At 73.2% G+C, this 229344-nt stretch carries 195 protein-coding genes, 2 pseudogenes and 4 riboswitches (2 of these 201 running past the window's edge); of the genes and pseudogenes, 89 read left to right on the forward strand and 108 right to left on the reverse strand.

The window, feature by feature from the left end; genetic code table 11:
• From GA0070609_RS07595 to GA0070609_RS07610, 4 genes are all read right to left on the reverse strand, one after another.
• Positions 1-536, reverse strand: the 5' portion of a protein-coding gene (locus GA0070609_RS07595; protein WP_088993153.1) for a dihydrofolate reductase family protein. The gene continues 67 nt to the left of window position 1, outside the view; 536 of the gene's 603 nt are visible here — the first part of the coding sequence; it begins with the start codon at positions 534-536; the stop codon falls past the left edge of the window.
• Positions 533-1402: a metalloregulator ArsR/SmtB family transcription factor gene (locus GA0070609_RS07600; RefSeq protein ID WP_088993154.1), complete on the reverse strand. Its 870-nt coding sequence runs from the start codon at positions 1400-1402 to the stop codon at positions 533-535. Before GA0070609_RS07600 ends, GA0070609_RS07595 begins: the two co-directional genes overlap by 4 nt.
• A gap of 128 nt (positions 1403-1530) precedes the next feature.
• The gene (locus tag GA0070609_RS07605; RefSeq protein ID WP_088993155.1) at positions 1531-1935 is read right to left on the reverse strand and encodes a helix-turn-helix domain-containing protein; all 405 of its coding nucleotides are present in this window, start codon (positions 1933-1935) and stop codon (positions 1531-1533) included.
• 331 nt (positions 1936-2266) lie between these two features.
• Positions 2267-3286, reverse strand: coding sequence for an aldo/keto reductase (locus GA0070609_RS07610; protein WP_088993156.1), 1020 nt, complete (start codon positions 3284-3286; stop codon positions 2267-2269).
• Positions 3287-3424: 138 nt separating this feature from the next.
• Here GA0070609_RS07610 and GA0070609_RS07615 point away from each other — a divergent pair, with 138 nt between their 5' ends.
• On the forward strand, positions 3425-4015 hold the full coding sequence (locus GA0070609_RS07615) for a TetR/AcrR family transcriptional regulator (protein WP_088993157.1): 591 nt from the start codon (positions 3425-3427) through the stop codon (positions 4013-4015).
• An 83-nt stretch (positions 4016-4098) separates the two neighbouring features.
• Here GA0070609_RS07615 and GA0070609_RS07620 read toward each other — a convergent pair whose 3' ends face one another.
• A complete protein-coding gene (locus GA0070609_RS07620; protein ID WP_088993158.1) occupies positions 4099-5052 on the reverse strand; it encodes a hypothetical protein in 954 nt (317 codons plus the stop codon).
• A 483-nt stretch (positions 5053-5535) separates the two neighbouring features.
• Here GA0070609_RS07620 and GA0070609_RS07625 point away from each other — a divergent pair, with 483 nt between their 5' ends.
• Positions 5536-8925 carry a hypothetical protein gene (locus GA0070609_RS07625; protein WP_088993159.1) on the forward strand — a complete coding sequence of 1130 codons (3390 nt, stop codon included), beginning with the start codon at positions 5536-5538 and terminating at the stop codon, positions 8923-8925.
• A 67-nt stretch (positions 8926-8992) separates the two neighbouring features.
• A complete protein-coding gene (locus tag GA0070609_RS07630; RefSeq protein WP_088993160.1) occupies positions 8993-12130 on the forward strand; it encodes a BTAD domain-containing putative transcriptional regulator in 3138 nt (1045 codons plus the stop codon).
• On the opposite strand, the gene GA0070609_RS07635 is transcribed toward GA0070609_RS07630, so the two are convergent.
• The 3 genes from GA0070609_RS07635 to GA0070609_RS07645 form a co-directional block, all read right to left on the reverse strand.
• A complete protein-coding gene (locus tag GA0070609_RS07635; RefSeq protein ID WP_088993161.1) occupies positions 12114-12863 on the reverse strand; it encodes an ABC transporter permease in 750 nt (249 codons plus the stop codon). The genes GA0070609_RS07630 and GA0070609_RS07635 overlap by 17 nt on opposite strands.
• The gene (locus GA0070609_RS07640; RefSeq protein ID WP_088993162.1) at positions 12860-13798 is read right to left on the reverse strand and encodes an ATP-binding cassette domain-containing protein; all 939 of its coding nucleotides are present in this window, start codon (positions 13796-13798) and stop codon (positions 12860-12862) included. Before GA0070609_RS07640 ends, GA0070609_RS07635 begins: the two co-directional genes overlap by 4 nt.
• Positions 13799-14148: 350 nt before the next feature.
• Positions 14149-15117 (reverse strand): GlxA family transcriptional regulator, encoded by a 969-nt coding sequence (locus tag GA0070609_RS07645; RefSeq protein WP_088993163.1) that lies wholly within the window; start codon positions 15115-15117, stop codon positions 14149-14151.
• A 98-nt stretch (positions 15118-15215) separates the two neighbouring features.
• Between GA0070609_RS07645 and GA0070609_RS07650 the strand changes: the two genes are divergently transcribed.
• The 3 genes from GA0070609_RS07650 to GA0070609_RS07660 all read left to right on the forward strand — a co-directional run bounded on the left by GA0070609_RS07650 (position 15216) and on the right by GA0070609_RS07660 (position 16976).
• Complete coding sequence (locus GA0070609_RS07650) at positions 15216-15869, forward strand: DJ-1/PfpI family protein (RefSeq protein ID WP_197700324.1); 654 nt, start codon at positions 15216-15218, stop codon at positions 15867-15869.
• Positions 15870-15880: 11 nt separating this feature from the next.
• Positions 15881-16183, forward strand: a complete 303-nt coding sequence (locus tag GA0070609_RS07655) for a hypothetical protein (RefSeq protein ID WP_088993165.1) — start codon at positions 15881-15883, stop codon at positions 16181-16183.
• Positions 16184-16310: 127 nt separating this feature from the next.
• On the forward strand, positions 16311-16976 hold the full coding sequence (locus tag GA0070609_RS07660; RefSeq protein WP_231928573.1) for a class I SAM-dependent methyltransferase: 666 nt from the start codon (positions 16311-16313) through the stop codon (positions 16974-16976).
• A gap of 70 nt (positions 16977-17046) precedes the next feature.
• On the opposite strand, the gene GA0070609_RS07665 is transcribed toward GA0070609_RS07660, so the two are convergent.
• From GA0070609_RS07665 to GA0070609_RS07675, 3 genes are all read right to left on the reverse strand, one after another.
• Positions 17047-17925 carry an alpha/beta fold hydrolase gene (locus tag GA0070609_RS07665; protein ID WP_088993167.1) on the reverse strand — a complete coding sequence of 293 codons (879 nt, stop codon included), beginning with the start codon at positions 17923-17925 and terminating at the stop codon, positions 17047-17049.
• Between the two features lie 3 nt (positions 17926-17928).
• Positions 17929-20628 carry a helix-turn-helix transcriptional regulator gene (locus GA0070609_RS07670; protein WP_088997558.1) on the reverse strand — a complete coding sequence of 900 codons (2700 nt, stop codon included), beginning with the start codon at positions 20626-20628 and terminating at the stop codon, positions 17929-17931.
• Positions 20629-20726: 98 nt separating this feature from the next.
• Positions 20727-21317 (reverse strand): MauE/DoxX family redox-associated membrane protein, encoded by a 591-nt coding sequence (locus tag GA0070609_RS07675; protein ID WP_088993168.1) that lies wholly within the window; start codon positions 21315-21317, stop codon positions 20727-20729.
• 148 nt (positions 21318-21465) lie between these two features.
• Between GA0070609_RS07675 and GA0070609_RS07680 the strand changes: the two genes are divergently transcribed.
• Positions 21466-21918 (forward strand): S26 family signal peptidase, encoded by a 453-nt coding sequence (locus tag GA0070609_RS07680; RefSeq protein WP_231928574.1) that lies wholly within the window; start codon positions 21466-21468, stop codon positions 21916-21918.
• Here GA0070609_RS07680 and GA0070609_RS07685 read toward each other — a convergent pair.
• Together GA0070609_RS07685 and GA0070609_RS07690 are read right to left on the reverse strand one after the other, a co-directional pair.
• Complete coding sequence (locus GA0070609_RS07685; RefSeq protein WP_088993169.1) at positions 21871-22458, reverse strand: peroxiredoxin family protein; 588 nt, start codon at positions 22456-22458, stop codon at positions 21871-21873. The genes GA0070609_RS07680 and GA0070609_RS07685 overlap by 48 nt on opposite strands.
• Before the next feature lie 80 nt (positions 22459-22538).
• Positions 22539-22724 carry a hypothetical protein gene (locus tag GA0070609_RS07690; protein ID WP_088993170.1) on the reverse strand — a complete coding sequence of 62 codons (186 nt, stop codon included), beginning with the start codon at positions 22722-22724 and terminating at the stop codon, positions 22539-22541.
• Positions 22725-22886: 162 nt separating this feature from the next.
• Here GA0070609_RS07690 and GA0070609_RS07695 point away from each other — a divergent pair, with 162 nt between their 5' ends.
• Complete coding sequence (locus tag GA0070609_RS07695; protein ID WP_172899305.1) at positions 22887-25883, forward strand: AfsR/SARP family transcriptional regulator; 2997 nt, start codon at positions 22887-22889, stop codon at positions 25881-25883.
• On the opposite strand, the gene GA0070609_RS07700 is transcribed toward GA0070609_RS07695, so the two are convergent.
• From GA0070609_RS07700 to GA0070609_RS07755, 12 genes are all read right to left on the reverse strand, one after another.
• On the reverse strand, positions 25847-27724 hold the full coding sequence (locus GA0070609_RS07700) for an ABC transporter ATP-binding protein (RefSeq protein ID WP_088993172.1): 1878 nt from the start codon (positions 27722-27724) through the stop codon (positions 25847-25849). The two genes, GA0070609_RS07695 and GA0070609_RS07700, sit on opposite strands and share 37 nt — an antisense overlap.
• A gap of 223 nt (positions 27725-27947) precedes the next feature.
• Positions 27948-29012: a golvesin C-terminal-like domain-containing protein gene (locus tag GA0070609_RS07705; protein WP_088993173.1), complete on the reverse strand. Its 1065-nt coding sequence runs from the start codon at positions 29010-29012 to the stop codon at positions 27948-27950.
• Positions 29013-29217: 205 nt separating this feature from the next.
• On the reverse strand, positions 29218-32217 hold the full coding sequence (locus tag GA0070609_RS07710; RefSeq protein WP_088993174.1) for a family 16 glycoside hydrolase: 3000 nt from the start codon (positions 32215-32217) through the stop codon (positions 29218-29220).
• 204 nt (positions 32218-32421) lie between these two features.
• Positions 32422-35418 (reverse strand): glycosyl hydrolase family 28-related protein, encoded by a 2997-nt coding sequence (locus tag GA0070609_RS07715; RefSeq protein ID WP_157748079.1) that lies wholly within the window; start codon positions 35416-35418, stop codon positions 32422-32424.
• A gap of 61 nt (positions 35419-35479) precedes the next feature.
• Positions 35480-37120 (reverse strand): DUF4127 family protein, encoded by a 1641-nt coding sequence (locus GA0070609_RS07720; protein ID WP_088993176.1) that lies wholly within the window; start codon positions 37118-37120, stop codon positions 35480-35482.
• Positions 37117-37830, reverse strand: a complete 714-nt coding sequence (locus GA0070609_RS07725; RefSeq protein ID WP_088993177.1) for an N-acetylmannosamine-6-phosphate 2-epimerase — start codon at positions 37828-37830, stop codon at positions 37117-37119. The genes GA0070609_RS07720 and GA0070609_RS07725 overlap by 4 nt, the downstream gene beginning before the upstream one ends.
• A gap of 20 nt (positions 37831-37850) precedes the next feature.
• The gene (locus tag GA0070609_RS07730) at positions 37851-38747 is read right to left on the reverse strand and encodes an ROK family protein (protein ID WP_088993178.1); all 897 of its coding nucleotides are present in this window, start codon (positions 38745-38747) and stop codon (positions 37851-37853) included.
• Complete coding sequence (locus GA0070609_RS07735; RefSeq protein WP_088993179.1) at positions 38744-39586, reverse strand: carbohydrate ABC transporter permease; 843 nt, start codon at positions 39584-39586, stop codon at positions 38744-38746. The genes GA0070609_RS07730 and GA0070609_RS07735 overlap by 4 nt, the downstream gene beginning before the upstream one ends.
• Entirely contained in the window at positions 39576-40523 is a 948-nt protein-coding gene (locus tag GA0070609_RS07740) for a carbohydrate ABC transporter permease (RefSeq protein WP_088993180.1), read from the reverse strand. The genes GA0070609_RS07735 and GA0070609_RS07740 overlap by 11 nt, the downstream gene beginning before the upstream one ends.
• 8 nt (positions 40524-40531) lie before the next feature.
• Positions 40532-41812, reverse strand: coding sequence for an ABC transporter substrate-binding protein (locus GA0070609_RS07745; RefSeq protein WP_088993181.1), 1281 nt, complete (start codon positions 41810-41812; stop codon positions 40532-40534).
• 22 nt (positions 41813-41834) lie between these two features.
• Positions 41835-43430 (reverse strand): FAD-dependent oxidoreductase, encoded by a 1596-nt coding sequence (locus tag GA0070609_RS07750; RefSeq protein ID WP_088993182.1) that lies wholly within the window; start codon positions 43428-43430, stop codon positions 41835-41837.
• 40 nt (positions 43431-43470) lie between these two features.
• Entirely contained in the window at positions 43471-44517 is a 1047-nt protein-coding gene (locus GA0070609_RS07755) for a LacI family DNA-binding transcriptional regulator (protein WP_088993183.1), read from the reverse strand.
• 440 nt (positions 44518-44957) lie between these two features.
• Between GA0070609_RS07755 and GA0070609_RS07760 the strand changes: the two genes are divergently transcribed.
• Both GA0070609_RS07760 and GA0070609_RS07765 read left to right on the forward strand, forming a co-directional pair.
• Positions 44958-46316, forward strand: coding sequence for a glycoside hydrolase family protein (locus GA0070609_RS07760; RefSeq protein ID WP_088993184.1), 1359 nt, complete (start codon positions 44958-44960; stop codon positions 46314-46316).
• 153 nt (positions 46317-46469) lie between these two features.
• Positions 46470-48890, forward strand: a complete 2421-nt coding sequence (locus GA0070609_RS07765) for a hypothetical protein (protein WP_088993185.1) — start codon at positions 46470-46472, stop codon at positions 48888-48890.
• Positions 48891-48946: 56 nt separating this feature from the next.
• On the opposite strand, the gene GA0070609_RS07770 is transcribed toward GA0070609_RS07765, so the two are convergent.
• Positions 48947-49552 (reverse strand): TetR/AcrR family transcriptional regulator, encoded by a 606-nt coding sequence (locus tag GA0070609_RS07770; RefSeq protein ID WP_088993186.1) that lies wholly within the window; start codon positions 49550-49552, stop codon positions 48947-48949.
• An 85-nt stretch (positions 49553-49637) separates the two neighbouring features.
• On the opposite strand from GA0070609_RS07770, the gene GA0070609_RS07775 reads away from it, so the two are divergent.
• Positions 49638-51050: an MFS transporter gene (locus tag GA0070609_RS07775; RefSeq protein WP_231928575.1), complete on the forward strand. Its 1413-nt coding sequence runs from the start codon at positions 49638-49640 to the stop codon at positions 51048-51050.
• A gap of 48 nt (positions 51051-51098) precedes the next feature.
• Here GA0070609_RS07775 and GA0070609_RS34815 read toward each other — a convergent pair whose 3' ends face one another.
• From GA0070609_RS34815 to GA0070609_RS07790, 3 genes are all read right to left on the reverse strand, one after another.
• A complete protein-coding gene (locus GA0070609_RS34815) occupies positions 51099-52388 on the reverse strand; it encodes an MFS transporter (RefSeq protein ID WP_088993188.1) in 1290 nt (429 codons plus the stop codon).
• An 82-nt stretch (positions 52389-52470) separates the two neighbouring features.
• Complete coding sequence (locus tag GA0070609_RS07785; RefSeq protein WP_088993189.1) at positions 52471-53850, reverse strand: MBL fold metallo-hydrolase; 1380 nt, start codon at positions 53848-53850, stop codon at positions 52471-52473.
• Positions 53851-54000: 150 nt separating this feature from the next.
• Positions 54001-54315, reverse strand: coding sequence for a rhodanese-like domain-containing protein (locus GA0070609_RS07790; RefSeq protein WP_088993190.1), 315 nt, complete (start codon positions 54313-54315; stop codon positions 54001-54003).
• 162 nt (positions 54316-54477) lie between these two features.
• Between GA0070609_RS07790 and trxA the strand changes: the two genes are divergently transcribed.
• Positions 54478-54846 carry a thioredoxin gene (gene trxA / locus GA0070609_RS07795; protein ID WP_088993191.1) on the forward strand — a complete coding sequence of 123 codons (369 nt, stop codon included), beginning with the start codon at positions 54478-54480 and terminating at the stop codon, positions 54844-54846.
• A gap of 46 nt (positions 54847-54892) precedes the next feature.
• On the opposite strand, the gene GA0070609_RS07800 is transcribed toward trxA, so the two are convergent.
• The gene (locus GA0070609_RS07800; protein ID WP_088993192.1) at positions 54893-55285 is read right to left on the reverse strand and encodes a DUF302 domain-containing protein; all 393 of its coding nucleotides are present in this window, start codon (positions 55283-55285) and stop codon (positions 54893-54895) included.
• 256 nt (positions 55286-55541) lie between these two features.
• Between GA0070609_RS07800 and GA0070609_RS07805 the strand changes: the two genes are divergently transcribed.
• From GA0070609_RS07805 to GA0070609_RS07840, 8 genes are all read left to right on the forward strand, one after another.
• Positions 55542-55811 (forward strand): metal-sensitive transcriptional regulator, encoded by a 270-nt coding sequence (locus tag GA0070609_RS07805; protein ID WP_088993193.1) that lies wholly within the window; start codon positions 55542-55544, stop codon positions 55809-55811.
• Between the two features lie 132 nt (positions 55812-55943).
• Positions 55944-57344: an MBL fold metallo-hydrolase gene (locus GA0070609_RS07810; protein ID WP_088993194.1), complete on the forward strand. Its 1401-nt coding sequence runs from the start codon at positions 55944-55946 to the stop codon at positions 57342-57344.
• An 87-nt stretch (positions 57345-57431) separates the two neighbouring features.
• Positions 57432-58031, forward strand: a complete 600-nt coding sequence (locus GA0070609_RS07815) for a rhodanese-like domain-containing protein (protein WP_088993195.1) — start codon at positions 57432-57434, stop codon at positions 58029-58031.
• The gene (locus GA0070609_RS07820; RefSeq protein ID WP_088993196.1) at positions 58028-58927 is read left to right on the forward strand and encodes a sulfite exporter TauE/SafE family protein; all 900 of its coding nucleotides are present in this window, start codon (positions 58028-58030) and stop codon (positions 58925-58927) included. Before GA0070609_RS07815 ends, GA0070609_RS07820 begins: the two co-directional genes overlap by 4 nt.
• A 121-nt stretch (positions 58928-59048) precedes the next feature.
• Entirely contained in the window at positions 59049-59801 is a 753-nt protein-coding gene (locus tag GA0070609_RS07825) for a DsbA family protein (RefSeq protein ID WP_088993197.1), read from the forward strand.
• Complete coding sequence (locus GA0070609_RS33810; protein WP_088993198.1) at positions 59798-61165, forward strand: cytochrome c biogenesis CcdA family protein; 1368 nt, start codon at positions 59798-59800, stop codon at positions 61163-61165. Before GA0070609_RS07825 ends, GA0070609_RS33810 begins: the two co-directional genes overlap by 4 nt.
• Positions 61162-61557 (forward strand): BlaI/MecI/CopY family transcriptional regulator, encoded by a 396-nt coding sequence (locus GA0070609_RS07835; protein WP_088993199.1) that lies wholly within the window; start codon positions 61162-61164, stop codon positions 61555-61557. Before GA0070609_RS33810 ends, GA0070609_RS07835 begins: the two co-directional genes overlap by 4 nt.
• A complete protein-coding gene (locus GA0070609_RS07840; RefSeq protein WP_088993200.1) occupies positions 61554-62528 on the forward strand; it encodes a M56 family metallopeptidase in 975 nt (324 codons plus the stop codon). Before GA0070609_RS07835 ends, GA0070609_RS07840 begins: the two co-directional genes overlap by 4 nt.
• 796 nt (positions 62529-63324) lie before the next feature.
• Here GA0070609_RS07840 and GA0070609_RS34170 read toward each other — a convergent pair.
• Positions 63325-64161 (reverse strand): annotated as a pseudogene (locus GA0070609_RS34170) (helix-turn-helix domain-containing protein); the annotation flags it as partial.
• A 136-nt stretch (positions 64162-64297) separates the two neighbouring features.
• On the opposite strand from GA0070609_RS34170, the gene GA0070609_RS07850 reads away from it, so the two are divergent.
• On the forward strand, positions 64298-64753 hold the full coding sequence (locus GA0070609_RS07850; protein ID WP_088993201.1) for a carboxymuconolactone decarboxylase family protein: 456 nt from the start codon (positions 64298-64300) through the stop codon (positions 64751-64753).
• 96 nt (positions 64754-64849) lie between these two features.
• Complete coding sequence (locus tag GA0070609_RS07855; RefSeq protein ID WP_088993202.1) at positions 64850-65314, forward strand: iron chaperone; 465 nt, start codon at positions 64850-64852, stop codon at positions 65312-65314.
• Positions 65315-65381: 67 nt separating this feature from the next.
• On the opposite strand, the gene GA0070609_RS34820 is transcribed toward GA0070609_RS07855, so the two are convergent.
• A complete protein-coding gene (locus tag GA0070609_RS34820) occupies positions 65382-66137 on the reverse strand; it encodes a PIG-L deacetylase family protein (RefSeq protein WP_088997560.1) in 756 nt (251 codons plus the stop codon).
• An 85-nt stretch (positions 66138-66222) separates the two neighbouring features.
• On the opposite strand from GA0070609_RS34820, the gene GA0070609_RS07865 reads away from it, so the two are divergent.
• Positions 66223-67122: an alpha/beta hydrolase gene (locus tag GA0070609_RS07865; RefSeq protein ID WP_231928576.1), complete on the forward strand. Its 900-nt coding sequence runs from the start codon at positions 66223-66225 to the stop codon at positions 67120-67122.
• A gap of 41 nt (positions 67123-67163) precedes the next feature.
• On the opposite strand, the gene GA0070609_RS07870 is transcribed toward GA0070609_RS07865, so the two are convergent.
• On the reverse strand, positions 67164-67502 hold the full coding sequence (locus GA0070609_RS07870; RefSeq protein ID WP_088993203.1) for a MerR family transcriptional regulator: 339 nt from the start codon (positions 67500-67502) through the stop codon (positions 67164-67166).
• Between the two features lie 53 nt (positions 67503-67555).
• Between GA0070609_RS07870 and GA0070609_RS07875 the strand changes: the two genes are divergently transcribed.
• On the forward strand, positions 67556-68170 hold the full coding sequence (locus GA0070609_RS07875) for an RBBP9/YdeN family alpha/beta hydrolase (RefSeq protein WP_088993204.1): 615 nt from the start codon (positions 67556-67558) through the stop codon (positions 68168-68170).
• 122 nt (positions 68171-68292) lie between these two features.
• Here the strand turns inward: GA0070609_RS07875 and GA0070609_RS07880 are convergent, their stop codons facing one another.
• The 3 genes from GA0070609_RS07880 to GA0070609_RS07890 form a co-directional block, all read right to left on the reverse strand.
• Positions 68293-68886: a maleylpyruvate isomerase mycothiol-dependent enzyme family protein gene (locus GA0070609_RS07880; protein WP_088993205.1), complete on the reverse strand. Its 594-nt coding sequence runs from the start codon at positions 68884-68886 to the stop codon at positions 68293-68295.
• A gap of 145 nt (positions 68887-69031) precedes the next feature.
• Positions 69032-69736: a hypothetical protein gene (locus GA0070609_RS07885; RefSeq protein ID WP_088997562.1), complete on the reverse strand. Its 705-nt coding sequence runs from the start codon at positions 69734-69736 to the stop codon at positions 69032-69034.
• 105 nt (positions 69737-69841) lie between these two features.
• Complete coding sequence (locus tag GA0070609_RS07890) at positions 69842-70690, reverse strand: helix-turn-helix transcriptional regulator (protein WP_088993206.1); 849 nt, start codon at positions 70688-70690, stop codon at positions 69842-69844.
• Positions 70691-70740: 50 nt separating this feature from the next.
• On the opposite strand from GA0070609_RS07890, the gene GA0070609_RS07895 reads away from it, so the two are divergent.
• Complete coding sequence (locus GA0070609_RS07895; protein WP_088993207.1) at positions 70741-71163, forward strand: DUF2000 domain-containing protein; 423 nt, start codon at positions 70741-70743, stop codon at positions 71161-71163.
• A gap of 36 nt (positions 71164-71199) precedes the next feature.
• Here GA0070609_RS07895 and GA0070609_RS07900 read toward each other — a convergent pair whose 3' ends face one another.
• Positions 71200-71607 (reverse strand): DUF2267 domain-containing protein, encoded by a 408-nt coding sequence (locus GA0070609_RS07900; RefSeq protein WP_197700229.1) that lies wholly within the window; start codon positions 71605-71607, stop codon positions 71200-71202.
• Positions 71608-71838: 231 nt separating this feature from the next.
• On the opposite strand from GA0070609_RS07900, the gene GA0070609_RS07905 reads away from it, so the two are divergent.
• Both GA0070609_RS07905 and GA0070609_RS07910 read left to right on the forward strand, forming a co-directional pair.
• A complete protein-coding gene (locus tag GA0070609_RS07905) occupies positions 71839-72282 on the forward strand; it encodes an OsmC family protein (protein WP_088993208.1) in 444 nt (147 codons plus the stop codon).
• Between the two features lie 128 nt (positions 72283-72410).
• Positions 72411-72842: a hypothetical protein gene (locus GA0070609_RS07910; protein ID WP_088993209.1), complete on the forward strand. Its 432-nt coding sequence runs from the start codon at positions 72411-72413 to the stop codon at positions 72840-72842.
• Positions 72843-72989: 147 nt separating this feature from the next.
• Here GA0070609_RS07910 and GA0070609_RS07915 read toward each other — a convergent pair whose 3' ends face one another.
• Positions 72990-73412: a MerR family transcriptional regulator gene (locus GA0070609_RS07915; RefSeq protein ID WP_088993210.1), complete on the reverse strand. Its 423-nt coding sequence runs from the start codon at positions 73410-73412 to the stop codon at positions 72990-72992.
• Entirely contained in the window at positions 73412-74911 is a 1500-nt protein-coding gene (locus GA0070609_RS07920; RefSeq protein WP_088993211.1) for a SulP family inorganic anion transporter, read from the reverse strand. The genes GA0070609_RS07915 and GA0070609_RS07920 overlap by 1 nt, the downstream gene beginning before the upstream one ends.
• A gap of 340 nt (positions 74912-75251) precedes the next feature.
• Between GA0070609_RS07920 and GA0070609_RS07925 the strand changes: the two genes are divergently transcribed.
• The 3 genes from GA0070609_RS07925 to GA0070609_RS07935 are packed head-to-tail and all read left to right on the forward strand — an operon-like array spanning position 75252 to position 77204.
• Positions 75252-75653: a VOC family protein gene (locus GA0070609_RS07925; RefSeq protein ID WP_088993212.1), complete on the forward strand. Its 402-nt coding sequence runs from the start codon at positions 75252-75254 to the stop codon at positions 75651-75653.
• Between the two features lie 13 nt (positions 75654-75666).
• Positions 75667-76008, forward strand: a complete 342-nt coding sequence (locus GA0070609_RS07930; protein ID WP_088997564.1) for a YciI family protein — start codon at positions 75667-75669, stop codon at positions 76006-76008.
• Positions 76005-77204 carry an RNA polymerase sigma factor gene (locus GA0070609_RS07935; RefSeq protein WP_088993213.1) on the forward strand — a complete coding sequence of 400 codons (1200 nt, stop codon included), beginning with the start codon at positions 76005-76007 and terminating at the stop codon, positions 77202-77204. Before GA0070609_RS07930 ends, GA0070609_RS07935 begins: the two co-directional genes overlap by 4 nt.
• Positions 77205-77215: 11 nt before the next feature.
• On the opposite strand, the gene GA0070609_RS07940 is transcribed toward GA0070609_RS07935, so the two are convergent.
• Complete coding sequence (locus GA0070609_RS07940; RefSeq protein WP_231928577.1) at positions 77216-77998, reverse strand: class I SAM-dependent methyltransferase; 783 nt, start codon at positions 77996-77998, stop codon at positions 77216-77218.
• A 23-nt stretch (positions 77999-78021) separates the two neighbouring features.
• Between GA0070609_RS07940 and GA0070609_RS07945 the strand changes: the two genes are divergently transcribed.
• From GA0070609_RS07945 to GA0070609_RS07955, 3 genes are all read left to right on the forward strand, one after another.
• Entirely contained in the window at positions 78022-78423 is a 402-nt protein-coding gene (locus tag GA0070609_RS07945) for a helix-turn-helix domain-containing protein (RefSeq protein ID WP_088993215.1), read from the forward strand.
• Between the two features lie 113 nt (positions 78424-78536).
• Entirely contained in the window at positions 78537-79313 is a 777-nt protein-coding gene (locus GA0070609_RS07950) for an alpha/beta fold hydrolase (protein ID WP_088993216.1), read from the forward strand.
• A gap of 84 nt (positions 79314-79397) precedes the next feature.
• Entirely contained in the window at positions 79398-79823 is a 426-nt protein-coding gene (locus tag GA0070609_RS07955; protein ID WP_088993217.1) for a VOC family protein, read from the forward strand.
• Positions 79824-79929: 106 nt separating this feature from the next.
• On the opposite strand, the pseudogene GA0070609_RS07960 reads toward GA0070609_RS07955, so the two are convergent.
• From GA0070609_RS07960 to GA0070609_RS07990, 7 genes and pseudogenes are all read right to left on the reverse strand, one after another.
• Positions 79930-81433: pseudogene (locus tag GA0070609_RS07960) on the reverse strand (MFS transporter); the annotation flags it as partial.
• Between the two features lie 55 nt (positions 81434-81488).
• The gene (locus tag GA0070609_RS07965; protein WP_088993218.1) at positions 81489-83273 is read right to left on the reverse strand and encodes an IucA/IucC family protein; all 1785 of its coding nucleotides are present in this window, start codon (positions 83271-83273) and stop codon (positions 81489-81491) included.
• Positions 83270-83839, reverse strand: a complete 570-nt coding sequence (locus tag GA0070609_RS07970) for a GNAT family N-acetyltransferase (protein ID WP_088993219.1) — start codon at positions 83837-83839, stop codon at positions 83270-83272. The genes GA0070609_RS07965 and GA0070609_RS07970 overlap by 4 nt, the downstream gene beginning before the upstream one ends.
• On the reverse strand, positions 83839-85128 hold the full coding sequence (locus GA0070609_RS07975) for a lysine N(6)-hydroxylase/L-ornithine N(5)-oxygenase family protein (RefSeq protein ID WP_088993220.1): 1290 nt from the start codon (positions 85126-85128) through the stop codon (positions 83839-83841). Before GA0070609_RS07975 ends, GA0070609_RS07970 begins: the two co-directional genes overlap by 1 nt.
• 23 nt (positions 85129-85151) lie before the next feature.
• Entirely contained in the window at positions 85152-86708 is a 1557-nt protein-coding gene (locus GA0070609_RS07980; protein WP_088993221.1) for a pyridoxal phosphate-dependent decarboxylase family protein, read from the reverse strand.
• A gap of 93 nt (positions 86709-86801) precedes the next feature.
• Positions 86802-88058 (reverse strand): MFS transporter, encoded by a 1257-nt coding sequence (locus GA0070609_RS07985; RefSeq protein WP_088993222.1) that lies wholly within the window; start codon positions 88056-88058, stop codon positions 86802-86804.
• Complete coding sequence (locus GA0070609_RS07990; RefSeq protein ID WP_088993223.1) at positions 88055-88765, reverse strand: siderophore-interacting protein; 711 nt, start codon at positions 88763-88765, stop codon at positions 88055-88057. Before GA0070609_RS07990 ends, GA0070609_RS07985 begins: the two co-directional genes overlap by 4 nt.
• A 202-nt stretch (positions 88766-88967) precedes the next feature.
• On the opposite strand from GA0070609_RS07990, the gene GA0070609_RS07995 reads away from it, so the two are divergent.
• Positions 88968-89546, forward strand: a complete 579-nt coding sequence (locus GA0070609_RS07995; protein ID WP_088993224.1) for a GNAT family N-acetyltransferase — start codon at positions 88968-88970, stop codon at positions 89544-89546.
• On the opposite strand, the gene GA0070609_RS08000 is transcribed toward GA0070609_RS07995, so the two are convergent.
• The 4 genes from GA0070609_RS08000 to aceA all read right to left on the reverse strand — a co-directional run bounded on the left by GA0070609_RS08000 (position 89543) and on the right by aceA (position 94040).
• Positions 89543-90166, reverse strand: a complete 624-nt coding sequence (locus GA0070609_RS08000) for a LysE family translocator (protein WP_088993225.1) — start codon at positions 90164-90166, stop codon at positions 89543-89545. The genes GA0070609_RS07995 and GA0070609_RS08000 overlap by 4 nt on opposite strands.
• A 3-nt stretch (positions 90167-90169) precedes the next feature.
• The gene (locus GA0070609_RS08005; RefSeq protein ID WP_408630660.1) at positions 90170-90616 is read right to left on the reverse strand and encodes an acyl-CoA thioesterase; all 447 of its coding nucleotides are present in this window, start codon (positions 90614-90616) and stop codon (positions 90170-90172) included.
• A gap of 184 nt (positions 90617-90800) precedes the next feature.
• Positions 90801-91016: riboswitch (cobalamin riboswitch) on the reverse strand.
• A gap of 145 nt (positions 91017-91161) precedes the next feature.
• Complete coding sequence (gene aceB, locus GA0070609_RS08010) at positions 91162-92772, reverse strand: malate synthase A (protein WP_088993227.1); 1611 nt, start codon at positions 92770-92772, stop codon at positions 91162-91164.
• Complete coding sequence (aceA, locus tag GA0070609_RS08015; RefSeq protein WP_088993228.1) at positions 92769-94040, reverse strand: isocitrate lyase; 1272 nt, start codon at positions 94038-94040, stop codon at positions 92769-92771. The genes aceB and aceA overlap by 4 nt, the downstream gene beginning before the upstream one ends.
• A gap of 229 nt (positions 94041-94269) precedes the next feature.
• On the opposite strand from aceA, the gene GA0070609_RS08020 reads away from it, so the two are divergent.
• On the forward strand, positions 94270-95664 hold the full coding sequence (locus tag GA0070609_RS08020) for a short-chain fatty acyl-CoA regulator family protein (protein ID WP_088993229.1): 1395 nt from the start codon (positions 94270-94272) through the stop codon (positions 95662-95664).
• A 60-nt stretch (positions 95665-95724) separates the two neighbouring features.
• Here the strand turns inward: GA0070609_RS08020 and metE are convergent, their stop codons facing one another.
• The 3 genes from metE to GA0070609_RS08035 all read right to left on the reverse strand — a co-directional run bounded on the left by metE (position 95725) and on the right by GA0070609_RS08035 (position 101860).
• The gene (gene metE, locus GA0070609_RS08025) at positions 95725-97974 is read right to left on the reverse strand and encodes a 5-methyltetrahydropteroyltriglutamate--homocysteine S-methyltransferase (RefSeq protein ID WP_088993230.1); all 2250 of its coding nucleotides are present in this window, start codon (positions 97972-97974) and stop codon (positions 95725-95727) included.
• Between the two features lie 116 nt (positions 97975-98090).
• Positions 98091-98302: riboswitch (cobalamin riboswitch) on the reverse strand.
• Positions 98303-98438: 136 nt separating this feature from the next.
• The gene (locus tag GA0070609_RS08030) at positions 98439-99434 is read right to left on the reverse strand and encodes a ribonucleotide-diphosphate reductase subunit beta (protein WP_088993231.1); all 996 of its coding nucleotides are present in this window, start codon (positions 99432-99434) and stop codon (positions 98439-98441) included.
• A gap of 35 nt (positions 99435-99469) precedes the next feature.
• On the reverse strand, positions 99470-101860 hold the full coding sequence (locus GA0070609_RS08035; protein ID WP_088993232.1) for a ribonucleoside-diphosphate reductase subunit alpha: 2391 nt from the start codon (positions 101858-101860) through the stop codon (positions 99470-99472).
• Between the two features lie 116 nt (positions 101861-101976).
• Positions 101977-102188: riboswitch (cobalamin riboswitch) on the reverse strand.
• A 293-nt stretch (positions 102189-102481) separates the two neighbouring features.
• A riboswitch (cobalamin riboswitch) is annotated at positions 102482-102653 on the forward strand.
• Positions 102654-102683: 30 nt separating this feature from the next.
• Here GA0070609_RS08035 and GA0070609_RS08040 point away from each other — a divergent pair.
• The 4 genes from GA0070609_RS08040 to GA0070609_RS08055 are packed head-to-tail and all read left to right on the forward strand — an operon-like array spanning position 102684 to position 105290.
• Positions 102684-103364, forward strand: a complete 681-nt coding sequence (locus GA0070609_RS08040) for an energy-coupling factor ABC transporter permease (RefSeq protein WP_088993233.1) — start codon at positions 102684-102686, stop codon at positions 103362-103364.
• Positions 103361-103681 (forward strand): energy-coupling factor ABC transporter substrate-binding protein, encoded by a 321-nt coding sequence (locus tag GA0070609_RS08045; protein WP_088993234.1) that lies wholly within the window; start codon positions 103361-103363, stop codon positions 103679-103681. The genes GA0070609_RS08040 and GA0070609_RS08045 overlap by 4 nt, the downstream gene beginning before the upstream one ends.
• Positions 103681-104424 carry a cobalt ECF transporter T component CbiQ gene (gene cbiQ / locus GA0070609_RS08050; RefSeq protein WP_088993235.1) on the forward strand — a complete coding sequence of 248 codons (744 nt, stop codon included), beginning with the start codon at positions 103681-103683 and terminating at the stop codon, positions 104422-104424. The genes GA0070609_RS08045 and cbiQ overlap by 1 nt, the downstream gene beginning before the upstream one ends.
• A complete protein-coding gene (locus GA0070609_RS08055) occupies positions 104421-105290 on the forward strand; it encodes an energy-coupling factor ABC transporter ATP-binding protein (protein ID WP_408630637.1) in 870 nt (289 codons plus the stop codon). The genes cbiQ and GA0070609_RS08055 overlap by 4 nt, the downstream gene beginning before the upstream one ends.
• Before the next feature lie 40 nt (positions 105291-105330).
• On the opposite strand, the gene GA0070609_RS08060 is transcribed toward GA0070609_RS08055, so the two are convergent.
• From GA0070609_RS08060 to GA0070609_RS08095, 8 genes are all read right to left on the reverse strand, one after another.
• The gene (locus GA0070609_RS08060; RefSeq protein ID WP_088993237.1) at positions 105331-106374 is read right to left on the reverse strand and encodes a polyprenyl synthetase family protein; all 1044 of its coding nucleotides are present in this window, start codon (positions 106372-106374) and stop codon (positions 105331-105333) included.
• A gap of 8 nt (positions 106375-106382) precedes the next feature.
• Positions 106383-109103 carry a cytochrome c oxidase assembly protein gene (locus tag GA0070609_RS08065; protein ID WP_408630638.1) on the reverse strand — a complete coding sequence of 907 codons (2721 nt, stop codon included), beginning with the start codon at positions 109101-109103 and terminating at the stop codon, positions 106383-106385.
• Positions 109104-109119: 16 nt separating this feature from the next.
• Positions 109120-109710 carry a copper resistance CopC family protein gene (locus GA0070609_RS08070; protein WP_088993238.1) on the reverse strand — a complete coding sequence of 197 codons (591 nt, stop codon included), beginning with the start codon at positions 109708-109710 and terminating at the stop codon, positions 109120-109122.
• Positions 109711-109725: 15 nt separating this feature from the next.
• Positions 109726-110955 (reverse strand): Dyp-type peroxidase, encoded by a 1230-nt coding sequence (locus GA0070609_RS08075; RefSeq protein ID WP_088993239.1) that lies wholly within the window; start codon positions 110953-110955, stop codon positions 109726-109728.
• A complete protein-coding gene (locus tag GA0070609_RS08080) occupies positions 110952-111545 on the reverse strand; it encodes a copper chaperone PCu(A)C (RefSeq protein WP_088997566.1) in 594 nt (197 codons plus the stop codon). Before GA0070609_RS08080 ends, GA0070609_RS08075 begins: the two co-directional genes overlap by 4 nt.
• Before the next feature lie 93 nt (positions 111546-111638).
• Positions 111639-112397, reverse strand: coding sequence for a zf-HC2 domain-containing protein (locus GA0070609_RS08085; RefSeq protein ID WP_088993240.1), 759 nt, complete (start codon positions 112395-112397; stop codon positions 111639-111641).
• A gap of 89 nt (positions 112398-112486) precedes the next feature.
• Entirely contained in the window at positions 112487-113101 is a 615-nt protein-coding gene (locus GA0070609_RS08090; protein ID WP_088993241.1) for a sigma-70 family RNA polymerase sigma factor, read from the reverse strand.
• A 188-nt stretch (positions 113102-113289) separates the two neighbouring features.
• Positions 113290-114150 carry an SDR family NAD(P)-dependent oxidoreductase gene (locus tag GA0070609_RS08095; RefSeq protein WP_088993242.1) on the reverse strand — a complete coding sequence of 287 codons (861 nt, stop codon included), beginning with the start codon at positions 114148-114150 and terminating at the stop codon, positions 113290-113292.
• 176 nt (positions 114151-114326) lie between these two features.
• Between GA0070609_RS08095 and GA0070609_RS08100 the strand changes: the two genes are divergently transcribed.
• The gene (locus GA0070609_RS08100) at positions 114327-115253 is read left to right on the forward strand and encodes a helix-turn-helix transcriptional regulator (protein ID WP_088993243.1); all 927 of its coding nucleotides are present in this window, start codon (positions 114327-114329) and stop codon (positions 115251-115253) included.
• 108 nt (positions 115254-115361) lie between these two features.
• Positions 115362-116345, forward strand: a complete 984-nt coding sequence (locus GA0070609_RS08105; protein WP_088993244.1) for a hypothetical protein — start codon at positions 115362-115364, stop codon at positions 116343-116345.
• A gap of 37 nt (positions 116346-116382) precedes the next feature.
• Here the strand turns inward: GA0070609_RS08105 and GA0070609_RS08110 are convergent, their stop codons facing one another.
• The 3 genes from GA0070609_RS08110 to GA0070609_RS08120 are packed head-to-tail and all read right to left on the reverse strand — an operon-like array spanning position 116383 to position 118584.
• Positions 116383-116997, reverse strand: coding sequence for a response regulator transcription factor (locus tag GA0070609_RS08110; protein WP_088993245.1), 615 nt, complete (start codon positions 116995-116997; stop codon positions 116383-116385).
• Between the two features lie 10 nt (positions 116998-117007).
• On the reverse strand, positions 117008-118126 hold the full coding sequence (locus GA0070609_RS08115) for a sensor histidine kinase (protein ID WP_088993246.1): 1119 nt from the start codon (positions 118124-118126) through the stop codon (positions 117008-117010).
• Positions 118127-118140: 14 nt separating this feature from the next.
• The gene (locus tag GA0070609_RS08120; protein WP_231928579.1) at positions 118141-118584 is read right to left on the reverse strand and encodes a DUF6069 family protein; all 444 of its coding nucleotides are present in this window, start codon (positions 118582-118584) and stop codon (positions 118141-118143) included.
• Positions 118585-118739: 155 nt separating this feature from the next.
• Between GA0070609_RS08120 and GA0070609_RS08125 the strand changes: the two genes are divergently transcribed.
• The 5 genes from GA0070609_RS08125 (at position 118740) to GA0070609_RS08145 (ending at position 123254) form a co-directional block, all read left to right on the forward strand.
• Positions 118740-119291, forward strand: coding sequence for a DUF5872 domain-containing protein (locus GA0070609_RS08125; protein ID WP_088993247.1), 552 nt, complete (start codon positions 118740-118742; stop codon positions 119289-119291).
• 173 nt (positions 119292-119464) lie between these two features.
• The gene (locus tag GA0070609_RS08130; protein ID WP_088993248.1) at positions 119465-120577 is read left to right on the forward strand and encodes a FecCD family ABC transporter permease; all 1113 of its coding nucleotides are present in this window, start codon (positions 119465-119467) and stop codon (positions 120575-120577) included.
• Between the two features lie 23 nt (positions 120578-120600).
• Positions 120601-121584, forward strand: a complete 984-nt coding sequence (locus GA0070609_RS08135; protein WP_088993249.1) for an ABC transporter substrate-binding protein — start codon at positions 120601-120603, stop codon at positions 121582-121584.
• The gene (locus GA0070609_RS08140) at positions 121581-122360 is read left to right on the forward strand and encodes an ABC transporter ATP-binding protein (protein WP_088993250.1); all 780 of its coding nucleotides are present in this window, start codon (positions 121581-121583) and stop codon (positions 122358-122360) included. Before GA0070609_RS08135 ends, GA0070609_RS08140 begins: the two co-directional genes overlap by 4 nt.
• A gap of 87 nt (positions 122361-122447) precedes the next feature.
• Positions 122448-123254 (forward strand): class I SAM-dependent methyltransferase, encoded by an 807-nt coding sequence (locus tag GA0070609_RS08145; protein ID WP_157748081.1) that lies wholly within the window; start codon positions 122448-122450, stop codon positions 123252-123254.
• Between the two features lie 27 nt (positions 123255-123281).
• Here the strand turns inward: GA0070609_RS08145 and GA0070609_RS08150 are convergent, their stop codons facing one another.
• A complete protein-coding gene (locus GA0070609_RS08150) occupies positions 123282-123833 on the reverse strand; it encodes a DinB family protein (RefSeq protein WP_088993252.1) in 552 nt (183 codons plus the stop codon).
• Positions 123834-123967: 134 nt separating this feature from the next.
• Between GA0070609_RS08150 and pdxY the strand changes: the two genes are divergently transcribed.
• The gene (pdxY, locus tag GA0070609_RS08155; protein WP_088997568.1) at positions 123968-124819 is read left to right on the forward strand and encodes a pyridoxal kinase PdxY; all 852 of its coding nucleotides are present in this window, start codon (positions 123968-123970) and stop codon (positions 124817-124819) included.
• A gap of 133 nt (positions 124820-124952) precedes the next feature.
• Here pdxY and GA0070609_RS08160 read toward each other — a convergent pair whose 3' ends face one another.
• From GA0070609_RS08160 to GA0070609_RS08190, 7 genes are all read right to left on the reverse strand, one after another.
• On the reverse strand, positions 124953-125315 hold the full coding sequence (locus tag GA0070609_RS08160) for a hypothetical protein (RefSeq protein WP_088993253.1): 363 nt from the start codon (positions 125313-125315) through the stop codon (positions 124953-124955).
• Positions 125316-125538: 223 nt separating this feature from the next.
• A complete protein-coding gene (locus GA0070609_RS08165) occupies positions 125539-128361 on the reverse strand; it encodes a DUF5682 family protein (protein WP_088993254.1) in 2823 nt (940 codons plus the stop codon).
• Positions 128358-129470 (reverse strand): ATP-binding protein, encoded by a 1113-nt coding sequence (locus GA0070609_RS08170; protein WP_088993255.1) that lies wholly within the window; start codon positions 129468-129470, stop codon positions 128358-128360. Before GA0070609_RS08170 ends, GA0070609_RS08165 begins: the two co-directional genes overlap by 4 nt.
• A 14-nt stretch (positions 129471-129484) precedes the next feature.
• A complete protein-coding gene (locus GA0070609_RS08175; RefSeq protein WP_088993256.1) occupies positions 129485-130810 on the reverse strand; it encodes a VWA domain-containing protein in 1326 nt (441 codons plus the stop codon).
• On the reverse strand, positions 130807-132207 hold the full coding sequence (locus GA0070609_RS08180) for a hypothetical protein (RefSeq protein WP_088997569.1): 1401 nt from the start codon (positions 132205-132207) through the stop codon (positions 130807-130809). The genes GA0070609_RS08175 and GA0070609_RS08180 overlap by 4 nt, the downstream gene beginning before the upstream one ends.
• Positions 132207-132674 (reverse strand): hypothetical protein, encoded by a 468-nt coding sequence (locus tag GA0070609_RS08185; protein WP_172899488.1) that lies wholly within the window; start codon positions 132672-132674, stop codon positions 132207-132209. Before GA0070609_RS08185 ends, GA0070609_RS08180 begins: the two co-directional genes overlap by 1 nt.
• 202 nt (positions 132675-132876) lie before the next feature.
• Complete coding sequence (locus tag GA0070609_RS08190) at positions 132877-133596, reverse strand: DUF1223 domain-containing protein (protein ID WP_088993258.1); 720 nt, start codon at positions 133594-133596, stop codon at positions 132877-132879.
• 326 nt (positions 133597-133922) lie between these two features.
• On the opposite strand from GA0070609_RS08190, the gene GA0070609_RS08195 reads away from it, so the two are divergent.
• Positions 133923-135560 carry an ATP-binding cassette domain-containing protein gene (locus GA0070609_RS08195; RefSeq protein WP_172899306.1) on the forward strand — a complete coding sequence of 546 codons (1638 nt, stop codon included), beginning with the start codon at positions 133923-133925 and terminating at the stop codon, positions 135558-135560.
• A 79-nt stretch (positions 135561-135639) separates the two neighbouring features.
• Here the strand turns inward: GA0070609_RS08195 and GA0070609_RS08200 are convergent, their stop codons facing one another.
• The 10 genes from GA0070609_RS08200 to GA0070609_RS08245 all read right to left on the reverse strand — a co-directional run bounded on the left by GA0070609_RS08200 (position 135640) and on the right by GA0070609_RS08245 (position 150017).
• Positions 135640-136515 (reverse strand): hypothetical protein, encoded by an 876-nt coding sequence (locus GA0070609_RS08200; RefSeq protein ID WP_197700230.1) that lies wholly within the window; start codon positions 136513-136515, stop codon positions 135640-135642.
• A gap of 82 nt (positions 136516-136597) precedes the next feature.
• Complete coding sequence (locus GA0070609_RS08205) at positions 136598-139648, reverse strand: tetratricopeptide repeat protein (protein WP_088993259.1); 3051 nt, start codon at positions 139646-139648, stop codon at positions 136598-136600.
• Positions 139649-139658: 10 nt separating this feature from the next.
• Positions 139659-140042, reverse strand: coding sequence for a hypothetical protein (locus GA0070609_RS08210; protein ID WP_088993260.1), 384 nt, complete (start codon positions 140040-140042; stop codon positions 139659-139661).
• 189 nt (positions 140043-140231) lie between these two features.
• Positions 140232-141605: a permease prefix domain 1-containing protein gene (locus tag GA0070609_RS08215; protein WP_088993261.1), complete on the reverse strand. Its 1374-nt coding sequence runs from the start codon at positions 141603-141605 to the stop codon at positions 140232-140234.
• Positions 141602-141976: a PadR family transcriptional regulator gene (locus GA0070609_RS08220; protein ID WP_088993262.1), complete on the reverse strand. Its 375-nt coding sequence runs from the start codon at positions 141974-141976 to the stop codon at positions 141602-141604. The genes GA0070609_RS08215 and GA0070609_RS08220 overlap by 4 nt, the downstream gene beginning before the upstream one ends.
• Before the next feature lie 120 nt (positions 141977-142096).
• The gene (locus GA0070609_RS08225; RefSeq protein ID WP_231928580.1) at positions 142097-142915 is read right to left on the reverse strand and encodes a BPL-N domain-containing protein; all 819 of its coding nucleotides are present in this window, start codon (positions 142913-142915) and stop codon (positions 142097-142099) included.
• 16 nt (positions 142916-142931) lie between these two features.
• Positions 142932-144305: a heparan-alpha-glucosaminide N-acetyltransferase domain-containing protein gene (locus GA0070609_RS08230; RefSeq protein WP_088993263.1), complete on the reverse strand. Its 1374-nt coding sequence runs from the start codon at positions 144303-144305 to the stop codon at positions 142932-142934.
• Positions 144302-145060, reverse strand: coding sequence for a BPL-N domain-containing protein (locus tag GA0070609_RS08235; RefSeq protein WP_088993264.1), 759 nt, complete (start codon positions 145058-145060; stop codon positions 144302-144304). The genes GA0070609_RS08230 and GA0070609_RS08235 overlap by 4 nt, the downstream gene beginning before the upstream one ends.
• Positions 145060-145869, reverse strand: a complete 810-nt coding sequence (locus GA0070609_RS08240) for a dimethylarginine dimethylaminohydrolase family protein (protein ID WP_088993265.1) — start codon at positions 145867-145869, stop codon at positions 145060-145062. The genes GA0070609_RS08235 and GA0070609_RS08240 overlap by 1 nt, the downstream gene beginning before the upstream one ends.
• Positions 145870-145952: 83 nt before the next feature.
• The gene (locus GA0070609_RS08245) at positions 145953-150017 is read right to left on the reverse strand and encodes a Pls/PosA family non-ribosomal peptide synthetase (RefSeq protein WP_231928581.1); all 4065 of its coding nucleotides are present in this window, start codon (positions 150015-150017) and stop codon (positions 145953-145955) included.
• Between the two features lie 570 nt (positions 150018-150587).
• Here GA0070609_RS08245 and GA0070609_RS08250 point away from each other — a divergent pair.
• The 6 genes from GA0070609_RS08250 (at position 150588) to GA0070609_RS08270 (ending at position 160461) form a co-directional block, all read left to right on the forward strand.
• Positions 150588-150989: a hypothetical protein gene (locus GA0070609_RS08250; RefSeq protein ID WP_088993267.1), complete on the forward strand. Its 402-nt coding sequence runs from the start codon at positions 150588-150590 to the stop codon at positions 150987-150989.
• 154 nt (positions 150990-151143) lie between these two features.
• Positions 151144-152187: a P1 family peptidase gene (locus tag GA0070609_RS08255; protein ID WP_088993268.1), complete on the forward strand. Its 1044-nt coding sequence runs from the start codon at positions 151144-151146 to the stop codon at positions 152185-152187.
• 615 nt (positions 152188-152802) lie between these two features.
• Positions 152803-155685 (forward strand): helix-turn-helix transcriptional regulator, encoded by a 2883-nt coding sequence (locus GA0070609_RS08260; RefSeq protein ID WP_172899307.1) that lies wholly within the window; start codon positions 152803-152805, stop codon positions 155683-155685.
• Between the two features lie 109 nt (positions 155686-155794).
• Positions 155795-155965 (forward strand): hypothetical protein, encoded by a 171-nt coding sequence (locus GA0070609_RS33090; RefSeq protein ID WP_157748082.1) that lies wholly within the window; start codon positions 155795-155797, stop codon positions 155963-155965.
• A 231-nt stretch (positions 155966-156196) separates the two neighbouring features.
• On the forward strand, positions 156197-159823 hold the full coding sequence (locus GA0070609_RS08265) for a S8 family peptidase (RefSeq protein WP_172899308.1): 3627 nt from the start codon (positions 156197-156199) through the stop codon (positions 159821-159823).
• Positions 159820-160461, forward strand: coding sequence for a hypothetical protein (locus GA0070609_RS08270; protein WP_088993271.1), 642 nt, complete (start codon positions 159820-159822; stop codon positions 160459-160461). The genes GA0070609_RS08265 and GA0070609_RS08270 overlap by 4 nt, the downstream gene beginning before the upstream one ends.
• Before the next feature lie 112 nt (positions 160462-160573).
• Here GA0070609_RS08270 and GA0070609_RS08275 read toward each other — a convergent pair whose 3' ends face one another.
• Both GA0070609_RS08275 and GA0070609_RS08280 read right to left on the reverse strand, forming a co-directional pair.
• On the reverse strand, positions 160574-161431 hold the full coding sequence (locus GA0070609_RS08275; RefSeq protein ID WP_088993272.1) for a nuclear transport factor 2 family protein: 858 nt from the start codon (positions 161429-161431) through the stop codon (positions 160574-160576).
• A 71-nt stretch (positions 161432-161502) separates the two neighbouring features.
• Positions 161503-162504: a sigma-70 family RNA polymerase sigma factor gene (locus tag GA0070609_RS08280; protein ID WP_157748366.1), complete on the reverse strand. Its 1002-nt coding sequence runs from the start codon at positions 162502-162504 to the stop codon at positions 161503-161505.
• 530 nt (positions 162505-163034) lie between these two features.
• Between GA0070609_RS08280 and GA0070609_RS08285 the strand changes: the two genes are divergently transcribed.
• Positions 163035-164024 carry a glycoside hydrolase family 11 protein gene (locus GA0070609_RS08285; RefSeq protein ID WP_088993273.1) on the forward strand — a complete coding sequence of 330 codons (990 nt, stop codon included), beginning with the start codon at positions 163035-163037 and terminating at the stop codon, positions 164022-164024.
• 88 nt (positions 164025-164112) lie between these two features.
• Here GA0070609_RS08285 and GA0070609_RS08290 read toward each other — a convergent pair whose 3' ends face one another.
• Entirely contained in the window at positions 164113-164550 is a 438-nt protein-coding gene (locus tag GA0070609_RS08290) for a hypothetical protein (protein WP_088993274.1), read from the reverse strand.
• Positions 164551-164723: 173 nt separating this feature from the next.
• Here GA0070609_RS08290 and GA0070609_RS08295 point away from each other — a divergent pair, with 173 nt between their 5' ends.
• Positions 164724-165608, forward strand: a complete 885-nt coding sequence (locus tag GA0070609_RS08295; protein ID WP_088993275.1) for a septum formation family protein — start codon at positions 164724-164726, stop codon at positions 165606-165608.
• 44 nt (positions 165609-165652) lie between these two features.
• Here the strand turns inward: GA0070609_RS08295 and GA0070609_RS08300 are convergent, their stop codons facing one another.
• Positions 165653-166228: a GNAT family N-acetyltransferase gene (locus tag GA0070609_RS08300; RefSeq protein ID WP_088993276.1), complete on the reverse strand. Its 576-nt coding sequence runs from the start codon at positions 166226-166228 to the stop codon at positions 165653-165655.
• A 77-nt stretch (positions 166229-166305) separates the two neighbouring features.
• On the opposite strand from GA0070609_RS08300, the gene GA0070609_RS08305 reads away from it, so the two are divergent.
• A complete protein-coding gene (locus tag GA0070609_RS08305) occupies positions 166306-166905 on the forward strand; it encodes a TetR/AcrR family transcriptional regulator (RefSeq protein WP_088993277.1) in 600 nt (199 codons plus the stop codon).
• 14 nt (positions 166906-166919) lie between these two features.
• Here the strand turns inward: GA0070609_RS08305 and GA0070609_RS08310 are convergent, their stop codons facing one another.
• Positions 166920-167747, reverse strand: coding sequence for a DUF72 domain-containing protein (locus GA0070609_RS08310; RefSeq protein WP_197700328.1), 828 nt, complete (start codon positions 167745-167747; stop codon positions 166920-166922).
• Between the two features lie 354 nt (positions 167748-168101).
• Here GA0070609_RS08310 and GA0070609_RS08315 point away from each other — a divergent pair, with 354 nt between their 5' ends.
• Genes GA0070609_RS08315 through GA0070609_RS08335 form a run of 6 tightly spaced genes read left to right on the forward strand, consistent with a single transcriptional unit; the run spans position 168102 to position 171668 of the window.
• Positions 168102-168773 (forward strand): hypothetical protein, encoded by a 672-nt coding sequence (locus GA0070609_RS08315; protein WP_088993279.1) that lies wholly within the window; start codon positions 168102-168104, stop codon positions 168771-168773.
• 6 nt (positions 168774-168779) lie between these two features.
• The gene (locus GA0070609_RS08320; protein WP_088993280.1) at positions 168780-169349 is read left to right on the forward strand and encodes a MauE/DoxX family redox-associated membrane protein; all 570 of its coding nucleotides are present in this window, start codon (positions 168780-168782) and stop codon (positions 169347-169349) included.
• A complete protein-coding gene (locus GA0070609_RS08325; protein ID WP_197700231.1) occupies positions 169346-169903 on the forward strand; it encodes a hypothetical protein in 558 nt (185 codons plus the stop codon). The genes GA0070609_RS08320 and GA0070609_RS08325 overlap by 4 nt, the downstream gene beginning before the upstream one ends.
• Positions 169900-170910 carry a peptidoglycan-binding domain-containing protein gene (locus GA0070609_RS34180; protein WP_231928582.1) on the forward strand — a complete coding sequence of 337 codons (1011 nt, stop codon included), beginning with the start codon at positions 169900-169902 and terminating at the stop codon, positions 170908-170910. The genes GA0070609_RS08325 and GA0070609_RS34180 overlap by 4 nt, the downstream gene beginning before the upstream one ends.
• A gap of 23 nt (positions 170911-170933) precedes the next feature.
• Complete coding sequence (locus GA0070609_RS33580) at positions 170934-171083, forward strand: hypothetical protein (protein WP_172899309.1); 150 nt, start codon at positions 170934-170936, stop codon at positions 171081-171083.
• Positions 171084-171143: 60 nt separating this feature from the next.
• The gene (locus GA0070609_RS08335) at positions 171144-171668 is read left to right on the forward strand and encodes a hypothetical protein (RefSeq protein WP_197700232.1); all 525 of its coding nucleotides are present in this window, start codon (positions 171144-171146) and stop codon (positions 171666-171668) included.
• Positions 171669-171792: 124 nt separating this feature from the next.
• Here GA0070609_RS08335 and GA0070609_RS08340 read toward each other — a convergent pair whose 3' ends face one another.
• Together GA0070609_RS08340 and GA0070609_RS08345 are read right to left on the reverse strand one after the other, a co-directional pair.
• Entirely contained in the window at positions 171793-173484 is a 1692-nt protein-coding gene (locus GA0070609_RS08340; protein WP_408630639.1) for a glycoside hydrolase domain-containing protein, read from the reverse strand.
• A 122-nt stretch (positions 173485-173606) separates the two neighbouring features.
• Positions 173607-173909, reverse strand: a complete 303-nt coding sequence (locus GA0070609_RS08345; RefSeq protein ID WP_088993282.1) for a BON domain-containing protein — start codon at positions 173907-173909, stop codon at positions 173607-173609.
• A gap of 366 nt (positions 173910-174275) precedes the next feature.
• Here GA0070609_RS08345 and GA0070609_RS08350 point away from each other — a divergent pair, with 366 nt between their 5' ends.
• The 6 genes from GA0070609_RS08350 (at position 174276) to GA0070609_RS08375 (ending at position 180383) form a co-directional block, all read left to right on the forward strand.
• Positions 174276-175049 (forward strand): (Fe-S)-binding protein, encoded by a 774-nt coding sequence (locus GA0070609_RS08350; protein WP_088997576.1) that lies wholly within the window; start codon positions 174276-174278, stop codon positions 175047-175049.
• Positions 175050-175066: 17 nt separating this feature from the next.
• Positions 175067-176488: a LutB/LldF family L-lactate oxidation iron-sulfur protein gene (locus GA0070609_RS08355; RefSeq protein ID WP_088997577.1), complete on the forward strand. Its 1422-nt coding sequence runs from the start codon at positions 175067-175069 to the stop codon at positions 176486-176488.
• Entirely contained in the window at positions 176485-177153 is a 669-nt protein-coding gene (locus GA0070609_RS08360; RefSeq protein ID WP_088997578.1) for a LutC/YkgG family protein, read from the forward strand. The genes GA0070609_RS08355 and GA0070609_RS08360 overlap by 4 nt, the downstream gene beginning before the upstream one ends.
• A gap of 61 nt (positions 177154-177214) precedes the next feature.
• Positions 177215-177847, forward strand: a complete 633-nt coding sequence (locus GA0070609_RS08365) for a CG0192-related protein (RefSeq protein ID WP_088993283.1) — start codon at positions 177215-177217, stop codon at positions 177845-177847.
• Between the two features lie 408 nt (positions 177848-178255).
• On the forward strand, positions 178256-179839 hold the full coding sequence (locus GA0070609_RS08370; protein ID WP_088993284.1) for a DHA2 family efflux MFS transporter permease subunit: 1584 nt from the start codon (positions 178256-178258) through the stop codon (positions 179837-179839).
• Between the two features lie 241 nt (positions 179840-180080).
• A complete protein-coding gene (locus GA0070609_RS08375; RefSeq protein WP_088993285.1) occupies positions 180081-180383 on the forward strand; it encodes a GNAT family N-acetyltransferase in 303 nt (100 codons plus the stop codon).
• Between the two features lie 32 nt (positions 180384-180415).
• Here the strand turns inward: GA0070609_RS08375 and GA0070609_RS08380 are convergent, their stop codons facing one another.
• The 5 genes from GA0070609_RS08380 to GA0070609_RS08400 all read right to left on the reverse strand — a co-directional run bounded on the left by GA0070609_RS08380 (position 180416) and on the right by GA0070609_RS08400 (position 186600).
• Positions 180416-181027: a maleylpyruvate isomerase N-terminal domain-containing protein gene (locus GA0070609_RS08380; protein ID WP_088993286.1), complete on the reverse strand. Its 612-nt coding sequence runs from the start codon at positions 181025-181027 to the stop codon at positions 180416-180418.
• A 153-nt stretch (positions 181028-181180) separates the two neighbouring features.
• Entirely contained in the window at positions 181181-182197 is a 1017-nt protein-coding gene (locus GA0070609_RS08385) for a zinc-binding dehydrogenase (protein ID WP_088993287.1), read from the reverse strand.
• Positions 182198-182244: 47 nt separating this feature from the next.
• Positions 182245-182604, reverse strand: coding sequence for a MerR family transcriptional regulator (locus tag GA0070609_RS08390; protein ID WP_088993288.1), 360 nt, complete (start codon positions 182602-182604; stop codon positions 182245-182247).
• A 190-nt stretch (positions 182605-182794) separates the two neighbouring features.
• Complete coding sequence (locus GA0070609_RS08395) at positions 182795-185056, reverse strand: catalase (protein WP_088993289.1); 2262 nt, start codon at positions 185054-185056, stop codon at positions 182795-182797.
• A gap of 278 nt (positions 185057-185334) precedes the next feature.
• Complete coding sequence (locus tag GA0070609_RS08400) at positions 185335-186600, reverse strand: MFS transporter (protein WP_088993290.1); 1266 nt, start codon at positions 186598-186600, stop codon at positions 185335-185337.
• A 413-nt stretch (positions 186601-187013) separates the two neighbouring features.
• On the opposite strand from GA0070609_RS08400, the gene GA0070609_RS08405 reads away from it, so the two are divergent.
• Entirely contained in the window at positions 187014-187823 is an 810-nt protein-coding gene (locus GA0070609_RS08405) for an IclR family transcriptional regulator domain-containing protein (protein ID WP_088997579.1), read from the forward strand.
• A gap of 42 nt (positions 187824-187865) precedes the next feature.
• Here the strand turns inward: GA0070609_RS08405 and GA0070609_RS08410 are convergent, their stop codons facing one another.
• Positions 187866-189338, reverse strand: a complete 1473-nt coding sequence (locus tag GA0070609_RS08410) for an amidohydrolase family protein (RefSeq protein ID WP_088993291.1) — start codon at positions 189336-189338, stop codon at positions 187866-187868.
• A gap of 310 nt (positions 189339-189648) precedes the next feature.
• Here GA0070609_RS08410 and GA0070609_RS08415 point away from each other — a divergent pair, with 310 nt between their 5' ends.
• The 5 genes from GA0070609_RS08415 to GA0070609_RS08435 are packed head-to-tail and all read left to right on the forward strand — an operon-like array spanning position 189649 to position 193814.
• Positions 189649-190788, forward strand: a complete 1140-nt coding sequence (locus tag GA0070609_RS08415; RefSeq protein ID WP_088993292.1) for a CaiB/BaiF CoA transferase family protein — start codon at positions 189649-189651, stop codon at positions 190786-190788.
• Positions 190785-191570, forward strand: a complete 786-nt coding sequence (locus GA0070609_RS08420) for a citryl-CoA lyase (RefSeq protein WP_088993293.1) — start codon at positions 190785-190787, stop codon at positions 191568-191570. Before GA0070609_RS08415 ends, GA0070609_RS08420 begins: the two co-directional genes overlap by 4 nt.
• An 11-nt stretch (positions 191571-191581) precedes the next feature.
• Positions 191582-192448: a DODA-type extradiol aromatic ring-opening family dioxygenase gene (locus GA0070609_RS08425; RefSeq protein WP_088993294.1), complete on the forward strand. Its 867-nt coding sequence runs from the start codon at positions 191582-191584 to the stop codon at positions 192446-192448.
• On the forward strand, positions 192445-192807 hold the full coding sequence (locus tag GA0070609_RS08430; protein WP_088993295.1) for a hypothetical protein: 363 nt from the start codon (positions 192445-192447) through the stop codon (positions 192805-192807). Before GA0070609_RS08425 ends, GA0070609_RS08430 begins: the two co-directional genes overlap by 4 nt.
• A complete protein-coding gene (locus GA0070609_RS08435) occupies positions 192807-193814 on the forward strand; it encodes a quinone oxidoreductase family protein (RefSeq protein WP_088993296.1) in 1008 nt (335 codons plus the stop codon). The genes GA0070609_RS08430 and GA0070609_RS08435 overlap by 1 nt, the downstream gene beginning before the upstream one ends.
• 197 nt (positions 193815-194011) lie before the next feature.
• Here the strand turns inward: GA0070609_RS08435 and GA0070609_RS08440 are convergent, their stop codons facing one another.
• Positions 194012-195109 carry an epoxide hydrolase family protein gene (locus GA0070609_RS08440; RefSeq protein WP_197700331.1) on the reverse strand — a complete coding sequence of 366 codons (1098 nt, stop codon included), beginning with the start codon at positions 195107-195109 and terminating at the stop codon, positions 194012-194014.
• A gap of 71 nt (positions 195110-195180) precedes the next feature.
• On the opposite strand from GA0070609_RS08440, the gene GA0070609_RS08445 reads away from it, so the two are divergent.
• Positions 195181-196188 carry a helix-turn-helix transcriptional regulator gene (locus GA0070609_RS08445; RefSeq protein ID WP_088993298.1) on the forward strand — a complete coding sequence of 336 codons (1008 nt, stop codon included), beginning with the start codon at positions 195181-195183 and terminating at the stop codon, positions 196186-196188.
• A 28-nt stretch (positions 196189-196216) separates the two neighbouring features.
• Positions 196217-197560, forward strand: coding sequence for an MFS transporter (locus tag GA0070609_RS08450; protein ID WP_088993299.1), 1344 nt, complete (start codon positions 196217-196219; stop codon positions 197558-197560).
• A 153-nt stretch (positions 197561-197713) separates the two neighbouring features.
• Here the strand turns inward: GA0070609_RS08450 and GA0070609_RS08455 are convergent, their stop codons facing one another.
• Entirely contained in the window at positions 197714-198976 is a 1263-nt protein-coding gene (locus GA0070609_RS08455; protein ID WP_088993300.1) for an ROK family transcriptional regulator, read from the reverse strand.
• A gap of 225 nt (positions 198977-199201) precedes the next feature.
• Between GA0070609_RS08455 and GA0070609_RS08460 the strand changes: the two genes are divergently transcribed.
• The gene (locus GA0070609_RS08460; protein WP_172899310.1) at positions 199202-201676 is read left to right on the forward strand and encodes a low temperature requirement protein A; all 2475 of its coding nucleotides are present in this window, start codon (positions 199202-199204) and stop codon (positions 201674-201676) included.
• A gap of 54 nt (positions 201677-201730) precedes the next feature.
• Here the strand turns inward: GA0070609_RS08460 and GA0070609_RS08465 are convergent, their stop codons facing one another.
• The 3 genes from GA0070609_RS08465 to GA0070609_RS08475 all read right to left on the reverse strand — a co-directional run bounded on the left by GA0070609_RS08465 (position 201731) and on the right by GA0070609_RS08475 (position 204145).
• On the reverse strand, positions 201731-202117 hold the full coding sequence (locus tag GA0070609_RS08465; protein ID WP_088993302.1) for a DUF2267 domain-containing protein: 387 nt from the start codon (positions 202115-202117) through the stop codon (positions 201731-201733).
• A gap of 97 nt (positions 202118-202214) precedes the next feature.
• Positions 202215-202556, reverse strand: a complete 342-nt coding sequence (locus tag GA0070609_RS08470; RefSeq protein ID WP_088993303.1) for an MmcQ/YjbR family DNA-binding protein — start codon at positions 202554-202556, stop codon at positions 202215-202217.
• A 149-nt stretch (positions 202557-202705) separates the two neighbouring features.
• On the reverse strand, positions 202706-204145 hold the full coding sequence (locus GA0070609_RS08475; RefSeq protein ID WP_231928583.1) for a nitroreductase family protein: 1440 nt from the start codon (positions 204143-204145) through the stop codon (positions 202706-202708).
• Between the two features lie 127 nt (positions 204146-204272).
• On the opposite strand from GA0070609_RS08475, the gene GA0070609_RS08480 reads away from it, so the two are divergent.
• From GA0070609_RS08480 to GA0070609_RS08505, 6 genes are all read left to right on the forward strand, one after another.
• On the forward strand, positions 204273-206726 hold the full coding sequence (locus GA0070609_RS08480; RefSeq protein WP_088993304.1) for a PEP/pyruvate-binding domain-containing protein: 2454 nt from the start codon (positions 204273-204275) through the stop codon (positions 206724-206726).
• A 4-nt stretch (positions 206727-206730) separates the two neighbouring features.
• Positions 206731-207318 carry a TetR/AcrR family transcriptional regulator gene (locus GA0070609_RS08485; RefSeq protein WP_088993305.1) on the forward strand — a complete coding sequence of 196 codons (588 nt, stop codon included), beginning with the start codon at positions 206731-206733 and terminating at the stop codon, positions 207316-207318.
• A 321-nt stretch (positions 207319-207639) separates the two neighbouring features.
• Complete coding sequence (gene sigJ, locus GA0070609_RS08490; protein WP_088993306.1) at positions 207640-208521, forward strand: RNA polymerase sigma factor SigJ; 882 nt, start codon at positions 207640-207642, stop codon at positions 208519-208521.
• A gap of 214 nt (positions 208522-208735) precedes the next feature.
• Positions 208736-209146, forward strand: coding sequence for an RlpA-like double-psi beta-barrel domain-containing protein (locus tag GA0070609_RS08495; protein ID WP_088993307.1), 411 nt, complete (start codon positions 208736-208738; stop codon positions 209144-209146).
• Between the two features lie 16 nt (positions 209147-209162).
• Entirely contained in the window at positions 209163-209759 is a 597-nt protein-coding gene (locus tag GA0070609_RS08500; RefSeq protein WP_088993308.1) for a cell wall protein, read from the forward strand.
• A 68-nt stretch (positions 209760-209827) separates the two neighbouring features.
• Positions 209828-210694: a MauE/DoxX family redox-associated membrane protein gene (locus tag GA0070609_RS08505; protein ID WP_197700234.1), complete on the forward strand. Its 867-nt coding sequence runs from the start codon at positions 209828-209830 to the stop codon at positions 210692-210694.
• A gap of 96 nt (positions 210695-210790) precedes the next feature.
• Here GA0070609_RS08505 and GA0070609_RS08510 read toward each other — a convergent pair whose 3' ends face one another.
• The gene (locus GA0070609_RS08510) at positions 210791-211363 is read right to left on the reverse strand and encodes a DoxX family membrane protein (protein ID WP_088993309.1); all 573 of its coding nucleotides are present in this window, start codon (positions 211361-211363) and stop codon (positions 210791-210793) included.
• Positions 211364-211555: 192 nt separating this feature from the next.
• On the opposite strand from GA0070609_RS08510, the gene GA0070609_RS08515 reads away from it, so the two are divergent.
• Positions 211556-212593, forward strand: a complete 1038-nt coding sequence (locus tag GA0070609_RS08515) for an ornithine cyclodeaminase family protein (RefSeq protein ID WP_231928584.1) — start codon at positions 211556-211558, stop codon at positions 212591-212593.
• A 52-nt stretch (positions 212594-212645) separates the two neighbouring features.
• Here GA0070609_RS08515 and GA0070609_RS08520 read toward each other — a convergent pair whose 3' ends face one another.
• A complete protein-coding gene (locus GA0070609_RS08520; protein WP_088993310.1) occupies positions 212646-215600 on the reverse strand; it encodes a hypothetical protein in 2955 nt (984 codons plus the stop codon).
• A gap of 158 nt (positions 215601-215758) precedes the next feature.
• Between GA0070609_RS08520 and GA0070609_RS08525 the strand changes: the two genes are divergently transcribed.
• The gene (locus GA0070609_RS08525; protein WP_088993311.1) at positions 215759-216973 is read left to right on the forward strand and encodes an AfsR/SARP family transcriptional regulator; all 1215 of its coding nucleotides are present in this window, start codon (positions 215759-215761) and stop codon (positions 216971-216973) included.
• Between the two features lie 86 nt (positions 216974-217059).
• Here the strand turns inward: GA0070609_RS08525 and GA0070609_RS08530 are convergent, their stop codons facing one another.
• Together GA0070609_RS08530 and GA0070609_RS08535 are read right to left on the reverse strand one after the other, a co-directional pair.
• Positions 217060-218541, reverse strand: coding sequence for a S1 family peptidase (locus tag GA0070609_RS08530; RefSeq protein ID WP_172899311.1), 1482 nt, complete (start codon positions 218539-218541; stop codon positions 217060-217062).
• Positions 218542-218843: 302 nt separating this feature from the next.
• The gene (locus GA0070609_RS08535; RefSeq protein WP_231928585.1) at positions 218844-220625 is read right to left on the reverse strand and encodes an ABC transporter ATP-binding protein; all 1782 of its coding nucleotides are present in this window, start codon (positions 220623-220625) and stop codon (positions 218844-218846) included.
• A 73-nt stretch (positions 220626-220698) separates the two neighbouring features.
• On the opposite strand from GA0070609_RS08535, the gene GA0070609_RS08540 reads away from it, so the two are divergent.
• Positions 220699-221274, forward strand: a complete 576-nt coding sequence (locus GA0070609_RS08540; RefSeq protein WP_231928586.1) for a TetR/AcrR family transcriptional regulator — start codon at positions 220699-220701, stop codon at positions 221272-221274.
• A 64-nt stretch (positions 221275-221338) separates the two neighbouring features.
• On the opposite strand, the gene GA0070609_RS08545 is transcribed toward GA0070609_RS08540, so the two are convergent.
• The 3 genes from GA0070609_RS08545 to GA0070609_RS08555 all read right to left on the reverse strand — a co-directional run bounded on the left by GA0070609_RS08545 (position 221339) and on the right by GA0070609_RS08555 (position 225675).
• Positions 221339-222808, reverse strand: coding sequence for a GTPase domain-containing protein (locus tag GA0070609_RS08545; RefSeq protein WP_197700235.1), 1470 nt, complete (start codon positions 222806-222808; stop codon positions 221339-221341).
• Complete coding sequence (locus GA0070609_RS08550; RefSeq protein ID WP_088993314.1) at positions 222805-224652, reverse strand: dynamin family protein; 1848 nt, start codon at positions 224650-224652, stop codon at positions 222805-222807. The genes GA0070609_RS08545 and GA0070609_RS08550 overlap by 4 nt, the downstream gene beginning before the upstream one ends.
• A gap of 102 nt (positions 224653-224754) precedes the next feature.
• Positions 224755-225675: an IniB N-terminal domain-containing protein gene (locus GA0070609_RS08555; RefSeq protein ID WP_088993315.1), complete on the reverse strand. Its 921-nt coding sequence runs from the start codon at positions 225673-225675 to the stop codon at positions 224755-224757.
• A 301-nt stretch (positions 225676-225976) separates the two neighbouring features.
• Between GA0070609_RS08555 and GA0070609_RS08560 the strand changes: the two genes are divergently transcribed.
• Together GA0070609_RS08560 and GA0070609_RS08565 are read left to right on the forward strand one after the other, a co-directional pair.
• Positions 225977-227275, forward strand: a complete 1299-nt coding sequence (locus GA0070609_RS08560) for an Hsp70 family protein (RefSeq protein ID WP_088993316.1) — start codon at positions 225977-225979, stop codon at positions 227273-227275.
• 8 nt (positions 227276-227283) lie between these two features.
• A protein-coding gene (locus GA0070609_RS08565; RefSeq protein WP_088997584.1) for a LuxR family transcriptional regulator crosses the window boundary here: on the forward strand, positions 227284-229344 show its 5' portion. 474 nt of this gene lie beyond the right edge of the window; the window shows 2061 of its 2535 coding nt (coding positions 1-2061); it begins with the start codon at positions 227284-227286; its stop codon lies beyond the right edge, outside the window.

Genomic DNA, 229344 nt, shown 5'->3' on the forward strand with positions numbered 1-229344 from the left:
CACCGCCCGGCGGGCAGGCCGTCGTCGAAGAGGCGCGGCCCTCCACCGAGGAAGACCGGGAAGATCGTCATCGCCAGCCGGTCGACCAGGTCGGCCGCCAGCAGCGCCTTGATGACGCTCGCGCTGGAGAGTACGAGGATGTCGCCGCCTTCGGCCGCCTTGAGGCCCTCGACCACCTCGGCGGTCGGCTTGTCGACGATCGTCGTCCGCTCCCACGGCGCCTCGCCGAGGGTGGCCGAGAGGACCACCTTGTCGGCGTCGACGAGCCACTTCGCGAAGCCCTCGTCGCGCGGGTCGGCACCCTCGGCGCCGATGACGGTGGGCCAGAAACCGAGGAACCCCTCGGCGTTGACCCGCCCGAGCAGCGCCGTCGTCGCCGGCTCCCAGAGGCTGGTCAGGTGGTCGCGGGCGACGTCGGTGTGGGCGTACGGCATCACCCAGCTCATGTCCCGGGGGTCGCGCGGCGCGGCGTAGTGGCCGTCGAGGGAGAGGGCGATGTTGGTGACGACCCGGCGGCCGGCGGTCTGCTGTGTCATGTCGTGCTCCCTGTGTCGGTGCCGCTGCCATCGGTGGCGTCGGCGTCGTGCGGGTCCGCGGCGAGGACCGCGGCGAGCTTGTCGAGGCTCTGGCCGAAGCCGATCTCGATTCCTGCGATGAAGTCGGCGGAGTCGACCGTGCTGCCGGTGATCCGCCACTGGACGTCGAGGTCCGTGCCGGTGTCGGTGGGCCGGAGGTGGAGGTCGACGTGGGCGGTGAAGGCGAGGCCGCCGTCGGGAAGCAGGGGGGAGAGCTGGTAGCTGAGGCGTTCATCCGGGCGTACGTCGTCGACGACGCCCTCCGCGCGCCCGACGACCAGGTCGGAGCCGTCGGCGTCCTCGGCGTCGCGGTATTCCTGGACGATCCGTCCGCCCGGTCGGGCCTCGAAGACGATTTCGGAGACGCGCAGGTCGTCGGGCGTCCACCAGTGGGCGAGCAGACCGGCCTCGGTCAGGTGGCGCCAGACCAGCCCCGGCTGCGCCGTCAGTGACCGGAGGAACCCGAACGAGCGGCCGTCGGCCCAGCCCGGCGCCTTCGCGGCGAGTCGCTCGGCCTGCAGGCTGATGCCGTAGCGGTCGTAGGTCGCGAGCGGGCCGCCGGCCTGGTCCGCGCGGTCGGCGAGCCGGCCGAGCGCAGCCGCCAGGTCCCGTAGGGCACCGGGCTGGAGCGCGTAGATGCGGCGCTGACCGGTGCGCTGCGACGTGACGAGCCCGGCACGCTCGAGGGTCTGCAGGTGCTTGGTGGTCTGCGGCTGGCGTGCCCCGGCGAGCTGGGCGAGGATGCCGACCGGGCGGGGCCGCTCGGCCAGCAGGGTCACGAGCCGCCAGCGGGCCGGATCGGCCAGTGCGGTGAGGAGTGCGTCCACGGGTCTGAGTATTCTCGACAAGGAATATTCCTGTCAAGGAATAACTTGACCCCGTGGCGCACCGCTCGGTTGAGGGCCGGCCCTCAGACCTGCGCGTCGCCGCCGTGAGCAGGGGAGTGGTGGCCCGCTCAGGCGAGAACCGCTCTGGCCCGCCGCAGCACCTCGTTGAGCACCCGCGCGGCCGCGGCCACGTCGTCCGCAGGCAGGTCCGCCCAGACCGGGGCGACCCGCTCGGCGGTCTGCGCCTGGATCTCCGCGACGAGCCTCCGGCCGGCGGCGGTCACCCGCCCGTCGCGAAGCAACCCGGCGGTGGTGAGGCCCCGCACGAGCTCGCCGGCGTTGCCGAAGCGCGCCCTGTCGGCGACCGCCTGAGCGAGGTCGTCGCCAGTGGAGATCTCCTGCTCCAGCAGGCTCGCGAGTCGCAGCGTCACCCACTGCGGCTCGGTCAGCCGGTCACCGAGGATCGTGGTGAGGATGGCGTTGAGGGTCTTCTCGGTCTGTCCGATCAGTTGGGGGCCGAAGGGGATGTGCATGGCGATCTCCTCAAGTTAATCGTTGGTGCGGCCAACGATACAGGATGTTGGCCGTACCAACAAATTTCGGAGGGCGCGGTCACGACCCGGAGGGGGCCGAGGTGTAACTCGCGGGCCCAACCGGCATCGGCATCGCTGCGGTGGCTGCGGGGCGGGCTCGCCGACCAGGTGTACGCGGCCTTCACCGCCTCCAACACCGCCGCCTGAGCCGACGCGGGTCCCTGCCATTCACCGTGAGCCCGGCAGTCCGCCGCGTCAGGCGGAGGCGGCGCACCAATTGGCGCCGCCTGCCGCCTGCCGCCTGCCGCCTGACGGCCGGCGTGCCGGGCGGTCAGCGACGTCGCAGCGCCGGGTCGAGCAGGGCGGGCGGGGTGTCGTACTTCTCGTCGGGCGCGAGGTCGACGCCGGGGGCCACGATCGCGTCGATCGCGTCGAGCAGGTCGCTGGCGAGCACGGTGTCCGCGGCGGCGAGCTGGGAGCGCAGGTGGTCCATGGTGCGGGGGCCGATGATCGCGCTGGTCACGGCGCGGTGCGCGGTGACGAATCCGAGCGCGAGCTGGGTCATCGTCAGACCGGCCTCGTCGGCCAGCGCGGCCAGCCGCTCGACGGCATCGAGCCGGGCCTGGTTGGCGGGGAGGGTGAGGCCGAAGCGCTGCGGCAGGAGGGTCGAGCGGCTGGTGGTGATCTCCCGGCCCCTCCGGATGGCGCCGGACAGCCAGCCCGAGGCCAACGGGCTCCACGCCAGCACGCCGAGCCCGTACTGCTCGGTGACCGGCAGCACGTGGGTCTCGATCCCGCGTTGCAGGATCGAGTAGCTCGGCTGTTCGGTGACGTATCGGCTCAGGTGGTTCTCCCGGGCGGCCCACTCCGCCTGCACGATGCGGTACGCGGGGAACGTCGAGCAGCCGAAGTAGCGGATCTTGCCCGCGCGCTGCAGGTCGGTCAACGCCGACAACGTCTCCTCGTCGCTGGTCCCCGGGTCCCACCGGTGGATCTGGTAGAGGTCGACGTGGTCGACGCCGAGCCGGCGCAGGCTGTTGTCCAACGCCGTGACCAGCCAGCGGCGCGAACCGCCCTGCTGGTTGCGCTCGTCACCCATCGGCATGCCGGCCTTCGTGGCCAGCACGATGTCGTCCCGGCGGCCGGCGATGGCCTTGCCGACCATCTCCTCCGACTCGCCCCGGCCGTACATGTCGGCGGTGTCCACGAGGTTGATTCCCGCGTCGATGGCGGCGTCGACCATGGCCGTGACCTCGTCCTGGGTGGTCCGGCCCAGGCTGCCGAAGTTCATCGCGCCGAGCGCGAGGGTGCTGACCTGCACGCCGGTGCGGCCCAAGGTGCGGTACTGCATGACTGTTTCCTCCGTCAGAGGTTGAGGCGGATGGCGGTTGCGCCGCCCGTTCTGGCACACTGAACAAACGGAGCGCCGTTCCGCTAAACAGCATACGGAACGCTGTTCCGTTTGCCAACCGACGATGGAAGTGGGGGCATGGTGGTCGACACCGACGGCGGTTCAGGGTCATCCGTCACGCGGAAGCGGGCCGACGCCCGGCGCAACCAGAAGACGCTGCTGGACGCGGCCGCCGCCGCCTTCATCGCGTCCGGCGTCGACGTGCCCGTGCGCGACATCGCCGCCCGGGCCGGCGTCGGCGTGGGCACGATCTACCGTCACTTCCCGACCCGAGCCGACCTGATCGTCGCCGTCTACCGCCACCAGGTCGAGGCGCTCGCCGCGGCCGGCCCGACACTGCTGGCGGACAGCACCGCACCGTACGCCGCCCTGGCGCGATGGATCGACACCTTCGTCGACTTCCTGGTCACCAAGCACGGCCTCGCCGAGGCGTTGCAGTCCGACGACGCCGCCTTCGAGGCGCTGCACGCGTACTTTCTCGACCGCCTCGTCCCCGTGTGCGCCCAACTGCTCGACGCCGCCGCCGCGGCTGGCGAGATCCGCCCCGACCTGGACGCCTACGAGCTGATGCGCGGCGTCGGCAATCTCTGCATCGGCGCGGGCAGCAACCCCCGGTACGACGCCCGACGCATGGTCGGACTCCTGATCGCCGGACTGCGCCGGCACTGACGGACGCTCCGCAGGTGCCCGCACGCCGGCCAGCAACGCCGGCGCCGCGTACGGCCGACGGGAGGTCCCGGTCGCCTGCGGCCTCAGCGGCGCAGGCGCAGCGGCAACCTCGGCAGCAGATGCTCCAGTTCGTCGGGGGTCGCCGGCCGGACGTTCTGCACCGCGGCTCGCAGCGTCGCCCGGTCCACGTCCCGGGTGGCGCGCACGTGCACCAGGCGGTCGCCCCGGATCACCAGGTATTCGTGCAGGTCCGGCCGGATCGCCTGGTACGCCCGCTCCGGCGCCTCGCGGACACAGCCGTACCCGTTGGCGTAACCGCCCGGGGGCTCCGGCCGGCAGTCCGGCATCCCGGCACGGTCCGCCCACACGACGATCCGGCCACCCGACCCGTCCACGGGCGAGTACGTGACGGCGAACGTGATGCTGGCCGTCGCCGCCCGCGGCTCGGCCTCGCCGTAGCCGGGCAACGAGGTGACGAACACCAGGTCGGCCTCCGTTCCGGCGTGGTCGAGACGCTGGGCGAGCTCGTCGGCCCGTCGGTCCACCGTGGCCATGGTCGTCCCGCCGAGGACGAGCACGATCAACGCGAGGGCCGGCAGCCGGACCACGCGGGGTCGGGTGAGCACCGCCGAGACCAGCGCCAGCCCCGACGCGGGCAGCAGGAACAGGAAGATGGAGCCGTCAAGGCCGGGCAGGACGTCGGGTAGCTGCGCCAGGCAGTAGCCGGAGAGCGCGGCACCGCCCGTGGCGACCAGCAGCGCCCAGCCGACTCGGTGCCCGGCCCGGTCGGTGAGCGCGGACCCTTGACGCATGGCCGTCCCGACGCCGAAGAGAACGGCAGGCAGCACCGCCACGCCGAGGAGCAGCGCACCGTTGTAGGACGGCAGCACCACCAGCCCGAACCAGCCCACGATCGGAAGCGCGACCAGCCCGACCAGACCGACGACGACCACCTGCCCCAGGGCGGGACCGACCTGTGGTGCGGGTCGGGGCTGCTTCGCCCCGGCCAGCTCGCCGTTTCGTACGTCGCCGCTCACGTCGCCCCCGTGTCCGCCGCTCCACCGGCCCGTACGCCCGTGCCGCGACTCGTGTCCGCGCAGCGTCGCACGACCCGCGACAGCGGCGGATCCGGTGTTCGGATCCCATCCCAATGGCGGTTCGGCGGGAGATCAGAGCGCTCACTCCTGCTCGCCGCCGGATCCTCCCCGCGGTGGCAGGGCTGGTAGCGCACGGGCATCGACGGTTCGATTGACCGATTCGTCTACCGTGTAGCCGTCCATCCGTGGGCATCGCTGTGTCGTCACCGGCTGATCCCGCTGCGAGCTCCGTCGGGGCGCTGCGGCACGAGCTGTCGGGGGCGCTGCGCCGAGCCGGGGCCGGGTTCGGCATCACGTCGACGTCGACTGAGCTGAGTGATCGCACCGAGAGGAGCCGCCGTTGTTGACCGAGGCACTGCCGGCACCGGCGGCCAGCGGCACGACGGCCCTGGTCGCAGCCGTGGCCAGCGCGGACGACCCGCGGTGACCGCCATCGACGGCGCTCCCGGCCAGCGGGGGCGCACGCCGAGCACGCGCCAGCAGGTGCTCGTCGAGAACGGCTTCGGCTACGGAGTGATCGGGGCAGACCTGCACGTCTTCGGCGACGGCAGACCGGTGTACCTGCTCAGCGAAGCCGGCCGGCGGCCGGGCCTGACCCTCGCGGTGGACGACCAGGGGCTGCCGGCCCAGCCGAGCCACCTGCTCAACGCCCGGCACGCCGTCGTGGACTTCACCGGCCGGCACGGCGAGGTCGGTGACCTGACCGCCTGGCGCGACGGCGGGGGCGGCCGCGCGGTCCGCTGGTTGCACGCCCCCGGCGGCCAGGGCAAGACCCGCCTGGCCAGCCACCTCGCCGAGTCGGCCGCCCGGGACGGGTGGAAGGTGATCGTCGCCGAGCACACTCCGGCCCGGGTCGTCGACGTCAACGAGCCGGCCAGCCACGACCTGCGCGTCGGGGCCGCCCGAGGACTGCTCATGGTGGTCGACTACGCCGATCGGTGGCCGCTGACCCACCTGACGTGGCTGTTCAGCAACAAGGTGTTCGACCAGGACGTGCCGGTGCGGGTGCTGCTCCTCGCGCGCAACGAGCACATCTGGGCGGCCCTGCGCCACGCCCTCACGCAGGCCGGCTGGTCGCCCGAGGGCTGCACCAGCCAGGCGTTGGGCGCTCTTCCGCGCGCCCGCGACGCCCGCGGCAGCATGTTCGTCGCCGCCCGGGACTGCTTCGCCCGCCGCTACGGACTGCCCGACGCGGCCGCGATCGGCGTGCCCGACTGGCTGGACCGCGACGAGTTCGGCCTCACCCTCGCCGTGCACATGGCGGCGCTGGTCGCCGTCGACCGCCACGCCCGCAGCGCCGCCCAGCCGGAGGCGCCGCGCGAGGGCATGACGGCCCTGACCGCGTACCTGCTGGAACGCGAGAACCTCCACTGGCACGCCCTGCACTCCAGCGGTGACATGCTGACCGGCGGGCGGACGACGTTCACCACCACCCCGACCCAGCTACGCCGGGCCGTGTTCACCGCCGCCCTCACCGGCCCGCTGGGCTACCGGGAGGCCAGGGCGGCCCTGGACAGAGTCGGCGTCGGCGACGCCGACCAGGTGCTCGGCGACCACACGTTCTGCTACCCACCCGCCGACCCCCGCACCGTGCTGGAGCCCCTCTATCCCGACCGGCTCGCCGAGGACTTCCTGGCCCTGTGCCTGCCCGGGCACGACCTGCCCGGCCATGAGTCGGACGCCTGGACCCACGGCGTTCCCGAGCTGTTGCTCGCCCCGTCCGCCGGCGACAACCACCTACCGCCGTACGCCGCGCGCGCGTTCACCTTCCTCACCGCCGCCAGCGAGCGTTGGCCCCACCTGATCGCCACCCTGGAAGGGCTCGAGCGGCTCCTGCCGGAGGATCCGCACGACGCGGCCGGCGACCTCACCGTCGCCGCGGCTGACCTCGCCGACCGCCTCGCGCGGCACCGTCTGCCGACGGTCACCGACCCCGCCGAGCGCGCCGAGCTGCACGACGTCCTGGGTCGTTGGCTGGACCGGGCCAACCGGGAGGACGAGGCAGCCGACGCGCTCAGGGAGGCCGTACGGCTGTACCGCTCGGTGGCCGCGACCGATCCGCGGTCCGTCGAGCCCAAGCTCGCCTGGGCGGCGCTGCACCTCGCCCAGGTGCTGGTCGGGCTGAACCTCGTACCCGAGCCGGGCGCCTTCCGGCACCTGTCGGTCGGCGGTGACGCGTTACGGCCCGGCCCGGCCCGTCGGGACGAGGCGCTGGCGGCGTTCCGCGAGGCCGTCGAGATCCTGCGGCGGCTGGCCCGCGACAACCCCGCCGAACACGAGAAGGACCTCGCCGGGGCGCTCTCGGTGGTCGGCGTCTTCGGGCCGCATCTCGGGGCGGCCGAGGAATCACGGGCCTTCGCCCGCGAGTGCGTCGAGATCGTCAGCCGGCTGGCGCGCGACGACCCGGACGAGTACGCGGACGCCGTGCCGCTCATGCTGGCCAACCTCGCGGGCAACCTGGTGACGTCGGAGCCGGAGCAGGCGGCGGCGCTCGCCGCCGAGGCGGTCGAGGGCGCCCGCCGGCTGGTGGGCGACCATCCCGCGGATCCCGAACAGCAGGAGACTCGTCGGTTCGCGCTCCACTTCACCCTGGTGGTCCAGGCTGGCGTGCTGTTGCGGCTGGGCCGGGCCGAGCCGGCCCTCGCCGTCCTCGACGAGGCGGTACGGATCGCCCCGGGCCAGCGGGAGGACGACCCGGACGGCAGCGACGCCTGGGCCGAAACGGTCTCCCTGACGCTCGGCCTGCTGTGGGTGCAAGGGTCCGAGGACGACGCGGGGGCCGGCCTGGAGGGGGCCATGCAGGTGCTCCGCCGCCAGGCGCGGGCCAACCCCACCGCGCACCGGCTGGCGTTGTTCCACGCCTTCCTGGTGCTCGACTACATGCTGCGACAGCTGGAGCGATGGGAACTCGTCCTGGCCGGGCAGCGCGACGTCATCGACTTCCTCAAGGCTGCGGACGACGCCCTCCGGTACGACGTCATCGGCGTGCTGGCCGCCAACGGCGCCGTCCTGGTGATGCTGGGGCGGTGGGACGAGGCGCTGGACGTGATCGGCGAGATCGCCGAGGAACTCCGGCGGGAGGGCACCGCCGGTGGGTGGGAGCACGGTCTCGGCGGAGCGCTGGTGGCGGTGGCCACCAACGGGGCGGGGGTGACGCCGGGGGAGTCGCCCGACGACAGCGGCTACGGGCAGGTGGCCCAGGACGAGACCGTTGCCACGCTGCACCGGATAGCGGCGGCGTACCGTCGGCGGGCCGGCGGCGACCCGCACGACGAGCACGGCCTGGCCGTGACGTTGAAGCTGCTGGCCGAAGCGCTGTGGATCCTGGACCGGCCAGGGGAGTCCCTGGCCACCGGCCGGGAGGCAATCGCGGTCCGCCGCCGCCTGGCCCGCGACGGATCCCCCGAACATCACGATCACCTCGCGCTGGCGTTGCAACGCCAGGTCCGGAGGTTGGAGCGGGTCGGGCAGCACCGGGAGGCGGTGGTCGCGGCGGCGGAGGCGGTCGACCTCTACGAGCAGCTCGTGCGCGTCGACGCCGCCGCGCACGAGCCGGCGCTCGCCGCGACGCTGCATCTCCTGGCGGTCAACCTCTGGTGGTCGCGCCCGGCAGAGGCGCTCGAACCGGCCCGGCGGGCCGTCGAGATCGTGGAACGGCTGGCGCGGGCGGAACCGGCCGTGCATGGGCAGAACCTCGCCAACGCGCTGGACGTGCTCGCCGGGATCCTGCGCGACCTGGGGTGGGAAGAGCGGGCGCGCGCCGCGGCGAGCCAGGCGGCCGAGGTACGCGATCGGCTCGCCGTCCGCGGCTAGGGCGGCGACCCGTTCCGCGCCGCTCAACGGTTGGAGGCCTGCTCCTCGCCCATGGCAAGATCTGCCGGTGCAGATCGGGATGCTCGGACCGTTCGAGGTTCTCCGGGACGACGGGGCCCACGCCGACGTGCCGGGCGCCCGGCTGCGCGGGCTGTTGGTCGCCCTCGCGCTCGAACCCGGTCGCGTGGTCCCGAAGGCGACGCTCGTCGACTGGATCTGGGGCGAACATCCGCCCTCCGACGCGGCGAACGCCTTGCAGCGGCTGGCGTCCCGGCTGCGGAAAGCGCTACCGGACGGTTCGGTCGAGGGGCGGCCGGACGGCTACCGCCTGGCGGTGGAACCCCGCGCCGTCGACGCCGTGCGCTTCGAACACCTGGTCCGCCAGGCCCGCGACGACGAGGGTCCGCAGCGGGTACGGCGGCTGCGCGAGGCCCTCGGGCTGTGGCGCGGTGCGGCCCTGCAGGACGTCGGTCTGTCCGACAGCGTGGCCTTCGACGCGGCGGTCACCCGCCTCGAACGGCTGCGCCTGACGGCCATGGAGGACCGGTTCGACGCGGAGATCAGCCTCGGCCACGGCGCGGAACTGGTTCCGGAACTGACCGACCTGGTGGCCGCGCACCCGGTGCGGGAACGGCTCGTCGCCGCGCTGATGCGCGCCCTCGTGGCCAGCGGCCGGGACACCGACGCGCTGCTCGTGTACCAGCGCACCAGGGAAGCGCTGGCCGACACGCTGGGCGTCGACCCCGCACCGGAGCTGTCGGCACTGCACGTCGCGCTGCTGCGGGGCGAGTCGGGACGGCGCGAGGAGAACCGGAACACGAACCTGCGCGAGGAGCTCACCAGCTTCATCGGCAAGGACGCCGACGTCGCCGCGGTCGCCGGACTCGTCGCCGAACACCGGCTCACCACCCTGATCGGGCCGGGCGGCTCGGGGAAGACCAGGCTGGCCACGGAAACCGCGCGCACCCTGCTCCGCGACCTGCCGGACGGGGCCTGGCTGGTGGAACTCGCCGCCATCGGCGCGGACGGCGACGTGGCACAGGCGACGTTCGCCGGGCTCGGCCTGCGGGACGCGCTGCTCGGCGAGGCGCCGAACGTGGAGCCGACCGACCGGCTCATCGCCGCGATCCGGGAGCGGGAGGCGCTCCTGGTCCTGGACAACTGCGAACACGTGATCGAGTCGGCGGCGACGTTCGCCCATCGGGTGCTGGGGGAGTGCCGGCGGCTGCGGATCCTGGCGACGAGCAGGGAACCGCTCGGCATCACCGGTGAGGCCCTGTGGCCGGTCGTGCCGCTGGCCCTGCCCGGCGCGAGCGCCGGTCCCGCCGAGATCGAGTCCTCACCGGCCGTTCGGCTGCTGCTGGACCGGGCGAGCGCGGTGCGCAAGGATCTCGCGGTCGACGCCGAGACGTTGTCGACGATGGCGCGCGTCTGCCGGGCGCTGGACGGGATGCCGCTGGCGATCGAACTGGCCGCGGCCAGGTTGCGCACCATGTCCATCGACCAGCTCGCCAACCGGCTCGACGACCGGTTCCGCCTGTTGACCGGCGGCAGCCGTACCGCGCTGCCCCGGCACCGGACGCTGCGGGCGATGGTCGACTGGAGCTGGGAACTGCTCACCGACGCCGAACGGATGGTCCTGCGCCGGCTCTCGGTGTTCTCCGGCGGGGCGAGCCTGGAAGCCGCCGAGCGGGTCTGCGTCGGCGACGCCGTCGAGCAGGCGGAGGTGCTCGAGCTGCTCACCGCGCTGACCGAGAAGTCGCTGCTGGTCGCGGAGGGCGACGGCGCACCGCGCTACCGCATGCTCGGCACGATCAGGGAGTACGCCGCGCACCGCCTCACCGAGGCGGGGGAGTCGGACCTGGCGCGCCACGCGCATCTCACCTACTTCACCGAACTCACCGAGACCGCCGACCCGTGGCTTCGCCGCGCCGAGCAGGTGGAGTGGCTCGCCACGCTCAACCTCGAGCACGACAACATCAGTGCCGCGATGCGCGGCGCGCTCGCGGCTGGCGAGGCGCAGGCGGCGATGCGGCTCGCGGCCGGCGCCGGCTGGTACTGGTGGCTCAGCGGGCACAAGGCCGAAGGCATCGAGCTGCTCATCGCGGCCACCGAAACGCCCGGCGAGGTGACCGACGAGATCCGGGCCATGGTGTACGCGCTGGTGGTGCTCTTCGTCAGCGGCGGGCGGGGCGACGAGCACCAGGCGGCGGAGTGGATCCACAAGGCGTACCGGATCAGTCAGCGCAGCCAGTCCCGCCGGCCGCTGCTGGGGCTGGTCGTCCCACTGGAGCGCATGTTGCAGGCGCCGGACGCGTTCCTGCCCGCCTGGGAGCCATTACTGGACGACGAGGACCCCTGGGTGCGGGCCCTGGCCCGGCTGCAACTCGGCAAGATGCGGATCCTGCTCGGCCAGGGCGGGCGGGATGCGGACGCCCACCTAGAGCTGGCGCTCGCCGAGTTCCGGGCGATCGGCGAACGGTACGGGATCTCGTTCGCCCTGAGCGAGCTGGCGGAGCGCATCGCCACGCGCGGCGAGTTCGCCGCCGCGTGCGAGCACTACGAACAGGCGATCACGGTCGTCACCGAGGTCGGCGCCGTCGAGGATGTCATCCGGATGCGGGCGCGACAGGCTCAGCTGTACTGGCTGCTCGGCGATGCGGAGGCCAGCGCCGCTGCCACAGCCGAGGCGCAACGGTGCGCCGAACGGGTCACCTGGCCGGACGCGCTGGCCGTGCTGGCCCTGTCGAAGGCGGAACTCGCTCGGTGGCGCGGCGACGCCGAGGAGGCGTACCGGCAACTCGAGGTCGCGACGACCATGCTGAGCGACGACGCGGAGCTGGCGAACGTCCGCGCGGTCACCCACGACCTGCTGGGCTACCTCGCCGAGGACCTCGGCGAGGCCCGCAAGCACCACGCCGCGGCCTGCCAAGCCGCGGCCGAGACGGGGCATGCCCTCGTGATCGCGCGGATACTCGTCGGCGTCGCGGACCTGGCACTGCGCCGCGGCCGGTACGACCAGGCGGCGCGGCTGCTGGCGGCGAGCACCGAGGTGCGCGGGCTGCCGGATCTGTCCCACCCGGACCTGGCCCGGATCGAGCGGACAGCGCGGAGCCGCCTCGGCGACGCGGGGTTCGCCGAGGCGGCTCGGGAGGGCACGCGGACGAGCTGGAGTCAGCTGGTCGAGGTCACGCTCGCTTGGTGAACGTGGCGGACGCCCACAGGTAGCCGACCAGGGCGATCCCGACGCACCACGCGAGGGCGGTGATCAGGGTGCCGGTGTCCGGTGCGCCGTTGAGGAGTCCGCGCATGGTCTCGATGATCGGGGTGAAGGGCTGGTACTCGGCGAACTGCCGCAGACCGGGTCCCATCTTCTCCGCCGGGACGATGGCGCTGCTGAAGAACGGCAGCATGACCAGGGGCACGGCGGCCAGACCCGCCGTTTCCGGCGACTTCGCCGCCAGGCCCAGGGCGACGGTGAGCCAGCCGGCGGCGAAGCCGAGGAGCACGACGATGCCGGCCACGCCGAGCCAGTGGGTGAGGCTGGCCGATGGGTTGAAGCCCAGCAGGAAGGCCACCCCGATGAGGGCGGCGATGGCGACGAGGTTGGTCAGGACGCTGGCGACGACGTGACCGGTCAGCACCGCACCGCGGGAGACGTCCATGACTTTGAACCGGTTGATGATGCCCTTGGTCATGTCGGAGTTCACCGCCGTCGCGGTGGCACCGAGTCCATAGCAGACGGCCAGCAGGATCAGTCCGGGCGTGGCGTAGTCGATGTAGTCGACGCCGACGTTGAAGGCGTCGCCGAACATGTACACGAACATCAGCATGATGATGATCGGCATCAGCACGGCGTTGAAGACCGAGGTCGGGTTCCGGGCGATGTGCTTGAAGTTGCGACGCAGCATGATCATCGAGTGGGACTTGGAGCTCATTTCGCGGCCACCTCCGTGGGGCGCCCGGTCAGGGCGAGGAAGACGTCGTCGAGGTCGGGTGTGTGCACCGAGCACTCCTCGGCGGTGAGGGAGTACTCGTCGAGCCGGTCCAGCAGGCTCCGCAGCGATCTCGTCCCGCCGTCGCTGGGAACCCGCAAGGTCAGCGTCTCGTCGTCGCGTGTGGCGTCGGACAGGACCCGAGCGGCCGTGTCGAGCTCGGTGACGGTGGTGAACCGGAGCCGGACGTGGGTTCCGGGGATCTGCCGCTTGAGGTCGTCGGAGGTGCCCTGGGCGACGAGGCGGCCCTGGTCGAGCACTGCGATCCGGTCGGCGAGCTGGTCGGCTTCCTCGAGATACTGGGTGGTGAGGAAGATGGTCACCCCGTCGGCGACCAGGCCACGGATGATCGACCACATGGTGCGGCGGCTACGCGGGTCCAGCCCGGTCGTCGGCTCGTCCAGGAAGATGATCCGCGGGTTGCCGACCAGCGTCATCGCCAGGTCCAGCTTGCGGCGCATCCCACCGGAGTAGGTCGAGGCGGGCTTGCCCGCCGACTCGGTCAACTCGAACCGGTCCAGCAACTCGGCGACCATCCGCTTGCCGCCACCGGAGGCCCGGTGCAGATCCACCATCAGCTGCAGGTTCTCGCGCCCCGTCAGCAGCTCGTCCACCGCCGCGAACTGACCGGTCACCCCGATCGCCGCCCGCACCGCCTTCGCCTCGGTCGCCACGTCATGCCCGGCGACCCGTACCGTCCCGCCGTCGGCTTTGATCAACGTGGTCAGCACGTTCACCGTCGTCGTCTTGCCCGCCCCGTTCGGGCCGAGCAGTGAGAACACCGTTCCCGCCCGGACATCGAGGTCGACGCCGTCGAGCACTACCTTGTCCTTGTAGGCCTTCCGCAGTCCGGAGACCGTGATCGCTGAAGCTGTCATGCGGACAACTTTCGGGATCGAGCCTGTCACCCCCCTGACACGCCGCTGACACGACCACTGACACCCGTACGCGTTCCTGGCCGGTCCACTGCAACGTGTCGCCTGTATCGGACCGGTGCAGGACAGGCGGCCGGGGAGAGCCCGCAACGAGGTTCGCTGCCGGCCTGGTCGTCGGCGTAGGGTCACCCGGGCGGCGGTCGCGCACGTCGTCGCGCACCGACCGCTCACCGACGCGGTGATCCGGGCCCTGAACCCGCAGCTGACCGTCGCCAGGTTGCGCGAGGATCTCGCCGCCATCGGGTACCCGGTCGCGGCGTAACGGCAGGCCCGCCGACGCCCCGAGCAGGAACCTACGCGGGGACGCCCGCCGGGGTCCGGGGCTGCGCGCGGAAGGTCGAGCGGTACGCCTGTGGCGCCACCCCGCTGAGTCGCTTGAACTGGGCACGGAACTGCGCCGGCGAAGCGAAGCCGACGAGGTGGGCGATCCGGTCGACGCCGTGGTCGGTGCGCTCCAGGAGTTCCTGCGCCCGGCGGATGCGTACGGCGGTGACCCACTGCATCGGAGTGCGGCCGGTCTCCTCGTGGAAGCGCCGGTTGAGCGTACGCACGCTGAGCCTGGCGTGGGCAGCCACATCGGCCAGCGTCAGTTTCTCGTGGGCGTGGGACTCCAGCCATCCGAGGACCTCGCCGAGGCCGATCTCGGCGGCCCGCACGCCGGGGCGGACGATGAACTGCGCCTGCCCGCCGTCCCGGTGCAGTGGCGCCACGGCCTGCCGTGACGCGTCGGCGGCGGCCGCGGCGCCGTAATCGCGGCGCACCAGGTGCAGGCACATGTCCACGCCCGCGGTCGCCCCGGCCGACGTGACGAACTGGCCGGTGTCGACGTACAGCACCTCGGGGTCCACCTCGACGGCCGGGAAGGCCACCCGCAACTGCTCGGCGGCGGCCCAGTGGGTGGTGGCCCGCCGGCCGTCGAGCAGCCCGGCCGCGGCGAGGATGAAGGTGCCCACGCAGATCGACGCGATGCGGGTACCGGCGGCCGCGGCGGCCCGCAGCGCGCCCAGTACCGCGGTGGGCACCGGCGCGGTCGGGTCGTACCGGCCGGGCACCACGACGGTGTCGGCGTCGGCGAGCGCGTCGAGGCCGTGGTCGACGGCCAGCCGCAGCGGACCGGCGTGGACCACCGGCTCGCTGCCGCAGACCAGTACCCGGTAGCCGGCCTGGCCGCCCGGCAGCCGTACCTGGCCGAGCACCTCGATCGGCGTGGCGAGGTCGAACGCGATCGTGTCCGGCAGCGCCAGGACGCACACGGTGTGCACGGCGACTCCTCGGGTCGAGGATGCGGCAGGAAACAGTCGGGCAGTGGCAATCTTGCCACTGGTCGCGCCGCCCGGCGAGCCCGAGGATCGACGGCGTGATGGTGCAGATCGTGTTGTACGACGGGTTCGACCCACTCGATGTCATCGCGCCCTTCGAGGTCCTCTCGGCCGGAAGCGACGCGGCTGGCGGGGCCCTGGCGGTGGAACTCGTCGCCGCGGAGGGCGTACGGGAGGTGGTCAGCGGCACCCGAGGCTTGACGCTGCGGGCGACCGCGAAGCTGGACCCCGACCGGCCGGGCTATGTCGTGGTACCCGGTGCCAGCGGGCCCACGACCGGCGACCCCGACCAGGGCGCGGTGACGATTCCCGTGCTGCTGGCGCGGTTCGCCGAGTCGGCGGCGGCACCGCTGCTGCTCGCCGCCCTGCGCAACCCCGAGGTGACCGTCGCGGCCGTCTGCGGCGGATCGCTCGCCCTGGCCATGGCCGGCCTGATCGAGGGACGCCACGCGGTGACCCACGCGCTCGGCATGGACGTGCTCGACGCGACGGGCGTACACGCGGTGCCGGCCCGGGTCGTCGACGACGGCGACCTCATCAGCGCGGGCGGCGTCACCTCCGGCCTGGACCTCGGGCTGCACATCCTGGAGCGCGAGTTCGGCCCGCGGGTCGCGCACGCCGTCGAAACCCTCTTCGAGTACGAGCGGCGCGGCATCGTCTGGCGCAACGCCGGCCGCACGCCCATCACCATCTGACGGGAGCTGTCTTGCACCCCATCCTCGGCACCTGGGACGTCAGCCTGAAGACCCCGATCGGCACACTGCGCGCCGAGTATGTCTTCAGTGACACCGGCGGCGTGCTCGCCGGCACCGCGTCGACGACGGCGGAGACGGTGCCGCTGGCCGCACTCGTCTGCGACGGCCCCCGGGTGACGTGGCGGCAGGCGGTGACCCGTCCGATGCGCCTCAACCTCGACTTCGACGTGGTCGTGGACGGGGGCACCTTCACCGGCTACTCCCGCGCGGGCCGCCTGCCCCGCACCACGGTCACCGGCACCCGCCGCGGGTGAACCGGGTCGCCCCGCGCTGCCGGAGGTCGCCAACGCCACCTCGCTGCTACCGGTCGGCGCGGATGGCGCGGTCCGGCGGCGCATTCGCCGCCGGCACGGCGAACGTGCGGGTGCGATGATGCGGCTCGTGCCTTCCTCGCCTTCAGATCCGCTCGACTACCGCGGCGTGCAACTCGCCTACGACACAGTGGCGGAGGACTACGCCTCGTACCTCCCGGACACCCGCGCCGAGGCGCCACTCGACCTCGCCATGGTCGACGCCTTCGCGGCGGCGGTGGCGTCCGGTGGCGACGCGCGGGTCCTCGACGCCGGATGCGGCGCGGGGCGGATGAGCCGGTACCTCGCCGAGCGCGGGTGTCTGGTGGAGGGGGTCGACCTGTCGTCGAGCATGGTCGCCATGGCCCGGCGCGATCACCCCGACCTGGTGTTCACCGTCGGCTCCCTGACCGACCTCCCCTATCCGGACGACCGGTTCGCCGGCGTGCTGCTGTGGTACTCGACCATCCACACGCCGCCCGCCGGCCAGGCGCGCATCTTCGCGGAGGCCGCCCGGGTGCTCCGCCCGGGTGGCCACCTGCTCGTCGGGTTCCAGTCCGGCGAAGGTGCCCGCGACGTGTCCGCGGCGTACCGCCGGTTCGGCCACGAGATCCAGCTCGAGCGCTACCTCGTCACGACCGACCAGGTCGCACCGCGGCTTGTGGCCGCAGGGCTGCGGGAGGTGTGTCGCCTGGTCCGCCGTGCCCAGGGCACGGAGCGGGACGATCAGGCGTTCCTGCTGGCCAAGGCCCCCTGACCTCGGCGGCTCCCCGCAGCCGACGGCCCGGCCGGAGTCGCCTCCTTCCGGCCGGACCGCCCGGCCGCCGTTACCGGGCCGTGTGCGCGAGGACGGCGGCGGCCAGTTCCTCGTGCACCTCCGGCGGCAACGTGTGGCCCATGCCCGCCACGATCATCAGCCGCGCCCCCGGAATCTGCTCGGCGATCATCGCGCTGTGGCCCGGCTTGGCCGGCTCGTGGCTGCCCTCGATGACCAGTGTGGGCGCCTTCACCTGGTGCAGCACGCCCACCGGCTCGAAGTCGGGCTTGGCCATGGCCGCCAGCCGGTGGTTGGTCACCGCCGACAGGTCCCGGGCCCGGTCGTAGATCCGTTCCTGCAGGAGCCGCGCCGCGTCCTCGTCGAACGGCAGCCCGGTGCCGTGCAGCAGGCGCTGCTCGGCGATCATGCCGTCGATCCGGGCGCGCCGGTCCTCCGGCGGCGGGGCGGCCATCAGCGTGCGGTAGAAGGCGACGAACTCCGGCGCCGGCTCGGGCAGGCTCCCCTCGGGCTGCGGTTGTCCCATCAGCGCTCGCATGATCACCTGACCCTCGCCGCCGCCGAGCGGTGAGGAGCCGATGACAGTCAGCGAGCGCACCCGCTCGGGTCGCTCCACGGCGACGAACTGGCCGAGGAGGCCGCCCGCCGAGTGGCAGACCAGGTGCGCGCTCTCCAGGCCGTGGGCGTCCAGCACGCGGTAGACGTCGTCCTTGATGTCGTCCCAGGTGTACGGCTCCGCCGCGAAGTCGACCGTGTCCGACCGGCCGGTGTCGCGGTGGTCGTACCGGATCACCCGGCGACCCCCGGCGACCAGGCGGCCGACGAACTCGTCCGGCCACAGGATGCCCTGGGACATCGACCCCATGATCAACAGGATCGGCTCATCCGTCGCGGCGCCGAACTCTTCACTCCAGATGTTCACCTCATGCATGCCTCAGAGCATGTCCTCTTCCGTTACCGGCGCCTTCTGTAGAACTACTAGTCGCGCCAGTTCCGTACGGGAGCCGATGCCCAGCTTCGGATAGATCTTGTACAGGTGGTACTCGACCGTGCGCGGGCTCAGGATGAGCTGGGCGGCGATCTGCCTGCTCGACAACCCGTCGGCGACCAGGCCGGCGATACGCAGCTCCTGCGGGGTCAGGGCGTCGAGCACGGCCGGCGGTGGGGCCTGCCCGCTCTCGCCCGCCGCCCGCAGCTCACCCTGTGCGCGCCTCGCCCAGGGCCGCGCGCCCGCCCGCTCGAACGTCTCCCACGCCATTCGCAGGTGCGCCCGCGCCTCGCCCGGCCGCTGCGCCCGGCGCAGCCGCTCACCCAGCAGCAGCGCCGTCCTGGCCGCCTCGAACGAGTTGGTGTGCAGCCGCAACGCCTCGGCGAAGGCGTCCTCGGACGACTCGACCAGACCCCGGCAGCGGGCCAGCAGGGCGTGCGACTCGGGCGTCGCGGCGTGCGCCGACGCCCGCTGGTACGCCGCCAGCGCCGCCCGCGCACCCGCGTCGTCCCCCGCGCCCACGGCGGCCTCCACGCGATCCGGCGCCGTCCGCCACGTCACGACGGGATGCCCGACGCCCGGTCCCGCCGCGGCGAGGGCCGTGAAACGGTCGTGGGCCGCCGCGTGGCGTCCCAGGCACAGGTCGAGCAGCGCCAGCGCGTACGCGGCGACCCCGGCCCGCAGACCCACCCGATGCGGTACGGCGATGGCCAGCGCCTCGCGGGCCTGCCGTTCGCAGGTCTCCTCGTCGCCGCGCAGCGCCGCCAGCACCGCGAGGTTGGCCAGGTGCGCGGCCACGGTGTTCTCGTAACCGGCCTCGCGGGCCAGTTCCAGGCCCTCCTCGGAAACAGCCTGGCTGCTCGTCAGCCGCCCCGCCAGGCGCTCAGCCGTCGCGACGAACTCCAGTACGACCGGCAACTGCCCGGTCATCCCCGAAACCCGGCCCACCCGACCTGCCCGGTCGGCCATCTCGGCCGCCAGATCCGACTCACCCAGTTGGCTGGCCGCAGCCGCCGCCCACAGGTACTCCGCCGCCTCCCGCAGCTCGTCGACACGGGCCAGCGCCCGCCGCAACAGGCTCGGCCCGGCAGCGTCGCCGCCCAGCGTCAGGCCGATCCCGGCCACCGTGTCCCGCAGGAATCCGGCGGGATGCGCGGCCGCCCGGCGACCGAGCTCGATGATGGCCGCCGTGTCGCCGACGTACGAGGCGGCCTCGGCGGCATCGGCCAGCATGTCCAGGCTGTCGCCGGCCGCCAGGATCCGCACGGCCTCGGCGGCGTTGCCGGAGTTCAGCTCGAACCGCCCCCGGACCTGGGCGATCTCCATGACGAGGCCGGCATCCGCGCCGGCCAGGTCGCGGGCCTCGGCCAGCAGCGACTCCGCCTGCCCCGGACGGCCACCGAGCCAGGCCGCGACGGCGGCGTCCTTCAGGCGGGTGGCACGGGCGTACGGCTCGGGGGTCAGCTCGGCGGCCCGGGCCAGGGCGGTGGCGGCGGTGCCGTACCCACCGCGGTCGCGCGCCCGCTCCGCGGCGGCCACCAGTTCGGCGGCGACCCGCTCGTCCTGGCCCAGGGCGGCGCCGGCCAGGTGCCAGGCGCGGCGGTCACCGTCGGTGAGCTCCGCCAGTACGGCGTGCGCCCGGCGGATCTCGGCGGGGCTGACCGCCTCGTACACCGCCGACCGGATGAGCGGATGGCGGAAGTGCACGCGGGTGCCCGAGAGCTCGACCAGCCCGGCCTCCTCCAGCTCGGCCAGCGCTGCCCGCCCCGTCCCCGCCCTCGGGTCGTCTCCGGGCCGTGCGGCGCGCCGGGCGGACATCCGGTCGGCGGCGCGCAGCACCAGGTCGAGGCCGGCCTCCAGGGCGGCGACCAGAGCGAACAGCCGGGCAGCGGCGGACAACGCGGCCACCCGATCGCCGAACAGCCGGACACCACCGGGCAGTGGGTCGGGCAGCGGTTCGCGGCCGGCGAGCTGCGCGGGCGTCAGGCGGGCGGCGATCTCACCCAACGCGAGCGGGTTCGCGCCGGTCAGCGTGACGAGTTCCCGCGCCACACCTGGCGACACCGCCCAGCGGGACGCCAGCATCTCGACCGCCGCGGCTGCGGGCAGGCCACGTACGTCCACCGTCACCGGCGCACCCTTGACGGGGGCGTCGCCCCGCACGGCGAACAGCATCGCGATCTTTTCGGTCCGCAGCCGCCTGGCGGCGAACAGCAGTGCGTCGGCCGATGCCCGGTCGACCCACTGGAAGTCGTCGACCACGCAGATCAACCCGTCCGGCGCGGCGGCTTCGGCCAGCAGCGAGAGCACGCCCGCGCCCAGCAGGTACCGATCACCCGCGGTGCCGGCGGCGAGCCCCAGTGCCGCCCGCACAGCGTCGCGCTGGGGTTCGGGCAGCGCGTCGAGCGAGCCGGTCACCGGCCACAGCACCTGGTGCAGCGCTGCGAACGCGAGGTCGGACTCGGCCTTGACGCCGGTGGTCCGCAGCAGGCGCATCGCGCCGCCGCGTGCGGCCGCCGCCTCGAGCAGGACCGTCTTGCCCACGCCCGCCTCGCCCCGCAACACCACCGCACCGCCGATGCCGGCGCGCGCCCGTGCGATCACCTCGTCGAGTTCGCCGATTTCCGTGGATCTGCCGTACAGCACGGTCACCGACTCTAGGAGACCACCGGGCTGAGCCGGGCCGCGGCCGGTTCGGCCGGCGCCGGCCCGGCTGGTTCAGCGGGCGCTGCCGAGGACGGGGATCACGAGGATGTCCGGCCGCCCCGGCGGGAGGCGCCCCGATCGGCCGCGCCGGGTGGCGCGGCGACGGGCAGGAACAGGGCGGCGAGATCGTCGAGGCGGACGACGACCAGCGCGCCCACCAGGCCCAGCGGAACGGCCAGTACCGCCGTCCCGACCGTCACCCCCGGGTCGCCGAGCGAGGCGTACGCGCCGATCCCGGCGGCGACCGTCAGCACCACGTTGCGCACGAGATGGCGCCGACCGAACGGCGCCGCCGCGGCTTCCCCGAAGCACCGGCAGGACACCGCCACCCCACGGTGCAGGACCACCGCGACCGCCACCGTGAACGCCGCCGACAGCGCCGTCGCCACCGCGAACCCGGCAGTGGCCACCGCGGCGGCGGGGAGCGGCACCAGCAGCAGGGGCACCGCCGCCTCGGCGACCGTCACCGCCCCCGCTACCGGGACGACCAGCCGCGCCGGCAGCAGATCCATGGCCCGCAGCGAGTCGGCGAACGCCCCGAACGCACGCCGCCCGCGGAGTTTGCTGGCGGCCGACGCCAGGAAGACCAGCGCGAGCAGACACCGGCTGAACACGAACAGGTACGACATGCGTCTGGGTCTCCTCTCATCGCTCGCCGGCGGCGGGCGAGGCCACCGGATCCGGCACCGGCTGGCGCGGGTCGGCGGCGTCCACGCGGCACGGGCAGTCACCCATCGGCCGGTCCTGCCCCCGCTGTCGCTCCGCTACCGTGGTGCGGTGGATCGATCCGTTCTGTTGCTCGCCGTCGGCTGCGTCGTGGCGCTCGGGGTCGCCGTGCTGGTTGCCCGTGCCCTGCTCCAGGTGGTCGGGGTCAACGGCGACAGCATGACCCCGACGTACCGGGAGGGTGACCAGCTCCTCGTGCTCCGGCGGGGATTCCGCCGGCGGCTGCGGGTCGGTGCCGTCGTCGTCTGCCTGCCGCCACCCGGCATCAGGATCAAGGCGGGTGACGTCGACGCCGCCACCCAGTTGATGGTCAAGCGGGTGGCGGCGCTGCCGGCAGGGCAGATCTACGTCCTCGGTGACGCGCCGCGGCACAGTCTCGACTCGCGGGCCTTCGGCGCGCTCCCGCCGGAGCTGGTGCGGGGCGTGGTCATCCGACGGCTGCGGGCCGCGCTGGGCTCATCCCGCGGCGGGCACGACGTCGCGCCTCGGGGACAGGTCGGGTAGCTGGCTGGCGTTGTTGCTGACGCCCGCCACCCGGCCGTCCGTGTCGACCAGGTAGAACGCGGGGAACGCGGCGACCTGGAAGGCCGACTGGAGCGCCCCGTCGAGCGGCTCGTGGACGATCGCCGCCCGACTGTCGAGCACGCCCAACGCCGTCACCAGCTCGGCGCGCTCGCTGTCCTCGCGCTCCGGCGCCGGGCGCAGCCGGGTGAGCACGACGAGCACGGCCATCGGGGAGTCGAGCGCTTCGGCGAGCGCCGACCGCGCCGCGGGAAGTTGCTCCTGGCATCCGGAACAGTCGGGGGCGAGGAACGCCACCAGGCCGCCGGAGGCACGCAGCGAGGCGATGGACACCACGTCCCCGCCGGCGGTCGGGGCGGTGAAGTCCGGCACCTGCGCGCCGACCGGGAGGGTCACCGGTGGGCGGGCGCGGGCCAGCTCCTGGGTGTGCTCGCGCAGTTTCCGGATGACGCCGAAGGTGAGTAACAGGTTCAGCAGCGCGAGGACGGCGAGGACGACGAGGGCGGCGACGACTACGGGCATGGGTTCGCTCCTGACGGGAATGGGCACCAGCGCGTCGCGGCCGGGGGCTCACCCGGCCGCGACGCTCTCACGGGCGTTGCTCAGCAGTCCGAACCCCACCAGCACTCGCACCAGCTGTTGCAGGTGCGCCACTTGAACCGGGTGTAGGTGAACCGGCAGCACATCGGGGTGTTGGTGCAGGACGGCTGGCAGACGGCCGACGCGGTGGTCTTGGGCAGCATCAGTGCCAAGAACCGGTCCGCCAGTGCGCCGACGCGACGGGTCATGTGTCCCTCCAATCGTGATCTAGACTGATGGTGGACGATAGGTGGACCTCCTACACGGCGACCTACAGCGCGGATACAACCGTTACGCGCCAAGCGTTGCGGGCCCTCGTACCTCGTTCCCAGGGTGCTGGCCGTGGTGGTCCCGACCAGAGCCGAGGTGCCTTGAGCCTGCGATTCCAGCTGCTCGGTCCACTCCGGATCATCGCCGCCGGTCGCGCTGTCCCGGTCGGCCCGCAGAAGCAGCGGGCGATGCTGGCCGCCCTGTTGCTGTCGGCCAACGAGCGGGTGTCGCTGGACCGCCTCGTCGGCGAGCTGTGGGACCAGCCGCCCCACTCGGCCGTGGCGAACCTGCGCACCTACGCCAGCGGGCTGCGCCGGTTGCTGAGCGAGCTGGACGCCCCGCCCGGCGGCGGCGACCGGTTGACCGCCGGCGTCGCCGGATACCAGCTGCGGATCGAGCCGGAAGAGCTGGACCTGCACCGCTTCCAGGCCGCGGTCGAGCGCGGCCGCACGGCCCTCGCCCGCGGCGATCACGCCGGCGCCACGGCGCACCTCCGGGAGGCGCTGGACCTGTGGCGGGGCCGACCGGCCGAGGACGTACGCCCCGGGCCGGAACTCGATGCCCGGATCACCCTGCTCGAGGAGCAGCACCTGTCGCTGGTCGAGGACCTGATCCAGGCGCGTCTCGCGCTCGGCGAGCACGCCTCGGTGACCGGCGAGCTGCGGCTGCTGATCACCGCCCACCCGTACCGGGAGCGGCTGCGCCACCAGCTCATGCTGGCGCTGTACCGGTCCGGCGACGCGCCGGCGGCCCTCGCGGCGTACGCGGAGACCCGTGCGGTCCTCGCCGATCAGCTCGGCCTCGAACCCGGCACGGACCTGACCCGGCTGCACCAGGCCATCCTGCGACGGGCACCCGAACTGTCCACGCCCGACGCCGCTGCGGAACCGGTCGGCCCGCGACCGGCTGCCGCGCCGAATGACCCGCCCGGCCCAGCCGAACCGCCGCGTCAGCTGCCGCCGGACGCCGCGGCCTTCGTCGGCCGGGTCGACGAACTCCAGGCCATCGAGCGGGCCTGCACGGCCACGAACGGGTCGCGGACCGGCCCGGCGGTGGTCGTGCTGCACGGTCCGGGCGGGATGGGCAAGACCACCCTGGCGGTACGCGCCGCGCACCGGCTCGCGCGCCACTATCCCGACGGGCAGCTCTACCTCGAACTGCAGGGCGGGGCACCGGGCATGGCCAGTGTCGAACCGCTGTCGGCGCTCGGTCGGCTGCTGCGCGCGCTCGGCGTGCCGGCCCGGGACGTTCCGCTCGAACTGGCCGAGGCGGCCGCGCGGTTCCGGTCGGAGACCGCTGCCCGGAGGCTGCTCATCGTCCTGGACGGCGCGGCCGGCGCGCAGCAGATCCGGCCGCTGCTCCCGGCTGGCCGGGACTGCGCGGTCCTCATCACCAGCCGCCGGCCGACGGGCACCCTCGACGCGGTCCGGCTCCGGCTGGACCGGCTCAGCGACGCCGAGGCGCGCCAGCTCCTCGACACCCTCTGCGGCGACGGGCGGGGAGCGGCCGACCCCGCCGCGGCGGACCGCCTGGCGATGCTGTGCGACGGTCACCCGCTGGCGTTGCGCATCGCCGGGGCCCGGCTCGCGGCCCGCCCCGACTGGTCCGTCGCGGTGCTCGCGGACCGGTTGGACAACGAGCGGGAACGCCTCGACGAACTGCGCGCGGACGACCTCGCCATCCGGTCCAGCTTCTGGAACACCTACCGGCAGCTGCTCGACAGCGCCGATCCGGACGACCGCACGGCGGCGGCCGCCTTCCGGTCGCTGTCGCTGCTGCGGGTGCCGGAGATACCGGCGCCGCTCGCCGCGGTCACCATCGGTGTCCCGGAACGCCGTGCGCTGACGCTGCTGGACCGGCTCACCGAGACGCACCTGCTGGACGCGGTCGGGCCGACCCGGTTCCGGTTCCACGACCTCCTCCGGCTCTACGGTGCGGAGCTGGCCGAGGAGACCGATCCGGCCGCGGAGCGCGAACGGGCGGCACTCCGCGGGCTGTCCGCGTACCTGACCACGGTGCTGCGCGCCGGCCAGCTGTTGCGTCCGCAGCGGGCGGCCGAACTCGCCACCGGGCCCACCGTCGTCGAGCTGGCCACCGTCGACGACGCCGTACGCTGGGTCGACGCCGAGCTGGCCGGGATCATCGCGGCCGCACGCCAGGCCTGCGACGCGGCCCCCCGGTTGAGCCGGCTGTGTGTGGAGGCGATCCCGTCGGTGGCCGGGTGGCTGCAGAAGCGCAACCGGTGGGCGGAGGCCGACGCCCTGGTCGCCGTCTGCGAGCAGGCGGCGACGCGCACCGACGACGGTGCCGCCCGGGCCACGGTGCTCGCGCTGCGGGCGACCCTGCACTGGCGTGCCGGATCCCTGGAGGCCGCGTGCGGGGCGCTGGAGTCGGCGCTGGAGTTGTGGCGCCGGCTGGGCGATCGCGAAGGCGAGGGGCGGGCGCTGCAGAACCTCGGCTGGTTCCACCACCGTACGGGCTCCGCACGCCGGGCGGCTGACCTCGTCCGGGCGGCGGTCCGGCTGCTCGCCACCGCGAACCCGGTGTGGCTGGCGATGGCGCTGCACAACCTCGCCGAGATCGAGTTCGAGCTGGGCAACTTCCCGGCGGCCGGCGAACACCTCACCCGCTGCCTGGTGATGCGGCGCGAGCACGACGACGCCGTCGGCGAGGCGATGACGCTGGTCGCTCTGGGCCGGACGCACAGCCAACTCGGGCGGCACCCGGACGCGCTGAGGGCACTCACCGCCGGCCTTCGGCTGTGCCGGCGGACCGGCAACCGGGAGGACGAGTGGGAGGCGCTGCTCAGCCGCTCGGAGGTGCACCTTCGGATCGGTGACGTGGCGCTGGCCCACCGTGACGGGGAGGAGGCGCTGAGCCTGGCCCGGGCGGTCGGCGACCGGTACGGCGAGGCGGCCGCGCTGCGGCAGCTCGGCCGGGTGCGGGAACGCCGCGGCGAGCGCGCCGCGGCCGACGGCTACGCGCGGCAGGCCAACCGGATCTTCGCCGACCTGCCGGGCCGGCGGGACGGCGTGCTCGAAACGTTCCTGGCCCGCGCGGATCAGTCCGCCGGCGTGCCCACCTCGGCCGGCAGGTAGCCCGCGTCCGTCCGGGCAGGGCCCGCCTCCGTGGGGGCGTAGCCCGCCGCCTGCATCCGGAACAGGGCGGCGTAGGTGCCGTCGGCCGCCAGCAGGTCCTCGTGCCGGCCCGCCTCGACGATCCGTCCGTCCGACAGCGCCACGATCAGATCGGCGTCGCGCAGCGTACCCAGCCGGTGCGAGATCAGGACACTGGTCCGGTCGGCCCGGTGCCGGCGCAGCCGGAGCTGGATGTCGCGCTCGGCCTCGGCGTCCAGGCCGGCGCTCGGCTCGTCGAGGATGAGCAGGTCCCGCGCCGCGGGCAGCACCGAGCGGGCGATCGCCATCCGCTGCCACTGCCCGCCGGAGAGCAGCACCCCGGCATCGGCCGGGTCGCCGTCCAGTTCGAACACCCGGGACAGCATCGTGTCGTACCCCCGAGGCAGGTCCTCGATCACCTGGTGGATGCCGGCCCGCCGGGCGGCGTCGGCGATCCGGGTGGCGTCCTCGGCGCGTACGTGGTCCGGGCCGGCCGGGTCGACGTCGCCGAGCCAGATGTTCTCCGCGGCCGTGAGGTCGTACGTCATGTAGTCCTGGAACACCGCGCCGATCCGGGCCCGCAGATCCTGCACGGACAGCTCGCGGAGGTCGACGCCGTCCCACAGGATCGCGCCCCGGGTCGGGTCGTAGAACCGGCACAGCAGCTTGACCAGGGTGCTCTTGCCGGCGCCGTTGTGGCCGACCAGGGCGACCGCCTGCCCAGCCGGGATGAACAGGTCCACACCGCGCAGCACCCACGGGTGGTCCGGGCCGTAGCGGAACCACACGTCGCGCAACTCGATGCCCCGCTTCAGTGGCGGCACCGGCAGCGGCCGGGCCGGCTCCGGGAGATCTGGTGGGCAGGTGACGATCTGCTCGTAGTGCGCGAGGAGCAGCATCGCCTGGTGGATGCCGGCGAGGTGGTCGATCATGGTGGCCAGGCTGCTCTGCACCCCGGCGACGGCGGCGATGAAGACGGCCACGTCGCCCACGGTGAGCCCGCCGGATCGGGCGGTGGCCACCGCCCACACCAGGCCGCCCCCGGACAGCGCCGCGCTCAGTGCCGCGAGCAGCGCCTGGACGCGTACCTCCCGGCGCTCGTGGGCCCGACGGGCGGCGTTCGCGGTGCTCAACTCGGCGAGCATCCGGCGCCGGAACAGCCCGCCCAGCCGCAGCAGACGTACCTCCTTGGCGGCGGACAGGCTGGTCAGCAGGCTCGCGTAGAACACCTCCCGCCGCTCGCCCGGCCCGATCTCCCACAGCATGTTCGCCCGTCGCCGGCTCAGCCGGAGTTCGGCGACCAGCGCCGGCACGCCGCCGGCCGCCACCAGCACGGCCATCACCGGGTTGATCACCACGAGGGTGCTGAGGAAGCCGGTCAGCAGCACCGCGTTCTGCACCAGGCCGAGCAGGCTGTCGACGCAGCGGCTCGGGCCGTCCCGTCCGGCCTGCTCGGCCAGCCGGAGCGTGTTCTGGAACGCCGGATCCTCCAGCCGGCGCAACCCGCCGAGGCGGTCGGTCGCCGCGTACAACTGGTCGAGCGCCACGACGGCGGCCGAGCGCCCGAGGTCCGCCCGCAGGTAGTTCGTCAGGTGCGGCACCAGCGCGAGGCCGACGGAGACCGCCGCCAGCGCGATCGCCACCCCGAGGATCGGGCCGCCGGCGGCGTCCGTGACCCGGTCCAGGACGAGCTTGGTGAGCCAGGCCGCCAGCACCGGAAGGGCGCCGGCGATCGGCGCGAGCACGACGTACACCGCCAGGTTGGCCCGACCGGCCCGCCAGACCACCGCGACCGCCCGGGCGGTCCGGGCAATGCTGATCATGGCGAGAAGGTACGGACGGCACCTCCAAGGGCAGCTACAGCGCCGGTACAGATGGCGTCCGGGCCGGCCGGGATCTCGGGCGTCCAGCGCGGGTGGTGCTGGCGTGGCCGGTCGCCGGCGCGCCGAGCCGTACCCACCGGTTGCCGTCGACGAGCTGTCGCCTGGTGCATCGCGACGGACGACGGCAACCGGAGGGTCGTCGCTGCGTTGGGGCCTGACGGGCCTAGACTCGGGTGACCCGGACGGCGTCGGCCACGACGTAGCCGGCGGCGCTGGTCCACCGGCTCACCGCGACCAGGTTGCGGTCACCGGCGGCGAGCGGGAAGGTGCCGAGCGAGCGCCAGACGCCACCGTTGGAGCGCTGGTCCAGGTTGACCGTCTGGTTGCCGGAGGCGGTGACGACGACGTGCGGGGCCGAGCCGTTGTAGCCCGGGTCGGCCGGGTGCCGTACCTCGATCCGGTAGTTCCCGGCCGCCGGGATGTCGACCTTGAACCAGGCGGCGTCGCTGGCGAGGGTGGGGTTGGCGAAGCGGTAGTCGGCCCCGTAGCGCTGGCTGGAGTAGGACGACGTGCCCCAGTTGGTGCTCGCCGTGAACCGTCCCGCGGTGGCGTTGTCCACGATGACGCTGAAGGCGGGCGGGTTGGTGGTGCTCAGCCCCAGGTAGCTGGCGATGCCCTGCGCGTGCCCTTGGGCGGTGGCGGTGATGAAGTCGGCCCGTTTGAGCAGGTTCGCGTCGGCCAGGGTGTCGATGAAGAGGTTCTCGGTGAGCACCGCGGGCATGGTCGTCTCGCGCAGCACGTGGAAGTTGGCGGTCTTCAGCCCCCGGTCGGTGACCGAACCGATCGACCGCATGCCGGCGATCACCCTCGGGTGCAACGCGTTGTGCAGGTTGATGGTGGCCGCGTCCGTCGTCGGGTACCGGTAGCTCTCGAAGCCGGTGCCGCCCCCGGAGTTGATGTGCACACTCACGAAGAGGTCAGCGCCCCAGGCGTTGGCGTCGTCGGTGCGGTAGGCCAGGCTGCGGGTGATGTCGGTGGTCCGGGACATGCGGACGTCGACGCTCCAGTTGGCCAGCAGGATGCTGCGCAGTTGCAGGGAGATGTCGAGCGTCAGGGCCTTCTCCTGCAACCCGTTGCCGACCGCCCCGGGGTCGGTGCCGCCGTGGCCCGGGTCGATGTAGACCTTGGGTACGGCGGCCCGGGCGGGACCCCCGAGGACGGGGACGGCCGCGACGCCGGCGAGGGCCGCCAGCAGGGTGCGCCGCCGCAACGCGGAGTCATCGAACATGTGCACCTCTCAGGGGAGAGTCGAGGAGATCATCGATGCGGGCAATATAGCGAAACATCGATGCACATGAAAGATGTCTACGTCCCGCCGTAAAGCGATCGAAGGTTTCCGCCCACAACCCCCGGGCCGGTGCGGCGGTGGCGTGCCACACCCGGACGGCCGGGCCGGCGAACCGGTCCCGGCCGTCCGCGTTCCGGTGGCGGAACTACCGGTCGAGCGGCTCGATCCAGATGTTGCGGTACTGGACCGGGTTGCCGTGGTCCTGCAACCGGATGGCGCCCGCCGCCGGCCCCTCAGGGCGGCTGCCGCCGGTGGGGCCGAGGATCTCGACGTCGTCGTGCACGGTGACGCCGTTCCAGACCACGGTGACGCGCGGGTTGGCGACCTTGCGGCCGGCCGCGTCGTAGCGGGCCTGCCGGTAGACGATGTCGTACGTCTGCCAGGTCTCCGGCCGCAGTGCCGCGTTCACGTCCGGGGCCTTCTGGTTGTAGATCGCCGCGGCGTCGTTGACCTGCGGCGGGTCGATGCCGAAGGAGTCCAGCACCTGGATCTCGTAGCGGTCCTGCAGGTACACGCCGCTGTTGGCGCGCGCCTGGCCGGTCACGTCCGGCGGGTACAGCGGCAGGTTGAACTCCACGTGCAAACGGAAGTCGCCGAAGGCCTGCACCGTGCGCAGGTCTCCGTTGCGTACCGTCATCGCGCCGTCGTCGACGGCCCACTCGGGTTCGCGCCCGTCGGTGTGCTGCCACTCGGTGAGGTCGCCACCGCCGAACAGCGTGATCCGCTGCCCGTGCGGCCGGACGGCGAGCACGTCGAGGTTCACGTGCCCGGAGTCCGCGGCCTCCTTGCGGTACTCGACCAGGTTGCGGCCCTCGCGCAGCCGCACCGTCGTGGTGACCGTGCCCCACTCCTCCCAGGTCACCGTGGAGGGGAAGACCGTCTGCTCCACCCGTTCACCGTTGACGTACAGGCTGAGCTGCTTCTCACCGGAGTAGGGGTTCGGGCCGTTGCTGTAGCGCATCGACAGGTCGTACGTGCCGCTCTCGGGTACGTCGACGGAGATGCGGGTCGACGAGCCGTCCTGGGCGAATCCGGCGGCGAAGCCGGCGCCGGAGTAGGCGGCGTGGTCGGTGGCCATCCCGACGCCGACGGTACGACCCTCCTCGGCCTCGAAGAACGTCTGCGGCTGCACCACCCGACCCGGGATCTCATTGAGCGTGTACCAGGCCTCAGTGTTCCACAGCTCCTCCCCGTCGGCGGAGGAGAACGGACGCGGCGAGCGGAGGTGCACCACGCGGTTTTCCTTCAGACCCGGGATCCGGAGCTTCACGGTGCGACGGTCGGCCGACAGCTCGGCCCGGGCCACGTCGAGGGTCTCCAGGTCGAGCTTCGGACCGCCGTACTGGCTCGTCGCGCCGTAGCGCCACTGCGTCACCTGGTACGCGTCGGCGAGCCGCTGCGCGGTCTCGGCCGACAGCGGCTCGGTGTACTCCAGCTCGAACCCGACGTGCGAGGCGCGCATCCGCTTGACCTCGAAGACCGAGGTGCCGTTGGGGGTGAGCTTCTGCAGGCCGTACGTGAGTTTGCCCTCCTGGCCCCAGTTGCCGCCGGCGCCGAGGCCGCCCACGTAGAGCGCGCCGTCGGGGCCGAGGGTCACCTCGTTGATGCCCGACTCCAGGCCCTGCGTGTGCCGGAACACCGCGCCCTGGTACTGGCCCTCGACCTGCTCCAGGAAGACGCGCTGCAGACCCCCGTAGGTGACGTCGCCGACGACCAGTTGCCCCGCGTACGGCCCCTGCTTCAGCAGCACCGGCGTGGACGGCGAGTTGGCGATCTCGTTCTGCGGGAGCCAGACGACCGGGCGCGTCACCGCCTCGTCGTCGAACGGGCCGGCGGGCGTCGTGTAGTGGTTGTAGAACGCCCCCTGCCTGATCTGGACCAGCTTCGACGCGGGTAGCCAGCCACCCTGGTTGTCGGTGACGAGGACCTCGCCCGCCGGCCCCCAGCCGATCCCGTTCGGGGTACGCAGCCCACCGGCGACGTACGTGATCTCGCCGGTCCGGGCGTTCACCTTGATCGAGGTGCCGCGGTTCGGGGCCGGCTGGGGCACGGTGGTGGCGCCACCGTAGTTGATGGCGACGGAGAGATTGAGGTAGAAGTACCCGTCCCGGTAGAGCAGGCCGAACGCGAACTCGTGGAAGTTGCGGCCCCAGGGCCAGGTCGCCACGGTCCGGTGCTCGTCCGCGTCGCCGTCACCGTCGGTGTCGCGCAGGGCCGTCAGCTCGTGCTTCTGGCTGACGTAGACGGTGCCGTCGACCACCGCCACGCCCTGGGGTTCCCGCAGCCCCTGCGCGAACCTGCGGTAGGTCACCTGGTCGGGTCCGGTGGTCCCGGTGGCGCCCTCGACCACGTAGACCTCGCCGGTGGCGTTGTCGGTGCCGCCCCAGGTGGAGACGACCAGGTCGCCGTCGGGCCGGAAGGCCAAGCCGGTGACCTGCGGCTGGAACCCGTCGGGACGCAGGTCGGTGAGGGTGTAGCCCGGGTGCACCCGGTCGAGCGGCAGGCCGTCGCCGGCCGAGTCGGTGGCGCCCTCGCAGTACTTCCATCCGGGTGCGGTGACGCGTACGACGCCGGCGTCGGTGCTCAGCGCGGTGGTCGGCACCAGCTCGAAGTCGTCGGCGCCGGGGACGCGCCACTCGAGCCGCAGCACCTGACCGCCACCGTTCTCGAAGAACTCGACGAACAACGGGTGCAGGCCGGCGCTCAGGGTGACCGACCCGTCCTTCGAGGTCTCGCCGTGCAGACCGTCGTGGTCGACGACGAGTTGGTCGCCGATGGTCAGGCGCGACCCGTCGTCGCTGGTCAGCCGGAACGTGTAGGCACCGTCGGCGGGCACGGTGAGGTTGCCGGTGACATGGCTGATGAAGCGGTCGGCGAGGCCGAACTCGTCAGTGGTGGTCCAGTTGATCTGCGGCATGAGCTTGTCGACGTTCGGGGTCTGCGCGGCCTTGAGGGTGCACAGCGCCGACAGCGGGGCGCCCATGTCGTACGAGCGGAGGGTGACGCCGGGCTCCTGCGGCGGGACGTCGGCGGCGACGGGTGCGGCCGTCGCCGGGGTGGGGATCGCGGCGAGCAGGGTCGCCAGGGCGGCGGCTGCCGCGGTGAGGATCGGACGGCGTCGTCGCCGTCGGTTCGGTGTGGTCATGGTTCCTCCTCCCGGTAGGGAAGAAGCCGTGCCACTTTCTCCCCCACGACCAGTCACTACGATCTCGCTACGCGAAAGATCGATCGCAGACACTAGCACTTTCCATCGATTCAAGGAAACTTTTCGATGTTCGGGGGAAAGTTCGATGTGGCGCGCTCAAGCCGGAGGTGGCCGGTGACGCGGGAGGCACGTGCCAAGCAACGGTCAGCGGAGGCCGTAGACCTCGACTTCGAAGACCCTTGCCAGACCGTCGGTGGGACTGGGCTCGGTGAACACGACGCGGACCTGCTCGACCCCCGCCGGTGCCCCACTCAGGTCGACGTTCGCCGGGCTGGCGATGTTCTGCTCGACCGACCCGACCGGCCGCCAGGTCCCCTCGACCAGGACCTCCACCCGGAAGGCCCGCACCCGCAGCGCGTCGGAACCGGCCACGCCGCTGTAGAGGGCGAGCCGGGACAGCGCCGCGGGCCGGCCGAGGTCGAGGGTCAGGGTCGGCGACGGGTCGCCGGATCCGGAGATCCACCGGGCGCCGGTCCGGTTGCCATCCACCGCGTTGAGCGCGACGTTGGTGGAGAGCACCGAACTGGCCGTCACGACGGCGTCCCGAGCGAGGTTGTCTCCGCCCGTACGGACCTGCAGGGTCAGCGGTACCTCCAGTCGGTGCCCGCCCCGCGTGTACGAGACCGTCAGCGGGATCTGCCCGTCCTGCTCCGCGCCGGCGGGCACTTGCACCTCGATCGTGGCGGTGGCCGCCTGCCCGTCGGGCAGCCGCTCGACGTCCTGCCGAATCCGCGTCTGCCAGCCAACGGGCGCCTCGGTGCGGACCGCGAGTCCGGTGACCGGACCGGGACCGTCGTTGCGGACCCGCAGCACTGCGGTGCCCGACCGGCCGGGTAGGACGGTGATCCGGGAGTCGTCCAGCCCGACGTACAGTCCAACCGGGATGGGCGACTCGTTCGCCGAACCGACTGCCAGGTATGCGACGTCCAGCTCCGGCACCGTGCGTCCGGTGGCCACGTCGGCGATGGTGGCCCCCCACCTGGTGTTCGCCACGTTGGTGGGGCGGTAACCCCGGGTGCCGCGGATCACGATCCCGCTGCTGTCGCGGATGCCCATCGCGTACGGGTAGGGCCCGAGGACCGTCGCCACCCGGAAGAACACCGTGTTGGCGAAGAGCACGTCGTGGACGTCGTCCAGTTCGACCGCCTGGGAGCGCCACCCGTAGATGTGGTCCTCGGTCTGCAGAGCGTGCAGCTCCCAGTTGCGCACCCGGCGCAGCACGACCTCGCGGTGCTCGTGGTGCTCCACCGACACCTCGTACATGCGGCCCCGGACGGCGGTGTCCTCGACCAGGAACCCGTTGTCCGCCCAGCCGGCCACGCTCCAGATGTTGACGAAGGTCCCGCCGCCGCCCTTGACCCAGAAGCTGTACTTGTGCCGGCCCCGGTACTGGTAGCCGGGGTCGCCCGCGCCCGGGCCGTCGGGGTCGGTCTCCTCCGGAGCCCACTTCACGAACTGGGTAGCGATGTCGGCGAGGTGGCTGTGCGCCCCGGACTGCCAGAGCGCGTGCACGGAGCCCGCGGTCTGCCGCGCCGAGTCCAGGCCGAGACCGACGACCTGGTTGGTGCCGCCGGGCGGGGTCTGGATCATCGGCCGGGGACGGTCCGGGTCGCCGAACGCCGCGTGACCGTCCGGCAAGGTGAGCCACGTCTGGCGCGGGTGCAGGCCGATCAGGTTGCTCTGCGGTCGCAGCCGCAGCGTGTCCCCGATGAGGTATTCGCCCATCGGCACGTACACGGTGTCGTGCTGGTCGATCGCCTGCTGGAAGATGGCGTGGTCGTCGCTGGTGCCGCTGCCCACCGTGACGCCCCGCGCGGCCGCGAACTCGGCCAGGTTGACCCAGTCGTCGCTCGGCGGCGGCAGGGGGACGTCGGAGCGCAGCAACCGGTGGAAGCTCGCCGGTGCGGCCGGTGTCGCCGAGACCAGCACCTGGTCGCTGCGCCGCTCGCCGTCACCGAGCGCGTCGCTGACGCGCAGCCCGAGCGTGGCGTCCTGCACCAGGTAGGACGGGCCGGGGCCGGCCCAGGTGCGTCCACTCGGGGCGGTGGTGAGGAGGGCACCCACCCCGGCCACTCCGGTCTGGACGACGTTGAGCTGGTTCTGGGCACGAACCAGCTCCGGCTCCTCGGGTGCCGGGACGGAGTCACTGTCGTTGAGTGTGATCGCGGCCCCGGCGATGTCCTCGAAGACGGAATCCTGCACGTAGAGCCGCTGTGTCTGGCCGGGGGTGGCGACGATGCCGGCGGGCGTGTGGGCGATGCGGTTGCGAATCAGGCTCAACTTGCTGTCGGTGTGCAGCTTGACGGCCGCGTCGCGTTGTCCCTCGAACGTGGTGTCGAGCACGGTCGTCTGCCAGCCCGGTGAGGCGGCGTAGGCCAACATGCCGAACCGACCGCCGTAAACCTTGACCCGCTGGATCAGGTTGGCGTTGTGGTCGATGCCGGCATAGCCGTCCCCGACATGGATGTCGAGGTCCTGCAGGAGGAACATCTGGGCACCGCTGAACCGGACCGCCACGGCCGCCGGGTTGCCCGCGCCAATGCGGATGTCGAGGTTGACCAGGCCGGTGCCGAAGGTGTCGTTGTTGCCGAAGGTGCGGGCCGTGCCGGGCTGGTAGGGCCGGCGCACGGCCGTGAACAGGAAGGACTCGGTGCCGTCCTGGAAGCCCGGGGTCGATTCGCCGAGGTGGAACTCGGGCCGGGTGGCTCCGAAACCGATCACGCGTACCGAGGCGTGCAGGTCCACCCGTCGGGAGAGGCGGTAGCGGCCCTCCGGCACGAAGACCACACCGCCGCCGTCGCCGACGGTCACGTCCCGTGCCCCGCCGACGATGTTGCCCAACCAGTTCTGCCCGCCGCGGCGGGACGCCTCGTCGATCGCCGCCTGCAGCGAGGCCGTGTCGTCGCCGATGCCGTCACGGTGCACCGGGAACTGCTCGCTGCCGAGGACGACCGCCGTCGGATCGGTCGGCATCGTCCGGAAGACCGACGTCGACGACGCGGGTCGAGCCGCGGCGGCGGGGCCGGTCGGCGGGACCGCCGCCGTCGCGGCCAGGAGGACGAGGGCGGCCACCAGGCCGACCACCGTCCGTCCGGGCGCGGGTCGGGCCGCGACGGTCCGCCGGGGTGGGGATTCGATCATCGGTACGTCTCCCTACTGGTGGCTCGGACAAGGCGGCGGACGGCGGCGGGCGCCCGTCCGGTCAGGACAGCCGTAGCCGGGGCTCCAGCGTCACCTCGAAGAGCCGGTCCCACGGCAGCTCGACCCGGATCGATTCCACCTGCGTCAGAGCCGCCGTGAACGTCGTCGCGCCCCGCCGGCCCAGCGGGACGCGGTGCCCGGCGAAGTGGTCGGCGAAGTAGCGCTCGGTCAGCGGCACCAGCCGGTCGCGTATCCAGCCGTCGAAGTAGCTCTTCTGCGAAGCGGTGAGCGCGAGCGGGTTCCAGCCCTGGGCGCGGGCGTGCGCGTACGCCTCGACCTGCAGCACGTTCTTCCACCCGTCGTCCTTGACGAACCGGTAGAGCAGGTACTCGGCGTGCGCCTGGGCGGGTGCGCGCAGTTCCGGCACGCCGTACCCGCTGCCGGAGGAGCGCAGGTGGGCCCAGCGGGCGGTGCCGTGCCCCAGCGCCAACCCGAGCGCGTTGCCCCCGGTGTTCCACCCCGAGTACGACAGCAGGGCCACCAGGTCCAGCCGGGCCTCCATCCGCGCGACCAGGTCGTGGTCCGCCTTGTTCACGATCAGCGGGTCCACCACGATCACCGGGGTGCCGGCGGCCAGCAGCGCGCCGATCCGCCCGACGAAGGCGTCCAGGTCGGTGCCCCGCTGAGCGGGCGCCGCCGAGGGGGTGTTCACGGCGAGCACGACGTCCGCGTCACCGTCCACCACCCGTCCACCGACGGCGCTCACGTGCCGGCGGATGTTCTCCGCGAACGGGATGCCCTCCAGTTGGGCGGTCCACTCCTCGCCGGAGATTCCGGCGTACTCGACCCGGTAGCTCGGCGCCGTGCCGGCGGCGAGCACCCGCGCGACCAGCAGCGCGTCGACCTCGTCCGCGCCGGGGAAGATCTCCACCTGGTCGCCGACGCCGAGCCGCGCCACCAGCGCCTCCAGTTCGACCCGCTCCGCCCGGGCCAGGCCGACGGGCGCGGTGTCGTCCTCGGAGAGCACCAGGTGGTCGATGGTGCCGTCGGCGACCCACTCGACCATCAGCCGGTTGACCTGGTGGTTGCGCGCCCGCGCGGCGAGGTAGTCCGCGACCACCTGGTCCGGGATCTGCGCCCGGACGGTGTCGAGCCGGGCCCGCAGCTCCTCCTGCCCGAGGTTGACCACCTGGTCGTGGAGCTTCGCCCACTCCACCAGCAGGTCCCGGTACGTGTCGAGGTCCGTGCCGGTGCTGGTGATGGCGAGCCGCTGGATGGTGTCGTGCACCTCGATCACCGCACCCGGCCGGGTGGCGCGCAGGTCCCGGATCGCTGCCAGGTTCGCCAGCGCGGCGGCCAGGGTCGGGGCGGCGGTGCGGGAGGCGATCAGGCCGCCGTAGGCGAGCATGCTGACCGAGATCACGTACCCGTCGACGTCGCCGGTCGCGCCGAGCCAGCGGGCGATGGCGGCGCCGTCGCCCGGGGTGAGGAAGCGGCCCAGCAGGTCCCGGGGCGGCAGCCGCACCTCGGCGCCGGCGCTCGCCGCGGTCATCTGCGGGCACCAGGTGTTGACCGGCCGGTCGTCCAGCGGCACCAGCGCCACCGCCCGCCGCCGGTCGTGTCCCGCGGCGGACGCCGGTCCGCCGATCGTCGCGGCAGTCAGCCCGGCGACGCCGGTGGCCAGGAGGGTCCGTCTCTTCATCTGCTCTCCCTGTTCTCCGGGGCGTCCCCCGCGCGGGGGGTCGCCGGTACCAGCCGGCGGGTGATCCACAGTGGCGAGGTGACGGCGTTGCCCGTCACCACCGCGTGGGCGCCGGCCTCGAACGCCCGACGGATCTGCTCGGTCGTGCGGTACCGCCCTTCGGCGAGCACCGGCACCGGCAGCAGTGCGACCAGTCGCGCCAGGAGTTCGAGGTCGGGCTGGTCCGACCGGGGACTGGCCTCGGTGTAGCCGGACAGCGTGGTGGCGACGGCGTCCGCGCCCGCCTCGACGGCGGCGACGCCCTCCGCAGCGGTGGAGACGTCGGCGAGCACCAGGGCCTCGGTCCGTTCCCGGACCGCCCGGACGGTGTCGGCGAAGGTGCGTCCGTCCGGTCGCGGCCGGTCCGTGGCGTCGATCGCGACGATCCGCGCCCCCGCGAGCGCCACCTCGACCGCGTGGGCGGCCGTCGGGGTGATGAAGACGTCGTCCGTGCCGTGCTTGTACAGCCCGATCACCGGCACGTCGACCAGGGCCCGGACCGCGCGGACGTCGTCCGGCCCGTTGACCCGGACCGCTAAAGCGCCGCCGCGTACCACCGACGCGGCGACCCGGGCCTGGACGTACGGATCCCGCATCGGGTCGTCCGGCTCGTCGGGCAGCGGCTGGCAGGACACCACCAGCCCACCGGCCAGCTCGTCGAGGGCGTTCACCTGTCTGGTCCTCTCCGTCGTCACGCTTCGCCCAGGGCCAGTCGGGCCGCCCCGACCACGACCGCGTCCGCTCCGAGCGCGGCGGGCAGCAGCGGCACGTCGGCCCAGCCCGCCGGCAGTTCGGCCGCGTAGGCGGTGGATGCCGCGGGCAGCAGGGCGGCGGCCGCGCCACCGGCGACCACGACCGCCTGCGGATCGAGCAGGGCCACCAGCCCGGCCAGCGCGGCACCCAGGGTGGCGCCGGCCCGGTCCCGCACCTGCCGCGCGGTGACGTCCCCGGCGGCCGCCCGTTCCGCCACGGCCTGCCCGGTGACCGGCGAGCCGGTCTGCTCGGCGTACGCGGCGGCCAGGCCGGTGCCCGAGGCGATCGCCTCCAGGTGCCCGTACCGGCCGCAGCCGCAGCGCAGCCGGTCGGCGCCCGGGGCCGGCAGGTGCGCGACCTCGCCAGCGCCGCCGCGGGCGCCGTCCTCGATCCGGCCGTCCCGGACGATCGCCCCGCCCAGGCCGGTGCCGACCGCCACCAGCAGTACGTCGCGGCAGCCCCGCGCGGCACCGGCCCAACATTCGCCCAGCGCGGCGGCGTTCACGTCGTTGGTGACCCGGACCGGTCGACCCAGCCGCCCGGCCAGGGCGTCGACGACCGGGGTGCCGGTCCAGCCCGGCAGGCTGTCGGTGGCGTACCGGATGGTGCCGGTCGCCGGGTCGACAGTGCCGGCGGTCCCCACCCCGACCGGTCCGGGGCCGGCCGCGTCGAGCAGGTCCGCGGCCAGCCGCGCGGCGGTGTCCAGGACGGCGGCGGGCCCGGACCGGGCCGGGGTGGGCGCCTGGCGGCGCGCGAGCACCGCCCCGTCCGGCCCGACCACCGCCGCCGCAGTCTTGGTGCCGCCGATGTCGACCCCGACCACGGCCCCGCTCATCCCTTCAGGCCGGTGTGTGCGAGGCCCTCGACGAACTGCTTCTGCGCGATGACGAAGACCACCAGCACCGGCAGCGCGGTCATCGAGGCTGCGGCGAGCTGGACGTCCCACATCGGGCCGCCGTAGGCGTCGACGAACTGGGTGAGCGCCTGCGGCAGGGTGAACTTCTCCGGCGAGGAGAGGAACACGATCGGTTCCAGGTAGAGGTTCCAGCTGTGCAGGAAGGTGAAGATCGCGACCGCGCCCAGGGCGGGCCGCGACAGCGGCAGGGCGATCTTCCAGAAGGTGGCGAACCGGCCGAGCCCGTCGACCCGGGCCGCCTCCTCCAGCTCGCCGGGAAGGCTGATGAAGAACTGCCGCATGATGAAGGTGGCCAGCACGCTCGGCGCGCCGAGGATCGGCACCAGGATCAACGGCCAGTGGGTGTTGACCAGGCCGAGCTTGAAGAACATCTGGAACAGCGGCACGATCGTCACCTCGCTCGGAATGAGCAGGCCGGCGAGGACGACCAGGAACAGCACGTTCTGCCCGCGGAACCGGATCCGCGCGAAGGCGTATCCGGCCAGGGCCGACACGGCCAGCGTGCCGACGGTGACCACCAGGGCGATGTAGAGGCTGTTCAGGTACTGCTGGCCGAACGGCTGCAACTCGAACACCCGCTGGTACGCGTCCAGCCGCGGGTTGACCGGCAGCAGTTGCGGCGGGAAGGCGAAGATGTCCGACACCGGCTTGAGCGACGAGGTGACCATCCACCAGGTCGGGAAGACGAACGGGATCGCCAGGACCAGCAGCACCCCGTAGAGCACCAGCTTGGTCCGCGGCGACAGGTCACGACTCATGGAAGACCCACCTCTTGCGCATCTGCCACTGCAGCACGGTGAGCGCGAGCACGATGGCGAACAGCACGATCGACAGCGTGGCGCCGTAGCCGAAGTGATGGAACTGGAAGGCCTGCTGGTAGAGGTAGTAGACGAGCACCGTGGTCGAGGTGCCCGGACCGCCCTGGGTGAGCACCGCGATCTGTGCGAAGACTTGGAGCGAGCCGACCACGGTGATGATCGAGGTGAGCAGGATCGTCGGGCTGATCAGGGGTACGGTGATCCGCCAGAACTGGCGCATCCGGCTGGCCCCGTCCACCTCGGCGGCCTCGTACAGCTCGCCGGGCACGCCCTGCAGGGCGGCGAGGAACAGCACCATGTTCAGGCCGACGTTCTTGAAGACCTGCACGACGATGACCGACAGCATCGCGGTGCCCTCGCCGCGCAGCCAGTTCGGGCCGTCCACCCCGACCGTGTCGAGCAGGCCGTTGACGCCGCCGTTGTCCTGCAGCAGGAAGCCCCACACGATGGTCCAGGCCACCAGCGACACGACGACGGGGGAGAAGAACAGGGTGCGGAACACGATCGTCCCGCGCAGTTTCTGGTGCAGCAGGACCGCCAGCAGCAACGCCAGGGCGAGGTTGAACACCACCAGGCCGACGGAGAACAGGCCGGTGGCCCGTAGCACCGACCCGAGGTTGGGGTCCTCCGCCAGGGCCGCGTAGTTGTCGGTGCCGACGAACTCGAACGTGCCGGCGAGCACGTTCCACTCGTGCAGGCTGTACCAGACGACGAGGATCAGCGGCAGGATCACGAACACCGCGCTGCCGATCAGTTGCGGCGCGATGAAGAGATATCCGGTGAGGTGGTCGCGGCGGCGGCTGGTCCAGAACGGCCGCGCCGGGACCAGGGCGGGCCGGGCCTCGGCCGGGCCCACCCTGGTGTCCGTACGGGTCATCGGGTTCCTTACTTCGCCAGCAGCGGCTGGATCTTGGCGCAGACCCCGTCCAGGACGGCCTTGACGTCCGCGTCCGGCTTCCACAGCGGGTCCAGCCCGGCGCGGACCTGCTGGCTGAGCTCGGCCTGCCCGGCGTGGCTCGGCTTGACGACGCCGCTGGTGATGCCGTCGATGACGACCTTCTGCAACTGCTCCGGCTTCAGCTTCGGGTTCGTCTTGGCCAGCGTCTCCGCGGTCAGCTGCGACTGGCGCGGCGGCGGGAAGAACTGGGCCAGCTTGGCCGAGTTGGTGGGGTTGGTCAGGAACGCGAGGAAGTCGGCGGCGACGTCGGCGTGCGGGCTGCGCTTCATCACCCCGATGCCGGCCTGCCCGACCACCGCGTACGGCCCCTTCGGCCCGGCCGGCAGAGGCACCAGGTCCCAGGCGAAGCCGTCGTCCTTCAGCAGCGAGGCGCGGGAGATCTGGGTGACCGTCATGGCGGCGTCACCGGCGAAGAAGTCGGCGGTCGTGCCCGGTCCGGGCAGCGCCTTCGTGGTGAAGATCGCCTTGTGCAGGGTGGTCATCGCGTCGACCATCTCCGGGCTGGCGAAGCCGCAGGACTTGCCGTCCTCGCTCCACGCCTGCGCACCCCAGCCCGTCCAGAAGGTGGACAGGTTGTCCCAGCCCTTGTAGTCGAAGTCGCGGATGACCAGGCCGGCCTTGCCGGTGGCGGTCTGGGTGGCGCCGGCGGCGGCCAGCGCGGCGTCCCAGGTCCACTGGCCGGCGGCGATGAGCTCGGCCGGGGTCTTCTGGCCGGCCTGCTTCAGCAGGTCGTTGTTGACGAAGACACCGAACGGCGAGGTCGAGAACGGGTACGCGTACAGCTTCCCGTCGTTCTGCCAGAGCTTCAGCGTGGCCGGGGAGATGTCGTCGTACTGGTAACCCTCGGCCTTCTTGAGGGTCTCGTCCAGCGGCAGCAGCGCGCCCGAGGCGACGAAGTCGGGGGCGGAGTTCTCGAACACCCACGCCAGATCGGGGGCGTTGCCGCCGGCGATCTGGGTGGTCAGCGTCGTGGTGTAGTTCTCGAACGGCAGCGGGTCGAACTTGATCTCGGCGACGTCGGGGTGGCTCTTGCGGTACTCGTCGGCGATCTCGTTGAACAGCTTCAGGTGCGCCTCGTTGGCCGACCATACGGTCACCCGGAGGCTGGCCGGGCCGTTGTCCTCGGCCTCGCCGCCGCCGCAGGCGGACAGGGCGAGAGCGCCGGTCAGCGCCGCGGCGACAACGCGTAGACCCTTTCCTGTTCTCATATCCTTCTCCTCACCGGGGGTTTCAGTAGCCCGCGATCTGCGGCCAGCGCCGTTCGACGCCGGCGGCCGAGACACGGTCGGTGAATTCGGCCAGCAGGCGGGGGGTGCCGCGGACCGCGCGCGGGGACTCGCCCCGCGCCAGACAGAAGTCGGCGAGCAGGCCGGCGACCTCGCCGACGTTCCACTCGACCGGGTGCAGCCGGTAGCTGCCGTTGGTGATGTGCGTGGTGCCGATGTTCTTGCCGGCCGGCAGCAGGTTCTCCACCCGTTGCGGGATCAGCGCGCCGAGCGGGATCTCGAACGGGCAGGAGCCGACGTCGATGTAGTTGTCGCCGCCGGTCGACGGGTGCAGGTCGATGCGGTACATCCCCAGCCCGATCGAGTCGGGGTACTGGACGGCGCCGTGTTGGCCCCGCACGGCCAGCGAGAGGTCCTGCTCGACCACCGTGTACTCGGCCCGGATCCGGCGGGACTCCCGGATGTAGGGCGCCTGCGCCAGGCCGTCCCGGCTGCCGGTCACGTCGCCACGCAGCCGCAGCCCGGGGAAGCCGGTGCCGCCGTCGGGCCGGGGCGCCTCCGTCTGCAGCCAGTACAGCACCGAGTACGACAGCTCCCGGGCCTTGGCCAGGTGCCACGACGCGTTCGGCACGTCGATCACCGGGCCCTCGAAGTAGTCGATCATCGGCCAGTTCACCAGGGTGATGTCGCTGCCGTACGACCCGTCGGTGAAGTTGCGCCGGGCGGCGATCCGCCGGAACGTCCACAGGTTGCCGTCGCCGGGGTTGAGGCGCTGGTCGGCGTTGACGCTCAACGGGTCGTCGTCGGGGTTGGGGGTGAAGCTGCGCTCGACGATCTCCAGGGTGCGGGGGTGCGGCGACCGCCAGGACAGCAGCCGGTCACCCCAGAAGTCGGGCTTGTAGTCCCGCCAGAAGTCGTAGTCGGCCGGGCGGTCGATGGTGTGGTCGCCGTCGACGTGGTCGATCGCGAAGCAGACCGAGACGGCCTGCATGTTCATCGGCTGCGCCTCGGCGGGTGCGCTCGGTTCCCCGGTCTGCGCCTGCGACTCGAACCCGGTGACGTACTCGGTGCCGGTCAGCGGCAGCAGCTCGCCGGTCTCGGTGGCGTCCAGGATGTACGGCGCGGTGACGTCGATCCGGTCGTCGCGGTCCCGATGGGCCAGCGTGACGCCGGTGACCCGGTCCCCGTCGGTCTCCGCGGCCACCGGCCGGTACGGCTGGAGCACTGTCAACCGGCCGGCGCCGCGGTAGGGGGCGAGCATCTGCTCGAGGACGGCCACGGCCACCCGGGGCTCGTGGCAGATCCGGCTCACCCAGCCGGCACCCGGATTGAGGTCGGTCCAGCCGCGGGAGCGCTCGGTCAGCGGGTAGTGGCGGCGGTAGTAGTCGCGGATGCCGTTGCGCAGGGCGCGGTAGCTGGCGGTTGCCCCGAACTGCTCGATCCAGGAGTGCTCGTCCGGCGGCACGGCCTGGCTGGTGAGCTGCCCGCCGAGCCAGTCGAACTCCTCGGTCAGGATGACGGACCGGCCGGCCCGGGCCGCGGCGAGCGCGGCGGCCACGCCGCCCAGTCCGCCCCCGACGACGAGGACGTCCGCACGCATCTGTACCACTTGCTTCCTTCCAGTTGAGCGGCCGACCGCCTCAGCGGCGGTCGGCCGCCGGATCGGGGGTGCCGAGGGTGTCGCCCTCGACGAGTTCGCAGGGGAGGAGTCGTTGCTGAACGCCGGCGGCGCTGCCGTCGATGACGCCCCGCAACACCTCGACGGCCTGCCGGCCCATCTCCTCGCGGGGGATGTGGAACCCGGTGAACGCGATGTCGGTGGGAACCGGCACCGTCGGGTCGCCGAGCGTGATGATCGACAGGTCGTCCGGGACGGTCAGCCCGCGCCGCCGGGTGGCCGACTCGATCGCCACGGCGGTGGCGAAGTCCTCCACCAGAGCGACGGTCGTCCCGTCGGCGAGCAGGTCGTCGAGGACCGTCTCGGCGTCCCCGGCGGTCGCGGTCAACTGCCGGGCGCTCTCCGCGGTCGACGCGGCGGCGTCGAACCCGCGGCGGCGGTCCTCGGAGGACTCGGCGGTGCCGCCCATGCTCAGGTAGGCGAGGCGTCGGTGGCCGCGGAGCAGCGCCAGCTCGACGAGCCGGCTCACCGCCGTGGCGTAGTCCGCGCCGACGTAGGGGACCGGCCCGCCGGCGTCGTCGCGGCGACCCACGGCGACGTACGGGTATCCGTCGCGGTTGAGCCGCAACAGCTCCGCGCCGTCGATCTCGCGGCCGAGCAGGATGCACCCGTCGGCCAGGCGCAACCGGTTGTCCTGGTGGAAGATGCGTCGCCGGCCCTCGACCACCGGTGCGCTGGTGAACAGCAGCAGGTCGCAGCCGACGCGCTCGGCGTACTCCTCGATGCCGAGCAGGAACGGGTGGAAGAAGTCCCGGCTGCCGCTGGGGAACGCGGGCTCGTAGGTGAAGACACCGATGATCCGGTTGAACCGCGCGGCCAGCCGGCGGGCCACCGGGTCCGCGGCGTACCCGGTCTCGGCGATCGCCCGCAGCACCCGGTCGCGGGTCTCCGCGGCGATCCGGACCTCGGCGTCGGCCCGGTTGTTGAGCACCAGGGACACCGTCGCCTGACTGACACCCGCCAAGCGGGCGATGTCACGCTGGGTGACGCGTCTGGGGGGAGTGGCCACGACGGGTCCTTCCGGTGCGGCTAATGCGTATTAGCGCTCGGCGTTGGCAAGGAGCCTGGCTCGCGCCGCCGCCGGTGTCAAGAGGATGACGCGAGATTTCGACCAGATGAAGTCCCTGGAGTAATGCGTATTAGTGGGCGAGGGCGGGTTCGCGGCGGTTCCGGCCCGGTTGGCTGGCGGGCGAGGGCCAAGGTGGACGGTGCCACCTCTTGACAGGACGCCGTCCGACCGCGCAACATTCGAGAAACATAGATGCTAATACGTATTAGCACCGTGGGCCGGTCGGACGGTCGACGGTCGGGTCCGCGCACGCCTTAACTCAGCGTCACTGCAGGTCGATCGCACGTCGCGGTGCGGCCCCCGGCGTCGTGCGCCCAGGACCGGCTCCGGCCATCCGATCAGGACAGTCCAGCGTTCGACCGATCCGAAGAGGAAGACGCATGACGAGAGCATCTGTCTCATCCCCCCGCCGCGCCGTCACCGCGGCGGCCGGCGCCGGCCTGCTCGTCGCCACCCTGGCCGGCGCCGCGCCGGCCACCGCCGACCCGGCCGTCGACTTCCCGCGGTTCACCTACGCGGGAACCGCCTTCGACAAGAGCACCCTCGACTACAACCCGACGAACGAGTTCATCTTCCCGAGCGTCATCCGGGCCGCCGACTACTTCCCGAACCCGCTGGGGACGTACTACATGTACTACGCCCCGCACGAGCGGCCCGGCGGGATCGCCCTCGCGTACGCCGACTCGATCGACGGCCCCTGGACCGAGTACCAGGCCAACCCGCTGATCAGCAACACCTGGCTGCCGCACTACCCGACCGTCAGCCACGTGTCCTCCCCGCACGCGGTGTGGGTGGAGGGGGAGGGCAAGCTGTTCCTCTATTACCACGGCGAGAACTCGATCACCCGCTACGCCACCTCCGACGACGGCATCCACTTCAGCTACGGCGGGACGGCGGTCGCCCGGGACGCGACGACCGGTGGCGAGACGTCGTACGCCCGGGTGTTCGAGCAGTCCGTGCCGCGCCTGGGCACCCGCTACCTGATGGTCTTCATGGACAACCCCACGGCGGCGCCGCCCGGACCGACCGGCCCGGTCTCCCGCCGGATCCGCTGGGCGGTCTCCAACGACGCGCGAACCTGGACCATCCAGCCCGAACCGATCGTGACCCCACAGGGCATCGAGGGCCCCAACGCGTCCGGACCGTTCTTCCTGCGCTGGAACGGCCGCAACCTGGTCATCTTCCACGCCGCCGACGGCAACATGCACGCCGTCGACGTGGGGGAGAACTTCGACCAGGAGATCCACCTCGGCATCGTCCACGACTCGATGACCGCCGCACCCGACCTGGGCCGGTCGGCCGCACCGACGTTCTACGTCGACGGACGCACCATGCACATGTACTACGAGGCCGGCGGGCGGCTCACCGCGACGATCGGCCACGCGGTCGCCACGCTGCCCGAGCCGGTGCCGCAGCGGCAGCTGGACTGTTCCGTGGACCGGCCGGTCCTGTGGCCGCCGAACCACGAACTGGTCGACGTGGCCGTGACCGTGGACCTGCGCGACGGCGTGCTCGGCCCGAACGCGTTCGCCCTCACCGGCGTGACCGGCGGCGACGCCGCGGACGTCAGCGACTTCACCGTGGGCGCACCCGACACCGCCGGCAAGCTGCGGGCGGAACGGTCGGGCAACGGCGGGGACCGGGTCTACACGCTGACGTACGGCGGCCACGACGAGATCGGCCGGCCGGTCGGCTGCACCGTCACCGTCACCGTCCCGCACGACCAGGGCGTGCGGTAGACCGACGTCGCGTTAGCCGTTTCGGCGCGTCCCACTTTGTGCGGTGCCGCACCGGGTGGGACGCAGCCCCGGCTGCGGTTGGCCGTCGGTGCCGGGGCGGGAGGTGACGCGTTATAGAGGCATGGAGGGTTGTGGTGGCGCCGGAGGTGGACCGTGGCCGGCTACGTGAACCGGGACTGCGGCGGCTGGACCGAGTTGCGGGTTCACGGGGTGTCCGGAACTCCGCCGGAGCGCATGCTGGCACACCCCCACGTCACGCGGGTGGCGGGAGACGCCGAGGCGGGCTTCTACCGCCGGCAGTGGGAAGCGAAGCAGACCTCCGTCGACACGGCGGATGAGCGGCTCGAGGCGTACTCGTGGGGTGGGTTGACCGCCGGCAGCGGGCAGCGGGCGCTGTGGCTCCTGCTCACCCCGTTCCTGCTGGTGAATGTCGCCTTCTTCGCCCTGCCGCACGTGGGCGTCGACGACGGGGGCCGGGGTGCCCGGCGGCGGTGGGCGGAGGTGCTGCTGCGGCTGTTCGCGCTGTCGATAACGCTCACTCTCGTCATGGCCGTCGTCCTGGTCTCGATGGACTTCTTCGGCTGGCAGTGTGTGCGCCCGGCGCGCGACTGCACCGACCGCGTTCCGTGGCTGAGCTTCCTGACCTGGCCCTGGCTGGATCTGCCTGGCCGGCGGATCGGCGTGACCGCCGTGCTGCCACTGGCGGTGGTGGGCCTGCTGTGGTGGCTGGCGAACAAGACCTGGCGGGAGCTGGAGACGGCGACAGTGCCGCACGCCCCTCCCGAGGAGCGGGACCGCACGCCGCTGGAGGACCGCCGGATGTGGAACGGCGCGAGCCAGGTGCGCCAACTGCGTTCCGCGCACGTCGCGGCGGGCTTCGCGCTGGTCGGCGCCTTCCTACTGGCACCCTTCGCCGGCCAGGATCGGGGCCTTCGCGCCGTGCGGCCCGGGGCGACCCTGGAGTTCGCCTGGGCCGGGGCTGCGGTGGTCCTGCTCGGACTTGCGCTGGTCCTGCTGGGACTGGCAGTGGTGCTGGTCTGCCTCCGCAACGATCGCCCCCGCCCGGGTGCGGGCGGTGAACACGACGGCCGGCGGGATCTCTACACGCACCTGCCGTGGCTGGCCCTGGTCGTGAGCGTTCTCGCGGCGGTGGTGGTCTGGCAGCCCGGCGTCAACGCACCGGTGCGGGTGACGGGCAACGCGCGTACGCAGTTGCCGTGGCTCGCGGGTGCGGTCGAGGTGCTGGCCGCGGCGCAGGTCGTCCTGCTGCTGGCGGTGCTGGTCCTCCTGCTCGTGCGTCGCGCCTGGACGAGGAGGGCGAGCCCGGAGGCGGAACAGTCACCGGCGTGGTCCGGGCTCGCGACGCCTGCGCTGATGATGTTCGCTGTGGTGCTCGCCGGTGCCTTCGCCGCCGGGCTGGCCCTGGCGGTGGCGCATGTCCTGGGCAAGCCGGCACCGACCGACCGCTCCGCCGACGCCTTCGTCGTCCCGTTGGTGTACTTCTGGGGGGCGGCGATGGCGGTCCCGGTGACCGCGACCGTGCTACTGCTGGCGGGTGTCATGGTGTGGCTCGTGCGGCGCACCGCCGACACGATGCTGCGCGATCAGGTTGTCCCGGCCTATCCGACGGAGAAGATCGCGGACGCTCTCCGCACGCCCGACGACCCGCAGCACGCCGAGACCCTGCGACGCGCACGCCACATCGCCGCCGCCTGGTCCCGCGCAACCGCCAGTGACGTGGGTGAACGGGTCAGTGGTGGGTTCGCCGTGCTGGTCGCCGCGCTGACCGCGGCCGGCGTGGTCGGTTACCTGGTCGACCGGAGCTGGGTCTACACACACGCGCGGTGGGCGGTCAACATCGGCGACCTCCTCGTCGGCGGGTTCGCGGCCGGCCTCCTCTACGTCGGGCGCCAGGCCTACCGCAACCCCAGGTTCCGCCGGACCGTCGGCGTGCTGTGGGACGTGGGCACCTTCTGGCCGCGCGCCACGCATCCGCTCGCGCCCCCGTGCTACGCCGAGCGGGCGGTTCCGGACCTCACCAGGCGGATCAGGTACCTCGGCTGCAGCTGCGGCGGTCGGGTCCTGCTGTCCTGCCATTCCCAGGGCACGGTCATCGGTGCGGCCGTGGTCATGCAACTCACCTATGCGGAAAGCGCACGGGTCGCCCTGCTCACCTACGGCAGCCCGCTGCGCCGGATCTACGCACGCTTCTTCCCCGCATATCTCGGACCCGCCGCCCTGTCCCGTACCGGTGCCTTCCTGGTGGGCGCTCCCCTGGACCTCACCGACAGCGCTCGGGCCCGCTGGCCGTGGCGCAACCTCTACCGACCCAGCGACCCGATCGGCGGGTGGATCCTTCGCGACGTCACGGCGGTCGACACAGGCGGCGACCAAGGGGCCACCGCGGGCATCGCGGGCACCACGCGGGAGGTCGACCGGAGGATCATCGACCCGGAGTTTGCCAGACCGGTGGGCGACAACTCGTATCCGGCCACGCTCGGACACTCCGGCTATGCCGATGACCGGGCATACGGAGAGTGCCTCGAGCTTCTCCGCGAGCTACGCCAGAGGTGACCGACGCGGGGAGGACTTCGGCGTACGCCCGCCGCACCGCCCCGCCCCAGGTGCGCTCAGCTGGGAACGCGACCTCCGGGCGGCGTGAAGGCGGCCAGGACGGTCGCTGTGATGAACGCCGCGGCCTGGTCAGGGTCGAGGCGGCCGGCGTTGATCTCGTCGGCGGCGTTGTGCATGACGCTGTGCATCACGCCGACCAGCCATGACGTGGACAGGTCGCGGCGGAACACCCCTTCCTCCTGGCCGCGCTTCACGAGGCCTTCGACGCGTGCGACCGGGCCGGCGTGCAGGTCGCGGATCCGGCCGGGTGGAAGGACTCCCTGTGCGGCGAGCAGCAGCGAGCGGGACTGGTTGACCAGTTGCCAGCTGGAGTGGACCAGCCGGCCGAGCGCCTGCCGGGTGTCGCCGGTCAGATCGACCGCATCGAGTGCGGCGTGGCCCTGTTCGATGGCGCTGGCGAGCGCGGCCTCGACGAGGTCGTCCCGGTTCGGGAAGTGGCCGTAGAGGGTGACCCGTCCGACGCCGGCCGCCTTCGCGATCTCGCTGACGCTGGCATCCGGGTTGCGGCTCAGGGCGTTCACCGCGGCCTCGAGTATTGCCGCGATGTTGCGCTGCGCGTCCGCTCGCCTGACCGGCGACTTCGCTGGCGTCGGACCCGGCACGTAAACCCCCTTTGTCGAACAGTGCTGTACGAGTTACTGTACCCGGCACAAGTCAAACACTGCTGTTCGAATTGGAGGCGACGCCGTGACCGCTCAGGCCGTCGACCAACCGGAAAACACCGCTACCGACCCCCGCCGCTGGCGCATGCTGGCACTGCTCGGCGTCGCTCAGTTCATGCTCATCCTCGACGTCACCGTGGTGGCGATCGCACTACCGCACATCGGCGCGGACCTCGGCCTGCAACGGGACACGCTGACCTGGGTGGTCAGCGCCTACACGTTGATGTTCGGCGGCCTGATGCTGCTCGGCGGGCGAGCGGCGGACCTGTTCGGTTCCCGGCGGGTGGTGCTGCTCGGCCTGCTCGTGTTCACCGTCGCGTCGCTGGTCACCGGTCTGGCCGCCGGGGCCGCGGTGCTCATCGGCGGTCGCGTCGCGCAGGGCGTCGGCGCGGCGATGCTGTCACCCGCGGCGCTGTCCGTGGTGACGCGAATCTTCCACGGGGACGAGCGCAACAAGGCGCTCGGCATCTGGTCGGCCCTGGGCGGTGGCGGGTCGGCGATCGGTGTCCTGCTCGGCGGCGTCCTGACCGCCGGTCCTGGCTGGCAGTGGGTGTTCTACATCAACGTGCCCATCGGTCTGATCGTGCTGGTGGCACTGGCCCGGATGCTGCCGGCGGAGCTGCCGCACGCCGCGCGGGCGCGGCTGGACGTTCCGGGCGCCATCCTGGTCACGGCCGCAACCGGTACGGCGATCTACGCGCTGATCAACGCGGGTGACCGGGGTTGGCTGACCGCCACGAGCCTCGGGACTCTGGCCGGTGCCGTCGTCCTGTACGTCCTGTTCGCGGTCCTGCAACGCACCGTGCGGTCGCCGCTGATGGACCTGCGGATCCTGGCCCGTCGGTCGGTCGCCGGTGGCACGTTCCTGATCCTGGTGGCGACCGCGCTGATGATCGCGGTGTTCTTCCTCGGCTCGTTCTACCTGCAGCACCACAGGGGCTACGGCGCGCTGCGGACCGGACTGCTGTTCCTGCCGGTCGCCGTGGCGACGATCATCGGCGCGCAGGTCGCCGGTGGTGTCGTTGGCCGCCTCGGCGCCCGGTATGTCGCGGTGACCGGCCTCGCGATCGCCGCCCTCGGCACCGCGGTAGCCGCTTTCTGGGCCGGCCCGGCTGTAGTGGTGACCGGGATCAGCGTCGGCGCGGCGGGAATCGGCGCCGCCTTCGTCGCCGCCTCCACGACCGCACTGGGACAGGTGGCCCAGCACGAGGCGGGAATCGCGTCGGGAATCCTCAGCACCTTCCACGAGTTCGGCGCCGCCCTCGGCGTCGCCGTGGTCTCCAGCATCGCGGCGGCGAGCATCTCCGGCAGCGGCAGCATCGGCTTCGCCCGTGGCTTCACCTTCGCCGCGATCGTGGCCGCGGCCTCCGCCGTCCTGGCACTGCTCGTCGTCCCGGCCGTGAAACCGCCAGCAGGCGTACAAGCCCACGCGCACTGAGCGGCGGCAACCTGACTCCGTTCCCCTGTATCCCGCCGGTCCGGTCGCTCAGGCCGCTCCGGCGGGCCGGGCGGCGACCCGGCCCACGTGGGTCTCGTACATCCGGACGGCGACGAGCAGACCGGACGCGGCGGTGAGGGCCGCCACCGCCCAGGTGGCCCCCCGGATGCCGACGAGGTCCGCGAGCAGTCCGGCCGTCAGGGCGCCCACGGCGAATCCGGCGTCCCGCCAGAGCCGGTAGACGCCCACGGCGCGAGCGCGCCACGCCGGATGGGCGACGTCGCCGATCGCCGCCAGCAGGGTGGGATACACCATCGCGGTGCCGGCGCCGAGCAGCGCCGCACCCGTCCCCCACGCGCCGAAACTGTCGCCCCCGGCGATCAGCCCGAGCGCACCGGCCTGGATCAGCATCCCGCCGACGATCAGCGGCTTGCGGCCGACCCGGTCGGAGAGCGGACCGGTGAGGAGTTGGCCGAGTCCCCACACCGCGGGGTACAGGGCGGCCAGCACACCGATCCGGGGCAGGGAGAGGCCCGCGGCGGCGAAGAGCACCGGGAACAGTCCCCAGGCGAGGCCGTCGTTGAGGTTGTTCACCAGGCCGGCCTGGCTGGCCGAGCTGAGGGCCGGTTCCCGCCAACTGACCAGCTTCAGGACCTGCCGGGTGGTGAGGCCGCCGTGGTGGGCCCCGCCCTGGTGGGTGGCCGCCTCGTGGTGGGCGTGGCCCCGCGTCTCCCGGACGAGCAGCACGGACAGGCCCAGGCCCACCGCGATGTAGGCGGCACCGAGCAGGAAGGGCGCGGGGCGCAGCCCGTACCGCGCGGCGAGGGCTCCGGTGGCCAGCGCCGTCGCGGCCACCGCGAGATAGCCGGCGGCCTCGTTCAGCCCCATGGCGAGGCCGCGCCGGTGCGGCCCGACCAGGTCGATCTTCATGATCACCGTGGTGGACCAGGCAAGTCCCTGGTTGACGCCGAGCAGCACGTTGGCCGCGACGACCCAACCCCAGCTGGGCGCCCAGATGAGCAGCAACGGTACGGGGATGGCCACCAGCCAGCCGGCCAGCAGCACGGGCTTGCGGCCGTACCGGTCGGAGAGGGTGCCGGCGAAGAAGTTGGTGACCGCCTTGGTCGCCCCGAAGGCGAGGATGTAGGTCAGGGCGGCGGTGTAGGCGGTCAGCTGGAACTCCCGCTCGCCGAGCAGCGGCAGCACGGTGCGCTCGGTGCCGAGCACTCCGCCCACCAGCGCGTTGACCGCGACGAGCAGGAGGAACTGGGCCGCGTTCGCCCGCAGCCCCAGCCTCGGCCCGACGGGGGTAGCCGGCGTACGCAGGTCGCTGCTCATCCGTTCTCCTCAGCCGGTACGGACGGGTGACCGAGGGCCGGAGCCCTCGGTCACCCACATTCCAGGTTGTCCCGCCCGGCGGTCAGACGCCGGCGTGCAGCGTCTGCCAGGCGCCGTACCCGCCGAGCAGGTCGGAGACATCGGTCCGACCCGCGGTGCGGAGCAGGCTGGCCGCGACGGACGAGCGGTACCCGCCGGCGCAGTGCACGACGACCGGGCGGTCGGTCGGCACCTCGTCGAGGCGCCGGGGCAGCTCCGCGACCGGGATGTGCAGCGAGCCGTCGACGGCGCCTTGCTCCCGCTCACCGGCGGTGCGGACGTCGAGCACCACCGGCGGCTCGGGGGTGTCGAGGGCCGTGTGCAGGTCGCTGGCGGTGAGCCGGCTGGCGCGCGCCATGTCGGCGACCATCTCCAGGAAGGCCCCTTCGGGCTCGCGCAGGTAGCCGACGACCTGGTCGAAACCGATCCGGGCGAGGCGTACGACGATCTCCTCCTCGCGGTCCTGCGGAGCGACCACGAGCACCCTGCGGTCCGGCGCGACGACGCTGCCCGCGGTCTCGGCGAACCGGCCGTCGGCCGGGACGTTGATCGCCCCACGCACGTGGCCGGCGGCGAACTCCTGCGGGTCGCGGGCGTCGATCACCACCGCACCCTCGGCCCGGGCCCCGGCGAACTCGGCGGCGCTGAGCGGCCGGGGGGCCTTGCTGTGGTCGAACAGTTCGCGAGCCTTGCGGTTGAGTACCGCGTCGAACGCGAAGTAGCCGGGCGCGGCCGGCTGCCCGCCGGTGACCAGCGCGAGGAACTGCTCCTCGCCCATCGGGGCGCAGGCGTAGTTGGTGCGGCGCTGCTCGCCGATGGTGGACTGCCGCTCGGTGGAGAGGTTCTTGCCGCAGGCGGATCCCGCGCCGTGTGCGGGGAAGACCCGTACCTCGTCGGGCAGGCCCATGAGCTTGCGCTGGACGCTGTCGTAGAGCATGCGGCCCAGCTCGTCGGCGGTGACGCCGAGCGAGGCGAGCAGGTCCGGCCGGCCGACGTCGCCGATGAACAGGGCGTCGCCGGTCAGCACGCCGTACGGCACGGCGTCGTCGGCCCGCTCGTAGACCAGGATGCTGATGGATTCCGGCGTGTGGCCCGGGGTCTCCATGATCTCCAGGGTCACGTCACCGAGGCTGATCCGGTCGCCGTCGTGCAGCTTGCGGCTCGGGTACTCGGTCTCGGCCCGGTGTCCGTAGCCGATCCAGGCTCCGGTGGCCGCGGCGACCTCGAGGTGGCCGGCGAGGAAGTCGGCGTGGAAGTGGGTGTTGACGACCCCTTCGATGGTCAGGCCGTGCGCCCGCGCGTCGGTCAGGTATTCGTCGATGTCCCGACGCGGGTCGACGAGCACCGCGCGTCCGGTGGTGTCGTCGGCGACGAGGTACGACGCCTGGGACAGGCAGTCCAGGTAGTACTGGGTGAACAACATGGTGCTGAACTCCTTCGCAGTGATGACCGGCGATGCGCCCAACGATAGCGCATACCCCCCGGGGTATCTCTCGGGTCGAAGGTCCCGCCCTTCCGGGGCTTCGCGCCCAGGGTCTGTCAGATCAAGCGGCCCGGCTGGCGGCTCTTCGCCTCACGCGTCCGCCCCGGTCGCCACCGGACGGCCGCTGCGGATCCACCCGCCGGTGCCACCGCCGACGGAACGGGCGTCGATGCCGGCACGGGCCAGGAACTGCGCGGCGGTCAGGCTGCGGTTGCCGCTGGCGCAGATGACATACACCGGGCGGCTGCGGGGAAGGTCCCCGACCGCCGCGGGCAGCTGGGCCAGCGGCACCGACCGGGCGCCCGGCACGTGACCCTCGACGTACTCGAACGGCTCTCGGACATCCACCACGACGGCGCCCGCGGCGTGCGCGGCGGCGAAGTCCGCCAGGTTCACCTCTCGCATCGTGCCTCCTTCTCCGAATACCCCCGGGGGTATGACATCGACCGTAACTCAGGTCGCCTGCCCGCGCATTCCTTCCTGCTGCACGGGTGGTCAACGGGAATATATACCCCCTGGGGTATGTTGCCGGGGCTGGAGAACGCCGTCGAGGCACGGAGGTGGGACATGGCGAGCGTGGCGTTGACCGCGGCCGACTTCGAGGAGACCGTGAGCCGGGACGGGATCGTCCTGATCGACTTCTGGGCGAACTGGTGCGGCCCCTGCCGCAGCTTCGCGCCGGTCTTCGAGAAGGCCAGCGAGAAGCACCCGGACATCGTGTTCGGCAAGGTCGACACCGAGGCGGAGCAGGGCCTCGCCGCGGCGGCCCAGATCCGGTCGATCCCGACACTGATGGCGTTCCGGGACGGCGTCCTGGTCTTCGCCCAGCCCGGCGCCCTGCCGGCGGCCGCGCTGGAGCAGGTGATCCAGGCCGTCCGCGACCTCGACATGGACGAGGTGCGGGCGAAGCTGGCCGCGAGCGCCGCCGGCCGCTGACCCGGCGAATGCGGGGTGCGGGCCGAGGCCCGCACCCCGCCGGGCGTCAGTGCGACACGGCGTCCAGCGCCGCCCGCAGCCGCGCGGCGGCCTCATCCGCCACCGCCGGCAACTCGGGCGCGTCGCTGAGCCGCACCATCACCTGCGGGTCCATGGCCTGCACCAGGGTGCTGTCCGGTCCGTCGGCACGGACGACGACGTTGCACGGCAGGAGCAACCCGATGCCCGGATCCGCCTGCACCGCGCGGTGCGCCAGGGGGGGGTTGCAGGCGCCCAGGATGACGTACTCCGCCAGCTCCACCCCGAGCTTCTCGCGCAGCGTCGACCGCAGGTCGATCTCGGTCAGCACCCCGAAACCCTGGTCCTTCAGCGCCGCCCGGACGCGCTCCAGGGTCGGGGCGAAGTCGGCGGACACTCGGATCGTCATCGCATAGCTCATGGTTCTCTCCTCGCTTGACATCATGCCGGCCGGAGGGGCCGGCCGGCGGCGATGCGCCGATGCCGGGCCGCTCAGGCCAGGCCGCGGAGCATCCCGTGCCGCTCCTGGATTGACGGGTCGGCCGCCGGCAGCGCCTTCGTCGACGGCGGGAATCCACCGGCGGCCCTCGGGGTTGGGCATACGGTGGGGGGTATATCCGAGCCGGCTGGCGGGGTGGGTACCCCCTGGGGTATGTTGGAGTGCAGGAGGTAGTGCGGTGAAGCTTCGACCTGAAATGACCAGCGAGGCCCTGACCCGGCTCAAGCGGGCGCGCGGCCAGCTCAACGCGGTCATCGAGATGATGGAGAGCGGTCAGGACTGCCGTGAGGCACTGACCCAGCTCGCTGCGGTGTCGAAGGCGATCGACCGCGCGGGCTACAAGATCATCGCTTCGGGCATGCGGCACTGCAACGCCGCGCGCGACCGTGGTGAGACGCCGGAGATGACCGAGGAGGAGCTGGAGAAGCTCTTCCTGGCTCTGGCCTGAACGGAAGATGACCTGACCCACGCCGCGTAGGCGCGGCGTGGGGGGGGTAGGCGTCTGCCGGATCGAGTTGGCGCAGAACTCTGTTTCCTGCATACCCCCCCGGGTATCTAGGGATTGGGAAGGAGAACGGCAATGGCAGTAGAGGTGTCCGTCATCGCGACGTCCTCGCTCGGCGACCGCAGCTACCTGGCCTCGGACGGGCAGGTCGGCATCGTGGTCGACCCGCAGCGCGACATCGACCGGGTCCTGTACCTCGCCGGCGCGAAGGGGGTGCGGATCACCCACGTGGTGGAGACGCACATCCACAACGACTACGTCTCCGGCGGACTGGAACTGGCCCGGGTGACCGGCGCCCACTACCTGGTTGCCGCGGCCGACGAGGTCGGCTTCGATCGTCGTCCGGTTTCCGACGGCGACGTGGTGCCCGTCTCGGACGGCCTGCGCCTGCGCGTGGTCGCCACCCCGGGCCACACCTTCCACCACCTGTCGTACGTCCTCGACGAGGCCGTCGACGGTGACTGGCGCCCGGCGGGCGTCTTCACCGGCGGGTCGCTGCTGTTCGGCACGACCGGGCGCACCGACCTGCTCGGCAAGCAGCACGCCCACGAGTTGGCCCACCACCAGCACGCCTCGGCGCAGCGGCTGGCCGACCTGCTGCCCGACGGGGCGCAGGTGTGGCCGACGCACGGCTTCGGCAGCTTCTGCTCGGCGAGTCAGGCCGACGCCCCCGAATCGACGATCGGTCGGGAGAAGCAGGCCAACCCGGTGCTGCGCCTCGCCGCCGACGAGTTCGTCACCGAGACGCTCGCCGGACTCGACGCCTACCCGGCGTACTACGCCCACATGGGCGTGGCGAACTTCGCCGGCCCGGCCCCGGTGGACCTCACCCCGGTGACCCGGGCCGACGCCGCCGCGCTGCGCGAGCGGATCGCCGCCGGCCAGTGGGTCGTGGACCTGCGGCACCGCAAGGCGTACGCGGCGTCGCACCTGGCCGGCACGGTCAGCCTCGGGCTCGACGGTCCGATGTCCACCTGGCTCGGCTGGCTGATCGACTGGGGAGTGCCGATCACCCTGCTCGCCGAGACGCCGGAGCAGGTCGCGGACGCCCAGCGCGAGCTGGTCCGGATCGGCATCGACCGGCCGGCCGCCCAGGCCACCGGCGAGGCCGAGCGGTGGGCCGCCGAGCCCGGGCAGCTTCGCGAGCTGCGGATGGCCGACTTCCCGGCACTGGCCGCCGCCCACGCGGGGGACCTCCCGGCCGGTTTGCCGGCCCCGGACGTGGTCCTCGACGTGCGGATGGCCAACGAGTGGCGCGCGGGGCACATCGAGGGCGCGGTACACATTCCGCTGCCCGACCTGCCCAAGCGGCTCGCCGACGTGCCCGCCGGCGCCGTGTGGGTGCACTGCGGCTCCGGCTACCGGGCCACCGCGGCGGCGTCGCTGCTGGCCAACGCCGGCCGCGAGGTCGTCGTCATCGACGACAAGTTCGACCGGGCCGAGGCGGCCGGCGTCGCCATGGCCGACAACGCCTGACCCGTACCCGAGCCCGGCCGGCGTCACCGCGCGCCGGCCGGCACACCCCTGCCGTCACATCCGTCGCTTCTTCCTGAATGAGGAGTCATGAGCACTTCCGAGACCACCAGCCCCGCCACCCTCGACGCCACCAGCCTGCGCGAACTGATCGCCGCCGGGCGGCCGCCGCGGCTGCTCGACGTCCGCACCCCGGCGGAGTTCGAGACCTCCCACATCCCCGGCGCCTACAACGTTCCGCTGGACCTGCTGAAGGAACACCGCGAGGAACTGCGCAACCACCTCGACGAGGACGTCGTCCTGATCTGCCGCTCCGGTGCCCGGGCCACCCAGGCCGAGCAGGCGCTCGCCGGGGTCGGCCTGCCGAACCTCAAGGTCCTCAACGGCGGCATGCTGGCCTGGCAGGCGGCGAACGCCCCGATCAAGCAGGGCAAGCAGCGCTGGGACCTGGAGCGTCAGGTTCGCCTCGTCGCCGGCTCGATCGTGCTGGCCAGCGTCCTGGGCTCCATCTTCGTGCCCGGCCTGAAGTGGGTCGCCGGGTTCATCGGCGCCGGCCTCACCTTCGCCGCCGTCACCAACACCTGCGCCATGGGCATGCTGCTCGGCAAGCTGCCGTACAACCGGGGCGCCAGCTGCGACCTGGACACCATCGTCGGCCAACTGCGGGACGGCACCGGGGAGCGCGCATGAGCGCAACCCTGCTGCTGACCGTCGCGCTGGCCGTCGTCATCGGCATCAGCCTCGGCCTGCTCGGCGGCGGCGGCTCCATCCTCGCCGTACCACTGCTGGTCTACGTCGCCGACCTGCCGGCCAAGGAGGCCATCGCCACCTCGCTGCTCGTCGTCGGCGCCACCAGCGCCGTGGGAATGCTGCCGCACGCCCGGGCCGGCCGGGTCCGGTGGCGCACCGGCCTGATCTTCGGCCTCGCCGGCATGACCGGCGCCTACGCCGGCGGCCGGCTCGCCGAGTTCGTCCCGGCCGGCATCCTGCTCACCGGGTTCGCGATCATGATGCTGGCCACGGCGGTCGCGATGATCCGCGGCCGGCGCTCCGCCGAGGGCAAGCCCGCGCCGCACGAGCTGCCGGTCCTGCGGGTGATCCTCGACGGTGTGGTGGTCGGTCTGGTCACCGGCCTGGTCGGTGCGGGCGGCGGATTCCTGGTGGTGCCCGCCCTGGCGCTGCTCGGCGGCCTGCCGATGCCGGTGGCCGTCGGTACCTCGCTGGTGGTCATCGCGATGAAGTCGTTCGCCGGCCTCGCCGGCTACCTCTCCAGCGTGAGTATCAACTGGGGACTGGCCGCCGCCGTCACCCTCGCCGCCATCCTCGGCAGCTTCGCCGGCGCCCGGCTCGCCGGGAAGATCCCCGCGGATGTCCTGCGCAAGGCGTTCGGCTGGTTCGTCGTGGTGATGGGCGTCTTCGTCCTCGCCCAGCAACTGCCCGGCGACCTGCGGAGCAACCCGCTGCTCTGGGCCGGCGTCGGCGTTGCCGCCGCCATCGCCGTGGCGCTCGCCCTGGGCGGCAGGCGCAGGTCGGGACCGCGAGAGCCCATCGCATCGGTGCCGGCGGGATCCTCGTCCCGCCGCTGATTCCCCGGTCACGAGGGACGTCCGACAGCTCCGGACGTCCCTCGTTTTTACTAATTCCTCTAGTACTAGACTAGCTAGTACTAGCTCTAATAGTAGTCGTGATCCCGTGGATGGAGGAGACGTGCCAGGTACGACGAAGCCGTCGCGCAGGAGTGACCGCCGGACGGCCCCGATCCGCCGCGCGGCCGGCTGGCTGGCCCCGGTGGTGGTCATCGCGATCGTCGCCGTGCTGGCGATCCTCGCCCGGCCCGCCGACCAGCCGGCCGCCCCCGCCGACGGAGCCGCGGCCGCCGGATCGGGCGGTGGTCAGGAGGAGAATCCCTTCGCCGCTCTTGCCCGCCGGACACCCGGCGACCCGCTCGCCCTCGGCGAGCCGGACGCCCCGATCGTGATCATCGAGTACGCCGACTTCCAGTGCCCGTTCTGCGGGCGGCACGCCCGGGAGACCGAACCGAAGCTGGTCCGGGAGTACGTCGACAAGGGCCTGGTCCGCATCGAATGGCGCGACCTGCCCTACCTCGGCGCGGAGTCGACCGACGCGGCCGCCGCCGGCCGCGCCGCCGCCGCGCAGGGGAAGTTCTGGGAGTTCCACAGCGCCGTGTACGCCAAGGAGCGCCGGGTGAACAGCGGTTCCCTCGACGAGGGCGCGCTGCGTGACATCGCCACACGGATCGGGCTGAACCTCACCAGGTTCGACGCCGATCGCGGTTCCACCGCAACCCGGGCCGCCGTCCTGCGCGACCAGCAGGAGGCGACCTCGATGGGCCTCACCGGCACTCCGGCGTTCATCGTCGGCGACACCCCCGTCATCGGCGCCCAGCCGTACGAGGCCTTCAAGCAGGCCATCGACGAGCAACTGGAAGGGGCGAAATGAGCGACATCGGCTACCTCGCCGCCCTGCTGGGCGGAGTCCTCGCCCTGCTCAGCCCGTGCAGCGCCATGCTGCTACCCGCCTTCTTCGCGTACGCCTTCCAGCACCCGCGACAACTGCTGGCCCGGACCGGGATGTTCTACCTCGGCCTGGCGGCGGTCCTCGTACCCCTCGGCGCCGGCTCCTCCGTCGTGGCCGGCGCCTTCTTCCAGCACCGCGACACGCTCATCCTGGTCGCCGGCTGGTCGATCATCGCCCTCGGCGTGATGCAACTGGCCGGCAAGGGCTTCGCCTTCGGGCCGGCGCAACGGTTGATGGGCCGCATCACCGGCGAGTCCCCGCTGTCGGTGCTCGCCCTCGGCGCGGTCTACGGGCTCGCCGGATTCTGCTCCGGCCCGATCCTCGGCGGGATCCTCACCGTCGCCGCCACCTCGACGCGACCCGCTACCGGCGGCGCCCTGCTGGCCGTGTACGCCCTGGGCATGACCGCGCCCCTGCTGCTGCTCGCCCTGGTCTGGGACCGCTGGCGCATCGGCCAGCGGCGCTGGCTGCGCGGCCGTCAGTTCTCGCTCGGTCGGCTGCGCCTGCACACCACCTCGACCGTCTCCGGTCTGCTCTTCGTCGCCCTCGGCGTGCTCTTCCTGGCCTTCGACGGCACGGCGGCGCTGGCCGGCGGCTTCGGCCTGACCGACATCGAGGGCGCCGCGCAGGAGTGGGTCACCGTGACCGTCGGCGGCGTACCGGATGAACTGGTCCTCCTTGTCGCGGGAGCGGCCGCGGTCACCGTGCTGCTGCTGCGCCGGCGTGCTGCCCGCACGCCGGACACCGATGCCACCCCACCGGCCCGGACCGGAGTGGCCGGGACGACCGTCACCGCCGGCCCGGCGGCCTGGCCGGCGCGACGGTGGGTGGCAGCGGTCGCCGGCGCCGTGACGACGACGGTGGTGATCGCCGTGCCCACCGACCTGATCGACACCCCGTACTTCAGCCGCGACGTGGCCGTCACCTGGTGGGCCTGGCCGGTGCTGGTGGTGACCGCCGCGCTGTCCGGGCTGCTGCTGGCCACCTACGTCGCGGCCCGCGCTGGAACCGGCGAGGCAGCGGCGGGCCGTGGGGAGCCGCGGACCGGCGTGCTTGGGGCGACCCTGTCCCTGTTCGCGGTCGGCTGTCCCGCCTGCAACAAGATCGTCCTGGTCGCGCTCGGCTACAGCGGCGCGATGAGCTGGTTCGCCCCGGCGCAGCCCGTACTCGCCGTGGCCTCCGTCGTCCTGCTCGCCTGGGCCCTGCGGCGTCGGCTCGCCGCCGAGCGGGCCTGCCCGGCTCCGGCCATGTCGGTGCCGACCGCCGCCGGTAGGGTCGACCGGTGAGCCGACCTCGACGGACGGACCCGGGCAACGACCGCCCGCTGGGTCCACTCGAATCCGCGGTGATGAACGCGTTGTGGGAGGCGCCGGGTCCGCTCACCGTGCGGCAGATGGTCGACGCGATGGCGGACCGCGGCCTCGCCTACACCACGGTGATGACCGTCCTGGACAACCTGCACCGCAAGGGCTGGGCGGAGCGCGACCTCGCCGGCCGCGCCTACCGCTACCGTCCGAGGACCAGCCGGGAGGAGCACGTCGGACGGCTCATGGCGGAGGCGCTCTCCTCGGCCGCCGACCAGCAGGCCGCACTGGCCCGGTTCGTCGACGCCATGACGGCCGAGGAAGCCGCCGCCCTGCGCGAGCTGCTTCAGCGGCGCGGAGACACCGACTCATGACCAGCCTGGCACTGCTGGGCTGGGCGGCCGCGGTGGTGACCCTCGCCCGCCCCGTCCTCACCGCACCGTGGTTGGCGTCCCAACCACGGCTCGCGGTGTGGCTCTGGCTCGGCGCGGAACTCTCCGTCGCCGGCGCCGTCCTCGCCGCCGGGCTGCTCGTCGCCGTACCGCCGGCCGCGCTCGCCGCGGGCCTGGCCGGCATCGTCGCGGCCTGCAAGCAGGCGTTGGCGGACCTCGGCGCGCCCAACGCGACGCTCGCCGTGGTCGGACTGGTCGCCACCTCGGTCCTCGCCGCCCGCCTACTGGCCGCGCTGGTCGTCACGTTCACCACCGCCCGGCGCTGGCGTCGTCGCCACCGCGCCGCACTCCTACCGCTGGCCAGGCAGGACGTCGGTGCGGGTTGGACGGTCGTCGAGCACGCCGCGCCCGTGGTCTACTGCCTGCCCGGCCGCCCGGGGCAGGTCGTCGTCACCAGCGCCGCGCTCGACGCGCTCACCGAGGCCGAGTTCGCCGCCGTGCTGCGGCACGAGCGGGCCCACCTGCGCGGCCGACACCATGTCCTCGTCGCCCTCGCCGTCGCGTTCCGTCGCGCCCTGCCGGGGCTGCCGATGGCCGATGCGGCCGAGACGGAGATCCGCCGGCTGGTGGAGCACCTGGCCGACGACCGGGCGAGCGAGCGGCACGGCCGGCACGCCGTGGCCACCGCCATCGTTCAACTCGCCGACCGCACTCCTCGGCACGCTCTCGGGGCGGCCGGCGCCGCCGACCGGGTACGGCGGATGCTCGCCCCGCCGACCCGACCCCGGGCCCGCCACCGCCTCGTCGCCGCCGGTGCCATCGGGCTGCTCCTGGCCGGCCCGCCGGCCGTGGCGGTGGCCTCCGCCGGCCTCGCCGTCGAGCACGCGACCTGCTCGACCGGTTCCTCACCGACGGCGGCCGGTCCGGCCGCCAGCCAATCGCCCGGCGGCTGATCAACCCGCCTGGAAACGCTCTGTACTCGTAGGCGGACAGCGCCTCGGTGAGGCGTCCGGCGGCGGCCCGGGCGTAGCCGAGGTCGGCGAGCAGCGCCGCCCGCTGCTGGTCGCGGCCGAGCCGCGCCGCGGCGGCCGCGGCCCCGTCGAGCAGGCGTACCTGGTCGTCGGTGCCGCGATGCCGGAAGAACCAGACCCGCATCGCCTGCGGCAGGTCGGCCGCCACCTCGTCCACACCGAGCCGCACAGCGGCGTCGAAGCAGGCCACCAGGTTGGCGTACTCGACGTCGAACCAGGCCATCGCCTTCGCCGGATCTCCCGGCGCGGGTCGCGGGCGGTGCGGCGAGGGCAGCGTCTGCTCGTACGTGACGGCCAGCGTCAGGTAGTGCCGCAGGACCCGGCGCACGGCCGCGTCGGCCTGTGGCTCCTCGTCGGCGGCGAGGTCCGCCGCGTACTGCCGGATCAGGTCGTGCATCCGGTACCGCCCGGGCGAAGGCTCCTGGACCAGGTGGGCGTCGACCAGCTCGTCCAGTGCCGCGCCGACCCGGCCGGGCGGCAGGTCGGTGAGCGCCCCCACCGCCGACGCGTCGAAGTCGGCCCCCGGCAGGACGCCCAGCAGCCGGAACACGCGGCGCTGGACCGCGTCGAGCTGCCGCAGCGACATCCCGAACACCGAGTCGAAGCGGTTGGCGGTGTCGCTCAGCCGCTCGGCCAGCACCGCCACGGTCCAGCCCGGCCGGTGGCGAAGTCGCGCGCCGGCCATCCGCAGCGCCAGCGGAAGCCCGCCGCACTGCGCCAGCACCTGGCCGACCGCATCCTCTTCGGTCAGCGTGAGCCCGGCCGCCCGGCCGAACAGATGCGCCGCGTCGTCGTCGGTCAGCGGCTCCAGCGACACCGGCGGCACCCCGTCCAGGCTGACCAGCCGGTGGCGGCTGGTGACCAGGACCGCGGACTTCCCGGCCCCGGGCAGCAGCGGGCGCACCTGTTCCGCGTCGACCGCGTTGTCGAGCACGACGAGCACCCGCCGACGGGACAGCTCCGACCGCCACAGCGCCGCGCGTTCGGCGACGCCGGCCGGCGGATGCGTCACCTCCAGGGCGGCCAGCAGCCGGCCCAGCGCGGTCTGCGGATCCAGCGGCTCCTGGCCCGGGGTGAAGCCGTGCAGGTCGAGGTAGAGCCCGCCGTCCGGATACGTCGCGGCGAGCCGGTGGGCCACGTGCACGGCCAGGCTGGTCTTTCCGACGCCCGCCATGCCGTCGACAGCGACCGCGGCAGTCGTGCGCAGCAGCTCCTCGACCAGCGCGGACTCAGCTTCCCGGCCGGTGAAGTCGAACAGGTCGGCCGGCAGGTCGTTGCGGCGCGGAGCGGGCGCCGCGCCGGCCCTGGACGCCTCGGCCCACACCGCGCGCAGGGGCCGGGGATCGCGGCCCACGGCCCGGCAAAGCGCCACCACGGCCTCCCACGGCGGCACGAGCTGACCGGTCAGGTACCGCGACAGCGACGAGCTGCTCAGCCCCGCCTGGCGGGCGAGGGCACGCAGGCTGAGCGCGCTCAGCTCCTTGATCCCGGCGAGCTGAGCCACCAGTCGCTCCTGGGGGCTGGACACGCGCAACACCGTACCGTCCCGGCCCACGACGCCGGATCTGCGACCTGTCTGTGCTGCTCAACCGGCTTCTGCGTGTCCCACGGTGTCCCACGGACGGCGCGGAGCCCGGCCCACCCCTGATCAGATGACTTCCGTCAGCGACACCGACGACGAAGGAGAAGCGATGTCGACCGAGCGCATGCCGAACCCGGCGGTTCTGGTCCCCGAGGCGATGGAGGCCCTGATGGCGGTCAACCGGGCCGTCGCCGGCGTGGGGGTGGACGGCAAGCTGCTGGCCCTGAGCCACCTGCGGGCCAGCCAGATCAACGGCTGCGCCCCCTGTGTCGCCGGGGGCGTCCACCAGGCGCGCCAGGCCGGCGCGAGCGCCGACCAGGTGCACGCCGTCGCCGCCTGGCGGGAGACGCCGTGGTTCAGCGACGAGGAGCGGGCCGCGCTGGCCCTGACCGAGGCCGTGACCCGGCTCGCCGACCGGTCGGACCCGGTGCCGGACCAGGTGTGGGACGTGGCCGCCACGTACTTCGACCAGAAGGAACTGGCCGCGCTGCTGCTCACCATCGCCATGACCAACGCCTTCAACCGGCTCAACGCGCCGACCCGCCAGCAGGCGGGCACGTGGTGATCTGATCACCCGCCGAACAGATCCATGAACCCGGTGGAGTGGGGGCTCCACCGACCAGCACCGCCCGAAGCCACTTACCAGAAAGAGGAAGCCGCGATGTCGACCAGGGCCAAGACCACCACCGCCACCGCCACCGCCAACAAGTACGACGGGTTCACCGACGACGAGCGCAGCGCGATGAAGGAGCGCGCCAAGGAGCTGAAGAGCGCCGCACGGCGGGGCGCCAAGGCCGACCCGGAGACCGACGTGCTCGCCAAGATCGCCGAGATGGCGGAGTCCGACCGGGTGATCGCCGAGCGCCTGCACACCGTGATCAAGGCCAGCGCGCCGGGTCTCACCGCCAAGCTGTGGTACGGCATGCCCGCGTACGCCCGCAACGGCAAGGTGGTCTGCTTCTTTCAGAGCGCTGCCAAGTTCAAGACGCGCTACGCGGTGCTCGGCTTCAGCGACGAGGCGAACCTCGACGAGGGCGTCATGTGGCCGACCTACTTCGCGCTGACCGAGCTGACCGCCGACAGCGAGGCCCGGATCGCCGCGCTCGTGCAGCAGGCGGTGAGCTGAGGTCCGAGCGCTCCGCGGCGGGAGGTCGGACGGGTCTGCCCGACATCCCGCCGCGGACCGGCCGGGCTCAGAGCCAGGGTGGCGGACCCTCGAAGGTGAGCGCGTGCACGTCGAACAGGACCGCCGCCTCGACGCCCAGCGCCGGCCCACCCTGCCGCGCCGCCCAGGTCAGGAACGGCCCGGGTTCCGGGCCGGCGACGCCCAGACCCCTGGTGTACTCGGCGTGCGCGGCCAGCGAGGCGATACCCCGCTGCAACGGCTCGCCGGTGACGTCCACGCCGTGCGTGGGGCGCTCGGCGCCGGCGAAGCAGACGTAGCGTACGCCGCCCCAGGGTGGCAGCCCCTCGTCCACCAGCTCCGGGAAGATCCACCGGTTGCCCGCGTCGCGGGCGGCGTCCAGCGTGGCCAGTCCCACCGCCCGGTGGTCGGCCTGGTTGGTCATGCCGCCCACCATCCGGATGCTGAACGCGCCCGAGACGATGACCTCGGGCCGGTGCCGGCGGATCGCGCGCACGATGTCGCGGCGCAGCTCCGGACCGTACTCGACGACCCCGTCGCGGTGGTCGAGGAACTCCACGACGTCCACGCCGACCTCCCGGGCCGCGGCGCGTTGCTCCTCCTCGCGCAGCGGCCCGGCCTGGTCCGGGTGCATCGCGTCGATGCCCGCCTCACCCCGGGTGGCCAGCAGGTAGGTGACCTGCTTGTCCTGCGCCGTCCAGCGGGCGATCGCCGAGGCCGCGCCGTACTCGATGTCGTCAGGGTGGGCGGCCACCGCGAGGCAGCGCTCCCAGTCCTCCGGCAGTGCCGGTAGCAGCTCCTCCACGGTCCACACGGTAACCGCCGGCGCGCCAAGCCGGCACCGCCCGTGTCGGCACCGTCGACCTCGGCCGAGCAGCGATAATGATCCGGTGGACCCCGACCGGCTGCACCCGCAGGCGCGGGCGGCGATGCACGTCCAGCAGCGTGTCCCGCTCGCCCGGGCGACCCTGCCGGCGGCGCGGCTCAGCATGATCCAGGCGACCCCGGACGAGGTGGGCGGCGGACCGCGGATCCGGTCCGTGGTCACCGTCGACGCCGGCGGAGTCCCCGCCCGCCTCTACCGCGACAGCGATTCCGGCGCGCTGCCGGTGGTCCTGTACGCGCACGGCGGGGGATGGGTGATGGGCAACCTGGACACCCACGACGGGCTGTGCCGGCACCTGGCGGCGGCGTCCGGCTGGGCGGTGCTCTCCGTCGACTACCGGCTCGCCCCGGAGCATCCCCACCCGGCCGCGGTCGACGACATGGCGCGAGCACTCGCCTGGCTACGTGGGCCCGGGGCGGCTCGGTACGGCCTGGACCCGGGCCGGACGGCGGTGGCCGGTGACTCGGTGGGCGGGCACCTCGCGGCGGTGACCGCCCGCCGCGCCCGCGATGCCGGGATCCACCTCGCGGGACAGATCCTCATCTGCCCGGTCCTCGACCCCGCCGCCGACTATCCCGCGCTGGACGAGTACGGCCTGGACCGGGAGGAGATGCGGTTCTTCTGGACCGCGTACGCCCCACCCGGGGTGGACCGGACCCAGCCGGATCTGAACCCGCTGCAAGCCGATCTCGCCGGCCTGCCGCCCGCCGTGCTGATCACCGCCGAGCTCGACCTGTTGGCCGCCGAGGGGGAACGGTACGCCGCCCGGCTGCTGGCGGCCGGCGTCCCTGTCACCGCTGCCCGGTACCAGGGGCTCAACCACAACTTCCCACGGAAGCTGGCCATCTTCGACGCCGCCCACATCGCCCTGGCCCAGCTGGCCGCCGCGTTGCGGCGTTGGTGAGCGGTCGACACCGCATCGGTGCCGAGACAGGTCATGCTGCCTCACTCCAGGTGCGCCGCAAGCTTGCCGACCTGTTCGGACAGTCGGTGCAACTGGTTGCTCAGCTCCTCCCTGCGCCGTTGCAGATGGGCGCGGAGTTCGTCGCACATCTCGAACTCCGGTCGGGGGCCACGAGCGCAGGGAAGGAAGCGGCGGATCGCGTCCGAGTTCAGTCCAGCGTCCAGCAGCGCGGTGATCTGTTGCACGACCAGCGGGGCGTCGTCGGCGTACTCCCGATACCCGTTGGCGCTACGCCTCGCGACGAGCAGCCCCTGTTCCTCGTAGTAACGGAGCGCTCGCCTACTGACCCCGGTCATCGCGGACAGTTGCCCGATGCGCATTCCACCTCTCCCATCTTGACCTTGACGCCGACGTGAGCCCTTACGGTCTCGCTGTGCATACCTCAACCCCACCCAGAACGTCTGATCTTCCCGTCCGGCGGGTTTTCATCGTCCACGGCTACGGGGCGACGCCCGACGACCACTGGTTCCCGTGGCTACACGACCTGCTCACCGCCCACGGCGTCGAGGTCACGGTGGTCCGGCTCCCCGAGCCCGAGGCGCCCTCCGCGACCGATTGGCACAAGGCTGTCAGCACCGCGGTGGACCGGGTCGACGACGAGACCTGGATCGTCGCGCACAGCCTGGGCGCGATCACCGTGCTGCGGCGCCTCGCCGAACTGCCCGCCCCGTGGTCCCTGGGCGGTGCGGTCTTCGTCGCGGGCTTCACCGGCAGACTCGAGGTGCTCCCCGTCCTGGACACCTTCCTCGCCGACGACGTGGACGTCGCCGCTGTCGCGCCGAACATCCGGCACCGCCACGTGATCCATTCCGACGATGACGCCATCGTTCCGCCGAGCGCCTCGGTGGCCCTGGCCGACCGGCTACGGGCAGGTACCCATCTCGTCCGGGGCGCCGGCCACTTCCTGGGCAGCGAGGGCGTCACCACCCTGCCGCTGGTGGCCGAGATCCTCGAGGTGGCTCCAGCGACCACGACGTCGAGGCGCTGAAAGTCGGCGGACGCGGGCGAGCGGTCACGGACGCTGGCCGCTGCCCGTCGGGGCCGCGTGCGCCGCCGGCGTACCCCACCGGCGGCGCAGGCGGCCCGCACCCGGGCCACGCCCCGAACAGGTCATTCGCCCAGCGGGGCCGCGCGCCAGTGCCACTCCGTCAGCCGGGCGCGCCCCGGCAACTCGATGCGGCCGGTGGACCACTTCAGTGCCGCCCATGGGTCCACGCTGGCCAGTTCCTGCGCCGCCTCCGGAAACAGCCGAGCGAGCACCCGGGTGCACACGTCCCGCGGTGGATCGACAGCGAGGCCGAGGCCCTGCGCGATGTCGTCACCGTGCAGCAGCGCTTCCACGCACCCCATCGCGGCGAAGCCCGCCGGATCGGCCTGACCGCTGGGGTGGTAGGCCCGGGCGTCCGGCCCGGACATGCGTACGGTGGCTGCCAGCAGGCGGCCGCCCACCTCGGCGAACTCCAGTACCTCTGCCGGCGAGGCGTCCTGGTCGGCGTTCGCCATGAAGCGCACGAACCGCTTCTCCGGTCGGGCCAGGAGCTGACCGGCGAACGAGATCAGGCAGTCGCCGAGGTGCTCGGCGGTGTGCCAGCAGTCCCACTCCAGACTGCCGGCCCGCGCGGACCACTCGAGCGCGGTCGCTGGTCGCAGGCTGGCAACGACAGTCGACAACGCCGCGTCGAGATCATCGGCGGTGACCACCATGACTTCCTCCAGGTCTTGCCAGGCCGATGCCGCACCGGCATCAGTCAGTGGCAGGCAGCTTGCCCGAAGGGTGTGACGAACTGACCGGCGGCGGCGGCCGGTGCCCCGAGCCGGCCTTGCCGTCGACGGCAGGTGGCGAGGCTGCTCACGCGTCCAGCACGGTGAGCCACTCGGCGGTCCGGGGGCGGTAGCCGTGCCGGTCTACGAGTCCCCGGACGATCGCCGGCACGTGACCGGCGCCGTAGACGACCGCGACGTCGATCCGCTCCGACGAGCGGGTACGGACCAGCTCGGAGAGCGCGGCGAGCAGGCGCTCGTCCCGGTCGCCGGCGAACGTGCGCTCGAAGTGATCGGCGAATTCGCTGTCCTGGTACATCTCGTCCCGCGCGCTGGGCAGGTCGTTCAGCTCGACCTCCGGCGAAAGCAGCCGTCGCGTGCCACCGAAGAACTGGGCGACGGCCACGATCGGCAGGAGGCACCAGAGCTGTAACCGGTATCGCAGCGGCATCGCCCGCCAGCCCTGGGTGAACTCCGCCGTCGTCACGTCCGGGTTGACCACCTCCACGCCGAGCGACCGGTAGGCGATGTTGTCGACCACCAGCCCGGAACGCTTGTTCGCCGGCATGACCCGGTAGGTGAGCGTGATGGCCCAGGCGAGGACCGAGCGCCCCCGGACGCCCTCGACGACGAGCAGGTCGCACCGCCGCAGCCGCTGCGTCACCGCCGCGTAGAACTCCGGGCTCGCGACATGGAGCATGGGGAACAGCACGAACTCCAACTGGCTGCCGGGGCGCCGGAGGCGCAACACCGCAGACCGGGTCCCGATGATGCTGTGCTCGATGATCTGCATGCCGCCACCCACCGTCCGCCGGCACTGCGCTTCACGGTAGGTCCGCGGAACAAGCGGCCACCCTCCCTCCTGGACGAGCAGCTGGGAGGAGCGGGGCCCGGGAGATCAGGAGTACCGCCACCGCCGGTCGTCGACAACGGCGCGCCCGGTCGCGGGAAGGCTCCCGTATCGGGCCGGGCTGACCCCGAGGTGGCGCTTGAAGTGCCGGGTCAGGTGCGACTGGTCGTGGAACCCGGCCTCGGCGGCGACCTCGGCGGGGCGCCGGCCGGCGAGCAGCAGCCGGCGCGCCAGCTCGATGCGGCGGCTGGTCAGGTACGAGTGCGGCGGCAGCCCGTACGTCCGGGTGAACGCCCGGACCAGGTGGGTGGGGTGAGCGTGCAGCAGCCCGGCGGCCTCGCGCAGGGTGACGCCCTCGGCGGTCCGGGCGTCCAGCAGCTCGCGCAGCCGTACGGCGAGGACGTGGGCGGCCGGCTGATCCCCGGTCGGGATGTGCCGGCGTAGGTGCAGGTTGAGCCGTTCCAGGATGAGCGCTAGGCGGCTGTCCGCCTCGAACCCGTCGCCGGGCCGGGCGAGCGCCTGATGGAGCTGGTGGATCCGCCGACGTAGCTGCCGGTCGGGCAGGTTCGGCCGATCGACGGCCGCGCCGGTCGCCGCCGCGTCGAGGACCGACGGGTCGAGGTAGAGGACCCGCTTGCGGAAGCCGTGCCGCGTGGCGGAGCGGCCGTCGTGCGGCACGTGTGGCGGTAGGAGGGTGACCGACGGCCGCAGGGCGCCGTGCCGATGCCGGTCGAGGTCGAAGCGGATCGCGCCGTCATCGACGATCAGCAGCGTCCACACGTCGTGCGTGTGCGCCGGGTACGCGTGGTCGACGAAGTGCGCGTGGAACACTTCGGCGATCCCGGGCACCGCCGGTCGCCAGGCGCTGACGTGCGAACCCGCCGGCCGACTGGCCATGCTAAGAACGTACAAGACGGGGCTCTTCCCGGGCGGGCAGCCTCGAAGCCATGAGTGAGCCGATCCGCTTCGACACCAAGATTGCCGTTCTGATCCGGGACGACCTCGCGGCCTGGCAACGGCTGAACGTCACCGCCTTCCTGGTCAGCGGCGTCGCCGGCGCCGCGCCGGACCTGCTCGGCGAGGAGTACCTCGACGCGGACGGCACCCGCTACCTGCCCATGTTCCGCCAGCCGGTGCTGGTGTTCGCCGGGGATCGGGCCACGTTGGCCAGCGCGCACGGGCGTGCGCTCACTCGCGGCCTGCGCATCTCGATCTTCACCCAGGAGCTCTTCGGCACCGGCAACGACCGGGACAACCGGGCAGCCGTACGGGCGGTGCCCCGGGAGAAGCTCGACCTGGTCGGGTTGGCGCTGCACGGTCCGCGGAGCGCGGTGGACAAGGTGGTCAAGGGGGCCAGCCTGCACCGGTGAGAGCCGACGCCCGAGGGTGAGCCGGAGCGGGGACGGTCAGGCGGGTGGTTTCCCGGCGGGCACCAACTGCCGGATGTCGGTGGGAAGTGCTGCCTGAAGGCGCTCCATGATGCGGCCCTGCGTCGCCTCGCCGACGACTTCGAGCACCACCCGAGCGGCCTGCGCCGCCTGCGGCGGGTCCATTCCCGCCCGATCGGCCACCCGCCCCACGAACTCCTCCCGGTCGAACCGGAGTCCGCCGCTGGGCGACTTCGCCGTCTGCCGCAGGTATTCGCCGATCTCGCGAGGAAGTTCAGCGGCGATGTTCTCGGCCAGTCCGTCCGGCACCCGCTCGCCGAGCGTCTGCAGGGTCGCCCGGATGGCGGACGTCGCCGCACCGATGTCGGCGAGTCGCGCCCTCGCCTGGACCTGGCCCACTAGTTCGTGATGCTGCACGTCGGTCACCTCCCACGTCCGCTTCCCGTCGTACGCCCCGACGCCGTGTCGACGGCGCCGCGGCGTCGGCGGTCAGCGCTCGGCCCCGGGGTTTCGCCTCAGGCCAGCTTGCGTCGCGGATACCCCCGATGCCGGCCCTGACACCACGAGGCGCCCGCCTCCAGCAGGCGGAACGCGGTGATCGCTCAGCCAGGCCGGCCGGTGGCTCGGAGGCCAGCAGGCGTGGGTAGCGTGCGGGTCATGAGTGAGGACACCTTCCGCTCGGTGAACATCGAGCGCACCAGCGTCGGGAAGTACGTCGTGCGGAACGTCCGCGGCGGATCGCTGCCGATGGGTACGGGGGAGGACGGCGACTTCACGCCGGTGGAGCTGCTGCTGGCGGCGATCGGCGGCTGCACCGCGATCGACGTGGACCACATCACCAGCCGGCGCGCCGAGCCGATCCAGTTCTCCGTCGACGTCACCGGCGACAAGATCCGGGACGAGACCGGCGGAAACCGGATGGAGAACCTCCGGGTCGAGTTCACCGTGACGTTCCCGGCGGGCCCGGACGGCGACCGGGCGCGCGAGGCGCTGCCCCGGTCGTTGCAGCAGTCGCACGACCGGCTCTGCACCGTCTCCCGTACCGTCGAACTCGGCACGCCCGTCACCACCGTCGAGGCTGCCGGTCTCACCGGGGACTGAGGTTTCCGGACGCCGTCCTGGCTGGCGGTCGATTTGTCACGCGACCGTCACGCCACCGCGCGGGGGCCGTCATGACGCCGGGCATTCCTGGTGAGAGGAACCTCATCGCCGGGGGCAGGTGAATCATCATGGCCGGCCAGGGCAGGGTACGCCGGGCGGCGATCAGCGCCGGACTGATCCTGGCCGCCCTGTCCTCCGCCGGCTGCACCGGGGACCCGGCGCCACAGCCGTCCCCGCGGACGGCCAGCACGAGTCCGTCGAGCACCCTGGCCCGGGCCGAGATCGGCGCCCGGCTGACCGTCACCGCCGCCGTCGAGCGGGTCGTCGACGACGCCGCCTTCGTGGTCTGGGACGTCGACCTGGCCGACGACTCGCTGCTGGTGCTGACCCGTCAGGTCGTCGAGGCGGCGCCACCGCAACTGGTCACGGTCGAGGGCACCGTCGTCCGGTTCTCGTACCGTGACCTCGTCGGCCGTCCCGGGCTCGGTGACCCGGACGCGTATCGGTCGTTCGAGGGGCAGAAGGCGTTGGCGGCCGACCAGGTGACCGTGTGGCGGTGACCGACCGCGGACCTTCCGCCGTCGACTCCGACCGGCGTCCCGCGCCGGACGTCCAGCGTTGTCGACCGCCGAACAGCGATCGCCCAGTGCCGTCACCCGACGGCGAGCGGGGCCAGCGGCGCGGCCACGCCGGCAGCAGCCTCCCGGTCAGCTCGGGTGGTGGTCGAGCCGGTGGCGCAGCGTGTCGGCGAAGTCCTCGGCGGTGGTGAGCTGCTCGCGGAGCACGTCGACCCGGGCGGCGGCGACGGCGTGGAACATGCCGAGCCGCTCCCGCAGGGCCGGCCGTTCGGCGTCGTCCGCGGTGGACAGCGCGTCGAGGAGGCCGAGCAGCTCGCGCATCTCGTCGAGGGTGAAGCCGAGCGGCTTCATCCGCTTGACCACGACGAGCCGGTCCAGGTCGGTGTCGGTGTAGAGGCGGAAGCCGCCCTCGCTGCGGGCCGACGGGACGATCAGCCCGACCTCCTCGTAGTGCCGGATGGTGCGGATGCTCAGGCCCACCCGGTCGGCGGCCTCTCCGATCTGCATGAGCCGCCCGGTGGCGGGGGCGGACCGGTCGCCGCGACCCGGCATCAGTGGCCTCCGGTCAGGGTGCCGGCGAGGGTGCCGTGGATGGCGGCGCTGGGCTTGTTCAGCTCGACGATCTCGACGCGCTTGCCGCGGGCGGCGTACCTGGTGGTGACCGCGTCGAGGGCGGCGACGGAGGAGGCGTCCCACACGTGGGCGTGGGTCATGTCGATGACCACGTGCTCCGGGTCGTCGGCGTAGTCGAACTGGTAGACGAGGTCGTTGCTGGAGGCGAAGAAGAGCTCACCGTGCACCGAGTAGATGCGGGTGCCGCCGTCGGGGTCGAGGACGCTGGTGACCTCGACCAGGTGGGCGACCCGCCGGGCGAAGATCACCATGGCGGTGAGCACGCCGACGATCACGCCGATCGCGAGGTTGTGGGTGGCGAGCACGGCGCCGACGGTGGTGACCATGACCAGCGTCTCGCCCAGCGGCATCCGCCTGAGCGTGGCGGGGGCGACCGAGTGCCAGTCGAACGTCGACACGGCCACGATGACCATCACGGCCACCAGGGCGGCCATCGGGATGGCGGCGACGACGTCGCCGAGGCTGACCACCAGGATGAGCAGGAACACGCCGGCCAGGAACGTCGACAGGCGGGTGCGGGCGCCGGACACCTTGACGTTGATCATGGTCTGGCCGATCATGGCGCAGCCGCCCATGCCGCCGAAGAAGCCGGTGACGATGTTGGCCACGCCCTGGCCCCACGACTCGCGGGTCTTGTCGGAGTGGGTGTCGGTGATGTCGTCGACCAGCTTGGCGGTCATCAGCGACTCCATCAGGCCGACGAGTGCCACCCCGAGGGCGTAGGGGGCGATGAGGGCGAGGGTGTCGACGGTCCAGGGGATCTGCGGCAGGCCGAGGGTCGGCAGGCTGTCCGGCAGCCGGCCCTGGTCGCCGACGGTGGGCACGCTCATGCTGGCGCCCACGGTGATGACGGTCAGCACGGTGATCGCGACCAGGGGAGCGGGGACGACCCTGGTGAGCCGGGGCAGCCCGACGATGATCGCCAGAGCGAGGGCGACGAGCGGGTAGACCAGCCACGGCACCCCGAGCAGGTGGGGCACCTGCGCGGCGAAGATGAGGATGGCCAGGGCGTTGACGAAACCGACCATCACGCTGCGCGGGACGAACCGCATCAACTTCGCCACCCCGAGCACGGCCAGCAGCACCTGGAACAGCCCGCCGAGGATCACCGCGGCGATCAGGTAGTCCAGCCCGTGCTCCTTCGCCAGCGGTGCGACGACCAGGGCGATCGCGCCCGTGGCGGCGGAGATCATCGCCGGCCGGCCGCCGCAGAAGGCGATCACCACGGCCATGGTGAACGAGGCGAACAGCCCGACCCGGGGGTCCACGCCGGCGAGGATCGAGAAGCTGATCGCCTCGGGGATCAGCGCCAGGGCGACGACCAGGCCGGCGAGCACCTCGGTGCGGAACACCTTCGGCGACAGCCAGGACGGGCGGTTCAGGCGCGGCCGGGTGGCCGCGGACAGCACAGAAGACATACAGCCGTTTCCGTTCGGGGCGTGTGCGCCGAGCGCACACGCGTCGCCCTGCCCGTATCGGCAGGGTGTGGTCGTGCACTTCAGTACCGGTCGGACGTTTCCGGACCGTTTCCGGGCACCGTCGCCCGGGAGATGACCGCCAGGGGCCGTAGCCGCACCTCGACGACCTGCGCCAAACCTACCCTCCGGTGAGGGTAGGGTTCGCCGCTCGTGATGATCATCACCGGTGGTGCCGGCGAGCGGGCGGCGCGCGCCCGAAAGAATCTTGGTCAGGTGTCGTATCGGGCCGGTCGCCGGTCGTCTAGGGGGTGGAAGCGCCAACCGATCAAGGAGCGAGCGTATGAAACCGGTCCTGAACACCCTGGACGTCGTCGTGGCGGACATCGCCGCGTCGATCGCGTTCTACCGCCACCTGGGCCTGGACTTCCAGGTCGATCCCAGCTACGCCGAGCACGCCGGGTGCGACCTGCCCAACGGCCTGCACCTCATGCTCGACGAGGAGAAGTTCACCTCGACGGCCCGCCCCGGCTGGACCCGGGCCGCGGGCAGCCCGCCGATCTTCCTGGCGTTCCAGTTCGACACGCCGACCGAGGTCGACGCCACGTATGCCGAACTCGTCGCCGCCGGATACACCGGCTCCCGGGAACCGTGGGACGCCTTCTGGGGTCACCGCTACGCCACCGTGCTCGATCCCGACGGCAACGGCGTCGATCTGTACTGCCCGCTACCGGGCCGTGGCTGAGAAGGTGAACGACATGAGGTACGTGCTGATGTTCGCCGACACCGAGCAGTTCGCCGCCGACCTGGCCGCCATGGACGAGACCGAACGGGAACGGGCCTACGGGCGGGTGCGGCAGTGGTTCGCCGACAACGCCGACAAGATCAGAGGCCACACCCACCTGATGCCGCCGCACACCGCCACCACGGTCCGGTTGGAGGGCGGCGACCCGGTGATCACCGACGGACCGTTCGTGGAGGGCAAGGAGGTCATCTCCGGGTTCGCCGAGATCGACGTGGCCGACCTCGACGAGGCGCTGCGCCTGGTCAGGTCGTGGCCGGCCTGCCCGCTGGTCGAGATCCGGCCCGTCGCCGGGTGACCGCTGCGGCCGAGACCGAGCTGGCCCGCGTGGTACGCGATCACGCGGGCCGGCTCGCGGCCTCCCTGGTGTCGCTGATCGGGGACTTCTCCGCCGCCGAGGATCTGGTGGCCGACGCGGTCGAGGCGGCCCTGCGGCACTGGCCGACCGAGGGCATCCCGGCCAACCCGGAGGGCTGGCTCTACACGGTGGCCCGGCGGCGCGGCCTGGACGTGCTGCGCCGCCACGCGCGCTACCGGGACAAGCTCGTCCTGGCCGCGTGGCCACCGCCGGCGGCGGAGCCGGACGACCGGCTCCGGCTGATCTTCACCTGCTGCCACCCGGCGCTGCCGCGCAGCGCGCAGATCGCCCTCACCCTGCGCGTGGTGTGCGGCCTGACCACCGCCCAGATCGCCCGCGCGTTCCTGATCCCGGAGACCACGGTGGCGCAGCGGATCACCCGCGCCAAGCGGAAGATCGCCGACGCGGGGATCCCGTACCGGATCCCGGACACCGACGAACTCGGTGCCCGGCTGGCCCAGGTGCTGGCCGTGGTCTACCTGCTGTTCAACGAGGGCTACCTGTCCAGCACCGGCGACCGCGTGCAGTCGCGGGACCTGGCCGACGACGCCGAGTTCCTCGCCGCGATGCTCGCCGGTCTGATGCCCACCGAGCCCGAGGTCCTCGGCCTGCTGGCCCTGATCCGGCTGCACCGGGCCCGTGCCGCGGCCCGCTTCACCAGCACCGGCGAGATCGTCCGGCTGCCCGAGCAGGACCGCAGCCGGTGGGACCGGGAGGGCATCGCCGACGCGGCCCGGCTGATCGCCAAGGCCGCCGCGGCCCGGCAGCCCGGCCCGTACCAGTTGCAGGCCGCCATCGTGGCCGTGCACGCCGAGGCACCGACCTGGGCCGACACCGACTGGCCACAGATCGTGCTGCTGTACACCATGCTCGACGGCCTGGCGCCGTCACCGGTCACCAGGCTGCACCGGGCGATCGCGTTGCGATACGTCGCCGGGGCGCGGGCCGCGCTGAGCGAGGTCGACGACCTCGCCGAAGCGCTGTCCGGCTACCACCTGTGGCACGCCACCCGCGCCGAACTGCTGCGCGAGCTCGGCCACGCCGACCAGGCACGCGCCGCCGACGCGCGGGCGTTGGAGCTGACGGTCAACCCGGCGGAGCGGTCGCTGCTGCGGCAGCGGATCACCTGGGCCTGACCGGGTACGGCTCAGCCGGCTGCCGGCGAGGCGGCCGGTTTGCGGGCGTGGATGCGCTCGACCGTGCCCGCCTTGAGCCGTTCGGTCGCCACGACCTCGAATCCGGCGGCCTCCACCAGGGGTAGCTGGCGGCGGGTGAAGTGTTCCCCGGCCGCGCGGATCGTGATCCGCTCCAGCAACCACTGGGCGGCGCGGATCGGCCGCCAGCTGCTACCGATGTGGTCCACCAGCAGCAGCGTGCCGCCCGGCACCAGGACCCGGTACATCTCGGCGATCGCGGCGGCCGGGTCGGGGATGCTGCACAGCGAGAGCGCGCACGCCACCGTGTCGAACGACGAGCCGGCGAAGGGCAACTGCTCGGCGTCGCCTTCGCGCAGGTCGACCTCGCGGCCGAGAGCGGCGGCGCGCTCACGCGCGATGGCCAGCATCGCCGGGCTCAGTTCGAGCCCGGTGACGGTGGTGTCGGGCCGGTAGTGGGGCAGGTTCCGGCCGGTGCCGATAGCGACCTCGAGCACCCGACCCTGCGCGCGCTGACCGAGCCATTCGCGTCCGCCGGCGAACCAGACCCGCTCGAAGAAGGTGATCTGCTTGTCGTAGCTGGGCGCGGTCCTGTCCCACACCCGCCTCTGCCGCGCGGTCGGGGTCTCGCCCGTCCCGGGCCCTGCCGTGTCGGTCATGACCGTCCTCGTCTGTCTGCGGGCTTCCCAAGTTACAACCGCCGTGCGATCAGCACCGCCGGCCGGCAACCGCCGCGGCGGATGCCGTCGGCCGGCCACCGGTTGGCGGACCTGCACCAGCGGCGAGTGAGAATGAACCGGTGAACCGTCCGGCCGCGCCGTTGGCGAGACACCTGCTACGGGTGCGCGATCTGATCGACCGCGCGTACGCCCAGCAGCTCGACGTCCGTGCGCTGGCCCGCAGCGCCTCGGTCTCGCCGTCCTACTTCAGCCGCAGTTTCAAGGCCGCCTTCGGGCAGACCCCGTACCAGTACCTGATGAGCCGGCGGCTGGAACGCGCGAAGGCCCTGCTCCGCGCCGGGGAGCTGTCGGTCACCGAGGTCTGCCTCGCGGTCGGTTTCACCAGCCTGGGATCGTTCAGTGCCCAGTTCCGCCGCATCGTCGGCGAGAGCCCCACCGCCTACCGGCGGCGCGACGGCCAGGAGACGCTGGCCAGGGTGCCCGGCTGCTACGTCCGCATGTGGACCCGTCCACACCACTGACGGCCGGCGGCGGCAAGTGGGTCGTTTTCGAGAAGCCGGCGGATCCGCTGCATTCGTACCGTCGTGACCAGGACCGCGGACGAGCCGCGGCGACGGCACGGACGGGAGCCGCGATGCGGAGGATCACGTCAACGGACGGTACGACGCTCGCCTACGACCAACTGGGCGAGGGCCCGGCGCTGATCCTGGTGGCCGGCGCGGCCTGCGATCGCGGCGTCAACGCGCCGGTCGCCCAGGCGTTGGCCAAGGACTTCACGGTGCTCAACTACGACCGTCGGGGACGCGGCGACAGCGCCGACACGCCGCCGTACGCGCTCGCCCGGGAGGTCGAGGACATCGCGGCACTCGTGGCGGCGGCCGGCGGAACCGCCGGCGTCCTCGGGTTCTCCTCGGGCGCCGCGCTGGCCGCCGAGGCGACCGCCAGCGGGCTGCCCATCGAGCGGCTGGTCATGTGGGAACCGCCGTTCAGCACCGACCCCGACGGTCCACGGCGGGCGAAGGAATACGCCGACCGGCTCGCGGAGCTGCTGGCGGCCGACCGGCGGGGCGACGCGCTGGCGCACTTCATGACGCACGTGGGCGTCCCGCCGGAGGTGATCGCCGGCGCCCGCCGGTCGCCGTACTGGCAGGCCGGCCTCCGGTTGGCTCCCACCCTGGCCCACGACGCCGCCATCCTGGCCGACACCACCATCCCGGCGGCCCGCTACGCCGAGATCGCCGTGCCCACGCTCGTCCTGTCCGGCTCGGAGAGTCCCGAGTTCCTGCGGACCGCCGCCGAACAGACGGCCGGAGCGATCCCGGGCGCCCGGCACGACGTGCTGCCCGGCCAGGACCATAATGTGGCGGGCGAGAGCCTCGCGCCGGTCGTCGCCGCCTTCGCCGGCCGCTGAGTCGTCCGCCGACGCGGCTCGGCCAGCGATCCGGCTCGGCCAGCGATCCGGCTCGGTCAGCGATCCGTCGACAGGGAGCACCTGGTGATCACCGGTATGGCGTTGGTGTGCGTCAACGTCCTGGACATGGACGAGGCCCGCGACTTCTACGTCGGGAAGCTCGGCTTCGAGATCGACATCGACCAGGTACAGGACGGTTTCCACTGGATGGTCGTCCACGCGCCGGCCCAGCCGGAGGTGCCGCTGATGCTCGTGCTGCCCAATCCGCCCGTGGTGGACGGTGACGTGGCGAAACAGCTCCGGTCGCTGGTGGCGACCGGGCACCTGAGCGTCGGTGCGTTCGCCACGCAGGACTGCTGGGCCAGCTACCGGGACCTGCGGGCCAGAGGTGTCGAGTTCATCGAGGAGCCGGAGGAACGCTTCTACGGCATCGACGCCGCCTTCCGCGACCCGTTCGGAAACCACTGGCGGCTCACCCAACGGAAGCCGATCGTCACGCCCCCGCGGTGATCCGACGCCGCACACCGGTCACGGCCGGTGCGGTCGGCGCCGCACTCGCGGCCCCGGCCGTCCCGGCGACCACGGCTGCTGGTGCGGCGTCGCCGGCTGGTTCCCGCTAGTCCGTGCCCGCGTGAGCCGGGACGGCGACGGGTGAACCGGACCGCTCGGCCCGGTGCAGCAGCCCGGCGGCGACCAGCCCGCCGGCCAGGACGGCCACCGCACCCACGGTCTGGCCGGTGGCGAGCGCGTCGGCATAGGCGACGGTGACCGCCTCGCGGTCCGGCCCGGCGGCGGCGAGGGCCGCCGGGAACGATCCGGCGCCGGCCAGCGCGGTGGGCAGCAGCGCGGCGAACCGGGCGTTCAACACGGCGCCCAGCACGGCGATGCCGAGACTGCTGCCGACCTCCGTCATGGTGCCGTCGACCCCGGCGCCGGCGCCGGCCTTCTCCGCCGGGATGGCGCTCATCACCGCCTCGACGATCGCCGGGTTGGCCAGCGCGCAACCCGTACCCATCACCAGCAGGCCGGCGAGCAGCACCCCGTAGCCGTCGGACGGGCCGTGGGTGACGAGCGCGAGACCCGCCGAGAGCAGCCCCATGCCGACCGCGATGGCGGCCGGCAGGCCGAGCCGGCGGATCGCCACCGCGGCGGCGCCGCTGACGTTGAGCAGCACGATGGACAGGGCGAACGGGGCCATCCGCAGACCCGCCTCCCAGGCCGGGTAGCCGCGGACGAACTGCAGTTGCTGGGCGAGCAGGAACAGCGCGCCGGTCGCCCCGAAGGTGATCAGGACGACCCCGGAGACCGCGCCGACGAAGCGGCGGTTCCGGAAGAAGTGCATGTCCAGCATCGGGTCCGGGACCCGCTGCTCCCAACGGACGAAGAGCCAGAGCAGGAGCAGACCGGCCGCGGCCCCGCCGAGCACCTCGGCCGACGCCCAACCCCGTTCCGGCCCGGCGATGATCGACCAGACGATCGCCGTCAGGCCGGCGACGGAGAGCACCACCCCGCCCAGGTCGAGGCGACCGCCGGCCGGATCGCGGGACTCGGGGACCAGCGCGCGGCCCGCCACCAGGCAGACCAGCACGATCGGGATGTTCATCAGGAAGATGGCACCCCAGGGCAGGTGCGCCAGCACGGTTCCACCGATCGGGGGCCCGGCGGCGAACCCCAGCGCGCTGGTGGCCGCCCAGATGCCGATCGCCCGGGACCGCTCGGCCCCGGTGAAGACCTGCATGGCGACCGCCAGCGTGGCGGTGACCAGCAGGGCCCCGCCCACGCCCATCCCGGCCCGGGCCGCGATCAACTGCTCGGCGGTGCGCGCGAGCCCGGCGGCCAGCGAACCGAGCCCGAACAGGACCAGCCCGGCGAGCAGCATCCGGCGGCGTCCGTACCGGTCGACGGCGCTGCCGGCGGTGAGCAGCAACCCCGACAGCACCAGCGCGTACGCGTTGATCATCCACTGCACGTCGGCGGTGCTGGCGTGCAGCTCGGCGGTGAGCACCGGCACCGCCACGGTGAGGACGGTGTTGTCCAGCACCACGACGAGCTGGGCCAGACAGAGCACGGCCAGGATCAGCCACCGGGTGCGGGACGGCCGTGGCGGCCCGTCCGACCGGCCCGGCGTCGCGTCGCCCAGCGGGCCGGGCGGCGCGACGGCAGCCGGGTCGGCGCTCATCGCTTCGGCGCGAAGCGGGCGAGCGGGTTGGCCAGGGTGCCGGCGAACTGGAGCGCGGCGGACGGGTCGGCCAGGTCGACCATCTGCTGGTTGTTGCGCAGCTGCAGGCGGTTGAGGCAGGACAGCGCGAACTCCGCGGCGAACAGGTCGTGGCGGTGCAGCCGGTCGGCCAGGTGGGGCACGCTGTCGGCGTAGTCGGCGGCGCACTCGGCGACCGTCCGCCAGAAGTCGTCCTCGGCCAGCACGCCCTCGCCGTGCAGGATTGCCGCGAGGTGGCGGAGGAAGCAGTCGAAGACGTCGGTGAAGATGGACAGGATCTTCTCGTCCTCCGGAATGGCCGCCCGGATCCGCCGTACCCGCTCGGGCAGGTCCGCCTCCGGGTCCATCACCACGATCTCCTCGGCGATGTCCTTGAAGACCACCCGCTCGACCGCGCCGGCGTGCAGGACGAGGATGACGTTCTCGCCGTGCGGCATGAACGCCAGGTCGTAGGCGTAGAGGCTGTGCAGCAGCGGCACCAGGTAGGCGTCCAGGTAGCGGCGCAGCCAGTCCGCCGGCGCCAGGCCCGACTCGGCGATCAGGGCCCCGGCGAGCGAGCGGCCGTCCCGGTCGACGTGCAGCAGCGAGGCCATGGTGGCGAGCCGGCGGCCCGGCTCCAGCCCGCCGACCGGGCTCTCCCGCCAGAGCGCGGCCAGCATCTTCCGGTACGGGGAGTACCGGTCGGTGGCCGTCTCGTACTGGCGGTGCCGGTAGCCGATCGCGGCCCGCTCCCGGATGATCGACAGCCGAGTGCGCTTGAGCACCGGATCGTTGTCGATCAGGTCGGCCAGCCAGTCGTTGATCGCCGGGGTGGCCTCCATGTACGCGGCGGACAGCCCGCGCATGAAGCCCATGTTCAGCACCGACAGGGCCGTCTTGACGTAGTGCTTCGTCGGGTCGGTGACGTTGAAGAACGTGCGGATCGACTGCTGGGCGAGATACTCGTCCGGCCCTTCGCCGAGGCAGACCAGCCGGCGCCGGGCCACCTCGCCGGCGAAGGTGACGGCGAGCTTGTTCCACCACTGCCACGGGTGCACCGGGATGAGCAGGTAGTCGGCCGGGTCCAGGCCGAGCCCGGTGAGCACGCCGGCGAAGTGCGCGATCGTGTCGGCGCCCAGCTCGGCCCGCACCAGCGTGTCGTAGTCCAGGTCGGCGGCGCAGGTGAAGGTGGTGTGGTCGCGGTTCGCGGCCAACCAGAGCAGCCGCACGGGCGCGGCCGCCTCCGGGGCGTAGCGGTGGTACTCGTGCACCCCGAACCCGATCCGGCCGTTGTTCGCCACGAAGCACGGGTGGCCCTCGGTCATGCCCGTCTCGATGGCCTGGAAGTCCGCCCGGGCCAGCTCGGCGGCGCTCACCGGCGGCTTGCCGAGCTTGTAAGCGGTGCCGGCCAGGGTGGAGGTGATCTCCTCCAGGTAGACCGGCAGGATCGCGTCGGTGAGCCCGAGCGCGCCGCGCAGTTCCAGGCACAGGTCGACGGCGTCGAGCGGCAGCTCCTCGCCGTCCCGCTGCCGGGTGATGCTGTCGGCGTCGACCTGCCAGTGGTCGAGGGCGAGTCGCTGGGCGGCGAAGCGGTACGTCACGGCGCCGTCGTCGCTGCGGACCAGCCACCGGCCGTCGTCGGTCGGCTCGGGGACGACGAGGCGCTCGTGGGTGAACTCGGCGAGGGCCTTGCGCACCAGCAGCCGGTTGGCCGTCGCCCAGGCGTCGGGGGTCAGGTGGTCCACGGCGGCGGTCGGGTTCACGCGGGCACCCCTTCTCGGGTCGCGGTCAGGAACTGGTCCCGGGTGCAGACGCTGAGCAGCGCCTCCTTCTCGGGCTTGCGGATCGGGCCGACGACGGTGAAGCCCACCGCGGCGTTGAGCGCGTGGACGGCGCTGTTGCGCACGTCCGGTTCGACCACCACCCGCCGGGTGGCCGGGTCGGCGAAGAGCCACGCCATCACCGTGGTGATCACCGCACGGGTGAAGCCGTGCACCGGCCGCTCGGCGGGGGCGCAGAGGAAGTGCATGCCGACGTCGCCCTCCGCCGGGTCGTACAGGCCAACGAGTTCGACCCGGGCGGGGTCGTACCGCTCGGCGAGGAAGGCCGGCTCGCCGCGCCACAGGCCCAGGTAGGCGTCGTGGTGCGGGTGCGCGGCGATCCGCCGGTACTCGGCCGCGACCTGGGCCACGTCGGCGTCCTGCATGAGCCAGAACGCGGCCTTGGGGTCGGTGACCCAGCGGTGCAGCTGCGGGGCGTCGGCGTCCGGGTCGAGGGGGCGCAACGCGAACTCGCCGAGCTGGGCGTCGATCCGGGTGAACCCGGCCATCACGCCACCCCCGCCGGCGCGCCGAACTCCTGGAAGGCGATGCTCTTCTCGATCGGGTAGTGCTCGCGGCCGGTCAGCTCCCGGATGATCCACGAGTTGCGGTACGGACCCATGCCCAGGTCGGGTGAGGTGATGCTGTGCGTGTGGGTGCCGGCGTTCTGCAGGAAGATCTCCCGGCCGGTGTGGTCGATGCTGTAGTTGCGGGCCACCTCGAACCGGCCGCGGCCGTCCCGACGGATCCGATCGCGGATCGGGGTCAGGAACTCGGGAACCCGGTAGTGGTAGCCGGTGGCCAGCACCAGCCCCTCGGTGTCCAGGGTGAAGTCGCGGCCCTGCTCCACCTGGCGCAGCCCGAGGGCGTACGTCCCGGTCGCGGCGTCGTGGCTGGCGCTGGTCAGCTCGGTGTTGGTGAGCAGCCGGGTCGGCACCGGCCCGTGCACGCTGTGGGCGTAGAGCTGGTCGTAGATGTCGTTGATCAGGTCGGCGTTGATCCCCTTGAACAGGCCCTTCTGCTCGGCCTCCAGCCGGTAGCGGGTCGGCTCGGGCAGCGCGTGGAAGTAGTCCACGTAGTCCGGTGAGGTCATCTCCAAGGTCAGCTTGGTGTACTCCAGCGGGAAGAACCGGGGCGAGCGGGTGACCCAGTTCAGCTGGTAGCCGTGGCCACCGATGTCGCCGAGCAGGTCGTGGTAGATCTCCGCGGCGCTCTGCCCGCTGCCCACGACCGTGATGCTGCGCTTGGCCCGCAGCGCCTCCCGGTGCTCCAGGTACCGGGAATTGTGGATCAGGTCGCCGCCGAGACCGGCGCAGGCGTCCGGGACGTACGGCGGGGTGCCGGTGCCGAGCACCAGGTGCCGGGCCCGGTGGGTGACCGGCCCGTCCGCCGTGTCGGCGTGCGCCACGTAGCGGCCGTCGGCCTTGTCGTACTCGACGGCGGTGACGGCGTGCCCGAAGCGCAGGTTCGGCAGCTTCCCGGCGGCCCACCGGCAGTAGTCGTTGTACTCCGCGCGGAGCGGGAAGAAGCTCTCCCGGATGTAGAAGGGGTAGAGCCGGCCGGTCTCCTTGAGGTAGTTGAGGAAGGAGTACGGCGAGGTCGGGTCGGCGAGGCTGACCAGGTCGGCGATGAACGGCGTCTGCAGCCGGGTCGACTCGAGCAGCATCCCGGGATGCCAGTCGAAGCCGTCCCGGGCCTCCAGGAACACCCCGTCCAGGTCGTCGATCGGTGCGGTCAGGCAGGCCAGGCCGAGGTTGTACGGGCCCAGGCCGACGGCGATGAAGTCGTGGGTCGACATGCGGTTCTCCAAACGGCGGGGCGTCAGCCGACCGGGCAGGACAGCTCGGCGGCCGAGCTGGCGCGGGCGTACCAGGCGGCGTGCTCGGCGATCAGGTCGAGGACGTGGGCGATGTCGGCCACCGTGGTCTCGGGGTTGAGCAGGGTGAACTTCAGGTAGTGGGCACCGTCCACCTTGGTGCCGGCCACCAGGGCGGCGCCGGAGGCGGCCAGCGCCTCCCGGGCGTGCAGGTTCGCCTCGTCGGTCAGGCTCGGGCCGGCGCCGTCGGGGAGGTAGCGGAACACCACGGTGCTCAGCTGCGACCGGGCGGCCACCTGGAAGCGGGGATCGGCGTCGAGCAGTTGCCAGGCCTCGGCCGCGAGGTCGACCACCCGGTCGAAGAGCGCGCCGACGGCGTCCGGGCCCATGATGCGCAGGGTCAGCCAGAGCTTGCACGCGTCGAAGCGGCGGGTGGTCTGGATGCTCTTGTCGACCTGGTTGGGGATGCCCTGCTCGGCGGCCCGGGCGGGGTTGAGGTAGTCGGCGTGCCAGGTGGCGTGCCGCAGCATCCGCCCGTCGCGGACCAGCAGCGCGCTGGAGCTGACCGGCTGGAAGAAGGACTTGTGGTAGTCGACGGTCACCGAGTCGGCCCGCTCGATGCCGTGCAGCAGGTGCCGGCGGGTGGGGGAGACCAGCAGGCCGCAACCGTAGGCCGCGTCGACGTGCAGCCACACCCCGGCCGCCGCGCAGATCTCGGCGATCTGGGTCAGCGGGTCGATGGTGCCGAAGTCGGTGGTGCCAGCGGTGGCCACGACGGCCATCACCACCAGGCCCTCGCGCCGGCAGCGGTCGATCGTGCGGGCGAGCTCGTCGGTGCGCATCCGCCGGCCTGCGTCGGTGGGCACGGTGAGGACCGCGTCGCTGCCCAGCCCGAGCATCTTGGCGGCCTTCTGCACGCTGAAGTGTCCGGCGGCGGAGGTGACGATCCGCAGTCGGGCGAGCACCTCCGTCCGGGCCGGGCGGGTCGCGGCCGCGCCGACCACCCGGCGGTACGCCTCCTCGCGAGCCAGCAGCATCGCCTGCAGGTTCGACTGGGTGCCGCCGCTGGTGAAGACGCCGTCGGCGGCGGCGCCGAGGCCGATCCGCCCGGCCGTCCACTCGATGAGCCGCCGCTCCATCAGGGTGGCCCCGGCGCTCTGGTCCCAGGTGTCCAGCGAGGAGTTGACCGCGCTGAGCATCGCCTCCCCGAGCAGCGCCGGGATCACCACCGGGCAGTTGAGGTGGGCCAGGTAGCGGGGGTGGTGGAACCACACCGCGTCGCGCAGCCAGAGCTCGTTCAGTTCGTCGAGGGCGGCGTCGGTGTCACCCAGCGGCCGGTCCAGGTCGATGCCGGCGATCAGGGGAGCCAGCGCCTCCGGCGTGACGCCGGTGAACGGCCGGTCCGCGCCGGCCACCCGGTCGGCCACCCGGTCCACACCCTGGCTCAGTACGCGCTGGTAGCGCGCGACCGAACCGGCGTTGAACAGGTGGGCCCGGGCGGCGGACAGGTCGGGGACGGCCCCGGTCGACGAGCTGTCGAGCGTGCTTCCGGTCAGGCTCATGCAGGTCCTCAGGTCGAGGTGGACATGATGGGCGCCGAGCGCCGAAGTTAGGTTAGCCTAACCTAACAGATCGTCAAGTGGGGGGTCGGCGGTTCATCCCACCGGGGCCACGTCCCCCACGGCCGGGCGCCGGTCGGGCGCCTCGACCAGCAGCCGGCGGGGGCGGTGTCGCCGCTGATGTGCGATGCCGAGCACGACGCCGGCGGCCATCAGCACGATGGACGCGACAGCGACCGGGGCGTAGCCCACGCGTTCGGCGGCTGCCAGCCCGACCGAGGAAGCCACGAACGAACAGACCAGCCCGAACGACGACAGCACGGTGAAGTCGGTGCCGCCGGTGTCGGGCCGCGAATAGTCCATGTTGACCGTGTAGAGCACCACGTTCGCCACCGTGTACGCCGCCAGGAAGCAGCAGAGGGCGACCACCGTCCCGGCCAGCGGTGCGCGCCCGTTCATCAGCGGCAGCAGCAGCACCGTCGACAGCCCCAGCGTCACCCCGCCGGCCACCAGCACCCAGCTCCGCCCGAGGCGGGCGATGCCGAAGCCGGCCAGCAGACCGGCCACGATCGCCGGTGCGCTGGTCACCACCCCGGTCACCACGCCGATCCGGCCCAGCGACCAGCCGGCGTCGACCAGGGCCGGCGTGACCAGCGCGTAGGCCATCCCCGCGCCGACGTAGACCAGCGGCACCACCCCGAAGGTCCACCACCGGCAGCCGGGCTGACCGAACACCGACAGCAGCGCCCGGTAGGCCGCGCCGACCCGGGGGACCCGGTCGGTGCGGGTGGGCTCCCGGAAGCGCCACACCACCAGCAGCCCGACGGTGGTCAGGGCGGCCAGCAGGCCGATCGCCGGTACCCAGCCGACACGGTCGTAGACCAGCACGCAGGCGCCACCGCCGAGCAGGTTGCCGAGATAGCTGGCGGCCACCTGGATGCCGTTTCCCACGCCCCGGGCCGACTCGGTCAGCAGCCGGACGGCGACCGCGTCCACCGCGATGTCCTGGGTGGCGGAGAAGAAGACGTACGCCGCGCAGATGGCGACCACCGGGCCGAGCTGCTCGGCGGGGCGGGTGAACGGCAGCAGCGCCAGCAGGGCCAGCACCAGGGCGGCCTGGAGCACCAGCAGCCAGGACCGGTGGTGGCCGCGGTGGCGGGACCCGTAGCGGTCGAGGATCGGCGCCCAGAGGAACTTGATCGGCCAGATCAGGCCGACGACCTGCAGCAGCGCCAGGGTGTCCAGCGACGTCCCGCCGTCGCGCAGGATGGCGGTCAGCCCGACGGTGATGAAGCCGATGCCGAGGTACTGGGTGACGTACAGCGCGGTCAGCGTGCCGAGGCGGCCCTTCACGCGGCTCTCCAGTAGCCGAGCGAGGTGAGCTGGTGCTTGTCGACGCCCAACGTGCGCCGGATGTGCCGGGTGATGGTGCGGGTGGCGGCCGCCTCGCAGGCGACCCAGTAGTGGGCCGAGTCGCTGGCGGGCAGTGCGCTGCAGACCGTGTCGACCAGGTGCTGACCGGTGTCCTGGCGGGGCACCCAGGTGACGTCGTGGTGTGCCCGGGTCCGCGGCGCGAGCGCCTTCTCACCCTCGTGGGCGTACTCCAGCCAGACCGTCGCCGGGATGTCGGCGCCGGCGTCGAGCAGGCTGTTCACCGCCGGCAGGGACGCCGCGTCACCGACCAGGTAGAGGTGCTCGGGCTCGGGGTCCGGCAGCCGGAACGCGCTGCCCTGAACGGTCGCGTCGATGGTGTCGCCGATCTGCGCCGTGGTGGCCCACCGGGCGGCACAGCCGTCGTGGAGGGCGAATTCGAGAGTGAACCGCCCGGTGGCCGGGTCGGGGTCCACCAACGTGTAGGCGCGCTGGTGCGCCCGGCCGTCGTTGTCGAACCACAGCCGGATCCACATCGTCGGGTGGACCCCGCACGCCTCCAGCAGGCCACCGCCGTCGAGGAGCAGCCGCTGGTAGTGCCCGTCGACCGACTCGGTGCCCAGCACGGTCAGCCGGAAGTCCCGGCCTCCCATGGCCTTGAGCGCCAGGGCCTCCCAGTTCCGTTTCACGCACCCCTCCAGGCAAGGTCTGCCTTCGTTAGGGCAGGGTAACCTAAGTTGACGGTCGACAGAACAGGCGTGTCCCCGACACCGGCCCGCGAGGGCGTCGAGGCTGGTCGATGGCATGCGCGGGGTGGCGCGACGACGCCGCCGGGCCGACCGGCACCCCGGCCCGGCCCCTCCGCACCGGCGTAGCTAAGGACAGCGCACCATGATCTATCAGGAGAAGATCTCCGGCCTCGGCGAGTTGTCGCTCGTGACCGTGGCACCCGACCGGCACGCCGAACTGCTGCACGGCTGGGTCACCCAGCCCCGCAACTCGTTCTGGGGGATGGGTGGCCACACCGTCGAGCAGGTGCACGAGATCTACGCGTTCATCGACAGCCTGCCAACCCACCACGCCTACCTGATCACCGTCGACGACGAGCCGGTCGGGCTCTTCCAGACCTACCAGCCCGGGGCCGACCCGGTCGGCGAGCGCTACCCGGTCCAGCCCGGCGACATCGGGATGCACCTGCTGCTCAACCCCGGCCGGCGGTACGCCCGCGGCCTGACCACCGCGATCGGTCCCGCGCTCGCCCGGTTCCTGTTCCGGGACCCGGCCGCGCAACGGATCGTGGTGGAGCCGGACGTGCGCAACCAACTGGCCCTGCGTCGCCTGGAGTCCGAGGGCTTCACCTTCGGCTCCGAGATCGACATGCCGGACAAGCGCGCCCAGCTCGCCTTCCTGACCCGGGCCCGGTTCGAGGCGGACCACCCCGACCCTGGAGTGAGCCCGTCGATCCGCTAGCTGGCCGCCAGGCGGATCCCGAGCGCGACGAAGGCGACGGCGCAGATCCGGTTGATCCGACGTGACCAGCGGCCGTCGGCCAACCGGCCGGCGAGCCGCCCAGCGCCGGCGCCCAGGGCGATGTCGACGGCGAGCTGCACCGCCACGAACAGCGCGCCGAGCAGGACGAGCTGGGCGGTGACGTCACCGGCTGCCGGGTCGACGAACTGGGGCAGGAAGGCCACGCTGAACAGGATCATCTTCGGGTTGAGCAGGTTGGTCACCAGCCCGCGCAGGAATGCCCGGCTGGCCCGGCCACCCTGCTCCGTCACCGCGTCGACGGGACCGCCGGCGCCGCGTAGCGCCCGTACGCCGAGGACGATCAGGTACGCCGCGCCGGCCCAGCGGATCGCGGTGAACAGCACCGGCGACGCCGAGACCAGCGCGGCGAGACCGCAGACGACCGCCGCGACGTGCACCGCCTCCCCGGCGGCGACGCCGAGCGCGGCGACCACCCCGGCGCGGGTGCCGTAGCGGGCGGCGTTGGCCAGGACGAACATCATGTCCGGACCGGGAGTGACCATGAGCACGACGATGGCGGCGAGGTAACCGGCGAGGGTCGCCGCGGACACACCGAGCATCCCTCAGCCCTCCCCGGCCCCGTCGAGCAGGGCCTGCCGCAGTGCCAGCCGGTGCTCGCGGCGGATCTCCGCCTCGCGGTAGCGGCGCCGGTCGCCGTCGGTCTGCGGCAGCAGCGGCGGGACGGTGCGGGGCTGGCCGGCGTCGTCGATGGCGACCATGACCAGGTGCGCGGTGGCCACGTCGGTGGGTGGCACCGCGCGGTCCCAGCGGTCCGCGGTCACCTTGACGGCCACCTCCATCGAGCTGCGGCCGGCCCAGGTGATCCGGGCGTCGACGTGGACCACGTCGCCGACCCGCACCGCGCGCAGGAACGCGGTCTCGTCGATCGCGGCGGTGACCGCCGGCCCGTCGGAATGCCGCGCGGCGACCACCCCGGCGACCGAGTCGATGAGATTGAGGATCCGGCCGCCGTGGACCGTGCCCATCAGGTTGGTGTGGTGCTGGTCCATGATCTGCGACAGGGTCAGGTGCGACGCCGACGGGGGTCGGCCGGCGATGGTGGTGGTGTCGTGCACAGCGGTAGTCCGTCCTCGGGAAGCACACCGTCGATCCCGCCGGCGCGCACGTCGAGGAACACGCTCGTGGCGCGTCACCCGCCCGACCCACCCGCGAGGTCGACGGCAGCGCACACACCTCGTGTGCGCAGCGCGGGCAGGTCTTCGGACTCGCGGGCGCGACCGGGCGTGCCGGTCTCCTACTGGCCGTCGCTTCCCAGACCTCGCGGTCCAGTGCGTGGTGACGGCGGTCGTTCCCACTCACCGCTGCGGGGCAGTCCCGGACTTGCACCGGGTTCCCTCTTACGACGCCCGGCCGAACCCGGCCGGGCGAACCAGCGCCGGGTGACAGCCTATTCGATCGACGACGCTCTGCCTCCATCGCGGGCGCTGGCAAGGGTGATTCGGGCCGGCACCCGGCCGAGCCGAATCGGAGCACCGGCCGGAGCCGGGAAGGTCCGAAGGGACCTTCCCGGCTCCGGCGCGGGCGCCGACCGCGGTCAGCCGGCCGACAGGTCGGGCTTCCGGTTCGGACGGAGGTACCGGGCGTAGGCACCGGTGGTGAAGAACGCCGGCAGGTCCTCGCCGAGGGCGGTGTCCTCGACGATCCGTGCGGCCTGCTCGGCGCGGTCCCGCTCGGTGCCTTCGCGTCCCGTGGTCAGGGCGGTGAGTTCCGCCGCGAGGATCGATCGGACCAGGTCCTCCGTCACGCAGCCGCCGTCGGCCAGCGGAGTGCCGTGGTGCAGCCACTGCCAGACCTGGCAGCGGGCGATCTCGGCGGTCGCGGCGTCCTCCATCAGGTTCCACAGCGCCACCGCGCCGGTGCCGCCGAGCCAGGCGTCGACGTAGCGCAGCGCCACCGCGATGTTGGACCGCAGTCCCGCGGCGGTGACCTGGCCCGGGGTCTTGTCGACGGCGAGCAGGTCGGCGGCGGTGACACTGACGTCGTCCCGGAGCCGGGCGAGCTGGTTCGGCCGCTCGCCCAGCACCGCGTCGAACTCCGCCCGGCAGGTGTCGACCAGGCCCGGGTGGGCGACCCAGGAGCCGTCGAACCCGTCGCCGGCCTCCCGCCGCTTGTCCGCCCGCACCCGGCCGAGGGCCACCTCGTTGACCTCCGGGTCCCGGCTGGGGATGAACGCGGCCATCCCGCCGATGGCGTGCGCCCCGCGCCGGTGACACGTCGAGACGAGCAGTTCGGTGTAGGCGCGCATGAACGGCACGGTCATGGTGACCTCGGACCGGTCCGGCAGCACGAAGTCCGGCCACTGCCCGAAGTTCTTGATGACACTGAAGATGTAGTCCCACCGTCCGGCGTTGAGCCCCGCCGAGTGCTCGCGCAGCTCGTACAGGATCTCCTCCATCTCGAAGGCGGCGGTGATGGTCTCGATCAGGGTGGTGGCCCGGATGGTGCCCTGCGGCAGGCCCAGGTACCGCTGGGCGAAGACGAAGATGTCGTTCCACAGCCGCGCCTCGCGGTGGCCCTCCAGCTTCGGCAGGTAGAAGTAGGGCCCGGCGCCGGCGTCGAGCTGCCGTCGGGCGCAGTGGAAGAGGTAGAGCCCGAAGTCGACCAGGCTGGCCGAGATTGGCCGGCCGTCCACCGCGATTCCCTTCTCCACGAGGTGCCAGCCGCGCGGCCGGACCACGATCGTGGCCAGCTCCTCACCGAGGGCGTACCGCTTGCCACGCGGGTCGGTGAAGTCGATCCGCCGGTCCAGGGCGTCGATCAGGTTGAGCTGCCCGCTGATGACGTTGTGCCAGGTCGGGGCGGTGGCGTCCTCGAAGTCGGCGAGCCACACCTTGGCGCCGGAGTTGAGCGCGTTGACGGTCATCTTGCGGTCGGTGGGTCCGGTGATCTCGACCCGCCGGTCGACGAGACCGGGTGCGGGCGGGGCCACCCGCCAGGTGGGGTCGGCGCGGATCCCGGCGGTCTCCGGGAGGAAGTCGGGCAGTTGGCCGGTGGCGTACCGGTCGCGGCGGGCCCGGCGGGTGTCCAGCAGCGCCACCCGCCGGGCGGCGAACTCGCTGTCCAGCGCGACCAGGAAGTCCAGCGCCTCGGGGGTGAGGACCTCGTCGAACCGTTCGGCCATCGGGCCGATGACCTCGTACCTCATGCGAACTGCTCCTCCTCGGTGGAGCCGCGCAGGGCGGTGGTCTCGGCGGCCGGGTTGAGCACGGTGCTGATCAGGTCGAAGTAGCCGGTGCCCACCTCGCGCTGGTGCTTGACCGCGGTGTAGCCGGCCGGCTCGGCGGCGAACTCCCGCTCCTGCAGCGCCACGTAGGCGGACATGCCGTCGGCGGCGTAGCCACGGGCCAGGTCGAACATCGAGTAGTTGAGGGCGTGGAAGCCGGCCAGGGTGATGAACTGGAACTTGTATCCCATGTGGCCGAGCTCCCGCTGGAACTTGGCGATGGTCGCGTCGTCCAGGTGCTTGCGCCAGTTGAACGACGGCGAGCAGTTGTAGGCGAGCAGCTGGTCCGGGTACTCGGCCTTGATTGCCTCGGCGAAGCGGCGGGCGACCTCCAGGTCCGGGGTGCTGGTCTCCATCCAGAGCAGGTCGGCGTGCGGGGCGTACGCCAGGCCGCGGGCGATGCACGGCTCGACCCCGGAACGCACCCGGTAGAAGCCCTCGGCGGTCCGCTCGCCGGTGACGAACGGCCGGTCCCGCTCGTCCACGTCGGTGGTGAGCAGCGTGGCGGCCTGGGCGTCGGTGCGGGCGATGACCACCGAGGGCACGCCCGCGACGTCGGCGGCGAGCCGCGCCGCCTCGAGGGTACGGATGTGCTGGCCGGTCGGGACGAGCACCTTCCCGCCGAGGTGGCCGCACTTCTTCTCGGCGGCGAGCTGGTCCTCCCAGTGCACCCCGGCCGCGCCGGCCGTGATCATCGCGGTCATCAGCTCGTACGCGTTGAGCGGTCCGCCGAAGCCGGCCTCGGCGTCGGCGACGATCGGCGCCAGCCAGTCGGCTCCCCCGGTGTCGCCCTCGGCGGTGGTGATCTGGGCGGCGCGCAGCAGGGCGTTGTTGATCCGGCGCACCACCGCAGGCACCGAGTTGGCGGGGTAGAGGCTCTGGTCGGGGTAGGTGTGCCCGGCGAGGTTGGCGTCCGCGGCCACCTGCCAGCCGGAGAGGTAGATCGCCTTGAGGCCGGCCCGGACCATCTGCACGGCCTGGTTGCCGGTGAGCGCGCCCAGGGCGTGGATGTAGTCCTCGCTGTGCAGCAGGCGCCACAGCCGTTCCGCCCCGTGCCGGGCCAGGGTGTGCTCCTCCTGGATCGCCCCGCGCAACCGCACCACGTCCTCGGCGCGGTAGCTGCGCCGCACCCCCTGCCAACGCGGATCGGTCTCCCACTCGGTACGCAACTGCTCAACGGCGTTCTGCATGATGTCGTCCTCTCGAATGTGCGGTGACGCCGGTAGACCCGGACGTGCGGCGTGGCGGCGGGAATTCGACGCCGACCCGGCGTGTCGCCAACGGTCACACGACGTCGAGGGCCGGTCGAGGGACGGAAGAAGCCAAGTTCTGGGAATTTTCCACGCCATTTTGCGAAGTTGTGAACGGGTATATTTGCACCCTGCAAATGACGCTGGACGGGGGACGAGCAGCGGGGAGGTGAGGGCCGTCGCCAAGACCTTCGCGGGCGCCCGGCTGCGCCGGATGCGCGAGGACCGTGCGCTGAGCCAGTCGCACCTCGCCCGCCTGCTGAACATTTCGCCCAGCTATCTCAACCAGATCGAACACGATTCGCGGCCGCTGACCGTCCCGGTGCTCATGCGCATCACCGAGGTGTTCGGCGTCGATCCGACCGTCTTCGCCCCGCGGGACACGCCACGGCTGGTCGCCGGGTTGCGCGAGGCGCTCCCCGGCCGGGCGGGCGTCGCCGACCTCACCGAACTCGCCACCCGGCTGCCCGAGGTCGCGGAGGCCGTCATCGAGCTGCACCGGCGGTACCGGCAGGCGGACGAGCAGCTCGCCGAGCTGCTGGGCGACCGTGAGACGATCGGCCGCAGCCCGCACGACCAGGTGACCGAGTTCTTCTACCGGCGGCAGAACTACGTACCGGATCTGGACGAGGCGGCGGAACGACTCGCCGCGAGCATCGGACTCCGCCGTGGCGAGGTCCGAGCCGTCCTGCAGGACCGGCTCGCCCAGCGGCACGGCGTCCACGTCCGCCGCGACGACGCCGCCTCGCTCGGCGACGAACTGCACCGCTACCGCCCGCAGACCCGCACCCTGCACCTGTCGACGTCGTTGCGACCTGGGCAGGAGGCCATGCGAATGGCGGCGCAGATCGCGCTGCTGGAGTTCGCCGACGTGATCGACGAAACCGTGGAGGAGGAGCGGTTCGACGAGACGCAGACCCAGATCCTCACCCGGGTCGGGCTGGCGAACTACTTCGCCGCCGCGCTGATCCTGCCGTACGAGCAGTTCCTGACGGCGGCGGAACAGCGCCGGTACGACATCGACCTGCTCACCCAGCACTTCGCGATGGGCTGGGAGACGGTCTGCCACCGGCTCAGCACGCTGCAACGCCCCCGGGCGCGTGGTGTGCCCTTCTCGTTCGTCCGGGTCGACCGGGCCGGCAACATGTCCAAACGCCAGTCCGCCACCGGCTTCCCGTTCTCCCACACCGGCGGCACCTGCCCACTGTGGAACGTCTACGAGGCGTTCAGCTCGCCCGGGCGGGTGGTCGTCCAGGTCGCCGCGATGCCTGACGGGCAACGCTACCTGTGGATCGCCCGCACCATCACCCGTCACCACGGCGGCTACAACCAGCCGGGAAAGGTCTACGCGATCGGCCTGGGCTGTGAGACGAGGCACGCCGACCGGCTGGTCTACTCCGCCGGGATGGACCTGCACGCGGCCGAGGCGGCCACACCGATCGGCCCCGGCTGCAAGACCTGCGAACGGATGACCTGCCCGCAGCGGGCGGCGCCGCCGATCAGCCGCCGGCTCGACCTGGACGAGAACCGCAGCACCTTCATCCCGTACCCGTTGAAGGACTGAACCGGTCCGGCCGCCGGCGGGCCGGGCGGGACGACGCGCGTCCCGCCCGGCCCGGGCGGGTCAGCTTCCGCGAAGCTCAGCGGCGGCGGCCACCAGATGTTCGATGGACGCCTCGACCTCCGGGTAGGCGCGCGTCTTGAGGCCGCAGTCGGGGTTCACCCAGAGGCGCACGGCCGGTACCACCGCCACCGCTCGCCGCAGTGCCTCGACGACCTCGTCGTGGGACGGCACCCGGGGCGAATGGATGTCCCAGACGCCGGGCCCGACGCCGCGGCGGTAGCCGATCGCGGCGAGGTCGTCGAGGACCTCCATCTTCGAGCGGGACGCCTCGATGCTGGTGACGTCGGCGTCGAGGGCGTCGATGGCGGTGATGACCTCGCCGAACTCGGAGTAGCACAGGTGGGTGTGGATCTGGGTGTCGTTGGCGACGCCGCAGGTGGCCAGGCGGAACGCCCCGACCGCCCAGTCCAGGTACGCCTTCTGGTCGGCCCGGCGCAGGGGCAGCGTCTCGCGCAGCGCCGGCTCGTCGACCTGGATCACCCGGATGCCGGCCGCCTCGAGATCACGGCACTCGTCGCGCAGGGCGAGTGCCATCTGGTCGGCGGTGTCGGCCAGCGGCTGGTCGTTACGGACGAACGACCAGGCCAGGATCGTCACCGGGCCGGTGAGCATCCCCTTCACCGGCCGGTCGGTCAGCGACTGAGCGTAGGTGGACCAGTCGACCGTGATCGGTGCCCTGCGGGCTACGTCGCCGTAGATGATCGGCGGCCGGACGCAGCGCGATCCGTAGGACTGCACCCAACCGTGGTCGGTGGCGGCGAATCCGTCCAACTGCTCACCGAAGTACTGGACCATGTCGTTGCGTTCCGGCTCGCCGTGCACGAGCACGTCCAGCCCCAGCCGTTCCTGGAGCCGGATGACGTGTTCGACCTCGGCGCGCATCCGTTGGGTGTAGGCGTCGGCGTCGAGGCGCCCGGCCCGATGCTCGGCCCGCGCCCGGCGCAGTTCGTCGGTCTGCGGGAAGGAGCCGATCGTCGTGGTCGGCAGCGGCGGCAGGTTCAGCCGGGCCTGCTGTGCCGCCGCACGCTCCGGGTAGGCGCCGCGCTGCCGGTCCGTGGGTCGGAGCGCGGCGAGCCGACCGCGAACGGCGTCGTTGTACCACCCCGCCGGCGCGGGCGGTAGCGGCTCGGGCAGGGACGTGGTGCCGTTGCGCAGGGCACGGCTCAGCAGGACCACCTCGTCCACCTTCTGCCGGGCGAAGGCGAGCCGCCGGCGCAGGGCCGGATCGAGCGCGGTTTCGGCGGACAGATCCACCGGTAGGTGCAGCAGCGAGCACGACGAGGACACGGCGACGTGGTCGGCGAGCCCGGTCACGACGGCGCCGGCGGCGACCGCGGCGCGCAGGTCGGTACGCCAGACGTTGCGACCGTCGACGAGGCCGGCGACGATCGTCTTGCCGCGCAGCGGACCCGCGCCGGCGAGCCCTCGCAGGTTGCCAGGCCCGGCCACCAGATCCACACCGAGAGCCTCGACCGGCGTGTCGAGCAGCGCGGGGAGCGCGTCGCCGAGTTCCCCGAAGTACGTGGCGACGAAGATGTTCGGTCGCCCCTGCACCGCGCACAGCCGGTGGTAGGCGCCGCGCAGCGCGTCGATCTCGGCGGCGCTCCGATCGGTGACGTAGGCCGGTTCGTCCAGCTGCACCCACTGCACGCCGGCGGCACCGAGGGACCGCAGGATGTCCGCGTACACGTCGACGAGGTCGGCCAACCGGTCGAACGGTTCGTCGTGCGGCTCGGTGGGCTTGGCCAGCAGGAGGAACGTGGCCGGCCCGACCAGCACCGGCCGGCTCTCGACACCCAGGTCGCGCGCTTCGCGGTACTCACCCAGCGCCTTCGCGGGATCCGCCGCGAAGGCGGTGTCGGCGCCGATCTCGGGAACCAGGTAGTGGTAGTTGGTGTCGAACCACTTCGTCAGCTCCAGCGCCGGCTCGGTGTCGGCGCCGCGCGCCATGGCGAAGTAGGTGTCCAGGTCGGACAGGCCGAGTCGGGCGAACCGGTGCGGGATCGCGCCGACGGCGACGGCGGTGTCGAGCATGTGGTCGTAGTAGGAGAACGTGTTGGACGGGATCGCGTCCAGGCGCGCGTCACGCAGCGTTCGCCAGACCTCAGCCCGCAACGTGGCCGAGGTCGCCGCCAACTTCTCGGCGTCGATCCTGCCGGCCCAGTAGCTCTCCACGGCCTTCTTGAGTTCACGGTTGCCGCCGATACGCGGATAGCCGAGCACGGTGCTCTGACCGAATGCGGTACTCATGGGGTCCTTCCCTCGAAGTGCCCGAGGACTCGCGTGACAGCAGGGAGGGAAGGGGTACGCCCGACGTACCGGCTTCCGCCCGGCCGTCCCGAGAGACCGTCGGCGGCGCACACCGGGTGGCGTGCGCGGTGCGGGCAGGTCTTCGGACTCGTGGGCGTGACCGGTACGGTCGCCTACTGGCCGTCGCTTCCCAGACCTCGCGGTCCAGTGCTCATGACGGCGGTCGTTCCCACTCACCGCTGCGGGGCAGTCCCGGACTCGCACCGGGTTCCCTCTTACGACGCCGCGCCCGTTGTGGGCACGGCGAACCAGCACCGTTGTTCATCCTAAGGGGGCGAGGAGCGAATGTGGGCGGGCCCGCCTGGCGCGGATCGAGAAGATCCGCGCCAACGCGTGCCCGGCCAACCGCGGCTGTCAGCGCCGCACCGCCGCCATGGCTGACGATGCTCCGGCCGTTCACCCCGTCAGAAGTCGTCGTCGAAGGTGACGCTCCCGGTGACGCCCACCTGGTACGCCGACACCCGCCGCTCGAAGAAGTTCGACAACTCCTGCACGTCCTGCAGTTCCATGAACGCGAACGGGTTCGCCGAGCCGTAGAGCGGCGCGATGCCGAGCTGGGCGAGCCGGCGGTCGGCGACGTGCTGGAGGTACTCCCGCATGTCCCGTAGCGACAACCCGGAGACGCCCTGTTCGAGCAGGTCCTCGGCGAACTGGGCCTCGCACTCGACCGCCTCGGCCAGCATCTCCCGCACCTGGCGGACCAGCTCCTCGTCGAACAGCTCCGGTTCCTCGCGCCGAACGGTGTCCACCACGTCGAAGGCGAACGCCATGTGCATCGACTCGTCGCGGAACACCCAGTTGGTGCCGGAGGCGAGCCCGTTGAGCAGGCCCCGGGAGCGCAGGAAGTAGACGTAGGCGAAGGCGCCGTAGAAGAACAGGCCCTCGATGCAGGCGGCGAAGCAGATCAGGTTGAGCAGGAACGCCCTTCGGTCCGCGCGGGATCTGAGCTCGCGCAGCTCGAAGACGGAGTCGATCCAGCGGAAGCAGAACTCCGCCTTGCGCCGGATCGACGGGATGTTCTCGATGGCGGCGAACGCCGCGAAGCGCTCCCGCTCGTCGGGCACGTAGGTGTCGAGCAGGTTCAGGTAGAACTGGACGTGCACGGCCTCCTCGAACAGCTGCCGGGACAGGTAGAGCCGGCCCTCCGGCGAGTTGACGTGCTGGTAGAGGTTGAGCACCAGGTTGTTGGCGACGATGGTGTCGCCGGTGGCGAAGAACGCGACCAGCCGGGACACCAGGTGCTGCTCGGCGGGCGAAAGCTTCGCCAGGTCGGCGAGGTCGGCGTGCAGGTCGACCTCCTCGACGGTCCAGGTGTTCTTGATGGCGTCCTTGAACCGGTCGAAGAAGTGCGGGTAGCGCATCGGCCGCAGGGTCAGGTCCATGCCGGGATCGAGCAGCATGTGCCGGGTGTCGGTACGGAGTTCGGGTGTCCTGGTCACTGGCAGGCCTCACAGCTCTCGGGGTTCTCCAGGGAGCAGGCCAGTGCCTCGGCGTCGCTGACGGCGACGACCGGCTTGACCACCGGTGTGACGGCGACGGTGGCCTGCTGGATCCGCGTCGCGGGACGCGAGCGCAGGTAGTAGGTGGTCTTCAGCCCGGACTTCCAGGCGTACAGGTACATCGACGACAGCTTGCCGATGGTCGGCGCGCCCATGAACAGGTTCAGCGACTGCGACTGGTCGACGTACGGCGCGCGGGCGGCGGCGAGATCGATCAGCGCTCGCTGCGGCAGCTCCCACGCGGTGCGGAACACCGTCCGCACGTCGGCCGGCAGGTCGGTGATGCCCTGCACCGATCCCTCGGCGCGCTTGATCTGGTCCCGGATCGCCGGTGTCCACAGCCCGCGCGCCTTCAGCTCACCGACCAGGTAGGTGTTGACCTGGAGGAACTCGCCGGACATCGTCTCGCGTTTGAACAGGTTGGACACCTGCGGCTCGATGCACTCGTAGCAGCCGGCGATCGAGGCGATGGTGGCGGTCGGGGCGATCGCGACCAGCAGCGAGTTGCGCAGGCCGTGCGCGGCGACCCGCGCCCGCAGCGCGGCCCACCGCTCGCGCTGCGCGGGCTCGGCGCCCCACAGGTCCGGGTGCAGCTCACCCCGGGCGGCGCGGGTCTCGGCGTACGCGGGGTGCGCGCCGAACCGCTCCGCCAGGCCGGCCGAGGTCTCCAGGGCGGTCAGGAAGATCTCCTCCTGCACCCGGGTGGACAGCTCCTTCGCCTCGGCCGAGTCGAACGGCAGGCGCAGCGTGAAGAACGCGTCCTGCAGTCCCATCAGGCCGAGCCCGACCGGCCGCCAGCGTGGGTTCGATGCCGCCGCCTGCTCGGCCGGGTAGTAGTTGATGTCGATCACCCGATCGAGGAACACCACCGCGGTGCGGACGGTCGACCGCAGCTTCGCCCAGTCGACCCCGTCGGCGGTGACGTGCGTGCCGAGGTTGACCGAGCCCAGGTTGCACACCGCCGTCTCGGTGTCGTCGTTCACCTCGAGGATCTCGGTGCAGAGATTCGACAGGTGGATCGTGTTGCCCGGCGCACCGGTCTGGTTGGACAGCCGGTTCGACGGGTCCTTGAACGTCATCCACCCGTTGCCGGTCTGCGCCAGCGTGCGCATCATCCGCCCGTACAGGTCCCGGGCCCGGACCGTCCGGACCGCCTTCTTCTCCGCGACCCGGTAGGCGGCGTCGAACTCCTCGCCGTACAGGTCGGGCAGCTCCGGCGCGTCGGACGGGTCGATCAGCGACCAGTCGCCGTCCGCCTCGACCCGGCGCATGAACTCGTCCGGGATCCAGTTGGCCAGGTTGAGGTTGTGCGTACGCCGGGACTCCTCGCCGGTGTTGTCGCGCAGCTCCAGGAACTCCTCGATGTCCGGGTGCCACGGCTCCAGGTAGACGCAGGCCGCGCCCTTGCGCCGGCCGCCCTGGTTGACCGCGGCGACACCGGCGTCGAGGGTCTTCAGGAACGGCACGATGCCGTTGGAGCGGCCGTTCGTGCCGCGGATCAGCGCGCCCCGGCCGCGCACCCGAGACCAGGAGATGCCGATGCCGCCGGAGAACTTCGACAGCTTCGCCACCTGGTGGTACCGCTCGTAGATCGAGTCCAACTCGTCCCGCGGCGAGTCCACCAGGAAGCACGACGACATCTGGGTGTGCCGGGTGCCCGCGTTGAACAACGTCGGTGAGCTGGGCAGGTACGCCAGTGACGACATCAGGCGGTAGAACCCGACCGCCTCGACCGGCGTCTGCGACAACCCGCAGGCCACCCGCAGCAGCCAGTACTGCGGCGTCTCCACCACCAGCCGCGACTCGGGGTGGCGCAGCAGGTACCGGTCGGCGACGGTACGCAGCCCGAAGTACTCGAAGCGCAGGTCACCGTCCGGGTCCACGGCGTCGTCCAGTTCCCGGGCGTTGTCGGCCACGAACGCGGCGGTGTCGTCGCCGATCAGGCCCAGGCCGTGGGCGTATCCGATGGACTGGCTGAAGCTCGCCACATCCTGCCCGCGGACCTCCTTGTCCACGTACGCGGCCAACAGCCGCGCCGCGAGCCTGGAGTACTGCGGCTCCTCGCCGATCAGCTCCGCCGCCGTCTGGATCGACAACTTGTCCAGCTCCGCGGTGGTCGCTCCATCGTAGAGACCACTGATCGTCTTCGTGGCCACCCGCAACGGGTCCACCTCGGCCAGGTCGGCGGCCCACCGCTGCACCGCCTCGACGATCCGGTTGACGTCCACCGGCTCGGTGCCACCGTTGCGTTTGCGGACCCGCATCACCTGCCGGCGCTGCTCCGGTGCGCCCGCGCCCGGCCCGGACCGCTCCCGTACCACCGTCATGACCTCTCCTCGCGCTGTCTCCGATGGCCATCGGACGCGGGAGAACGCCAACGGGCCCGACGCAGGCCCGGTTGCTGGCGTCGGTCGTCCCGCGCGACCTCCGACCGCCGCGCGCGACGGCGCACGGCGCGCTGGCAGGTCTTCGGACTCGCGGGCCTGACCGGGGTCGCCGGTCGCCTACTGGCCGTCGCTTCCCAGGCCGGTGCGGCCCAGTGCTGTTGACGGCGGTCGTTCCCACTCACCGCTGCGGGGCAGTCCCGGACTCGCACCGGGTTCCCTCTTGCCTCGGCCGCCGTCACGCGGCCGAACCAGCTGCGTGGGACACCATATATGCCGCTGCCGTCGTGCGGGCAACACCAGATGTCGCGTCAGCGTGTCGGCTTCGTCTCACCGGTCGTCGCGCCGGACGGCAGCCGCCCGCCTCGCCGTCGGGCGCGCTTGACGGCAGCCGCCCGCCCCGCCGTTTGGCGCGCCGGGCGGCGGGGCGGCCGCCGCGGCCAGCAATCCGCGGCCGTGGCCCGCGACCCGCGGAACGCCTCTGAGCAGGGTCGCGAGGCGGCGGCCGCCGGACGGCAGGTGTTCGGGCGGGGGGCGGCCGCTTGCCCGGAGGATGACCGCCGGATAGCCTCTCGCCGTCAAGGTGCACGGGAAGCCGGTGTGAGACCGGCGCGGCCCTCGCCACTGTGACCGGGTAGCGATCTCCGACGACGCCACTGGGCCCACCCGGGCCTGGGAAGGCCGGAGCGAGCGTCGATCCGGGAGCCAGGAGACCGGCCTTGACGAGTGATCTCATCCACGAGGTGTTGGAGAGGAAGGTCGTCCCGTGCACATTGCCGAGGGCTATCTACCCCCGGTGCAGGCCGCGGCGTGGTTCGCGGTGTCCGCACCGTTCGTCGTCCACGGCAGCCGGGCACTGGTCCGGCAGGTCCGCCGCGATCCGGAGTCGAAACTGCTGCTGGGGGCGGCCGGCGCGTTCACGTTCGTGCTGTCCGCGTTGAAGATCCCGTCGGTCACCGGATCGTGTTCGCACCCCACCGGCACCGGGCTGGGCGCGGTGCTGTTCCGGCCACCGCTGATGAGCGTGCTGGGCGGCATCGTGCTGCTGTTCCAGGCGGTGCTGCTGGCCCACGGCGGGTTGAGCACGCTGGGCGCGAACATCTTCTCGATGGCGATCGTCGGCCCCTGGGTCGCCTTCGCCGTCTACTCCCTGATCCGCCGGGTCGGTGGCGGGATGGACGTGGCCGTGTTCGCCGCCGCGGCGCTGGGTGACCTGGCCACCTACTGCGTCACCAGCGTCCAGCTGGCGCTGGCGTTCCCCGACCCGGCCGCCGGGTTCGTCGCCGCACTGGCGAAGTTCGGCGGGATCTTCGCGGTGACCCAGATCCCGCTGGCGATCAGCGAAGGGCTGCTCTCCGTGCTCGTGGTACGCCTGCTGACGCGTACCAGCGGCGACGACCTGCGCCGGCTCGGGGTGCTGCGGACGCCGGCGGAGGTGCGGGCGTGAAGCGCTTCACCCGGGTGAACCTGCTGTTGCTGCTCGCGGTGCTGGTCCTGGCGGTGGCGCCGGTGGCGCTCGGACTCGGATCGGGCGACGAGCCCTTCGCCGGCGCGGACGCCCTGGCCGAGCAGGCGATCGTGGCCGACCACCCCGACTACGAGCCGTGGTTCGCGCCGATCTACGAACCGCCGTCCGGCGAGGTGGAGTCGGCGCTGTTCGCGCTCCAGGCCGCGCTGGGCGCCGGGTTCCTCGGCTACTACTTCGGGGTCGCCCGGACCCGGCAGCGGCAGCGGAGCACCGCCGCCGAACAGCCGCGCGGGTAGTGTTCGCGCTCGACGTCGCGGCGCACACCGGTCCCTGGCGGCTACGGCACCCCGCCGAGAAGGCGCTGCTCTCCCTCGGGTTGCTGGCCTGTGCGGTGGCCCTGCCGCCGTGGCCGGGTGCGGTGCTGTCGGGCGGGGCCGCCGCCGCCCTGCTGCTCGGGCCCGCCCGGGTGTCGCCGGCCGTGGTGCTGCGGGCGGCCCGGGTGCCGCTGCTGTTCGTGGCCACCTCGGCGGTGCCCCTGCTGGTGACCATGCCGGCGCCGGCCCGGCTGGCGGTCGACCCCGCCGGCCCCGCGCTGGCGGCGCAGACCGCCGGCCGGTCGGTGGCGGCGTTGACCTGCCTGCTGCTGTTCAGCGCCACCACACCGCTGTCGGACGTGCTGCCCCGGCTGCACCGGCTGGGGATTCCCCCGGCGGTCACCGAGGTCGCCGCGCTCACGTACCGGATGCTCTTCCTGCTCGTCGACAGCGTGCGCGCGGTCCGGGAGGCGCAGGCGGCGCGGCTCGGTTTCCGGACCTGGCGCACCGCCTACGCGTCCCTTGCCGGCCAGGCGGGCGCGGTGTTCGTCCGGGCGTTCAGCCGCGCGCGGCGGCTCGAGGAGGGGTTGGCGTTGCGGGGATACACCGGATCGCTCACGGTGCAGGTGGAACCGCGCCGGATGTCGCCGCCCTTCGTGGCGGCGACCGTGGGGCTGCTGGTGGCGATCGTCGCCGCCACCACCGTCGCGGGGTCGCGGTGGTGACCGGCCCGCTGCTGGAGCTGGCCGGGGTGCACTACGCCTACCAACCGGGCCGCCCGGTGCTGACCGGCGTCGACCTGCGCGTCGAGGCCGGGCGGCGGCTGGCCGTGGTCGGGCCCAACGGGGGCGGGAAGACCACCCTGTTCAAGTTGGCGGCCGGCGCGTTGACGCCCGGCTCGGGGCAGATCACCGTGGCCGGCGACCGGGTCCGGCACACCCGGGCCGGCCTGCGCGCGGTGCGGCAGCAGGTCCAACTGGTGGTGCAGGACCCGGACGACCAGCTCTTCTCCGCCAGCGTCCGGCAGGACGTCTCCTTCGGACCGGTCAACCTCGGCCTGCCCGCCGAGCAGGTCCGCCAGCGCTGCGACGAGGCGCTGGCGGCGCTCGGTGTCACGGCGATCGCCGACCGCCCCACCCACCTGCTCTCCTACGGCCAGCGCAAGCGGGTGGCCATCGCCGGCGCCGTGGCGATGCGGCCCCGGCTGCTCATCCTGGACGAGCCGACCGCCGGGCTCGACCCGGTCGGGGTGGAGGCGTTGCTGCGCACGCTGGACGACCTGCACTCCGCCGGCACGACGGTGGTGCTGTCCACCCACGACGTCGACCTCGCCTGTCGCTGGGCGGACACCATGGCCGTGGTCACCGGCGGCGGTGTGCGCACCATGCCGACAGCCGACGGGATGGCAGACCCGCGACTGCTCACCGCGGCGCACCTGCTGCCCGCCTGGGCCCCGCTGGTGCACCGGCTCCTCGACCGGATCCCCGACCTGGCCGGGAACCGGCCCCGCTCCGCCGCCGAGCTCGCCGCACTGCTCGGCGACGATCCGGAGTGGACCGCCGGACACGGGGCGCCGTGGTCGCCGCCGTGACGGGAACGGCGGCGGGTGCACTGCCGTGACCGCGGGCCGCCTACCGGCTGCGGTCCACGACGTATCCGGTCAGGTCGAGCAGGAAGCGGCCGTCCTCGGTCTCGGCCGCCGGGCCCGGCGCCCGCTGTCCTTCGCGCAGCGCGGCCGCCGCCAGCTCCCGGGCATTGTGCCGGGCGGACTCGACGCAGTCGTACGCGAGCAGGCGCTGGTGCAGCCAGCGCACCTCCGCCTCGGTCCGCCGCGCCCGGGTCCGGCCCAGGACCTCGATCAGCCGCTCGCGTTCGTCGGTGGTGCAGCGCTGCATGAAGTCGATGAGGATCAAGCTCCGCTTGCCCTCCCAGAGGTCACCCGCGATCTCCTTGCCGTACCGGTCGAAGTCGCCGGTCAGGTTGAGCGCGTCGTCCTGGATCTGGAACGCCGCGCCCAGATACCAGCCGTAGCGGTCCAGGACGTCGACCGCGTCGTGCCGGCCGGTGGCGACGAGGATCCCGGTGCGGCACGGGTAGATGCAGGTGTACCAGGAGGTCTTCTTCAGGCACATCCGGTAGTAGGCGTCGGTGTCGAGGTCGCACACGTTGTCGCGGATCCAGCCGATCTCGATCGCCTGCCCCTCCAACGAGTGGCGCAACATGAGCGCGGTCTCCTCGAACAGCCGCCACGCGATCCCCGAGCCGAGCGCTTTGCGGTTGGCGGCGAGCCGCTGCAGCGCGAGCAGGTTGGTCATGTTGCCGACGTTGAGGGCGACGCCGACGCCGTACTCGCCGTGCAGGGTCTGTGCCCCGCGTCGCTGCTCACTCTCGTCCTGGATGTCGTCGTGGATGAGGAACGCGTTGTGGAACAGCTCCACGGTCACCGCGGCGTTCAGCCCCGCCGACGTCGTACCGCCGAACGCCCGGCAGGTCGCGAGGCACAACGCGGCGCGCAGCCCCTTGCCCCACCGGCGTGGGTACTCGGCCACCAGCTCGTAGAGGTAACGCGGCCCGCCGGCCGGCACGTCGTCGAGCAGCGCGTCGACCGCGATCGTGCGGTAGCGCTCCAGCATGTGCTCGACGTGCCCACCGGCCACGCCGGTGTTTGACGGCATCGCCGGGCTTACCTGGTCGGCGGCGTCGGATCCCGCGGATCCGGCGACGTCAGCCGGTCGGCGAGCCCGTTGGCCACGTCCGGGACCAGTCGCGCGAGGTTGAGGACGGTGTCCAGCGCGTCGTGCGCGTCCGAGGTGTACCGGCGGACCACCTCGCCGCGCTGGTCGTCGGCCATCTTCAACTGCGCGACCACCGTGTCGATCAGTGCGTGCCCGTCGGTGCGGACCCGCGTCACCAACTCGTCGAACGCGTCCGGGTCGACCCTGCGGTCCGCGCTGAGCTTCTCCTCCAGTCGCCGGGCACTGGCCATGCCCGCCGCGAGTTCCTCCTCCAGCACCGTGGCCGCGTGGGTCACGGTCTCGGAGGTCTCCTCGGCCACCTTGTCGAAACGCTCGTCCCGGCGCACCCGCTCGTCGTTCTGCATGACCGCAGCATTCGCCGGGCGGCGGGCAGCGGGTAGAGGTGTGTCGAGATGGTGACTCTCCGCGATTGGACGTGTGGGGGGTCGGCCCGGCTGACCGCCGGGTGTCGGCCGGCATCGCCGGTCGGCGAGGCCGTCGCGGTCGGCGTGGCTGGCGGCGGCGAGGAAGGCGTTGTAGCGGGCGAGGTCGTCGGCTTCCCCGGTCGCCTCGGCGCGGTCGGCCGCCCGGTCCAGGCGGGCCTGTTCCCGCTGGTCGGCCCGAACCCACCGGCGCACCAGGACGACCATGACGGCGGCGGCGGGAATCTCCCCGAACGCCCAGGCGATGCCGGCGCCGAGCTGCTGGTCCGCCAGCAGCGCGGAGGCCCAGGCGGGGTGCACGGCGAGGTACCAGTCGGGGGCGATGAGGGTGGTGCTCTGCATCAGCACCAGACCGAAGAAGCCGTGCGCCATCATCGCCGCCAGGTGGATGAGCATCAGGATCGGGTACGGCACCCGAGGCCGGCCCGGGTCGACCCCGATGAGCACCCAGAACAGCAGGTAGCCGGCGACGACGAAGTGGACGAGCATCGCCAGGTGGCCCACGTGGGTACGCATCAACGCGCCGAACAGGTCGCTGAAGTACAGGGCGAAGAGGCTGCCCGCGTAGCTGCCCAGCGCCACGAGCGGGTGGGTGAGCAGCCGGGCGGGCCGGCTGTGCAGCGCCAGCAACAGCCACTCCCGGGCGCCCCGCACGTCCGGGTCGGCGGGGCGGCGCAAGGCGCGCAGGGCCAGCGTGACCGGGGCGCCCCCGACGAGCAGGATCGGCACCAGCATCGACAGCACCATGTGCTGCGCCATGTGCGCGCTGAACAGCACGTACGCGTACCGGGCCACGCCCAGGTTGGTGACCGCCGCGAGCACCGCCAGGCCGCCCAGCCAGCTCGCGGTGCGGGCGACCGGCCAGCGGTGGCCGCCCCGGCGCAGCCGCCCCACCCCGGCCAGGTAGCCGGCGGCGCCCACCGCGACGGCGCTCAGCACGAACAGGTCGGGCAGCGGCTGGCCCAGTAGTCGTCCGGGAGTCGGCGCGGCGGGCAGCGGGAAGCCGAGCAGCTCGGTGACCGGGTCGGCGTCGAGCGGATCGACCGCCACCGGCGTGGGGCTGCGGGACAGCGCCACCGCCAGGCCCAGCGCCGCCGCGAAGACGACCACCTCGCCCGCGGCCAGCCGGGCGAACCCACCCCGTCGTCCCGAGCGCAGCGCCGGCAGCGTGCGCGCCCGGTGGGCCGCGCCGACCGCACCCAGAACCACCAGCGCGGCCAGCTTGCCGAGCACCAGCCATCCGTATCGGGACCGCCAGAGCTCCTCGGCGTCGCCGAGCCGCACCGCGGCGTTCACCGTGCCGCTCACGGCGACCGCCACGAAACAGCCGAGCGCCAGCCGGCTGTAGCGGCTCACCGCGTCGGCGAGGTGCCGGCTCCGGCGGACCATCAGCAGCGCCACCAGGGCGCCGACCCACAGGGCGGCGGCCACGACGTGCAGGACGAGGCTCGACACCGCGATCTGGTGGTTGCCAGCCCCGGCGGCGTGCCCGGTGAACGCCGGCGGCACCACCGCGACCACCGCGACCAGCGCCACGGCGACGGCCAGGCCGCGCGACACGCCCACCCGGGCCAGCACCGCCACGGCCAGTGCCAGGCCCGCCTGGAGCAGCAGGGCCTGACCCTGCGAGATGGCGGTCGCGAAGCTGACCACGCTCGCGGCGCCCAACCGGCCCGCCGACACCCCGAGCACATCGGACACGGTGAGCACGATGAGCACCAGGGCGGTCACCGCCCAGGCCGCCGCCGCCAGGCCCGCGCGGCGCAGCAGCAGCCAGCCGTACGGGGAGACGCTCGGTCCGTCGCCGGGCAGCAGGAAAGCCGCCGTCACCGCCAGCCCCACCGTCACCGTGGCGAGGCCGTCGACGAGCAGCCGGACGGCCGGCAACCCCCAGGCCGTCACCGGCCCCGGATCCGGCAGGCCGGGGATCGCGGCCACCAGCGCGTCGCCGGCCCGCAGCCCCAGCAGCAGTACGGCCACCGCCGACGCCAGAGCCGCGGCGGCCAGCAGCGCGTCCCGCCCGGCCGGCCGGATGCGCGCGGCCGGCGCCGATGGTCTGCCACCGGGCGCCCCGGCGGCTGCGGCGCGGTCGGAGCGGTGCGGGTGGGTGGGGGAGGAGACGATGTCGGGCACGTCGGAGACCTCGGTGTCGGTGGCGGGCAACGTCGGCGGTGTTCCGAACCGGTCGACCGCCGGGTCGGGAGTCGGCCGGTGGGGGCGGTTCACCGGGCCGCGCGAAGGGTCAGGACGCGGCGCGCCGCCGGCGCAGCAGGACCACGGCCCCGGCGGCGAGCGCGGCCAGCAGGATCGCGCCGCCGACCAGGACCAGTGCTCCGGGACCGTCGCCGGCGTCGCGGGTGGCGGACGCGGGGCTGGCCGGCGACGGCTGGGCGGCCGGCGCCGAGGTCGTCGCTGTCGTGGCCGGTGGGCTTGCGATGGCGGCGGTGGGATCGGCGACGGTGAACCGGTAGGAGCCCTGCACCGGGTGCCCATCGGCGGAGACCACCCGGTAGGCGACGGTGTAGGTGCCGTTCGCCAGCGGCTCGTCGAGCGTCACGGTGCCCTTCGCCCCGGTGACGGCAGGCCCGCTGGCGGGGATCCTGCGCTGGGCGGCGTCCGAGAGCGCGATGGTGGTGAAGGCCGGGTTCAGCCGCTCCATGAACTCGAGCGTTATCTGCGTCGGAGCCGTGGTGAGCCGGGCGTCCCTGGCCGGGGTGGCGGCCTTCAACGTGTTGTGCGCGGCGGCCGGCGCGGCCGGTACGAGCAGCATCGCGACGGCGGCCAGCGTGGCGGCGAGCAGACTGGCGACGGTGGGGCGGGCGTGGGTGGGCATGGGTCTCCTGTCGGTTCAGCCGAGCAGTTGCTGGCCGATCCAGCCACCCTCGGGGCAGCCGGGTGGGATCGCGAAGATGGCGGAGCCGATCGGGGTGGTCCACTCGTTGAGGAGGTCCCGCTCGGCGAGGCGCCGTTGGATGGGCAGGAACTGACGGGCGACGTCGGCCTGGTAGGAGGCGAAGATCAACCCGCTGTCCGCGGTGCCGTCCGCCGCCGGGACGCCGTCGTAGTTGTAGGGGCGGCGCAGGATCTTCAGCCGGTCGTCGGTGACATGGGCCCTGGTCAGGTGGGAGAAGTCCGGGATGACGGTGAGCCCGTCCGGCCCGAGTGCGGCGAAGTCGGGCTCGTCGTGCTCGGCCGTGCCGGTGAGCGGGGCGCCGGTGTCGAGCCGGCGGCCGACCGCCAGTTCCCGGTCGGTGCGGCCGAGCAGGTCCCAGGTCTCCAGGTTCATGCTGATCCGCCGCAGGACCAGGGTGCTGCTGTCGCGTAGCCAGTCCGGCCCGTCGGGCACCCACACGGCGCTGTCCAGTGGGTCGCCGGGTTTCGGGTTCGCGGTGCCGTCGAGTTGGCCGAACAGGTTGCGCTGGGTGCGTCCCGGTTCGGCGCCGGCGGCCCGCCGGAAGCCCTGCTGTACCCACCGGACGGTGGCGAAGGGTCGGCTGTCCTTCACCAGCACGCGTTGAGCGTGGGCGACGGTGAGCGGGTCGTCGGCGCAGATCTGCAGCAGCAGGTCCCCACCCGACCAGCGCGGCTGGAGCCGGTCGATGCGGAACGACGGCAGGTCGGCCACCGACGCCGGTCGCCGGTCGTCGAGCCCGGCCGCCCGGTAGCAGCCCGGGCCGAGGCCGAACGTGACGGTCAGCCGGGCCGGCAGCAGCCCGAGTTCGGGTTCGGTGTCGGCCAGGGCGGGCCGGCCCTGGGTGAGGCGGGCGGCGTCGTCGGAGAGCAGCCGCAGCATCCGCCCCAGCGCCGCCCGGTCGGTGCCCGGCCGGAGGGTGAACGCGACGAACGCGGCGTGCGCCTGCGCCTCGGTGGCGACACCGGCCTGCCGGGAGCCGTGGAACGGCTCGACAGCGGTGCCGACCTGCGCCGCCGGGAGCGCCTGGACGGGGCGTACCGCGGGGGTGTCGGAACGGGCGGCGGTGACGGCGGCGGTGCCGGCGAGCGCGCCCCCGGCGGCCAGGGCGCCGCCGGTGAGCAGGCCGCGCCGGCTCACCGGCCGCGCGCGGGGCCGTTCGGTCATGACGCCGGGCTCATGCTCATCCCGGGCGTGGCGCTGGGGCCCGACGTCGGCGCGCCGTGGCCGGGGTCGTAGCTCTCCTGCGCGCCGGTGAACGGCTTGGCCACCGCGGTGAACGTCTGGGTGCGGCCGTCGGCGAAGGTGAGGGTGAAGGTCAGTTCGTCGCCGGCCTTCACCGGCTGCTTGAGGTCCATCAGCATGAGGTGGTCGCCGCCGGGCTCGAGCACGTGCTCGCTCTTGGCCTTGATCACGATGCCGCCCGGCTTGGCCTGCATGACCATCTTCCCGTCCTTCATGGTCATCTCGTGCAACTCCATCGGCGACACCTCCGTCGACGCCGAGGCGATCGTCACGTCGGCGTCACCGTCGTTGACCAACGTGCCGAACGCGGCGGTCATCCCCTTGTCGGCCGCCTTCACCCACGGGTCCCGGACGCCGAGCACACCCGTGGCGGCGCTCGGCGAGGCGGAGGCCGACGGGCTCGGCGCGGCGGCCGGTGAGTCGCGCCCACAGCCGGCGGTGGCCGCGGCCAGGAGGGCGGTGACGAGCAGGACGGCCGGACGTGGGCGCCGGACGCTGACGGGGCTGGGCATGGAGGTCCCCTCGGTGATCGATGTGGCGTGGTGGTCGGGCCGGCGGAGCACGAGGTTCCGCTGGGTGAGTGCGTGTGTGGGCGGCTGGTTGCTTCAGGCCGCCGTGCGGTCCTGGCGGTACGCGGATCCGGGGTGGGGTGGCGGCAGCAGCCGCAGGTTTGCCGGCGCGGGGGTTTCGTCCTCCGCCGGCAGTCGCCAGCGGCTCTGCTCCGGACGGCCGCGGTTGGCCGGGCCGTCGGGCCGCCGGCGTGGCCGGGACATGGCGACCACGATCGCGTACCCGGCGAGCAGGAAGCCGTGGCTGACCAGCCGCGCGGTGTCCACCCGGCCGATCACCAGGTCGTTGACCGAGAGCAGCACCAGCGTGCCGACGAACGCGCTGAGCGTCGGCACCAGCCCGGTCGGCCGGGTGCGGCGGGCGGCCACGAACAGGAATCCCGCCCCGACGGCGACGTTCCACGCCGCCGACTCGTGCCACAGGTGCCCCGACGCGAGCGCCCCGGCCGCCGAGTGGGCGTGCTCGCCGGCCGCACCGCGGCCGATCTGGGCCAGACCGAGCAGGACCTGAAGTGCCCCGATCAGCCCCAGCGCGGCCCGCAGGGTGAGCACGAGCCGCTGCCGCCGGCGGTACGGAGCCGGCGCGGGCAGGGCGGCGAGGATGGCATCGGTGCGGTCCTCGTGGGCGACGGTGACCGACAGCCGGGCCCGCCGGGTGACCGCCGCCGCCTGGTCGAACCAGGTCCGGCAGTCGCCGCAGCCGGCCAGGTGGGTCTCCGCCGCCGCCCGCTCGGCGGGAGTCTCCTCACCGTCCAGCTGTGCCGACAACACCTCGCGCCACTGCTCACACCTCATGTACCGGTAGTCGGCTCGCCCGCGGCGTTGGTTCCCCGGTACTCCCGGGAAAAGCTCGCATCGACGCAGCTCACAGTGGCTGCGCCGGCTCAGCCGGCCGCGTCGCCGCCGCGCCGTGGGCCCCGCGCGGCTCGGCTGTCCACCGCGGCGACGAGATCCTCCCGGGCCCGGGCCACCCGGGAGCGGATGGTGCCGACGGGGCAGTCGCAGACCTCCGCCGCCTCGGCGTAGGACAGACCGAGGACCTGGGTGGCGACGAACGCCTCCCGCCGGTCCGCCGGCAGTGCCGAGATCAACTGCTCCAACACGACCTGCCCGTCGAAGCTGCTGCGGGACACGTCGAGGTCGTCGTATCCGTCCGACATCGGCACCGTCCGGGGACGCGCGGTGACGGCGCGTACGTGATCGACAGCGACGCGGCGGGCGATGGCGAGCAGCCACGTCCGGGCCGATGAGCGTCCGGCGAACGACGACAGCGACCGGACCGCCCGCAGGAAGGTCTCCTGCGCCAGATCGTCCGCCTCGCCCGGGGAGACCAGGGCGGCGAGGAAGCGCCGGACCTGATGCTGGGTCGCCCGGACGAACCGGGCGGCGGCGTCCTGGTCACCCCGCCCGGCGGCCAGCGCCCACGCGGTGATCTCCGCCTCGTCGTCAGCCACCCGGCACCTCCACGTAGACCCGCGGGGCACGCTCTCCGACGGCATCCACGACGAATTGTAGTAGTGGCCGGAGCGCCTCGGGGCGCCGGCCGCGGACGCGCGGACCGATCCGCGACGCCCGCTCCTGGCGGGGCCGACCTCCGGCCCCGCCAGGAGCCCGCCGGCCGGCCGGCAGGAGCCGCCGGCAGCGGCGCCGCGCCGCCGAGCAGGCCCCTGCGGAACGGCCCGTCCGCTCAGGCGTTCTGCCCGATGTCCGTGGTGGTGGCGAGCTGGCGGGCGGCCTCGATGTCGCCGGTCAGGTGCTCGACGGCGGTGCTGGCCAGGGTGTAGGAGTCGGAGCCGAGGAGCTGGTGCAGCGGCGCGGTGCCGTCCCGGGCGATGGTGATGATCGCGGCGGCCGCCTTGGCGGGGTCACCGAGCTGGGTTCCGGGCATGGCCAGGTGGGCGTCGGTCATCTCGCGGATGGCGTCGTAGCCGTCGGCGACCCGGGCCGGCAGGCGCAGGTTGTGGGTGCGCAGGAAGTCCGTACGCAGGTATCCGGGCTCGACCAGGTTGACGCGGACCCCGAAGTCGGCGACCTCGGCGGCCAACGATCCGGTGAGACCTTCCAGCGCGTACTTGGCGGCGCAGTACGCGCCCCAGCCGGGGAAGGTGGTCAGGCCGAGGATCGAGGAGATGTTGATGACGTGGCCGCTGCGGCGTGCCCGCATGCCGGGCAGGACGGCGCGCAGCACGTTCCACGCCCCGAAGATCTGCACGTCGAACAGCTCCCGCGCCTCGGCGTCGGTGATCTCCTCGACGGCGCCGAGCAGGCCGTAGCCGGCGTTGTTGACCACGACGTCGATGCCGCCGAACCGGTCACCGGCCGCCGCCACGGCGTTGGCGACCTCCTTCTCGTCGGCGAGGTTCACCCGCAGGGCCAGCAGCCGGGAGGTGTCGGCGGAACCCAGCGCCGCGATCAGCCGTTCGGTGGAGCGGGTGGTCGCCGCGACGTTGTCGCCGCGCCGCAGCAGCTGCTGGACCAGCTCCAGTCCGAGTCCGTGCGAAGCGCCGGTGACGAACCAGGTCGCGGGTCCGGTGGTGGGATACGGCATGGGGATGTCTCCTTGACGGATACCGGTCGGTGCGTCCCCCGGGCCGGGGAACGGATCCCATGCTGCGGCGGTGCGCCCGGCCCCGGACACCGTCAACCGCGCCCAGCCCTGCCTGGGAACGGCATGCCCACCCAACCGCTGAGCACCACCGCGCCAGCAGGGCAATCATTGACGACATGGCAGGACGCACGGATCTGGGTGACTTCCTCAGGAAGTGCCGGGCGGACACGACGCCGGAAGCCGCGGGCATTCCCGGCTACACCGGTCAGGGCGGCCGGCGGGTGCGCGGCCTGCGCCGGGAGGAGGTGGCCCAGCTCGCCGGGGTGAGCGTCGACTACTACACCCGGCTGGAGCAGGGCCGGCACACCAGCCCGTCGGAAGCGGTCCTCGACGCACTGGGGCGGGTCTTCCGGCTCGACGCGGCCGCCCGCGCCCACCTCGCCGACCTGGCCCGGCCACCCCGGCGCCGCGCCGAGCAGGCGCCGGCGCAGCGGGTCCGACCGGCCATGCACCAGATGATCGCCTCGCTGGTCGACCACCCGGCCTTCATCGTCGGCCGCCGCACGGACGTCCTCGCGTCGAACACGCTGGCGCGTGCCCTGCTCACCGACTGGACCCGGCTGCCACCCGGGCACCGCAACTACATCCGGTGGATCTTCCTCGACCCGGCCGCCCGCGAGGCCTTCCTCGACTGGCCGACGGTGGCGGCCGAGGCGGTCGGCACCCTGCGGCTCTACGCCGGGCGGTTCCCCGACGACCCCCGGCTCACCGAACTGGTCGGGGAGCTGACCATCAGGAGCCCGGAGTTCCGCAGCTGGTGGAACGGGCACCAGGTGCACGAGCGTACGCACGGCGCCAAGCGGATGACGCACCCCGCCGTGGGACCGATCACCATCCGGTACGAGGCACTGGCGCTGCCCGGCGACGAGGAACAGACGCTGTTCATCTACACCACCGACCCGGGCAGCCCGTCGCACGACAACCTGCGCCTGCTCGCCCTCTGGGCGAACCAGCAACAGGCGAGCCCCGCCACGGCCGGCGGCACCCCGGCCCCTGAGCCGCCGGCCCGCGCTGATACCGGCCCCGTCGCCGACTCGGCCTGACCGGTCGGCAGCACGCTCGGCCACCCGCCCTGAACCCGTCGCGTGGCGCGGCCAGGCGCGGCCGGGGCGGGGCGGCGGAGTGCTCGGGTCGATCTTTATGATCGCCGGATGTTCGGACTCTTCCGCAGGCCGCCCACTCCCGACACCGACTACGGGCAGGCCGATCTGGAGTTGCGTACCGCGCGGGACCGGGCGCTCGCCGGTGACTGGACGGCGGCCCGGGACCTGATCGTGGCCACCGGCCGGGACTGGGAGCTGCGCGGCCGTCGGCTCTCGGTGCTGGGTGGCGCTGCCGGGGAGGCCCCGCACTGGCTGGACGCGTGGGAGGCCGCCGTGCCGGACGACCCGACGGTGGCGATCCTGCGCGCCGACGCGCTGATGGACCAGGCCGGCGAGGCCCGCGGCGCCGCGTCGGCACGCCACACCACCCACGAGCAGTTCCGGGAGTTCGAACGGCTCTCCGCCCTCGCCGGCCAGGCCAGCCAGCGCGCGGTGCAGCTCAACCCCGACGACCCCTACCCGTGGGTGACCCGGATGGCCTCCACGCTCGCCAACGGACACCGGCAACGCGACGAGTTCCGCGCGGCGATGGACGAGGCGGTCAAGCGCGACCCGGACAACTTCGAGGCCCATCTGATGGCGGTGACCTTCTTCTGCGAGAAGTGGTACGGCTCGCACGAGCAGATGTTCGCCGCGGCCCGCGAGCCCGCCGCCGACGCGCCCGTCGGCTCGTCGGTGGCGATGTTGCCGCTGCTCGCCCACTTCGAGTACGCGCTGCGCGAGTACGGCTTCGACACGCGGGCGTCGTCGCTGAGCGCGAAGGCGAGCTACTTCCGCAGGCCGGAGGTGATCCGGGAGATCGAGGCGTGCGCCGCCAAGTGGCGCGGCGCCGGCGATCCTCGGCTGATCGGTCGCGGCGTCACGCTCCGGCACTGGCTGGCGCTGGCCAACTACCTGGCCGAGCGCGACCGGAAGGGCACCCGGGCCCTGCTCGCGCAGATCGGGCCCTACCTCGGCAGCACCGCCGTGTACGGCTACTTCTGGGTGCGGCAGACCGAGGGCTTCCAGACCGTCTGGAAGTGGGCCGGCTGAACGAGGCCGGTCCGGCCCGCTTCACCTCGTCGAACCTTCAGAGCCAGCCCTGGTCGCGGGCCCGGCGGTACGCCTCGGCGCGGTTGCGGGTGTCCGTCTTGCCGATGGCCGCCGACAGGTAGTTGCGGACCGTGCTCGGCGACAGGTGCAGCCGGGCGGCCACGTCGGCGATGGTCGCGCCGTCGGCGGAGGCGGTGAGCACCTGCCGCTCCCGCTCGGACAGCGGGTTCGGGCTGGCGCCGAGCGTTCGCGCCGCGAGCTGCGGGTCGACGACGATCTCGCCGGCGAGCACCCGGCGGATGGCCGCCGCCAGGTCCTCGACCGGGTCGTCCTTGACGAGGAACGCCCGGGCACCGGCCTGGAGCGCGCGCCTGAGGTAGCCCGGCCGGCCGAACGTCGTCACGATGACGACCGCGCACGACGGCACGGCCCGTACGACGTCGCCGATGACGTCCAGACCACTGCGCCCGGGCAGCTCGATGTCGAGCAGGCACACGTCGGGGCGTACCTGCTCGACCGCCGCCACCACCTCGTCGCCGCGCGCCACCTGGGCCACGACCGTCAGGTCGTCCTCGAGGTCGAGCAGGGTGGCCAGCGCCGAGCGCATCATGCCCTGGTCCTCGGCGATGAGCAGGCGTGTCGTCCGATCCATCGACGCCGCCCTACCGCGAGCCCACGGGTACGGACGCGGCCAGGCGGAAACCCGACGGCGTCCGGGACGCGATCAGCTCGCCGCCGAGGTCCTCCACCCGTTCCCGCAGGCCGTGCAGGCCGCTGCCCTCCTCGCCGGCCGGGCCTTCCCGGCCGTCGTCGACGATCTCCACGGTCACCGTCGACCCGTCCGAGGTCACGGCGATCCGGCAGGTGCGGGCGCGGGCGTGCCGCAGCACGTTCGTCGTTCCCTCCCGGACCACCCAACCGAGCAGGGAGTCCACGTCGGCGTCGAGGGGGACCGCCGGTGGGGTGAGGTCGAGCCGGACGTTGCCGGCGGCCAGTGCCGTACGCGCACCGGCCAACTCGTCGTCCAGTCGCACGCTGCGGTAGCCGGTCACCGCCTGGCGGACCTCGGTCAGCGCCCGGCGACCGGTGGTCTCGATGTCGCGCGCGTGCTCGGCCGCGGCGGCCGGGTCGCGCTCGGCGAGCCGCCGTACCGCCTGCGCGCTCACCACCATCACCGACAGCGTGTGCCCGAGCAGGTCGTGCAGGTCGCGCGAGAAGCGCAGCCGTTCCTCGTCGACGGCGGCCCGGGCCAGGCGTTCGCGGGTGCGGCGCAGCTCGGCGGCGAGGTCGAGGAGGTGGTAGACCAGGAACGTGCCGACGCCGCCGAAGAAGGTCGCGAAACCCAACGACAGCGCGGTGTCGACCGAGCCGGTCTCCATGCCGGCGGCCAGCGCTCCGCTGAGCGTCAGCGACGCGATGGTGCCCAACGCCCAGCGGGGCCGGACCGCCACCGCCACCGCGATGGCGAGCAGGGGGAACACGAACTGCCGGTCGGTGCGCCAGAGCACCAGGTACGCGGTGACGAGCAGGACGAGCACGGCCGCCACCACCTCGGCCCGCCACCTCGGCGTCCGCGACCGGAACGGCAACCACACGGCGTACGCGTAGCCGACGCCGACGACGACCACGTGGCCCGCCCGCGGCAGCCGACCGTCCGCCACGGCGGCCACCAGGGGAGCGGTGAGCAGCAGCGGCGCCCAGACCAGGGCGAACCACGGGCCGGGGTGGCGGGCGAACCACGCCACCGCCGGCTGCGGCTCGGTGCAGTAGGTGTCGCGCATCTCCGTCGGTCCGTTCAGCCGGCCGCGGTCGGTGCCGCGCTCCGGTCCTCCGCCCCGGGCGCGAGCCGGAGGATCAGCGTCGCTCCGACGGCCAGGTGCATGGCGATCAGGCTGGCGAGCACGCCCCCGGTCGCCCCCGACGACGGTGGCCCGAGCAGGGACAGCGCGAGCACTGTCCACGCCGTGATCCGCCACACCCGTCGCCCCCGGTGCTGCCGCCAGCTCTCCAGGAACGCTAGCAGCGCCCATCCGGCGGCACCGGCCACCAGGGCGGCGACGACGATGGACGCCGGGCCGACGGTCCGGGTCGTCGGCGGCGAACCGACGGCCAGGTCGAGGCCGGCGAGCGGGTCGCACACCACCCAGACGGCGAGGCCGGCGACCACGGCGAGCCCGAGCGTCGCCGCCCGACGACCCCGCCGGACGGAGGGCTGCGGGCGGGCGATGGTTCCTGTCATGGGATTTCCTTCCGGTGTCGTCCTGCAACGCGCTCGACGCTACGGAGGCCGACCCGTCCGCCGGCAGGCCGTGGAATCCCGTCTCCGGCAGGACGAATGTCCTACGGCGCGAGGTGGGGAGGTATGTGCCGGCGTGCCCCGGGTAACCGGCCGGCATGGCGCGGTACACCAAGCCCGAACTCAGAGAGCAGATCAAGGAAGACATCCAGGCCTCCGACAAGGGCGGCCGGCCGGGGCAGTGGTCGGCACGCAAGTCCCAGCTGCTCACCAAGGAGTACCAGCGGCGCGGCGGGGGCTATCTCGGCCCGAAGGACGAGCGGCAGAAGTCCCTGCAGCGGTGGGGCAACGAGAAGTGGCAGACCAAGGAGGGCGACACCCGGGCGCGCCGGGACGGCGAGACGGGTCGTTACCTGCCCAAGCGGGCCTGGGAGCAGCTCTCCGGCGAGCAGAAGCGGGCGACCGACGCCAAGAAGCGCAAGGAGTCCAAGGCGGGCAGGCAGTACGTCTCGAACACCGGGCCGGCCAAACGGGCACGGCGGAACGCCACGGCGGCTGGGCGGCTGTCGGAGCTGCCGGTCGCCGAGGCGACCAAGCTCGTCCGCCACCTCGACACGGGCCAGCTCAAGGACGAGCTGCGACGCGAGCGCGACGGCAAGGCCCGCAAGACACTCCTGCAGCGGCTACAGGCCGAACTCGGGCGGCGCTGACCCCGCGTACCGCCAAGGGCTGCTTGTCGGCGGGAGCGCCGGCGAGTACGCGCGCTGGTCGACGATCGGGACGGCACCGTCCGTTGGACGGACGTTCCGGGTGAACAGCGGCTCACCGGCTTCCAGTGGCCATGATCTTGCTGATACCTTGTTGCAAGTCATAGGCAAGAGCCATGATTTTGCATCTGGGGGTACGGCGGATGGCCACCACGCTGCGGACCGAGCGGGAGGATGTGCTCGGCGTCGCGGCGCAGCGACGCCGGACCGCGACCTGGCTGGTCGTGCTGACGGCGGGGCTGCTCCTCACCGGGGTGGTCGCGGTCGGGTCCGGCGCGATCGGGGTCCCTCCGGTGACCGTGGCCCGGATCATCGGGCACCAGCTCGTCGGCCTGCCCGGCGAGGTGACCTGGACGCTGCCCCAGGAGGCCATCGTCTGGCAGGTCCGGCTGCCCCGGGTGCTGCTCGGCATGCTTGTCGGCGCCGGACTGGCGGTGTGCGGGGTGGCGCTGCAGGCCATGGTGCGCAACGTCCTGGCCGACCCGTACCTGCTGGGCATCAACTCCGGGGCCGCCAGCGGCGCCGCGGCGGCGATCCTGTTCGGGGCCGGCGCCGGCTTCGGGCAGTACGCCCTGTCCACCAGCGCCTTCGTCGGCGCGCTCGGGGCGTCCCTGCTGGTCTTCCTGATCGCGCGCACCGGCGGTCGGGTGACCTCGATCCGGCTGCTGCTGGCCGGCGTCGCGGTGGGCTACGCGCTGTACGCCACCACCAGCTTCCTGATCTTCGCGTCCGGGTCCGCCGAAGGTGCGCGTTCGGTCATGTTCTGGCTGCTCGGGTCCCTCGGGTTGGCCCGCTGGAACGCCCTGCTGGTGGTAGCCGCGGTCGTACTGGGCGGGGCGATCCTCTACCTGACCGTCGCCGGGCGGCGGCTCGACGTGCTGGCCATCGGTGACGAGACCGCGCAGACCCTGGGAGTCTCGCCCGCCCGGTTCCGGATGCGGCTGCTGGTGGTCGTCTCGCTCAGCATCGGCGTGCTGGTCTCCGCCGCCGGCAGCATCGGTTTCGTCGGGCTCGTCGTCCCGCACCTGGCCCGACGCATCGTCGGTTCGCCGCACGTGCGGGTGGTGCCGGTGGCGGCGCTGCTCGGCGCGATCCTGCTGGTCTGGGCCGACGTGCTCGCGCGGGTGCTGCTGGCCCCGCAGGAGATCCCGATCGGCATCATCACCTCCCTCCTCGGGGCGCCGTTCCTGGTGCTCCTGATCCGTCGTCTACACGCCTCCGGCGCCTGAGCCGACCCGGCAAGGAGAACTCCATGAGGGCAACACGCCTCGCCCGCACCGCCGCCGCCTCCGTCGTCCTGCTGCTCGCCACGGCCTGCGGCGACGGTGCCGCGCCGACGGCCGCGGAGCAGGGTTACCCGCTCACCGTCAGCAACTGCGGCGCCGAGGTCACCTTCCCGGCCGCGCCGAAGCGCGTCGTCCTGCTCAGGAGCGCCGCCGTGCCGTACCTGCACTCTCTCGGCGTGATGGACCGGGTCACCGCCCGGGCGGGGCAGTACCCGAAGGAGTACTACGACGCCGCGACGCTCGCCGAACTGGACCGGATTCCGCTGCTGACCGACAAGACCGACACCAGCGGCCACCTGCAGATCTCCAAGGAGGTGGTGATCAGCCAGCAGCCGGATCTGGTCCTCGGCGAGGTCGACAACCTGTCCCGCGACACCCTCGCCGCGGTGGACATCCCCCTGCTCGAAGAGCCCGCCATGTGCCCCGACGGCACCGCCGCGCCGACCTTCGACGACATCTACGCCCAGCTGCAGACGTACGGCAAGGTGTTCGGCCGCGAAGCGGAGGCCGCCACCGCCGTCACCGCGCTCAAGGAGCGGTTGGCCAGCATCCGGGCCGAGGCCGTTCCCTCGGCCGGGCGGACCGCCGCGGTGCTCTACCCGACCGTCGGCGGCGGCACCACCTACGCCTACGGCACGGCCAGCATGGCCCATCCCCAACTGGAGGCGGCCGGCTTCCGCAACGTCTTCGGCGACGTGCAGGAGCGGGTCTTCGAGGTCACCGTGGAGGAACTGCTCGGCCGCGATCCCGACGTGCTGATCCTGCTGTACAGCGACGGCGACCCGAAGGCGGTCGAGCAGGGGCTGACCGCGCTTCCCGGCGCGGAGAACCTCAACGCCGTCCGCACCGGCAACGTCATGACCCAGCTGTTCAACTTCACCGAGCCGCCCACCCCGCTGTCGGTCGACGGCCTGGAGCGGATCGTGCGGCGTTTCCAGGTGAACCCGTGATCGAAGCGACGGCGGTCTCCTGGCACTACGGCGCGAACCCCGTCATCGACGGGGTCAGCGTCACCGCCCGGCCGGGCCGGGTCCTCGGACTGATCGGCCCGAACGGCAGCGGCAAGACCACCCTGCTCCGACTCCTCTACGGTGCGCTGCGCAGCCCCTGCGGTCAGGTACTCGTCGACGGCGACGACCTCACCGCCCTGGGGTCGCGGGAGGCCGCCCGCCGGCTGGCCGTCGTCGTGCAGGAGACCGGCGGCGAGACCGCACTGACCGTCGCGGAGCTGGTGCTCCTGGGCCGGGGACCACACCTGTCGACCTTCCAACGCGCCGGCCGGGCCGACCACGAGATCGCGGCCCGCTGCCTGGCCCGGGTCGGTGCCGCCCACCTCGGCACCCGGGCCTTCGCCCGGCTCTCCGGAGGTGAGCGCCAGCGGGTGCTGATCGCCCGCGCCCTCGCCCAGCAGGCCACCCACCTGCTGCTCGACGAGCCCACCAACCACCTCGACATCCGCTACCAGCACGAGATCCTCCACCTGGTGCGCAACCTGGGCACCTGTTCCGTCGTGGTGCTGCACGACCTCAACCTCGCCGCCCGCTACTGCGACGACCTGGTGCTGCTCGGCCGGGACGGGGTGGCCGCCGCCGGCGCCGTGGACGACGTGCTGGACCCGGCCGTCCTCGAACCCGTCTACGGCATCGGAATCCGGCGCCTGGATCTCGACGGCGCCATCCACCTGCTGTTCCAGCCGCACACCGTCGCCGAGCGGACTGCCGCCTGACGGGCCGGTACCGCTGCGGGTTGAATGGATCAGCAGCAGCCGCCCGCGTCGCGGGATGAGCGGGAACTCGCGCGAGGAGGTGCGGCGATGAGCCGGGAACCGTACGCGGGGCTGGCCACGACCTTCGACTCGGTCGCGGAGCTGTACGAGCGGGTCCGCCCGGGCTACCCGGGGCAGTTGTTCGCCGACCTGGCGAGCACGACGGGTCTGCGTGCCGGCGGGGCCAGTGTGCTGGAGGTTGGCACGGGCACGGGTCAGGCCACCCGCGGGCTGCTTGGGCGCGGCTGGCGGGTCGTGACCCTGGAGCCGGGGCGGGAACTGGCCACGGTGGCGCGTCGCGTGCTCGCCGGGCACGGCGACGTCGAGGTCGTGGAGGCGCCCTTCGAGCGGTGGGAGGCGGGCGGCCAGGAGACGTTCGACCTCGTCTTCGCGGCGACGTCGTGGCACTGGGTGGACCCGCGGGTCGGCTACCGCCGCGCCGCCGAGTTGCTGCGTCCCGGCGGTCACCTGGCGGTCGTCGCCACCGAGCACGTGTCGCCGCGCGGCGGTGACGACTTCTTCCGGCAGGTCCAGCGGGTGTACGACGAGGTCGGCATGGGCGACGGCCAGGGCGGCCCGAAGCCTCCGGAGGCGATCGCGGCCCCGGACCTGGCGGCGATCGGCGGCAGCGGGTTCTTCGCGGAGCCGGTCGTGCACCGCTACGTCTGGGGCCGGGACTACACCGCCGAGGAGTACCTGGCGCTGGTGTCCACCTACTCCGGGCACATCGCCGCCTCGCCCCGCCAGCGGGAGACGTTGTTCACCGGCATCCGGGACCTGATCGCCGCCCGTCCGTCCGCGACGGTGCGCAAGCACTACCTGAACATGCTCCAGATCGCCCGGCGTACCGGCTGATCCGGCCGGCTGCCGACGCGCCGACTTCTAGTAGGTGAAGTCCTTGGGCGCGCCCTCGCCCACGCGGCCGTCCACGGCCTCGCGCAGGATGTCCGCGTGGCCGGTGTGCCGTGCGTACTCCTCGATCATGTCCAGGAGCATGTCCCGGACGGTGGGGGTGCGTCCGTCCGGCCAGGTGAAGGAGGCCGGTCCGTCCAGTCCGCGTTCCTCGACGACCTCGGCGACCAGCTTCCGGGACCGGTCGACGGCGTCGCGCCACACCCGGTGGACGTCCTCGGGCGCGTCGAGGGCGCCCGTGCGCCACTCCCAGTCGGGGTCGGCGTCGAAGTCCACCGCGTCCCAGGGGGCTCCGTACTCCTGACCCGCGAGTTTGACGGCCAGCCAGTCGGCCTCGACCAGCGCCATGTGCTTGACCAGGCCACCGAGGGTCATCGTGCTGGCGGCGGTGGTCGCCCGCAGGCCCTTCTCGTCGAGGTCCGACGTCTTCCAGGCGAAGGTCCGCCGGTTGCGGTCGAGCACCGACAGCAGCGACTCCACCTCGATGCGAGCCGGCTGAGACTGCGGAGTCGTCTCACTCATGACCGGAGCATAGGCATCCGGACGGACCCGCGCTGTCCCCTGGTCGGGGCGGGGCGACGGTGCCGAACGAGGTCGAGGGCACCCGGTGGCCGGTCTCCGCGTGGGGCGCCGGCGGGAACCGTCATGATGAGCCGGTGAAGATCCTGTCTATCCAGTCGTCGGTCGCCTACGGCCACGTCGGCAACTCGGCCGCCGTCTTCCCGCTCCAGCGGCTCGGGCACGAGGTCTGGCCGGTGCTGACGGTCCACTTCTCCAACCACACCGGGTACGGTGCGTGGCGCGGGCCACTGCTGGCGCCGGCCGACGTGGCCGAGGTGATCGCGGGCATCGGGGACCGCGGGGTCCTCGGCAGCGCCGACGCGGTGCTCTCGGGCTACCAGGGCGATCCGGCGATGGGTGCGGTGATCCTCGACGCGGTCGACACGGTCAAGGCGGCCAACCCGGACGCGGTGTACTGCTGCGATCCGGTGATGGGCGACGCCGGCCGGGGGATGTTCGTCCGGCCGGGCATCCCGGAGTACCTGCGCGACGTCGTCGTCCCGCGCGCGGACATCATCACCCCGAACCACTTCGAGCTGGACTTCCTCGCCGGCCGGACGACGAAGTCGCTGACCGGGTTGCTGGAGGCGGTCGACATGGTGCGCGAGACGGGGCCGCGGCAGGTGCTGGTCACCAGTGTGCTCCACGACGACGTACCCCAGGGATCGCTGGAGGTGGTGGCCGTCTCCGACGAGGGCGCCTGGGCGGTGACCACCCCGCTGCTGCCGATCAGCCCGAACGGCGGGGGCGACGTCACCGCGGCGCTCTACCTCGCGCACCTGTGGACCACCGGCTCACCCGCGACGGCACTGGAACGCACCATCGCCTCCGTCTTCACCGTCCTCGAGGCGACGCTCGCGGCCGGCACCCGGGAGATCCAGCTGATCGCGGCCCAGGACGCGATCGCCGACCCGCCGCCGCGGTTCGCCGCCCGGCGGCTGCGCTGACCGACCGCCGCACCGGCGTGGTGGCTGTTTCGCCGGGCGCCGAGCCGGCATCCGGTCGGTGGCGACGGGCCGACGGCCGCTCGTGCCGGCGGGGTGACGCCGGGCGGGACGTCGTCCCGCCCGGCGTCCCGGATCAGGGCGCGCAGTTGTAGTTGCGCACCGGCTTGGTCAGCTTCTCCTGGCTGCCGAACTTCGCGTAGACCCGCAGCTCGCACGGCAGATCCAGGTCACCGTAGTAGCTCGCGACCTCGTTGTCGTAGTACGTGGTGCCGCTGTCCGCGACCTGCCAGGCGCCGCTGTCGGCGGAGTGGACCTCCCAGTAGACGTCGCCGGCGCAGCCCTGCAGGCCGCGCGACCAGGCGATGATGTTCGCCCCGTTGTAGATCTCGGACTGCACCAGGGTGCAGGTGGCCGCCGCCTGTGCGGGTGCGGCGCCGACGAACAGCCCGGCCGTCAGCAGGGCCCCCGCTCCGACCGCCGACATCAGCTTGCGCATGGTCCGGTACCTCCAAGGTGGATGGTGGATCACTTCCCGGAGGGTAGCCCGATCGGAAAAGGAGTTTCAAGGCACGAACATCAATTGTCGAAATTCTTCATCGACGGGAGTGGCTGTCACCCGGGCCGGACCGTGGCCCGGCAGACGTCGTGGGCACGGCAGCACCAGCCGGCTCGCCGGCTCGGCGCCGGGGTCGCCGGCAGCCGGCAGCGCCCCACCGCCGTTACCCCGACGCCCCCACCAGGAGCCCGGCGACCGCGTCCGCCGACGCCGGGTGTGCGGCCACCAACGCCGCCGCGGCCCCGGAGGCGGCCGGCGGGGCGTCCCGCCGCCACTCACCGGCGCAGCCGAGCAGCGCGGCCGTCGCGTCCACCGCCACCGGATGGCCGGCGAGCAACGCGGGCACCGCAGTGCTCGGAGCCGGCAGGACGGCCGGTGCCGGCCGACCGGTGGCCCGCCACGGCGGCACCCAGGCGTCCAGTGCGGGCAGGCTGCCGGGGAAGGTGCGTTCGGCCTCGCGGACCAGCCGCGGCACCAGATCCGGTCCCTGGTCCCGCAGCGTCGTGATCAGCGTGGGCAGCCAGGGCAGCAGCACCGGATCGGGCAGCCGGGCGAACGCCGTCGACATCGTCTCGACCACGAACGGCGCCAGTCCCGGCGCCGGCTCCAGCGCCTGCACGAACCCGGACAGGTACTGCGGGAACGCCGGCACCACCAGCGGGTTCGCCAGCAGCTCGGCGCAGCGCTCCCGCAGCTCGGCCAGCGGCAGCAGGCCGAGCTGGTGGCGGGACGCCCAGAGCAGGGCGACCTTCGCCGGCGCCTCCGGGTGGGACTGGGCGACGGCCAGCTCCAACTGTGACCGGTCGCAGCCCAGCGACAGCGCGAGGCTCTCCATCCCGAACAGGAAGCCCAGCATGGCCCCGACCTGCCGGACCCCGGTCGCCTCGTCGACGAACGCGGTGGGCAGCAGGGTGCAGTAGTGCGCGTACCCGGTGGTCACGAACGCCTCGCACCAGGCCGGCAGCCGTGCCGCGGTGGTCCGGTGGTGGGCGAGCAGGCGGCGGATCCGCCGCAGCACCTCGGGCGCGTCGTCCACGGTGCGTTCGGCGGAGAGCAGCTCCACGGCCCGTGCGCCGAGCTCGTCGACCAGCCGCGGGCTGTCGAGCAGCCGAATGGCGTCCTCGACGGCGGCGAGCGCGGTCGCGGCGGTGGCGTCCGGCTCGCGGACGGAGCGGCGCAGCCGCTGCTCGAGAACCTGCTCGACGGTGACGCCCTCGTACCCCAGCTCGATCAGCGCGCGCTGGTTGCGGCCGAGCGCCAGGTCCCAGCTCTCCTGCGGCGACCGGTGGCCCAGCCGCCGTTCGCCCATGATCGGGCGGACCGCGTCGGCGGGCAGCAGGTGCCGCAGCATCCAGAGCAGGTCCGAGCAGGCCGGCAGCGCCGGGTCGGCGCGCAGGTCCAGCAGGGCCCGCTGCACGGTCCGCTTCTCCAGGTCCAGGCCGAGCGGGCGGAGACGGTCGAGGACGTCGCGGGCCAGCGGGGGGAGCGAGTCGTAGCCGACCTGGCCGATCCGGTCGCCGCCGAGCAGGATCTCGCAGAGCCGGCGGACGTCCCGGCGGCCCGGCACGACGTCCTTCTCGATGCAGGTGACCGCGGCGTCGGCGAAGTCGTACGGGGTGGGCCGCGCCCGGTTGCGCAGCCCGGCGAGCAGGATCGAGGTCTCGAAGACGGCGATCGCGTCGGCGGTGCTGGCCAGGTAGCCGTTGCGCCGGGCCAGCCGGACGATGTCGACGCACCAGCCGCGCAGCTCCGCCTCGTCCAGCTCGTCCGGTGCCGGTGGCGCGGCCAGGAAGCCGGTGAGCCGGTCACTGACCGGCGTGGCGGTCGTCGGAGCTGCCGCCCGCCCGCGCCGGCCCCGCTTCGCCCCGCCCTGCTGGCCGTCGAGCCGGAACGGGACGAGGCCGTCGCGGTTCAGCGACTTCGTCCAGGCCGCCGCGGCGATCGACACCGAGCCGGCGGCGAGGCCGAACTGCGCCTCGATCGCGGAGTGGCTGGACGGGATCAGCCCGTACCGCCACCGGGTGCCGGTGCGCGGGCTGATCGGGAAGTCCGGCGCGGTCGAGTCGAGGCCGAACTGCTCGACCCGACTGGCCGCGTGGAACGCGCCGCACACGTACAGGCAGTCGGCCGGGTCGGCGCCGGAGGCGGCCAGGTGCTGCCGGATCCGGGTCCACATGTAGCGTTCCCGGTCCTCGTCCCGGTCCAGCCGGTCCGCGGCGGCGGGCCGCAGCCGCCGGAAGAGGCTGCCGATGAGCACCATCACCTGCCGGTAGGTGTCGTGGTCGGCGGTGGCGATCGGGCGCTCGACGTACTGGTCCCACCACTCCGACCAGTGCCGCACCTTGCCGTGGTGCAGCAGGTACGCCTCCAGCTCCGCGAACCGAGGCCGCAGGTCGCCGATCTCCACGCCGACCGCCTCCCCGTGCAGCGCCGCCCCCTCGGCCGGCTCCCCGGCTGTCACCTCGCCCACGGGACCATCGGAGGCCGGGCCGGCCTCGGGACGGGGCGTCCACTGGAAGACGTGGTCGGTGGAGCGGTCCACCAGCACCAGCTCCACCCCGGGCGTGTCCAGCGCGTACGCGATGGCCTGGTATTCCGCGGAGGCCTCGGTGATCGGGGCGACGACGCTGAGCGGGGCCCACTCGGCGGGGAAGCCCGCCAGCTCGGTGGCGAAGGCCTGCACGGCCACCGGGAGGCGGCAGTTGCGCAGCTCGGTGAGCAGCGGCTGGAGGTCCTCGCACAGCTCCAGGTAGACGACCTTCGGCTGCTTGGCACGCAGCCGCCGGAGCATGGCCAGCGCGGAGGCCGGTGAGTGGTGGCACACCGGGAAGATCTCCAGCCGTTCGCCCAGGGCCCGGTCGACGTCGTCGACGATCCCGGCCAGGATGCCGGCCAGCGCGTCGGGGGAGTCGGCGAAGGTGGCGGCCGCGTCGGCGAGCTGCTCGCGCAGCGCGCCGAACAGGCCGGCGTCGGGGGCGGCGGTCACGACAGCGACGCGATCGCCTGGCGGCCGCCGTCGAGGAAGCCAGCCCAGTCACCGCCGTCCTGCTTGGCCCGCGGCTCGACGACCCCGTGCAGGTACTTGTTGAGGATGGCCAGGTCCTCGGGGCTGCGCCGGACCAGCGACCCCATCAGCGACCCGGCGAGGATCTCCGGGCGCAGGGCGCGGTCGCCGAAGAACTGACTGTGCAGGATGGCGTCCTCCAGCACCCCGATCTGCTCCGCGGTGGACAGCGCCGACTCCAGCTTCTCGTCGTCGCTGGCCGCCGAGGCGGCCGCGGCCCGCAGGTCGGCGAAGCTCTGCAACAGGATGTCCAGCAGGGTGGGCGGCACGTCCAGGTCGATGTGGTGCCGGCGCAGCAGCTCCTCGGTACGGAAGCGGACGATCTCCGCCTCGCTGCGCTTGTTGGTCACCACCGGGATCCGGACGAAGTTGAACCGCCGCTTCAGCGCCGAGGACAGGTCGTTGACACCCCGGTCGCGGCTGTTCGCGGTGGCGATGATCGAGAAGCCGGGCTTGGCGAAGACGATGCTGTCCCGGTCCAGCTCGGGAATCGAGACGTACTTCTCGGACAGGATCGAGATCAGCGCGTCCTGCACGTCGCTGGTGGTACGGGTCAGCTCCTCGAAGCGGCCGATGACGCCCTGTTCCATCGCGGTCATGATCGGCGACGGGATCATCGACTCGCGGGACTGGCCCCGGGCGATGACCATGGACACGTTCCACGAGTACTTGATGTGGTCCTCGGTGGTGCCGGCGGTGCCCTGCACGACCAGCGTGGAGTTGCGGCAGATCGCCGCGGCCAGCAGCTCGGCCAGCCAGCTCTTGCCGGTGCCCGGGTCGCCGATCAGCAGCAGTCCGCGGTCGGAGGCCAGGGTGACGATGGCCCGCTCGACGAAGCTGCGGTCGCCGAACCACTTCTGCGGGATCTGCCGGTCCAGGCCGTCGGCCCGTTCCGAGCCGAGGATGAACAGCCGCACCATCCGCGGGCTGAGCCGCCACGAGAACGGCTTCGGGCCGGTGTCGACCGACTCCAGCCAGTCGAGTTCGTCGGCGTACTTGACCTCGGCGGGGGCGCGCAGCATGTCGGACATCAGGGGCTGGTCTCCTAGGTGAGGAAGCTCTTGAGCTCGAAGACGAGTTTGCGGATGTGGCCGGAGACGACCGGGGTGCCCAGGTCCTTGAAGCGCTGCCGGAACCAGGGGTTGACGCTCTGCTGACCGGAGCTGTTCACCGAACCGACCGGGATGAACCGCACCCCGGAGCGGTGGACGGCCTCGATCCCGTCGAACAGCGGCTGCGACCGGTCGAACTCGTAGAAGTCCGAGATCCACACCAGCACGGTGTTCCTCGGCTCGACGATCTTGGGTCGGGCCATCGCCATCGCGACCGGCCCGTCGTTGCCGCCGCCGAGGTTGGTGCGCAGCAGCACCTCGAACGGGTCGTGCACCCACGGGGTCAGGTCCAGCGCCCGCGTGTCGTACGCGATCAGGTGCACGTCCACCTTGGGCAGCCCGGCGAAGATGGACGCCAGGATGGTGCAGTTGACCATCGAGTCGACCATCGACCCGGACTGGTCCACCACCACGATGAGCCGGGCCGGGGTGGTGCGCCGGGCGGTCTGCCGGTAGTAGAGCCGGTCGACGTAGAGGCGCTGGTCCGTCGGGCTCCAGTTGGTCAGGTTCTGCCAGATGGTGCGGTCCAGGTCGAGGTTGCGGAACACCCGCTTCGGCGGCACCGAGCGGTCGACGGTGCCGACGCTGGTCTGCTCCACCTGGGTCCGCAGCACCTCGGCGACCTCGTCGACGTAGCGGCGGATCAGCGCCTTCGCGTTGGCCAGCGCCACCCCGGACAGGTTGGCCTTGTCCCGCAGCAGCTGCTCGATCAACGACATGCTGGGGGTGAGCCTGCTCGCCAGCTTCGGGTCGGCCAGCACCTCCCGCAGGTGCATCCGACGGACCAGGTCGCCCTCCAGCCCGGCCAGCGTGCCGCCCAGCTCGCCGCCCTGCCGACGCAGCTCGCCGGGCGCCGCGCCGAGCGCCTGCTCGAACCAGCCGGCGTCGGACTGCCAGCGGGCGAGCTGGCCGGCACTGACCGACCCGGAGCCGGTGGCGAACACGTTCAGCAGCAGCTTCGACACCAGCGCCGCCCGGCGTACCTCGGCCTCGCCGGGTCGGGCGGGGCCGGCGGCCGATTCGTCGTCGCCCGTGGTGAGCAGGCCGCGCAGCTCGTCGGCGAGCGCCGGGAAGCGCTGGACCACCGTGTCGACCGAGACCGTCGGGTCGAGCAGCGCGGCCGGCAGGCCGAGATCCTCGACGACGGCCATGCTCGCCGACTCCAGTGCGGGCTGCTCGTCGGGGCTGAACAGCCGGGCCAGCAGCCGCCAGTAAAGGACCTGCCGGCGATTCTCGTCGTTGCGCTCGGTCGTGGTCATCGGCGCAGCAACCGTCCCGCGCGCTCGCGCAGCACCGCCACGGCGTCGCCCGCCTTCGCCTCGGCCTTCGCGACCTTCGGGTCGGTGATCCCGCCCGCCCAGTCGCCGTTGTGCGCCTCGGCCACCTGCCGCTTGCTGACGAAGCGTACGGCGAGGGGGTGCAGGAGCCAGCGGCCGTCGTCCCAGCGCAGCAGGCCGAGGCAGGCCGACGCGCCGGCCACCCGGTCCCGGGTGAGCGGGCCGCTCGCCGGCAGCCGGTCGGCGGCCACCGCTACCCGCTCGCCGTCGAGGTCGAGGGCGAGCCCGCCGTCGTCCTCGCGCACCCGGCCGCCCTCGACCAGCACCGGCTCGGCGATCGCGGCCGGGTGCCGGTCCAGCGGCGGTGTCGACGCCGCGACCGCCGACCCGAGCAGCACCCGCGCTGTCGCGAACGGGTCGGTCGGCTCGCCCAACTCCGCCCGGGTGTCGTCCCAGCGCAGGTCACCGCCGTGCAGCGGCAGGTCGGTGACCGTCACGGCCCGCCGCTCGGCCAGCGCCCGCAGCAGGGTGGGCTGCCCCGGGAAGAGCCGCCAGATGGCCGGCCCGACGATGGTGGCCACCTTCGCGGCGCCCACCGTGGCGCGGACCAGTCGTGGCGCCCCGCCGCCGGCCGGTTCGAGCACCGCGTGCAGCTGGACCTGCACCGCGGTGTCGTGCTCGTGGACGTCCACGCCGAGCGGCAGCAACCGCCCGGAGACCCGCTCGACGTCCGCCGCCGGCCCGGCCGGCGCGCCCTGGGTGAGCAGCATGCCGCGGGCCCACAGGTCCGCCCAGCGTCGGACCGGCACCTGGGGCATCGCCGCCACCGGTACGCACGCCCGAAGCTCGGCGGCCAGCCCGTCGAGCAGTACGGCGAGCCGGCGCGACCCGGGCTCGGCCAGCGCGGCCTCCACCGGCGCCCCGACCGCCGAGACCAGCTCGTGGTCGACGCCGCGCCAACCGGTGAGCGCCACCTCGTGCAGCCAGGCCCGCGCCGCCAGCAGGGCGGGGGAGACGTGCGTCGCTGCGGCGGCCTGCCCGGGCCACGGCGACCGGTCCCGCCCGAGCACGCCGTCGAGCTGCCCGAGCAGGGCGTCGTGCGCCGCGCCGAGCAGGGCCGACCGCGCCCCGGCCAGGACGGCGAGGTGCTCCTCCGCGACCGAGCCGGCGGTCACCTTGCCGACCGCCTCGGCCACCCGGGTACCGAGTGGGGTGCCGGCGACCGCGTCGGCCAGCGCCGCCAGCGCGGCGGCGTCGTCCTCGCCGAGCCGGGCCAGACCCCGGGTCAGCACGTCGTCGAAGCCGGCGACCACGTCGAGGGCCTCGGCCAGCCCGGCCGGCACGTCCGCGCGCAGCCGGGTCATCTGGTGCGCCAGCATCAGCCCACCGCCGCGCTGGCCGGGAACCACTGCAACTCGGGCAGCGGCGCGGTGCTCTCCGGCACCTCCAGGTAGGCCAGGTGGTGCAGGAACCGGCTGAACACCACCGCGGCCGGGCTCGGCTCGTGCCGGGGATCCATCCGGGCGAACAGCTCGGCGCCGGTCTCCACCCCGTCGCCGACGTCCACCCGCAGGTAGCGGGCGACCGGCTCGACGCCGTACTGGATGATCGCCTCGTCGGCCAGCGCGTGCAGGTGCTTGCAGGGGTTGCCGCGCAGCCCGCCGCACGGCCGGTTGTTGTTGGTGCTGCAGTGGTACGCGTGGGTGCCGGCGGCCACCGACGAGACGTACACCCGCTCGATGTCGGAGCCGCTGGACACCACGCCCTGCAGGCGCCCGTCGGCCAACTCGACGAAGGGCACCTTGGCCAGTTTGCGCGCCCGGGCGGGTGGCACCACCCGCAGCACGCTTCGTCGTCGCCACGAGGCTTCGACCGCCTCCGTCATCTCCGACCTCCCCGCCGGAGACCGGCTCCGGGCAGGGTGCTGCCCCACGCCGGCCCACATCCGCGCCGCTGTGACGACAGGGATCATGGACCACCGGTACGACAACGGCACCACCGCCGGGTCGGTGCACGCCCTCAGCCAGGGACGCCGTCCAGCGCAGGTCTCATCGAGGTGCTGCGGACATGTCGACGGCCGCGGCGCCGACGACGGCGTTGTCACCGGCGTTCTGCAGGTAGCCGATCACCGAGGCCTGCCGGGGATCGAGGTCCGGCGGCACCGCCAGCTCCACCCGACCCCGCTCGGTTTCCGGACGCATCGAGGAGAAGGCGCGTACCACGTTGTCCTGCCGCAGCGTCCGCCCGGCGTTCTCGCCCCGAGCCACCTCGCTGTCCAGGCCACGCTCCACGACCGCCACGTTCAACACCGCCGGAGTCGGGACGGTCTGGTAGTCCACCAGCACCCGGCCGCCACCGGGGGAGTCGGCGACCGACAGGGTGAGCGGCGTGCCGGGAACCGCGGTCAGCGCGGACGCGATCGCGGTGGCCGCCTGGCGTCGGTCGGAACCGACGAACTCGACGGTGCCGTTGACGACCATCTGCGGGGTGTACAACCGTCCGGCGCCGAGGGCCCGTGCGTACGCCTCCTGCCGGGCGGTGTACGCCGCGTCGGCGAACCGGTCGGGCCAGCCCAGGTAGTCCCAGTAGTCGACGTGGAAGCCGAGGGCGAACACGGGCAGCCTCCGCTGCCGGGCGTCGCGTTCGATCTCGGTCAGCACCTCCTCGGCGGGCGGGCAGCTCGAGCAACCCTGGGAGGTGAACAGCTCCACCACGGCGAAGCCGCCGTCCGCGCGGGCCTCCGACCCGGTGCGCGTTGGGTCCGTCATCGGCCGTCTCCTCCGTCCGCGCTGCTCGCGGCACCCCGATTCCCGTTCCGGCCGCGACCATGCCTGACCGGCAGCGAGCCGCGGGGGCCGGCGGTCGATCCGGTGCGCGGAAGACCGGGTCGGCACCGACCCGCCATCGGAGGTACGCTCGATCCGTGACGCATTCGCTCTTCCTCTGATCCGACTCCGGACGGCCCGTTGTCGCTCGCTGATCGCGACGAACGGGTCGTTCTGACGTTTCCGGCCGCATTCCGGTCGGGTCAGTCGAAGAGCGCACCCCCGCCCCTTGCGCGCGGGACGAGTGCGCCTCCGTTCGGAGGAAGCAGATGACGATCACCACAATCATGCCTGCCCGCGGGCAGGCCCAGCTCGTTGCCGACCACCTGCGGGTGGTACGCGGCGGGCGAACCATCCTCGACGACGTCAGCATGGCGGTGGCACCCGGCGCCCGCTGGGGGATCGTGGGCGAGAACGGGTGCGGCAAGTCGACGCTGCTCGCCGCCCTGTCCGGCGGGTTGACCCCGGAGTCGGGGACCGTGCACCGGTTCGGCAGTCTCGGCCTGGTCGAGCAGGAGCTGAGCGCGGCGGGCGGGATCACCGTCGGCGACGTGATCGAGGTGGAACTCGCCGCGGTGCGGCGGGTCCTCGCCGCGTTCGAGTCGGCGTCCGCCGCGCTGGCCAACGGTGAGACGGCGGCAGCCGGCGCGTACGCCGACGCCCTGGCGGCGGCCGAGGCGCTCGACGCCTGGGACGCCGACCGCCGGGTGGACGTCGCCCTGGCCGGCCTGAACGCCGTGACCGACCGCACCCGGCGGTTGGCCGAGCTGTCGGTGGGGCAGCGCTACCGGGTACGCCTGGCGTGCGTGCTGGGCGCCGGTCACGACTTCCTGCTGCTGGACGAGCCGACGAACCACCTCGACGCCGGCGGCCTGGAGTTCCTCACCGCTCGCCTGCGCGGACATCCGGGCGGGGTGGTGGTGGTCAGCCACGACCGCGCGCTGCTGTCCGACGTCGCCACGTCGATCCTGGACCTCGACCGCAGTCGCGACGGGCGTCCCCGGGTGTACGGCGACGGGTTCGCCGGCTACCAGCACGGCCGCAGGGCCGAACTCGCCCGCTGGGAGGAGGAGTTCGAGCAGCAGCAGATCGAGCGGACCCGCCTCACCCGGCAGCTGTCCGAGGCCCAGAACCGGCTGGTGTCCGGGTGGCGGCCCGACAAGGGAACCGGCAAGCACCAGCGCGCGACCCGCGCTCCGGCGCTGGTGCGCGCCGTGCACCGGCGGCGTGACGAGCTCGACCAGCATGCCGTGGACGCGCCGCCGCCGCCGCTGCGGTTCCGGATGCCGGATCTGCCGGCTCGACCCGGCGTCGCGCTGCTGACCGCGCACCGGGTGGCGGTGCCGGGCCGGCTGGCCGGTCCGGTGTCGCTGGCGCTGGTCTCCGGGGCGCGTCTGGTCGTCACCGGCGCCAACGGGGCCGGCAAGTCGACGCTGCTGAGCGCCCTGGCCGGCCGGCTGCCGGTGGCCGAGGGCTCGGTCACTCGCGCGCCCTCGACCCGGGTCGAGCTGCTCGGTCAGGAATCGGACGAACCGAGCCGGGCCGGGGCCGTCGACTGGTTCGCGGCGCAGCTGCGGCGGCTCGTCCGTGCGCGGCTGCTCGACGACGGCGAGATCGTCGCGCTGTCGTCGTTGGGGCTGCTCACCGCCGCCGACGCCCGCCGTCCGGTGGCCGAGCTGTCCGTCGGGCAGCAGCGCCGACTCGACCTGGCCGTCGCGCTGGCGGCCCGCCCACACGTGCTGCTCCTCGACGAGCCGACGAACCACTTCTCCATCGCCCTGGTGGAGGAACTGGCCGAGGGCCTGCGCAGCACGCCGGCCGCCGTGGTCGTCGCCACGCACGACCGCCAGCTGCTGCGCGACCTCGACGCCTGGCCCCGGCTGCACCTCGGCGACGAACCGGGGTGACCCGGCCGGCCGGGCGCCGGTGGTTCCCGGCGCGCCGTCCCCGTGGCGGCGCGCCGGGCAGCACCGACTCCGCCGGCGGTCAGAACCGGCTGGCGGTGAGCAGCAGCGGGGTGTCGACCCCCTGCCGGGCGCTCAGGTCGGCGAGGAAGGCGCCCAGCCAGCCGAGCGCGTCCACGGACCACTCGGCGAGCGTCCCGTGGAAGGTCGCCCGGTGCCGGGACGGTCCGTTCCAGAAGGCGTCGTCGAACGGCGGCCGCACGGTCAGCGGATCGTGGTCGGTCAGCGAGTACGTCTCGCACCGGAACACGTCCTGGTCCAGCTGGCTCAGCCACTCCCGCAGCCGCGGCGCGGCCGAGGGGACGGACGGCGCCTGCCCGCTGTCCAGGGTGACCCGCAGCCGCGTCCGCGACCCCGGATCACCGTCGCGGAACCAGCCGGCGCCGAGCAGCGACGGGGACAACGCGGGCTCCGGACGCGCCGCCGCGGCCAGACCCTGGACGGGCAGCAGCACCTGCACCGCCCGCAGTCGAAGGGTGCCGATCCGGGCCACCGCGTCGCCGGCGCAGCGCAGGAACGGCTGCACCGGCAGCGGCCGGTCGCCGGTCACCGGTTCGGCGCCCACCTGGAACCAGGCGACCAGGGACGACCCGGGTGCGGCGAGCGGATGATCCTCCCCGGCGTCGTTCATGCCCCACAGGCCGGCCGCCCTGAGGTCTGCGTCCTCGGGGCCCCCGGCCGCCCGGCCGTCGAGCCACCCCATGGCGAGCGACCGTTCGTGGAACAGGAAGTAGGGATCCAGTTCGGAGTCCGGGTCGCGCCACGGGTGCGGGGTCAGTTCGCCGTACAGAGCCGCGAACAGGGTGCCCGCCGGTGAGCGCGCGCCGGGCGCCAGGCCGGGCCGGGCCTGCTCGCCGTGGCTCGTCAACGACGTGGTCCAGGTGGCGATGGCATCCACCGACCCTATCCACGGTCGGGCGCGGTGACAGGCCGGCTCCCACGGACGACCCGGTGGGCGTACGGGCAGCCGGGCGGGACGGTCAGCTCCGCCAGCGGTCGTTGACCAGCCTGGGGCGCAGGACGGTGTGGACGAGCGCGGTGGTCCGCCACCACGCGGCCGCGACCGAGGCCCGGGCGACGTCGGCGGTCGCCCGGAGCGCGCCGGCCCGGCCGTGGTCGGCCAGCAGCAGCCGTCGCCTCGTCCGGGCGGCCGCGGCCCGTTCCGGCGTGCGGCCGCTGGCCCCGGGCACCTCGGCCCACCGCTGTACGGACTCGGTCGCGGCGCTCAACGCCTCCGCTCGCCGGCCGGCCGCCGTCAGGCAGGTGGCCAGGGTGTGCAGGGCACCGGCCAGGATGATGGTGTGGATCGCGGGTTCGGCCCGGACCATCCTCCGGGCCACCGCCACGGCTTCGGTCGCGGCCTGGACCGCGCCGCCCCGGTCGCCGGCGTCCCGGAGCCGGTCGGCGAGGTTGCCCAACACCTGGGGCAGCTCGGACTCCAGCGCGGCGTCGTTGGCGACCGCGGGCCGGAGGACCTGGACGGCTTCCTCGGCGGCGGCCACCGCGCCGGCCGCGTCGCCGGTCCGCGCCCGGCATCGGCTCAGCTGCAGCAGGGCCACCGAGAGCGAGGGATTCCCCATGTCGTCCGGGGCGACCGCGAGCTCCCGGTGGATGGCCACGGCCTGGGTCGCCGCGGTGCGGGCGGCGTCCACCTGGCCGGTCGCGAGCAGGGCGCGGGCCAGCTCGGTCAGCGCTCCGCCCAGCAGCGGACGGATCCGCCGATGCCGGCGGGCCAGGACGACGGCGAGCGCCGACGCGCGCCGGGCCTCCAGGTACCGGCCCGTGTCCGCCAACGCCCTACTGAGGTGGCTGAGGCTCTGCACGAGATCCGCGGCGCGTTCCTCGACGCTCGCCGGATACCGCCAGCGGTTCGGAATCCGGTCGATCGGGCTGAGGTAGGTCTCCTCGAGGCGTTGCAGCCGTCGGCGGAAGGGGGGCACGGTGTTCAGCGCCCGCAGGAGGGTGCGGGCGACGGGATCGTGCAGGGCGAGGAACCACACGTCGCCCAGCTCCAGCGGCGAGAGGTCCATCCGGCGTCGACGGATGCGCATGGCCGCCTGGAACGCGGGCAGCGCCTCGGCCGGCCGGCCGGCCCGGCTCGCCACGTGGCCGCTGACCAGTTGCGCGTGGCTGAAGTCCGGGCTGGGGCGGGCGGCGCCGAACTCCCGGTACAGCGCGATCGCCTGCTGCGCCATCCGGACCGCCTCGGTGCGTCGCCCGGCGGCCGACAGGTCCGCGCTCAGGTCGACCAGGGCGCTGCCCAGCCGGTTGCTGGCGCGGTGTCGCAGCTGGCCGGCCGGGCTGCGGTCGTCGGACGGGTCGACCTCGGCACTGAGCCTGCGGAGGATGCCGGTCGCCCGCTCGCGGGTCGCCGCGGCCTGGCTGTAGCGGCCGGCGTACGTCTGCACGCCGGCCAGGTCGGTCAGCACGGCGATCCGGGCCTCCGGGTCGGGGTTCTCGGCCAATCGGTACGGCGCCAGCCGGGTCTGCACGGCCGCCATCGCGGGTAGCAGGTCGGTGTCCTCCGTGGCCTCCAGGTGCTCGGCGAGAGCGGTCAGCCGGCGGAAGCCGAGCCCGTCGAGCCCGGTGACGGCGCCGATCGCCGCGTTGCCGGCGGCGAGGATGACGGCCGGACGGTCGTCGACCAGGCGGAAGAGGCACTCCGGTCCGACGTGCGGCCACCGCTGGGCCGCCGCGGCGAGCATTCCCACCGCCCGGGGCGACCAGGCCGGCGGCGGCTCGTCCACGCCGAACAACGCCGCCGTCGCCGGCCGGGCCCAGCTCTGGGCCGGGTAGTCGGCCCGGTGGCCGGGGACGGTGAGGGCCAGGAAGTCCTCGGCGAGCCGGTCCGGGTACAGCGGCTCCAGCACGGTGTCGGCGCCGGGCGGCGACGGGGGATAGCACGACCGGTGGTCGGCCAGCGCGGCGTCGCCGTCGGCGGTGACCCCCAGCCGTCGTACGACCTCCCGTCCTTGCGCGTGCGGGACGGCTCCGGTGAGCGCGGCGCCGAACACGAGCCGGTTCATGGTCGCCGGCGGCGTACGGTACGTCCGCTCCGTGGGGACGAGTTCGTGGCCGGGGTCGCCGAGCCGCCGCGCCCACCACAGCTGCTCGCGGTCCAGCAGGTAGACGGTCAGGCCCGCGGTACCGGTCGACGGCATCGGCCGCCCGGCCACCTGCGCGTCGACCGCCACCAGGGCCGCCATGTGGATGGTCAGGGTCAGCCCGAAGTCGGGGTGGTCCAGCCCTGCGGGCCGGCCGACCGACGACCCGTCGATGCCGTACCCGGCGGCGTAGCCGTCGCGGGCGGCCTGGAACATGGCCTCCCGGGGACCCTCTGCCCCGTCCGGACGGGGTGCCCTGCCCAGCGGACGGAGGAGTTGGGTGGAGGTGTCGACGAACCGCTCGACCAGGGCCGCCCGGGTCAGCGGCCACGCGTCGTCGGTGCGGCCGATCAGCAGCACCCGGACGGGCAGGCCCGGCTTCTGCAGCAGCGAGTTGCTGAACAGCCAGGTCAGATGAGTGAGCGGCCACTGGTCGGCGTAGTCGACGATCACCAGCAGGCCGACCGCGCCGTCGGTGCGCAGATCCTGGCTGTCGGCTCCCGGGAGCACCGTGCCCGGTCCCTGGACGGTGACGAGCACCTTCCAACCGCCGGCCACGGACAGTTCGGCGAGCCGGGTGGCCAGGCGGGTCTTGCCCTGCCCGCCCGGGCCGTGCAGCCACCGGGCCGCCATCGGCGCCTCGCTGTCCCGCCACGCCTCCAGCGCGGCGAGGTCGTCCTCCCGCCCGGTGAACGGGACCACCTGGTACCGGGCGTTGAGCATCCGGCTCGGCACCTCGCGCAGCCAGTCGGACGGCACGGCCGGGGACGGCCGCCAGTTGCGCAGCACGAACAGCGGGATGCCGTCGCCCCACACGTGCAGGTCCCCGCCGATCACCCCGGCGGCGTTCCCGCCGTCGGCGTGGACGTCCTGCCGGTACGGCGCCGGGGCGGGGGTCGGGTCGTCCGGGGTGCCTGCCTCCGTCACCGGGGCCGCCTCACGCCTGCGGGCCGGTCGGCTCGTCGGTCCGGCGAGGTGGCAACTGGTGGTGGATCACGTCGCCGTTCATCGCGCCGTACGCGGCGGCGCCCGGTGCGGTGGCGCTGATGATCTGGGTCTGCGGGACCGTGGTGGACTCCCGGGACCCGGGCCGCCCCTGCCTGAGCTGCCGGCCGGTGAGGACGACGCCGACCACGCCGACGACGAGCGCGATCAGCGCCACGACCATGCTCACCACGTCGGCGGTGTTCGCCTGGACGTCCAGCGGCTGGCCCAGGAAGACCCGGGCGGCCTGGACGGTCCCAACCGCCAGGCCGGCGAGGCCGACCATCGCCGCGGCGATCGCCGCCCACCGGACCTTCCGTCTCGCACGGCTGTCCATCGCATCCTCCCGCGGCTGCCCGGCTGTCGACGCTCGACGTCGAGGAACCTCCACAGTGCAGCACGCGTCGGCAAGGCGCCATCACCTGAGTGATCGTGGCCGTCGCCGGACGGTCACGCCGCGCCGCCGTGCCGCACGGCGGCGACGGCCGGTGGGGGAGTCTCGTCGCGGCGTCGGGGCGCTGGCGGATCAGAGGAAGGCGAACACCGGGGGGAAGACCAGGACCACGACCCAGGCCCACGCGGCGTACACCGGCAGGTAGCCGGTCTGCCAGCGTTCGATCGCCGCGAACGGGGCGCGCCGGCGGACGAAGCCCAGCAGCAGCCACGCCGACCAGGCGAGATTGGCCAGCAGGATGACGTTCTCGCCGAGGGCCGCCGCCTTGTTGGGCGTGGTGCCGTACTCGGTGATCCGCCCGGTGATCTCCAGCAGTACCAGCACGTCGATGACGAGGGCGCTGACCACGAGGGCGAACTGCAGCTTGTCGAACAGGCCGGGCGGGGCCAGCGGATCGCGGGCGGAGATCGAGTAGAGCAGCAGCCCCAGCACCACGACCAGCAGGAGGTTGAACAGGATCAGCGCTTCCCGCTCGACGTTGATGCCGTTCGCGCTGCGCCCGAGAGCGGCGAGGAAGGCCAGCAGTACGGCGGTGAACAGCGGGGTGAACAGCCGGGTGAGCACCGGCGCGATGTTCTCCACGACGCTCTGCTTGGCCTCGACGAGCCATCCGGCCACCACCACCGCGGCGGCCGCGCCGCAGGGCAGCAACCACTGCGAGACGAAGCCCTCCGGGGAGAGCCCGATGGCCTCGAAGGTGCCGAACATGAACGCGGTCAGCACGCCGCCGCCGAGGGCGATGAGGACGTAGTAGATGAAGCACTCGCCGGTGAACCGGATGAAGTCCATCCGTCGGCGGGACGAGCGCAGGTCGTCGGCCACGTACGCCAGGCCGACCACGAGCCAGAGCGCGATGGGCAGGTGGATGCTGGTCAGGACCACCGACTGGGAGTCCTCGGCGAGGGGATAGGCGTTGGCCGCCACCGCGCCGAGCGCGAACAGCGCGACCATCGCCCCGATCAGCGCCCTGCCGGCCTGCCGGCGCCAGGCCAGGAAGGCCGCCAGCCAGGGCAGCGTGAACAGGCCGAGGTTGGTCGCGTAGAACCGGCCGTCCTCGTCGAGGCGCATCCCGAACAGCTCCGGCACCTTGACCGAGACCGCCGCGCCCGCCGCGCAGATGGCCACCGCGTACAGGTCACGCCGGGCCCGGGTGGGCGCCACGGGGCCGTCCGTCCCACCGGTCAGCACCAGTTGCTTCCAGAGCCGTTCCGAATGTTCCCGGGCGAACTCGCGGGACAGGTCGTTGAGGCTGCCCATCCGCTTGACCGCGACCAGGAACGCCTCGTCGGCGCGCAGGCCGACGGCCATCAGCTCGTCGACCGAACCCCGCAGATGGTCTTCGAGTTCGTCGGCGTCGGACTGGTGCAGCTCCGCGCGGCGCTCCACGTGTTGCCGCCACTGGGCGAACTGGGCCTCCAGTTCGCTCCGAGCCTCCGGCGCTGTCATGCCTGACCCTCCAGGGGGATCGCGGTGAACGGCCGGAAGTCGCCGGAGCCGTGCCAGACCTGCTTGAGCGTGCCCACGACGGTGTCCCACTGGCGGCGTTGTTCGGCGAGCTCGGCCAGGCCGCTCCGGGTGATGCGGTAGTACTTGCGCCGCCGCTCCCCGGCGACCGACTGCCAGCTCGACTCGACGTGGCCGAGGCGCTCGAGCCGGTGCAGCAACGGGTAGAGCAGGCCCTCGGTCCAGTCCAGCTCGCCACCGGAGAGCTCGTTGATCCGGCGGAGGATGGCGTAGCCGTAGCTCTCGCCCTCGGCCAGGATGCCCAACACCATCGGCGTCGCCGAAGCGGCCACGAGATCCTTGGTGACCCGCACGAGACCTCCCCGCACCCATCTCTAGAACTTTGATGCATAGTAGTTCTAGGTATCGTCCGGGCGCAAGGAACCGGGGCGCGGCTCGGCAGCCCGGCCGCGACCGGTTCAGCGGACAGCAGGTCAGGTTCCGTCGAGAGCCGGGCCGTTCCGATCCACCGTGGCGTCGATCAGGTCGTGGCCCAGGTCGAACCGGACGCCGTCCGGGTTGGTCAGCCCCACGTCGGCGTACCACGAGCGGTCGGCCTCGGGGTGCGGCCCGACCAGGCCCACCCGCCCGGCGCCGTAGGCGGTGACAACGGCGGCGGCCGCGCCGGTGTCGTAGGTGGCGAGCACGCTGCCCGGCGCGCCGGGGCGCAACTGGAACGTCGGCCCGTCCTGGAAGTACATCTGCCGGGCGCGACCGCGCCAGCGCACCTCGACCACCGTGTCGTCGGTGCTGTCGACGCTCGCCCCGGCGGTGCCGATGTACCGGCCCACCTTCCCGTCGATCAGGCCGAAGCCGGGATCGGCGGCGGCCAGGTACGCCCCCAGGCAGAAGCCGAGGTAGTGCCCACCGGAGCGGACGAAGCCGCGGATCTCCTCGGCGTAGTCCCGCATCCGCCGCCAGGCCGGGCCGACGTTCCCGCCGCCGGGTTGCGCGTACACCGCCGCCTCGGCCAGCGCGCTGCGCGACACCGGCCGTTCCTCGTCCGGGCCGCAGTACTCGGTGCGGAACCCGACCGGTGCGCCGCGCAGCAGGGCCGCCACCGCCTCCGCGCAGCCGGAGCAGGCGGCGGGACCCCGGTAGACCAGCGCCAGCGGCCCGTCTCCGGACACCGCCGACACCCCGACCCAGCCGAGCGCGGTCAGGGTGCCGGCGGCACCGGCACCGACCAGGAGACGCCGCCGACCGATCCGCCGTGCTCCGGCGAGCCGCGGGTCCTGCCCGGCCTGCCCCACGTCACCGTCCGCCCGCTCAGCCAGGACGCCATCCCGTCGCCGGCGGCTCGACCCGGTACGTCCGGGGTTCGGGCGCGTACCTCGACATCCCGGCGCCGGGTCGCCGACCGTCGCGGGCCGCCAGTCGGCGAGTGCCGCCGGAGATCGCCGTCACCAGGCCCTCCAGCGGGCCTCGACCGGCGGTGGCCCACCAGGCGAAGGCGAACGACACGAACGCCACCACCTGCGCGAGGTATCCGGGCACGGGCGCGAAGGAGTCGAGGTCCGAGTTCATGAACATGATGTGCGCGGTGTAGAGCGTCAGGACCATGCCACCGGCAGCGGCCAGCGGCAGCAGCAGCAGGGAGATCGCCCGCCGCGGCAGGCTGCGGGTCACCCGGCTGGCGAGCAGCATGACGGCGAGCAGGGCCAGCGCGCTCCCGGTGGTGGCGAGCAGGTCGAGCGGGGTGCCGGTGTGCGGCGCGTCGACCGCGAGCCACCACCACGTCGAGGTGGGCGTGCTGCCGTCCCCGCCGAACGCGAGGAACTCGGCGATCTGCGTCGCGTCCAGCCCGCTCGTCGGCTGGGTGACCGAGATCTGCTGCAAGCCGTACCGGTCCAGCAGGACCGACGAGGCCACCGGCGCCGCGACGGCGAACGCGACCCCGGTGCCGAGCATCCCGAGGATGGCTCTCATCCGGGTCAGCGCCAGCCGCCCGACGACCAGGCCGGCACACAGGTACGCCAGCCACGTCATGGCCGGGAACTCTCCGGTCACCGTCAGCTCGGTGAGCAGCGCGACCGGGTCGCCGACGAGGTGGCCGAATCCCGGGTTGTCGTAGGTCGGTTCCGGCAACCGCGGCAGCAGCAGGTGCTGGAGGACGGGAGCTGCGGCAGCGACGACCACGCCGGTGACCGCCACCAACCAGGTGGGCAGGAACACCAGCGGGATGGCCAACAGGAACATCACCGCGTAGAAGGGCAGGATCACCGACGCCAGGGACGCGTCGGCGTAGCCCAGGGCCAACCCGATCGCGCCGATGGCCAGGGCCCGTACGGTCAGCGCCGCCACCGGACCGGAGCCGGCGCTCAGCCGGACCCGCTGCCGAGCGGTCAGGAACGCGATACCGACCCCGGCCAGTACCGCGAACGCGGCCGACGCGCGCCCGGCGAAGGCGGTGAACCACCAGGTCGGTTGCCCGGCCGCGTCGGATTCCGGCAGCGAGTGCACGGCGATCATGGCGAGCAGCGCGGCTCCCCGGGCGGCGTCCACGCCCAGCAGCCGGGAACGCCCGGCCGGCAGGTCGCTGGCCGAGGCCCGACCGTTGGTGCGCCGGGCGGCGGTGGCGAGCCGGTTCGCCTCGGCGGCCCGGTCGAGGTCGTCCCACGTGAGGTTTACGGTCTGGGTCATGGCCTCATCACGGTGTCGATCAGGTCGTGGCCGAGGTCGATGCCGAGCCGGTCGGCGGGGCGCAACCCGGCGTCCAGGTACCAGTCGTCGGTGGCCTCGGGGTGCGGGCCGACGACGCCGACCCGGCCGGCGCCGAGTCGAGTGACCATCGCGGCGATCGTTCCGTTCGGGTACGTCGCGAGGATGTCCGATTCGGCGCCGGGCCGCAGCCAGAAGTACGGGCCGTCCTGGAAGAACAGCCTGCGTCGCCGGCCGCGCCAGGAGACGTCCACGACGGTGTCCCGCTCCGATCTCACGGTGGCGGCGGCGGAGCCGATGTACTGGTCCGTGTCACCCGGCAGGAGAGCGAACCCGGGGGTGGCCCCGGCGAGGTAGCCGCCGAGGCAGATCCCCAGGTACCGCCCGCCGGAGTGGACGAACTGCCGGATCTCGTCGCGGTGCGCCTTCAGCTGCCGGTAGCCGTGCTTGAGGGTGCCGCCGCCGGGCTGGGCGTAGAGCGCGGCGCCGGCCAGCGCCCGCTGGCTCAGCGGCAGGTCCGCGTCCGGGCCGACGTACCGCACGTCGAACCCCCACCGGCTGGACTTGAGCAGCGCCGCTGTCGCCTCCGGGCAGCCGGGCAGCGTCGCCGGCCCCCGGTAGACCAGCGCCACCGGCGGTTCCGTCCGCTTCGACAGGGGCGAGCGCACGGTCAGCGCACGGCCGGTGAGTGCCCGCTCGCCGGCGGCGAACCAGCGACCGAAGGTGCCCGACGCCATCACGGCCTGGCCGGCAGGGGGTTGTCGAGGGTGAGTGCGGTGCAGCGCACGCCACCGCCGCCCTTGGCGAGTTCGGTGGTGTCGAGCTCGACGACCTGCAGGCCGCGGACGCGCAGCTCGGCGGCCAGCCGCGGCGCTCCCTTGGTCATCGTCACGGTGGTGCCGTCGCTGATCAGGTTGAGCGCGAAGCGGGCCGCCTCCTCGACGGCCACCTCGATCAGGTCCATGCCGAGTCCGCGCAGCCGGCGGCGGCTCTGCTCGTCGAGGGCCTCGGGGCAGTAGGCGAGTGTCCGCCCGGGCTCGACGACCGCGACCGCCAGGTCGAGGTCGTACCAGCGGGGACTCACCGTCCGCAGCGGCACCACCTCGTAGTCCAGCGCCCGGGCGAGGATGCTGTGCATCCGCCGGTCGGTACGCTGCCCGTAGCCGGTGAGCAGCAGGTCGCCGCAGGCCAGGGCGTCACCCTGGCCGCTGAACGGGTAGGGCGCCTCCACCACGTCGTAGTCGTGTTCGATCAGCCACTCCTGGAAGTACGGCAGCTCGGCCTTGCGCTCCGGTGGTGGCGCGCCGAGGACGGCCCGGTTGCCCCGTACCACCGCGGCGTTGGCGGTGAACACCATGTCCGGGCACTCCGGGGCCGACGCCACGTACTCGATGCGGCGGCCGGCCGCCCGGTGCGCGACGACGATGTTCAGGTGTTCGACGACCGCCGCCGTGTGGTCGGGCTGCACCTCGGTGTGCATGTACGGGTTGATCTCGTAGTCGACCCGGAAGTAGGCGGCGTCGGACACCAGGAGCACCTTGTTCATGGAGTGGTTCTTCCTCTCGTGGATGGAGAATGGATGGATCCGGTCGCGGTCGTGTGGTGGCGGCCGCAGCCGTACGCGCGGCGTCAGGCCGCCCGTTGTTCGACGGGATCGAGGGTGAGCACGCCCTGGGCGGGGATCCCGCGCCATCGGGTGCCCGGCGTGAGGTGCTCGCCCTTCATCAGCAGGGAGAGCGAGTCGAGGCTGACGTCGGCACCGACGACGGCGTCGTAGAGCACGATCGCCCGGGTGCCGATGGTGGCGCCGGCGCCGACGGTGACCACCGACATCTTCATCACCCGGTCCTCGAACAGGTGGGTCTGCAGCGACACCTCGGTGCCCACCGTGGCGTCGTCGCCGATCTCGACCAGGTCGAACTCGGTCAGGTAGGTGGTCCCGATCCAGGTGCGCCGGCCGACCCGGACCCCGAACCAGCGCAGCACCGGCGGCAGGAACGGAGTGCCGACCAGCAGCCCGACGCCGACCGGGACCGCCGCGGCCTCGAAGAGGCCGGTGACGAACTCCGTGCGCCGGACGAAGGGGCTCCACAGCGGTTCCACCCGGGGCCGGTAGGTGCCGATGATGTTGCGTTTGGTCGCCGCGCAGAACAGGATCACCCCGACGCACGACGCCATCGCGACGAACGGCGACACCAGCGCGGGCACCAGCAGGTCCCGGCCGTTGGCCAGCCCGGAGAGCGCCAACAGGTAGAGGTAGAAGCTGGCGCCGAGCACCGACGCGGGCAGGGTGGCACGGAAGAACTCGACGAACAGCCGATGCGCCACCACCCGCCGCGGCGGGCGGAAGGTCTGCTCCTCGGAGAAGGATCCGCTGCTCTGGCGTACCGGCAGGTGGATCGCCGGTGAGCCCAGCCAGGAGGTGCCTTCCGGGACACTGTCGTGGGGCGGCAGCGTGCTGACGCCGAGCAGCGAGCCGTCACCCATCACCGTGCCGGCCGGTACGAACGCGGCGTTCCCGACGAACGCCCGGCTGCCGACCCGGGTGGGCAGGAACGCCACCCGACCGTTGCCGAATGTCGCGGCGCCGAGGCTGGCCATGTCGGCGACGAAGCTCTCCGCACCCAGGGTGAGCAGATCGGGGTCCAGGTGTGCGGCGGTGGACACCTCGGCGCCCGGACCGACCCGGGCACCGAGCATGCGCAGCCAGGGACCGGTGTAGAGGGTCGCGTAGAGCGAGTTGGTGAACGTCAGGCTGAATTCGAGCAGCTTGTCGACGATCCACTTGCGGACGCCGAGCATCGAGTGGACCCGGTGGTGGAAGCCGACCGGCACCCGCGGCAGCACGAGCCGCTTGCCGGTGGCGACCACCGCGCAGACGGTGAGGACGTAGACGACGCCGGCGGGAATGGTCGCGACGAGCCCGGCGAACAGACCCTGGGTCAACAGCACCCACCAGACCAGCGCCACGCTGGGCAGGACCATCGCGATGGCCCCGAACTCCAGGCCGATCAGGCCGACCACGGCCGCGGCGAGGTGGTGCACCCGCCAGCCCTTGTCCAGCGGGTGGGAGCTGAGCAGCGCTTCGACGGTGGGCGCGAGCCGGCGGGTCGGGGCCGGCGGCGAACCCGCCCAGCGCGCTCCGGGCGGCACCGTCTCGCTGTGCACGAGGACGGTCTGCTCGCCGACGCCGGCGTGCGCCCCGACCGAGGCGCCTGGCTCCAACACCGCGTTCGCGCCGACGAAGGCGTGCGCTCCGATGGTGATCGGCCCGACGACCACCCACCCGTCCTCCGCGCGCCAGGGGCGCAGCGAGACGCCGTACCCGATGGAGGTGTTCCGCCCGATGGAGAGCAGAGTCGGCAGGCTGATCGCGCTGGTCGCGATCATGGTCCGCCGGCCGATCCGCGCGCCGAGCAGCCGCAGGTACGTCGCCATCAGCGGGGATCCGCTGAGCACGGCGAGCGGTCCGATCGCCAGGAGCGTGTTCAACGCCCAGAGCCGCACGTAGGTGAGCCCCCACAGGCGGTACCGACCGGGCCGGATACCGGCGGCCAACGGCCGGGCCAGCAGCACCGGCAGCACCCACCGCACGCCGAGGTAGCTGAGCAGGATCGCGACCATCAGTTCCGCGAGCACGCGGACCGAGACGAAACCGTCGTTGCGCGTGTAGACGTAGGAGACCGGCAGCGTGACGGCCAGCAACAGCAGGTAGATCACCGAGCCCTGGCCGAATCCGGCCAGGGCGATCCGGCGGCTGCTGTGCCGCAGCGGAGCGGGGCGAGCCGGCGCGGTGGGCCCGCCGACCCGCTCGGCGGCGCCGAGATGGGCGGCCATGCCGCGTACGGTCGGGTGGGCGTAGAGGTCGCGGACCGCGGGGTTCACGCCCACCGTACGGGCCCGCAGCAGCGACACCACCCGCGCCGCGAGCAGCGAGTGTCCGCCGAGGTCGGTGAAGAAGTCCGCCTCGACCGAGAGCGCCTCCGGCTCGACGCCGAACGCCTCCGCCCACGCGGCGCGGATCTGCTTCTCCAGCTCGCTCGCGGCGGCCACCAGCGGGCCGGCGGTACGGGTGAGCCGGCGGACCGGCGTGGGTAGCCGTTTCCGGTCCACCTTCCCGCTGGGCATGGTCGGCAGCGCGGCGACGACGTCCAGGAAGGACGGCACCATGTAGGCCGGAAGCCGCGTCTGGAGGGTCTGGCAGAGCCGGGCGGTCAGCTCTTCCCACCCGTCCGCGCCGACACCGTGCGGGACGAGGAAGCCGGCCAGCTCGCGGGGGGCGTCCGGGCCGTCGGCGACCGGGACGAGCGCCACCACGGCCTCGGCCACCTCGTCGTCCTCCAGCAGCACGCTCTCGATCTCACCGAGGTCCACCCGGTGGCCCCGGATCTTGACCTCGGAGTCCGCCCGGCCGAGATACTCGATCTCGCCGTCGGCGGTGAGCCGCCCCAGGTCACCGGTGCGGTACAACCGGCTGCCGGGTGGCGCCAACGGGTGCTCGATGAACCGGTCGGCGGTGAGTTCGGGGCGTCCGATGTAGCCGCGTGCCACCCCGGGGCCGCCGATGCAGATCTCACCGACCTCGCCGTCGGGGACCGGCTGGCGCTGCTCGTCCAGCAGCACCACCGAGTAGGTCGGCATCGGCCGCCCGATGGTGACCGGCCGGCCCGGGAGCAGTTCGCCCCAGGTCGCGGTGACGGTCGCCTCGGTGGGCCCGTAGGTGTTCAAAATTCGCCGGCCGGGCCGGCTCCACCGTTCCACGAGCTGGCCGGGGCACGCCTCACCGCCGACGAGCAGGTTCCGGATCCGGGGCAGGTCGCGCGGGATCGTGGCCAGCAGGGTGGGCACGCAGTAGAAGACGGTGATGCGGGCCTCGTCGAGGAAGTCGGCCAGCTCGGCGCCGAGGCGGCGGGAGTCGGTCGGGCCGGCCACCAGCGTCGCGCCGACCGCCCAGGTCGGCCAGATCTCCTCGATCGCGAAGTCGAACGCGATCGTCATGCCCTGGTAGACCCGGTCGGTCGGGCGCACGTCGTACACGCCGGGCACCACGTCGAGGAAGTTGCAGATGCTCGACTGGGCGACCTCGACCCCCTTGGGTCGACCGCTGGACCCGGAGGTGTAGATCACGTAGGCGCTCGGGTCCGGGTCGGCGTCGAGCGCCGGCCGATCAGGGCGAGCCGCGGCGAGGTCGGCGGCGCTGTCGTCGAGGACGAGCGCGCGCCGGTCGCCCACCCGGTCGGCCAGCGCCGAGGAGGTCAGCACCAGGTCGACGGCCGAGTCCTCGGCGATGTACGCGACCCGGTCGGCGGGGGACTCGGGGTCGATCGGCACGAACGCGGCCCCGGCCTTTCCCACCCCCAACAGCGCCACGTACGTCTCGACCGAACGCTGCAACAGGATGGCCACCCGGGCGCCGCCCCCGACGCCGAGGGCGCGCAGGTGGTGAGCCAGCCGGTTGGCGCGTTCGTCCAGCTCACGGTAGGTCAGTCGGTGGTCGCCGCACTCCAGCGCGACGGCCGACGGATCCCGGTCGCAGGCGGATTCGAACACGTGGTGCAGGCGCCGGCGCACCGGCACGCGGCCGTCGCCGGGTGGCCCGTCCAGCGGATCGGCGACCGCTGGGCCGACGACCGCCGCACGACCCACCGGCCGCTCGGGTGATGTGGACGCGCTGATGTACCGGACCTGCTCCACGGAAACGCAAACCTCCTGCGCGACCACGCTCGAACGCCGTGTGCCATGCCACCCGTGCGGGCCCGGCCGGTCGCGGGGGAGGGCGCCGACAGGTCCGAAAGGAAAGTCGTGACATATGTCGACAGAAGCTCGCATATAGGGCTAATGTCGACGAGGCCTCACGAAGCTAGCAAAGCTCCGGTACGGGTATGACCCGAAACGCCGAGATATGGGCCGAATCTGCTGATTGAGGCGGCAGTCAGATGACTGACCCCCCAGCCAGATGACTGACGCCGCAGTCAGGCGACAACCCGCGGGCCGCACCGTCGTTGTAGAGGAGGCGGGTCCGGGCGGAGCGGCCCCGCCGGCTCGTGCTGCGCCACGCACCGGGTCTCCCATGGCCAGCAACGGGTCGGCCAGACCGCGGCGGAGCCGGACGGGCGCGACACCGCCCCTGATCATGGCCAACCCTCCACTGTGGGATCATGGCGGCTCACGTGCGCGATCTTGGCGCCGGAGCTCTTGGAGGAACGTGTGCGCGGACTAGCGCGACGACTGGCCATCTCGATTCTCTCCGCGACCGTCGCGGCGGTGACGCTCGCGTCGCCGGCGCAGGCGGCGGCGAACCCGTTCACCGCGGCGCAGGCCTGCAACAACGACTTCGGTGGCTCGTGGGCGTACGCCAGTGACGGCCATCGGTCGATCTACGCCTCGGACGGCACCAAGGTGGGCGACGTCTACCTGATGTACAACAGCGCCAGCGGGTACAACTGCGTCGCCACCCTCAAGCGGGTGGCCGTCGGCTCGACGACCGGCGTGTCGGCCGGGATCCGGGTGGAAGGCGGCTCCTGGGTGCGCGACCCCGGCAACTACAAGTACTACGCGGCGATCCAGCGCTCCGCCCGGGACAAGTGCGTGATGTACGAGGGTGAGGTGCTCTACTTCACCAGCTGGCAGAGCGCCGGCCGGTACAGCTGGGGCAACTGCGGCTGAGCCACCCTCCGCCCGGGTCCACCGCGAGGGCCGAGGACCTGTGTGGACGCCCCCGGCCGGCCGAGGGAGGGTCAGGTAGCCTCCGTCGACCGGTCGGGAGGGCGGTCGCCGGGCCGATCGTCCCGCAACCCCGGCGGGCGAGGACAGGAGCACCATGAGCCAGCTGAGCCGCCGGGCGCGCGACCTGGGGATCGTCGTCGGATCGCTGCCCACCGGGCCGCACAACGCGATCACCGACGTCGCCGGAACCCTGGTCGGGCACACCACCATCGACGACGGCGCCGACCTGCACACCGGGGTCACCGCCGTCGTACCGAGCCAGCTCGGCCCGGGGTGGTGGACCCTGCCGGCCGCGGTGTACGCCGGCAACGGGCACGGGAAGCTCGTCGGCTCCACCCAGGTGGACGAGCTCGGCGTACTGGAGTCGCCGATCGTCCTGACCGGCACGCTGTCCGTGTTCCGCGCCGCGGACGCCCTGCTCGGCTACCTGATGGACCAACGGCCGGACGGCCTGTCGTTCAACCCGCTGGTCGGCGAGACCAACGACGGGCACCTGTCGGACATCCGCCGCCGCCCGGTCGGCGCGGAAGACGTGCTGGCCGCCATCACCGGGGCGTCCGCCGGACCGCCGGCCGAGGGCTGCGTCGGGGCCGGCACCGGCACCACCGCGCTGGGCTTCAAGGCCGGCATCGGCACCTCGTCCAGGACGGTACGGGTCGGCGACCGCCCGGCGACCGTCGGCGCCCTCGTCCAGTCCAACTTCGGCGGGGTGCTGACCGTGCTCGGCGTCCCGCTGCCGGTCGAGGAGTTGGTCGAGGACCCCGACCGGACCGAACCATCCGGTAACTCGTGCATGATCGTGGTGGCCACCGATGTGCCCCTGGACGCCCGGCAGCTCGGCCGGGTCGCCCGGCGGGCGGTCTTCGCGATGGGCCGGGTCGGCGCGTCGTACAGCAACGGCAGCGGCGACTACGCGATCGCGTTCAGCGCGGCCCGGCCCGAGCAGCCACCGATCCCCGACGGGGAGATCAACCCGGTCTTCGCCGCCGTCCTCGAGTCGGTCGAGGAGGCGCTGCTCAACTCGCTCCTCACCGCCGTCACCACCACCGGTGTCGGCGGCCGTACCAGCCACGCCGTACCCCATGCGGCGGTGATCCGCCGGCTGTCGGCTGTCGGCCGGCTGGCGGCCCCGGCCTGATCGGGCGGCGACCGCGCAGCCGCGTCGCGCGGCAGCGGCTCGCGTCTTGCCCGGAACGGGCCGGCGCTGTCCTGCATGGTCCGCGCCGTCGGACGGCTCGCCAATCCGCATCGGCGGCAGGGCGCCGTTTCCCGCTGCCGATTTCGCCAACGTGGTGGGCGCTACCGGTGGCCCCCGGGTCGGTGCGGCGAATACCCACGAATGCGGCTCGGGGCGAGGGCCGGCGAACTGTGTCGCCACTTCTCGGCGGGCGTTCCGCCGTGCCGGCTGCCGCCGATCGGCGGTACGCCGGTATTGCCGCCGCCGGCTGCGGGGCGACCCGATGAGGCCCCGGATCCGCTGCTCCGGGCCGTGGCGCGAGCCGTCCGCAAAGGACCGACGCGGCCGTCGGGTTTCGGGGTAACAGTCAAGCCATTTAGGTGCCATATCCGATTATGTGCGCGTCATCGTGGCCCGGTGGATCCGACCAGTCTCACTAACTGGACCGCGTTGGGAATTGTTGGACATCAACCCGATCATCGCGCGAGAATCGCCCCGAACCGGTGATCGACCGGGAGGGGGCGGGCGTTGGTGAACGAGGCCAACATCGACGTCACTCAACTTCCAGCACTTTCCGTGCCGCGGTTCGTCGGGCGGGACCGGGAAATTACCGCGCTCGGTGAGGCGCTCGACCGACCGCCGGCGGTGGTCCTGCTCGACGGGGAAGCCGGCATCGGCAAGACCCGGCTGTTGTGGGAGTTCCTGACGTCCTCGTCCGAGCGTGGGCCACGCGCGCTGGTCGGGGCCTGCCCGCCGCTGCGCGAGCCGTACACCCTCGGCGCGGTGGTGGACGCGGTGCGCGAGGGGATCGGCAACGTGTCCGGCCTGCGGCTCAGCGGCCTGGCCGGCGCGCTGCGGCCGCTGTTTCCCGAGTGGGCGGCCGACCTGCCCCCGGCCCCGGAGCCGCTGGAGGACGCGACCGCGGCCCGGCACCGGCTGTTCCGCGCCTTCGTCGAGTTGCTCAGCCGGCTCGACGTGGCGGTGCTGGCCCTGGAGGACGTGCACTGGGCGGACGAGGCGACCCTGGAGTTCCTGCTGTTCCTGGTCTCCCGCCGGCCCCAGCCGGTGAGCGTCGTGCTGACCTACCGGCCGGAGGAGCTGCCCGCCGACTCGCTGCTGCTGCGGCTCTCCTCCCGGTTGCCGGCCGACGCGCACCTGGTCAGGCTGACCCTCAAACCGCTGGGGGTCGACGAAACCGCCGCGATCGTCTCCTCGATGCTCGCCGACGAGCACGTCTCGGCCGAGTTCGCGGCCTTCCTGCACACCCGGACCGACGGCGTACCGCTGGCGGTGGAGGAGTCGGTGCGGCTGATGCACGACCGGGCCGACCTGATCCGCCAGGACGGTGCGTGGGCGCGCCGTCGGCTGGACCACATCGAGGTGCCACCCACCATCCGCGACGCTGTGCTGGAACGCGTCGGGCGGCTCCGCCCCGACACCCGCACCGTCCTGTACGCCGCCGCGGTGCTCGCCGACCCGGCCGACTACCCGATCCTCGACGCGGTGACCGCGCTCCCCGAGGACCGGGCCGGTGCCCGGGTGGCCGAGGCGCTGGGCTGCGGCCTGCTGCGCGAGGACGGGCGCGGCCAGTGGTCGTTCCGGCACTCCCTGGCCTGCCGCGCCGTCTACGAGGCCATTGCGGTGCAGGAGCGGCGGGCCATGCACCTGCGCGCGGGTCGGGCGTTGGCGGAATCCACGCTGCCCCCGGTGGCGCAACTGGCCCGGCACTTCCGGGAGGCCGGCGAGGTCGAGGCGGCGTGCCGGTACACCGAGCAGGCGGCCGACCTCTCCACCCAGTCCGGCGACGTGGCCACCTCGGCGCTGCTGCTGCACAACCTGGTCACCACGGTGGCCCTGCCGGCGGAGCCGCTGGTGCGACTCGTGACGAAGATCCAGTTTCAGTCGCTGCCCGGCTCCGACCCGTACTCGAAGGTCATCGAATCCTTGCGGTCCGCTCTCCGGGCCCGGGCGCTGACGCCGGAACAGGAGGCGCTGGTCCGCTTCCAGCTCGGCCGGGTACTCATGGTGGCCGGTGCCATGGAGGCCGGCCGGCTCGAGATCGCCGAGGCGGTGCCGCGCCTCTCGCCGGACTCGCTGGAGGCGGCGCGAGCCCGGATCTTCCTCGCCATCCCGCTCGGCGACGCGCGGCCGGCCGCGGAGCACCTGCGGTGGCTGTACGAGGCGCCCGCGGTGGCGCCGTCGATCGCGCCGCACGAGCGGCTGCGGCTGTTCCTGGAACGCGCCTTCGCGCTGCTCATGCTCGGTGAGGAGGCCGGGTGGACCGAGGCGCGGCAGATCCCCGACGACACCGCCAGCCCGCGGGAGGCGGCGCTGCTCGCGATCGGCCAGACGAACGTCGCCGAGGCGGCGATGCGGTGGGGACGGTACGAGGAGGCCAGGGCGAGACTGGCCAGGGCGCTCGCCCTCGCCGACAACCACCAGTTCCTCGGCCACCTGGGCAGCATCGCCTCGACCCGGGCCCACCTGGACTGGTTCACCGGCGCCTGGGACGGGCTCGCGGACCGGGCGACGGCGCTGGTCGGCGATGACGACGGGGTGCGGCTCAAGGACCGGTGCGAGGCGGCCCTCGTGGCCGGACTGATGCAGCTCGCCGCCGGAGAGCGGGCCCGAGCGGAGGAGCGGCTGCGCTTTGCCGGCCGCGACGACCAGCAACGCATCGAGGCCGCGGCCGCGCTGGCGCAGCTGCACCTGCGCGCGGGCAACGTCGACGAGGCGCTCCGGATCACCGAAGAGCCGGCCGAGATCACCATCCGCAGCGGAATCTGGCCCCGGGCCACCGAGGTCGCCCCGGTCCGGGTCGCCGCGCTGGTGGCCGCCGGCCAGCTCGGCAAGGCGGCTGACCTGGCGACCGCGTTCGCGCGGGCCCTCGGCGAGAAGGATGCGCCGGCGCCGCGGGCGTCAGTGGTGGGATGCCGGGCGATCCTGGCCGAAGCCGACGGCCAGCCGGCCCGCGCCGCGACGCTGTTCGGCCAGGCGGCCGCCGCGTGGCAGGCGATGCCGCGCCCGTACGACGCCCTGCTGGCCCGGGAGCATCAGGCCCGCTGCCTGCTCGCCGCCGGCCGGCGCGAGTCCGGCCTGACGATGCTGGCCGAGGTCTCGCGGAGGTTGTCGGAGCTCGGCGCGCACAACGACGCCGATCGGGTGACCCGATTCCTGCACGAGCACGGGCGGGGCACCCCGACGGCACGGGGCCGTGGTCGGCCGAGCTACGGCAACCAGCTTTCCCCACGCGAGCTGGAGGTGGCTCGCCTGCTGGTCGGCGGCCGGACGAACCGGCAGATCGCCGACACCCTGGTGGTGTCGACGCAGACCGTGGCCAGCCAGCTGAAGTCCGCCATGCGGAAGCTGCGCGTGACGTCGCGGACGGCCCTCGCGATCCGGGTCGTCGAGCTGGGCCTGGTCGGCGATCAGGGGCATCCGCCGGCGGGCGACGAATAAATTCGCCGACCTCGACGGCGACGAAGAAACAGCGCGCGAGCCAGCGACGAGTTTAAATACCGCGTTTGACCAATCGAGCCGGCAGCGGGCTTGATCGCACACTTTCCCCATGCTGCCCACCGATCCGCCGACGCCCGAACCGGCCGGCGTCCCCGCCGAGCCGGCCCGCCGTGCGAAGGACGACCTGGCACCGGCAGGACCGCCGGAGAGCCCGGCAGACGCACCGACCGCCGAGGGCGCGGCCGGTGCCGACGTGGCTGGCGAGTACGAACCGCTCTAGCGAGGAGTCCCCATGGTCAGACCCTGATCGCCCACGCCCGGCGCCGTCCCACCCCGGACCGCGCCCGACCCGACCCGGCTCGCACGGCCACAAGCCTTCGCGGGCATCGAGGCGCCGTACCACGTCGGCGCCCACACGCACACACCCGCACATCTGTAACCGCAGAATGGCAGGAGCTGAGAGATGAGGCGAAGCCCGGCAACAAGGCGTCTCGGGCGACGCTTGGGCGCGGTGACCGTCGGTCTGGCCATCTTCGCGATGGTCGTGTCGACCACGGCGGCACACGCGTCCGAGCCGATCCGACAGGCGCCGATACCCGAGGTCCCGCAGAAGCAGAACGTGACCGTGACCGCCAACGACGACCTGCTGCGGGTCGTCGCGGCGTCCGGCGCGACCCTCCCGCTGACCCTGGTCACCGGCGACAAGGTGTACGTCGGCATCAACGCCGACGGCAGGCCGGTCGTCCGGGACATCGAGAGCGCCCCACGGCCCGACGGATCCGACGTCGTGTTCCACACCTTCACCCGGATGGGCAGCGTGCACGTCGTGCCGAACGACGCCCTCTCGTTGCTCGGCAACGGAGTGCTCGACTGGGGCCTGTTCGACCTGACCAAGCTGGCGACGCTGGTCGCGGCCGGCAAGGTCGGCGAGGTGCCGGTGCTGGTCACCTACACCGGGAAGGCCACGGCCGACAAGGCGCCCAAGGTCGCCGGCGCGACCGGCGGCAAGGCGCTGCGGAGCATCAACGGCCGCTCGATGGCCGTCGCCGGCGACGGCCGGTGGTGGCAGGACGTGCGGGGCAAGACGGCTCCCGGCGCCGCCACCGCCCGGGCCGCCGGTTCGCTGACCGGGGTCAAGAAGGTGTGGCTGAACGAGTTGGCCCGGATCAACCTCGACTCCTCCGTACCGCAGATCGGCGCGAACATCGCCTGGAGCCGCGGGTACGACGGCACCGGCGTGTCGGTGGCGGTGCTGGACAGCGGCATCGACCCCGACCACCCGGACGTGGCCGGCAGGATCATCGAGCAGCTCGACTTCAGCGGCAACGCCCAGGGCCCCCGGGACGGGCACGGACACGGCACCCACGTGGCGGCCACGATCCTGGGCACCGGAGCGGCGTCCAACGGGCTGCGTAAGGGGGTCGCGCCCGGGGCCCAGCTGCGGGTCGGCAAGATCTGCGACAACGGCGGGTCCTGCGCCCTCGACGCGATCATCGCGGGCATGGAGTGGGCCGCCCACTCCGGCGCCAAGGTCGTCAACATGAGCATCGGTGGCGGCGCCACCGACGGAACCGACCCGATGAGCGAGTCGCTCAACCAGCTCAGCCGCGACACCGGAACGCTGTTCGTGGTCGCGGCGGGCAACAGCGGCCCGCAGAGCGGGACGGTCAGCGCCCCGGGCGCCGCCGACGAGGCCCTGACCGTGGCGGCGGTCGACAAGGAAGACGCGATGGCCGACTTCTCCAGCCGCGGTCCCCGAGTCGGCGACGGCGCCGCCAAGCCGGACATCGCGGCTCCGGGCGTCGCCATCGTCGCGGCCCGCGCCGCCGGCACGGCCATGGGCACCGTGGTGGACGAGCACTACACCACCGCCAGCGGCACCTCGATGGCCACCCCGCACGTGGCCGGCGCCGCGGCCCTGATCGCCCAGAAGCACCCGGGCATGACCGGCCAGGAGATCAAGGCGCTGCTGATGGGCACCGCCACCGACCTGGGGCACGACGTGTACGCCCAGGGCGTCGGCCGGGTCAACGTCGGCACCGCGATCGACCCGACGATCATCGCGGGCGGGAACCTGAGCTTCGGCCGGCTGGCCTACCCGCACTCGCCGCTGACCAAGAAGGTCACCTACACCAACCACACCGACCAGGCGATCATGTTGAAGCTCACGACGTCGATCTCCTCCGGCGACCAGCCCGCTCCGGCCGGCCTGTTCACCGTCACCAGCGACGAGGTGGTCGTGCCCGGCAACGGATCGGCCGAGGTGTCGGTGACCGTCGACGGCAGGGTGCTCGGCACGGACGGGGTCTTCGGGCGCTACACCGGCCTGCTGAACGCCCACGACCCGACGGGCACGCTGCGGGCCACCACCCGGGTCAGCACCTTCCTGGAGCCCGAGCGGTTCGCGCTGACCATGAACGTCGTCCCGCCGACGGGCGCCACCACCGTCCGGTACGGCAACGCCGTGTTCCTGCCGGTCGACGACCAGGTGCTGCTGCACGACGGCCCGGTCGGCATGGACGGCGCGGACACGATGACGGCCCCGCTCTTCGGCGGTGTCTACTCGGCCGCCGTCGCGGTGGAGTGGCAGGACCGGGCCGGCGAGTGGCACACCGCCATCCCGGCGGTGGCGGAGGTGCGGCTCAGCGAGGCCACCACGGTCACGCTGGACCTGCGCAAGGCCAAGCCGGTGCGGGTGCAGACGCCCGTGCCGACCGAGACGTACGACGCGTACAGCTACTTCGAGCGGGTCTCGGCGACCGGCGCGTGGGGGATGACGGCGGAACTCAGGGCCGGGTACGGCGCCGACGAGCCGAACTGGTGGGCGCTGCCGACCGGCAAGGTGCGCACCGGCACCCTCGCCCACGACACCTACAGCGTGCTCACCACGCCGACGGTCACCATGCGGGTGGTCGGTGCCGGTCACACCTTCGGCCTGCCCGCCCGCTACCACACCCCGGACGCCTCGATCCCCGTCGGCCAGCAGCAGTGGCAGGAGAACGAGACGACGGCCGGCCGGGACATCACCGTCGCGGTTCCCCGGCTGCCGACCCGCGGGACGGTGCCGGTGGTCCACGCGGGCACCGGGTCAGCCGCCGAGCTCGCCAAGGTCGACGCCCGGGGCAAGCTGGTGCTGCTGACGCCGACCGACATCTGCGACACGGCCTGTGACTTCCCGCGCCTGCGGGACGAGCGGGTCGCCGCGGCGGCCGCGGCCGGCGCGGTCGGCGTACTGGTCGCGGCACCGGGCCTCAGCTCGCTGGGCGCCGTTCCCACACAGAGCACCCAGTGCGCGGACGGGCCGCAGAGCTGCCCGGCGGTGCAGCCGTACGCCGCGCTGCCGATCGTGTCCGTGCCGTACGCCGAGGCGGACCGCCTGATCAGGCGGCTCACGGCCGACTCGCGGAACATCCAGGTCGTGCTCGGTGGCAGCGCCACCGCGACGGTCTACAGCGCCGCGTTCGGCACCGACGGCCAGATTCCGTCGAACCTGCCGTACCGGGCCCGGACGAAGGACTTCGACCGGGTCGACCACTACTTCCACGCCGACCGGCCCGGCGAGGTCACCGACCTCACCTGGCTGCAGCAGGCGAAGTCCGGTGCGGCCGGGTACGCCCTGAACCTGCCGCGCACCACCACCCAGCAGACCCTGACCACCTTCGTGAAGCGGCAGGGCGACGCCATCAACCGGTACGGCACCGCGTGGGCCGAGTACGCCGGAGCCGGCATCCTCGGTCCCGCCGGCGGCGAGACGCAGGACGCGGTCCTCGGCGGCAGGAACAAGCTGCACTGGAACACGGGACCGACCGTGCCGGGGGCCGTGCCGCAGGTCCGGACCAGGTCCGGCTTCACGGTCGCGACCGGGATGCTCTGCTCGGGTTGCCGGCAGGGTGACACCTTCTACCCGACCTTCTATCTCACCGGCAGCGGCGGGGCCCGCCAGGCCATGATCGGCATCGTCAACGACACCGGTATCGCGGAGTTCTACTTCGGATCTCCGGCCTGCGAGGCGCCAGCCTGTGACTTCAGGCTGCTCAACCAGTCCGGCGACGAGATCGAACGTCGTTTGCAGCGAATCACGTTCGGTTTCGGCAGCGCCGGCAACACGCCGGATTCCATCCTGGGAGGCCGGCGATGACGGTCGACACTGGTAAGGAGACCAACGCGATGAACACGAGTGTGCCGTCGTCGCGGCGCCGGAAGGGAACCGTCGCGGCGCTGGTGACCGCGGCCGTGTTCGCCCTCGGCTGCTCCGTCGGCGGGGACGTCGTCGGCTACGACCTGCCAGCGGAATCGGCCCGGTACACGTTCGAGGCGGAGACCAACGGGGTCAAGACGGTGTGGGAGTACACCTCCGCCAAGCCGACCGAGGGGGACTCCCCGGAGTTGCAGCCGTGCATGGGCGACGTGCTCGGCAACAACGAGGCGACCTGCCGGCCGGAACCGCTGATCTTCCTGCGGTACGACCTCGGTCTGGCCCTGGACAACACGGCCCGGGCCGGGCGCGCCCACCAGATCACGGTGGTCGGCTACTACCAGGAGCGGCTCACCGCCCCGCCCACGGTGACCACGCTGCGGGTCGAGGCCAGCTTCGACGGTGGCCAGACCTGGCACCCGGCGACCACCCGGACCGCCGGTAGGAACACCTTCACCGCGGAGATCAAGCACCCGGACCGGGAGCAGGCCGCCGAGGGCGTCGGGCTGCGGATCGCCGCTACCGACAGTGGGGGCAACACGGTGAAGCAGACCCTTCCCACCGCGTACCGGCTGCGCTGACGTGCCGCCGCACGGGTGACCGTGGGGTCGCCCGGCTGGGCCGTAGCACCGGCACCGGCCAGCGCCGGAGGGAGCGCCCCCGATCACGGGACGCTCCCTCCGGCCCCTGCGCTCAGGGGTGCAGGTCGGTTCTCGCGGCGCCGCTGGCCGGGTCGTACGGGTAGGAGAGGTGCTGGTGGACCATGAGCCAGGCGCCGTCCCGGCGGGCGAAGACCCGGGTCCCGCGTGACCAACTCTCGACGGCCGGTCCGTCGGCCGGCCGCACGTGGACGCGGTTGAGGCCCCAGGCGACGGCGAGATCACCGTCGACCCGGATCGTCAGGTCGGGCACCTCCCAGCTGACCGCACCGTCGCCGGCGGCGTCGAGGCCGGCCGCGCAGACCGCGCGTACCGCCTGGACGCCGACGTACCGCAGGGGCTGCTCGTGCTCGTAGGAGACGACGTCGTCGGCGATGGCGGCCATCAGGGCGTCCAGGTCCTTCGCGACGGTGCCGGCGAACCACCGCTCGTGGAGCTGGCGCACCTCCTGCTCGGCAGCGGCGGCGTCACCGGTGCCGGCCGGGTCGGCGGTCGAGTCGACGCTCGGGAAGGAGTGGTGTTCGTGGGTGACGACCCATCGGCCCGCCCGCTTGCGCAGCCCGAGCGTGAGCCGCAGCCGGTTGTCCGGGGCGGCGGCGAGGTCGGCCGGGGTGCCGCAGCGCAGCAGGGCGTACGCGAACGCGACGTCGTCGCCGGCGGTGATCTTCAGCTCCTCGATCTCGAACGAGGCGCCCTGGGCCTGCCACCGAAAGAACGGCGGCCAGGTCTGCCGGTAGGCGTCGAGGCCGCGCACGCCGTCGTACGGCGGCGGCACGTCGAACATCACGATGTCCTCGTCGTGGTCGGCCAGGACCGTGGCGAGGTCTCCGCGGTGGACCGCCCCGGCCCACCGCTCGATCAGGGTACGGATCTGTTCCTCGTTCGTCGGCATCGTCGGCATCGTCGGCTCGGCCTTCCGGTTAATGGGTCCGTCAGGACTACAACCCCGGCCGGGGCGGAAAGTCATCGCGTGCCGACGATCTCCTCGCCGGGCAGCTCGGCGGGCAGGCCGTACGCGGGTAGGTGGGCGTCCAGGAACGAGACCACCTCGGCCACCCGCCGGCCCCGCAGGACGAGCAGGTCCAGGCCGCCCGGGAGGTACGCGGACCGGTCGTCGTCCCACAGGTAGGTACCGAACGCGAGCTGCCCGTTCGCCCGGGCGGGCAGGAAGCGCCAGCGGTGCCGGCCGGCCGCGTCGAGCAGGAAGCCGCGGATGTCGTCGTACCCCTGGTACCAGGCCCGCAGCGGCGGCATCGAGTAGCGCGCGTCCTCGGTCAGCATGGCCACGATGGCGTCGACGTCGCTGGCCTCCCACGCGGCCACGTACCGCTGGACCAGCTCGCGCAGCGCCGCGTCGCCCAGCGCGTCGAGGGTCCGCTGCTGGCTGGTCTCCGGCAGCAGCTCGGCCAGCACCCCGCGGGCGCGTTGCAGCGCGCTGTTGACCGCGGCGACAGTGGTTGCCAGCAGCTCGGCGGCCTCGCTGGCCGGGTAGCCGAGGACGTCGCGCAGCAGCAGGGCGGCGCGCTGCCGGGCCGTCAGGTGCTGCAGGGCGGCAACGAACGCCAGCTCCACGCTCTCCCGCGCGACCACCCGGGCCTCCGGGTTCAGCCGGTCGGTCCAGCCCAGCAGCCGGTCGGGGTACGGTTCGAGCCACGCCGCCTCCGCCACAGGCGTGCCCTCCGGGCTCAGGTCGGTGGGCAGTTCGCGCCGCCTCCGGCGCTCGATCAGCGTGAGCGACCGGTTCGTCGCGATCTTGTACAGCCAGGGCCGGATCGACCCGTGGTCGGCCAGCCGGTCGAGGCCGCGCCAGGCCCGGTCCAGGGTGTCCTGGACGGCGTCCTCGGCGTCGTGCACCGACCCCAGCATCCGGTAGCAGTGCGCCCGCAGCTCGTCGCGCAGCGGCCCGACCAAGCGGCCGAAGGCGGCACCGTCACCGGCCCGGGCCGCGGCCAGCAGGTCGGCCACCGGGGACCCGTCCGCCGGACCGGTCCGGCACCCGCCATCGTCGACCTGACCCACCCCCGCACGTTAGCGCGACCGGGCCGGTCACGGCACTGGGGAGCACCGGTGCCCACTCTGATCCGGAAGGTTTCCAAAACTTCCGGTTCCTCGCCCCTCATTCCGGCCACGCCGGATGGCGCTGCCATCCACAGCTGCAGGCGCGGGGATCTGCCGCAGCAGACCCAGCTGGGCAAATGTCTTTTGTGGACTCGTTCGGCCTCCGGGCAGGCTCCGAAACATTTCCGAGAAATGTTGACACCTTCGCGCGGCCGAGTCGATACTTTCGCCATCGACAGACCTCGACATCCGTCGATCCGGGTCACCCACCGCGACCCGGCCCGCCGGTCACCGACCCGCACGGCGACCGGTCAACCCCACCACGTCGTACGACGCCGACGCGCGGTGGCCGCCACCCCGACCGCCGGCCGCCGCGCCCGGGGTCGTACCAGGCTGCCTGGCCTCCCCGCCAGCCATCACGAGGAGGAAGCACGCTCATGAACGACGTCCCCGTCCGACCGCCGCAACACCGCCGAGGCCGCCTCAGACTGCTCGTCGGCGGCGCCTGCGCCCTGGCGCTCGTCGTGGCCACCACGATGCTGCCCGGTGTCGCCAGCGCGGCCGTGACCTCCAACCAGACCGGCACCCACAACGGCTACTTCTACTCGTTCTGGACCGACAGTGCCGGGACGGTCTCCATGGAACTGGGCTCCGGTGGCAACTACAGCACGTCCTGGCGCAACACCGGCAACTTCGTCGCCGGCAAGGGCTGGAGCACCGGAGGCCGCCGCAGCGTGAGCTACTCGGGCAGCTTCAACCCGTCCGGCAACGCCTACCTGACGCTCTACGGGTGGACCCGGAACCCGCTGGTGGAGTACTACATCGTGGACAACTGGGGCACCTACCGGCCCACCGGCACCTACAAGGGCACCGTGACCAGCGACGGCGGCACGTACGACATCTACCAGACGACGCGGTACAACGCCCCGTCCATCGAGGGCACCAGGACCTTCAACCAGTACTGGAGCGTGCGGCAGTCGAAGCGCACCGGCGGCACCATCACCTCCGGCAACCACTTCGACGCCTGGGCCAGCAAGGGCATGAGCCTGGGCAGCCACGACTACATGATCATGGCCACCGAGGGATACCAGAGCAGCGGCAACTCCAACATCACCGTGGGCGGCTCCGGCGGCGGTGGTGGCGGTGGTGGCGGTGGTGGTGGTGGCTGCACCGCGACCCTGTCGGCCGGCCAGCAGTGGAGCGACCGCTACAACCTCAACGTCTCGGTCTCCGGCTCCAGCAGTTGGACCGTGACGATGAACGTTCCGTCCCCCGCCAGGATCATCGCCACCTGGAACATCAACGCCAGCTACCCGACCGCCCAGCAACTGGTCGCCACGCCCAACGGCAGCGGCAACAACTGGGGCGTGACCATCCAGCACAACGGCACCTACACCTGGCCGACGGTCTCCTGCAGCACGGGCTGACCCCGAGGTCGCACCACCGCCCGGTGGCGCACCGGACCGCGATCCGGCGCGCCACCGGCATCGCGGCCGCGAACGATGGTGAGCGCCATCAGGTGCCCGACGTGAGCATGGCGACCTCCATGATCAGCACTCCGGTCGCGGCGACGGCGGCGAGGGAGTGGACGAGCGCGTCGGTCGGCGTCTCCTCCTTCTCGAACACCTTGGCCAGTGCCAGCAGGATCGTCGTGACGGCGGCGAACGGGCCAGCACAAGAGATGACGATGAGAACGGTCTCGTACAGGTTTTCGGCCGTGTGGTCGAGGCCCAGCGCCGCGACCCGGGGTGCGGCGTAGATCGCCATGACCCCGAGGACGATGGTGACCACGCCGACGCGCAGCACGTCATCGACGGGCACGGCTGGCTTCGCGGCTGCTGTGCGGCTCCCGGGCTGCCGGCGTCCCTGGGATATCTGGATCACTGCCGCGGTGCTCTGCACCAGGGCCGCCACGATCACCAACCACTGCACCCAGGACGCGTCCGGCGACACCCTCGACCTCCCGTCGGCGGACCGATGTCGATGTTGGCATCCTCGGACATGGCATCAAGGTCCTGCTCGCCCACGCGCGCCGGTCCGGGCTGCGCCAGTGCGGCCGCTACGGCTCGAAGACCGCTGTCCTATGCTGCGCGTCACGAATCCCCGGGCCCTGGAGAGGACGGCAGATGAGGCGTCAGCCGCACCTGGTTGTCGCCGCCGCGCTGACCGCCGTCCTGGTGTCGGGGTGCGCCGCGCCGCCGGCGGGCACCGACGGCGAACTGGTCGACGACTGGCGCGAACTGCCGGCCGCGCAACAGTTCACGCCCCGGGCCGGCGACTGTCACGCGGTCGCCGATCCGACCGTGGAGAACCACCAGCCGGTGGACTGCCGGCAACCCTACGTCCTGGAGACGATCCACGTCGGGACGTTCACCGGTGAGCTGGCCGAGCGTCCCATCCCGCCCCGGTTCCATTCGGCCGTCATGCGTCCCGCGTTCGCCGAGTGCGACGCCAAGGCGCGGGCGTTCGTCGGCGGGGACTGGCGCGACGGACGGCTGGGGGTGCAGGCGGTGCCGCCGTCGGTGCCGGGGTGGCAGGGCGGGGCACGCTGGTTCCGCTGTGACCTGTTCGTGCTCAGCGGCCACAGCAGCGCCAACGGCTCGCCCGATTCGATCATGAAACAGGCCGGCAGCCTGCGCGACGTCCTGACGGGAACGTCGCCGCTCGCGCTCACCTGCTTCGACCTCGACGACTGGTACGCGCTGGACCCGGTTGGCTGCGCCGATCCGCACCGCTACGAGTACGTCGGTATCTGGACGACCCCGGTGCAGCGGCGCGCCGACGTGGACCGCGACCCGGAGGCCGTGCACGCCCGGTGCCGGACGCTGGTCTACCGGTACGCGAAGGTGCCGGCCGGCCGCGAGGTGCGCACCGGGACGACCTACCGGCTGCCGTCGGAGCAGGGCTGGGCGCGCGGCGACCGTGGGGTGCGCTGCTTCTTCTGGAGCGGGGGTCCCGCCATCAACCGTTCGGTACGGGGCAGCGGCGCCTCGGCCATCAAGATCCCCTGAGGCGGGAGCCGCCCCGTACGGGGTCGGCCCGGTCGACGGTCACCTCACGGCTGAGCCGGTCGTAGCTCCAGCGCCCAGGTCTGGCCGATGAGGTCACGGCCGAAGCTGTGGTGCCGGTGCTCGTCCACCAGCTGGAAGCCGGCGGCCTGGTAGATGCGCCGGGCCGCGACCAGGACGTCGTTGGTCCACAGCAGCAGCTGGCGGTAGCCGGTGGCCCGGGCGAACTCGACGCAGGTGTTCACCAGCCGGGTACCCAGCCGCCGGCCGCGAGCGGCGGGGTCGACCAGCAGGATGCGCAGCTTCGCCGTGTTCTCCAGCGCGCCCGGTCCGTCGGCCGCGACGCAGAAGACGCAGCCGACCCGTTCGCCGCCGAGTTCGGCGATCCAGGCGGCCTCCCGTACCGGATCGTGGCTGTCGGCGTAGTCGGCGACGATCCGGGCGACCAGCGCCTCGAACGAGACGTCCCAGCCGAACTCCCGCGCGTAGAACTCGCCGTGGGCCATCACCACCCAGCCCAGGTCGCCCGGCTGGTCCGCGCGGCGGATGCGGAGCTGATCCCGGGCGTCGCCCGACGGGCCGTCCGGGGACGCCGCGGGAACCGGCTGGACCGGCACGGACATGGCTGCCTCCTCGACGTCGGCCGCCCGACCGTGGGCGGCACTGACACGACTGTTTCAGTATGGCAGCATGCGGAACCATGTCCACCGCTGATGCGTCGGAGCGGGCCGCCGAGGGGACGGCCCCGTCGGCGCGACACGTCGAACTACGGGAGGCCGCCTACCGGTACGTCCTCGAACACGGCCTGGGGGACATGTCGTTGCGTCCGCTGGCCACGGCGATCGGCTCCAGTCCCCGGGTGCTGCTGTACCTCTTCGGCAGCAAGGACGGTCTGGTGCGCACCCTGCTCGCCCGCGCCCGCACCGACGAACTGCGCCTGCTGCGCGGCCTCGCCGAACCCGGCGAGGCGCCCGGCGACCTACGGACGGTCGCCGAAGGACTGTGGGCCTGGCTGGCCGCTCCGCGGCACCGGTCCCTGCTGGTGCTCTGGGTGGAGGCGTACGCCCGGTCCCTGGTTGAACCCGACGGCCCCTGGGCCGACTTCGCCCGGGCCACTGTGCAGGACTGGCTCGACGTGCTCGCCCGCGCACAGCCCGCCGCACAGCGGGACACCGCGGCGGGCCGGGCGGAGCGCAGCGCGGTCCTCGCCGTCCTGCGCGGAGCGCTGCTCGACCTGCTCGCCACCGGCGACGTCGAACGCACCACGGCTGCCGTACGGCACGCGCTGGGCCAGCGCTGACGCCTCCGACGTACTCAGAACAGCGTCGACGGGCCGATCGGGGCCGGCTCGGGCAGCGGCGCCAGCTCGGGCAGGCGCGCCCGCACCTGGTCGTGGAAGCCGCGAGCCAGCTCCGGCGCGGCGGCGTTGTCCGGGGTGTGCACGAACACGGTCGGCGAACGGCCCTCGCGCAGCCAGCCGGTCACCACGTCCAGCCACGGCTGCCAGCCCTCGACCGTCCGGGCGGGGTCGTCCCGGCCCAGGTACCGGACGATCGGCCGGTCGGTCAACGCGCGGGTGCGCAGCGCCGTACGCGGCTTCCTGGTCCACGCCTCCCGCTCCGCGTCGCTGGTCGGCGGGGTGCGGAAGAACGCGGTGGTGTCGAAGGGGATCCACTCCGCGCCGACCGTGCCGAGGGCGGCCTCGAGGGTGCCTGCCGCCCCGGCGTCGTCGAAGAACGCGGGATGGCGGATCTCCACGGCGTACCGGTGGGCGGCGGGCAACTCGCGCAGGAATCGGGCCAGCGCGGGTACGTCGGCGGGGCCGAACGAGCCCGGCAGCTGGATCCAGAGGGCGTGCGCCCGGGGGCCGAGCGGTTCGATCGCGTGCAGGAACGCCCGGAGCTCCGCGTCGGCGCCGGTCAGCCGGCGTTCGTGCGTCACGGCCTTCGGCAGCTTGAGCACGAACCGGAAGTCGGGGTCGGTCTGTCGCGCCCACGACGCCACCGTCTCCCGGGCCGGGGTCGCGTAGAAGGTGGTGTTCCCCTCGACCGCCGTGCACCATCCGGCGTAGGCGCGCAGCCGCTCGTGGGCCGGCAGCGGGTGCGGCAGGAACCGCCCCGGCCAGGACCTGTGCGTCCACATCGCGCACCCCACGTGCAGCCGCATCCGACCTCCCTCTCGACGCACCCGGCGCGGGGGCGGACCCGCGCCGACCGCACGGTATCCGGCCGGCCGCCGGACCCGCCGGCCGGCTCCAGCGCCGCCCGGGCCAGCCCGACCGTCCAGCCGCGACCGGGCAAGGTGACCCGCTCGCGCCCACCGGCCCGGCCGGGACGCCTCCGACACTGCCGCTCCCGGTCCGGGGCGACGGATCGCCGGCGGGTCGGTCTTGTGGCGGCGTCGATGGGCGCGGATACTCTGAGGCCACCACGTGCCGTACCCACGGGGGAGGTGGTGGGCGTGGCAGCCGCGGACGCCTCTGTCACACACCGCGCGATGGACGGCCGGCGATTCCTGCTCACCGGCCCACTCGACCTCAGCGCGCCGTTCACCTCGGTGGTCGAGATGACCGTTGCCGGCCGGCTGCACGAGCTGACCGCCGGCCCGGTCGGCCTCGCCGACGACCTGGCCGCCGAGCTCGGCGTCACCGACTTCGACGAGGAGCTCGCCTATCAGGGCGGCACCCTGCTGACCGCGCGGGTGCGGTCGCACGATCCACAGATCCGGCTCGACGAGGAGCGGTTGGTGGCGGCCTGGCGCGGGCGCCGGTACTGCTTCCTCACCCAGCTGTACGGCGGTTCCACCGCCAGCCTGCTCGCGGTGCTGCGCACCCTGCGGATCACCGAGTACGACGACGGGCTGGCGGTGCGCCCGCAGGCCAGGGCGGGCAGCCGGTACGCGGCGCCGGCAACCGTGCTCAAGCAGGTACCCGGGCTCGGCCTGCTGGACATGACACCGCTCACCGCGGAGCGGGCGCGACAGCTGCCGTCGTGGCGGGGGCTGTCCACCCGCGCGGGCGAACTCTTCCGGGACACCCTGTCGGACGGCCGGCCCTACTTCGTGCTCGCCGCCACGGACACCTGGGTGACCGTGCTGCCCCTCGCCGACACCGTGGTCGACCGGGTACCGGACCTGGTCAGCCGGTTACGCGTGCAGTTGGGCGGGTGAGGCGCCGTGTCAGCCCTGGTCGCCGGCGTCGGGGCGTACACCGTGCTGCTCACCCTGCTGCTCGCCGCCGGTGAGCACCTCTCGAAGCCGGCGGCGCTGTCGGCGGCGCTGGCCGCCCAGCGGGTGGTTCCCGCGCCGTCCGTCGTCGCGGCGGCGGTCATCGCGGCCGAGGGCCTGCTCGGCGTGGCCGGGGTCGTCGCCCTGCTCCGTGACGACGGCGGCCCGTTGCTCGGCCTGGTGCTGGCCGGCGCCGCCGCGCTCCTCGCCTCGTACGCGGGCTATGGCTGGTACGTACGGTCGACCGGGCGGACCGTCCCCTGTGGTTGCTCCCGGGTGGAGCAGCCGCTGACCGGCTGGGTGGTGGCGCGCGCGGCGGTCCTCGCCGGCCTGGCCCTGACCGGGTCGCTGCTCTCCGGCGCGGTGGTGCCGCTGGGGCGCCCCGACACGGTGCTGCTGACCGTGCTGCTCGCCGCGACCACGTTCACCGCGCTGCTGGCGCACCTGCCCGCCGCCATGCATGACCCGACCCCGGTTCAGCCGCCCGCTCGGGTGGGACGAGGAGGCGTACCCGGATGAGTTTCCAGACCAGCGCGCTGATCCTGAGCTGGATCGCGATCCTGCTGCTGGCCCTCGTGGTGTCCGGCCTGGTCCGGCAGGTGCACGCGCTGACCAGCGGCACCGCCGGCCGTCCCGGGTCGGTCGGCCTGCGCCCCGGTGCACCGGCGCCCGGGTTCCGCGACCTGGCGCCGCCCTCGCCGGCCACCCTGGTCCTGCTCTTCCTGGACAGCGGCTGCGCCACCTGCGAACACCTGCTCGACGAGGTCGCCGAACGGGCACCGCGCGGCGACGTCGCGCTCCGGGTGCTCTACCGCAACGCCGCCCCGGCCGGCGCGGCCGACGTGCCGGTCACCGTCCTCGGCGAGCAGGCGGAGCTGTTCGACCGGTACGACGCGATCGCCACCCCGTTCGCGGTCGTGGTCGACGCGACCGGACGCGTCCGGCGATCCGAGCCGGTCGGCTCCCGGTCGGCCCTGCGGCACCTGCTCGACCAGGTCGACCAGGTCGACCAGCCGCCCGGCGGCGCCCCCGGGCCGGCCGTCCACCAGATCCAGCGGGGAGGTGCGCGGTGATCACCCTCGACGCCGTGCCCGCGCTGCGCGGCACGGACCCGGGCACCGGCGCCGCGCCCCGGCGACGTCCGGCGGCGAGCCGGCCCAGGGGCCGCCTCGGCACGTCCTGGGCGCTGTCCCGCCGTACGCTGCTGCAGGCCGGCACGGCGGCGGGGATGGCCGCGCTCAGCGTGTTCCCGGCCGCCCGGCGCGCCTACGCCGACGGCTACGACATCTACGGCAGTTGCCCGTCGTACGCCGCCGACCAGAACTGTTCCCCCGGCTGCGGGCCGAGCCCGATCTTCGCCGCGGCGTGCAACACCAGCGGGACGTACGCGGGCTTCCACCGCAACGACGGCACGACCTGGAAACTGCGGCCCAACCAGTGTTACGCCGGCACGTACGACGGCTGGCTGTGGCGCTACCAGGGCGCCTGTGGCGCCTGCGCCTGTTCGGTGGAGCGCCGCTGCCACGACGGGTACCGCAAGACCAGTTCGGGCTGGGTCAGGTCGATCTGCCGGTGGAACACCGACTGCGGGTGCCTCACCACGGTCGCCTGGCCCAGCACCCGCCGCGGCCAGTCCGGCCCGAACGTCTACGCGGTGCAGTACCTGCTCAAGGCGCGGGGCTACGCCACCACCGTGGACGGGGTGTTCGGCAGCGGCACCGAGAGCAGGGTCAAGCAGTTCCAGACGGCCAACGGCCTCACGGCGAGCGGCGTGGTCGACGCCCGGACCTGGCCGTTGCTGGTGTTCACCGTGTCCAGCCGGGGGATCACGGTACGCAAGACGGTCGGCGCCGGCGGCCGGCCCGGCTCAGTGATCGTCGTGCACTACCCGTACAGCGGCGACGTGGTCCGCGCCGTGCAGCGGCAACTGAACAAACACGCGCACGGGCTGACCGTCGACGGAGTCTTCGGATCGGCGACCGACGCCGCGGTGCGCGACTTCCAGCGGCAGAACGGGCTCACCATCGACGGCATCGTCGGCGAGAGCACCTGGCGCACGCTGACCGGCGGGGCCGTGTGACCGGTCCGCCACCTGTACGCCCGGTGCCCGCGCTGCGGCGCTGGGCCACCGACCCGCTGGTGCCGGTGCCGCTGCTGGCCGCCGGCGCGACCGTCGCCGCCGCGTACGGGCACGTGCTCACCTGGGCGGTGCTCGGCGGGCTGGCCGGCTACACGCTCTCCGGCTCGGTCTGAACCCGCAACAGCGCGTACGCGCTGGGCTCGCCCGGGCGGCGGGATCGGAATCCACAGGGCGTGCTGCTCGCCCTGTTCGTGCTGGGGCTGCTCGGCGGCGGACTGCTCAGCGGGGTGGTCCTCGGGCTGCTCTCCGGGCTGTCGAGCCCGCTGCCGCCGCCCTGGCGGTACGCGGCCATCGTGGCGGTGGCGCTGCTGGGCCTGCTCCGGGAGACCCGGGTGGTCACCATCCCGTTGCCGCAGAACGCCCGCCAGGTGCCGCAGGACGTGCTGCGCCGCAACCCGCGGCGGGGAGCGCTGCGGTTCGGCTTCGAACTCGGCACCGGGGTGCGGACCTACGTCTCGGCCACCGCCCCGTACGTGCTCGCGGCCGCGGTCCTGCTCGGTGGTCAGCGGCTGCTGGTCGCCGTGCTCGCCGGGGTGGGTTTCGGCGCCGGGCGCGCCGCCACCCCGCTGCTGCGGCGTGCCTCCGGGGCCGTCGAGGGCTGGGACGCCGACCTGGCGACCCGACTCCGCCTCGTCGCCGTCACCGGCTGCGCCGCGTTCGTCGCCGCGTTCGGCCTGCTCCTCCTGTATCAGGTGTAGTGCCGGCCGGCCCCGCCACGAGGCGGCCGGGCCGGCGCCGCGGGTCGCCGGCGGGTGCCCCGCGCCGATCCGCCGGCGGGTCCGGGAACCCGCCGGCGGTCGGGCGTGGCCGTCGGCTCGCCGGTCAGACCCGGGTGATCCGGACCGCGTCGGCGATGACGTAGCCGGTGCCGCTGGTCCACCGGCTCACGCCTACCTTGTCACCGTCGCCGGCGGCCAACGTGAACACGCCGAGCGACACCCACTGGCCGCCGCCCTGCCGCTGGTTCACCCGGACCGTCTGGTTACCGCTGGTGGTGGACACGATGTACGGGGTGGAGTCGTTGTAGCCGGCGTCGGCCGGATACCAGACCGAGACCTGGTAGCTGCCGGTCTCCGGCAGGTTCGCCCGGTACCAGGCGACGTCGCTGGCCGGGGTCGGCGCGGCGAACCGGTAGTCGGTGCCGAACCGCTGGCCGGAGTACGTCGACGTGCCCCAGTTCGCGCTCGCGATGAACCGGCCCGCGGTGGTGTTGTCGACCGTGACGCTGAAGTCCTGCGGCGGCTCGGTGGTGCCGGTCGACACGTCGAGGTAGTCCCGGTCGATGTAGATCCGTACGCCGCCCCAGGTCTCGTAGCTGTCCCCGGTGTACTGGTGGATGCGCTGGTGGTTGGCGTAGTACCCGTCCGGGCAGTAGTCGCCGGCGTCGGTGTCCGCCACGCCGTTCCACCATCCGAAGAAGAGGTGGTCGACCCGGGTGTACCGGGTGTCGTGGTAGGCGCCGCAGAGGTCGCGGACGCCGGAGGAGCCGCTGGAGTACATGCCCGAGAGGTATCCGAGCGTGTGAAGCCGCTCCGTCCAGCCGGAGAGGTACGACAGCACCGCGGCCTTGCACGACTCGCTCGACGGGTAGTGCTCGATGTCGTTGTAGATCACGCTGCCGGCGGGGATGCCCAACGCCTGGGCCGCGTTCACCGCGCTCGTCGCCCGGCTCGCCCCCTCGGAGCGGGCCGTGGCCGGGTCGTACGACATCTTCGGCGTACGGGTGCCGCACGGCGCCTGCTTGTCGAGTTCGATGGGGATGAGGTGCCAGCCGGCGTTGGTCTGGTTGGTCACCCAGGTGGCGGTCAGGTTGGGCTGGGCGCAGGAGCGGCTGGAACCGCTGATGTAGATGCCGACGGCGCGGTAGGGCGAGGCGTTGCGCCAGGTGTTCATCGTCGACTGTGCCGGGGCGGTGCAGGTGTCGAAGCCCTTGCCGAGGTAGGTGCCGGGCTGCGGGCCAGCTGCCGCCAACGGCGTCACCGTGGCGGGCCGCGCGGCGGCGCGGACGGCGTCGAGGGACACCGGCGTGGCGTCCAGGCCGAGGCGGGCGGCGGCCAGGATCCGGCGGACCGCCGGTTCGGTCTCCGGCGTGTGGAAGGCGGTGACGAGTACGCCGGCGTCGGGCACCGCGATCCGGACGGTTCCGTCGCGGGACACCAGGGGAGCCACGGTCGCCCTGCCGGCGGGCGCGACGGCGGTCTCGGCGGTGAGGTGTTCGGCGGTGACGGTGTCGATCGGCTCGACGAGCAGTCCCGCCGTACGCCCGGCCGGTCCGTCGGGGCACCAGGGCTCGGCGCCCGGATGGCCGAGATAGACAGTGGGCCGGTCGAACCGGACGCACGCGTGGGGATCGGTGGACAGGTCGACGACCTGCCAGTCGGCGGGTACCGGAACCCGGTAGCCCCGGTAGGTGACGGTCCGGTCGTCGGTGGGGGTCGCCCAGGTCGGTGTGGCCGCCACCGTCAGGCCGACGACGGCGGCGGTGAGGCTGGCCATGATCCTGCTAGTTCTCATCGGAGCCTCTCTGCGGGAAAATCCTTCGCGCGCAATGGCTGTTCTGGCAGATTCCTACCATCCCCGGAGGGCCAGCGCTAGAGATAGGCTTCGATGGGATCAGCCGACGGAGGCCACTACCCTCACGGGCCTGCGGCTCGGCCGCCGCGCCGGATGGAGATCCGGAGCGTGTTGCACACGTCGAAGACGCCGGGCACGTCCCAGGCCAGCTCGCCGGCGACCTGACGGATGTCGGGATCGGCCACGGTCCCGCTGAGGATCACCACCCGGTTCTGCACGGTCACCACGATCTGCTGCCGACGGGTGGTCCAGTCGATACTCAGCCGCTGCGCCACGAGGGCGGCGAGCCGCAGGTCCTCGGTCTGCTCCGCCGGTTCACTGGCGTGGAACGAAGGGTCGTCGGGAATCGGCCAGGGCAGCACCATCGATCCTCCGGTGGCGTCGGCGGGTGGACTGGTCGGTGGCGGCTGACCGGGCCCGGCACCCGACCGGACCGGCCGGGGCGCGGGCCGGCTCGGACCGCCTCCTGCTCGCCCACCACCGTCGGCCAGGATCGTGGAGGCGATCACGCGGTTGCACGACAGTTGTGTGACAAACCCCGGTGCGAGTCCCCGTCGCCCTTCGACGGCACGTCACGGACGGTCCCCGGCGGCGTTGCGGGCGGGGTGGCGATCTGATCGAATGATCGCGGTGGCGGCTCGCCGGATCCGACCCCGACGGGTGTTCCGACGCGCCGTGAGCCGTGCGTACGGGCGGGCTGGGACCGTCCGGGGCGTGATGGGCGGGTGACGATGCGGGTCGCGCTGATGGTGACGTGCCTGGCTGACACGCTGTTCCCCGCCGCGGCCACGGCGACCGTGCGGCTGCTGGAACGGCTCGGCCACGAGGTGGTCTTCCCGCCGGAGCAGACCTGCTGCGGGCAGATGCACGTCAACACCGGCTACCTGGCCGACGCGCTGCCACTGGTGCGGCGCCACGTGCGCACCTTCGACCCGTACGACGTGGTGGTGGCACCGTCGGGCTCGTGCGTGGGATCGGTGCGGCACCAGCACAGCATGGTGGCCCGGCGAGCGGGCGACGAGCGGCTGGCCGGCCGGGCGGAGTCGGTGGCGCGGCGTACCCACGAGCTGTCGGAGTTCCTGGTCGACGTGCTCGGGGTGACCGACGTGGGCGCGTACTACCCGCACCGGGTGACGTACCACCCGACGTGTCACTCGCTGCGCATGCTTCGGGTGGGGGACCGGCCGCTGCGGCTGCTGCGGCAGGTGCGGGGGCTGGAGCTGGTGGAGTTGCCGCAGGCGGAGCAGTGCTGCGGCTTCGGCGGCACCTTCGCGGTGAAGAACGCCGACACCTCGACCGCGATGCTCGCGGACAAGCTGCGCCACGTCCTCGCCACCGGGGCCGAGGTCTGCACCGCCGGCGACTCCTCGTGCCTGATGCACATCGGCGGCGGGCTGTCCCGGCTGCGGGCCGGGGTGCGCACGGTGCACCTGGCGGAGATCCTCGCCGCGACCGAGGCGGCCGGCGCCGCCGGCGACCCGACGCGGACGGGGGTGCGGGCGTGAGCCGTACCTTCCTCGGCATGCCGGCGACCGCCCCGCGGGGCGTCGGGCACCTGCGCGGCGACGAGCCGTTCCCGGCCGCGGCCCGGCGGGCGCTCGCCGACGCGCAACTGCGCCGCAACCTCGGGCATGCCACCACCACGATCCGCGCCAAGTCCGGGGCGGCCATCGGCGAGCTGCCCGACTGGGAGCAGCTGCGCGCGGCCGGCTCGGCGATCAAGGCCGACGTGCTGGCCCGCCTGCCCGAGCTGCTCGAACAGCTGGAGGCCGCGGTCACCGCCGCCGGCGGGACGGTGCACTGGGCGGCCGACGCGGTGGAGGCCAACCGCATCGTCACCGACCTGGTGGCGGCGACCGGCAGCGACCGGATCATCAAGGTCAAGTCGATGGCCACCCAGGAGATCGGGCTGAACGAGGCGCTCGCCGCCGCCGGCATCACCGCGGTGGAGACCGACCTCGCGGAGTTGATCGTGCAGCTGGGGGAGGACCGGCCGAGCCACATCCTGGTGCCGGCCATCCACCGCAACCGGGCCGAGATCCGGGAGATCTTCCTGCGCGCGATGCCCGGCGTCGACCCGGCGCTGACCGACGAGCCGGCGGCGCTCGCCGCCGCGGCCCGCCGCTACCTGCGCCAGACCTTCCTGACCACCCCGGTCGCCGTCTCCGGCGCCAACTTCGCCGTCGCCGAGACCGGCACCCTCGCGGTGGTGGAGTCCGAGGGCAACGGGCGGATGTGCCTCACCCTGCCGGAGACCCTGATCACCGTGATGGGCATCGAGAAGGTCGTCCCCACCTGGCGGGACCTGGAGGTCTTCCTGCAACTGCTGCCCCGGGCGTCGACCGGGGAGCGGATGAACCCGTACACCTCGATGTGGACCGGCATCACTCCCGGCGACGGTCCGCGGGCGTTCCACCTCGTGCTGCTCGACAACGGCCGCAGCGCGGTGCTCGCCGACGAGGTGGGCCGGCAGGCGCTGCACTGCATCCGCTGCTCGGCCTGCCTCAACGTCTGCCCGGTCTACCAGCGCACCGGCGGGCACGCCTACGGGTCGGTCTACCCCGGGCCGATCGGGGCGGTGCTGTCGCCCCAGCTCACCGGCGTCGAGGACAACGCCTCCCTGCCGTACGCGTCGTCGCTCTGCGGCGCCTGCTACGACGCCTGCCCGGTGAAGATCAACATTCCGGAGCTGCTGGTCCACCTGCGCGCCGAACACGTCGCCGCCCAGCGCCGGCCGACCGCCGAGTCGGTGGCGATGGCCGCCGCCGCGTACGCGATGGACCACCCGGCGCTGTACGCGGCCGCGCAGCGCGCCGCGCGGCTCACCCGCCTGGCCGGCCGCCGCGGTCGCGGGCTACCCCCACCGCTGTCCGGCTGGACCATCGGCCGGGACCTGCCGGAACCGCCCGCGCGGTCGTTCCGGGACTGGTGGGCGCGGCGATGAGCTCGCGCGATCTGGTCCTCGGCCGGCTCCGCGCCGCCCTCGGCCCCGAACCCGCCGGCCCCGCCGAGGTGCCCCGGGAGTACCGGCCGGCCGGCCGGCCCGCCCACGTCGACCTGCTGGCGCGCCGGCTGACCGACTACCGGGCCACCGTGCACCGGTGCGCCGACGGCGAGGTGGCGCGGGTCGTCGACGACATCCTCGGCATCCTCGACGGCCGGCGGGTGGTGGTCCCACCCGGGCTGCCCCGGCGGTGGCTGCCCGCCACGGTCGAGGCGGTGACCGACGACCGGCTCGGCACCGAGCTGCTCTCCGCCGTCGACGGGGTGGTCACCGCGGCGGCCCTGGCCATCGCCGAGACCGGCACGATCGTCCTCGACGGCGCGCCCGACCAGGGCCGGCGGATCATCACGCTCCTGCCCGACGTGCACGTCTGCGTGCTGCGCGCCGACCAGGTGGTGGCCGGGCTGCCGGACGCCGTCGGCCGGCTCGACCCGCGCCGGCCATTGACCTGGATCAGCGGACCCTCCGCCACCAGCGACATCGAACTCGACCGGGTGGAGGGCGTGCACGGCCCGCGCAACCTGCACGTGGTCATCCTGCCGCCGACGCCGGACCCCGCACCGGAGCCGGCGGCGGACGCCACGGCGGATCCGACGACGGACTAGGCCCCGGACCGGCGAGACAGCGCCGCGACCAACACCCCCGCCGAGGGCTACGATCTTGCGCATGGCGTTGCTGCACCGGGCGACACTGCGTCCCTCGAAGTTGGAACTGCTGGCGGCATGGCTGCCGGGCCGCGACTGGTTCCAGGGGGACGCCGGCGCGGACCTGGAACGGGTCGCCGGCTACCGGTTCGACGACCCGGCCGGTGCGGTCGGCATCGAGACGATGCTGGTGCGGGCGGGGAACGGCCCGGTCCACCAGGTGCCGCTCACCTACCGCGGGGCGCCGCTGGACGGCGCCGAGCGCTGGCTCGTCGGCACCACCGAGCACTCGGTGCTCGGCCCGCGCTGGGTGTACGACGCGGCCGGCGACCCGGTCTACGCCGCGGCGCTGGCCGACGCCGTCCTCGCCAGCACCGGCCAGGCCGAGGAGTACTTCGAGGTCGACGGCCGCCGGGAGCCGCGCGAGCCGAGCATGGTGATCGGCACGAGCGGCGCCCGACCGGCCGCGGTGCCCGCCGTCGGGACGGTCCGGGACGTCGTTGCCGGCGACCCGACCGTCATCGTCACCGACACCGTCGAACTCGCCGTCCTCCGCCGCCTCGGCGGCGGCACCGCGCCGGGCGGCACCGCGCTGACCGGTAGCTGGAGCGGCCAGCCCACCCCGCTGCCGCTCGCGTACGCCTCGGTGCGCTGACGCCGCGCGCGGTCCGCCGCCGCGGTGGCGGCGATCGCGTGAGATCGCGCCGGTCCCGGTCGCGGCGGCGTTCACCGGGGCCGTGACCTTGGTCACCGGCCGGCCGGCGGCGCCGCGCCCGACCGAGCGATCGTCGTGGGTCGGCGTCGCCTCGCTGCTCAGCCGTCCGACCAGGCGGGTCGGCGGCGTCGACGGGCCACGCGGGCCGGCTGGTGCTCGCCCCGCCCTGGTCCGTTCGGTGGGGCGGGGAAGGAGTGACGTCGGCCTCGACCGCCGGAAACTCGGAAGCCGTTTGTCGGTGCCGCTCGTTAGTCTGCCTGCCGGACCTCGCTCCACACGGCCCGCGCCGCACCCGGCCCGGCGCCCGGCCGGCCGCCGCCGGCCCTCAACGGGGATTCAGGAGACTTCGTGACACAGCAACCCATCGCGACCGCGGACAAGCTCGACGCCGCGGTTCTCAAGGTGGCCGGCGTGGTCGTGCTCGGCGCGATCATGTCGATCCTCGACGTGACGGTCGTCAGCGTCGCCCTGCCGACCTTCCAGCGCGAGTTCGACGCGACCTACGCCGAGGTCGCCTGGACGATGACCGCCTACACCCTCGCCCTGGCCACGGTGATCCCGCTCAGCGGCTGGGCCGCCGACCGCTTCGGCACCAAGCGGCTCTACATGATCGCGTTGGCGCTGTTCACGATCGGGTCGGGGCTGTGCGCCACCGCCGACACGATCGGCGAGCTGATCGGCTACCGCGTGCTCCAGGGCCTCGGTGGCGGCATGCTGATGCCGCTGGGCATGACGATCATGACCCGGGCGGCCGGACCGCACCGGATCGGCCGGCTGATGGCCGTCCTCGGCATCCCGATGCTGCTCGGCCCGATCGGCGGCCCGATCCTCGGCGGCTGGCTCATCGACACGGCGAGCTGGCACTGGATTTTCCTGATCAACCTGCCGATCGGCGTCATCGGCCTGATCTACGCCCAGCTGGCGCTGCCGAAGGACGCCCCCGAGCCGTCCGAGTCGTTCGACTTCGTCGGCATGCTGATGCTCTCGCCGGGTCTCGCGCTGTTCCTCTACGGCGTCTCCACGCTGCCCGAGGCCGGCACCTTCGCCGACACCGAGGTGTGGGCGCCCATGCTGGTCGGCGGTGCGCTCGTCATCGCGTTCGTGCGCTACTCGTTCAAGCCCAAGCACCCGCTGCTCGACCTGCGGCTGTTCACCAACCGCAACCTGACCGTCGCGACGGTGGCGCTGTTCGTGTTCATCATCGCGTTCATGGGCGCCGGCCTGCTGTTCCCGAGCTACTTCCTGCAGATCCGCGGCGAGTCGACCCTGGCCGCCGGCCTGCTGATGGCGCCGCAGGGCATCGGCGCGATGGTGACGATGCCGATCGCCGGCACGCTGGCCGACCGGGTGCCCGTCGGGCGGACGGTGCCGTTCGCGCTCGCGCTCATCGCCGCCGGGTTCTTCACCTTCACCCAGGTCGACCCGCACACCTCGTACTGGCTGCTCTGCGGGTCGCTGTTCGTGATGGGCCTGGGCATGGGCGGCACGATGATGCCGATCATGACCTCGGCGTTGAAGACCCTGCACGCCAGCGAGGTGGCCCGCGGTTCCACCCTGGTCAACATCCTGCAGCAGATCGGCGGGTCGGTTGGCGCCGCGGTGATGTCGGTGATCCTCACCAACGAGCTGAACGGCTCCCGGGTGATCCCGGGCGCCACCGGCCCGGACGGCGAGCCGCTGACCGAGGCGGGCCTCGCCATCGGCGTCCAGCAGCAGCCGGAGCTGGCCCAGCAGTTCCCGGTCGACCCGTCGCTGATCGAGCGTGGTCTCGACTTCGCCGCCAGTTCCTTCGCCACCACCTTCGCCGTCGCGTTCGCGCTGGTGCTGCTCACCTTCGGCGCGGTCGCGTTCCTGCCGCGCCGGCGGGAGCCGTCGCAGCTGCTCGACGGGGGCCAGGGCGACGAGGCGAAGACGCCGGTCATCATCCACTGACCCACGGTCGGGCCGTCGGGGCGCGTCCCCGGCGGCCCGACCGGGTCGGCGGACGGCGTGCGAGTCGGTCGACCGCGGGCTGGCGGCGTGCGAGTCGGTCGACCGCGGGCGGACGGCTTCCGAGGGGATCGACCGCGAGGCCACGGCGGAAAGCGTCGAGCCGGGCCGAGCCGGGCCGGGGCGCCTGCCGACGGCCACCACGTCGAACGCCCGCCCGGGGCGGCCGTGGTTGGATGGCGACATGCAGTTCACCGTGACAGACGTGCCGGAGCGGGAGCGTTTCGAGGCCCGGGACGAGGCCGGGGCGCTGGCCGGCGTGGTCACCTACCAGTTGACCGGCGCCATCATCGCCTACACGCACACCGAGGTCGAGGCGGCGTTCGAGGGCCAGGGGGTCGGATCGACCCTGGCCCGCGCGGTGATGGAGGACGCCCGGGCCAAGGGCCGGACAGTGGTGCCGATCTGCCCGTTCCTCAGCGGATGGCTGGGCAAGCACCCCGAGTACGACAGTGTCGTGGCCCGGTCGACCCGCAAGGTGAAGTAACCCCGGCGACCGGGCCCGCCGGGGCCCCTGGCTCAGAGCACTGAGAAACCCGCCGGTAGGCCCGCCCGGCCGGTGGCGGCGAGCAGCATTGGCCCGGCCACGCCGTCGCCGACGGCGAGGTCGGCGACCACCCGCAGCGCCTGCGCCGCGGCGGTCGCCGGGACGTCCACCGGTACCCCGAGCGCGGTGGCGAGGTCGGCGGTGTGCACGGCCAGCTCGAACGTCCGGGTGGGCAGGTAGTCGGCGAGCCGCATGCCACCCGCGATCGTCGTGACGAGCGCGTCGCCGTCCTGCGTCTCGACGAGCGCGAGCACCCGTACGGCGATCTCCGCCACGGCGGTCGCGGGATCCGCGCCCAGCGCCGCCCCGGCGGCCCGCCCGCGCTCGGCGACCCCCGGACCGGCGGCCACGGCTCGCGTCGCCCGGTAGTAGTCGGCGGCGGAGCCGACCCTGACGGCGGCGGCGGGACGGGTCAGGTACTCCTCGACCGTGAGCAGCGAACGGCTGGTGTGGCCGACCAGGGCGCGGACGTCCCATTCACCCAGGCCGGGCCGGTCCCACCGGTCGCCGACGGCGGCGGCGGTGCGGACGAACCATCCGACGGCGTCGGCGTAGGCCCGACGCGAATCGTCCCACGAGCGCATGCCCGCACCCTAGCGGTACGAGGGCAGGGCGTTCACCACGCCCGCGCGGTCGCCGGGCTGGCGGTCGACCGCCTGTCGCTCGCGGGGTCGGTGGTGGACCGCGCGGCCGACCTGCGGGGGCAGCGGGGGCATCGTGGTGAGCCACAGGGGTTCCTAGCGCCAGGGGTCGAGGGCGTGCTTGCCACGGGTCTGACCGGCTGCGAGTCGCTGCAGCACCGCCGGCCCCTCGGCCAGCGGATGAACCTGAGGGTTACCTGGCGGGTACACACCTTGGGCGATGAGTGCCTCGATCTCGGCGAGCAATCCCCGGTAGATGGACGGGGCCACGGCCGCCAGGGCGCCGATGTGCAGGCCCTTGACCTGGACCTGGTGGGTGAATACCAGGTCGTGCGTGCTGAGGCTGGCGTCGCCGGAAGCGGCACCGAACACGACGACGCGTCCGGTGAAGGGTCTGGTGACCGACAGGCTGGCCTTGAACGTGGCGCGTCCCACCGACTCCAGGACCAGGTCCACACCGCCGGTCAGGCGGGTGATCTCCTCGGCCAGCTCGGGGCGGCGGCTGTCCAGGACCTCGTCGGCGCCGAGCGCCTTGACCGCGGCGTGCTTGTCCGGTGACGCCGTGGCGATCACCCGCGCGCCGTAGTGGCGGGCGAGGCGGACAGCGGCCTGCCCCACGCCTCCGGCCGCGGCATGAACGAGCACCACCTCACCCGTCTTGATCTCGCCCAGTGGCTTCAGTGCCGCCAACGCGGTTGCCCAGTTCAGCACCAGGCCGAGAGCTTCGGCGTCGCTCCAGCCGGAGGGGACGGGAAGGGCACCCGCGGCCGGCATCGTCATGTACTGCGCGAAGGCACCCGGTCCGGTGCCGACGACGCGGGTGCCAAGGGGGAGCGGGCGCGCAATGTCCGGGCCGACGCCCACGATCTCGCCGGCGGCTTCGAAGCCCGCCACGTAGGGCGCCGCAGGGCCTCCTGCATAGGTGCCGCAGCTCTGCATGACGTCCGCGAAGTTGACCCCGGCGGCGCCCACGCGGATCAGGTACTCGCCGGGTCCGGGGACGGGACGACGCTGATCCGTCGTGAGGGTCAGATCCCTCGGCCCCCGACGCGACCGCTGGATGAGTGCCCGTACCGTCTGCCCGTCGGCCTTCCGCTGCTCGTCGATCTCCATGCGTCGGACCGTAGAAGCCTCACACTGACGTCAAGGTCAAGTCGCTGTCATCGGTCCGCCCGGCGAGCGTCGCGCAGGTAACTGTCGAGAGCCGCCTGCTGATCGCTAAGACTGGCGATGCGTGCGGCAAGCCGATCGCGATACCGCTGCACCTCCCGCAGGAACTCCGCACCCACCGCACCCACGTCGGGTTCGGCAGCGAGATGGGGCAGGGCATCCCTGATCAACCGCACCGGCAGCCCGGACTCCAGCAGTGAGCGGATGACGCGGACCCGGTCGATGGTGGATCGGCAGTAGTCACGGTACCCGTTGCCGCACCGACCAGGGACGATCAGGCCCTCGTCCTCGTAGTACCGCAACGACCTGGGACTCACACCGCTGGCTCGGGAGGCTTCGCTGATCCTCATGCCCGGAACCAACGTTCGCGCGGTCCGCGGGCTTCCGGTCTCGGCGTCGCGACGAACCGAAGATCTCGCTCAGGTGTCCACGATTTCCTGTCCCGCAACACCTGACCACCGGGTGTGCCGCGACTAGCCGCACACCCGGGCGTACGCCGAGGGCCTGTTCCGCCGGGCGGAGCAGGCCCTCGACTGGACGTCAGGCGACCGAGGCGGGGAAGCGTTCCCACACCCGGTGGGCGGCCATCAGCCGTTGCACCGCGGTGAGCACGTCCAGCCCGGAGCCGCCGCTGACGACGCCGGGCGTGCCGGCGACTCCCGCCTGCTCCAGCACACCGACACCGTTGGCCCAGGCGCCGATCGCCTTCGCGTGCCGCCAGCACTCCTCGACCAGCAACGACACCCGCGGGTCCACGGTGACCGGGGCCGCCGCCCCGGCCTTGGCGTCGCGGGCCGGCAGCGCGTCGGGGGCGGGAGCGGGCGCGCCGGCCAGCAGAAGCACGTCGAACTCGACCGACCGCGCGGTGGCGAAGGTCCGCTGCACCAGCAGGCCGTCCACCGTGCCGCCGTGCGGAGCGATCAGCAGCGGCACCATGCCGGCGGCGAAGACCGCGCGCCGCACCTGGCCCACACCGTCCAGGCCGGCGGCCGGGTCCACCACGATCCCCACCATCCGCCCGTCGGCCGGCCATTCCCGACCCACCTGCGACAGCGCGGGGCTGGGCGCGACGTCGGCGAGCGGCACGGTGGGCTCCGGCGCGGGCAGGCCCAGCCCGGTGGCCACCTCCGCGCAGAGCACCGGGTCGATGTTCGCCAGGCACCGCAGCTGGCGCTCCCTGATCGCCTGGTGGTAGCACTTGCCGAGCTCGAAGGTGTAGGCGCGGATGATGTGCTCCTTCTCCACCGGCGACATGCTCAGCCAGAACAGCCGGGCCTGGCTGAAGTGGTCGTCGAACGAGACCGGGTTGGCCCGCACCTTGGGCGCCTCGGCGACCGTCACCGGCACGTCGACGAACGCGCCGTCGGCGTCGCCGGCGGGGAACGGGTTGCCGCCGTCGAGCGAGTTCGGCCGGTACGGCGCCACCCCCGCGTGGACGGCGTGCTGGTGGAAGCCGTCGCGCAGCATGTCGTTGACCGGAGCGTGCGGGCGGTTGACCGGGATCTGCGCGAAGTTCGGCCCGCCCAACCGGGTGAGCTGCGTGTCGACGTACGAGAAGAGCCGTCCCTGCAACAGCGGGTCGTTCGTGACGTCGATCCCCGGCGGCAGGTGGCCGGGGTGGAAGGCGACCTGCTCGACCTCGGCGAAGAAGTTCGTCGGCGTCCGGTTGAGGGTCAGCCGGCCGACCGGCTGCACCGGCGCCAGCTCCTCCGGCACGATCTTCGTCGGGTCGAGCAGGTCGATCCCGGCAAAGGTCTCCTCGGGGGTGTCGGGAAGGACCTGGAGGCCGAGCTCCCACTCCGGGAACGCGCCGGCCTCGATCGCGTCGTACAGGTCCCGGCGGTGGAAGTCCGGGTCCATGCCGCCGAGCATCTGCGTCTCCTCCCAGGTCAGGGAGTGCACGCCGAGCTTCGGCTTCCAGTGGAACTTGACCAGCGCGGTTTCGCCGGCGGCGTTGACCAGCCGGAAGGTGTGGACGCCGAAGCCCTCCATCATCCGGTACGAGCGGGGGATGCCCCGGTCGGACATGTTCCACATCGTGTGGTGCTGCGCCTCGGTGTGCAGCGAGACGAAGTCCCAGAAGGTGTCGTGCGCGCTCTGCGCCTGCGGGATCTCCCGGTCCGGATGCGGTTTGCCGGCGTGGATGATGTCCGGGAACTTGATCGCGTCCTGGATGAAGAAGACCGGGATGTTGTTGGCGACGAGGTCGAAGGTGCCCTCGTCGGTGTAGAACTTGGTCGCGAAGCCGCGGGTGTCCCGGACCGTGTCGGCCGAGCCGCGCGAACCGAGCACGGTGGAGAACCGCACGAAGACCGGCGTCTCCCGGCCCTTGGCCAGGAAGCCCGCCCTGGTGACCCGCTCGGCGGTGCCGTAGCCGACGAACACGCCGTGCGCGCCGGCACCCCGGGCGTGCACCACGCGCTCGGGGATGCGCTCGTGGTCGAAGTGAGTGATCTTCTCGCGCAGGTGGTGGTCCTGGAGCAGGACCGGACCGCGCGGGCCGGCCTTCAGCGAGTGGTCGGTGTCGCGCAGCCGGGCCCCCTGCGCGGTGGTGAGGAAGGCGCCCTGCTGCCCCTTCGCGGTGGCCGGCACGCCGGTGGCCGCGCCGGTCGGGGTGCGGGTCTCGGGGGCGCCCTGCTCCTTCTTCGGCGGCAACGGCTCGTGCGGCGTCGTCGGCTCGTCCACCGTGGGCGGTGCGCTGCCCGGCACGCCGGGCACCTCGGGGTTCAGGACGTCGCCCACCTTCTCGGCGGCGGCTTCGACGACGTCCTTGACGGCCTGGACGGGCTTGCGGGAATCCACGGGATGAGTCCTCCACGGAACGGCTACGGGGTTCGTACGCCCTACCCCCGGCCGAACCCGCAAAACGCCTGCGACGCCGGGCGCCGGTGTGATCCGGTCGAGGGCGGCCGGCGCCGACCGTCATCACCGCGGCCCCGGCCAGCCGGTGCCGCAGCAGCGCGGCTGCGATCGCGCCCGGGGCGACCACGGCGGCGGGGCGCGGTGGTTCGGCCGCCGTGGTCGTCGCCGTCGGGTGACGATCACGGCGGCCCGCGTCCGTTGGCCGCGCCCCGGCGGGACTACTTCGCGGTGCGCCGGGGGACGACCATCCTGGCGGTGTCGACCAGGGCGAGTCCGACCAGGCCGAGCGCCGGCAGCACGGTCAGCTGCCACAGTCCGGCGCCGGTCCAGCCGAGTCCGGCGACCAGCCGGGCGAAGAGCAGCCCGGAGAAGGCGGCGGCCACGTAGTAGGAGAGCATGAACAGGCCCGCGCCCCGCCCGACGTGTTCGGGACGCACCGCCCGCTGCATGGCGGTGGTGCAGTTGGTGAAGAGGAAGCCGCTGGCGAACGTGCCCATCAGGAAGGCGAGCGCGTACTGGGCCGGCGCCGAGGTCGCCACCTGGTAGGTGAAGAACGCGACGACCGACGTGGCGACGAAGGCGACGGCGAGCAGGTTGCGCTGGCTGACCCGGTCACCCAGCCAGCCGGCGGGCAGCGCCATCATCGCGCCGAAGCCGGAGAAGGACACGGCCAGGGCGGCCTGGCCGGCGCTGAACCCGAGCTCCTCGCGCAGGAACGTGGGGTAGAGGCCGAGGAAGCCGTAGAACACCAGCCCGGACACCGCGCAGGCGATGCCGAGCCCCAGGGTGTTGCGGTTGTACGGGCTCGCCGGGACGTGGTCGAAGCTGCCCGCCGTCCGAGCGGCGGCGCCGGTGACGGCCTCGGTCATCCGCTTGTCGACGGTCACGGCGATGAGCAGGCACATCAGCAGGCCGGCCGCCGCGAAGACGAAGAACGGCCCGCGCCAGTCGCCCCACGCGGTGGCGATCTGCGTGCCGAGCAGCGGGCCGAGGAAGATGCCGGCGCCGAACGCGACCCCGACGACGCCGGCGGCGACGGCGCGGCGGTGGAAGAAGAAGGCGCCGATCACGGCGTAGAGCGCGGTGGCCTGCACGCCCTCGCCGACGCCGGAGATCAGCCGGTACGCGCTCATGTCGGCGAAGCCGGCGGCGAGCGGGATCGCCAGCGTGCCGAGCGAGTACACCAGCACGCTGATCAGGATGATCGTCTTACGTGACAACCGGTCGACGAGGTAACCGGCCGGCAGCCCGGCCAGCGCCAGCCCGAGGGTGAAGCCGGTCGCCAGCAGGCCACCCTGCTCCAGAGAGAAGCCGAACTCCTGCCGGATCTCCGGCAGCAGCGGGTAGAAGATCTGCCGATCCATCGCGTTGAGCAGGTACGAGGCGCAGAGCACCGCGAAGCCGACGGCGACCGCGACCGGGGTCATCGTGGCGGTGGGTCGGGCGACCGGGGGCTCGGTCGGTTCCTGGAGTGTCTCAGTCATGTCTCCCCTTCCGGGTCGCGGGGACTGCGCGTCGTCCCGCGGTGAGGGTTCCGGGTGGGCGTGGCCGGTGGTCCCGGTGGGCGGGTGCTCCGGGACGACCGGCCGGACCGGCGGCCCGCGGGACGGGTTGCCGGACGCCGGGTCGTGCGGTGCCGGGTGCAGCGGGTCGGCGACCCCGACCTACGTGTTGCGGACGATTGTCCGTCTAGCGGTCGGATCGTCGCTGGCGTAACGATGAGCCCTTGCCGATGCAGTGTCAAGAGGCGAATTTTGATCGTGTGGTAACGCGGATTTGACCGATGGTCCGTCATGCGGACACGGGTCCGCCCGGCTACGCTCAGGGCGACGCGGGGCCGCTCCGGCGGGCGCCGCGCCGCATCCCCGCCGTGTTCGCCGAGCAGCAGGAGCCGCAGATGCCCCGTCGTGACGACGACCCCAACTTCATCGAGGCGGTCGCCCGCGGGTTCGACGTCATCAAGGCGTTCCAGCCGCCCAAGCCGGTGATGACGCTGAGCGAGGTGGCGGCCGCGACCGGCCTGGCCCGCCCGACCGCGCGGCGGATCCTGCTGACCCTGGAGGCGTTGGGGTACGTCCGCCCGCTCACCGGCGGCTTCGCGCTGACCACCCGGGTGCTCGAACTCGGCCTGACCTACGTGCAGGCGATGGGGCTGTGGGACGTGGCCCGTCCGCACATGGAGCGGCTGGTCGCCCGCACCGGCGAGTCGTCCTCGATCGCCCAGCTGGACGGCTCCGACATCGTCTACGTCGCCCGGGTCGCGGTACCCAAGATCATCGCGCTGGCGGTGAGCATCGGCACCCGTTTTCCCGCCCCGCAGACGTCCCTCGGCAAGGTGCTGCTGGCCGGGTTGGAGCCGGACGACCTCGACCGGCGGCTGGCCGAGCCGAGCCGGTCCGGGGTGGAGCCCCGCCGGACGTTCGACCGCGCGGAGCTGGATCGGACGCTGCGGGACGTGCGGGCGAAGGGCTGGTCGTTGACCGACCAGGAACTCGCCGCCGGCATCCGCTCGGTGGCCGCGCCGCTGCGCGACGGCGCCGGCAAGGTGATCGCCGCCCTGAACGTCACGGTGCACGCCGCCGAGACCCCGGTGGAGACGCTGGCCGAGGAGTACCTGCCGCTGCTCCTGCAGACCGCGAGCGACATCAGTGCCGACTTCGCGCTCTACGACGCGATCCCGCGTGTCCCGGCGCTCTCCGCGTCCTGAGAGGTCACCGTCCGCGTTCGGGCGCCGGCCACCCCCGGCCGGTCAGTGCTTCCAGCGCGCCGCGCCGGCGTCCCACTCGGTGTACGTGTAGGGGTTCTCCTGGATCTTGGTCTCCGGGATGTCCGGGTTCATGCCCTTGAGCCACGCCTCCTCGCCCAGCTCGCCGATCAGGTAGTCGACCGTCTGCTCCACGCTGTGCCGGGCCTTGGCGAGGTCGACGCCAACCAGTCGGTGATCGTGCTTGACCACCCGCCCGTTCACCACGACGGTGTGCACGTCACCGCGTTGGGCCTGGAACGCGACGTGACCGTAGGGGTTGAGGATCGGGAACATCACCGGCGACCGGTCGTTCTTGATCAGGACGAGGTCGGCCTTCTTGCCCGGCTCCAGGCTGCCCACCACGGCGTCCAGGCCGAGTGCCCGGCTGCCGCCCCGGGTGGCCCAGTCCACCACCTGCTCGGCGCGGAGCCGGCAGTGGGTCACGGTGTCCTGGCGGGTGTGCGCCTCCAGGTGCTCGCGGGAGCGGTCGGCGCCGAGGGTGGTGCGCATCGCGGAGAACAGGTCGCCGCTCCACCAGACGCTGGTGTCCATCGACAGTGACACCGGGATGTCGTGGTGACACAGCTGCCAGGTGGGTGGATACCCCTGGCCGGCGCTCTGCTCGCTCTCGGTGGACACCGACACCGAGCCGCCGGTGGCGGCGATGCGGTGGTACGAGTCGGCGGTCAACGTGGCGGCGTGCACGTACACGGTGGACGGGGTCATGAAACCGTGCTCGTGCATCAGCCGGATGCCGTCGTCGTTGGTGGCGCCCCAGACGCCGGCGTGGGTGGTGACCGCGACGTCGAGTTCCCGGGCGACCTCGAACGCCGCCTTCTCCGGGAAGTTCGGGTCGCCGGTGACGTCGAAGGCCAGCTGGAAGCCGAGCATGTCGTCGCGGCTGTGGAAGCGGCGGCCGACGAAGTCGCGGAACTCCGGACTGGTCGCCCACTCCCACGGGCCCTGCTGGATGTTGCCGTAGGCCAGCACGAACCGGCCCGGCACCTCCCGCAGGGCGTCCACCGCGGCGTCGGCGTGCTGGGTGGTCTGCAGGCCGTGCGACCAGTCCACGGTCGTGGTGACCCCGGCGTCGATCGCCTCGATGGCGGCGAGCAGGTTGCCGGCGTACACGTCTTCGGGCCGGAAGAGCCGGCCGGACTCCAGGTAGTACCAGACGAAGTACTGGGTGAGCGTCCAGTCCGCGCCGTAGCCGCGCATCGCGGTCTGCCACATGTGCCGGTGCGTGTCGATCATGCCGGGCATGAGGATGCCGCCGGACGCGTCGATCTCGACGGCGCCCTCGGGGGCGGCCAGCCCGACGCCGATCTCGGCGATACGCTCGCCCACCACCAGGACGTCGGCGCCGGGCAGCACCCGGTGCGCGTCGTCCATGGTGAGGACCAGTGCGTCGCGGAACAGGACCGGACGGCCAGGCTCCGGGCTCGGCCCCGCCGAGCCGGGTTCGCTTGCGCTCATTGCAGTCAACTCCCCACGTCTCCGGGGCGGCGGACAGTAGTCCGTATAACGGACAGTCCCTGGGTTGGCGCAAGTCTGTTGCGCACCCAGGTGGGTGTCAAGACGTCTCCGGGGAGTTCGTGCACCATTCGTACGCCTCCCGGACGACCCGCTTCGTTACCGGGTTCTTCCGGCCGACACCCGGTTGACAGCGACTCGACGCGGCTTCGATACTCAGTCCTGCGGACGGATGTCCGCATGACGGTCAGGAGTGGATGTGGCAACGCCGGAGCGGAACGACGGCACGGACCCGGGACGAGCGAGCGGTCCGTTGGCCGGCATACTGGTCGCCGACTTCTCGCGCATCCTGGCCGGGCCGTACGCCACCATGCTCCTCGCCGACCTCGGCGCCGAGGTGGTCAAGGTGGAGAGCCCGGCCGGCGACGACACCCGCACCTGGATGCCGCCGGTACGCGACGACGTCTCGACGTACTACCTCGGGATCAACCGCAACAAGCGGTCGATCGCCCTGGACCTGCGCGCCCCGGACGACCTGGCGGTGGCCCAGCGGCTCGCCGCCCGGGCCGACGTGCTCATCGAGAACTTCAAGCCGGGCGGGCTGCGCCGGTTCGAGCTGGACTACGCGTCGGTGGCGGCCGGCAACCCCGGCGTCGTCTACGCCTCGATCAGCGGCTTCGGCACCGGCCCGGGCGCCGCACTGCCCGGCTACGACCTGATGGTGCAGGCCATCTCCGGCCTGATGAGCCTGACCGGGGACCCGGACGGCTCGCCCTACCGGGCCGGCATCTCGGTGTTCGACGTGATGACCGGGATGCACGCCACCATCGGCATCCTCGCCGCGCTGCACCACCGCGGCGCATCCGGCCGGGGGCAGCACGTCGAGGTGAACCTGCTGTCCTCGGCGCTGTCCGGCCTGGTCAACCACAGCAGCGCGTACGTGGCCGGGGGAGTGGTGCCCTACCGGATGGGCAACGCCCACCCGAGCCTGTTCCCGTACGAGCCGCTGCCCACCGCCGACGGCGAACTCATCGTCATCGCCGGCAACGACAGCCAGTTCGCCAAGCTGTGCGCGGTGCTCGGCGTCCCCGAACTGGTCGACGACCCGCGATTCGGGCGCAACCAGGACCGCACCGCCAACCGCGAACAGTTGCGCCCGCTGCTGGTCGACCGGCTGCGCACCCGCTCGAAGGACGACTGGTTCCGGGCGCTGATCGCCGCCGGGGTGCCGTGCGCCCCGATCAACACGATCGACGGCGGCGTGGCGCTCGCCGCCGAACTCGGCCTGGAACCGGTGGTCAGCGTCGGCGACGGCGACCGCGCCGTGCCGAGCGTGCGCAACCCGATCACCTTCTCGGCGACCCCGCCGCGCTACCAGCTACCGCCGCCGGGCCTCGACGAACACGGCGCCGAGATCCGCAAGTGGCTGTCCGAGGAGCAGGAGGACCAGTGACCACCTTCCCGACGGCGATCGGCACCTCCGACGCGGACAGCATCCGCCTGCTCGGCCAGGACCTGGCCGCCGACCTGATGGGGCAGGTCGGCTTCGGCGAGCTCGCGTTCTGGCTCGTCGCGCGGCGCCGCCCCACCCCGTCCGAGGTGCGGGTCTTCGAGGCGGTGCTGGTCGCGCTGGCCGACCACGGCTTCACCCCGACCGCCATCGCCGCCCGGCTGACGTACCTCAGCGCCCCGGAATCCCTGCAGGGGGCACTGGCTGCCGGGCTGCTCGGCGGCGGCTCCCGCTTCCTGGGCGTCACCGAGGACTGCGGGCGCTTCCTCGCCGGCACCCTGGCCGGCGTGGACGGGCCGCTGCCCACCGACGACGCCGGTTGGGACGCGCTGGCGCTGACCGCCGTCGGCGCGGCGCGTGCCGAGCGCCGGTTCGTGCCCGGCCTGGGTCACCCGGTGCACAAGGTCCAGGACCCGCGTACGCCGGTGCTCATCCGCATCGCCGACGAGGAGAAGCTGCGCGGGCCGCACCTGCGGCTGTTCGAGGCGATCGGCCGGGTCCACCCGCGGGTGCTGGGCCGTACCCTCCCGCTCAACGGCGCCGGGGTCTGCGGCGCCGCGCTCGCCGACCTGGGGCTGCCGGTCGACCTGCTACGCGGGTTCGCGCTGCTGGCCCGCGCCGCCGGCCTGCTCGGGCACCTGGCCGAGGAACGCCGCAACCCGATCGGCATGGACGTCTACCTGACCGTCGACCGCAACGCCACCAACACCCCCGATCCCGCCTGAGAGGAGCCGTCATGGCCGAACTGGCCGCGGTCATCGCCTCGACCCACCACCCCTTCTACTACCGGGCCAGCACCGCGCAGGGCGAGGACCGGCCGGCCTTCGCCGACGAGTGGGTACGCAAGATCACTGCCTTCCGCGAGACGCTGACCCGGGCCAACCCGGACGTGCTCGTCATGGTCGGCTCCGACCACTTCCACCAGCTCTGGCTGGACAACATGCCGCAGTTCCTCATCGGCAAGGCGCCGTTCTACGACGCGAACTGGTACAACGAGGAACGCGAGTTCGGCCTGCCCCGGATGCTGCTCAAGGGCCAGGAGGACCTGTCCGGCTACCTGCTGCGGGAGGGCCTCGACGCCGGCTTCGACCTGGCGTTCAGCAACGAGCTGCGGATCGACCACAGCATCACCTGCCCGATCATCACCCTGCGGCCGGAGGCCGACCTGCCGATCGTGCCGGTGTACACCAACATCTTTGCCCCGCCGCTGCCGCAGCCGAAGCGCTTCGTGCAGCTGGGCAGGACGATCCGGGAGCTGATCGAGTCCTGGCCGAGCGACCAGCGGGTCGCGGTCATCGGCACCGGGCACCTGTCGCTGGAACTGGGCGGGCCACGCCAGTTCGGCGAGCACGGCCCGGACCCGGAGTTCGACCGCAGGGCGGTGGAGTGGATCGCCAGCGGCGACCTGGAGGGCTGCCTGTCCGAGGTCACCCTGGACAGCCTGCACGCCCCCGGCAACGCCACCCACGGCTTCATGGACTTCATGCTGATGATGGGCGTCGCGGGCGAGGGCGCGAAGGCCGACTACGTGGACACCCTCGACCTGTTCCACACCATGGAGGCCTACTTCACCTGGTACCCGAAGGGAGCGCCGGCGGCATGAGCAAGTACCTGCTGAACAAGTTCCTCTACACCGTCGACCGCGACCCCGAGCTGGTGGAGCGCTACCGCGACGACCCGCAAGGCACGGTGACCTGGTGGGAGGCCGAGCGGGCCAACCAGATCCTCAACTGCCACGTCCCCGAGGCCAGCACCTGGCTGCGCTTCACCGACGAGGAACGCGAGGCGCTCACCGGGCACGACTACGTGCGGCTGTTCGCCCTGGGCGCGCACCCGTTCCTGACGCTGACCCTGTTCATCGCCATGTTCGAACGCGACCACGCCGAACCGCTGAGCTTCCAGAAGGAGTACGCGCGGCGGCTCGCGCACTTCTCGCTGCCCTACCCGGACATCGCCACCTGATGCGCGCCGCGGTCATCACCGAGTGCGGCCGACCGCCCGTCGTGGTACGCCGGGAACCGCCCCGGCCGGCCGACGGGCAGCTGCGGGTGGCGGTCGCCGCAGCGCCCATCACCCCGCTCGACGTGCTGTGCGGGACCGGCACCTCGTACTTCGGGGCGCCGGCCGTGCCGTACGTGCCCGGCGTGCAGGGGGTGGGCCGGCTGGACGACGGCACCCCGGTCTGGTTCTCCACCACCGCCGGGATGCGTCCCGGCGACGGCAGCATGGCCGACTACTGCGTCGTCCCGGCGGCCGACGTGGTGCCGCTGCCCGACGACGTCGACCACACGCTCGTCGCCGCCCTCGGCCTCTCGGCGGTCGCCGCCTGGATGGCGCTGACCTGGCGGGGTGAGCTGCGTCCGGGCGAGCAGGTGCTGGTGCTCGGCGCCGGAGGCGTGGTCGGGCAGGTCGCCCTGCAGGTGGCGCGGCTGCACGGCGCCCGCCGCGTCGTCGCCGCCTGCCGCTCCGCCGCCGCCCAGGAACGGGCCCGCCGGCTGGGCGCGGACGCCGTGGTCGCGCTCGGCGCGGGCGACGACGTGGCGTCGCTCGCGGCGCGGCTCACCGAGGCGTGCGACGGGCCGGTGGACGTCGTGCTCGACCCGCTGTTCGGGGTGCCGGCCGCCGCGGCACTGCGTACCCTCGCCGCCCACGGCCGGCTGGTCAACCTGGGCAGCTCGGCGGGGGAGCGGGCCCCGTTCGACTCGGCGACCCTGCGCAGCCGGTCGCTGCGGATCCTCGGCTACACCAACAACGAGCTGACCAGCGAGCAGAAGGCAGGGGCACTGCAAACGGTCGCCGACCACGCCGCCGCCGGCCGACTGGTCCTCGACTACACGACCAGCCCGCTCGCCGAGGCGGCCGAGGCCTGGACGCGGCAGGCCGGCGGGCACGCCACCCGCCGCATCGTGCTGACCGCCGACGGAGAGCCGGGCCGCTCCCTGACGGCTGCGCCGGGCCGCGACACCTGATGTCCGCGCACCTCGCGGCACTTCCGGGGCACCCCGGCGCGGATCGACCTGCCTGCGGCGCCGGATGCCTCGGCGTCACGACGATGACGCCGAGGCATCGTCTCCGCACGCCGGGGTGGCAGTGGTCGACCCCCGGGCCTGCGGAGCCGGCCACCGGCGGGGTGGCCGTGGTCGACCCCCCGGGCCGGCGGAGCCGGCTAGCGCAGGCCGTCGAAGAACGTCCGGACGTCGTCGGCCAGCAGGTCGGGCGCCTCCAGCGCGGCGAAGTGGCCGCCGCGGTCGTACTCGGCCCAGTGCGTCACGTTCTCGGTCCGCTCGGCCAGCCGGCGGATCGCGACGTCGTTGGGGAACACGGCGATCCCGGTCGGCACCGTGCCGCGCGGGCCGCCCCAGTCAGCGACCTCGTGGAACGTCTCGTAGTACTGGTTGGCCGAGGACCGGGCGGTGGCGGTGAACCAGTAGATCGCCACGTTGGCCAGGATGCGGTCCCGCGCCACGGCCTGCTCGGGCAGGTCCGCCGCCGGATCGGTCCACTCCTTGAACTTCTCCACGATCCAGGCGAGCTGCCCGACCGGGGAGTCCGTCAGCGCGTACGACAGGGTCTGCGGGCGGGTGCCCTGGATGTGCATGTAGCCCATCATGTCGTCGTTGAAGCGCTGGAACAGCGCCAGCCGCCGCTGTTCCGCCTCGGTCAGCCCGGTCAACTCCCCCTGCGGGAAGGTGACGAACGCGTTGGCGTGCACCCCGATGACCTGCTCCGGCGCGACCCGCCCGACCTGCGGCCCGATGAACGCCCCGATGTCGCCGCCCTGCACGCCGTACCGCTGGTAGCCGAGCCGGGCCATCAGGCCGGCGAAGGCGCGGGCGGTGTGCGCGTGGGTCCAGCCGGACGCCGCCGGGGCCGGCGAGAAGCCGTGCCCGGGCACCGACGGGATGACCAGGTGGAACCGGTCGCTCAGTAGGCCGATCACGTCGAGGAACTCGACGACCGTGCCGGGCCAGCCGTGGATGAGCAGCAGCGGCACGGCCGCCGGGTCGGTGGAGCGGATGTGCAGGAAGTGCAGCCGCTGCCCGTCCACGTCGGCGACGAACTGCGGGTACCGGTTCAGCTCGGCCTCCTGCTTGCGCCAGTCGAAGCCGTCCCGCCAGTAGCCGGCCAGTTCCTGGAGGTAGCCCACGGGCACGCCGCGCTCCCAGCCGACCCCCGGCAGCTCGTCCGGCCAGCGGGTCGCGGACAGCCGGCGGTGCAGGTCGTCGAGGTCGGCCTCGGGGATCTCGATGCGGAAGCTCGTCATCTCGGTCATGACTCGACGCTATCGACCCTTGAGGACAGATCTTGTCCTCGATGTCTGCGAGACTCTGGCGAATGTGGGAGACCTCCGGTCGCTTGCTGCGGCTGCTGTCGCTGTTGCAGAACCGGCGCGACTGGTCCGGTGCCGCCCTGGCGGAGCGGCTCGGGGTCACCGTGCGGACGGTGCGCCGCGACGTGGACCGGCTGCGCGGCCTCGGCTACCCGGTGCACGCCACCCCCGGGGTGGCCGGCGGCTACCGGCTCGGCGTCGGTGCGGCCCTGCCGCCGCTGCTGCTCGACGACGACGAGGCGGTCGCCGTCGCGGTCGGGCTGCGCACCGCCGCCGGCGGCACCGTCGCCGGCATCGAGGAGACGTCGGTACGCGCCCTGGCCAAGCTGGAACAGATGCTGCCGCCCCGGCTGCGGCACCGGGTCGGCGCGCTGGACGCGATGACGGTGCCGCTGACCGGATCGGGCCCCACCGTGCCGTCCGAGGTGCTCACCGCGGTGGCGCTGGCCTGTCGTGACCACCAGCGGCTGCGGTTCGACTACCGGTCGCGCGGCGGCGAGCCGGGCGTCCGTACCGTCGAGCCGCACCGGCTGGTGCACACCGGCCGGCGCTGGTACCTGGTTGCCTGGGACGTGGAGCGGGCCGACTGGCGTACCTTCCGGGTCGACCGGATGATGCCCCGGATCCCCACCGGCCCCCGTTTCACGCCCCGCGAGCCACCGGCGGACGTCGCCCGGTACGCCTCCCAGGGGATCGCCACGGACGCGTACCGCTACCGCGGCCAATTCCTGCTCCGAGTGCCGCTGGCCGAGGCCGCCGCGGTGATCACCCCCACCTCCGGGGTGCTGGAGCCGGTCGACGCGCACTCGTGTCTGTTGAGCACCGGCGGCAACAACCTCCGTACGATGATCATCTGGGTGGCCGTCCTCGGCTTCGAGTTCGAGGTCCTCGACCCGCCGGAACTCGTCGCCCACGCGGCCGAGGTCGGCGCGCGACTCACCCGGGCGGCGGCAGCCCGGCGCTGTCCCACCGGCGGGCTGGGCGAAACCGCCCAGCCCGGAGGGTTGAGCTGAAGTCCGGTTCAGGTTCGATGATCATCGGGTGACCAGCACACGACCGCCCGCCCCGGCTCGGGGCCTCCGTTCCACCGCCGGCACCGGATACCTGGCCGGGCTCTTCGTCGACGCCCTCGGCTCGGGGCTCTACCTGCCGCTCACGGTGCTCTTCTTCCACCAGGTGACCCGGTTGCCGGTGACGAGCATCGGCCTCGGCCTCACCCTCGCGGCGATCGCCGGCGTGGCCGCCAATCCGGTGGCGGGCGTGCTCGCCGACCGGTTCGGGGCACGGCACGTCGTCATCGCCAGCTACCTCGCGAGGGCGGTGGGATTCGCCTGCTATCCGCTGGTCGACGGCTTCACCGCGTTCGTCGCCGTCGCCGCACTGGTCGCCGTCGGGGACCGGAGCTACTACGCCGCCAACAGCGCGTACGTCGCGGACCTGGCGGAGGGGGCCGCCCGGGACCGGCTCTACGCGCTGGTCCGCACCGCGCGCAACGTCGGCTTCGGGCTCGGTGGGCTGTTCACCGCGGCGGCGGTGGAGTTCGTCGGAACATCCGGGTACCACCTGATCGCCGTCGGCAACGCGGCGAGCTTCCTTCTCGCGGCGGCGCTGCTCGCCGGCACCGCACGGGGCACGGGAGGGGGTCGCCGTGCCGACCCGCCGCACGCCGACCCGCCGAGCCTGCTCGGCATGTTCGCCGGTTACCGCCGCGTCCTCACCGACCGGCCGTACCGGCGGCTGGTCCTGGCCGAGCTGGCGTTCACCGTCGCCCACCAGATCTTCCCGCTCGCCGTACCCGTCTACGCCGCGATGGTGCTGGACGCGCCGGCCGGTCTGCTGGGCGTGCTGTTCACCGTCAACGCCGTCCTCGTCGGCGCCGGTCAACTGGCGGTGCTGCGGTGGCAGCGCACCGTACGCCGGACCCACGCCATGGCCTTCGCGGGCGTGGTCTTCATCGCTGCGTTCGGGGCCTTCGCGCTCGCCGCCCGGCTGCCCGCCGGGGTCGGCGTGGCGGTCGGGCTGCTGGCCGCGACGCTGCTGTTCACCCTCGGGGAACTGCTGCACACCGCACCGTCGGCGTCGCTCGGTGCCGGCGCGGCACCGCCGTCGCACCGGGGCCGCTACCTCGCGGTCTACCAGCTCACCTGGGCGGTCTCGGCGATCCTCGCGCCGGCCGGGGTCACCGGCCTGGTCAGTGCGAACCCGCAACTGCTCTGGCTGGCCGCGGCCGGCATCGTCGCGGTGGCCAGCCTGACCCTGCTCCGGCTCGCCCCCCGCCTACCCGTCGACGCGGTCTGGCCGGAGCCGGTCGGGGACGGCGGGCGACGCGGTGCGGGGTCAGGCGTCCAGGCCCTGGTCGGTGGCGGCCGACCGGCTCGCCGGTAGCACCAGCTCCCCGCCGTCGACCCGCTCGACGTCGACGAACCCGGCCTGCCGGTAGCCGGCCAGCACGGCGGGCTCGTCGCCCCACGACTCCAGCTCCGCCGGCCCGGGGCCGAGCAGGGCGCAGGCCGCGGCGAGCAGGCGGGCGTAGTGCCCCTAGCCGGCAGGGTGGGTCACCGGCGGCGCGGCGGCCGGGGAGGAGCCGGGCCGGGCCCCGGCCAGTGGATCGGCCAGCAGCGCGGCGAAGGCCAGCTCCGCCGCACCGACCAGCGTCGCGTCGTCGCCCAGGGTCGAGACGGAGAGCTGCACCCGCTCCCGGGAGACCGGCAGCACGTTCTCCGCGATCCGCGCGCGGACCTGGGCGGCCGACCCGCGGTACACGTCGCGCAGCATGCCGCCGAAGACCACCAGGCCGGGGTTGAACAGGTTGATCAGGTTCGCCACGCCGATGCCCAGCCAGTCGCCGATCCGCCGCAGCGCGTCCCGCGCCGCCGGGTCGCCGTGGTCGGCGGCGTCCACCACTGCCCGTACCGCCTCGCGACCGATCAACCCCGCCGGCCGGTCGGCCGCGTCCAGCAGGGCACGCTCGCCGACCTCGGCCTCCAGGCAGCCGCGCGAGCCGCACCCGCAGGGCCGCCCGTCGTACGGGTTCACCATCATGTGCCCGAGTTCGGCGCCGTACCCGGCGTCGCCGTCGAGGAGTTCGCCGTCGACGATGATCCCGCCCCCGACGCCGACGTCCCCGTGCAGGTAGATCAGGTTGCGGACGCCAACCCCGGCCCCGCGCTGGTGTTCCGCCATGGCGCCCAGGTGGGCCTCGTTACCGACCAGCACGGGCAGGTCGAGGCCGAGCCGGCGGCCGAGTTCGGCGCCGAAGGCCTGGTCCACCCAGCCCATGTCCGGTCCGAACCGGACCATCCCGTCCGAGGGCCGGATCATCCCGCAGTAGGACGCCCCGACGCCGACGCAGACCGAGTCCGGCGGTGTGCCGTCCCGCAACTCGCGGCCGAGCTCGGCCAGCACGCCGACGACGACGTCCAGGTCGGCACCGGCCCGGGACCGGACGGCATCGCGTCGGTCGATGATCGTCCCACCCAGCCCCACCCGGGCCGCGGCCAACCGGTCCACCGCCACGTCGAAGGCGAGCACGTGAACCCGCTCGGACTCCGGCCGGACCACCACCGACGGCCGGCCCGCCCGGCCGGTCGACGACAATCCGGACTCCCGGACCAGCCCCGCCGCCGCCAGGTCCGCGGTGAGCGCCATGATCGTGCTGCGGTTCAGCCCGGTACGCGTGCCGAGCGCGGCGCGGGACAGCGGGCCGTGCAGGTGCACGTGGCGGAGCAGGGCACCGAGGTTGCGCCGACGGATCTCCTCTGGAGCGCGTCCGTCGTCCCGCGTCATCCGGCTCTTGAGCATCACGAGAACCCTGGTCGGCTGGTGGAAACCTACCCGCAAAGATACGCGTCCCGTAAAGCGTTGACGACGGCCCGACCCGGACGGTCGACCGGTGCGCCACGGCCCGCTACCGGTCGGTACGACGGACCGGGGCCCCGCGTCACCGCCCGGCGGACCGGCGGCCGAGCCGCGGACCCGGTTGCCGGATCGCCTGTCCGTTCCGGCGGCCCTTGGCAGAGTGAGGGGGTGGCGGACAAGGGGCCGAAGGTGGCGGCTGGCCGGATCCAGCTGGTGGGGGAGTCCAGCGCGGTCAGCCGGCTGGAGCTCTTCCTCGACCTGATCTTCGTCTTCGCGTTCGTCACCGTGACCGCCATGGCCGCCGCCGACCTGACCGTGGCGAACCTGCTGCACGCCGGGGTGCTGCTGGTCCTGCTCTGGTCCTGCTGGCTGTCGTACGCCTGGGTCGGCAACGCGGTCCGGGTGGACCGCGGCGTCATGCCGGTGGCCATGTTCGGCCTGGCGGCGATCGTCCTGGTGATGGGCGCGAACCTGCAGGAGGCGTTCGCCGACAAGCCGGGCGGCCTGCCCGGGCCGCTGCTCTTCGTGATCTGCTACCTGGTCATCCGGTCCAGCACGCTGCTGATCCTGACGATCGTCACCCGGTCGACGCCCGACCACCGCCCCGGGCTCGCGCAACTGTGGCTACCCCTGTTCGCCGCGGCGGTGGTGCTGCTGGCCGCGGCGCTGCTGCCCCGGCCGCTCGGCGAGGGCAGCGTGGCGGGGGAGTGGGCCCGGTTCGGCCTGCTGCTGCTCGCCCTCGTGGTCGAGTACGGCGGCTCGATGGCGTTGCGGCTGACCTCGTGGCCGATCTCCTCGGTGAAGCACTGGACGGAGCGGTTCCACCTGATCATCCTGGTGGCCTTCGGCGAGATCATCATCTCCGCCGGCATGGGTCAGGGCGTCGGCACCGGCACCCCGGTCAGCTGGGGGGTGGTCAGCGGCGCGGTGCTCAGCATGCTGCTGGTGGGCGTGCTCTGGTGGACGTACTTCGACATCGCCCGGTTCGGCGCGGAGGACGCGCTGGAGCGGGCGTCGGGCCGGACCCGCGCGCTGCTCGCCCGGGACGCGTACACCTTCCTGCACCTGCCGATGATCGCCGGACTGATCCTGCTCTCCCTCGGGCTCAAGCACACCTTCAACGGCCTCGCCTTCAAGTCGATACAGCACGAGTCCGGGCTCGGCCTGTTCGCCCTGTACGGCGGGGTGGCGCTGTACCTGGTCGGCCTGATCGCGTTCGAGCGCCGGTCGATGGGCCTGCTCGGTCGCGGGCCGATCACCGGCGTCGCCCTGGTGCTCGTGCTGGCCCCGGTGGCGGCGCACCTGCCGGTGGTGCTCGGTCTGGGGCTGCTGGCCGCGGCCGTGGTCAGCCTGGTGATGCTGGACCGCACCGTCTTCCGGGTCCGGCACCGGGCGCTGCACGGGGCGATCGAACCGGTCACCGAGCGGTTCAGCGGCGTCACCCCGAAGGAGCTCTTCCTCGACCTGGTCTACGTCTTCGCCTTCATCCAGGTGACCGAACTGATGACCGCGGTACCCAACGCGCGCGGGCTGTTCGAGGGGGTGGTGGTGCTGGCCCTGCTCTGGTGGTCGTGGTCCTGCTACGCCTGGCTGGGCAGCGCGTTCCGGACGGAGAACGCGGTCGCCCGGGCGATGCTGCTCGGTGCCGCGGCGAGCATCCTGGTCATCGCCATCACAGTGCCCGTGGTCTTCGCCGACCTGCCCGGCGGACTGTCCGGACCGGTGGTCTTCGTGACCGCGTACGGCGTGGTACGGGCGCTGAACCTCGTCGCCTTCTGGATGATCACCCGGCGCGACCGGGCCTTCCGGGGCCAGTTGGTGCGCCTAGCGGTGCCGGCCGCCGTGGTGCTCGCGCTGCTCTACGCCGCTGCCGCCGTGCCGCAGACGTCGACCGACCCCGACGCCTTCCAGCCGGTCCGCTCGGCGCTCTGGGTCGCCGCCGTCGTGGTCGACTTCGGCAGCGGTTACCTGCTGAACGCCCGGCACTGGCTGGTCCGCTCCGCGGAACACTGGGCCGACCGGTTCGGGCTGATCATCCTGGTCGCGCTGGGCGGCGCGATCGTCTCGACCGGCCTGTCGGTCACCAACCGGGCGGTCTCCACCATGATGGTCCTCGCCACGGTACTCGGACTGGTGCTGATCGCGACGCTGTGGTGGGCGTACTTCGACGTCGACGCCACCATGGGGCAGCGCCGGGTGCAGAGCCTGAGCGACGGGCAGCGCAGCCGGCTGGCGCTCGAGGCGTACACCTACGCGCACCTGGTGATGATCATCGGAATCGTGCTGGTCGCGCTCGGGCTTCGCAAGACGGTGGCGGAGGTCGAGCGGTTCCACGGTCCGGTCGGGTGGGACATGCCCCTGCTCACCCTCTTCGGCGGCGTGATCCTCTTCCTGCTCGGCGACAAGCTCTTCTGGTGGCGCATCACGCAGCGGATCCGCCCCCTGCGGGTGGTCGCGATCCTCACGCTGATCGCGCTGACGGCGGTGTGCACCCGGGTGTCCCGGCTGGCCGGGCTGGCGGTCCTCGCCGCCGCGCTGACCGCCTTCGCGCTGGCTGAGACGATCAGCACCCGCCAGGTGCGCCGGGCCATCCGCGAGCCGCTGGTGCCCGAGTCGGCCACGCCGCCTCTCCGCAAGCACTGACCCGTGGCGTGGTTGCGCGGCGCGCGGCGCCGGTCAGCCCCGGGGCAGCGCTTGTCAGGGGGTGCGGGGCACCGGTTGGGCCAGGGCCCGCAGATCGGCCGGCAGCTGCGCCAGCGCCTCCTCGAACTCGGCGTGCCCGACCACCCGGTGCAGCGTCTGCAGGACGGCCCGCACGCCGGCCTCGGCGACGTCGGGCGCCACGTCGGCCCGCTCCGCCACCCGCCGCAGGAACTCGTCGTGCCCGAACGCCTCCGGATCCTCGGTGCCCTTGATCAGCAGCGGACGCAGCTCGGCCGCCACATGGTCGGCCAGGTCGGCCGCCTCGCCACCGCTGATCCGCTCGGTGAGGGTGCGCAGGGTGGCCTCGGTGAGGGATCGCGCCGTCTCCGGCGGGACGTTCGCCCGCGCGGCCACCTTGTCGAAGAACTTCAGCTCAGCCATGCGCCGTCCTTCCCGTGCCGGAGACCGTGGCTACCCGCGCCGACCGGCGGCAAACGGCCGCCGCTCGACCGTCGCTCGGCCGCCCGTCCGCCCGTGCTCAGTCGCCGAGCCGCTGCCGGGCCAGGAACTTCGGCACCACCATCCGCCACGCCTCCGTCACCAGCTCGGTCATCTGGTCGTGGTCGAGCCGTTCCGGGTGGCAGCACACCCAGTTGAACCGCAGATCGGCCGCGCCGGGCAGGAAGAACACCTCCGGCTCGGCGGCGACGAGGCCGTCCCGCTGCTCCTTCGGGTAGCCGAAGCCCATCGTCCGCTCGTCGCGGGAGAAGGCCACGTAGACGATCGCGCCCACCCGGAACTTGATCCGGTCGCGGATCACGTGTTCGGTGGTGCGGGGCAGCGTCCGGGCCAGCGCGCGGACGTCGGCGACGGTCACCATGGCGTCACGGTAGCGACGCCCTCCGACAGTCGATCACCGTCGTCGACCTGGCGACCGCCGCGGGCGCCGTCGCCGGCCGGCCGCGGGGCGGCACCCGGCGGCTCGGGGCGCTCCGGGGACCGCCGGGGGCCGGGACGTCCCGCCCGCGATCAGGAGCGGCGGAGGCGGGGCACGACTGGGCGGATCTCCACCGGTGCGCCCGGCCGGCCCCCGGCGCGGGAGCGGTACCCGGGGACGCCGACGCAGGTGAAGAGCAGCGCCGCGAGCTCGTCCGGCTCGGCCAGCAGGCCGGGCACCTCCGAGTCGATGAAGGTCATCCCGGACGCCCCCGCGCCCAGGGCGTACGCGGCCAGGTGCAGTCGGCCCTCGACCAGCCCGGCGGCGAGTTGGGCGTCCCGGTAGCCACGGTCGTCCAGCGTCGCCAGCGGCACGGCCGCGATGACCACGTACGCCGCGTCGCCGGCGAGCGACTGGTCCAGGCAGATCCGCAGCAGCTCGACGCGCAGGTTGCCGGCGCGCACCGGGCGGGACAGGTCGGGCCACCGGTACAGGCCGGGTGCCAGGTCGTCGACGCCGTGCACGGCGACCCAGTGCGGCACCGGCACCCCGCGCAGGGCCGCGGCCAGCGGCCATTCCAGCGCGGTGCGGGGCAGCGTGCGGGAACGATCCATCCGCCGCTGCGAGCCGCGCCGGCGTACCACCTCGTCCAGCGTGTCGGACGGCGGGAAGTCCGGCAGCGGGTCCGCCTGCGGCCACGGCTGCCCGAGGTCGGTCCGGTCGCCCGCGCGCTGCGCGGCGGTGCAGAGGGGCAGCTCGATCGGCGGCAGGTCGCCCGGGGTGGCCGGGCCGGCGGGTCCGATCGCCGGCTCACCGTCGCCGAGGGAGAGCAGGGCGAGCGGGTACTCGTGCACCCCGTCCGCGCCGACCAGGGCCCGGACCGCGGCGTCTGGGAAGCGGGACCGCAGCCGGGCCGGGAGGCCGGCGCTCGCGGCGGCCGCCGACAGCTGGGACAGCAGCGTGCCGGCGTCCCAGTAGAGGTGCCGCCAGCCCCGCTCGGCGTAGCGCCATCCGGTCCGCCACGGCACGCCGGTCACGACGAGCGTGGTCACCGCGCCGGCGGCGGCGGGGGCGACCTGGACCAGCGCGTGCCGGGCCGGGTCGTACCAGTGCACGCCGTCCGGGATTCCGGTGACGCCACGGGTGCTCGCGTACACCTCCAGCGGGAAGCGGGCGCCCGCCGACCCGGCGGCCCGGTAGAAGATCGGCCGACCGTCGCGCCGGGCGGTGCGCACCACCCCGGCGCCGAGGAAGAGCACCCGCCCGAGCTGCGCCGCGTCGAGCGGGCGCGCCGGGCCGGTGACGCCGGCGAGAACGGCCGTCGCGGGTACGCCCGGGTCGGGCAGGTCCCGCGGCAGCGCCACGACGGGAAGCGCGTCCGGGTAGCCCTTCATCGGCGGAGGCAGGGTCGCGGGATCGTTCGGGACGAGATCCTGGCGCACCCGCGGGTCGTCCGCCGGCACGTTCCACTCGCGGCTCGGCAGGTACGAGGTCAGCCGGTGCAGCAGGCCGGCGCCGGAGTCGAGATCCACCCGGCCATCCTGCCAGCCGAGCCGACGCCGGGACGGGCTCGGTGCGGACGTCGGTTTCGCATTGCAGTCGCATCGTGAAACGGGTAGGTTCTTTCGCAATGCAACTGCATTGTAAAGAGGTGTTGGCATGTGGGTGATCCCGCTCACCGAGGTGACCGGCGAGATGGTCGACCTGGTCGGTGGCAAGGCAGCCGGGATCGGCGAGCTGATCCGCGCTGGTGAGCGCGTGCCCGCCGGCTTCTGCGTCACCACCGCCGCCCACGACCGGGGCGCCGTCCCGGAGGCCGAGGTCGCGCGGGCGTACGAGCTGCTCGGTGGCGGGCTGGTCGCGGTGCGCTCCAGCGCCACCGCGGAGGATCTGCCGGACGCCAGCTTCGCCGGCCAGCAGGACACCCGGCTCGGCGTCACCGGGCTGCCCGACCTGCTGGCCGCGATCCGCGCCTGCTGGGACTCGCTGCACCACCCGCGCGCCGTCGCCTACCGCGACGCCCACCAGATCGACCATGGGTCGGTGCGGATGGCCGTCGTCGTGCAGCGGATGGTCGATCCGGCCGCCGCCGGGGTGCTGTTCACCGCCAACCCGCTCACCGGCTGCCGCACCGAGACGGTGGTGGAGGCCGCCCCCGGCCTCGGCACCGCCGTGGTGGACGGCGCCACCGAGGTCGACCGGTACGTCCTCGACGACGCGCCGCCCGCCGCCGGGGGTCCGCTGACCGCCGCGCAGCTGACCGAGCTGCGCGCGACCGGCCGTCGGCTCCAGCAGCACTTCGGCGTCCCGCAGGACGTCGAGTGGGCGTACGACCACGACGGCGTGCTCTGGCTGCTGCAGTCCCGCCCGATCACCACGCTGTTCCCGCTCCCGCCGGACACCGGCAAGCCCACCCCCCGCGTCTACCTGGAGTTCGGTCACGTCCAGGGCATGCTCCAGCCGGCCACCCCGATGGGCATGTCCAGCCTGAAGACGCTGGTCGCCGGGATGCTGGCCGCGTTCGGACTGACCGTCGAGGTCACCGACATCGGCGGGCGACTCTACGGCGACCTCACCGACCTGGTCCGCGACCGGACCACCCGCAAGCGGCTGGTCAAGCTGATGGCGGTGGACTTCGGCCCGCGCGCGCAGGCCGTGGTGGAGCACCTGCTCGCCGACCCGCGGTTCGCCCCGCAGCCGGGCGCCGGTGCCCGCCGGGCCCGCTCCGGTCCGGCCCTGCGGACCGGCCTGCGCGCCGTCGCGGGGGTCACCCGCTCGTTGGCCCGGCCGGACGCCGCCCGGGAACGGCTGTTCCGGGAGGTCGAGCAGCTCAGGCTCCGCTCGGCCGCGCCCGCCGGGCTGGCCACCGCCGCCGAGCGGCTGGAGTTCGTCCGGGCCCAGGACCCCTCGGCCGGCACCGACGACATCGTCTGGCCGATCGTCGCCGGCATGCTCGCCGCGGCGCTGCCGCCCACGCTGCTCGACGGCGTGGCCAGCCGCGACGAGATCAACACCGTGCTCGCCGGCATGCCCCACAACGTCACCCTCGACATGGACTTGGCGCTGTGGCGGCTGAGCCAGCGCGCCGGTGACCACCGTGACCTGCTGCTCAGCACGCCGCCGCCGGAGTTGGTCGCCCGCTACCGGCGGGGGACGCTGCCCGACGTCGGGCTGGCGGACTTCCTGGACCGCTACGGCCACCGCGCGGTCGCCGAAGTGGACCTCGGCGTGCCCCGGTGGGACGAGGACCCCACGCCGGTCTTCGCCATGCTCGCCAACTATCTGCGGGTCACCGACCCCGAGCAGGCGCCCGACCGGCGCTACGCCCGCGCCGCGGCGATCGCCGAGGCGACCCTGGCGGACCTACTCGCGCGGGCCCGCCGCCGCCGGCCGGTCCGCGGCCGGCTCGCCGGGTTCCTGCTGCGCCGGGCGCGGTCGCTGGCCGGGCTGCGCGAGGCCGGCAAGTTCGCCGGCCTGTACCGGCTGCGCGAGATGCGCCGGCAACTGCTGCTGATCGGCGCCGACCTGGCCGGGCGCGGGTTGCTGGCGCAGCCGGGCGACGTCATGTTCCTGACCCTGGACGAGACGCACGCGGCCGTGCACGACGGGGCCGACCACCGGGCGACGGTGGCCGCCCGGCAGGCGGTGCACCGGCGGGAACTGCGCCGGCGCACGGTTCCGGTGGCGGTGCTCTCCGACGGCACCGACGTCGAGGCCGTCCTGCCCGCCCGGCCCGCCCCGGACGGCGCGCTGCGCGGCGTGGGAGCAGCCGCCGGCCGGGCCACCGGACCGGCCCGGGTGGTCCACGACCCCGCCACCGCGCGCCTCGAACCCGGCGAGGTCCTGGTCGCGCCGACCACCGACCCCGGCTGGACACCGCTGTTCCTCACCGCCGCCGCGCTCGTCACCGAGACCGGCGCGGTGATGGCCCACGGCCCGACCGTGGCCCGCGAGTACGGCATCCCCGCCGTGATCTGCGTGCCCGACGCCACCCGCCGGATCCGCACCGGGCAACTGGTCACGGTGGACGCCGCGGCCGGGACGGTGACCATCGAGGACCCCGGCGCCGCGCCGACGGCCGGTCACCGGTCCGATCGCGCCGTGACAGCATGACGCCATGCCGAAGAGGGTCGACCGTCACGAGCGGCGCACGCTCATCGCCGACGCGTTGATGCGGGTCGCCGCCCGGCAGGGACTGGAGGCGGTGAGCCTGCGCCATGTGGCCACCGAGGCCGGCGTCTCGCCCGGCCTGGTGCAGCACTACTTCCGCACCAAGGACGAGATGATGGCCTTCGCCATGGGCGTGGTCCGGGACCGCAGCCAGGCCCGGATCACCGACGCGGTCAGCCGGCTGGGCGAGGATCCGCCACCCCGGCAACTGCTCCGGGCCATGATCACCGCGCTGCTGCCGTTGACCGAGGAGTCGCGCGCCGACGGGCGGGTCGCGCTGGCGTTCCTGGCCTACACCGCGGTACGTCCGGAGGCCAACGCCGGCACCCGCGAGGAGACCGGGCAACTGGTGGACTTCGTCGCCGGTCTCCTGCCGGCGTCCCGCCGGGACGCGGCGGCCGGGGTGCTGGCCCTGATGGAGGGGCTGGGCCTCTACCTGCTCGGCGGCCAGTACAGCGCGGAGCGGGCGCTGGCCGCGCTGGACACCCACCTCGACAGCCTCTACGGCCCGGCGGACGGGCCAGCGGGCCGCTGACCCCGACCCCCAGGTCGTTCGAGTACCACCCGGAGCGGTTCGCGGCGGCCGGCTGGCTCCGCCCGCCGCCCCAGCCGGCTCGCCCCGGGCGGCTCGCCTCAGGCGGCCCGACTGTACCGTTCCTGGCCCAGGTCGACCTCGGCTTCGGCGTCGGCGGCATGGAGCGGGTGGCCGTCTTCCCGCTGCTCGCCTGGACCGTCGGGGTCGCGCTCCGGGTGCTGGCCGCGCGCCGGCACCGACCGGAATCCGCCCCGCCGGTCACATCGGCCGGCCGCGGCGGGTCAACCGGGTAGGGACCTCGGCGAGGAAGGCGTGTGACAGGTGGACGAGCGCGAGTGGCTGACTGAGCGGTTCGAGGAGCACCGGAGCCGGCTGCGGGCGGTGGCGTACCGGATGCTCGGTTCGGTCAGTGAGGCCGACGACGCCGTCCAGGAGGCCTGGTTGCGGGTCAGCCGCGCCGACGCCGGCGGCGTGGAGAACCCGGCCGGTTGGCTGACCACGGTGGTGGCCCGGGTGTGCCTGAACATGCTGCGCTCGCGCGGGTCGCGGCGGGAGGAGCCGTTCGACGTACGGGTGCCGGACCCGGTCATCAGCCCGGACTCCGGCCTGGACCCGGAACACCAGGCGGTGCTGGCCGACTCGGTCGGGTTGGCGCTGCTGGTGGTGCTGGAGACGCTGACCCCGGCCGAGCGCCTCGCGTTCGTGCTGCACGACATGTTCGCGGTGCCCTTCGAGGAGATCGCGCCGATGGTCGACCGGTCACCGGCCGCGGCCCGGCAACTGGCCAGCCGCGCCCGCCGCCGGGTACGCGGGCAGGCGCCGGCGCCCGACGCCGACCTCGCCCGCCAGCGGAGGGTGGTCGACGCGTTCTTCGCCGCCGCCCGCGACGGCGACTTCGACGCGCTGGTCGCGGTGCTGCACCCGGAGGTCGTGCTGCGCTCCGACGGTGGGTCGGCCCGCCCGCGCCACACCGTGGTCGTCACCGGCGCCCGGGCGGTCGCCGGGCAGGCGGTCACCTTCGGGCGACTCTCCCCGTTCGCCCGCCCGGCGCTGGTCAACGGGACGGCCGGGGTCGTGGTGGTGGCCGACGGCCGGCCGCTGTCGGTGATGGGCTTCACCGTCACCGACGGCCGGATCGTCGCCATCGACGTGCTCGCCGACCCGGACCGGCTGGCCGCGCTCGACCTGACCGTGGCCGACTGACCGGGGCCGCCGCAAGGGCGGCGGCGCCGGGACGGCGGCTGGGATCGGTTCCGGTCGGGCCGGCGTCGCCGCGGCTCACCGGCTCGCGTCGTCGGTCTCCGCGCCTGTAGGAAAGCTTCCATCCTCCCGTTGACTTCGGTGATTTGTGACACAACAATCAGCGTCTATATAGACCCTGATCGTTTTCGATCACGTTCCTGGAGGGGAGGTACCCATGGCAGCTCTGCAAGGTGAGGTGTCCTGGTTCTGCTGCGGCAGCGCCTGGGGTCCCTGCGGCACGGCCGGCGGTGGCGCCTGCGGCACCTGCAGATCCGGCAACTACCAGCACGCCTGGCCGAACACCTCGGACGCGTGCCTGGCCATCACCCGCCCGCACGCCTGCGGGATCACCGGGATGAGTCGCCGCGGTTGCGGCTTCCGGCACTACACCACCAACCTGTGCAACGGCGCCCGGATCGGCACCACGATCGCCGACTGCGGACCGCAGACCGACCTGTTCTGCGGCGAGCGCACCTGCTGCGGCTCGGCCTGCGGCAGCAACCGGGTGATCGACCTGACGCCCGCGGCGTACAGCGCGATCGCCAGTCTCTCCACCGGGCTGCGGCCCTGCTCGGTCACCACCTGAACGGGAGGGCACCACCATGGACCAGACCCTGGACCGTCGGCGGCTGCTCGCCACCGCCGCGCTCGGCGGCGTGGTCGGCGCCACCGCGCTCGGCTCGCTCGCCCCGGAGGCCGCCTTCGCCGCCGAGGCCGCCGCCGTCGAGCCCGGCGCGCCGGACCCGAACTTCGCCGAGGGCCGGATCAGCAAGATCTCCGGCAGCATGCTGCTGGTCACCGGCTCGGACACCGTGCTGCACTCGATCCGGATCACCGACGGCACGAGCATCTGGAAGCTGCACCCGACCACCTTCGACCGGGTGTCCGTCGGCGACGGGCTGTACGCCCGCGGCGTCCGGCTGCCGGACGGCACGCTCGCCGCCGACTCGGTGTGGGTCAACATCGTCAACCTGCACGGGCACATCGCGGCGGTCGGCCGCAACGTGCTGCACCTCGACCACAAGGGCCAGCGCATCCTCGCGCACGTGGTGCCCGGCCGGTCGGCGGCGGTCTACAACGGCACCCCGGCGATCAGCGACATGTCGCTGCTGCGGGTCGGCCGGCACGTCCAGGTGCTCGGCGCCTGGCACCCGGACACCAACGAGATCGACATCGCCACCGTCTACGCCGCCGCCTGACGCGCGGCGCCCCGGGCGGCACCGGTTCGCCCGGGGCGCCGCCGCCGGACCGTTCGAGGGGAGAACCCATGATCGAAATGATCGCGGCGCTGCAACCACTGCTCGTTGGTGCGGTGCTGATCTGGTCCGCCCGCGTCAAGCTGGTCAGCCGGCACGCCGCCGCCGCGGCCCACCGGTCGGCGCTCGTCCGGCTGGTCGGTCAGCGCCGGGCGTTGCCGGCGTACCGGCTGCTCGGCGGCGTCGAGCTGACCCTCGGCGGGCTGCTCCTGCTGCCACCCGTTCTGCGGCTGGAGGCGGTCGCCGCGACCGTGCTGGCCGCGGGCTTCCTCGCGTACCTCGGCTACGCCCGCCGGGCCGCGCCAACCTCGTCCTGCGGGTGCCTGAGCGCCCGGCCGACCCCGGTCTCCGGTCGCAGCCTGGCCCGGGCCGGGCTGCTGGTGGCCGCCGGCGGTCTGGCCGTGCTGGCCGCCACCGGCTGGCCGGACGCGCTCGGCGGCCGGCCGGTGGCCGGCGGCGCGGTGCTGATCGCCGAACTGGCGGCGGTGGTGGCGCTCTCGCCCGAGCTCGACCGGGCCTGGCTGCTGCCGCTGCGCCGGGTGCGCGCCCGGCTGACCCACCCGCTGCGCGGCGGCTCCGGTGTACCGCTGCTCGCCACCGTTCAGCAGCTCCAGCTCAGCGACGCCTACCGCCGGGTGGCGGCGCTGCTCCGCTCGGACGTCCGGGAGCACTGGGACGTCGGCGAGTGGCGCTTCGTCGCACACGCCGCGCGCTACCAGGGCCGCCCGGTGACCGCGGTGTTCGCCGTGCCGCTGGCCGACCCGGAGCCCGAGGCGGTCCGGGTCGCCCTGGTCGACGACGCCACCGGGCACACCCTGCTCAGCCTGGCCGGCACCGCGCCGCCCACCAGTGGCCGGCTCGCCGTCGTGCCGGTGTGACAGCCGACCGCCCCGTCCGCCGGGTCACCGGCGGACGGGGCCTGGCACGCCGCGAGGGCGGCACCCGGTGTGGGCGCCGCCCTCGTGGGCCGGTGGTCACTTCAGGAAGGGCAGCCGCCGCACGATCCGCAGTCGGCTCCAGTACCGGCCGAGGCCGAGGGTGTTGCCGGCGGCGGTGAGGGCGAGGACCCCGAGGACGCCGGCGTAGATGAGGTGGTCGTCCATGAAGGGGTTGTTCGCCGGGGGCAGGACGGCCGTCCACATCATGACCAGGAGCAGCGCGCCGGCTGCGGCGGCGATCCGGATGCCGATGCCGAGCATCAGGGCGGTGCCGATGGCGGCGAGACCGATCATGAAGAGCCAGTCGGCCCAGGCGGCGCCGGCGAACGCGCGGTAGAAGTCGGCGAACGGTCCGGCGACCGCGTTGCCGAGGAAGCCCTTGGTGGGGCTGCCGCCGTTGATCCAGGCCTTGGCGCTCTCGGTCGAGTGGCCGAGCCCGAACAGCTTGTCGAGGAAGGCCCAGAGGAAGGTCCAGCCGAGGGCGAGGCGCAGGCCGGCGAGCGTGTACCGGGTCGCCCTCTCCCGCGTGGTCTCGGCCGGGACGGCGACCGCCCGGTGGGCGGTGCTGGCGGTGCGGTTGACGGTCGGGCGCTCTGCGATGGCGGTCATGGCGCCTGCTCCTCTCACTTCTTGGCTACGACTTCATTCCACCGGTTCCGGCCGGGCGCGAGCAGTGCCGGCGGACCACAGTCGACGGGACCTTCGCCCCCCGCCTGGGGGGACCTTCCGCCGGCCGGCTGCCCGCCGTGACCGGGTACTAGCCTCGGGCTGTCCCGCCCGCCGCCCACCCCGGAGCCGCCCGTGACCGAGTTCGCCGCGCCGACCGCCGCCACCTTCGCCGGGATGCGCCTCATCGGCGCGGCCGACGTCGCGCGGACGCCGATCCGGGCCGCGGTCGACGCCCTGGAGACCGCCCTCGTCGAGGGCCTCGACCCGGAGCGGCAGCCGCCCCGCTCACGGCTGGCCACCGCGACCGGCGAACTGCTGGTCATGCCGGCCACCCGGGACGGCCACACCGGCTGCAAGCTGCTCACCAGTACTCCGGACAACCCCGGCCGCGGCCGGCCGCTGATCCAGGGGGCGTTCCTGCTCTTCGCCGGCCCGGAGCAACGCCCGGTGGCGCTCGTCGACGGCGCCGGGCTGACGAACCTGCGTACGCCGGCGATGTCCGCGCTCGCGGTGCGGCACCTGCTGCCGCCCACCGCCGCCGGGCCGTTGCGGCTCACCGTGTTCGGGGCCGGCCCGCAGGCGCTCGGCCACGCCGAGGCGCTGCTCGCGCTGCACGACGTCGGCGCGGTGACCGTGGTGGCCCGGCCCGGCCCGCGGCGGGACCGGCTCGCCGCCCGACTCGCCGGCACGGGCGTCGCGGTCGACGCCCGCGACCCGGGCTCGGCCGCCGACGCGGTGGCCCGGGCGGACGTGATCTGCTGCTGCACCAGCGCGGCCATCCCGCTCTTCGACGGGGCCCTGGTGCGGGCCGACGCGGTGGTCGTGGCGATCGGCTCGCACTCGCCGCACGCCCGCGAGGTCGACGACACGCTCGTCGCCCGCTCGCAGGTCGTCGTGGAGTCCCGGGCCAGCACGCTGCGCGAGGCGGGTGACGTGGTCATCCCGCTGGCCGCCGGGGTGCTTCGGAAGGACGAGCTGATTCCGCTGCACCACCTGGTGGCCGGGCGCGACCGGCTACCGGACGGCGGGCCACGGCTGTTCAAGGGAACCGGCATGCCGTGGCAGGACCTGGTCGTCGCCGTCGAGGTCCACCGCACCCAACTGGCCGCGGACGCGGCGACCGCGCCGGCCGGCCCGACGGACGGCGACCCGCCGGCCGAGCCCGGCTGACCGGCGGTGTCGCGCCGGGCCCGGAGGCGGGCCCGGCGCGACACGCGGTCCGTCAGCCGAGGACGAACCGGAAGAACCGGGGGCGGTAGATCCCCGGGTCACGGTAGTGGTCGCCGTCCGGGGAGATGCGGGTGTCCATGCTGTTCACGTTGTACGACGCGAGGAACGTGTCACCCGAACTCAGCGACGCGTGCACGTGCGCGTTGTACGAGATGACGTTCGGGTTCCAGTAGCTGCCGTACGGTCCTGGTTCCGGCATCCGGTAGACCGGGGTCTTCTGGGTGAACGGGCCGAACGGCGAGCAGGACGTCCAGGCGTTGATCTGGCCGCTGAACGCCTCGGTGCTGTCCTGGCTGAGCAGCAGGAACTGGTTGCGCCACGGGGTGACGCTGTACTCGTTCGCGATGCCGGTGAGCAGGTTGCGAGAGCTCTGCTCCCGGAAGGTCCAGCCCCACGGGGTGTGGTACTGCCAGGTGCCGTCGGCCAGGTCGTCGCCGTACACCCGGGCGATGCGCATCTGCTTGTTGATCGGCGAGTCGTCGACCCCGTAGATGTAGGTGAAACCGTCCATGCTGCGGCTGGCCGGCAGCAGCGCCGAACCCCACGCCACCCCGCTCGCCGAGGGCAGTTCCCGCACGCTGACCGGTTCGCGCAGGTTGGACAGGGCGAAGTTCGCCACCACGTTGCGGTTGAACCGCCAGTCCCAGGCGCCCGAGCCGAACCGCTCGTACTCCTGGTAGACCACCTGGAGTTGGCCGTCGGAGAGGTGGCCGTCACCGACCCAGTACCACTTGCCCGGGCCCGAGGGCGGCATCAGCGGCTGCGGCGACCCGGCGGTGCCGCCGTGGTAGGTGGTCAGGCTGCCCCCGTTCTGCACCACGAACGTGTTGTTCACCAGCGGCGCGCTGAGCGGCCGGGTGCCGTCGGCGTTGAGCGGCCCCATCCAGGTGTCGGAGAAGAGCCAGACGATCCGCCCGTCCGGCAGCTTGACCGAGTACGTGGAGTCGCCGCCGGTCCAGCCGTCCGGGGTGCTGGCCGCGTACCGGTTGAAGGTGCCCTCCGGCTCGACGTTGATCTCCACGCTCTGCACCGAGAGCGGACGCAGTGTGCACGAGCGGGGTTTGAGCGGCAGCGTGGTCTCGACGTAGGTGCTGAACGTCTTCGGGCTGTCCGCCGCGTCGGCGGAGTGGATGTCCAGCTCGGTCCAGGTGGAGACCAGGGTGGCCACCATCGGGTACGTGAAGTCCGGCACGGTGATCAGGCCGCCCGCGTCCGGGTAGCGCACGGTCTGGATGCTCGGGTACTCCGTCCCACCGCCGCCGGCACGCGACCAGATGACCACCGCGGAGCTGCGGTTGGCGTCCTTGGTGACGTCGACCAGCAGCGTCGAGCAGTACCCACAGCTCGAGTCGCCGGAGTTCTTCACCGCCCAGAAGTCGTGGTAGACGGCACCGCCCTTGCGCAGGATGTCCTGGTACTCCACGTGGGTGCCGGCCGGGGTCGAGTGCTTCTTGCGGGCCGGGCGCGCGCTGCCCAGGCCGTCGTCGCTCGTCCCGGTCTCGCCGCTGAGGTTGATCCGCCACAGCGTGGCGGCGTCCGGGTCGGTGTAGCCGTAGTTGCGCCACGCGTCCGGGTGCGGTGCCGGGGCCGCGTTCGCCTTGGTCAGCCGGTAGTTGGCGATGTGGTAGCCGAGCAGCATGTCCGTGAAGTTGAGCCCGTAGCCGCTGGCGGTGTGCCGGATCGCCTCGATCGGCAGGTGGTCGTGGTCGCGGACGCTCTCCCAGGTGCGCCGTACGAAGTTCGGGTCGGTCTGCTCGGTCAGGTAGCTGGGCAGCAGGAACGCCCCGTACTGCGGACCGCCGCCCAGCCCGCCCCACGAGTTGAGCGCCGCGCCCGGCTTGCTCAGCACGTCGTAGACGTTGCGGGCGTACATCTTCTCCTCGCCGGGGATGGGATAGAACGGCTCGCGGACGTAGGTCTGGTGGGTGGCCCACTCGGCGGTGGCCTCCATCCACCAGTTCATCGAGCCGAACTCCTTGCCCCCGACGAAGTTGAAGAGGTAGTCGAGGCTGACGTCGCTGCGGTCCCAGTACTGGTACTGCATGACGTGGAACAGTTCGTGCCGCGGCAGGTAGTCCCAGTCGTCTTGGCCGTTCGGCACCAGCATGGTGGCCTGCTGGTTCAGCCCGAACGGCAGCACGAAGGGGGCGTCGATCGGGAAACCGAGGCCGCCGACGATCGGAAGCTCGTCCACGCCGTAGACGAGCACCCACGGCTTGTCCGGCCGGACCGGCAGGGGGTAGCCCATCTCCCGGTACTCGGCGACGGCGATCGACAGGGAGTTGAGCATGTGCTGCACGGCCTTGGCGCGACCGTTGGGGTTGTAGTCCGCCGGGATGCCGGGCTGGCTGCCGGAGGCGATGTTGTAGAGGATGAGGAACTCGCCCGCGCTGGCCCGGCACCGGTAGGTGACGCCCAGGTACTCGTACGGCTCGGCGGCGCAGTCGTCGTAGGCGGCGGCGGTGGTGGGCGCGGCGGTGGGTGCCGCGATGTCCGGAGCGATGGGGCGCGCCACCTCCGGCGGGGCGGTGGCGGCCAGCATGGACAGGTAGGTCAGGTAGCGCTGCGGGTCGCGGATGGCGCCGGTCGGCCGCAGGTGGGCCGGCACCGTCTCCGGTGCGCGCAGCGCGGCCAGCCCGTGCCGGACCGCGTCGTCGCGGGACAGCTTCCCCCGGTGGTACGCCGAGAGGATCTTCTCGCCCGAGCCGAAGTCCGGCGGGGTGGCCTTGGCGCCCGGCTCCCGCGCGGGCGGTGGCACCGCCCGGAACGGCTTGGCCCGGTGGACCGCCGGCGGGGTCGCCTCGGGCTCGGGGGTGGCCGGTGTCCGGGCGGTGCCGACGGTGCGTTCCGTAGCCGGTGCCGGGGGTGCGGCCTGCGCCGCGCCGCCGGTCAGCGCGGCGGCGGCCAGCACGACCGCGGCACTGACCAGGGCCAGGGGTCTTCTCATCTCGTTCCCTCGGGGTAGTGGGCCCGACCGGCTGCCGGTCGGGTGACGCGGCCAGGGCCGGCCGCGGCGGAAGGCTAGCCACGGGCGGTTAATGATCGGCTGGCGTCGCGTCGCACCACTGTGGATGCCTAGAATGCGGCGGTCCTGGGGGAGGCCGTGTGTCACGCAGCGTCGTCGATCTGCACCTGCTCGGCCCCGTCGCGGCGACCCGCGACGGGACCGGTGTGCCGCTGGGACCGCCCAAGCAGCGGGCGGTGCTGGCCGCGCTGGCGATGGAGCCCGGCCGCCTGATACCGACCGCCGACCTGGTCGACGCGGTCTGGGGTGACCGGCCGCCGGCCGCGGCCCGCAAGGCCGTCCAGGTGTACGTCTCGCAGCTGCGCCGCGCGCTGCCCACCGCCGGGCTGCGCGGCTGCCCGCCGGGGTACGTGCTCGACCTCGATCCGGAGCGCGTCGACGTGCACCGGTTCCGCCGGCTCGTCGGCGCCGCCGAGCAGACCGCCGGCGGGGCCGCCCGCGACCTGCTCGGCCAGGCGTTGGCCCTGTGGCGGGGCAGCGTCCCGCTGGCCGGTCTGGGGGAGGACGCCCCGCTGGCGCGGGCCCTGGCCCCGGTCCTGGTCGAGGAGCGGTTGTCGGCGGTGCAGCGGCGGCTCGCCCTGGACCTCGACGCCGGCCACCACCGGGAGGTGGTCGGCGAGCTGGTCGCCCTGACCACCGCGCACCCGATCCGGGAGTCGCTGGTCGGCCTGCTGATGCGGGCGCTGGCGGCCGCCGGTCGACCGGCCGAGGCGGTGGCCGCCTACCGGCGGCTCGACCGCCGGCTGCGCCGCGAACTCGGCGCCGGGCCGGGGGAGGAGCTGCGCCAGCTCCACCACGCGCTGCTGGACGGCGGCGTTGCGGGCGGGCCGCCGGCCAACGCGGTCGCCCCGGCCCCCGAGGTCGAGCGCATCGACGACCGGGAGCTGGTGGCCGGCCGGCTCTGGGCGCTGGCCCGCGACGCCCGGGAGGTGCTGACCGTGCACCGGAAGCCGGTCGGCCCCGGTGAGCTGGCCCGCTACCTGCGGCGACTCCGTCGCGGCGACGCGCGGTGGCGCACCGTCGTGCACCGCAGCGTGCTGTCGAGGGCCGCGCAGCTGGCGTACTCGCTGCGGCTGCACCGGGCCGGCGACCGGCACCGGGTTACCGACCGGCCGGTGCGGCAGATGGTGATCCTGGACCGGCGGATCGCCGTGGTGCCCGCCGCCGCCGGCGCCGAGGCGGGTGCTCTGGTGATCCGCAACCCCGGCGTCGCGGCCACCCTCGCCGACCTCTTCGAGCACACCTGGGCCGCCGCCGTCGACCTCGAACCCGCCGCCCGGGGGCTGCTGCGGTAGCGGGACGGCGGGGTGCGGAGGGAACTCCGCACCCCGCCGTCAGCGGGGACCGGTGCGACCTCCGGCGGTGGTCGCACCGGTCGGGATCACGGGTTGGTGATGCCCATCGAGTAGCTGCCCGAGCCGCTGTAGGCGTGCACCTCGAAGCGGTAGTAGCCGGCGGTGCCGGAGTAGCTCAGCGACTCGTCCGGGCCGGCCGTGTACGACCCGGCCACGTCCACCCAGCTGGCGCCGTTCCACTTCTGCAGGTAGAGGTCGAAGTCGACCCCGGTCGGCCCGTCCAGGCAGCCACGGTGGGTGCCGGAGACAGACGAGTAGTAGTAGCTGCCGTTCGGCTGGTAGCGGCTCTGGCCCGAGGAGATGGAGCCGGTGTAGGTCGCCTCGTAGCCGCTGCAACCGGTGGGCGGCGGCGGCTCACCGCCACCGCTGGTGCGCAGCGTCAGCCCGTACGCGGAGAGGATCTCGTTGACCGGCTGGAAGTAGGTCGTCCCGCCGGTGCTGCAGTTGCCGGAGCCACCGGAGGTGACGCCCTGCGCCTGCTGGCCGGAGAGCCACGAGCCACCCGAGTCGCCGGGCTCCGCGCAGGCGTTGGTGCGGGTCAGGCCGCTGACCGAACCCTCCGCGTAGTTGACCGTCTGGTTCTTGGCCTGGATCGAACCGCACCGCCACCCGGTGGTGGAGCCGGAGCGGCAGATCGCCGCGCCGACCGCCGCCTCGGTGGAGCCGGCCACGGTGACGTTGCCGCCGGAGTAGTTGTTCACCCACGGCTGCGGCGTCCAGTTGGAGTTGGTCTGCACCCAGGCGTAGTCGTTGCCCGGGAAGGACGACCCGCGGAAGGTGCCCTGCGAGACCTGGTTGTAGCCCTGGGTGGCGGTGCCGACGTTGCCGCAGTGGCCGGCGGTGACGAACCCGCCGGTGACCGAGAAGCCGACCGAGCAGCGCCCGCCCATGTAGTAGGCGTCGCCGCCGCGCACATCGTAGTAGGTGCGCGGCGCCTCGGTGGTGGGCACCAGCCGGACGGCGGCGGCGTCGACCCGGCTCGCCCGCACGAACGCGGCGGCCGCGCCGGTGTCCCGGGCGAGCACCACCACCGTGTTGGTGGTGACGTCGACGTACCAGCCGGGGATCGCGGCGGCGGGCGCCTTCGCCGCGTGCCGGTCCAGCGTCGACTTGATCCGGTCGAGGTCCGCGCCGCTGCGGTCGACCAGCTTCGGCCGTGCGCCGGCGGCCCGGACCCGGTCCGCCGCGGTCTGGCTGGTGACTGCCACGACCAGCGCGTCGGCGGTCAGCCAGCCGCCGGCGTACGCGGCGCCGAGCGACCGGCGCAGCGAGGCGTCGGTACGGCTGCCTTTCTCGTCCCGGGCGATGCGGGTGCGGGCCTGGTCGGCGGTCAGGCCGAGGTCCCGCTGCATCGCGGCGAACATCTCCGACGACGCCGTGGCGGGCGGCGCCACGGCGCTCGTGGCGGGGACGTCCGACGGTGCGGCGGCGGCCGGTGCCGCCGCGATGGTGAGGGCGCCGGCGGGCAGCAGGATCGCTGCTGCCGCGGCGGCGAGGCTTCGTCTCATCCGTGGCCTCCTTGAGGGCGGCCGCGGCGCGGGTTCATGGGGGTTGCGCCGCGGACGGGAGCGGTTTCCGGTGCCGACCGCGGCCCGCCCGCCGACCGTGGCGGGCGGCGCGGACGGCGCCGGACGACCCGCCGGCCCGGTCGCGCCGTGGCCGCTGGTCACCCTCGGCCCCGGTGCCGGCCCGATCGAACGGGTCAGCGTCAACCTACGCGGATACGATCGAGATAGCTCTATATCATCTGGCTCATATCACCAGCTGACGCGGCCGGTCCGGCCCACCACCCGGTAGCGGCCACCGGCGACTAGCGCACCGCCACCGGCTCGTCGCGCCGCTCGGCCGCGATGCGCAGCGCCTCGACCAGCCGGCGGTAGAGGTCGTCGCCGGCCAGCAGCTCGGCATGGGTGCCCTGGGCCCGGATGCGGCCGTCCGCCAGCACGACGATGCGGTCGGCGTCGAGCACGGTGGAGAGCCGGTGGGCGATGGTGACCACCGCGCCGGCCGCGGCGCGCTGCCGGACGCACTCGTGCAGGGCCGCCTCGGTCAGGCCGTCGACCTGCGCGGTCGCCTCGTCGAGCAGCAGCACGTCGGGGGTCCGCAGCATGGCCCGGGCCAGCGCGATGCGTTGCCGCTGGCCGCCGGACACCTCGGTGGACGACAGCGAGGTGTCCAGGCCGTCGGCGAGCGAGTCGATCTTCTCGTCCAGTCGTACCGCGCGCAGCACCTCGCGGATCTCGTCCTCGGTGGCGTCCGGGTGGGTGAACCGCAGGTTGTCGCGGATGGTGCCGGGCACAACCGGCGTCTCCTGCTCGACGTACGCCAGTCGGGCGCGCACCTCGTCGTGGCTGTAGCTGGCGTACGGGCGGCCGTCCAGCAGCAGCTCGCCGTGCTCGGGTTCGAGGAACCGCAGGATCAGCGAGAAGAGGGTGGTCTTGCCGGCGCCGGACGGCCCGACGATCGCGGTGTGCCCGCGGCGCGGGATGACCAGGTCGATGCCGCGTACCGCGGGCGGCGCGTCCGGACCGTAGCGGGCGGTGACGTCCCGGAACTCCAGCACCGGCTGCTCCGGATCGGCCGGCGGCGCGGGGCGGGTGGCGGTGGCGGGCGCGGTCTCCGGCTCGGTGTCGATCGCCTCGATCTCGCGGATCCGTCCGGCCGCGGCCACGCCGGCCTGCAGGGCGGTGGTGTTCTGGGTCAGCTCGGTGATCGGCCCCATCAGCTGGAACGCGTAGAGCAGGAAGGCGATCAGGCTGGAGATCTCCAGCAGGTCGCGCTGCGCCCGCCAGGCGCCGATGCCGAGGATGGCGATGACCGCCAGTTGGATGCCGGTCCAGGCGATCGTCCAGACCGAGGCGGTCACCCGCGCCGACCGTACGCTGTGCGCCGCGGCCTGGCGGGCGTCGGCGACGACGCGCTCGCCCAGCCGGGCCTCGGCGCGACTGGCCTTGACCGTGCGGATCGCCCGCAGCGCGCCCTCCAGTGCCCCGCCGAGCTGCCCCATCGACTGCTGGGCCGCGGCCTCGGCCGCCGCGATCCGGGGCATCAGCGCGCCCATCACCGCCGCGACCACCAGCACGGCCACGATGGTGCAGCCCAGCAGGAACAGGTCCAGCACCCCCATCAGCACCAGCGTGCCCACCAGGGCGATGCCGGCGTTGACCAGGCCGACGATGCTGCCGGACGCCTCCCGCAGCAGGTGCGTGTCGGAGGTGACCCGGGTGACCAGTTCCCCGGTGGGCCGGCGTTGCAGGTCGCCGACCCGGGCCCGGAGGTAGCGCCGGACGAGCGCGGTGCGCGCGTCCAGCACGATGTGCTCGGCCAGCGTGCCGAGCAGCCGCCACTGGCACAGCGTGATCGCCGCGCCGACCACGACGAGCGCCAGCAGGACGCCGATCGGCCGGGCCATCGACTGGCCGGCGCCGAGGGTGTCGAGGACCCACTTGGTGACCATCGGCGTGGCGAGCCCGGCCGTGTTCGCGGCGAGCCCCAGCACCAGGCCGAGGAGCATCGTCCGCCGGTGCGGAACGAGGAACGAGGCGAGCGTGCGGAGTCGGGGGAGGGTGGCTTCGGAGCTGGAAGGAGCCATGACCCAAGTGGAACAACGATGTTCCACTATCGTCAAGCTGTATTCCGAACTGGGGTGTTGCTATCCTCTGGGCGTGACCGACCAGCAGGTGTCCGGTAGCCGGGCGCGGACCCGTCAGGCGATCGTCGACGCCGCGATCGAGGTGCTGGGGCGCAACCCCGCCGCGTCGCTCGGCGACATCGCCACCGCCGCCGAGGTGGGACGCACCACCCTGCACCGCTACTTCGCCGAGCGTTCCGACCTGCTGGCCGCGGTGGGCGCCGAGGCCGTCGCCCGGCTGGGCCGCGCCACGGCCCAGGCCCGCATCGGCGAGGGCGCCGGTGCCGCGGCGCTGCGCCGGCTCTGCCAGGAGTACTTCGACCTGGGCAACCTGCTCTCGCTCATGTTCACCGAGCCCGAACTCTGCGTCGACCCGGCAGCCGCCGGTCAGTCCGACGGGTGCGATCCCGACTTCGCCGCGATGGTCGAGCGTGGCCACGCCGACGGCACCATCGACCCGGAGCTGCCGGCGGACTGGTTGCAGAGTCTGGTCTGGAGCCAGCTCTACGCGGGCTGGGCCTACCTCGCCGAGACCGGCGCCTCCCGGCACGAGGTGCTGCGCCTGATCCTGCGCACCGTCGACGGCGCGATCGCCGTCCGGGCGGCCTGACCCGGCGGCGGCCGGTGGCCGCCCGACCCGACCGTCCGACGGCGTTGATCGCTCGGCCGGCCGGTCACCGCCCGCCCTCGGCCAGCTCGGCGAGCAACCCCTCGCAGCTGCGCACCACGACCTCCGCGCCCCGCCGCTGGGCCAGCCGCAGCACCGGATCCTCCGCGCGTTCCCGCCAGCGCGCCTGCGCGTCGGCGGCGACCTCCCACAGCCGCTGCACGGTCGCGTCGTGCTCCACGCCGAGCCGGGCGGCCAGCCCGACCCCGTCGCCGCCGACCAACCGCCGCGCCTCCTCGGCCAGCTCGGCGTCGAAGCCGATCCGGGTGTCGCGCAGCGCGGCGAGCAGGCGCAGCTCCTGGAACTCGTGCGCGCCGGCGAGGATCTGCTCGACCGTGCCGAGCAGCTCCGCGCTGCCCGGACCGGGCTCGGCCCGCAGCAACACCTCCACGGCGGCCAGCGCCGAGCGCGCCTTCAGGGTGTCCCGCCGGTCGACGAAGAACCGGTGCACCGACTCGCGCAGCTCGGTCAGGCCGCTGCGCCGGATCAGCTCGGCGCAGAGCGCCACCCGACTGTCGCCACCCGTCCGCACCAGGGTGGTGGCCAGCCGGACGCCGAACAGACCCAGCCGCTCCAGCAGCGTGGCGCGCACCTCGGGGTCCAACGCCACCGGCAGCTCGCCACGGCGGAAGCGGTCGGCCGAGAGCAGGTGCGCCTCCAGCTCCGGGCGCGGCACCCGGGCCAGCTGGGCCAGCGCCGCGTAGTCCGACTCGCTGAGCACCCGGCCGGCCAGGCCGAGTAGCCCGCTGCACGCCACCACGTTCAGGCAGACCGCGTCGACCCGCGGGTCGCGGTGCTGCCGGCGGGCGACCTGCCGGGCGGTGAGCAGGGCGTCGATCCGCCCGCCCCCGACCTCGTCCGACCGGGACAGCACCAGCACCACCGGCACCGGGGCGGCCTGCCCGACCGCGCTCTCCCGGACCGACTCCAGCACCCGCAGGTCGCTGCCCCGGCCGTCCCGGGTCAGGTAGAGCAGGGCGTCCGCGTCGCGCAGCACCCGGTCCAGCACCGGGGACCGGCCGTGCTCGTCCGGGCCACCGACCGGCGGCGTGTCGATCAGCGTGATCTGCCGCAGCGCCCGGGTCGGCCACCGCACCACGATGTCGCGCAGCTCGCCGGCCCGCCAGCCGACCAGGTCCACCCGCATCCCGGTCGCCGACTTGGCCACCGCCAGTTGCTGCGGCGGGTGGCTGGTCGAATAGGCGGTCGCCGCCGGCTGCGCCCCGTTCTCGTACCAGGTGAAGACGCCGCTGCCGTCGGTTCCCTCGACCGGGGCGACCTCCTCGCCCATCAGCGCGTTCAGCACCGTCGACCGGCCGGAGCGCCACGGACCGGCGATCGCGATGCGCAGCGGCTGCTCCAGCCGGGCCAGCTGGCGGCGCAGGTGGGCGGTGGCGCGGGCGTCGTCCCGGTAGCACTCCAGGGCCCGGTGCAGCAGCCCCCACACCGCCTCGTCCAGCCGCAGGCCGACGGTCATGCCCGCGGCTCCAGCGTCGCCGGCGCGGGCCGGGCGCCGGTCAGCTGCTGCGCCTGCTCGTAGAGCGCGGCCAACCGGGTCATCTTCAACCGGATCTCACGCTGGCGCTGGTCGCGCGCCGCCGCGTCGGTGTCCGCGGCCTGCTTGGCGGTACGCAGCGACGCGACGATCGCCTCCTGCAACTCCTCGGTCAACGCGGTGAAGTGGTCCCGCAGCATCCGCTGCACCTGCCGGGTGACGTCCCGGCACTCCTTCGTCATCCGGACGAAGACGTCGTCGACGTGCCGCTGGATCGCCGACTTGACGGTCGCCTGGCGACGGCGCAGCAGCTGCCGGCTCTCGTCCCGGATGCTCTTGCCGCCGAACAGCGCGCCGGCGCCGATCGACACCGGGTTGATCATCGGCATCCCGGCCAGCGTCATCGCCAGGCCGAACATCAGCAGGCCGCCGTACGAGCCCTTCATGCCGGTGAACACCTTCTGGGCGGCGGTGAACCGGTCGATGCTCGGCCGCTCCATGCCCGGCAGCCGGCCGCCGAGGTCCTCGGGCACCGACATCGACCACGGCGGCAGCACGTCGTAGCCGTACCGGGCGAAGTTGCCGGCCACCCGCCGGGCGGCGAAGTCGCAGCGCTGCACCAGCCATTCGTGGTTGGCCTCGGCCGCCTCGACCAGGCTCTGCCGCAGCCACTCCTCGAAGGTTTCCCAGGCGACCAGCGGGTCGGCGGTGTCGAACGCGTCGTCGACCATCCGCAGGATCTCCCGGGTCCGGTCGCGCAGGTCGTACTCGATGTCGGAGAGCAGGTCGGCCATCTCGTCGGCGAGCGTGTTCTGCCACCGGGTGGAGCACCGGCGCAGCTCGTCGGCCTCCCGCTGGGCGGCGTGCAGCCGGGACATCGGCCCGGTCTCCCGCTCGGCCTGCTGGCTGGCCAGTTCGGCGCGCAGCGGCGCGGCGAGCTGCTCCACCACCGTGCGGGCGACCAGGCTCACCGACGCCCGCGCCAGCACGTCGGCCTTGCCGGCCAGGTCCCGCTGAAGCCGCGCGATCAGCACCGGAAAACCCGACTCGGCGTTGAGGCCACGATCGTCGGCGGCGGCCGCCCGCAGCCGCAACGCCGCCGACACGCAGACCAGCGCCGCCGGCACACCGGCCTCGGCGAGGTGCTTGCGGTTGCGCTCGGCCACCGCCCGCCAGTCCGGCGCCAGGTCGGTCTTGGTCTGCACCACCAGCACGTTGGAATGCGACCGGGCGAGGTGCAGCAGCACGTTCAGCTCGGCCACCGAGAGCTCCCGGGTCGAGTCCGAGACCAGCAGCACGGCGTCCGCGCGGTTCAGCGCGGCGGCCGGCGCGGCGCCGCCGAGCGCGGCCACCTCGTCGGCGCCCGGGGTGTCCACCAGCACCAGGCCCGCGCCGAGCAGGGCACGGGGGAGTCCGATCTCGACGTACGCCGGACCGCCGCCGGCCCGGCGCAGGGTGCCGGCCACCCCGGCGGCGATCTGGTCCAGCGGCAGCTCGGTCCGCTCCACGGTCGCGGTGCCCCCGCCGGGCCGGCCCGGGATGGACGGTGGCCCCTGGACCACGGTGGCGGTGGCGACCGCGGCGTGCCGCACGACGGTCGGCAGCACGGTGGTACGGCCGTCGCCCACCGGGCAGACCGGGGCGTTGACGATCGCGTTGACCAGCTGGCTCTTGCCCTGGTTCGGCTCGCCGAGGACCAGCACCCGCAGCGTCGGATCCAGCAGCTGGGCGCGCTTCTCGCGGACCGTCTGGAGCAGGTCGCCGCGCCCGTGCTCCCGACACGTACGGGCGATCTCGTCGAGCACGTCCAGCCAGATCCCCGCCATCACCGCACCAAGTGTGCGGATTTCAGGGCAATTATCAAGAGGGGTCCGGGAAAAGGCCGGACCGCCCTGGGCGGTCCGGCCTTTTCGCTACACCGGGTTCCGTCAGAGCAGACCGTCGGTGACGCCGAGCAGGCCCCCGCCGGCCGACGCCGAGGCGTCACCGTGGACCCCGGCGTCGCCGGTCACCCCGCCGGTCACGCCACCCGTCACGCCACCCGTCACGCCGCCCACCGTGCCGGTCACCCCACCCAGCAGACCGTCGACCTGGCCGGTGACGCCGTCCACGGTGGATGGCACGTCGATCGGTGGGACGACGCTGCCGGGGCCGGTGGTGATGCCGAGGCCGCCGAGGGTGTCGTCGACGCCGAGGCCGTCGACGAGGCCGTCGACCTGGCTCTGGGTGTTGCCGAGGGTGCCGCCGAGGAGGCCGTCGCCGCCGAGGACGCCGGTGCCGAGCAGGCCGTTGTCGCCGCTGTCGAGGGCGGTGGTGGGGTTGCCGAGGGTGCTGGTGAGGTCGCTGACGGCGGGGTCGGCGATGGTGTCGGTGGCGCCGATGACGTCGGCGTCGAGGGTGTGGGCGAGGTCGTGGGCGCCGGTGAGGTCGGTGCTGAGGCCGCCGGGGCCGATGCCGAGGCCGATGCCGGGTAGGACGGTGGCGCCGACGCCGACGGCGGTGGGGTCGACGGCGATGGCGCCGAGGACGCCGGCTTTGACGTCGAGGCCGTTGTCGCTGGTGGTGAGGGTGAGCTGGTGGGTGACGTTCTGGAGTTGGCCGACGACGTCGGTGGTGTCGGCGAGCAGGGGGTCGACGCCGAGTTGCCCGGCGGTGGGGCCGACGGGGTTGAGGCCGTGGACGGGGGCGTAGTCGACCACGAGGGGGACGACGTCCTGCACGTCGGCGGCGGTGATGTCGTTCAGGCCGGCGGCCCGCAACGCGCCCTCCGGGTCGAGGTCGAACGCCGACCGCGCGTCCGGGTCGGTGAGCAGGTTGAGGACGAAGTCGTGCAGGGTCTGGTGCGGCATGGTGCCAGTTCTCCTCGGTTGGCGTCGGTGACCGTCGATCGTCGACAGCGACCGTACGGCCGGGGGCCGGCACCGGGCATCGGGGAACGCCCCGCAACCCGCCCCGCCGGATTAGGGTGTCCGCCCCCTCGTCCGTTAGGGGGACTGGGGGACTCGGGCCGGCCAGAGTTAGGGTCCCGATCCGGGAGTGATCTCTGGTACGAACGTAGGAGCCCACGGGGGTTCCACCGGGGGTGGTCGCCGACCGGTGCCGACGCCGTCGCCACCGGCCGGGCCGACTCGCGGTGAGGAAAGAAAGCGGATGCCGTACGTCCTGGGGATAGACATCGGAAGCACCACCACCGTGGCCAGTGTGGCCCGGCGCCGTGGAGCGACCTGGACCCGCCCCGAGGCGGTCACGCTGGATGACGGTTCGGTGACCGTACCGTCGGTGCTGCGGCTGTCGGCGGACGGCATGTTCCTGGTCGGCGAGCCCGCCGTCGCCGAACCCGGCCGGACCGCCCGCGGCTTCGTCCGTCGGGTCGGCGACGACGTGCCCCTGCTGCTCGCCGGCGAGCCGTGCTCGCCCCAGACGCTGACCGCCGCGCTGGCGACCTGGGTGGTGCAGCGCGTCCACGACCGGGAGGGCGAGCCGGCCGAGGCGGTCGTGCTCAGCCACCCCGCCGGCTGGGGCCGGCACCGGCGCGACCTGCTGCGCGACGCGCTGCGCGAGTTCGGGCTGATCGGGGTGACCCTGCTGCCCCGCACGGTCACCGTGGCCGAGAGCCATGCCGCTCGCGGCTTCCCGGGCGGCACGGCGGCCGTGTACGCGCTCGGCGGCGCCACCTTCGAGGCGGCCCTGGTGCGCCGCACCCCGCGTGGCACGTACGAGACGTTCGGTCTCCCGCAGGGGCTCGACCGGCTCGGCGGCGCCGACTTCGACGAGGCGCTGGCCGACCACGTGCGCACCGTGCTGGCCCGGGAACTCGGCGCCGCCGGCCGGCGGACGGCGCACGCCGTGCTGCGCGGCCTGCTGCCGCAGTGCGAGCGGGCCAAGCGCGAGCTGACCGTGGACGCCGAGACCGACGTGCTGCTGACCCTGCCGACCGGCCCGGCCCGGGTGCCGATCAGCCGGACCGCGTTCGAGGAACTGGTCCGGCCGGCCGTGCAGGCCACCGTCGACCTGCTGGTGCGCACCGTCCACTCCGCCGGGTTGCGGCCGGCGCAGCTCGACGGCGTTCTGCTCGCCGGGGGGTCCACCCGAATCCCGCTGGTCGCCGAACTGCTCGCCGCGGCCTTCCCGGTGCCGGTCGAGGTGGAGCCCCACCCGCAGCTGACCGCCGCCACCGGCGCTGCGCTGGCCGCCTGCCAGGTGGTCGCGCCTCGCACGCCGCGACGGGCGCCGGAGCCCGGCCCGGCCGCCGGGCCGGGCGGCACCGACGCCCACGCCCCGGTCAGCGGCGCGGGCCGGGTGGCCGTACCGGCCCAGCGCCGACCGGACCTGGACCGGCCGGCGACCGGTCAGCCTCCACCCCGGCCGCCGGTCCGGATCACCCCACTGGAACTGCCGAAGGCGTCCCGCCGCCTGGCGCTCACGCGAGGACGGGGCCGCGAAGGATGACCATGATCATGAGTAGCGTGGCCGGGTCCCGGCTGGTGCTGGACCCGGGGCCGCGGGCCCTGCTCGACGCCGTCGGGCGGGACCCGGACGCGCCGCTCACGCTCGGCGTGACCGGGCCGGGCGGGCACGGCCGCAGCGCGTACCTGCGGGAGCTGGGCCGGATCTACCGGGAGGCCGGGACGACCGTGCTGGAGGGCGCGCCGGTGGCCGCCGAGACGGTCGACCCGGCGGCGGTGCTGCTGGTCGACGACGCGCACCTGCTCGACGACGCCCGGCTGCGCGCGCTGCACGCTCTGGTGGTCGCCCGCCGGCACCGGCTGGTCGTCGGCTACCGGCCGTGGCCCCGGCCGGCGGCGCTGGTCGAGCTGGCCGACGCGCTGCGCCGGGACGGGCAGCTGGTCCTGCTCACCCCGTTCGCCCGCGAGCAGACCGCGGCCTACCTGGCCGCCGCCGACCTCGGCCGCCGCTCCGACCTGGTCGACTTCGTGCACACCCAGACCGGCGGGGTGCCGCGGGACGTCGAGCGGCTGGTCCGCGGGCTGCGCGGGCACGGCGGCGGGGTGCCCGCCGAGCCGTCCCGGCAGGTGGTGCTGGAGTTCGCGCCCGACCTGGAGGAGCTGACCCCGGACGTACGCCGGCTGCTGCTCGCCGTCGCCGCCGGGGTGCCGCTGCCGGTCGACCTGCTCGGCCCGCTGCTCGGGCGTACCCCCGAGGAGGTGGACGGCCTGGTCGCGGCGACCCGGGCGGCCGGCCTGCTCGGCGCGGACGGCCGGCTCGCGCCGATCGTGCGCCGGGCGGTGGCCGCGCTGAGCCCGGCCACCGACCGCACCGCGGTGTGGCGCCGGCTCACCGAGGTGCAGCTCGCCCGCGGCGGGCCGGTGCTCCCGCTGGTCCGTTCGCTGCTCGCGGCCGGCGTGGCGGCCGACTGCCCGGCCCCCACGTTGGCGGCCGCAGCCGAGGAGGCGCTGGCCGGCGAGCCGGCGCTGGCCGCGGAGCTGTTCGCGGCCGCCGCGGCCGCGGGTCGGCCGGTGACGGTCCGGCAGGCGGCCGCCGCCGCGCTCGCCGGCGACCTGGACGCCGCCCTGCGGCTGGCCGATCGGCTGCTGGACACGGCCATGCCGGCCGAGCGCGCCGAGGCGGCGACGGTCGCCGCCACGGCGCTCGCGCACCGCGGCCAGCTCGGCCGCAGCGTGGAGCTGTACCGCTGGTCGGGCGGCGCCTCGGCGACGGCGTTCGCGGCCGTCGGCGCGCTCGCCGCCGGTCAGCCGGACGACCGCCCGGACGCCGTCGGGCCGGCCCCCGACGGGCCGCCCACCCTGCACGCCAGCGCGGCCCGGCTGATGGCCGACGGGATCGCCGCCAGCGTCGACGGCCCGCCGACCGCCGCGCTCTCCACCCTGGTGCAGGCGGCCGCGCTGCTCGAACCGGCCGGCCGGGCGGTGCTGCTGCCGGACAGCCCGGCCGCGCTCGCCGCGCTGACCGCGCTGCACTGCGGCGAGCTGGAGATCGGCGAACGGGTGCTCGACCGCGCCGTGGCCGCCGGCACCGGCGGGCCGCTGCTGGCTCGGCGGCACCGGCTGCTGCAGGCCTGGATCGCGATGGTCCGCGGCCGTACGGTGCTCGCCGCCGACCGGCTCGCGTCGGTGACCGGTGGCCGGCCGCTGGAGTCGCGGGACCTGCTCTTCGCCACCGCGCTCGAACTCGGCATCGCCCGGCGCAACAGCGACCTCGGCGCCCTCCAGCGGGGCTGGGGGCACGCGCTGGAGGCGCTGGTCCGCCACCCGGTCGACCTGTTCACCCTGCTGCCCCTCGGTGAGCTGGCGATCGCCGGCGCGCGCCTGGGCGACCTGGCGCGCCTGGCGCCGTACCTGCGTGAGGCCCGGCTGCTGCTGGCCCGGCTCGGCGACCCGCCACTGTGGAGCGCGCCGCTGCACTGGAGCGGGCTGCACGCGGCGATCCTCACCGAGGAGCCGGCGGCCGCCGACGACCACGTGGCCGCGCTGCTCGCCGCCGCCGGCCACAGCCGGTACGCCGCCGTGGTCGCGGCAGCGGCCGCGAGCTGGGTGGAG

The sequence above is a fragment of the Micromonospora echinaurantiaca genome (genome assembly GCF_900090235.1).
In the GTDB taxonomy this organism is placed as follows: Bacteria; Actinomycetota; Actinomycetes; order Mycobacteriales; family Micromonosporaceae; genus Micromonospora; species Micromonospora echinaurantiaca.

Excerpts from the sequence above, each read along its gene's own strand:
- GA0070609_RS07605 (WP_088993155.1), bottom strand. The coding sequence starts at position 1,935 with ATGCACATCCCCTTCGGCCCCCAACTGATCGGACAGACCGAGAAGACC.
- GA0070609_RS07610 (WP_088993156.1), bottom strand. The coding sequence starts at position 3,286 with ATGCAGTACCGCACCTTGGGCCGCACCGGCGTGCAGGTCAGCACCCTC.
- GA0070609_RS07615 (WP_088993157.1), top strand. The coding sequence starts at position 3,425 with ATGGTGGTCGACACCGACGGCGGTTCAGGGTCATCCGTCACGCGGAAG.
- GA0070609_RS07635 (WP_088993161.1), bottom strand. The coding sequence starts at position 12,863 with ATGAGCTCCAAGTCCCACTCGATGATCATGCTGCGTCGCAACTTCAAG.
- GA0070609_RS07640 (WP_088993162.1), bottom strand. The coding sequence starts at position 13,798 with ATGACAGCTTCAGCGATCACGGTCTCCGGACTGCGGAAGGCCTACAAG.
- GA0070609_RS07650 (WP_197700324.1), top strand. The coding sequence starts at position 15,216 with ATGGTGCAGATCGTGTTGTACGACGGGTTCGACCCACTCGATGTCATC.
- GA0070609_RS07665 (WP_088993167.1), bottom strand. The coding sequence starts at position 17,925 with ATGCATGAGGTGAACATCTGGAGTGAAGAGTTCGGCGCCGCGACGGAT.
- GA0070609_RS07675 (WP_088993168.1), bottom strand. The coding sequence starts at position 21,317 with ATGTCGTACCTGTTCGTGTTCAGCCGGTGTCTGCTCGCGCTGGTCTTC.
- GA0070609_RS07685 (WP_088993169.1), bottom strand. The coding sequence starts at position 22,458 with ATGCCCGTAGTCGTCGCCGCCCTCGTCGTCCTCGCCGTCCTCGCGCTG.
- GA0070609_RS07690 (WP_088993170.1), bottom strand. The coding sequence starts at position 22,724 with ATGACCCGTCGCGTCGGCGCACTGGCGGACCGGTTCTTGGCACTGATG.
- GA0070609_RS07700 (WP_088993172.1), bottom strand. The coding sequence starts at position 27,724 with ATGATCAGCATTGCCCGGACCGCCCGGGCGGTCGCGGTGGTCTGGCGG.
- GA0070609_RS07705 (WP_088993173.1), bottom strand. The coding sequence starts at position 29,012 with ATGTTCGATGACTCCGCGTTGCGGCGGCGCACCCTGCTGGCGGCCCTC.
- GA0070609_RS07710 (WP_088993174.1), bottom strand. The coding sequence starts at position 32,217 with ATGACCACACCGAACCGACGGCGACGACGCCGTCCGATCCTCACCGCG.
- GA0070609_RS07715 (WP_157748079.1), bottom strand. The coding sequence starts at position 35,418 with ATGATCGAATCCCCACCCCGGCGGACCGTCGCGGCCCGACCCGCGCCC.
- GA0070609_RS07720 (WP_088993176.1), bottom strand. The coding sequence starts at position 37,120 with ATGAAGAGACGGACCCTCCTGGCCACCGGCGTCGCCGGGCTGACTGCC.
- GA0070609_RS07730 (WP_088993178.1), bottom strand. The coding sequence starts at position 38,747 with ATGAGCGGGGCCGTGGTCGGGGTCGACATCGGCGGCACCAAGACTGCG.
- GA0070609_RS07735 (WP_088993179.1), bottom strand. The coding sequence starts at position 39,586 with ATGAGTCGTGACCTGTCGCCGCGGACCAAGCTGGTGCTCTACGGGGTG.
- GA0070609_RS07740 (WP_088993180.1), bottom strand. The coding sequence starts at position 40,523 with ATGACCCGTACGGACACCAGGGTGGGCCCGGCCGAGGCCCGGCCCGCC.
- GA0070609_RS07745 (WP_088993181.1), bottom strand. The coding sequence starts at position 41,812 with ATGAGAACAGGAAAGGGTCTACGCGTTGTCGCCGCGGCGCTGACCGGC.
- GA0070609_RS07750 (WP_088993182.1), bottom strand. The coding sequence starts at position 43,430 with ATGCGTGCGGACGTCCTCGTCGTCGGGGGCGGACTGGGCGGCGTGGCC.
- GA0070609_RS07760 (WP_088993184.1), top strand. The coding sequence starts at position 44,958 with ATGACGAGAGCATCTGTCTCATCCCCCCGCCGCGCCGTCACCGCGGCG.
- GA0070609_RS34815 (WP_088993188.1), bottom strand. The coding sequence starts at position 52,388 with ATGAGCAGCGACCTGCGTACGCCGGCTACCCCCGTCGGGCCGAGGCTG.
- GA0070609_RS07785 (WP_088993189.1), bottom strand. The coding sequence starts at position 53,850 with ATGTTGTTCACCCAGTACTACCTGGACTGCCTGTCCCAGGCGTCGTAC.
- GA0070609_RS07790 (WP_088993190.1), bottom strand. The coding sequence starts at position 54,315 with ATGCGAGAGGTGAACCTGGCGGACTTCGCCGCCGCGCACGCCGCGGGC.
- trxA (WP_088993191.1), top strand. The coding sequence starts at position 54,478 with ATGGCGAGCGTGGCGTTGACCGCGGCCGACTTCGAGGAGACCGTGAGC.
- GA0070609_RS07800 (WP_088993192.1), bottom strand. The coding sequence starts at position 55,285 with ATGAGCTATGCGATGACGATCCGAGTGTCCGCCGACTTCGCCCCGACC.
- GA0070609_RS07810 (WP_088993194.1), top strand. The coding sequence starts at position 55,944 with ATGGCAGTAGAGGTGTCCGTCATCGCGACGTCCTCGCTCGGCGACCGC.
- GA0070609_RS07815 (WP_088993195.1), top strand. The coding sequence starts at position 57,432 with ATGAGCACTTCCGAGACCACCAGCCCCGCCACCCTCGACGCCACCAGC.
- GA0070609_RS07820 (WP_088993196.1), top strand. The coding sequence starts at position 58,028 with ATGAGCGCAACCCTGCTGCTGACCGTCGCGCTGGCCGTCGTCATCGGC.
- GA0070609_RS33810 (WP_088993198.1), top strand. The coding sequence starts at position 59,798 with ATGAGCGACATCGGCTACCTCGCCGCCCTGCTGGGCGGAGTCCTCGCC.
- GA0070609_RS07840 (WP_088993200.1), top strand. The coding sequence starts at position 61,554 with ATGACCAGCCTGGCACTGCTGGGCTGGGCGGCCGCGGTGGTGACCCTC.
- GA0070609_RS07850 (WP_088993201.1), top strand. The coding sequence starts at position 64,298 with ATGTCGACCGAGCGCATGCCGAACCCGGCGGTTCTGGTCCCCGAGGCG.
- GA0070609_RS07855 (WP_088993202.1), top strand. The coding sequence starts at position 64,850 with ATGTCGACCAGGGCCAAGACCACCACCGCCACCGCCACCGCCAACAAG.
- GA0070609_RS07870 (WP_088993203.1), bottom strand. The coding sequence starts at position 67,502 with ATGCGCATCGGGCAACTGTCCGCGATGACCGGGGTCAGTAGGCGAGCG.
- GA0070609_RS07880 (WP_088993205.1), bottom strand. The coding sequence starts at position 68,886 with ATGGTGGTCACCGCCGATGATCTCGACGCGGCGTTGTCGACTGTCGTT.
- GA0070609_RS07885 (WP_088997562.1), bottom strand. The coding sequence starts at position 69,736 with ATGCAGATCATCGAGCACAGCATCATCGGGACCCGGTCTGCGGTGTTG.
- GA0070609_RS07890 (WP_088993206.1), bottom strand. The coding sequence starts at position 70,690 with ATGGCCAGTCGGCCGGCGGGTTCGCACGTCAGCGCCTGGCGACCGGCG.
- GA0070609_RS07895 (WP_088993207.1), top strand. The coding sequence starts at position 70,741 with ATGAGTGAGCCGATCCGCTTCGACACCAAGATTGCCGTTCTGATCCGG.
- GA0070609_RS07905 (WP_088993208.1), top strand. The coding sequence starts at position 71,839 with ATGAGTGAGGACACCTTCCGCTCGGTGAACATCGAGCGCACCAGCGTC.
- GA0070609_RS07910 (WP_088993209.1), top strand. The coding sequence starts at position 72,411 with ATGGCCGGCCAGGGCAGGGTACGCCGGGCGGCGATCAGCGCCGGACTG.
- GA0070609_RS07915 (WP_088993210.1), bottom strand. The coding sequence starts at position 73,412 with ATGCCGGGTCGCGGCGACCGGTCCGCCCCCGCCACCGGGCGGCTCATG.
- GA0070609_RS07920 (WP_088993211.1), bottom strand. The coding sequence starts at position 74,911 with ATGTCTTCTGTGCTGTCCGCGGCCACCCGGCCGCGCCTGAACCGCCCG.
- GA0070609_RS07925 (WP_088993212.1), top strand. The coding sequence starts at position 75,252 with ATGAAACCGGTCCTGAACACCCTGGACGTCGTCGTGGCGGACATCGCC.
- GA0070609_RS07930 (WP_088997564.1), top strand. The coding sequence starts at position 75,667 with ATGAGGTACGTGCTGATGTTCGCCGACACCGAGCAGTTCGCCGCCGAC.
- GA0070609_RS07950 (WP_088993216.1), top strand. The coding sequence starts at position 78,537 with ATGCGGAGGATCACGTCAACGGACGGTACGACGCTCGCCTACGACCAA.
- GA0070609_RS07970 (WP_088993219.1), bottom strand. The coding sequence starts at position 83,839 with ATGGCCGGGTTCACCCGGATCGACGCCCAGCTCGGCGAGTTCGCGTTG.
- GA0070609_RS07975 (WP_088993220.1), bottom strand. The coding sequence starts at position 85,128 with ATGTCGACCCACGACTTCATCGCCGTCGGCCTGGGCCCGTACAACCTC.
- GA0070609_RS07980 (WP_088993221.1), bottom strand. The coding sequence starts at position 86,708 with ATGAGCCTGACCGGAAGCACGCTCGACAGCTCGTCGACCGGGGCCGTC.
- GA0070609_RS07995 (WP_088993224.1), top strand. The coding sequence starts at position 88,968 with ATGATCTATCAGGAGAAGATCTCCGGCCTCGGCGAGTTGTCGCTCGTG.
- GA0070609_RS08000 (WP_088993225.1), bottom strand. The coding sequence starts at position 90,166 with ATGCTCGGTGTGTCCGCGGCGACCCTCGCCGGTTACCTCGCCGCCATC.
- GA0070609_RS08005 (WP_408630660.1), bottom strand. The coding sequence starts at position 90,616 with ATGGACCAGCACCACACCAACCTGATGGGCACGGTCCACGGCGGCCGG.
- aceB (WP_088993227.1), bottom strand. The coding sequence starts at position 92,772 with ATGAGGTACGAGGTCATCGGCCCGATGGCCGAACGGTTCGACGAGGTC.
- aceA (WP_088993228.1), bottom strand. The coding sequence starts at position 94,040 with ATGCAGAACGCCGTTGAGCAGTTGCGTACCGAGTGGGAGACCGATCCG.
- metE (WP_088993230.1), bottom strand. The coding sequence starts at position 97,974 with ATGAGTACCGCATTCGGTCAGAGCACCGTGCTCGGCTATCCGCGTATC.
- GA0070609_RS08030 (WP_088993231.1), bottom strand. The coding sequence starts at position 99,434 with ATGCTGCTCGATCCCGGCATGGACCTGACCCTGCGGCCGATGCGCTAC.
- GA0070609_RS08035 (WP_088993232.1), bottom strand. The coding sequence starts at position 101,860 with ATGACGGTGGTACGGGAGCGGTCCGGGCCGGGCGCGGGCGCACCGGAG.
- GA0070609_RS08060 (WP_088993237.1), bottom strand. The coding sequence starts at position 106,374 with ATGCCGTCAAACACCGGCGTGGCCGGTGGGCACGTCGAGCACATGCTG.
- GA0070609_RS08070 (WP_088993238.1), bottom strand. The coding sequence starts at position 109,710 with ATGCCCACCCACGCCCGCCCCACCGTCGCCAGTCTGCTCGCCGCCACG.
- GA0070609_RS08075 (WP_088993239.1), bottom strand. The coding sequence starts at position 110,955 with ATGACCGAACGGCCCCGCGCGCGGCCGGTGAGCCGGCGCGGCCTGCTC.
- GA0070609_RS08080 (WP_088997566.1), bottom strand. The coding sequence starts at position 111,545 with ATGCCCAGCCCCGTCAGCGTCCGGCGCCCACGTCCGGCCGTCCTGCTC.
- GA0070609_RS08085 (WP_088993240.1), bottom strand. The coding sequence starts at position 112,397 with ATGAGGTGTGAGCAGTGGCGCGAGGTGTTGTCGGCACAGCTGGACGGT.
- GA0070609_RS08090 (WP_088993241.1), bottom strand. The coding sequence starts at position 113,101 with ATGCCGTCGGAGAGCGTGCCCCGCGGGTCTACGTGGAGGTGCCGGGTG.
- GA0070609_RS08095 (WP_088993242.1), bottom strand. The coding sequence starts at position 114,150 with ATGCCGTATCCCACCACCGGACCCGCGACCTGGTTCGTCACCGGCGCT.
- GA0070609_RS08100 (WP_088993243.1), top strand. The coding sequence starts at position 114,327 with ATGGCAGGACGCACGGATCTGGGTGACTTCCTCAGGAAGTGCCGGGCG.
- GA0070609_RS08105 (WP_088993244.1), top strand. The coding sequence starts at position 115,362 with ATGTTCGGACTCTTCCGCAGGCCGCCCACTCCCGACACCGACTACGGG.
- GA0070609_RS08110 (WP_088993245.1), bottom strand. The coding sequence starts at position 116,997 with ATGGATCGGACGACACGCCTGCTCATCGCCGAGGACCAGGGCATGATG.
- GA0070609_RS08115 (WP_088993246.1), bottom strand. The coding sequence starts at position 118,126 with ATGCGCGACACCTACTGCACCGAGCCGCAGCCGGCGGTGGCGTGGTTC.
- GA0070609_RS08120 (WP_231928579.1), bottom strand. The coding sequence starts at position 118,584 with ATGACAGGAACCATCGCCCGCCCGCAGCCCTCCGTCCGGCGGGGTCGT.
- GA0070609_RS08125 (WP_088993247.1), top strand. The coding sequence starts at position 118,740 with ATGGCGCGGTACACCAAGCCCGAACTCAGAGAGCAGATCAAGGAAGAC.
- GA0070609_RS08130 (WP_088993248.1), top strand. The coding sequence starts at position 119,465 with ATGATTTTGCATCTGGGGGTACGGCGGATGGCCACCACGCTGCGGACC.
- GA0070609_RS08135 (WP_088993249.1), top strand. The coding sequence starts at position 120,601 with ATGAGGGCAACACGCCTCGCCCGCACCGCCGCCGCCTCCGTCGTCCTG.
- GA0070609_RS08145 (WP_157748081.1), top strand. The coding sequence starts at position 122,448 with ATGAGCCGGGAACCGTACGCGGGGCTGGCCACGACCTTCGACTCGGTC.
- GA0070609_RS08150 (WP_088993252.1), bottom strand. The coding sequence starts at position 123,833 with ATGAGTGAGACGACTCCGCAGTCTCAGCCGGCTCGCATCGAGGTGGAG.
- GA0070609_RS08160 (WP_088993253.1), bottom strand. The coding sequence starts at position 125,315 with ATGCGCAAGCTGATGTCGGCGGTCGGAGCGGGGGCCCTGCTGACGGCC.
- GA0070609_RS08170 (WP_088993255.1), bottom strand. The coding sequence starts at position 129,470 with ATGTCCGACATGCTGCGCGCCCCCGCCGAGGTCAAGTACGCCGACGAA.
- GA0070609_RS08175 (WP_088993256.1), bottom strand. The coding sequence starts at position 130,810 with ATGACCACGACCGAGCGCAACGACGAGAATCGCCGGCAGGTCCTTTAC.
- GA0070609_RS08180 (WP_088997569.1), bottom strand. The coding sequence starts at position 132,207 with ATGCTGGCGCACCAGATGACCCGGCTGCGCGCGGACGTGCCGGCCGGG.
- GA0070609_RS08190 (WP_088993258.1), bottom strand. The coding sequence starts at position 133,596 with ATGACGGACCCAACGCGCACCGGGTCGGAGGCCCGCGCGGACGGCGGC.
- GA0070609_RS08195 (WP_172899306.1), top strand. The coding sequence starts at position 133,923 with ATGACGATCACCACAATCATGCCTGCCCGCGGGCAGGCCCAGCTCGTT.
- GA0070609_RS08210 (WP_088993260.1), bottom strand. The coding sequence starts at position 140,042 with ATGGACAGCCGTGCGAGACGGAAGGTCCGGTGGGCGGCGATCGCCGCG.
- GA0070609_RS08215 (WP_088993261.1), bottom strand. The coding sequence starts at position 141,605 with ATGACAGCGCCGGAGGCTCGGAGCGAACTGGAGGCCCAGTTCGCCCAG.
- GA0070609_RS08230 (WP_088993263.1), bottom strand. The coding sequence starts at position 144,305 with ATGACCCAGACCGTAAACCTCACGTGGGACGACCTCGACCGGGCCGCC.
- GA0070609_RS08235 (WP_088993264.1), bottom strand. The coding sequence starts at position 145,060 with ATGGCGTCGGGCACCTTCGGTCGCTGGTTCGCCGCCGGCGAGCGGGCA.
- GA0070609_RS08240 (WP_088993265.1), bottom strand. The coding sequence starts at position 145,869 with ATGAACAAGGTGCTCCTGGTGTCCGACGCCGCCTACTTCCGGGTCGAC.
- GA0070609_RS08255 (WP_088993268.1), top strand. The coding sequence starts at position 151,144 with ATGAGCCAGCTGAGCCGCCGGGCGCGCGACCTGGGGATCGTCGTCGGA.
- GA0070609_RS33090 (WP_157748082.1), top strand. The coding sequence starts at position 155,795 with ATGCTGCCCACCGATCCGCCGACGCCCGAACCGGCCGGCGTCCCCGCC.
- GA0070609_RS08270 (WP_088993271.1), top strand. The coding sequence starts at position 159,820 with ATGACGGTCGACACTGGTAAGGAGACCAACGCGATGAACACGAGTGTG.
- GA0070609_RS08275 (WP_088993272.1), bottom strand. The coding sequence starts at position 161,431 with ATGCCGACGAACGAGGAACAGATCCGTACCCTGATCGAGCGGTGGGCC.
- GA0070609_RS08285 (WP_088993273.1), top strand. The coding sequence starts at position 163,035 with ATGAACGACGTCCCCGTCCGACCGCCGCAACACCGCCGAGGCCGCCTC.
- GA0070609_RS08295 (WP_088993275.1), top strand. The coding sequence starts at position 164,724 with ATGAGGCGTCAGCCGCACCTGGTTGTCGCCGCCGCGCTGACCGCCGTC.
- GA0070609_RS08300 (WP_088993276.1), bottom strand. The coding sequence starts at position 166,228 with ATGTCCGTGCCGGTCCAGCCGGTTCCCGCGGCGTCCCCGGACGGCCCG.
- GA0070609_RS08305 (WP_088993277.1), top strand. The coding sequence starts at position 166,306 with ATGTCCACCGCTGATGCGTCGGAGCGGGCCGCCGAGGGGACGGCCCCG.
- GA0070609_RS08310 (WP_197700328.1), bottom strand. The coding sequence starts at position 167,747 with ATGTGGACGCACAGGTCCTGGCCGGGGCGGTTCCTGCCGCACCCGCTG.
- GA0070609_RS08315 (WP_088993279.1), top strand. The coding sequence starts at position 168,102 with ATGGACGGCCGGCGATTCCTGCTCACCGGCCCACTCGACCTCAGCGCG.
- GA0070609_RS08325 (WP_197700231.1), top strand. The coding sequence starts at position 169,346 with ATGAGTTTCCAGACCAGCGCGCTGATCCTGAGCTGGATCGCGATCCTG.
- GA0070609_RS08340 (WP_408630639.1), bottom strand. The coding sequence starts at position 173,484 with ATGAGAACTAGCAGGATCATGGCCAGCCTCACCGCCGCCGTCGTCGGC.
- GA0070609_RS08345 (WP_088993282.1), bottom strand. The coding sequence starts at position 173,909 with ATGGTGCTGCCCTGGCCGATTCCCGACGACCCTTCGTTCCACGCCAGT.
- GA0070609_RS08350 (WP_088997576.1), top strand. The coding sequence starts at position 174,276 with ATGCGGGTCGCGCTGATGGTGACGTGCCTGGCTGACACGCTGTTCCCC.
- GA0070609_RS08355 (WP_088997577.1), top strand. The coding sequence starts at position 175,067 with ATGCCGGCGACCGCCCCGCGGGGCGTCGGGCACCTGCGCGGCGACGAG.
- GA0070609_RS08360 (WP_088997578.1), top strand. The coding sequence starts at position 176,485 with ATGAGCTCGCGCGATCTGGTCCTCGGCCGGCTCCGCGCCGCCCTCGGC.
- GA0070609_RS08365 (WP_088993283.1), top strand. The coding sequence starts at position 177,215 with ATGGCGTTGCTGCACCGGGCGACACTGCGTCCCTCGAAGTTGGAACTG.
- GA0070609_RS08375 (WP_088993285.1), top strand. The coding sequence starts at position 180,081 with ATGCAGTTCACCGTGACAGACGTGCCGGAGCGGGAGCGTTTCGAGGCC.
- GA0070609_RS08380 (WP_088993286.1), bottom strand. The coding sequence starts at position 181,027 with ATGCGCTCGTGGGACGATTCGCGTCGGGCCTACGCCGACGCCGTCGGA.
- GA0070609_RS08385 (WP_088993287.1), bottom strand. The coding sequence starts at position 182,197 with ATGGAGATCGACGAGCAGCGGAAGGCCGACGGGCAGACGGTACGGGCA.
- GA0070609_RS08390 (WP_088993288.1), bottom strand. The coding sequence starts at position 182,604 with ATGAGGATCAGCGAAGCCTCCCGAGCCAGCGGTGTGAGTCCCAGGTCG.
- GA0070609_RS08400 (WP_088993290.1), bottom strand. The coding sequence starts at position 186,600 with ATGACTGAGACACTCCAGGAACCGACCGAGCCCCCGGTCGCCCGACCC.
- GA0070609_RS08405 (WP_088997579.1), top strand. The coding sequence starts at position 187,014 with ATGCCCCGTCGTGACGACGACCCCAACTTCATCGAGGCGGTCGCCCGC.
- GA0070609_RS08410 (WP_088993291.1), bottom strand. The coding sequence starts at position 189,338 with ATGAGCGCAAGCGAACCCGGCTCGGCGGGGCCGAGCCCGGAGCCTGGC.
- GA0070609_RS08425 (WP_088993294.1), top strand. The coding sequence starts at position 191,582 with ATGGCCGAACTGGCCGCGGTCATCGCCTCGACCCACCACCCCTTCTAC.
- GA0070609_RS08430 (WP_088993295.1), top strand. The coding sequence starts at position 192,445 with ATGAGCAAGTACCTGCTGAACAAGTTCCTCTACACCGTCGACCGCGAC.
- GA0070609_RS08435 (WP_088993296.1), top strand. The coding sequence starts at position 192,807 with ATGCGCGCCGCGGTCATCACCGAGTGCGGCCGACCGCCCGTCGTGGTA.
- GA0070609_RS08440 (WP_197700331.1), bottom strand. The coding sequence starts at position 195,109 with ATGACGAGCTTCCGCATCGAGATCCCCGAGGCCGACCTCGACGACCTG.
- GA0070609_RS08445 (WP_088993298.1), top strand. The coding sequence starts at position 195,181 with ATGTGGGAGACCTCCGGTCGCTTGCTGCGGCTGCTGTCGCTGTTGCAG.
- GA0070609_RS08455 (WP_088993300.1), bottom strand. The coding sequence starts at position 198,976 with ATGCTCAAGAGCCGGATGACGCGGGACGACGGACGCGCTCCAGAGGAG.
- GA0070609_RS08465 (WP_088993302.1), bottom strand. The coding sequence starts at position 202,117 with ATGGCTGAGCTGAAGTTCTTCGACAAGGTGGCCGCGCGGGCGAACGTC.
- GA0070609_RS08470 (WP_088993303.1), bottom strand. The coding sequence starts at position 202,556 with ATGGTGACCGTCGCCGACGTCCGCGCGCTGGCCCGGACGCTGCCCCGC.
- GA0070609_RS08480 (WP_088993304.1), top strand. The coding sequence starts at position 204,273 with ATGTGGGTGATCCCGCTCACCGAGGTGACCGGCGAGATGGTCGACCTG.
- GA0070609_RS08485 (WP_088993305.1), top strand. The coding sequence starts at position 206,731 with ATGCCGAAGAGGGTCGACCGTCACGAGCGGCGCACGCTCATCGCCGAC.
- GA0070609_RS08495 (WP_088993307.1), top strand. The coding sequence starts at position 208,736 with ATGGCAGCTCTGCAAGGTGAGGTGTCCTGGTTCTGCTGCGGCAGCGCC.
- GA0070609_RS08500 (WP_088993308.1), top strand. The coding sequence starts at position 209,163 with ATGGACCAGACCCTGGACCGTCGGCGGCTGCTCGCCACCGCCGCGCTC.
- GA0070609_RS08505 (WP_197700234.1), top strand. The coding sequence starts at position 209,828 with ATGATCGAAATGATCGCGGCGCTGCAACCACTGCTCGTTGGTGCGGTG.
- GA0070609_RS08510 (WP_088993309.1), bottom strand. The coding sequence starts at position 211,363 with ATGACCGCCATCGCAGAGCGCCCGACCGTCAACCGCACCGCCAGCACC.
- GA0070609_RS08520 (WP_088993310.1), bottom strand. The coding sequence starts at position 215,600 with ATGAGAAGACCCCTGGCCCTGGTCAGTGCCGCGGTCGTGCTGGCCGCC.
- GA0070609_RS08530 (WP_172899311.1), bottom strand. The coding sequence starts at position 218,541 with ATGAGACGAAGCCTCGCCGCCGCGGCAGCAGCGATCCTGCTGCCCGCC.
- GA0070609_RS08535 (WP_231928585.1), bottom strand. The coding sequence starts at position 220,625 with ATGGCTCCTTCCAGCTCCGAAGCCACCCTCCCCCGACTCCGCACGCTC.
- GA0070609_RS08545 (WP_197700235.1), bottom strand. The coding sequence starts at position 222,808 with ATGACCGTCGGCCTGCGGCTGGACGAGGCGGTGTGGGGGCTGCTGCAC.
- GA0070609_RS08550 (WP_088993314.1), bottom strand. The coding sequence starts at position 224,652 with ATGGCGGGGATCTGGCTGGACGTGCTCGACGAGATCGCCCGTACGTGT.
- GA0070609_RS08555 (WP_088993315.1), bottom strand. The coding sequence starts at position 225,675 with ATGCCGCACCAGACCCTGCACGACTTCGTCCTCAACCTGCTCACCGAC.
- GA0070609_RS08560 (WP_088993316.1), top strand. The coding sequence starts at position 225,977 with ATGCCGTACGTCCTGGGGATAGACATCGGAAGCACCACCACCGTGGCC.